Here is a 212,784-nt window from a genome sequence, read left to right as displayed (position 1 = left end):
GGGGGCGCGAGGGGCCGGGGCGGCGGGGGCGAACTCGCACCACACCACCTTTCCCCGCGTGGCGCCCGCCTGGTCGCCCCAGTCCGCCGCCAGGGCCGTGACCAGCAGCAGCCCCCGGCCCTCCTCCGCCTCCGCGTCGACCGACTCGATCCCCGTGGGCCACCTCGGGGGCGTACGGGACGGATCGGCGACCTCGACCCGGAGGCGGCCCCCTGTCCGCAGCAGGGTGAGGGAAACCGGGCCGCGGGTGCAGCCGCAGAGGCAGATGCCGTGCCGTACCGCGTTGGTGACGAGTTCACTGACCGCGAGCTCGACGGTGGCGATCAGTTCACTGTCCACCCGGCGCAGCGCGAGGACATCACGGGCGTGACGGCGGGCCTTGGGAGCCGCCTCCGGCCTGTGCGGGAGCGGGATCCTCGTGAGGGGCAGCCAGGGCGGGCCCTGGTCGTAGACGTCGTGCGCAAGTCCACTGTCAGTGAGCATCGTTACTCTCGGACATCAGTAGGTCACCGAAAGCAACCTATGTTGCCCGAGAGGAGTGCCGCCATGCCACATCACCCATACGAGGCCGTACCGGCTGTTCCGGCCGATCGGCGCGTGTCCCGCCGTTCCGGACGTGATGTTTCGGGGTGTTCAGGGTGTTCAGGGTGTTCGGGATGTTCAGGGCGTGATGACGAGCTTCCCGTTCGCATGACCGTCCTCGCTCGTCTGTTGCGCCTGTGCGGCTTCCGCGAGCGGGAACGTACGCGCGATCCGCAGCCGCAGCGCGCCCTCCGCCGCCAGGCGGGCGTTCTCCGCGAGGCCCGCGCGCTTCCGCTCGGGCGCCGTGCCGCCGGACGAGAAGGCCACGCCGAGTTCGGCGGCGGCCGGGTCGGCGATGGTGACGATCCGGTCGGTCGTCCCGCCCCGCAGCTCGATCGAGTCGGGGAGCGCTCCCTTGCCCGCCGCGTCGAAGACCGCGTCCACGCCCTGCGGCGCGACCGAGCGGACGCGTTCGACCAGCCCGTCGCCGTAGGTCACGGGGATGGCGCCCAGCGAGCGCACGTACTCATGGTTGGCCGGCGACGCCGTGCCGATCACGATCGCGCCGCGGGCCGTCGCGAGCTGGGCGGCCACCGACCCGACCGTTCCCGCCGCCCCGTGCAGCAGCAGGGTCTCGCCGTCGCGCAGCGCCAGTTCGTCGAGCACCCGCGCGGCGGTCTCCCCCGCGACCGGGATCGCCGCGGCCTCGGCCCACCCCAGCGAGGCGGGTTTGGGGACGGCCGTCTCGGCCAGGGCGTACTGCGCGTAGGCACCGGTGGCGGACCACCCCAGCACGTCATCGCCGACCGCGACGTCCGTAACCCCGGCGCCGATCTCGTCCACGACCCCGGCGATCTCCAGACCGGGCACGGCGGGCAGCGGGGTGGCGAAGGCCTGTTCCATCCATCCGTGGCGGATCTTGTAGTCCATCGGGTTGACGCCCGCCGCCTTCACGGCCACCCGGATCTCTCCGGGGCCCGCGTGCGGCTCGGCGACCTCCTTGACGTGCAGGACGTCCGGGCCGCCGAACTCCTCGAAAACGATCGCTTGCATCTCAGCCTCCATACGGTGATGACGGTGGGGCGGGCTCCCGACGGCCGGGACTCAGCTCCTGGCTTCGTTCCCGGTCCCGATCCCGGTCCCGTTCCCGGTCCTGGCTCCGGAGTCGATCCTCCCGTCGTCGGGCCCGGCTCGCCTGCCGGGCGGATCCGCCCGTCGTTGTCAGACCCTCCTGCGAGACTCGGCGGTATGACCGAACGATGGGCTCTGGCCCCGGCGGAGGGCGGCGGCGCGCTGCTCGTTCCGCTGGGCGCGGACGGCCGCCCGGCCGGGCCCGTGGCGCGGGAGCCCGATCTCGTCGCGGCGGTCAGGACACGGCTGCCGGAGGTCGGACGCTGGGTGTGGCGCTCCACGGCCGAGGTGTATCCGCGGCTGCTCGCGGCAGGGGTGCGGGTCGAGCGGTGCTACGACATCGAGGCCGCCGAGCTGCTGCTGCTCGGCCACGAGGGGCGGCTCGGGGAGCCCCGGTCGGCGGCGGCCGCCTGGGCCAGACTGCGGAACGGGCCGGTGCCGCCCGACCCGCCGCCCCGGTCGGCGGAGCCGGGGTCGCAGTCCTCGCTGTTCGAGCCGCACGCGGGCGCGGAGGTGCCGTTCGAGGGGCTGCTCGATGTGTACGCGGAGCAGCAGCGACGGCACATGGCCGCCGAGCACCCCGGACGGATGCGGCTGCTCACCGCGTCCGAGTCGGCGGGGATGCTGGTGGCCGCGGAGATGCACCGCGCGGGGCTGCCCTGGCGCGCGGATGTGCACCGTGAGGTGCTGGGGGATCTGCTCGGCGAGCGGTACGCGGGCGGGGGCGAGCCCCGGCGGCTGGCCGAGCTGGCGGACGAGGTGTCGGCGGCGTTCGGGCGGCGGGTCCGGCCGGATCTGCCGGCGGATGTGGTGCGGGCCTTCGGGCAGGCCGGTATCAAGCTGAAGTCCACCCGGCGCTGGGAGCTGGCGGAGATCGACCATCCGGCGGTGGAGCCGCTGATCGAGTACAAGAAGCTGTACCGGATCTGGACGGCGCACGGCTGGAGCTGGCTCCAGGACTGGGTACGGGACGGCCGGTTCAGGCCCGAGTATCTGCCGGGCGGTACGGTCTCGGGCCGGTGGACGACCAATGGCGGCGGGGCGCTGCAGATCCCCAAGGTCATCCGGCGGGCGGTCGTCGCCGACGAGGGCTGGCGGCTGGTGGTGGCGGACGCCGACCAGATGGAGCCGCGGGTGCTGGCCGCGATCTCCCGTGACCCGGGGCTGATGGAGGTGGCCGGGCATGACGGCGATCTCTATACGGCCCTCTCCGCCCGGGCGTTCTCGGGCGACCGCGCCCACGCGAAGCTCGCGCTGCTGGGGGCGATCTACGGCCAGACGTCCGGCGACGGGCTGAAGAACCTGGCGGCGCTGCGCCGGAGGTTCCCGCTGGCCGTGGCGTATGTGGACGACGCGGCGCGGGCGGGCGAGGAGGGCAGGCTCGTACGGACCTGGCTGGGGCGGACGAGTCCGCGGGCGGCCGGGACCGAGGAGGACGACGACGAGGCCGGGATCCCGCAGGAGATATCCCCGGCGCCGGGGACGGACGGGGACGGATCAGCCTCGTCCGGCGGCGAGTTCACCCCGGGCTACGCGTCGTCGAACGGCCGGGCGCGCGGGCGGTTCACCCGTAACTTCGTCGTCCAGGGCAGCGCGGCCGACTGGGCCCTGCTGATGCTGGCCGCGCTGCGGCGGGCGACCGCCGGGATGCGGGCGGAGCTGGTCTTCTTCCAGCACGACGAGGTGATCGTGCACTGCCCGGAGAAGGAGGCCGGGGAAGTGGCCGAGGCGATCCGCGCGGCCGGGGAGCTGGCCGGGCGGATCGCCTTCGGGGAGACGCCGGTGCGGTTTCCGTTCACGACGGCGACGGTGGAGCGGTACTCCGACGCGAAGTAAGGGCGCGTCGGGGCGCGGACTTCGGGCTAGTGCCGCGTCAGCCACTTCTGGCTGGTGGCGATCGCGGTGAGCTGCTTCATGGTGAGCGCGGGGTTTCCGCGGGTGGCCGGGGTGACCTGGTCGGCCGCGTTGAAGGCGGAGATGACGACGCGCAGCCCGTCGGGCCTGAGGGTGTCGGCGGTCCACATCTTGATGCCGCCGACCCCCTTCTCGCCCGCCTTCTTCGTGGTCTTGAGCAGCGTGCCGTCCGGCAGGGTGGTCGCGCCGGGGAACAGAGCCCCCGCGTCATCCGACATACCGGGCTGCACATTGACCTGGACATAGCTCAGGCCCTTGCCGTCGTCCACCACCAGATACCCGAATCCCTCCTGGCCGCCCTCGTCGGTCACCTTCAGCCCGGCGGGGAGGAGTGAGACCAGCGTCTTTCGGGTGTTCACACCGTCCGGGTCGGCCGAGGTCTCGGGTGCGCCGCCGGCAGGCGGCCGCGGGGACGGTCGCGTGGGCAGCTCGTTCAGTGGCGCGCGCCACTCGTCCGAGGTGACCAGCGCCTTCAACTGCGCGGGATTCAGTGGCGGATCGGCGCGGGAGATCTCGGCTCCCTTCTCGGCCGGGGCGTTGTACTCGCTCGCGTCGACCAGGAAGCCGTCGGAGGTGAGCAGGACGGCGCGCCAGTTCTTGGTGTCCTCGCGGCGGTCCGGGTACTCGTACCCCTGGAAGACCATGAGCCGGGAGCCGTCGGCCAGTTCGGTCTCCGCGCAGTCGTCGTAGGCGTTGAAGACCTTGTCGGGGCAGGTCACCTGCTGGTTCGCGTCGGTGCCGTCGGCGCGGGTGAGGCCGACCGAGATCTCGGCGTCGCCCTTCCCGTCGTCGAAGACTCCGCGCACGCTCCGGTAGCCCGGGGTGTCGGACGTGTTCGTCGACGGATTCTTCAGCTCTCCGCCGGGCAGCAGCCGGGTGAGAATCGCGATGAGGTCCGCGTCGGCGGTCGGTGCCGGGCCGGTGGGTGTGGGGTCCGGCGCGGCCACGGATGTCTCACCGTGCCCGCCGCCCTGTCCCCCGCCCAGCAGTCCGCCGCCGTACGCGCCGCCGATCCCCACGGCGGCCAGCGCGAGCACGCTGCCCGTCACCGTCGCCGCGCGCCGCCGGGCCACCCGGCGGCGGCCCCGGGTCAGCCCGGCGTCCACCAGGGCGGCCCGGTCCGTGGGCGCGAACGTCTCGCCGGTGCGACGCAGCGCCTCACCGAGTCCGTCCTCGAAGGGCGCTTCGAATGGCTGTTCAGAGGGCATGGTCGACCCCACTCCTTGCTCATGTACCGGAAAGAATCAGGACAGAATCAGAGCCGAGCCCCGTGGGGCGGGCGCTCAGCGGTCGGCGAACTCGGCGAACTGCCCGCCCAGTTGCTCCCGTAGCTTCGCGAGCGCACGCACCGATCTGGTGCGTACGGCGGCGGAGCTGACATGCATGGCGTCGGCGGTCTCCTCGACGCTGCGGTCCTCCCAGTACCGCAGCACCACCACCGCGCGGTCCTTGGCCGACAGCCGCCCGAGCGCGTCGAGCAGCGCGATCCGCAGGTCGGGGTCGTAGCCGGAGGCCGGGGCCGGCTCGGGGAGTTCCCCGAGGGGCCGTTCGGTCGCAGAGCGGCGCCGCCGATGCGTGAGGAAGGTACGGACAAGGACGGTCTGCGCGTACCCGGCCGGGTTGTCGATCCGGTCGACGCGCCCCCACAGCGCGTACATCCGGCCGAGCGTCTCCTGCACCAGATCCTCGGCGAGATGGGTGTCGCCGCCGGTCAGCAGAGAGGCGGAGCGGAAGAGCTGGTTCGTACGGCCGGCCGCGAACTCCCTGAAGCCATCGGCCCGGGAGGTCCGTGCCCGCTCACCGCCCGTACGTCCCATCCACCCCGTGCGCCTCATGGCCCCCCGATCCCCCGTGTCCCCGTGGCGCCCTGCTCCCCGCCCCGCCCTTCACTCCACTGACGCGGTGGACCGGCGGAAATGTTTCACCGGACGCCGAGAAAAGAGGCGCGGAGAAAAGAGGCGCGGAGAAAACAAGCATCCCGGCCGGCGAACGGCGCCGGCCGGGATGCTGGGTGATGCCAGGTGTCGCTTGTTACCTGTTACTTGAGGTAGACGATGCCGTCGGTCGTGAGGGCCGGACGGCCGCTGGTGCCGACCACGACGATCTTGATCGTGTGCTTGGCGCTGGACGCCCAGGTCTTGGTGAAGATCGCGTCCCGGTACTTGGTGGTGGACGACTTGAGGTCGACGGTCGCCACCTTCGTGCCGTCGAGGTAGACGTACGCCTGTCCGGAGGTCGACGCGCGGGAGACGACCCAGGCCACCGAGCGGCCGGTGAAGGTCCAGCTGAGCGAGGCGTTCTTGGCCGAGCTGGTGTAGGACTTGCCGCCCAGGTAATTGGTGGACGACTTGGTGGTCCAGGAGCCGGTCTTGGTCGCCGAGCTCTCCTGGACGATCATCGGCGTACCGGCCACCGACGCGGCGGCGGTGTTGCCCGCCTGGTCGTACGCGGTCATCGACCAGGTCGTCGCCGCGCCCGACTTGGCGGTGTGCGCCGCGCTCGTGGTGGTCGGCCCGTACGTCTTGGCGACCGGGGCCGTCAGCCGGACTTCCTTGAGCGCCGCGCTGTCGGCCGCCTTCCAGCTCAGGGTCAGCGGAACGGCGGTGGTGTTGACCACGCCGGCGCGCAGGGCGAGCGCGGGCTTCGTGGTGAAGGCCGGGGCGGTGGTCTCCGCGACGACCGTCGCCGCGGCGCTGGTGGCGGTCTTGCCGGACTGATGGACGGCGCGGACGGAGACCTTGTGGGTGCCGACCGCGAGCGTGACCTTGCCCGAGGTCGTGGCACCGGAGACGCTCGCGGCCACCTTGCCGTCGACCAGCAGCTCGTTCTTGGTGATCAGCTCCGAAGGCGTGGTCGTCGACCAGTTCACGGTGACGGCGGCCTTGGTGTAGTACGTCGATCCAACGAGGCCCGCGCCGGTGACGGACGTGACGGCCGGCGCTGTGGCGGGCCCCGCCGCCCAGGACCGGATGGTGGCGAGCTTGCCGTAGAAGGCATCGCCGGGGCACTGCGTGTTGTAGCCGTCGCGGTGTCCGTGGATGGCCGGGAAGGACATCTGCGCGCCCTTGGCCCAGGTCTTGCCGAAGTAGTTGCGCCCGCTGTCACCGGCGGTGAGCGTGGCGGTGCCGGCCGGGTTCACCCCGTACTGGCCGAGCTTCCAGGCGGCGATCCGGGCGACCGAGACCATGGCGGCCTGCGACGGCGCGGCGTCGGTGTACGTGCCGAGGACGGAGATGCCGGTCGTCTCGGAGTTGAAGCCGTAGGCGTGCGCGCCCATCACGGGCCGGTCGACGCCGCCCTTGCGGCCCTCGTAGACCGTGCCGCACTTGTCGACCAGGAAGTTGTAGCCGATGTCCTTCCAGCCCAACTCCTTCACGTGGTACGTGTACACGCCGCGCACCACGGCCGGGGCCTGGGCGCAGGTGTAGGTGTTGCTCTCGGCGGTGTGGTGCACCACGACCGCCTTGATCCGGCCGTCCGGCAGATAGCCGGGCTCCTCGGGACTGATCGACTCGTCGGCTCCCCAGCCGGCCCGTGAGGTGATCGGCGGGCGCGGCGCGGTCGACGGCGGCGCGGTGGGGATGCTGGCCGTCGGGGTCGGCGCGGGGGACGACGCCGGAGGCGTCGAGGGCTGTGTGGTGCCCGGCGGCTCCGAGGAGGGCGGCGGGGTCGAGGGGGCGTCGCTCGGGCTCTCGCTCGGCGCGGGCGGGACCGAGGGGTCCGTACCGTCCGTGGGAGCGGTGCTCGGGCCGTCGCTCGGAACGGGAGCGTCCGAGGGCTCGCCCGGTGCCGGGGTGACGGGATCGTCGGCGGCGAAGGCCGCGGGCGCCATCGCCAGGTCCTTGCCGCCGTCACCGCCGTCGCTGCCACTGCCCGTGTCGATCATGGCCAGGCTGAGGCCGGCGGGCAGCCGTGCCGAGGTGTTCCCGCCACTGGTGACCCGTACCTCGACACCGTCGGAGGGCCCCACCCACGCGGGCTCGGTCCCGCCGCGCTCGGCCGCGCTCTCGCCCTGGCCGCTGTCACCGTCGAGCACCAGCCAGCGCGACCACGTCCCGGACCCCACGGCGCGGGTACGTGCCTCGACCTTGCCGGACACCCGTGCCTTCGGATCGCTCCAGGTGACACCCAGCATGCTGAACCGGTCGGTGTCCCGCCGCGGAAGCGCGGCGCCACGGCCGTCGTCCTGGGTCCGCAGCTCCGCCGCCCGTACGTCCGTACGCGGCGGGGCCGACCGCTTGCCGTCCCCGGACGCGTCCGAGGACCCGGGAAACCCGAGCCCCCCGGACATGCCCTGGAAGACGAGTACCCCCGAGACACCGACGGCTGTGATGCCGGCCGTGATCCAGATCCGACGCGACGTCACGCCGTACCTCCCCCTCTTGTACGCGGCGCAGAAGAATGCGCGAGCGCGCTATCTCACCACAAGACGGAGCGGGAAAAAAGTTCGATCTTCACAGCCTTTTCGTACAACCTTTTCCCCGTGGGGCGCACGGCCGATGCGTGCGCCCCACCCCGCCCCAGCAGTCGCCCCGTTCGCGACCGGGAAGCGACCAGCGGCGGCGGTTCAATGGGGTGGGGGATGCGGTTGAAGCGGCGTGCCCGGCAGTGCGATCCTTTCGGGCATGCCGCAGACGCCCCGGGAACGGATGTGGTCGAGCGGGGCGCTCACCACGGGGAGGGGCGCGGGTGAATCCGTATCGAGTGCTGGCGGCGGTGGCCGCCGACTGGGGCCGGCTCGGCCCCTACCTGCGCATGGGTGTGGAGGGCACGGACGGTACGGCCGGCGCCGGAGACGCGGCAGGGGGCCCGAACGGGCTGTCGTCCGCGCTGCGTTCGCTGCGGTCCATGGAGCGCCATGCCCCCGGCCGTACGGAGGCGGCCGGCGAGACCGCGCGCTTCGTCCTCGCCCTGCTGCCTCCCGCCGAGGCCGAACGGCTCGTCGCCACCCACTCGGGACGCCTCGCCGGGACCCTGGAGGACGGAACGCCGGCGGAGGAGACGTACGCCGGGTTCACCGCCGCCGACCTCGCCTTCCTCCTGCTGGACGACAACCCCATGGTCGGCCCGCTGCTCGGCCCCGTACGGGAGCGCCTTCTCTCGTATCCGATGCTGGACGACTGGGCCGCCGAGGCGCACGGGCGCACCCCCGGGCTGATCCGGCTGCGCGGTGAGTCCGGCGCGCGGGGCGTGGACCGGATCCCGTCCTTCCAGTTCAGCGACGCGGCCACCCCCTGGCCGGTCGTCGTCACGGTGAACGGGCTGCTGGACGCCGCGCGCGATCCCTGGGGCGCCGCCGACTGGTGGCTGTCGGCGAACGGCTACCTCGGTGTCGCCCCCGCGGAACTGCTCGGCAGCGGCCAGGACGGCCAACTCGCCGGTACCGCACGCTACTTGGTGGAGGGGGAGTAACTCCGTGCCGAACAGCCGTCCGCCCGCCGCGCTCCCGGGCACGCCCACGAAGGTGCCGCTGCCCGCCGGTACACCGCTCTTCCGGGTCCACGCGTCCAAGCGTCCGGGCACCGCGTTCAACCCCGTACCGTCCGACTGCCTCTACGACGGGGGCCGGTTCGACGCGACGCGCTGCGACGACTACCCCTTTCTCTACGCCGGGCGTACCGCGCCCGCCGCCGTCTGCGAGTCGCTGCTGCGGTCCGTCCCGTTCACCCCGGGCGGCGGGGTCCGGCTGCTGCCGCGCGCTTCCGTACGGGGCAAGCGGCTGTCGTTCCTGCGGCTGACCGCCGATGTGGACGTGGTGTCGCTGGTGTCCGGGGCGGATCTCGCCTCCGTCGCGCAGGACGCGTGGCTGGTCCAGTCCGAGCCCGGCGAGTACGCGTACACCCGGCACTGGGGGCACTGGATCCGGGGCCGGACCGCCCCCTGGGCCCAGGGTTTCGTCTGGCCGTCGAAGCGCGAGCCCGCCGCGCACGCGGTGATCCTCTTCCAGGACCGATGCCTGGACCGGGGCCTCACGGAGATCGTCGAGGAGACGGACGAGCCGCCCGTCGACTTCGCGACGCCCGAGGGCGAACGCTGGCTCAACTCCGTACTCGCGCCGTATCTCGCGCAGATCGCACCGTAGGAGCACCTTCTTGTCCGAGGACGAGTTTCCTGACGTCTCTCAGTTGTCCGACGACGAACTGCGCGCCTCCCGCGACGAATTGCTCGCGTCGGCGGCCCGGGCAGCGGGCGACGACCCCGAACTCCCCTACATGTGGGGCTGGGCCGGGGAGTGGAGCTTCCATCTGCATCTGCGGCAGGGCCGGGAGGACGATCTGGGCCGGGCCGCCGACGCGCTGCCGCGCGCGTTCTCGGCACGCGCGGCACGCGCGGCACGGGACGAGGACGGCGAGGACGGCGAGGAGATCTGGTACGCCTGGCGGGTGCTGTACGGCCAGGTGCTGCTGTGCCAGTACGACCAGCAGCCCGCCCCCGCGCTCCTCGACCGGGCGGAGGAAGAGCTGACCGCAGGCCTCGCCGGGCTGCCCGACACCTCACCGTTCGCCGCCGGGAACGCACCACTGGCCCGCCTCCTGCTGGCCCGTACCTCCGCCGCCCGGTACCGCGGCGCCGCGCAGGACGACCCCGGCCGCGCGGACCTCCTCGCCGCGGCCGTGCGCCGGCAGCAGGACGCGCTGGGCGACCAGGCAGCCGGTTCCGAGGAGGCCACCGAGCTGCACGGGTGTCTGGGCGACCTCACCTTCGAGCAGGGCGACTTCGGCGCCTCGGTGGAGCACTTCCGGACCGCCCTCGCCGAGGCCGCGCCCGGCGCCGACGTCCCGCTGCTCCGGTACGGGCTCGCGACCAGCCTGCTGATGGGCGGCCGGGCAGCCGCCGACCGTGAGCTACTGCGGGAGGCCCGGAACGAGTTCGTCCGCGCGCTCGCCGAGGCACGGGAGCGGCGTCGGCAGCAACAGGGTGCGACGGACGCTGAAGAGCCCTGGTGGGCCTGGCAGGCGCGGGCCAGAAGCGTCTTCGTCCGCGCCGTACTGCGCTTCAACTGGCACGAGCGGGAGCAGCTGGCACCCGCCGTCGCCGAACTGCACGCCCTGCTCGCCGAACCGGGCGCCGAGGAGCGGCTCTCGCCGGTCTTCGCGGACGCGTTCGGCCGGCTGCTCTACGACCACGCCGCCGAACAGGACGACGACACCGCCCGCGACCGGGCCATTCCCCTGCTCAGACGGGCCGTACGGGAGTGGCGGCCCGCGCGGGACGGCGACCCGGTGCCCGGTGCGATGCTGCTCGCGTCCCTGCAACAGGCGCGCTACCAGGACGACCAGGTCCCGGCCCGGCTGGCGGACATCGAGGACTGCGCGCGGCGCGTCCTCGCGATCGAAGAGGCGGAGGCGGACCCGGGGCTGCGGCGCATGGCGAAGCTGATGCTCGCCTGGGTGCGGACCCAGGCGGCGCCCCACACCCCGTCCGGGCCGGCGGACGACCCCGACGGGGTGCTCGACGAGGGCCGGGAGGCGGTGCGGGAGATGATGGCGGACTTCTCCCACGGCCGGAGCTTCCTCGACTTCGACGACGACGCGTACGGCGCCATGGCCAACGACGTGGCAAGCACCGACCGGCTCAGCCGTACGTTCGATCAGCTCTATGAGCAGTGGCGATCCCGGGATCCGGAGAGCGATGAGTACGGGGTCTTCGCCGGCTATCTCCTCAGCGTGGTGCCGATGCTCGATCCGCACAGCAACCACATCACCGAGGAGCAGAAGACCGCCCTCATCGAGGCCGCCCGAGCGAGGAGACCGGAGAACGCCGGCTGGCAGAGCACGGTGCACGGGGCCGCCGGGTACGTCAGGCTCCATGACGAGCTGGCCGGCGCGGGCACGGGACTGGACGAGGCCATCGCCGACCTCGACCGGGCCCGCACTTCCTTGAGCGAGTCCCGGGAGGCCGGCGGCGCGTCCGGTGAAGCGGGCGCCGGGAACGCGTCCGGGCCGGGCGACACCCAGCGCGATCTCGACGACAGCTTCAGCCTCCTGCGCTCGTTCGCCACGAACCAGCGCGGCCAGCTTCGCGGCGCCGTGGACGACCTGGACACCGCCTGGGCCGCCTGGGAACGGCTGAGGGACAGCCCCTCCATCACCCCGTACATGCGCCGCGTCATGGACGGCCAGCAGGCGGGGTTCGCGGCGAACCGGGCCGCGCTGAGCGGCGATCTGGCCGGCGTGGACCGGGGGCGCGCCAAGCTGGCGGCGCTCCACGCGGAGATGGACCCCGAGGATCCCTCGCGCATCGAGGTGTGGACGCTGCTGGAGAACGTCCACTCGCAGCGCGACCAGCTCGCGGACCGGCTCGGCGCACCGCCGGTTCCTCCGTCGCCCGGTCGGCCCAGTACGGCCGAACTGCGGCGGCTGGCCGCCAAGCTGCCGCGCGACCACCACGCCTGGGTGCTCGGCGACAACGGCATCGCGCGCAGCGTGCGCGCGGGCGCGCGGGGCGACGCACAGGGCGTACGGGAGTCCCTCGCGCTGGTGGAGGAGGCGCTCGCCCTCGTCGACGAGGGCAGCGACGACTGGCTGCGGTACGCGAACGTCGTCGGCACCTCCCTCTGCGGGCTCGCCCACGCCGGGCGCGACCGCCGTGATCTCGACAGCGGCATCGACTGGCTGGAGCGCGCGGCGGCCCGGACCGGTGGACCCGAGCACCGGCTGTACGGGGCGCTGGGGCTCACCCTCGGCCGTGCGTACCGGCTGCGCGCCGCCCCCGGCCGGGACGACCGGCGCACCGGCCGCCGCACCGGACTCAAGGCGCTGCGCGGCTGGACCTGGGCCGCGCTGCTGCAGTCCGGCACCTCGCACGCCGCCGAGGTCGCGGCGAACGCCACGCAGGCGGCCCTCGAAGTGGCCTCGTGGTGCCTGGAGGACAACGTCCCCGACGAGGCGGTCCAGGCGCTGGACTCCTGTCGCGGGCTGGTCCTGCATACGGCAACCACCTCCAGATCCGTCCCCGAGCGGCTGGCCGCCGCCGGGCGCCGGGACCTGGCGGACGAGTGGCGGGCGGCGGGCGGCACGGACGTGCTGCCGGGGGCGGGTACCGGCCCGCTGCCGGAGACCGGTCCTTCCGGCCCGTCGGCCGACGCGGCGCAAGCCGCCGTCCCCAGCGAGCTGCGCCGGCGCGTGCTGGCCGTACTCACCGGTCCCGACGAGACGGGACAGCCGCAGGACCTGCTCCTCGAACCGCCGTCGCCCGCCCGGATCGGCGAGGCGCTCACCGCCGTACGCGCCGACTATCTGGTCTACCTCGTCCCCGGCTACGAGACGCGCCCCGGCGCGGCGGTCGTCGTCACCGCGACCGGGCGGGTGGGCTCGCTCCCGCTGCCCCTGCTCCGCGAGGACGCGGCGCCCCTGCGCGCCTACGACCCGACGCCCCTGGCCGCCCGTGACATGGGCCCGGTGCCGGACGGCGGCGCCCCGTACGGCGGCGACGCACACACCACGGCCGCGCGGACCCCGCGCAAGCAGCTCGACCGGCTGTGCGGCTGGGCGTGGTACGCCGCGATGAAGCCGCTCCTCGAAGGGCTGGGCGTCGGCGAGGCGCCCGGCGAGCCCCCGCCCACTTTCGTCCTCGTCCCCATGGGCGCGCTGGGCGTGGTCCCCTGGCACGCCGCCTGGGAATCCCTCGCGGCGGGCGGCCGGCGTTACGCGGTCGAGGCGGCCGGCATCTCGTACGCGGCGTCCGCGCGGCTGTTCTGCGAGGTCGCGGGGCGGCCCGCGGTCCCGCACAGGGGCGCCGCTCTGGTCGTCGGCAACCCGACCGGCGACCTGCGGTACGCGGGCGAGGAGGCCGACGCGGTACGGCACGCCTTCTACCCGGCCGGGCGCTTCCTCGGGCGCGGGCTGGCCACCCCGGACGAGGTGACGGCCTGGCTGCGCGACCCCGCGAACACCGGCGGCGTCCTCCATCTGGCCTGCCACGGAACGGTCGCGGCGAACCGGCGGCACAGCGCGTATCTCTCCCTGTACGGAGGCGAGCTGGCCGCCGAGGAGCTGACCGAGGCCGCCGCGGGCGCCGGGCGGGGCGAGCTGGAACTCGTCGTGCTGGCGGCCTGCCGCAGCCATGTCTCGGGGCGCGGCCACAACGAGGCGTACAGCCTGGCCACCGCCTTCCTCGTGGCCGGGGCCCGGTCGGTCGTGGGCTCGCTCTGGCCGGTGCCGGACGACGCGACCTCACTGCTCATGTTCATGACCCACCACTACCTGCGCGCCGAGGACCTGTCCCCCGGTGCCGCCCTGCGCCGCGCCCAGTTGTGGATGCTCGACCCCGCGCGCGTACTCCCGTCCGCCATGCCCGACGCGCTGGCGGTGCGCGCCGGGGCCGTGGCCCCGGACGACCTCACCGCGTGGGCCGGCTTCACGCACCTCGGGCGCTGACTCCCCGCCCGGGGTCGGGGCCCCGAGAAGCCATCACTCCGGTACCACGGTCCGCAGGGGGATCGTGAGGGCGTGCCACTGGCCGGGCGCACCACCGCCGCCGCCCGGCCCGGGTCCCGCGTCGCGGCCCGCGTGCGGAGGGCGGGTGAAGCGCAGGACGTGGTCCTCATCGGTGCCACGGGCGGCGGGCGGAGCGTCCGCGCTCCATGGCGCGAGACGGAACGGAACGGTGCTGAACTCGCCCTCGGCCACGATCAGTTTGAGCCAGTCGCGGACGAACGCGCCGGGCTCGGCCTTGCGGGACTCGGGCAGGGAGAGCTGTACGGGGGCGTTGCCCAGGGCGTACCCGGTGCGCCCAGGACCGATGAAGTGGCCGGGGAAGAGCCCCGAGTGGCTGGCGTAGCTGTCGGTGAGATCGAGGAGCACGCACCAGAGCGCCCGGTCGTGCGAGCGGTTGTGGATCCGTACGGAGACCAGCGGCTCGCGCCCGTCGGCGTACGCGCAGCGGATCTCGCCGTGGCCGTCCGGCAGAATCCGCTCGCCGTTCCAGACGGACACGTCGACGTCCACCAGCGAGGCGAGCGGCGACGCCGGGTTGGCGAGATCCCTCAGCTGGTGCCAGCGGGTGAGATGGACCAGACAGTCCGGCACCCGGTGGGCGGGGAGCGGGGCGGTCGCCTCGGTCCCGTCCCGGCGCAGGACACGGGCCCGTCCGTCGTCCCGGACGACGACCTTGAAGACCTGGCCATGACCTGGGCCGTTGCCCTTGAGGTCACCGTCCGCGAGGCGCAGCAGCGGTGCCGCGTCGATGGCGTCGAGCAGCGCGCGGTCGCCGCCCTCGACCACGACCGAGGTGGGCGGCAGGGCCAACGCCGACACCGCGACGGGATAGATCCGCACCGGATCCGGGGTCCATCCCACCGGGGTGACCAGCGCGCGCAGGGGCTCGACGGCCCGTACGCGTACGACGTCTCCCTCGCGATCCGCTTCGACGACGCCGAACTCCGTACCGCTGTCGTCCTTCGTCCCTTCCGGACCGCTCGACAGACCATGCGTGCTGCCGCAGTCGACCTGCCAGCCGTCCGGGCCGTGCAGCAGCAGATGCGGGCTGAGCGGACGGTCCGCCGCGCCGCCGAGGACCGCCCGGTCGGCGATGCCCCCGGGGTCGGCCGGGTACAGCACGGGGTTCTGGTGCTCGGTCGCGGACTGCACCCGCGAGCCGGCCGCGGCCAGCACCTGCCGGTAGGTCGCACCGGGCCCCATGTCGCGCAGGGCGCCGAGCAGGGCGCGGGTGAACAGCCCGTGCCGTCCCGCGCCGTGCCCGTCCTCGTACGACGCCTGGTTGACGCGGCACGCCGCCAGCAGCACATGCCGCGCCCCCTCGGCGGGCACCGGGACCTCGCGGGCCCGGGGGCCATCCGCCCGGGGGCCCGGGTCCCCGTACGCCGGCCATGACGGGTCGTGCGGCAGCGAGCGTTTGACGAGGTCGCCGCTCAGCCGGGTGGCGCCGCCGGAGAAGCAGGAGTCGAGGACGGCGACAGTGTGCGCGCCGCCGGAGGCGACACCGTCGAGGAGCGCGCCGAGATCCTTGTCGATCAGGATGCCGTCGGCGCAGACCAGGGCCTGGCAGTAGCCGGTCGGCTCGACGTACAGGTGGGCGCGCTCGGTGGCGGGGAACTCGGTGCCGTGGCCCGCGTACCAGAACAGCGCGGTGTCCCCGGGGCCCGCCTGGCCCAGATGCGTACGGAGGGCGTCGGTGACGGCGGCCACCGTCGCCTCGCCGTCGGTCAGTTCGAGGATCCGCGGCGGCGGCCCGGCGAGCCGCCCCTCCAGCCAGCCCCGCGCCGCCCGGATGTCATTCACGCAGCCGTTCAGCGAACCCAGCGTCGGGCCGGCGGCCGGCGACAAGGCCGAGTAGTCGTTGATCCCCACCAGAAGTACGAAAGCGGTCCCCATGGCGGAAGTCTGTCAGGGCGCGCGCGGGCGCGGCGTACGCGCACGGGTCGTGAACTGGGCGCTTACCGGGCGTACTTCGGTTGTCCGCTGTCGGAGCCGCCCGGCGCTTAGCAGTATGGAGGTGCCGTCGCTATTGTTCTGAGCCCGCGCGGTTCAGGCCGCGCAGGACGGACGCAGGACACACGGGGGATCTTGGGGGACTCATGGGATTCATCGAAGGGCCGCGCCGGGTGGTACGCCCCGCCGCCGGGCCGGGCGCCGCACCGGGCAGGAGCACCGCGTCGGCGCAGCCGGCGGGCCCCCCGGCCCTCTCGCGGGACCGCTACCGGGACCGTACGCGCGAACTGCTCGACTCCGTACGGCGGTTGGACGCCGGGCTGAACGAGGCGGCGGTACGTGAACTGTCCGGCTGGATCCGCGAGCAGTACGCCACGTCGTACGGCGACGTCCCGGTGGGCTTCGTGGCCGTGTGCCGGCTCGGGCCGCCCTTCGTGGACCACCGGCTCAGCCTCTTCCACACGATCATCGACCACTTCGCCCCGGGCGATCCGATGCCGGAACCCTTCGCGGCGGCCCGGATGCTGGTGCGGTCCGGGGCCTATGAGTACGTCGAGGTCTATGCCGGCGGGACGGTGCTGCCGGTCCTGGACGACGGCTCGGTCGTACGCCCGTAGAGCCGCCCACCGGCCTCGCACACCCAAGAACTCCAGAGCTACAGAGCCGAAGACAACGACGGAGGATCCATGTCCGAGGTGGACTACCACCTGCGGCGCCAGGTCGATCGCGTGAACAGCCTCGTGGTGCGGCTGGGCGAACAGGTGGGAGCGGTCTCCGGCCAGGTGTCGGCCGTCGGCCAGGCCCAGCAGGAGACCCGCACCGAACTCCAGCAGTTGCGCGCCGACTTCATGACGTTCGTGCGGCAGGCCGAGCTGACGGCCAACATCCAGCAGGCCGAGACCCGGGTCGGGGTGATCCAGGACAAGATGGACCACGAGTTCGGCCATCACAAGGTGGTCAGGCGCTCGGCGGTCGGCATGCTCCAGGCCTTCGACACCGGTCTGGTCTCCGACGAGACCGTACGGAACGTGGGCGAGCAGCTCATGATCCAGACCCCGCGCTACTGGCTGGCCCCCGCGCTGATCGCGCTGTCCAGCTGGGCGGCGGACGACCAGTCGCTGTGCGAGCGCGCCGTGGAGGAGGCGTTCCGCCGCTCCCCCGACCGGACCTCGCTGTTCTTCGCGCTCGTGCTGCGCCGCCAGGGACGGCACGCAGGCGCGGTGCGCTGGCTGCGCCACTACCTCAATGTCCAGGACCCGGCGGCGCTCGGCCGGGAGTTCGCGGTGATCCTCGAATCGATCTCGCAGGGCGCGTTCGGCGCGGCGGGGCGCGAGCTGCTGCGCGACACCCTCGCCACCTGGCGCGAGACGCTGCTCGCCGACGAGGCGACCGAGACCGCCCAGGTCACCCGCTGGCGGGCGGAGATCGACTCGATGCGCGCGCCGTCCGCCCAGGCCGACTTCCCACGGCTCGCCGCGGTGTCCCCGGAGTGGGCCCAACTGGACGCCGTGCTCTCCTCGGCCCGCGCCCAGCAGGCCGTACTCGACAAGTACACAGCCATGATGGCGCGCGAGTCCGAGCCCTCGGACCGTATCGAGGACGCGGTCGACGACATCCTGGACCGGCTGGTCGGGGAGTACGACGACGAGGAGCTGCCGCTCCGCCGCGATCTGGCCTTCAACAACGCCGTCATCGACAACGGCGGCGACCGGGACGCCGCGAAGCAGGCCGTCGACATCGACTCGGCGTCGTTGGAGGAGACTCTCGACTACCTCACCGTCCAGACCACCTCGGCTCTCAACCCGGGGGCCATCGGGGCGTCCCCGGCCACCCAGCGGCTCTCGGTGGCCGCCTGCCACAGCTGGTTCAAGCGGGCGCACGCCTCCTTCAGCCGGGACTACCGGGCGGCGATCCCGCCGGACGTGGGGGCGTACTTCGCCACGACGCACGGCGTGGGGGCACAGACCTTCGCGCTGCCGCCGTGGTCGGGTTCGTTCACGACCCCGCTGGAGACGCTGGAGGCGTCCTTGGCGGCGCACTGGGACGGACACGCCCGGCCGTTCATCGACTCGCTCGCCTTCCCCTGGCGGCAGAAGGCCCTGCTGCCGGGCGGGATCGTGCTCGCGGTCCTGCTGCTGTTCAGTCCGTTCCACGTCGGCTTCGCCTTTGTGGCGGCGCTGATCGTCGGTGGGGTGTGGGCGCTGGTCCTGCACAACCGCGCCGACGCGGCCCGCAAGCTCCAGGAGACGGCGCGGCAGTCCCTGGAACGGGCCAAACAGGAATCCGTCGGGACCCTGCGCGCGGCCCGCGCCGAACTGACGGACTGGCAGAGCCGGTTCCAGCGGGCGGACGCCGTCGAAGCCGCCACCCGCGCCATGATCGCCTCGCTGGCGACCGCCGCGCACGCCTCGTCGCCGTACGAGGGCCGCACCGTCACCGAGCCGGCGGAGGAGCAGACATCGTGATCCCCGAACAGCAGCCCCGGCGCGTGGTCCCGCACACGCCCCAGGCCACCTCGTCTCAGGCCGCGCCTTCCCAGGCCGCCTCGCCCTGGGCGTCCGCCCCCGCGCGCCCCAAGGAGCGGGCCACCTCCCGGCTGCGCAAGGTGGTGGAGGGGCTGCCCGACTGGGAGCCGCTGCCGCCGGGCGAGATGACCGTACGACGCCCGAAGAAGGACCTGTGAGCGGGAGTCTCTGGGCCCACGGGGGTACGTACGAGACCTGGGCCGCGTTCCTGACCGACTGGGCGGCCGGCGGCCGGTCCGAGGGCGCGGGGCTGCCGGCCCTGCGCCAGGAGGACTTCGCCGCCGACACCTGGGACCGGCTGCGGCTCCGGCTCACCGACGCGCTCTCCGCGCGCCTCCAGCGCTGCGCCGACGCGCTCGCCGCGGCGCTCGGCGAGGCGGCGGACGAGTTCTCGGTCGGGCGCGCCCTGGCGCAGGCCCGGTCGGGACTGCATCCCGTACGGGCCCTGGCGACCCACCCCGGGCTGCCCGAGGACCTGCGCCCCCAGCTGCTGAAGATGGTGGACGACGCGACCCGCTCGCTGCAACACGACCTCGAACGGGCCGTGGAGAGCATGGTGTCGGAGGGCGGCGACCCGCGCCGCGTCGAAGCCCGGCGCCGGACGCTGCGCGACAACCCGCTCACGGCGGTGACCTCCGCGCCACCGCCCGTACCCGCGGCGGAGCCCGCCGCGACCGGCGGCTGGTCGTACGACCCGACGGCGACGGGCAGGCGCCGGGTGACCCCGCCGTAACCCCCCTTCCCCTTTCTTGAGAACGCCCCCTTTTCTTGAGAACGCCCCCCTCATATTTCCCTTCCCTCAGCAGAAGGCCACGCATGCCGAACTACCGCGAGTGCCGCGACGACCTGGACAACTACCTCACCGCACGCGTGCCGGTCATCGGCCTGCGCACCATCGAACAGCCGCGCGCGCTGCGCCTCGTGAAGGAGATCGCCGCGCAGCCGCGCCGCTCGGCACTGCCGTTCTGGATCTATACGCGCGCCACCGGCCTGCGGGATCTGCGGTCCAACGCAACGGTGCAGGACGACCGTTCGCTGACGGGAGCGATGGAGTTCGCGGCGGCCCAGTTCAGCAGCCGGCCGAACGCGACCCTGGTGCTGGTGGACCCGGACGACCTGGACACCGACACCCCCTTCACCCGGCATGTCGCCGAACTGGCCAGGCTCGCCGACGCCAACGCGGGCAGCCTGGTCCTGATCACCGACAAGCCGATCTGGAGCGGCCTCCAGCGGCTCGGGATGAGCCTTCAGCTCGAACTCCCCGATCCCGACGAGATGTACACGACGATCCACGGCTTCCTCGCCGACCACCACGGGGTCGTCCCGATCGCCTGGACCGAGGAGGACGCGCGCCGGGCCGCGGAGTTCCTCCAGGGCGTCACCGAGGGCGAGGCCGTCAACCTGATGGCCACGCTGGTCGCCAAGGGCTCCGTGGAGAAGGACGACGTCCTCGCCCTCGCCCGCTCCAAGGACCGGATCTTCAGCGACCTGGCCGGCCTCGAACGTATCCACCTCAAGAGCGAGGAGGATTACGGAATCGGCGGGCTCACCAATCTCCGCGACTGGCTGCGGCGCAAGCACCAGCTGATGCACTCCGACCTCCGCGGCACCGGCCTCCGCCCGCCCCGCGGCGCCCTCCTGGTCGGCGTGCCCGGCTGCGGGAAGTCGCTCTCCGCCAAGGCCATCGCGTCCCAGTGGCGGCTGCCCCTCTACCGGCTGGACATGGCCAGCATCCACGGCAAGTACCTCGGCGAGTCCGAGGGCCGGATGCGCGAGGCGCTGGAGACCGCCGACCGCGTGGCGCCGTGCATCCTGTGGATCGACGAGATCGAGAAGGGCCTCGCCGGCAGCCACGACATGTCGGGGGTGCCGCAGCGGATCATCGGTCAGTTCCTCTTCTGGCTCCAGGAGTCCGACTCGCGCGCGTTCGTCGTCGCCACCGCCAACGATGTCCGCAGCCTGCCCCCGGAACTGCTGCGCAAGGGCCGCTTCGACGAACTCTTCTTCGTGGACCTGCCGGACGCGCAGGACCGGAAGGAGATCATCCAGCTCTACTACCGCCGTTACGTCAAGGCCGAGCCCGCCCCGGACCGGCTCGATCTGCTGGTCGACCTCTCCGACGGCTTCGCCGGCTCCGACATCGAAGCCGCCCTCCACGACGTCGGCGCCGAACTCCACCTCCGGGGCGACGACCCGCAGGGGCTCGACCCCTCATTCGTCGAGGACACCTTCGCCAACGCCTCCCCCATGAGCCGCACCAACCCCGAACAGATCGAGGAGATCCGCTCCTGGGGCCGCGACCGCGCCGTCCCCGCGGGCCGCTCCCTCACCACGGCGGCCCCGGGCACGGCGGGCCCCTCGCGCCGCGTCGTCTTCATGGGCGACTGACAGAGGACGGATCCGCGCGTCACCGGGCTCACACGGCTCGCCGTTCCACAACGGTGATCTCGGGCGGGGCCCCGCCCCGTGCGGGCGGCACGGACGCCCCGGCCCCCCGGGACACGTACAGCCGGGTTCCGCCGACGGTGGCCAGACCCGCCGTGACCGGCTGGGAGAACGGGACCAGGAGGTTGCCGGGGAACAACTGGCCGCCAAGGCCCCACCCGGCTGTCCTCCCTGGCCGGACAACTCGGCTTCGCCGCACGGTCGGTCACCGAGACGGTCGACGGACTCGCACGCGACGGCCTGGTCGAGCACGGGCCCGATCCCACCGCCGGACATCACTGGGGGCACTGCTCGGTGCGGTCGACACCGCCGCCCGAGCGGCGACTCGGCAGGCGTGCGAGAACCGTTGACAAACCAGTGACATGATTGCAACCTTTGACTCGCAAAAACGTAGATAACTAGCTCAATTTTTTTGCGCTCTTCGTGCAACTTCACAGCATGGACTCGACCTCGTCTGCTGCGACCGCACCGCGCATCTCGCCCCCCACGCACCCGCGCGTCGTACGGCCGGCCCGGTCCCGCGGGCTGTCCGTTCTCTCGTCCCGACAGGCTCTCGTCCCGACAGGCTCCCTCGTTCCGACCGAACAGAGGACACACGATGAAACGGAAACAGCCCCGCCGACGGCTGATCATCGGCGCGCTCATCGCCGCCCTGATCACCGTCGGGCTCCTGCCCGTCCCGGCCGCCGGCTCCGGCCCCGCCTACGCGGCAGAACGTCCCAACCTGGCCCAGGGCAAGGCGGCTTCGGCGAGCGGGTCCGAGGGGAACCATCCCGCCGCCAACGTCACCGACGGCAACCAGCAGACGTACTGGGAAGGGCCGGCCAACGCGTTCCCGCAGTGGATCCGGGTCGACCTGGGCGGCGAGGTCAAGGCCGACCGCGTGGTGCTCAAACTGCCGGCCTCCTGGGAAGCCCGTACGCAGGCTCTCGCCGTACAGGGCAGCACCGACGGGACCACCTTCAGCACCCTCTCCGCCGCGCAGGGGCAGTCGTTCGCCCCGGCATCCGGCAACACCGTCACCATCGACTTCACCGTCGCGACCGTCCGGTACGTACGGCTGAACATCACCGGCAACACGGGCTGGCCCGCCGCGCAGGTCTCCGAGTTCGAGGTCTACGGTCCGGAGAGCGGCGGCGGTGGCGACGGCGGCGGCGGCGCCGACGGCTCCGATCTGGCCCGCGGCAAGCCAATCGAGGCTTCGTCGACGGTCTTCACGTACGTCGCACGCAACGCCAACGACGGTAATACCGCCACCTATTGGGAGTCCGCAGGACACCCGTCGACGCTGACGGTGAAGCTCGGCGCCAACGCCGACATCACCTCGGTCGTCATCAAGCTCAACCCCGACGCGGTGTGGGCGACCCGTACCCAGAACCTCCAGATACTCGGCCGCGACCAGGCCGCGACCGCCTTCACCTCACTCGTGGCGCGCGCGGACTACACCTTCAACCCGGCGTCGAACCAGAACACGGTCACGATCCCGGTCACCGGGCGCGCCGCCGACGTACAGCTCCAGATCTTCAGCAACACCGGCGCGACCGGCGGACAGGTCGCCGAACTCCAGGTGATCGGCGCCCCGGCCCCCAATCCGGACCTGACCGTCTCCGCGCTGTCGTGGACCCCCGCCTCTCCCGTGGAGAGCGACGCGACCAAGGTGAACGCGACGGTACGGAACGTGGGAACGGCCGCCGCCGGCGCGACCACGGTGAACGTCAGCCTGGGAGGCGTGGTCGCGGGCAGCGCTCCGGTGTCCGCGCTCGCCGCGGGGGCCTCGGCCACCGTCCCGGTCGACATCGGGAAGCGTCCGGCGGGCAGTTACCGCGTCACGGCGCTGGTGGACCCGACCGACACGATCGTCGAGCAGGACAACGACAACAACAGCTTCACGGCGCCCTCGGACCTGGTCGTCGGTCAGAGCCCCGGCCCCGACCTCCAGGTGCTCGGCATCGAATCCACCCCCGCGAACCCGGCCGTCGGAGCGGCGGTCAGGTTCACCGTCGCGGTGAAGAACCGCGGGACGACCAGTTCCGGCGTCACCACGGTCACCCGCGTGGTGGTGGGCGGCACCACACTCAACACCGACACCCCGCCGATCGCCGCGGGCGCGACGGCCGATGTGAGCGTCAACGGCACCTGGACCGCCACCAACGGCGGAGCCACGATCATCGCCACCGCCGACGCCACCAACGTCGTCGCCGAGACCAACGAGACCAACAACGCGTTCTCGCGGTCGATCGTCGTGGGACGCGGGGCGGCCGTCCCGTACGTCGAGTACGAGGCCGAAGCCGCCCGGTACCAGGGCACCCTGCTGGAGACCGACCCACTGCGCACCTTCGGGCACACCAACTTCGCGACCGAGTCCTCGGGCCGCAAGTCGGTACGGCTCAACTCCACCGGCCAGTTCGTCGAGTTCACCTCGGCCAACCCCTCGAACTCGATCGTCGTACGCAACTCCATCCCCGACGCCCCGAACGGCGGCGGGACCGAGGCCACCATCAGCCTCTACGCCAACGACACCTTCGTCCGGAAGCTGACCCTCTCCTCGAAGCACAGCTGGCTGTACGGCGACACCGACGGCCCCGAGGCCCTGACCAACACGCCCCAGGCCGACGCCCGTCGCCTGTTCGACGAGTCGCACGCCCTGCTGCCGACGACCTACCCGGTCGGCACCAAGTTCCGGCTGCAGCGCGACGCCGGCGACTCGGCCGCGTTCTACATCATCGACCTGATCGACCTGGAGCAGGTGGCGCCACCGGCGAGCAAGCCGGCGGAGTGCACCTCGATCACGGAGTACGGCGCGGTCCCCGACGACGGCATCGACGACACGGCCGCCATCCAGCGCGCGGTGACGGCCGACCAGGAGGGTGACATCGCGTGCGTCTGGATCCCGCCGGGGCAGTGGCGGCAGGAGAAGAAGATCCTCACCGATGACCCGCTGGACCGCGGACAGTACAACCAGGTGGGCATCAGCGACGTCACGATCCGCGGCGCGGGAATGTGGCACTCCCAGCTCTACACCCTGACCGAGCCGCACCAGGCGGTCGGCAGCATCAACCACCCGCACGAGGGCAACTTCGGCTTCGACATCGACGACAACACCCAGATCTCCGACATCGCCATCTTCGGCTCCGGCACCATCCGCGGCGGCCCGGGCGGCGCCGAGGGCGGAGTCGGCCTGAACGGCCGCTTCGGCAAGGACACCAAGATCTCCAACGTCTGGATCGAGCACGCCAACGTGGGCGTCTGGGTCGGCCGTGACTACGACAACATCCCGGACCTCTGGGGCCCGGCCGACGGCCTCCAGTTCAGCGGCATGCGCATCCGCAACACCTACGCCGACGGCATCAACTTCACCAACGGCACCAGCAACTCCCGCGTCTTCAACTCCTCGTTCCGCACCACCGGCGACGACTCCCTGGCGGTCTGGGCCAACCGCTACGTGAAGAACCCGTCGACGGACATCGCGCACGACAACCAGTTCCTCAACAACACGATCCAACTGCCCTGGCGAGCGACCGGCATCGCGGTCTACGGCGGCTACGGCAACAAGATCGAGAACAACCTGGTCTACGACACGGCCAACTACCCCGGCATCATGCTGGCCACGGACCACGACCCCCTCCCCTTCTCCGGCCAGACCCTGATCGCCAACAACGCCCTCCACCGCACCGGCGGCGCCTTCTGGAACGAGGACCAGGAGTTCGGCGCCATCACCCTCTTCGCCCAGAGCAGAGACATCCCCGGCGTCACGATCCGCGACACCGACATCCACGACTCGACCTACGACGGCATCCAGTTCAAAACGGGCGGCGGCACGATGCCAGGCGTCGCCATCAACAACGTCAAGATCGACAAATCCAACAACGGCGCCGGCATCCTCGCCATGAGCGGCGCCCGCGGCGACGCGACCCTGACCAACGTGACCATCACGAACTCAACGGACGGCAACATAGTCACCCAACCGGGCTCCACCTTCGTGATCACAGGCGGCACCACCACACCAACGAAGACCCCAAAACGCACCCTGGCCAACCGCTGGTAAGTGGATAGCCCAGTGGTGGTCGGCCGGACCCACCCGCCATACCCGGCCGACCACCACACCATCCGCGATCACCGGCAAAGCAAAAGCCCCAGGTCACGGCGAGTGAGTCCTGGGGCTTCCACAGAGCCGCCTTCGGGATTCGAACCCGAGACCTACGCATTACGAGACCATGAGCGATCATGCCGCATGGTGATTCACCATGCCGCGTGGTGGCCTTGCGCCTGATCAGAGCACGTTCAACAGGTTGCCCCATGCCGCTGCGGCTGCGGCTGCGGCTGCGGCTGCGGCTGCGGCTGCGGCTGCGGCTGCGGCTGCGGCTGCGGCTGCCCAACACTCGACTGGTGCGGCCTTTCACCAGTTCTGCGAGATCGACGCCTGGCGCTGCCGAGTTCACTGACGGTGCTGACACACAGCAGGACGGCATCCGCCTGACCGCGTCACCCCAGATGCACATCCCCGTGAATGCTTCCCGTCTGGATGACCCCCTGTTGGAACCCTCCGCCGCTGATGGTGTTATGGACTGCGCCCCGAGCGGGACTGTTCTCCGCGATCAGTTCCCGGAGCGCGGCCGATGCGGAGGGGTCCTCGCGAAGCAGCTGACGCAACCGGATCCTCCAGACCGCCTCAAGGTCGGCGATCACCGCCGCGTCGTCCCCGTCCCGGTCCGCCACCTCACGGCGTTCCAGCTCCAGTTCACCCTCGACTCGATTCGGGTCCTCTTGCGCCCGGCTGCCTCGCTGCAGCAGCGCGGCGACCCGCGACCTCACCGCATTCCAACCTTCGGTCGCCATCAGAGCGACCACCGTAGTAGCTCCCGACGTCGCCAGTGCCGCCAACTCGACTTCCATTTAGGGTCCTTGGGGTTAATTCCAGTCGCCCGACAATAGCCACAGTAGACGTATCGCCGCCTGCGCGCAGGAATACCGCTGTGCCGCGTGCCAAGCTGTCGGCGTCGGTCGAACCGTGCCCCTCTGACGTCGGACCAATAAGGATCACCAGCATGCTCCGGCGGGGTTGGCGATCGCACCACTTGCAGAACCTGCCCCCAGCTCCCTTGTTCTCCTTCTTCAGAGCCGCGTTCTCCGCCATCAGCCGGGCGATCAAGGCGTCCCTTCCGACGCTTCTCCGCCATGACAACCACCGTCCCCTGCTGTCACGGACTCCCCGCTGCGAGGTGAACCTCAGTTCGTGGACACCAGCGCCTTGCCCAGGAAGTCCCCGCGCCGGCAGTCCCGCTCCTCGCAGACAACGGCAAGGTTTCTGCAAGGGGTGCGCAGGGCTTCCGTCTGTCGGGCCGGGAATCTCGCAGCAGAGAGAAGTTCGGGGACCCACAGAGCAGACAACAGGGGGACATCATGTCGGCATTGAGTGCGACCGCAGGACCGCCGGGAGCCGAGGCACGCCAGTGGCTGACGCTGGTCGGATGCAAGAAGGTGTTGGCCGTGGTCCACACCGTCACATACGTTAAGCGTTTGCTGAATGTCCTATCGCTGCTGGAAGCCGACTTCCGGCTGCAGGTGGTATTCACGATGCCGCCGCACGTCTTCGGTGACGAAGTGCCTCAGTTCCTCGCACGGCTCGGTAGCCCGGTGCTGTCGTGGGAGGAAGCCACTAATACGAGGTTCGACCTCGCCCTGGCAGCGGGGCCGGGCGGTGTGGAGCGACTGGACGCACCACTGATCACACTTCCGCACGGCGCCGCGTACCTCAAACGCATCACCGGAGTGTCAGACGCCGGTATCGCAGGAATGCGGAAGCGGGACCTCATCCCAGGCGGGAAACTGCCAGCCGCAGTGGTACTGCCGCACCGTGCTGAATTGCGCGAGTTGGCACACCACTGCCCAGAAGTACTTTCCGTCGCACACGTCGTCGGCGATCCGGTACACGACCGGATCACGGCGAGCCTGCCCCTTCGCGCCGCGTACCGTCGGGCTCTGGGGCTCGCGGAGAAGCAAAAGCTGGTCGTCGCCGTCTCGACTTGGGGGCCCCACTCGTCCTTCGCGCGGTTCGATATGCTGCTGCCCCGTCTGATGGGCGAATTGCCTCCAGAGCAGTACCGTACGGCCGTCCTCGCGCATCCGAATGTATGGTCGAAGCATGGTGCGTGGCAGGTCAAGGCATGGCTGGCACAGTGCAGTCAGAGGGGGATCGGCCTTGTGCCGCCCGAAGGGGACTGGCGCAGTGTCTTGATCGCCGCGGACTGGATCATTGGCGACCACGGCTCGGTCACGCTGTATGGAACGCTCACCGGAGCCCCGATCCTGCTGGCCAGTTCGCCGGAGCAGGAGATCAACCCGTCTTCCCCTGCTGCCACGCTTGCTGTCGTCGCTCCAGTGCTCTCCCCGTCCCATCCACTCGTCGACCAGCTGCACTATGCCAGGGCCGAGTACCGCCGGGATGAGTATGTGGCCATCGCATCGAGTATCACGTCCGAACCGGGGCACTTCGGCCGCAATATGCGGCGGTTGATGTATCGGGTGCTGGGGCTGGGCCAGCCTGCCTATGAACCGGTGACCGTTCCACTGCCGGAGCCGCCAGCGCTGGGAAGCTGGGCGAACGGGCAAGGGGAGGTATCGGCATGAGGCACTATGTCACCGTCGAACTGTGTGAGACCAGTTCCTCGCCGGGTGCCTGGACCTCGCCGCTGGATGTCCGCTCCATGCCGGGACCGACACGGTCTCTGACCGTCAGCGTGCCCTCCGGCAACTGCGTCCTCGTGGCCCGCGCCGGTCTTGCGGATCCCCGAGGGGGGCCTGTCCTGGACGAGCATTTCGCCGTGGACGCCGACGCCTGCCGGGAACGACGATGGCTTGACTGTGCCGATGTGCTGTACAGCAGCCATCCCCGATCGGTTGACGGCGCGGGGCGGTGGTTGACCGGAATCGCCTCCGCCCATGCCGGTTGCCGTCTCGCCGCGGTGCCTCTGCTCTGCGGTGGTTGGGCGGCTCTCGGGGGCGGGGACCTGCGCATCGCCATGGTGCCGGGCAAAATACCGCCCGAGCAGTGGCTGCTGCCGTCCTGCCTGCACGGATGGCTGGTGTCGGGCCGCTCGCTGCGAGAGTTGGCATCCGCCACTGACGAGTGCTCCTTGGTCGTATGCCGGCCACAGGTTAGTGCTGTTGCGGGGGGCGGCCATCCGGCTGGTCCGCGGGTTTGCTGAGTCTGCGGGCGTCGGCTGGGCTGGTGATCTCGTACAGGGCAAGCGCTTGGGCGCGGAAGCCCTCGGCGGCCGCGTTATCGCCGTGCTTCAGGGCGCTGCGGCCGAGCATTTCCAGGGTGCGAGCCTGCCAATGCTTGGCCCCGGTGGTGGTGAACACCGCGAGTGCCTCCTCCATCTGAGCCGTGCCCGCGGTGTACTCGGCTTTCTGCGCTCGGGCGTGGCCCAGGAAGGCGAGGGAGCGCGCCGCGTCGTGCGGATCGTTCACGGATACCAGAGCGTCATGGGCCCGTGTGAAGTATGCGACGGCAACGTTCGGATTGTTCCTGACGAGTTCGATCTCGCCGAGAACGATCCGGGCCAGTGCGGCACCTCGCGGATAGCCGCAGTCTTCCCACACCGTGATGGCCCGGTTCAGATACGGCACGGCATCGGTCAGTTCCCCGGCTTCCCGGTGGCAGGTGCCGAGGCCCAGCAGCGCTTGTCCTTCATCGCGTGCATCGCCCGCTTCGCGAGCGGCTTCGAGTGAGAGCCCGTACCAGACGGTGGCGTCGCTCAAACGGCGGGCGGCGCTCAGTCCGATCGCTCCTGAGTTGAGCATTTGGCGCTCTGCTTCTCCGTTGCCGTCGTGTCTGGCAGCGTCTAGGCCGATCTCGTGGGCCTCGAACCACAGGTTGTAGTGGCGCAGTCGCAGGAACAGCGGCCACAGGGCGTCGACGAGTTGCCACGCCGTTGCGTGCCAGCCGCTGCGGGCGGCGGTCTTCACCATGGCCATGAGGTTCAGCCGTTGGGCATCCAGCCAGGCGAGAGCACTGACGTCGTCGGTGAAGGGGGCGGGCAGATCGGATGGGTGGGCGTATGTTCGGGGCAGGGTGAACTGGGCCGAGGTCAGCCGTGCCTGTGCTGCGGTCGCGGTCTGCAAGTACCAGTCGCAGGTCCTTCGCAGGCTCTTCCCTCGTGCCCGGTCCGTGTCATCCGCGGTCGCGCGATCACGGGCGTGGACTCGTACGAGGTCGTGGAACCGATAGGTATCGGGGCCGGTGTCCTCCATGAGGTTGGCCTCGATCAACTCATCGAAACATCGCTCCGCCCAAGTCACGGATTGTGCGCACGCCGCAGCAGCGGTCAGGGCGTCGAAGGTGAGGAGCGGCAATAAGCCGAGTGTTCGGTAGACGAGGGCGGTCTCCGCCGTCAGGACCGCGTACGACGCATCGAGGGCGTTGCGCACGGTTGCCTCCCCTTCCATTTCAAGTGCGTCCAGGCGGTCTGCATCGGGGGTGAGTGCGCAGGCCATTGACTCCACAGGTTGCCTGGGCCTGGACGCCAGCCGTGCTGAGACGAGACAGACAGCGAGCGGGAGACCGGCGCACAGTGCCACGATCCTGCGAGCGGCGGGCAATTCGTTCGCGACTCGGTCCTTGCCGATTCCGCGGGTGAGCAGTTCCACGCCGTCGTCCGGGTCGAGTGCCTGGAGCCGGTGGAACTTCGCCCCGTCCATTCCGAGTCCGGACAGCGTGCGGCGGCTGGTCACCACGACAAGACTGCCCCGCCCACCGGGCAGCAGGGGCCGAATCTGAGCAGCGGTAAACGCGTTGTCGAGCATCACCGCGATCCGCAGACCCGCCGTGTAGGAGCGCCAGAGGGATGACAGCTCGTCCAGATCCGCGGGCACCGAGCCGGCGCCGAGCGCTCGCAGAAACTGCCCAAGCGCCTCCGCCGGGTCAGCCGGGCCGGCGCTCGTGTGCCCCCGCAGGTCGACATAAAGATGACCGTCCGGGAACTCGGAGCCGAGCGTGCGCAGCCACTTGGACACCAAGGTGGTCTTGCCGACCCCCGCGCTGCCGCTGACCACGATCAGCGGCAGCGCGGAGCCGGTTGTTCCGGCGTTCGCGAACAGCCCGTCCAGAGCCGCCATGTCGTCGCGCCGGTTGGTGAAGTGAACTGGCACAGAAAGAAGCTGACGAGGGGCCGGCAGCATCGCGCCGGCTGCCGCCTCGTGCACGTGAATTCCGCCGTGCACGTCGCGTGCCTGGATCGCGGGTCCGTGAATCTGGGCCGCCCCGCCGATGGTGTTCTTGTGGTTTCCCCCCGGTGCTGAATCCACCAGTCCACCCCCGCCTGTCAGTTGCTACCTAAACGAGCCACTTCGGTCCTACCCTGGCCAAGGTCGAAATGATGCGATCAGCATCAGGCCAAAAATAGTCAGCAGAGCAATTGAGCCAGGATCTCAACGCTACCTGGCGGCCTCCTCCCGCTGGTGTCATGCTCGTCGGATAACGGACGAACCAGCGGGAGGGCGCTGGTGGAAATCCTCATTCTCGGTCCCGTGGGACTCCGTCTGGATGGACACAGGATGGAGCTCGGATCCGACAAGGAACGCATCGTGCTGGCCTCGCTCGCACTCGACGTGGGCCGCTCTCTCTCCATGGACTCTCTTATCGACCGGCTCTGGGACGGCCAAACACCCGCGCACGCCCGCGACAATGCCCACACCTACGTCTCGCGGATCCGCAAACACCTGCGCCGCGCCGGCCCGAGCAAGAGGATGCCCCGCATCATCAGCCGAGCCCATACCTACGTCCTGCAGGCCGAAGGCGACTCCATCGACTGGCACCTGTTCCAGCGCATCGCCGGGACATCGACAGTTGGGGACGATCAACGCACGGTAGAGATACTCACCCGCGCGGAACAACTGTGGCAGGACGAGCCGCTCACGGGACTTCCTGGCCTGTGGGCTGAGACCGTACGCCGGACACTGACGGAGCGCCGACTGCGCGCCACTGTGTCCCGCATAGCTGCCCGGCTGCGGCTGGGTCACTTCGAAGATCTGGTCAGCGAACTGTCCGCATTGGCCGACCAGCATCCCGGCGACGAGACGCTGCTCGGCCAGCTCATGCTGGCGTACTACGGCAGCGGACGGTACACCGAAGCCCTGCGGGTCCACCAGCAAGCCCGGCACCTGCTGATGGCGGAGTACGGCGCGCGGCCCGGTCCCGAACTGAACCGGATCCACCAGGGCATCCTTGACCATGTGCCGACCCATGACCTGACCGGAGGCTCGACGGCACCGTCAACCACACCGCTCTCGCTCCGATCACCTGCATCAACGCAGCTTGCGCCGAGGAACCTCCCCCACCAGCCGCCGCTCGTCGGCCGGAGCACCGAGATACGGGCCCTGACTGAATCAGTCGATACCACAGCGGACGGATCAGTCATTTCACTCGAAGCGGTCAGTGGCATGGCCGGTGTCGGCAAAACGGCCATCGCCATACGAACCGCGGACCGGCTGGCGAGGCGGTTCCCTGACGGACAGCTCTATGTGGACATGCGGGCACACTCCCCAGCCCAGGAACCGCTGAGCCCGAGCGCCGCACTGGCCACCCTCCTACGACTCCTGGGTGCACCTGCCCAAGCCATTCCCGTCGATCTGGAAGAGCAGATCGTTCTATGGCAGAACATGCTGGCCGAGCGCAGAACCATCATCGTGCTGGATGACGCCGCCAATTCGGCACAGATCATTCCGCTCCTGCCCGGCAACTCAGCGTCCTTGGTGATCACCACAAGCCGCCGCCATCTCACCGGCATCCCATACGCCCGCACCGTCGCGCTGGACGTCCTGCCGACACCCGACGCCATTACCCTCTTCCGTAGGTTCGCAGGCGACGATCGCACGTCGAACCTCAGGGAAGTTCGGCGAATTATCGATCTATGCGGTCATTTACCCCTGGCTATCGAACTAGTGGCCAGCCGCTTTCGGGCCCGACCCTCCTGGACACTGAGAACCCTCAGCGAGCGCTTGGCCCGCAACCCAGGCCGCCTCGCCGAAATCCGGGACGCCGACAATGAGATGACACGCGCATTCGACCTCTCCTACCACACCCTCACCGACGCGCAACGCACCGCGTTCCGCCGCCTCGGGCTACACCCGGGCGCCGACTTCACAGCCGACGTGGCAGCAGCCATGCTGGACCTGTCACCGGGGGACACCGAGCGACTGCTGGAAGACTTGCTGGCGTGCCATCTCCTTCGGGAATTAACGCCGGACCGGTATCGATATCATGATCTACTACGCGAATATGCCCGCCTGCTGGTCATCTCCGAAGACAGCGAGCAGGAGCGCAACCAAGTCGTACGCCGGCTGACCGATTTCTACATCGAAGCCGCCGACCGGGCTGACCGTCTGGTGTATCCCCGCCGCATGCGGCGGGACTCCCAGCACAACGGCGCTCGGGCACCGGTGCCGAACTGGCCCGATCCTGATTCAGCAAGGTCCTGGCTAACTGCCGAACGCGCAAATCTGCTAGCCGCCGCAGAAAACGCTCACACCTACGGACATCCCGAACGCGCCGCCCAACTCGCCTACGCCTTGGCGGGCTTCCTCGACGCGGAGTGCCACTGGCAAGACGCTGAGACCGCACTCCAGCACGCCGTCACACACTGGGCCGAGACCGGCCCCCAACCCGCCCTGTGCCGCGCACTGCTGTGCCTGAGCACCACCCACGCGAACACCGGGCGGTACACCGAGGCAGCCGAGACCGGCGAGCGGGCCTTGGCGATCGCCCGCACCACGGGCGACTCGGAAGCCGAAGCCGAGGCACTACGAATAGCGGGAACACTAAATTGGCATCTCGGTGAGAACCTCACCGCACTTCGTCTCCTACAAAAATCTTTCGCCATCCAAGACAAATCCGGCAACGCCTGGGAAAAGGCGCGCATCTATAATAACATCGCCATAACCCTACTATTCCTAGGGGAACATGATCGCGCACTCGACCACTTCCAAAAGGCCCTCGCCGGATTCACCGAAACAGCCGACAAAACCTCTTCAGCGAGAACACTCAATAACGTAGGGGACATGTACCGGCGCAAAGGGGATCAAGAATCTGCCCGCCGCTCATTCGAGGAGGCCATGTCATTCCTCGAAACGACTGGAAACCGTTACGACCAAGCGACGGTGCGCACTAATCTAGCCAGCGTTCTCACGGAACTCGGTGACGCAGCCACGGCCCTTCCCCTGCATCAGGAATCACTCCTGGAGTTTCGATCACTGGGCGACAGAAAGAGTCAGGCCGACACGCTAATTGGCATCGGTGAAGCGTATCGCAAGAGAGGCGACAATGAAAAGGCATTGATTTGCCATCTGGATGCGCTCAAAGTCGCCACGACCATCGGCGCGGGCCATCAGATGGCACAAGCGCACCGCTGCCTGGGCAGAACGAACCTCGCCATGGGAAAACTCGACGTCGCGACCGAGCACCTCCAGACAGCCGTTGCCACGGCAGCCCGCATACACGACCTCGACGAAATAGTCGAAGCGCACATCGCATTGGCCGACGTGCGGGTCACCCTGGGACAAGATTCCGACATATCCGCCATACTGCAGCAAGGGCTCGGGGAAACTCGGACTCTCGATCCCCGAGAAATGAACATCCTAAGCAGCCGCTTGGCAGAAATAGGAAACAAGATGAGCGACTCAACCGTCGAAGACGACGAACCGAGCGAAGGCGACCGGCCGACGAACGTAGAAGCCTGACCGAATTTCCAGTAGTCACACCAGTCGTGTAACGTTGCCTCTAACGATCTTGAGTCTCGAAGAAAGTGTGCAACGTGAACCGCAAGTGGGCTGTCGCGGCAATTTCACTCATAGCCGTGGGGACGTTGACGATGACATCGCCGACCGCTTCAGCAGCCGTACCACCCGGTACAACACCCTCCGCCCATAACAACGGGTGCATCATGCTCTAACCCCGACCTCACCCAACGGTCTGCCGGTCTTCTGGTGGGCCGTTTTTCTTGTGTGGGCTTGTGAGTATGTTCGCAGTCCGGCTTTCGTGTCGAGTGGCGCCGGGTTCCTGCTCCGTCGGGCTGGGCCTTCGTCAAGATAGCCAGGTGCTCTCATCCGCCATGGGCTGGATGCTCCCGGCGGGCAGTGGCAGTGAATCGCCCACGGAGTCGAGCAAAAGCACACAAGCAACAGCAACTTGTCGGCGCCGCCGACTCCCCCTCCTCGTGCCACATGCCGGTGCTCCCACGGCAACCAGACTCCAACCCGCGGCGCATCACGAGCACCGTCTCCCTTCTGCATGCCATGGGTAGGAGCCGGCTCGGCAATGCGGCCGCTATGCCTGGCTACCGCGCGGAGCCCGGCATAGCGGGTTGAAGCTCAGTCGTCGCTGACCACGTAGAGGCTGAGGTCCTTCGACAAAGTACGGGCATTCCTTGCCACCGTCACCCAGTCATCCCCGTTCAAGGATTGATAGGGCGGCTCCATCAACTCACGATAAGCATCGAAGCCGGCGCGCGCTCCTGCAAGCCCCGTGAACGTACGCTGCTGGGCCTCATCCGCCTTGGAAGCCGGCGTGCTTGTTGGTTTCATCAGAACCCGGGTGCGCAGCCAGTCATTGTTTGCTGATGGTGTGTTAGACCGTTCACCATCACTGATTGTCTGGCCGTCCTCATCCACCCGCGGAAACTGCGGCTTCGGCTGCCGGGAAGCCCGGATGGTAGCCATGAGCTGCTTGATCCCCCAGGCATTAGTGATCATTTTGTCGACGACCACCGAGGCATGGCCACGGTAGGCGGCGGACCCCCGGTCTACACCCAGCCCACCGAGTGCCAGCAGTGGTACGACCGCCCGGGCAGCGACCTCATAGCAGCAAGGACCACTTCCCCCACCATCCACCTCGGCGAGGGCTTCCCGCTCCAACTTGTCCAGGTCAGCGTCCTCAGGACGTGGTACGACCTCCCACTCGTGTCCCACGTTCGTCCAGAGCGCATGCACAGCGGCATTGCGCGCGCGGTCCAGAAGCTGACTGTCCTGCCCAGAAAAGGAGCGGAGCGCCAGTTCAAAGACGTAAGGTGATCGCCCCTTCGCGGAGAACGATTTCACCCCGAGTACTTCGTTGATGACCTTCCGCTCTTCCTTCTTCGGAATAGTCATCAGTCGAATCAACCATGCGCAGCGTTCGTCGCGATGGGTACTGAGGCCAAGCTTCTTGGCGACCTCTGCCAGACCCTCACGCCCCAGGGCAAAAACCAGTTCATCCGGACTGAGCAGAGCATAGTCGGCCAACGTATTCACTGCCCGCTCGGCCAGAAGAGTCTTCTGAGCCTCCGCCGAGAATGCCTTCGGCTCAATGTTCTGTGCGCCGAGTGCCAGATTCAACGTGCTGACATAACTTGCTTTACCCGTACGCTGCTGAAGCGTAGCCTTATCGTCCCAGCCCCAGCCAACAATGAGGTCTGCCTCGGCAGTCAGGGCATTGAGCTTCTGCTCAGTACGGATTAGCGCTGCCAGATCCATACCAGCAGCCTCGGTAAGCCGCTCCGCCTCCGTCCCGAGATCACGCATCTGCTTGTTGAGCCAACGTCGTTGCGCGGTCGGCTCCATGGCGAGGATCTCGGATTCAGTCAACCCAAGAAGCTTGTGTGCCGAGGCGGTCCGCGACGTGCCGTCCACAACCCCTACAGCTTGGCGCGGCGTGCCGTCGCTGAAGCGAAATTCCACATGCCCGGCGAGCAAAGGCATGAGGATGCCGTTAGCCGCGATGTCCTCCATCCAGTTGTTGTGCTGGAGGACATAGGCAGCATTGCTGTCCAGCGCACCGGCCACGGCCACGCGAGATCCACGGTAGATGAGGGAAGGCAGTGCGGGCGGAGACTCTGGAGCAGGCAGAGCCAAGTGCGCCGAGCCCAGCTCACCAATCCGAGGATCGGACAGATACGTCTGGCCAACGACGAACCTGCCATTTGTCGCGTCGACGAGTAGTAGTGGCGTCCACACCGTGGTGCGCAGCAAATTCAGCACCCGATTGCCTCGCACCCGCTGCTGTCTGATCTGTGATGCCTGGACACTTCGCGGATCAACGACGGTGGCGAGGAGCTCTGCCGCGGTCTCCTCCGTGTGCCCTATCTCGACATCCGCCTTCTGTACCAGTCGCTCAGCTGCGCTCTCGACGGATCGACGGTCTCTGACCACGAGGTGCGCGACGCGATCCCGAAGCACCTCCAACCGATCTTGGTAGTCCTGCTCCGAGATGTCCCGCTCATTTTCCGTGTCGCTCATGCAAGCCTCCCGCTTGACCGTGTGACGGAGTACAGGCACAGTGAAAGAGCTGGGCCCAGGAGGGCCCGGAAGTGGGGCCAGGTCATCCGCCGGACGACGGACACCTGGCCTTCGCGATGTCCGGCCGCTGCCGGCATGGCGCTTAGGACGTGCACCACGGGGCGTCCGGCTTGCCTGTGGCACCGGGGCCGTGTGGCAGGTCACAGTGGCCGCAGTTCAGTACCGTCACCTTCGTGCCGCCGAGTAGCTCGGTCCAGTACTCGGGCTTGCCGTCCAGTGCCGCGCCGAAGGCTCCCACGGCCACATCGGCTGCCCACAGTGCGTGCTCGGCAGGCCCCGCGACGTGTCCCACGCGCAGGCTGTCCGGCAGCGCTCCCGAGCGGCGCAACCCGGCCAACCCAGCGATGTCGCCCTTGTCTCGGACTGGCCCTCTGGACTCGAAGAGTGCCTCGGTGACGCCGCGATCGGCCAAGGCGGCGAGTAGTATCTGCTGGGCCTTCCTCCGGGGGCGCTCCTGACGTGCGCTGTCCATCCCACACCAAGTGGCGATAACGACCTCTGACTCGATTGATGCCGCTCGCCGGGAGAGGAAGAGCCTCCGGTTGGCGGACTCGTCCCGCCAGTGAAGCTTGCGCTGTCCCTTGAGAAGTAACGCCGCCATGACGTCCCGGGCCTGTTGTACCTCGTAGGACGCCAGCACTACGGCCGACATCAAGTAGATCCCGGTGCCGCCCGTGCGACAGCGTAGAGATTCGTCGCAGAATGCCCTGATACCTGGGCCGACGGATCGGGGAGACGCTGCGCTGTTCATTCTGAAGACCTCCGTCTCGCACGAGGGCACTCAGCGCTCGCACGTAAGGCAGGTCCTGAACGTCTGGGCACTCCCGGGTCCTCACAACGCCGTCCAGCGGTATTACGTGCCGGATCACGTGGTGGGCGCGGGGTGGGTCTCCAGCAGGAAGCGAAGAACGCTTCCGACCGAGAGCTCCATGTGCTGGGACTCCAGGATTGATCGTTTCTTTGCAAAAGACAGTAGCCCCTCGAAGTACCCCTGTGCAACAAGAGTTTGAAGGTGCATCAACTCCCGCCGTCGGCAGTCTGAGGTTGTCGGAGCTGAGAGCGGATTCTCGGAGACGGTCAGACTTGGGCCAGAGAACCCCTCCATGGCTTGATCACACAGGACGGCAGGTCGGGTGTGGCCGCCGACAGCGCCTGAATGGGCATGAGTGCTTCAGAGCTGGTCCCCTCCAGAGCAAGACGAGGCGAGGACGGCCCGCGCGGCCGCGAAGAAAGCTACAGCAGTGGGGTGGCTCAGCCCCTCCGCTCACGCACCGCTCACAGAAGCCATCCCATGGGTTCACGGCCGTGCGCCCTGCCATGTCCCGGGCAACACAAAACCCCAGGTCAGAATGCACCTGACCTGGGGTTTCTCTGAGCCGCCTTCGGGATTCGAACCCGAGACCTACGCATTACGAGACCATGAGTCATCGTGTTGCGTGGTGCCTCGTTGTGTTGTTGGGTGACGTTCTGCCTGATCAGAGCACGTGCAACAGGTTGACCTGTGCCGCCCCGTGACACACGGTCCAAAGGCGTCTGTCCACCGGCTGTCCACCGGTGGGGCAGCCGGAAGAGGTCAGCGAGGGCGCCGCGTGGCTGGAAGCGTAGGTCCTGACGGGGCCAGACGGGCACCTGAGAATGCTTGTCCGACCTCGACAAAAGCACCTTCGTCGGCAGCGAGTGGAGGTGTGGCCGCACCCGGCGGGCACACCCCGGTGTGTCGGCTCAGTTCGAAGAGGGCCCCAACGTGTCCCAGGGAGAGGGAGGTTCGCGGTCCTGGCGCGGATGCGTTCCGCCGGGGTTGCCGTCGGGGTGCTGGTTGATCCAGCCCAGGCCGCCGATGTCGAGTCTGTGGCGGGCTCGTGTGACGGCGACGTAGGCGAGCCGGGCTTCGGCATCGTCGATGTCGCCGGGCAAGGGGGCACCGTTCTCGTCCGTCTCCTCTTGGTTCATCGGCTCGGTGAAATCCTCGCCGATGCGGACGGAGGCCCATTCGCGGCCCTTGGCCTTGTGTGCGGTGGAGACCACGATCTCAGCGCCCTGTTCGACCGAGAGTCTGTCCACCGCGTCGAGGATGACGTCGACGCCGTGTTCGTCGACAAGATCGACCAGCGGCAGCAGGTCACGGCCCGACGGATCGTATTCGGCGTATTCCTGGAGCTCGCCCCAGGAATCGAAGAGGATCAGCTCGGGGTGGGTGCTGCGCTTGCCGGCCTTGAGGTCGCGGGCGGCTCGGGCGAGGGCCCGCAGGGCCTCGCCCCCGCCGACGAGGGCGACGCGGCGACCTTCCTCCAGCAGGCGCATGACTTCGACCATCGCGCCGACGTTGGACCGGCACAGGATCGCGTCCGGTTCCCGGACGCGTTCGAGGCGGGTGCTGATCGCCGGGGTGCCGGTCAGCCGGATCGGGGAGTCGACGATATGCAGCCACCGGTTGGCCTCCTCGGCGAGCGCGGAGCCGAAACGGAAGGACTGGGACAGAGCCAGCTGGGTGCCGTCGAAGCCGCTCATCACGTCCCGGGCTCCGCGCCAGCCGTAGATCGCCTGGGCCGAGTCGCCGACCATCACCAGCTGGGTGTGACTACGCTGGGAGTTGAAGATCTCCTCGACGACAGGGTTAGTGTCCTGGGCCTCGTCGAGCAGCAGGAAGTCCGCTTCGATCCTGGGCTCGGTCAGGGCCCAGATCTTCAGGTAGTGGTCGTGGTCGAAGCGGACGACGCCTTCCTGGGGGTTTTGGACGTCTTCCCAGGCCCGGTTGGCGTACGGCAGCACGACGTCGACGAGTTGGGCGTGCAGGTCTTCGGCTTCAATGCCGCGCAGGCGCGGGACGTGGTGGCGCTGGATAGTGCGGTCCGCGGACTGGCAGAAGCGGGTGACGGTCCGCAGCACGGTATAGGAGAGCGCCTTGTTGGTGACGTTCCGCTCGCCGATGCGGATGCGCATGTTGATGGCGATGCCCAGGGATGCACCGGTCTTCCAGCCAGGCACCCGGGGCGCGTTCATCCGGGACCCATACCTGTGGCCCACGGCGCCGAAGGCCAGCGAGTGCGCGGTCTTGCACCGCACATTGCTGGGGAACTTGTGGGCCGCGTCGTTCGCGATCGACTTGTTGAACGCGATGTACCGGCCGGATTTGGCCGTGCCGGCCGCGAGCATCGCCAGCGTCGTCGTCTTCCCGGTTCCGGCGCCGGCCTGCAGGACGAGGTGATCCCCGCGCCGGAAGGCATCGACGGCCGCGCTCTGCTCGGGAGTGGGCGCGGGCATCGTGCTCCTCAAAGGGTGGTGCGGCTTCATAGCGCGCTCGCATGGTGACACATAGAGATGATCCACATCCGGCAATCGCAGAAATTCGCTGCCCCTTCCTCGCCTATCGACCTGCAATGACTGCATATCGCCTGCATCGCTGCTAAACTAAAGGCATGACCGCGATCACCATTCGGGATGTCCCGGACGACACAGTCAACGCCCTGAAAGTCCGCGCCGCACAGGCTGGCAAGTCACTCCAGGCGTACGCCCTGGACCTGCTCGCCCGGGAAGCCGCTAAGCCCACCCTCGCGGAGATGGCCGCACGCCTGGAGCGTGAAACCCGCACCGAGCTCAGTACGACCGACATCCTCGACGCCGTCGAGGACGGGCGGGACCGACGTTGATCGTCATCGACTGTTCCAGCCTTGTGCACGTCCTCCTCGACCACGGCAAGACCGGAACCGCGATCCGTGAGCGGGTGGGCCGAGCCGACACTCTCGCAGCGCCGGGCCTGCTGGACTACGAGATCACCTCGGCCGTCTTCGGGCTGGCCCGCGGCCGGCGAGGGGAGAAGCCGAAGATCACGGAAAAGGAGGCGCTGAAGGCGATCACCGATTACCAGGCCCTCGCTCTCGACCTGCACCCCACGCTGGTCCTGTGGCAGCGCGTACGCGAGCTGTCGAACAACCTCTCCGTATACGACGCGCATTACGTGGCCCTCGCCGAGAGCTTCGGTGTTCCGCTGATCACCAGCGACGCCAGGATCGAGCGCAGCGGAGCAGTACGCTGCACGCTCGAGACCTTCGGGGCAACCAGCACCTGACCCCGGCAGCACCAACGCGCAGAATTCCACGACCCAGGAACGGTCTGTGAGGTTCCAAAGCTGTCGCACCGGGTCTGGCCTTGGCGTCCGCCGCACCCCGATCAGATACGGGCGCTCCCCTTGCCTTGAGCCTGAGCGGATCCGTCCGGGGGGGTGCAGGCCAGTGGGTAGCCCTGGGCGAGCAGGGCTTTGCGGAACGCGGGGAGCTTCTCGGCGGGGACGGCCAGCTGCCGCTCACCGAGGCGGGCGCAGAGGGCGCGCAGACGGCGGTCGCCCGCAAGGAGCGTAGCCAGGGCTTCGTCGGCGCACTCGATGAGGTGGACCGGGCCGGTGTCGCGGACCTTGCCGAGGCGGCGTTCGGTGTCGTCCAGCAGGGTGGTGACGGTTTGCGGCAGCGGCTGCAAGGACGCTTGGGCAAGGTGACACCGGAGCTCCTTCACGGTGCGCTTGGCGTCCAGGGCTCTCAGGAGGGAGGCGGCGCTCAGGGTCCACACCCGGTCGGAGGTCTTGTCGGCGAAGGCGTCAAGGAGCAGAGCGTCGGCAGGACGCAGTCCGTCGAGGGCGACGATGTCGAAATTCGGCAGGACCCTGACGCTGCGGCAGTCTGTGTCGACGGGGGCCGACGCGGGAATGTAGGCGGAGGCGCGGCCGGTGGCGTACGCGCCGAGTGGGTTCAGGCGCAGGGCTAGCAGACCATCATAGCGGGAGAGTTGGTCGAGGTCGTCGCCGCCCCAGTTGTCGCAATAGTCCTCGCGGGCGCCGACGGGCGGAACGTACTCGATGTCGATGAGGCCGAGGGTGGCGGCGTACTCGAACAGGACGGCGAGTGTGTAGCGGCCCTGGAGCAGGGGCCAGTCGTGGAATCCGTCGTAGCCGAGGCTGCCGTACTGCGGGTCTTGCAGGTACAGCTTCCACAGGGCGCGGTCGCTGCGCGCGATGGTGAAGTTGAGCCCGCTCTTACGCATGGCCGCGAACAGGTCGTCCACCTGGGTCCACTGCCCCGGTGCGCAGGCGGCGAGGGCCTCGCCGACCGTCTTGCGGCGGGGCCCTGCGGCGGACAGCACCGCCGCCGCGCGTTGGCCCTTGATCTCCTCGATACGGGAGAACTCGTCCAGCACGGCGCGGTTCAGCCACCGCTGCCACAGGAGCCTCAGGGCGTCATGGGGCGGCTCGGTCAGGGCGGCCCGCCCGCGAGTGGTCAACGCCAGTTTCCCTGAGGCGAGTTCGGCGAGGGCTCCGGCCTGGAGCAGCAGTGGCCAGGCGAAGGCGGCGATGGGATCGGCGGGGTAGAAGTCGCCGTCCTGCAGGATCTCGGCGACAGCCGCCACCGCGGCCGCACTCGGGCGGTGTGTCGTCTGGCTGCACCGCAGCTTTCCGGCCGCGCACAGCTGCAGTACGGGCGAGCAGGTTGGCCTGCGCCTCCTGCTCGGTGCACCGCACTGTGCTGCGCGGCGCCTGCTCGGTTGTCACAGCTGATGCCTCTTCAATACCTGTGCTACAGGTGGGCGATGTAGTGGTAGTTGTCCGCGCCGCAGGTCCGCTCAAGCTGCCGCACGATGGCGCGGGGGTCGTCGTGGGGGCCGGAGATGTAGAGCGGTTTGCCGTCCTGGCCGTAGCGGATCTCGGGCAGGTCGGCCGGCGCGGGGCCCAGGTGCCCGGCGGCCGCATCGAATCCTGTGGCGGGCTCGAAGCCCAGGGCGCGCGCGTAGGCGATCGCGCCGTGGACGATCGCCTGGGCCTGCTCCACGCCGATGCTCAGCGGCGGGTGGTCGAAGGCGGAGTAGTAGGAGCGGGCGTACGCCTGAAGCGATCCGGCCCCCATCACCTCCGGGCCAGTGACGTTCTTGACGCCCAGGCAGTACACATCCACCAGGATCCCGCACACCGTCACCCGGCTGGCGCGCTCCTGCCGAGCCAGCAGTACCTGTGCGAACCCGCCCGTACCAAGATCCTCCCGGTCGTGGAGGGGATCGGACGCCGCCCAATCGGGAGCAGCGTCCATGCCGAGCCCCACGCTCCAGCCCGCGTTGACGAAGCAGGCCACCACCGCACGCTCGGCAGGCTCGATGCCTGCCTGCTGGGCCTCCGCAACCCGCCGAACCAGCGCGGTGGCCTGCGCCGGGCGCAACCCCAGCACCTTGGCGATCTGCTTCGGACCGCTGCCACGCGCGCGCATCTCCCGTACCCGGCCGAGGAGTTCATCGTCCTGCATCACCCTATTGTGCCCCGTCGCCTCCCCCAGGCAGATAATTCGGGAAGCGGTAGGTCGCGTCCCACCTGCCGTTCGAGATGGACCTGTCGATCGGCGCACCTCACTGGTCGCAGGTCCTGCGGAGAGACAGAACAGGCTCGGTTCGAAGTCGAGGACTGCGAGCGGGGCTTGCAGCGCGAGACGTTCCGCACCCAGCACGGCACGCTCGCGCCCGTGGATCGTGCCCGCTGGTGCCCACCTGGTGCAGCCCTCATCGGTCGATGCCTCCAGTGCCCACCCGGACCAGGAGGGCGAGGGACACGAGGACGGAAATGTCCTGATCGGCTGCGGTCCGGTCAAGATTTTTGAATCATTGACCCGTGGATGACTGGGACGGGTGGGACGACCCCGCCGAGTTGCGGATCCGGCTCGATGTCGCGCTCGAGCAGATCGCCGAGCTGACGGAGGAGAATCGGCGGCTCCGGGAACGCCTCGGAATGTCGACACCCGACACCGTGCCCGAGCGGCCTGAGCCGGTGGAAAGGCCGATGCCGCCCACGTTGCCCGGAATGCCTTGCGGCAGCGGCCTGCCCTATGCGGACGCGGTCTCCGCCCCGCAGGCCAAGGTCGCCCTGTTTCGCGCACTGTTTGTCGGCCGTGCGGATGTGTACGCGAACCGGTGGGTGAGTGCGAAGAACGGCCGGACCGGATGGAGCCCGGCCGAGGAGAACCCCTGGGACAAGGCCAAGTCGGAAGCTGAGCGAGTGTTCTTCCCGCTCACCGACCAAGTGATCTTCCGGCACCTGAGTCGGCCTGAGCCGGGACAGCGGGAGCTGCATGTGGGCCTGTACCCGATGTTCCCCGACGACACGACCCAGTTGCTGGCGTGCGACTTCGACGACAAGGACTGGCAAAGCGACGCCGCCGCCTATGTGGCAGCCTGCGCGGAAGCCGGGGTCCCCGCCTTGGCGGAGGTCTCCCGCTCCGGGTCCGGCGCACACGTGTGGATCTTCTTCACCGCGGCGGTACCGGCCGGCCTGGCCCGCGCGCTGGGCATGGCCTTGTTACGGCGCGCGATCGACGCTCGCGACGGGATGTCCCTGGCCAGTTACGACCGGCTCTTCCCCGCCCAGGACTTCCTTCCCACACACTCCAAGGGCGGGGCACGGTTCGGGAATCTGATCGCGCTACCGCTGCACGGGGTCTCCCGCACCGCGGGCACCACGCTCTTCTGCGACCCTGCCACCTGGACGCCGTACGAGGACCAGTTCGCTTACCTGTCGCACACCGAACGCCTGACGCCCGGGCAGGTACAGGAGTTGGTGGAAACGTTGGGCCCGCTACAGGCCGGCCCCAGCCCGACCACGCCGGTGCTGCCGGCCCGGCCGCGCCGCAGCGCGCTGGGCAAGGCCCCCAAGACGGTCAGGGCCAAGGCAGGAGCGATGCTCCGCATCTCCACCACCGGACTGCCACCACAACTGATCGCGGCACTCAAGCACGCCTCGTCCTTCCACAACCCCGAGTTCTACCGACGCCAGAACCAGCGGTTCTCCACCTTCAACACCCCGCCCCTGATCTGCTGCTTCGACGCCACCGACCCGAAGTGGATCGCCCTGCCCCGGGGGCTTCGCGACGAAGCCGCCAACCTGGTCGCCGCCGCTGGCGGCACCTTGAAAGTCACCAGCGCCTTCCCCGACCGGGCCCCGATCAGTGCCCGGTTCACCGGCGAACTCACCGCCGTGCAAGCCCGGGCCGTCGAAGCGATGACCGCCCACCCCACCGGAGTCCTGGTCGCCCAACCCGGCGCGGGTAAAACCGTGATGGCCTGTGCCCTGATCGCGGCTCATGCCCAGCCCACAGCGATCATCGTCAACCGGGCCGAACTGCTGGCCCAGTGGCGCGAGCGCCTGGAGACGTTCCTCGACCTCGGTGAGCACACAGTCGGGTCGCTCGGCGCGGGCAAAGACCGCCGCCGCGGCGTGGTCGACCTGATCATGCTGCAGTCCTTGGCCCATCGTGAGGCCGCCACAGGGCTGCTGGACAGCTACGGCCTGATTATCGTCGACGAGTGCCACGCCATCGGGGCTCCGGCCGCCGAGGCCGCGATCCGCAAGGTCAAAGCCGAACGGTGGATCGGCCTGTCCGCCACCCCGTACCGGGCCGACCAGATGGACGCCCTGATCACCATGCAGTGCGGGCCGATCCGCCACGAGATCGAAGACCAGAGCAGCTTCGCCAAACACCTCATCGTGCACCGCTGCCACTTCACCACCGAAGAGCCCGGCACCGACGGCGCTTCCATCCAGGCCATCTACGGCGAACTCGCCGCCGACCAGGCGCGCAACCAGCAGATCGCCGCCGACATCGCCGACGCCTACCGGCGTGGCCGGTGCAGCCTGACCCTCACCAATCGCATCGAGCACGTCAACCAACTCTCGTCTGCACTCAAAGGGCACGGCATCGAAGCACTGCTCCTGCACGGCGGCCTCCCCACGGCCGATCGGGACCGCGTCCGTGGCGAGCTGTCCGGCGCCCGTACCGGTCCCTTGGTGCTGCTGGCGATCGACAAGGTCGCCGGGGAAGGGCTGGACGCACCCGTGTTGGACACGTTGTTCCTGGCCAGCCCCATCTCGTTCAAGGGCCGGGTGATTCAGCAGGTCGGCCGGATCATGCGCAACACCGAGGCAAAGAAGAGCCACGTCGAGGTCCACGACTACCTCGACTCTGAGGTACCGCTACTGGAGCGAATGCACCACAAACGCCGCAGGGTCCTCAACCACCGAGGATTCACCACCGCGACTCCGCCACGGTCGGAGCCGCAACCGGATCGGACACCGCATCCCGGCAGCGAACGCGGCACACCCCACGAGGCCCCCGTAGCCGAGGACGGGCCACAGGAGCCAACCACCGCCCAGGTCCGCTCGTGGGCCCGGAGCCAGGGCATCGACGTCCCGCCCCGGGGAAAACTGCGGGCGGCGATCTGGGACGCCTACCAAGCCGCCCACCCCACGCCCCGGTGAGGTTCCGCAATCCACGCACAGGGCTTCCCCGCCATCATGTATCCGGGCTGGCTACGCTGATGTCCGTGGAACCCAGCAAGCCGTGGACCGAGCAGGAACTCGACGCCCTCGTCGAGGAGGCCACCGTGGATGCCTACGACACCGAGGAACAGCTGTCCGGGCTGTTCACCATGGTGCAGGAGCATCTCGCGGTGCCGTTCACCACCACCGTCCTGGGCGTGCAGGTCACGGTGGAAGACATCGACCTCACCGAAGGCAGCCACATCGTGGCACGCTGCGTCCGTGGCCCCTGGCAGCAGGCCATCGGCATCCTCGACCTCCCCCTGCCTGTCCCGGCCCCCGACGGCGCGCAGTGGATCGCGGCCTACCGCCGCTGGGCGCCGTGACCTGCCACACCAACATCCCTCCGGCCACAAGGTGTGGACGCCTCGTGAGCGACTATCAGTACTACGAATTCTGCGCCGCTGACCGGGCGCTGGACCGCCAACAGCTCGCCGTGCTCCGGACGATCTCGACCCGTGGGGACTTCATCGTGTCGATGTCGGCGCCCCCGTAGACCCTGGACCTGGCGGAGACCAACCGCATCTTCAAGGCCAACGGTCTCGACCCCGTGCCGATGAAGCCGTGCGCGCCGTCCCCTGAAGGTCGAGCGTGTCGAGGTGATGGCCGATGTCGAACCCTCGGCCCCGGTCGCTCCTGCGACCTGGCCGCCCAGGGCAGGCGGAGAGGTCTCCCGGGAGTCACCCCGCCAGCCGAAAGAGCGCATTGTACGCACCAGTTACCGCAAAATAACCCCATTCCGGGCCCGGACCCCTCGAACGGGACAGCGCTCTCGACCCCGTTCGACAGGGCGCGTATCACCAAAGCAAGAGGCCCGGCCGGTGGGTTCAACACCGGAGGTGAGGCCATAACCCGACTCCTGCAATGGAGGAGACAAAGCGTGAAGAAAATACCAACGGCCGCCAACAACGGCGGTCCCGAGGACCACACCACCCAGCCTCTCGGGAGCGCCAGCCAGGCCGCCCGACTCCAGTCCGTCCCCGCAGCCCTGTCCGACAGTGAGCCCGCCGTGGGAGCGTCCGCTGTCCGGCGCACATTCACCTTTACCAGCGCCGTCACCGGTGAAAAGGTGACCGCGACCTGCATGCCCGGCTGCACGGTCGACCACGAGGCGGACAGCAACACGCCCGAGCACCCGCACGACATCTACTGCAACATCCCCGGCACAGCCGGCGAGCTGCCCCTCTACGGCCCGCTGTGCGACACCGGCAGCCCGAAGGACTTCCGCTTCCTCAGCTGGCAGATCGAGTCCCGCCCCTTCTCGGGACAACCGGCGGAGCGGCTGCCGTTCGTAGCCATTGAGGCCATCGACGACCACTACATCGAGTACCTCGACCCGGACACGCTGGAGATGGTCATCGGCCGCCTGCAGAAGCGGGTCGAGTCCCTGCGCGAGGCCCACGCCCAGCTCGTCAACGTCCGCACCGCGTACCTCAACCCATCGGAGGTGGCGGCATGAAGACCGCGGCCATCACCGAACGCGCCATCGCCGAGGTGGGGACGTTCCGCACCACGATGCGGGAACTCCGCTCGTGCTCCCCGGCCGTGGAGAAGTTCGCCGACGAGGTGATCGTCCACATCGTCGTCTGCGGGGCCCCGAAGGCCGCTGCCGAGACCGCGATGCGCAACCTCCTCAGTGAGCCGGCGGAGGTGACGGTATGACGACGTTGACCACGCGCGCCGGCTTCGAGGCCTTCCGCGACCGCATGTGCGACCACTTCGGACAGCTGCCCGACGAGCTCGGCAACCAGCACCTCCGCGTCGAACAGGCCCCGCTCGGCCCGGATGAGTACTTCACCTACCGGCTCGACGGCGACGGTCACCACATCGTCTACGACCCGCGGCAGACCAGCGGGCTCATGGTGCGCCAGTTCCTCGGCATCTACGCCACCTTCACCGAGGACCCGATCCGCGAGAGCGTCCGCGACGCCTACTACAAGGCGGAAGCGGCGGGCGAGCGGGAGATCTGGGGGATCGTCCTCAGCGAGATCGACCGCTCCCAGGACTCCGAGGGTGTGATGGACCGGGTGCTGGAGCTGCTGCAGCAGGCCCACGCGAAGACCAAGGCAACGGCCGCGTGAGGACGACCGCGAAGACTGCGGCGGTCGGGGGTGTGCAGTTCGTGGACAGCCCCGGCCGCCCGGCCCTCACCTGGCAGCAAGCCTTATGGATCCTGAAAACTCAGCGCCCGCAAACGGTCACCCACGCGAGTGAAGCGGCGCAACATTCCCCTGACAGTGCGGCTGGCTCTGTAGCGTGCCTGGTTGCAAACTCACAGTCCGCTCGGCCGATGAACGGCAGCGCCGGGCAAGGAACGGGGAGAGGCCATGGGTGCCCCTTCAACCAGTAGTCGCCATCTTCTCCTGGAAGACCGACCGCCGCCGAGCACCCCCACGATGCAGCGGCTTCCCGGCAAGGCCAGATCACGCCAGGAGGTGCTGCGGGAGTGCGAGGCGGAGGTCGCCAAAATGCGCGGGTACATCCCGCGGGTGCTCTGGGACTTCCTGATTCCGGATCTGTCCCGCGCCTTCCGGTGGCGCGTTCAGCTTGACTGCGGTTGCACCACCGAGGTCCTCACTCGCGAAGACGGCACCCCACCGCACGAGGCGCAGTGGAAAGATCACCGCTCACCGCTGCCGCCTGGGCAGATGACCTGTCATCACGACGACTCCCCACCGCCGCCGTATCGCGTGATCGCCGAGTGGGGAGACCGGAGGGAGGTGACGTTTCCCGCCGACCCGATCGAGCCATCGGACGACACGGACCCCAGGGTTTGGTCGGTACTCCGCCGTGACGAGCCGCACACCTCCGCGTTCTGGGAGGTGACGCTGGCTTGCGGTCACGTGGAGGAGGCCATTGCCCCGAGTCTCGATTGGGTGCCTGCTTCTGGGCCTCGTCGTGCGGCTCCGGAACGAGTCCAGCAGATGTCGGCCGAGTTTGAGGACGCCTGGCGCGCGAACCCAGAGCTGCAGACCGAGCGGGATCGGGAGCACACCCGACGGATGCTCGCGGACGGCTGGCCGGCACCGGAGCCTGAGCGACTCTGTTATTCCTGTCCTCGAGTTCGGATGATCCTGGCCTACGAACGCGTCGGATGGCTTGTCCCCCGGCAGCGACAGTCCAGGAAGGCGACGAGCACCACACCCACACCCTCGCGGTCCGCATTGGAGCGAAGGCTGCGAAAAGCCGAATCCGAGGCCGAACGTCTTCGGGCCGAGTTGGATCGGATCGACCAGGGACCGCTTCGCCCTGATTGAAGTCCGCAGGGACGTTTCCCGCCTCCCGCTGGACGTGAAAGCTGTCAGGACCGGACAGTCCCGACGCCGCCGATAGCCCCATCGGAGACCGGTGGACTTTACCCGTCGTCCAGGAGCGGCGATAGTCCCCTGACGGAGTTTCACGCACGGCTGTCCACCGGCTGTCCACCGGAACCCGTTGCGCCGACCTGGTCCGTCCCCTACGAGCAAGCAAAAGACCAGTTCAGAGCCTCGCTCCGTCGATCTCGTCACAGAAACCGAACCTCCGACCTACGCATTACGATGCACAGACGGACGGTGCCCGATTTGCCGAGATTCCAAGGTCAACGAAAACAAGGAACCCCAGGTCAGATGCCTGACCTGGGGGTCACTATGGAGCCGCCTTCGGGATTCGAACCCGAGACCTACGCATTACGAGTGCGTTGCTCTGGCCAACTGAGCTAAGGCGGCGCGCCTTCCGCACCATGGTGCGATCAGCAGCGCGGCCAAGTCTACACAGTTTTGGAGGGTGCTCCGTACACGCCTCCCGCGGGGGCCTTTCCGCAGGTCAGGAGCACTTCTTGCCGTCCTTCGGGGGTGTGCCCTCCAGGAGGTAGGTGTTGATCGCCGTGTCGATGCAGTCGCTGCCGCGGCCGTACGCCGTGTGGCCGTCGCCGTTGTAGGTGAGGAGGGTGCCGGAGGAGAGCTGGGCGGCCAGGGACTGGGCCCACTTGTACGGGGTCGCCGGGTCGCGGGTGGTGCCCACCACGACGATCGGGGCCGCGCCCTTCGCCTCGATGCGGTGGGGGGCGCCGGTGGCCTTGGTGGGCCAGTAGGTGCAGTTCAGGGAGGCCCAGGCCAGGCCCGTGCCGAAAACCGGGGATGCCTGTTCGAAGGAGGGGAGCGCCTTGGTGACCTCTTCGGGGCCGCTGAAGGCCGGCGGGAGGTCCAGGCAGTTCACGGCGGAGTTGGCGTACATCAGGTTGGCGTACGAGCCCTCGCTGTCGCGCTCGTAGTACGAGTCGGCCAGGGAGAGCAGGGCCGCGCCGTCGCCCTTCATGGCGTCGGCGAGGGCCTGGCGGAGCTGGGGCCAGCCGGACTCGTCGTACATCGCGGCGATCACGCCGGTCGTGGCCAGGGACTCGCCCAGGGGACGGCTCTCGCCGGTCGGGACGGGCTTGGCGTCCAGCGTGGTGAAGAAGGTCTTCATACGGTTCGAGACGTCGGCCACGGACTTCGTGCCGAGCGGGCAGTCGGACTGTTTGACGCAGTCCTCGGCGAAGGACCGGAAGGCCGTCTCGAAGCCCGCCGTCTGGTCGCGGTTCAGCTCGCGGGCCGGGAGGGACGGGTCCATCGCGCCGTCGAGGACGAGGCGGCCGGTGCGCTTCGGGAACAGTTCGGCGTAGGTCGCGCCGAGGAAGGTGCCGTACGAAGCCCCGACGTACGACAGCTTCTGGTCGCCCAGAGCGGTACGGAAGATGTCCATGTCACGAGCCGCCTCGACCGTGGACACATGCGGGAGGATCGCGCCGGAGCGCTTCTCGCAGCCCTGGGCGAACTTCTTGAAGGACGCGGCCAGCTTCGCCGTCTCGGCCTGGTCGTCCGGCGTCTGGTCGACCTGGGTGTACGCGTCCATCTCCTTGCCCGTGAGGCATTCGACGGGCTCGCTGCGGGCGACGCCGCGCGGGTCGATGGCCACCATGTCGTACTGGGCGCGGACCTGCGCCGGGTAGCCGATCCCCGCGTACGCCTGGAGATAGCCGATCGCCGAGCCGCCGGGGCCGCCCGGGTTGACCATGAGGGAGCCGAGGCGCTTGCCGGGTCCCGTGGCCTTCTTGCGGGAGACGGCCAGGTCGATCCGGGTCCCGTCCGGCTTCGTGTAGTCGAGCGGGGCCTTCATCGTGGCGCACTCGAAACCGGGGACTCCGCACGCGCGCCACTTGAGCTTCTGGTCGTAGTACTTCTTCAGCGCGGCAGGATCAATGGACACCGCACCGGCGCCCGAACCCGCATCCGCACCCGAAGTCGATGCCTCCGACGGGGAACTGCCGGAGCTGCAGCCGGAGATCAGCAGACCGGCCGCCACGAACGCGGTAGCAGTGATACGGAACAGGCGCCTGGTGTCCATTCAGGGAGCCTAGCCGCCGAATCGCGTACACCGCCCGCCGGTGCTCGTACGGGTGATTTTCCGGACAATCGGCTAGCTCGTACGGCCCGGCAACCAGCCCCGCTCGCACAGCCCCGGCAACCAGCCCGCTCGTACGCGACGCGCTGGACCGGGTCGCCCGTACCCGTCAGCCCGCCCGGAGCGAGACCGCCATCGCCTCCACCGCCAGCAGCGGCGCCACATTGCGGTCCAGCGCCTGGCGGCAGGCGACGATCGCCTCTATCCGGCGCAGCGTCCGCTCGGGCGTCGAGGCACGGGCGACCCGGTCCAACGCGTCCCGTACGTCCCCATTGGCGAGCGCCACGCGCGAGCCCAGCTGGATGGCCAGCACATCGCGGTAGAAGCCGGTCAGATCGGTGAGGGCCAGATCCAGACTGTCCCGCTGCGTACGGGTGGACCTGCGCTTCTGGCGGTCTGCCAGCTCCTTCATCACGCCCGCCGTGCCCCGGGGCATCCGGCCGCCCGCCGAGGCACCGAGCGCGGCCTTCATGTCCTCGGTCTCTTTGACGTCGACATCCTCGGCGACCTGCTTGGCGTCCTCCGTGGCGGCGTCGATCAGCTCCTGCGCCGCCCTGAGACAGCCGCCGATGTCGTCCACGCGCAGCGGCATCTTGAGAACAGTGGCGCGGCGGGCACGCGCCCGTTCGTCGGTGGCGAGCCGGCGGGCCCGGCCGATATGCCCCTGGGTGGCGTTGGCGGCGGCACGGGCGGCCTCGGGCTCGATGCCGTCGCGCCGGATCAGGACATCGGCGACGGCCTCTACCGGAGGAGTACGCAGCACGAGATGGCGGCAGCGGGAACGGATCGTGGGCAGGACGTCCTCCAGGGAGGGCGCGCAGAGCAGCCAGACCGTACGGGGCGCCGGCTCCTCCACCCCCTTCAGCAGCACGTTCCCCGCACCCTCGGTGAGGCGGTCGGCGTCCTCCAGCACATTGACCTGCCAGCGTCCGCCGGCCGGCGAGAGCTGGGCGCGGCGGACCAGCTCGCGGGTCTCCTTGACACCGATCGAGAGCAGATCCGTACGGATGATGTCCACATCGGCGTGCGTACCGATCAGGCTCGTATGGCAGCCGTCGCAGAACCCGCAGCCCGGCTCACCACCGAGCGCCCGGTCCGGGCTCGTGCACTGCAGGGCGGCGGCAAAGGCGCGGGCCGCGGTGGACCGGCCCGAACCGGGCGGGCCGGTGAACAGCCAGGCGTGCGTCATCTTCGACGCCTCCGGCGGCTCCGTACCCGCGGCCTCGGCCGTCACACGCGCGTCCGCGTCACGAGCGGCGGCAGCGAGCGTCGCCCGAACGCGGTCCTGTCCGACCAGGTCGTCCCATACGGTCATGCGCCGTCACCACCTCCATGCCATGTGCGGTCCCCACCTGTGTCCTGTGTGAGCCCCGGATCCCGCAGCCCGGATCCCGCAGCCCGGATCCCATTGTGGGGCCGGGGTCTGACAGTCCGGTCAGTCCGGCCGGACGGGGCCCAGGCCCTGTCTGGCCTAGCGGCGGCGCCTGCCATCGTGGTCGCCACCGTCGTCATGCGGGCCGAGCAGTTCGTCCGCCAGAGTCGGAAGGTCGTCCAGCGGAGTCTCCTCCGCCCAGTCGGAGCGGCGGCGCGGGCGCTCGGGCGTACGTTCCTGACCACCCTCCCGAGACGCCTCCGGGTTGACCTGCGGCAGCTCGCGCGTGCGCTCGTTGCCGCCCTCGGCGGGCGACGGCCGCGCGTCGTCCCGGAAGAAGCCCCGCGGCACCCGGTCGGCCGGATCGGCGTTCCGTACGGGCGGGAGTACGGCGGTCTCGTCGGCCGCGCGGGCGTCCCGGCTGCCCCCTGAGTCACCCGTACCCCGTACGTCACCCCGCGCGTCACCCCGCGCGCCGCCGTGCCCGTCGTCCCGCACCGGCGGGAGCACCGACGTCTCGTCGGCCGCCCGGTCCGTACGATCCGCCCGGTCCGTACGTCCAGCTCGGTCCGTACGTCCAGCTCGGTCCGTACGATCCGAACGCTCGTCCCGCTCAGCAGGCCGATCCGGATCCGGCACCTGCGGAATGACCGTCGTCTCGTCCGGATCCGGCGGACGTACCGCCGGGACCTCCTGCGTCACCTCGTCCGGCGTGACCGCCGGCTTCTTGACGAAAGGCGTCGGGACCGTGATCTCGTTCGGAGAGACCTCCGGAGCCGGGGCCGAAGCCGCCTCGGCCGCCGACTGCTCCGCGAGCCGCCGCGCCTCTTCGGCGCGGAGCAGTGCCTCCTCCGCCTTGCGCTGCTTCTCGCGGCGGCGCTCCTCGGCCTCCGCCCGGAGCCTGGCCTCTTCCTGAGCCTGCCGCCTGAGGCGCGCCTGCTCCGCCTCGTACGCCCGCTCCTCGGCCTCGCGCCGCAGCCGCTCCTCCTCGGCCTTCTTGCGCGCCTCCTCGGCGCGCTGCCTGGCCTCCTCCGCCTGCCGCTCGGCCTCGCGCTGCCGCGCCTCCTCCAGCTCGCGGCGCTTGCGCTCCTCCTCCTCGGCACGGAGCTTGGCGAGCTGCGCCTGTCGCTCGCGCTCCCGCCGCTCCTCCTCCGCCTTGCGCGCGGCCTCTTCCTCCGCCCTGCGGCGGGCTTCCTCGATGGCCGCCTTCCGCGCCTCCTCCTGGGCCTTCACCTCGGCCTCGGAGAGCGGCAGCATCTGGTCGAGCCGGTGCCGTACGACCGTCGTGACCGACTCCGGCTCCTGGCCCGCGTCCACCACCAGATAGCGGGTGGGATCGGCGGCGGCGAGGGTGAGGAAGCCGGTCCGTACCCGCTGGTGGAACTCCGCGGGCTCGGACTCCAGCCGGTCCGGCGCCTCCGTGAAGCGCTCGCGCGCCGTCTCCGGGGAGACGTCGAGCAGCACCGTCAGATGCGGTACGAGCCCGCCCGTCGCCCAGCGCGAGATACGGGCGATCTCGGTCGGCGAAAGATCACGGCCCGCGCCCTGGTAGGCCACGGACGAGTCGATGTAGCGGTCGGAGATGACGATCGCGCCGCGCTCCAGCGCCGGACGGACGACCGAATCGACATGCTCGGCGCGGTCGGCCGCGTACAGCAGGGCCTCGGTGCGGTTCGACAGACCCGCACTCGACACATCCAGCAGGATCGAGCGCAGCCGCTTGCCCACCGGGGTGGCGCCCGGCTCGCGCGTGACCACCACTTCATGGCCCTTGGCCCGGATCCAGTCGGCGAGCGCCTCGACCTGGGTCGACTTTCCGGCGCCGTCGCCGCCTTCTATGGCGAGGAAGAAGCCGGTCGCGGCCGGGGCCTGCGCCGGGTCGGCTCCGCCGCGCAGCGCGTCGCGCAGATCGCGGCGCAGCGGCACACCGGACCGGTCGTCCGTCTTGGCGAGGACGACGGCCGCTACGGGCAGCAGCAGCGCGCCGACCAGTATCAGCGTGAAGGCCGCTCCGTCGTGCGCGAAGACGAAGGTGCCACTGGCGAGGCGGTGCGGGCCGATGGCCGCCGCGACGAGGGGGGCGATGACCACGCCGAGGCCGACAAAGACCCTGACTACAGCCTGTAGATGTTCGGTGACCCGACCACGACGGTACTCCTCCGTCTCCAGGTCGATAAGGGTGTGTCCAGTATTCGCCGCGACACCGGCCGTGAAGCCCGCGAGCAGCGCCAGGAACAGCACGGTCGCCATGTCCGGCACGAGGCCCATGACGAGCAGCGCTATACCGGTGACCGCGAGCGCCAGCGCGAACAGCCGCCGGCGGGACAGCGCGGGCAGCACCTTCGCGGCGCCGCGGATGCCCAGTCCCGTACCGCCGGTCAGGGCGAGGACGAGGAGGGCGAAGGCGACAGGACCGCCCCCGAGGTCCTTGGCCTGGAGTACGGAGACGCCCACGGCGGCGGCGACAGCGCCGGCGAGCGTGCCGCACGCGAGGACGAACAGCGGTACCGCGCCCGTACGCCCCTTGTCCTGGCCGCCGCCGCTGCCGCCGGATCCCTTGCCGCTCGCGCCGCCCACGGACCGGCGCAGCCCTTCGAGCGGGGAACGCGGGCGGGGCGTATGGCCGTCGGGCAGTTCGAGGAAGTAGAGGGTCGACACCGACGCGGCGAACAGCCCGGCCGCGACATACGACCCGAGGGCCGCCTGATGCAGCGAGAACCACTCGATGCCCGTGCCCAGCAAATTGCCGATCAGCGTGGCGACGAGCAGGACCGCGGCGGCGACGGGTACGGCGGCGAAAGACGTACGGAGGGAGAGCCGGCGCAGCGCGTCGAGGTGGTCGGGCAGCGGGCGTACCGCGGCGCCCTCCAGCGGCGGAGCCGGCAGCAGGGCGGGAGCCGCGCTCTCCTTGGCGACCGTCCAGAAACGCTCGGCGACGCCGGCGACGAAGACCGTGCTGAGGAGGATCGGCAGGGCGCGGTCGGGGGTCCAGTCGAGCCACAGCGGCGCGACGATGAGGAGCGCGAGGCGCAGTACGTCCGCGACGATCATCGTCCAGCGACGGTCCAGCGGGCCGCCGTCCCGCGCGGGCTTGGCCGCCTTCTTCTTCGTCTTGACCGCCGTGGCCCCGGACGCCTCAGCCACCCCGGACACCTCGGGCGTCTCAGCCGTTCCAGCCGCGTCAGCCGTCCTCTCGGCCTTGGCCCCGGACCCGCCACTGGGCGCGATCAGCGCCGTCAGCGGCCCGAGAAGCACCGCCCCGAACAGCAGCGTGGCCAGAACCCGGGCCCCGAACACGGCGGCGACGGCGAACGCCACACCCCGGTATCCAGCACCGAACGAGCCCTCGGCGATCGCCGCCTGCAACGACAGCAGCAGAAGCACGAGTACGGCGAGTACGTCGCCGATCCCGCCGACGAACTGGGCACCCCAAAGCCGCCGCAGCGGTGGAAGGCGCAACAGAGATCGTACGGCGCGCTCTCGTGAGTCTGCGGCAAGTGCGTCGGAGTCGGAGGTGGGGCTCACGACCGTTGGCTGCTCGGCTCGCGTCATCCGCCCAGCCTATCCGGAGCCAGTGACAACCCTGGAGCCCCGTCCGAGCGGACGACCGCGACAGAGGGGGCGAGAGGGAGCAAGTCGCCCCGCTCCCGCCGTCCCTCCGCGACTCAGTTACCCGGACTCCCGGACTCGGCCACCGATTCGTCCGACTACCTGTCCGACTACCTATTCGTCCGACTTCGCCGACGCCGCCGACGACTTCGCGGCCGTCTTCTTGGCCGTCGTCTTCTTCACCGCCGTCTTGGCGGTCGTCGTCTTCGCGGCGGCCTTCTTCGCCGTCGTCGCCTTCTTGGCGGGTGCCTTCTTCGCCGGAGCCTTCTTCGCCGCCTTCTTCGCGGTCTTCTTGGCCGGCCCCTTCGCGCGCTTCTCCGCGAGCAGCTCGTAACCCCGCTCCGGCGTGATCGTCTCGACGCTGTCGTCGGTCCGCAGCGTCGCGTTCGTCTCGCCGTCCGTGACGTACGGGCCGAACCGCCCGTCCTTCACCACGACCGGCCGCTCGCTCACCGGGTCCGTACCCAGCTCCTTCAGCGGCGGCTTGGCCGCGGCCCTGCCCCGCTGCTTGGGCTGGGCGTAGATCGCCAGCGCCTCTTCCAGCGTGATGTTGAAGAGCTGGTCCTCGTTCTCCAGCGAACGCGAGTCCGTGCCCTTCTTCAGATACGGGCCGTACCGGCCGTTCTGCGCGGTGATCTCGACACCCTCGGCGTCCGTGCCGACCACCCGCGGCAGCGACATCAGCTTGAGGGCGTCGGCGAGCGTGACCGTGTCCAGGGACATGGACTTGAAGAGCGAGGCGGTACGCGGCTTGACCGCGTTCTTGCCGGTCTTCGGGGTGCCGTCCGGCAGGATCTCGGTGACGTACGGCCCGTAACGCCCGTCCTTCGCCACGATCTGGTGGCCGGTCTCCGGGTCCGCGCCCAGCTCGAAGTCGCCGCTCGGCTTGGCCAGCAGCTCCTCGGCGTACTCGACCGTCAGCTCGTCGGGCGCCAGGTCCTCGGGCACATCGGCGCGCTGGTGGCCCTCCTCGTCCTTGTCGCCACGCTCGACATACGGGCCGTACCGCCCGACGCGCAGCATGATCCCGTCGCCGACGGGGAACGAGGAGATCTCCCGGGCGTCGATCGCGCCGAGGTCCGTGACCAGCTCCTTGAGGCCGCCGAGGTGGTCGCCGTCGCCGTTCCCGGCGCCCGACGCGACCCCCGCGCTGTGGTCGTCGCCCTCACCGAAGTAGAAGCGCCGCAGCCACGGCACGGCCTGCGCCTCGCCCTGCGCGATGCGGTCGAGGTCGTCCTCCATCTTGGCCGTGAAGTCGTAGTCGACCAGCCGGCCGAAGTGCGTCTCCAGCAGGTTGACCACGGCGAAGGAGAGGAAGGACGGGACGAGCGCCGTGCCCTTCTTGAACACATAGCCGCGGTCGAGGATGGTGCCGATGATCGAGGCGTACGTCGACGGACGGCCGATCTCGCGCTCTTCCAGCTCCTTGACCAGCGAGGCTTCGGTGTACCGGGCCGGCGGCTTCGTCGCGTGGCCGTCCACCGAGAGCTCCTCGGCGGAGAGCGCGTCGCCCTCCGCGACCTGCGGCAGCCTGCGCTCGCGGTCGTCCAGCTCCGCGTTCGGGTCGTCCGCGCCCTCGACGTACGCCTTCATGAAGCCGTGGAACGTGATCGTCTTGCCGGAGGCGGAGAACTCCGCGTCCCGGCCGTCGCTCGACCTGCCGCCGATCTTGACGGTGACGCTGTTGCCGACCGCGTCCTTCATCTGGGAGGCGACGGTCCGCTTCCAGATCAGCTCGTAGAGCTTGAACTGGTCACCGGTCAGTCCCGTCTCCGCGGGCGTACGGAACCGGTCGCCCGAGGGACGGATCGCCTCGTGCGCCTCCTGCGCGTTCTTGACCTTGCCCGCGTACGTCCGCGGCTTGTCCGGCAGATAGCTCGCCCCGTACAACTGCGTGACCTGCGCACGGGCCGCCGAGACGGCGGTGTCCGAGAGGGTCGTCGAGTCCGTACGCATATAGGTGATGAAGCCGTTCTCATACAGCTTCTGCGCCACCTGCATCGTGGACTTCGCCCCGAAGCCCAGCTTGCGCGAGGCCTCCTGCTGGAGGGTCGTCGTACGGAAGGGGGCGTACGGGGAGCGGCGGTACGGCTTGGACTCGACCGAGCGTACGGAGAAGGAGGCGTTCTCCAGGGCGACGGCGAGCGCCCGTGCGTTGACCTCGTCCAGATGCAGCACCTGGTCGGACTTGAGCCGGCCGTCCGGGCCGAAGTCACGGCCCTGGGCGACCCGCCGGCCGTCGACCGAGTTCAGCCGGGCGACCAGCGAGGACGGGTCGGAGGCGTCTCCGGCGCGGCCGGTGGAGAACGTGCCGGTCAGGTCCCAGTACTCGGCGGAGCGGAAGGCGATGCGCTCGCGCTCACGCTCGACGACGAGGCGGGTGGCGACGGACTGGACACGGCCCGCGGAGAGGCCGCGCATGACCTTCTTCCACAGGACCGGCGAGACCTCGTAGCCATAGAGCCGGTCGAGGATACGGCGGGTCTCCTGGGCGTCGACCATGCGCGTGTTCAGCTCGCGCGGATTGGCGACGGCGGCCCGGATCGCGTCCTTGGTGATCTCGTGGAAGACCATCCGGTGGACCGGGACCTTGGGCTTCAGGACTTCCTGGAGGTGCCACGCGATGGCCTCGCCCTCGCGGTCCTCATCGGTGGCGAGGTAGAGCTCGTCGGATTCGGCCAGCAGCTCCTTGAGCTTTCTGACCTGGGCCCTCTTATCGGCGTTGACGACGTAGATCGGCTGGAAGTCGTGCTCGACGTCCACGCCGAGCCGGCGCACCTCGCCGGTGTACTTCTCGGGCACCTCGGCGGCGCCGTTCGGGAGGTCGCGGATGTGCCCGACGCTCGCCTCGACGACATAGCCAGGGCCGAGGTAGCCCTTGATCGTCTTCGCCTTGGCAGGCGACTCGACGATGACGAGTCGGCGGCCGCCGTGTGCGGTCTCGCTGGTCGGGGACAACTTCGCTCTTCTCTCCGGTCGACGCTCGGTGGGCCCGTACGGCAGTACGGCAGTACGCCTTGGCGGGGCCCGGTACGGCCCAGCGGTGACGCTGCTTCGCTGCGGAGTGTGACGGTACAACCCGCCCCCGTGTCAAACGGCGAAAGCCCGCAACGGCCACTCGAACGGTAACCCGACTCCAGTCATTCCTGCCGCCCGGACCCCCGGGCTCGTCGCGTCGGAACGCGGAGGTGATGGTTCCGCCGGGGTACGGGGTGACGGTTCCGGATCAAGGCCCCCCGCCGCGTCCGGTGCAGGTCCGACGGCCTGCCGGAGCCCCGCACGGGCCCGGATCGATCATGACCGGAGGTTCCGGTCAGGCTTCCGGAAACCGGGTCCGGATACGTCGGAAGCCCTCAGATACGACCGAAGCACCACACGCCGAGAGCGAGAAAGACCACGCCCGAGAGTGTCGCGAGCGTGATGGACGCCGCGGGCCGCACGCCGTGGGCCACCGGCGCGCGGTGCAGAACGCGCGCCCCCGTCCATAGCAGCAGCGCGCCGCCGAACAGCGTGAACGCCGTCCCCGCGAAGATCGCCGGCCCACTCTCCATGTCCGTACCCCGCTCATTCCATGGGCGCCCGCTCCAGGGCGCCGAGGTCTCAGGGGGCAGAGGCTGGCACCCCGGGACGTCACCGGCGCGAATTCCGGGTGAACGCCGCGCGCGCTTTCACCCGCACGCCGAGCCCGGGGCCCGGCGGCCGGAAGCCGGCATCCGGCGGCCGAGGGGGCAGACGCTCCACGCGCACGCCCGCCGTCTCCGCGCCGTCACCGCGCCCTCGCCGTCAACGCTCTGCGGGCGCCGGTTCCAGGAATCCCTCCTCCACCAGCAGCCGGATCGCCTGCGGGGTACGGTCCCGGAGCAGCACCGGGTCCTCCCCCATCAACTGGCCGATCGCGTCCAGGATCCGTCCCGCGCTCAGGGTCCCGTCACAGACCCCCGCGAAGCCGGCCCCGACCGCGTCGACCTTCGTGGCCCTGCGCATACCGCGGTGCTGACGGAGCACCACATGCTCCGGGTCCTCGGCACCCGGCAGCCCCACCTGCTCCTGAACCACCTCCGGCGCCAGCACGAAATGGCCCGCGAGGAGCGCCGCGTCGTCGTGCGTCCGCAGAAAGTCCTGGCGCTCGAAGTGGGCCCGTACGGTCTCGCCGAGCGGCTGCTCCACCGGATGCGGCCACTCCTCCACGACGATCGACGGCTCCCCGGCGCCCGTCTTCCTGAGCGTGATCCAGCCGAAGCCGACGGCCTTGGTCTTACGGGCCTCGAACTCGTCCAGCCACGCTTCGTACCGCGCCGTGTAGGCCTCCGGGTCGGTCCTGTGGTCGCCGCTGTCGCGCAGCCACAGCTCGGCGTACTGCGTCACGTCCTGGACCTCGCGCTGCACGATCCAGGCGTCGCAGCCCAGCGGCACCCACGAGCGCAGCCGCTGCTGCCACTCCTCCCCCTCCACGTGCTGCCAGTTGGCGAGGAAGTGGGCGAACCCGCCGTCGTTCAGCCGCTGGCCCGCCTGCTGGACGAGCGTGCGGCACAGATCGTCCCCGCCCATCCCGCCGTCGCGGTAGGTGAGCCGGGCTCCCGGCGAGATGACGAACGGCGGGTTCGAGACGATCAGGTCGTACGTCTCGTCCGCGACCGGCTCGAAGAGCGAGCCCTCGCGCAGCTCGGCGGCGGGGGCACCGGAGAGGGCCAGGGTCAGCCGCGTGAAGCCGAGCGCCCGCGGGTTGAGGTCGGTGGCCGTGACGCGGGTGGCGTGCTGGGCGGCGTGCAGCGCCTGGATACCGGAGCCGGTGCCGAGATCGAGCGCGCTCCCGACCGGGGTACGTACGGTGATCCCGGCCAGGGTCGTCGAGGCGCCGCCGACGCCGAGCACCACCCCCTCGTCATGGCCGCCCGCACCCGAGGCACCGCCGACCGCGCAGCCCAGGTCGGAGACGATGAACCAGTCCTGCCCCGCGGGCCCGCTGTACGGCCGTACGTCCACCGTCGCGTGGATGTCGTCCTCGTCCTGCACGACCCAGCCGTCGGCCAGCGCCTCGTCCAGCGGCAGCGCGGCCACCGCGCGCTCCCGGGGGACCGGCCGCTGGAGCAGGAAGAGCCGTACGAGCGTTTCGAGCGGGGTGTCGCCGGGGGTGGCGCGCAGCGCGGGCACGGTCTCGCTGCGGGCCAGCGCGGCGTAGGCGGGTGCGCCGAGCAGGTCGAGCAGGCCGTCGGCGGTGAAGTCGGCGGCGAGCAGAGCCGCACGGAGTCGGGGCGAGTGGTCGGGCGCGGGAAGGCTGGTCGTACTCACCCACTCATTGTGGCGGCTGCCACTGACAACGGCCCGCGGCCCGGCCCCTCCGTTCGGGGGGACCGGGCCGCGGGCCGCGGGCGACCGCGTTCCGGAGCGGCAAGAATCACCTGAGGGCGTCCGGGAGCGGATGCCGTGGGGTTACGACCCGGCCGCCGGGGAGCCGGACCCACCGGCTGTCGACGGCGGCTTCTGGCAGCCGGCCTGCTTCGCCATCCCCTTGCCGACGTCGCCGGACTGGAGCTTCTGAAGCGCCTGGTCACCGTTCTTGCCGAGCTTGTCCAGCTCGTCCGCGACGCCCTTGAGGCCGTCGGCGAAGTCCGCCTGGTCCTTGGTGTCGAGCGCGTCGACCTTCGTCTTGAGGCCCGTGTACGCCGTCGAGGTGGCGTTGAGCTCCTTGACGGCCTCCTTCTGGGTCTTCTCGCCGTCCGCGACGGGCGGTGCGCCCGCGCCGTCCACGGCGGAGCCCAGCGCCTTGTAGGCGTCGGAGATGGACTGGAAGGCGGCCGAGTCGGCCTTCTGGACATCAGCGGGCTTGCTGCTGTCGGAGGTCGCCTGCTGGATGGAGGTGTTGGCGTCCGCGATCTTCGTCAGCTGGGGCTGAACCTGGTCACAGACCTTCTTGGCCCAGTCGTTCACCTTTTTGTCGCTGTCATCACCACTGCAGCCGGACAGCGCCATGAGCAGCACCGCACCGCCGGACAGCGCGGCCACAAGCTTCTTGTTCACCGGATGGGTCCCTTCCAAGGCTCTCGGCCCCGGAACATACACGCCAAGTGGGCGACAACCGCGCGCCGAACGTCCGGTCCATGCCCTATTGCAGCCATTTGCACCAAGAGAGAGACACCTCACGCCGGGCGTACGCCGTCCATGGCCGGCGCGAGCGGGCGGGCGGCGCGTCGCTCCGCGCCACCCGCCCGCTCCTGGATGTTCCCGGGCCGTCAGGAGGCCGCCACCGAATCGGGCGACTTCTCGTTCCCGCCGCCGGAACCGCCCCTGCCGCCCTCACCTCCGCCGTCCACCGTGACCGAGCGCCGTTTGGAGACATAGACCGCGCTGATGATGACGACGAGGGCGAGCACCGCCACCAGCGCGCGGACGCCGGCGCTGGCGTCGGCTCCGTAGCTGAACTGCACGACCGCCGGGGCGATGAGCAGCGCCACCAGGTTCATCACCTTCAGCAGCGGGTTGATGGCGGGGCCCGCCGTGTCCTTGAACGGGTCCCCCACGGTGTCCCCGATGACCGTCGCGGCATGGGCCTCACTGCCCTTGCCGCCGTGGTGGCCGTCCTCGACGAGCTTCTTGGCGTTGTCCCAGGCACCTCCGGAGTTGGCGAGGAAGACGGCCATCAGCGTGCCCGTACCGATCGCACCGGCCAGGAACGAGCCGAGCGCGCCCACGCCGAGCGAGAAGCCGACGGCGATGGGGGTGAGGACGGCGAGCAGTCCCGGGGTGGCCAGCTCCCGCAGCGCGTCCTTGGTGCAGATGTCGACCACCCGGCCGTACTCCGGTTTCTCGGTGTAGTCCATGATCCCGGGGTGCTCCCGGAACTGCCGGCGCACCTCGTAGACCACGGAACCGGCCGACCGCGAGACCGCGTTGATCGCCAGCCCCGAGAAGAGGAAGACGACCGCGGCGCCGAAGATCAGCCCGACCAGGTTGTTGGGCTGGGAGATGTCCAGACTGAGCGTCAGCTCGCCCGCCTTGGCCCCCACATCCGCGACGGAGGTGGCAATGGCGTCCCGGTACGAGCCGAAGAGCGCCGACGCGGCGAGTACGGCCGTGGCGATGGCGATGCCCTTCGTGATGGCCTTCGTGGTGTTCCCCACGGCGTCGAGGTCGGTGAGGACCTGCGCGCCCGCGCCCTCGACGTCGCCGGACATCTCGGCGATGCCCTGGGCGTTGTCGGAGACCGGCCCGAAGGTGTCCATGGCGACGATGACGCCGACGGTGGTGAGCAGACCGGTGCCCGCCAGAGCGACCGCGAAGAGGGCGAGCATGATCGACGTACCGCCGAGCAGGAACGCCCCGTAGACCGCGAGACCGATCAGCAGCGCCGTGTAGACCGCAGACTCCAGACCGATGGCCACGCCCGCGAGGACGACGGTCGCGGGGCCCGTCAGGGAGGACTTGCCGATGTCCCTGACCGGGCGCCGGGTGGTCTCCGTGAAGTAGCCGGTGAGCTGCTGGATCAGGGCCGCCAGCACGATGCCGATGGCGACCGCGAGCAGGGCGAGCACTCTCGGATCGCCGCTGTGCGTCAGGATCGCCTGGTCCGTGACCCCGTCCAGCTCGGCGTACGAGGACGGCAGGTAGACGAAGGACGCCACGGCCACGAGCGCGAGCGAGATCACCGCGGAGATGAAGAAGCCGCGGTTGATGGCGCTCATCCCGCTGCGGTCGGCCCGGCGCGGGGCGACCGCGAAGATGCCGATCATCGCGGTGATCACCCCGATCGCCGGGACGATCAGCGGGAAGGCGAGCCCGAAGTCCCCGAACGCCGCCTTGCCGAGGATCAGCGCGGCCACGAGCGTCACCGCGTACGACTCGAACAGGTCGGCTGCCATACCCGCGCAGTCACCGACGTTGTCGCCCACGTTGTCCGCGATGGTCGCCGCGTTGCGCGGATCGTCCTCGGGGATGCCCTGCTCGACCTTGCCGACCAGGTCGGCGCCGACGTCGGCCGCCTTGGTGAAGATGCCGCCGCCGACTCGCATGAACATGGCGATCAGCGCGGCGCCGAGGCCGAAGCCCTCCAGCACCTTGGGGGCGTCGGCGGCGTAGACGAGGACCACACAGGAGGCGCCGAGCAGACCGAGGCCCACCGTGAACATGCCGACCACGCCACCCGTACGGAAAGCGATCTTCATGGCTTTGTGCGAAACGGCCGTGAGATCTTTCTCCGGCTCGCCCTCCGCCGGTGTCGCCTCGCGCGCGGCGGCCGCCACCCGCACATTGCTGCGTACGGCGAGACGCATGCCGATGTAACCGGTGGCCGCCGAGAAAAGCGCACCCACCAGGAAGAACAGCGAACGTCCCGCGCGTTGTGACCAGTTGTCGGCCGGCAACAACATCAACAGGAAGAACACCACGACGGCGAATACGCCGAGGGTGCGCAACTGCCGTGCCAGATAGGCATTCGCGCCTTCCTGTACGGCGGCCGCGATCTCCTTCATCGAATCGGTGCCCTCGCCGGCGGCCAGCACCTGGCGCACCAGCAGCTGGGCAACGAACAGCGCCGCCAGCGCGACGACCGCGATGACGATCACGATGACGCGGTTGTCGTCCGTGAGTATCGCGGCAGCGAGAGAAGTGGGGTGCTCGGACAGTTGTGATTGGAAGTGCCCCGCCATTCGTCCTCCTTGACGCTCAGCGTTCAAGATGGACGGATTGTAGGGAGCGGAACCTGATCAAAACAGAGCACGCCACATGCAATTGACCTTGACTTATCGAATGACCTTGGAATGGGTAATGGGATAAGCGCGTTAATGGGTGATCGATAATCCGATGAAAAAGAGGAAGGCCCTGCTCAGCAGGGCCTTCCTGGAGAATGGATCACCGGCTCTCCGTCCGGCTGCCCGAAAGGGCCGGGGGCAACGCCGTCAGGGCAGCGCGACGGCCGAGGCCGTCGGCCAGCTCATCCGGATGACGCCACCGTCGTCGCCCGAGGTGACTTCCACATCGTCGACGAGCCCGCTGATGACCGCGAGGCCCATCTCGTCCTCGCCCTCGGCATCGCTCTCGTGGGAGTCGCCCGGCGCCGCGCCGTCGCGGGCTTCCCCCGCGGCGGCATCGCCCGCGGCCGTGACGCCGTCGCCGACCTCGATGGAGAAGGCTTTCTCCTCCTCGTTCAGCACGACTCTCACCGGTGCGGTGATGCCATGGCTGCGGTGCAGCCCGACCGCCCGGCTGCACGCTTCACCGACCGCGAGTCTGACCTCGTCCAACACAGCCTCATCGACGCCTGCCCGACGAGCCACGGCGGCCGCCACAAGACGGGCCGTTCTGACATGTTCGGGCTGGGCGCTGAAGCGGAGTTCAACGGTGGCCATGCGATCCCCCTCGAACGTACGAGCGTGGAAACTCACGGGCGCGGGCGCCGGGCATCACGCCCGGTGCCTCTGCCCTCTCCTCCGGAAGACGCGACCGACCTCAGTCGGTGGCCGCTACGGCCTCGTCGACCGTGGTGTGGATCGGGAACACCTTGGTGAGACCGGTGATCCGGAAGATCTTGAGAATGCGCTCCTGGTTGCAGACCAGACGCAGCGAGCCCTCATGGGCGCGCACACGCTTCAGGCCACCCACGAGCACGCCGAGACCGGTCGAGTCCAGGAAGTCCACGCCCTCCATGTCGACAACCAGGTGGTAGCTGCCGTCGTTCACCAACTCGACCAACTGCTCGCGCAGCTTGGGCGCGGTATACACATCAATCTCGCCACCGACCTCGACGACCGTACGGTCGCCACCAGGGCCGGACACATTGCGAGTCGACAGGGACAGGTCCACGGATCCTCCAGCACCTTGCTATCGAGCGGTCGCCCCTCGGGTCTCCCCGACGGAGCCAGGGGACGTATCGCCAGCCGCGATGGCATTCAATCACTTACCAGCAGTCATGCACGACGCCTTGAGACCATTGTCCGTCACGCCAGTGACACACTCGATGCCGATGGCCAGGAATCACCGCCCCAGTGGACCCCCCGAGAGCGGGGGCAACCGCCCCTCCCCCCGTACGGTCCTCGACCGGCTCGCCACGGGGGCGGGCCGTGCTGCGCGCATCACCCATACGGAGCACCTGCCCCCGCGTGCGGGCCGTCATGCAGTCTGGCCCGACCGCATCCGCGCGGAAGTGATCAACGCCATTCAGCGGGCCGGTATCGACCATCCGTGGGCCCACCAGGCGGCGGCCGCCGAGCACGCCCTGGACGGCGAGTCCGTCGTGATCGCCACCGGCACCGCCTCCGGAAAGTCCCTCGCCTATCTCGCCCCCGTACTGACCACCCTCCTGGACGGCTCCGAGGCGCCCAACGGCAGAGGCACGACCGCGCTCTATCTCGCCCCGACGAAGGCTCTCGCCGCCGACCAGCGCCGCGCCGTCAAGGCGCTGGCCGCCCCGCTCGGCAACCGCGTGCGCCCCGCCGTCTACGACGGTGACACCCCCGTCGAGGAACGGGAGTGGGTCAGGCAGTACGCCAACTATGTGCTGACCAATCCGGACATGCTGCACCGGGGGATACTCCCGTCCCACCCCCGCTGGGCCTCCTTCCTGCGCGCCCTGCGCTATGTCGTCATCGACGAGTGCCACACCTATCGCGGCGTCTTCGGCTCCCATGTGGCGCAGGTACTGCGCCGGCTCCGCCGCGTATGCGCCCGCTACGGAGCGAATCCGGTCTTCCTGCTCGCCTCGGCGACCGCCGCGGAACCGGCCCAGGCCGCAGGCCGGCTCACCGGTCTGCGCGTCCACGAGGTCGCCGACGACGCCTCACCGCGCGGCGAGCTGGTCTTCGCGCTCTGGGAGCCACCGCTCACCGATCTCCACGGCGAGAAGGGCGCCCCCGTCCGCCGTACCGCCACCGCCGAGACCGCCGACCTCCTCACCGACCTGACCGTCCAGGGCGTCCGTACGGTCGCCTTCGTACGCTCCCGGCGCGGCGCCGAGCTCATCTCCGTGATCGCCCAGGAACGGCTGGCCGAGGTGGACCGCTCGCTGGCCCGCCGGGTCGCCGCCTACCGCGGCGGCTACCTCCCCGAGGAACGCCGCGCCCTGGAGAACGCCCTGCACTCCGGCGAGCTGCTGGGCCTGTCCGCCACGACCGCCCTGGAGCTCGGCATCGACGTCTCGGGCCTGGACGCCGTCGTCATCGCCGGTTATCCGGGCACCCGCGCCTCCCTGTGGCAGCAGGCGGGCCGGGCCGGGCGCTCCGGGCAGGGGGCGCTGGCCATCCTGGTCGCCCGGGACGATCCGCTGGACACCTTCCTCGTCCACCACCCCGAGGCGCTGTTCCAGCAGCCCGTGGAGTCCACCGTCCTCGACCCCGACAACCCGTACGTCCTCGCCCCCCATCTGTGCGCGGCCGCCGCGGAACTCCCGCTCACCGAAGCCGATCTGACGCTCTTCGGCCCCGCCGTACCCGACCTGCTTCCTCAGCTGGAGACCGCGGGGCTGCTGCGGCGCCGCAACTCCGGCTGGTACTGGACCCGCCGCGAGCGGGCCGCCGATCTCGCCGACATCCGGGGCGAGGGCGGCAGTCCCGTCCAGATCGTCGAGGCGGGGACGGGACGGCTGCTGGGCACGGTCGACGAAGCCGCCTCCCACACCGCCGTCCACGACGGCGCCGTCCACCTCCACCAGGGCCGTACGTACCTGGTGAAGCGGCTCGACCTGGCGGACTCGGTCGCCCTGGTCGAGGAGGCGAACCCGCCGTACTCCACGACCGCCCGTGACACCACCGCCATCTCCGTGCTCGAAACCGACACGGAGATCCCCTGGGGCGAGGGACGCCTCTGCTACGGCTCCGTCGAAGTCACCAACCAGGTCGTCTCCTTTCTGCGCCGCCGGCTCATCACCGGCGAGGTACTGGGCGAGAGCAAGCTCGATCTGCCGCCACGGACGCTCCGTACCCGGGCCGTGTGGTGGACGGTCACCGAGGACCAGCTCGACCGGGCCCGGGTCAATCCCGAGCAGCTGGGCGGCGCGCTGCACGCCGCCGAGCACGCCTCGATCGGGATGCTGCCGCTCTTCGCGACCTGCGACCGCTGGGACATCGGCGGGGTGTCCGTGCCCCTCCACCCGGACACGCTGCTGCCGACGGTCTTCGTGTACGACGGCCATCCCGGCGGCGCGGGCTTCGCGGAGCGGGCCTTCCGGACGGCCCGTGAGTGGCTCACGGCCACCCGCGAGGCGATCGCCTCCTGCGAGTGCGACGCCGGCTGCCCGTCCTGCATCCAGTCCCCCAAGTGCGGCAACGGCAACGACCCCCTGCACAAACGAGGCGCCGTACGACTCCTGACCGAGCTCCTCAGCGCCGCCCCCGCCGCCCCGGCCGAGGCGGATGCGGACGCGTCCACCGTGGCTTAGGGCCCGTCCGGGACGCCCGGCACGGCACCTGGCAGGGGTGCGGGCAGCGGTGGGCCCGCCCGTGCCCTGACCGTCGGGGCGTACGGCCCGAAGGCCGCCCGCGCCGTCACATCCGCGATCTCACCGCTCACCACGCATCGCACCACCTCCGATCCCTGCGCCGCCGCCACCTCGGCCGCTCTGTGGCAGGCGTCCGCCGACCCCAGGAGTGCGTGGTCCGCCGCGGCGAGGGCCGCCAGGTCGGCCGCCGCGCCCGCCCGGTGCCGGGCGACGACCGCCTGCCCCATGGCGAGCACCAGGGCGAAGACGGCACACAGCGCGGTCGCCGCCATCGCCACCCACACCGTCGCGGACCCCCGGTCCCTGGCCCGGTCCCTGGTCATGGCGCCGCCCCGGCCGTGTGCGGGCCTCCAGAGCCGTCTCTCGCTGCCTGTACGGGGTCCAGGGCGTCCATGGCGTCCTCCGCCGACGCGACGGCCTCGGCGGTGAGCGTGAGGGCCAGGGCGCCCGGCCCCGGCGTCGGCGCCTCCACCCGCACCCGCCACAGATCGCCTGTACGCCCCAGAGCGACCCTGGCGCCCTCCGGGGCGGCCGAACGGGCAGCGGCCACCGCCGCGGCCCGTGGCTCGGCTCTGGCGGCCGCTCTCGCCCCCGCCCGCGCCGCGTCCACGCACTGGATCTGCGCGGAGGCCGCCATCAGCGCCCAGACCAGGGCCAGGGCGAACACGGCCAGCGCCGGTACCGCCACCGCCGCCTCCGCCGTCACAAACCCCAGGTCGCCGCGACGGTCCAGGCGCCGGCGGCGGGCCACGCGCGTACGGTCCGTCTCAGAACTGCGCACTGAGCGCCCTCCCGATCAACGACTGCAAGGCACCCGCCACGGGCCCGCTCGTGACCACCTTGTAGAGCACCGCCGCGAGCGCGCAGGCGGCGATCGTCCCCACCGCGTACTCCGACGTGGTCATCCCGGCGTCGGCCCGCGCCCCGCGCAGCCGTGCCCACCGCATGCGTCGGATCCTCATCCACATGTCATCTCCCCGTAGAAGCCCTAGAAAGCCATAGAAAGCCGCAGAAATTGGTCAGTTGCCGTTCAGCAGTCCGCTCGCCAGACCGATGACCACCGGCGCCACCCCCACCGCCAGGAAGGCGGGGAGAAAGCACAGCCCCACCGGAGCCGTGATCAGCACCTGAGCCCGCTGCGCTCTGGCCACCGCGGCCCGGGCCTGCTCCGCCCTGAAGCCCTCTGCCAGCCGGGACACCGGCTCGGCGGCCGGCGCTCCGGTCGATCCCGCCCGTTCCAGACAGCGGGCCAGCCCCGCCGCGCCCGGTATCTCCCCGAACCGCCCCCACGCCTCGGCCGGTTCGCCGCCGAGCCGCAGCTCCGCTGCCGTCCGTGCCAGCCGGTCGCCGACGGGTCCGCCCAGCGACTCGCCGACCGCCTCCGCGGCCTCACGCGGTCCCGCCCCCGCCGCGATACAGGCGGCCAGCAGATCGGCGGCGAGCGGGAGCTGACGGGCCGCCTCTTCGGTACCGGTGCGGTCGTCCGGCTTTCTCGTGCACAGCCATCTGCGGACCCCGTACGCCCCGACGAGCCCGACCAGCCAGCCGGCCACCCCGCCGACCATGACCCAGCCGAAGATCACCGCGCCGGCCGGCGGGCCCCAGCGCCGCGCCCACTCCGCCGCCGCCCGGGGCCGTGGCCGCCGCCGTCCGTACTGGGCCGCCAGCAGGGCCGCGAACCGCTTCCGCACCCGTCGTTCACGCCGCGCGGCCGCCACCGCGGAGGCCAGAGAGCCGATCGCGGTGACCACCGGGGCGGCCACCCACAGCCTGTGGGCGAACTCCCCCGTCACGGCGCCTCCCCGGTACGTACGATCCGGGCGGCCCACCACAGGCCCGCGCCCTCCAGCAGCCCGCCCACCGCCAGGCAGCCGAGCCCGGCCGGGGTGTGCAGCAGAACGCGCAGCGGATCCGCGCCCAGGGCCCAGCCCAGCGCCAGGCCCACTACGGGAAGCAGCGCCAGCACCACGACCGTCGCCCAGGCCCCCGCCAACTGGGCTCGTAACCCTTCCCGTTGCTCTCTTTCCGCCCTTAGCGCCGCGTCCAGGCGATCCAGCCCGGCGGCGAGCCCCGCACCGCCGTCGACGGCCACCCGCCAGCAGGCCGCGAGTCCCACGAGGCCGTCCGCTCCCGGCTCACGCGCCGCCTTCCGCAGCGCGTCGGGTACGTCACCGCCGAACCGCGCGGCCGCCAGCACGGCTCCCTCCGCGCTTCCCAGACCACCGGTCGATCCGGCGGCGGCCAGCAGTGCCTGGGTGGGCTGCATACCGGCTCGCAGCTCGCCCGCGGCCGTGCCGCACAGCGCGACGATCCTGTCGGCCAGCCGCTCACGCGCCTTCCTCCGCTCCCTGGCCCGCAGCCACCGCCCCACCAGCGGCACCGCCAGCACGCCGCCGAACAGCGGCAGCACCGACTCGCCCAGCAGCGCGAGCAGCACTGCGGGCGGCAGACACAGCCACTTTCCGTGCAGCCTTCGCGCCCGCTCGCGAGCCTCCGGCAGCCATCGCTCCCAAGGCGGCGCCCCAGGCATCGCGGCGACGGACGCGCCCGGAGCCGTGAGCAGCCGCCTGGCGCGCCGCAGCCCCCGTTCCTGGCCGACGGCCAGCCGCACCGCTCCCCCGGCGCACAGCACCGCCGCGAAGACGGTGAGAGACATCGTCAGGGCCGTCACGGCGCGCCTCCGATCAGCGCCAGCAACCGTGGCCGGCCACGGTCGTACGCGAAGCCTCCGGCGCCCCAGCGCAGCGCGGGCACCGGCACCACCAGCCCCGCGCCGTCCCGCTCCAGCACATGCATCTCGGCGATCCTCCGGTGTCCGTCGCGGTCCCGTACGAGATGGATCACGACGGACAGCGCGGCCGCCAGCTGGCTGTGCAGCGCCGCCCGGTCGAGGCCTGCCGCCGTGCCCAGCGCCTCCAGACGGGCGGGGACGTCCGCCGCCGTATTCGCGTGAACGGTGCCGCAGCCGCCCTCGTGTCCCGTGTTCAGGGCGGCGAGCAGTTCGGTGACCTCATGGCCTCGGACCTCGCCGACGACCAGCCGGTCCGGCCGCATCCGCAACGCTTGTCTGACGAGATCCCGCAGCGTCACCAGGCCCGCGCCCTCCTGGTTCGCCGGCCGCCCCTCCAGCCGCACCACATGTGGATGGTCGGGCCTCAACTCGGCGGAGTCCTCGGCCAGTACGATCCGCTCGCGCTCCCCGACCAGACCGAGCAGGGTGGACAGGAGCGTGGTCTTTCCCGTGCCCGTGCCACCACTGATCAGGAATGACAGCCGGGCCTCGATCAGCGCCCGCAACACCCGCTCCCCGCCGGGCGGTACGGTCCCCGCCGCGGTCAACTCCGTCAGCGAGAACGCCTTGGGCCGCACCACGCGCAGCGACAGGCAGGTCGAGCCGACCGCCACCGGCGGCAGCACCGCGTGCATCCGTGTCCCGTCGGGCAGTCGCGCGTCCACCCAGGGTCTGGCGTCATCGAGCCGGCGCCCGGCCACGGCGGCGAGCCGCTGCGCCAGCCTCCGTACGGAAGCGGCGTCGGCGAACGACACGGCCGTCAGCTCAAGGCCGCCGCCCCGGTCCACCCACACCCGGTCGGGCGCGGAGACAAGCACGTCCGTCACCGAGGGGTCGTCGAGAAGCGGCTCCAGAGGGCCCGTCCCCACCAGCTCGCACCGCAACTCCGCCGCGGCCCCGAGCACTTCCGTATCGCCCAGCAACCGTCCCTGAGCCCGTAACGCCGCCGCCACCCGCGCCGGTGTCGGGTCCGCCCCGCTCTCCGCGAGCCGCTGCCGTACGGCGTCCAGCAGCCCGTACGCCGCCGCGCCGCCGCTCATTCCAGCCGCCGCGCCGCCGCTCATGACGTCACGCTCCCGTCCCCGGCCAGCGCCCGCTCCCAGAAGGCCGTACAGAACGCGGCCAGCGGTCCGCGCGGCCGGGATCCCGGGGGCGCTCCGCCGTCCTGGGACTCCGACAGCCCCGGCTCCAGGGGCAGTTCGCCCACCAGGGGCAGCCGGAGCGCGTCGGCGATCCACTGCTCGTCCAGCCCGGCGGCGTACGGACCCCGGACCACCACGCGCAGATCCCTGAGGACCATGCCCGCAAGCGAGGCCACCCGGCCGGCGGCGGCGACGGCCCGCAGCTCGGCGGGCACCACCAACAGCCCCAGATCCAGCTGCGCCAGGGCCTCCGCGACGGCCTCGTCGACGCGCCGGGGCAGGTCCACGACCACGACCCCACCGCGTCTGCGAGCCGCCGCCAGCACCGACCGCATGGCCTCCGGCTGGATCGCCACAGAATCCCCGCGGTCCCAGCTGAGCACCCGCAGCTCGTGGAGCCAGGGCAGCGACTCCTCCAGCGCGCCGCCCGCGACACGTCCCTTGGAAGCGGCGAAATCCGGCCACCTTCTGCCCTCCGCCTGCTCGCCGCCGAGCACCACATCGAGGCCGCCACCGAGTGGATCGGCGTCGATGAGCATCGTGCGCCGCCCGGCGCGCGCGGCGGTGACGGCCAGGGCGCACGCCAGCGTCGAGGCCCCAGCGCCGCCCCGTCCGCCGATCACACCGACGGTGAGCGCGGGCCGGCCGACCCCTTCGGCGGCGTCCGCGATCCGGTCGACGAGCCAGCTCTCGGCGTCCGGCAGCCGCAGCACGCAGTCCGCGCCGATCTCCACCGCTCGCCGCCACACACCCGGGTCGTCCTGGTCCCGCCCGACGAGCATCACGTGCCGCCTGCGGGTGGCGCCACGGCAGCGCGCCGCCGCGTCATCGCCGACAAGGACCATCGGCGCGTCCTCCCAGCACCCCTTCCGCTCCGGCACCGAATGATGGACTTGCGGCTCGGCGCCGGCCGCGGCGCAGAGCCTCAGCAGATCGTCCAGCAACTCCACATCCTCGGTCAGGATCAGCGGTCCCGCCCCGTTGCCCCCGCCGATCCGTGAACGATCGGATGTCATGGATCCAGCCACGATCTCCGCCCCCTATCTCTTCTTCGATCCGGCTATCCGCGAGCGCTTCTCTCCGCGATCTCGCAGTGATCCGGTATCCGTGATTCCGGCTTCCGCGAACTTCGCGGCAGGAATCACCGTGCAGGGCAACAAGAAATCGTGTGGATCTTGCTTGAAAACTGTGGACAACTCACCAGTTGTGAATATCCCGGTAGCTCATACCAGTGACTTCCGGAGAGGAGCGCATTGGCTACACACAGTGACGGGCATGCTCGCGGAGGCGCCATCGCACACAGAGCTTCAGGAAGGGGGACGAGTGGCTTCGAAGAGCCGAAAACGCGTCCGGACATGCGACGACCCCCGCCGGGGGGGAGAGCGGGGGTCGTCCCCACGGCCGACTCGGGGGGGGAGGAGCCGGACCGGGTTAGCACGGTCGCGAACGATCCGTGACTTCCATGGTGTACCCGAGAGCCTTCTCAGGCAAACCCACGCGCCCCAGCTTACGCCGAATGGTGGGCGCATATGCTCGGCCTCGTGGAAAACCACTCCTTGCCGCGTACAGCAGCCTTCTTTGACCTGGACAAGACGGTCATTGCGAAGTCATCGACGTTGACCTTCAGCAAGTCCTTCTACCAAGGCGGCCTGATCAACCGCCGCGCCGTACTGCGCACCGCATACGCGCAGTTCGTCTTCCTCGCCGGAGGCGCCGATCACGACCAGATGGAGCGGATGCGGGAGTATCTCTCCGCGCTCTGCAAGGGCTGGAACGTCCAGCAGGTCAAAGAGATCGTCGCCGAGACACTGCACGATCTCATCGACCCGATCATCTACGACGAGGCGGCGTCCCTCATCGAGGACCATCACATCGCCGGCCGCGATGTGGTGATCGTGTCCACCTCCGGCGCGGAGGTCGTCGAGCCCATCGGCGAGCTGCTCGGCGCCGACCGGGTGGTGGCCACCCGGATGGTCGTCGGCGCCGACGGCTGCTTCACGGGCGAGGTGGAGTACTACGCGTACGGACCGACCAAGGCCGAGGCGATCAAGGCACTCGCCGCGTCCGAGGGGTACGACCTCTCCCGCTGCTACGCGTACAGCGACTCCGTCACCGACGTGCCGATGCTCCAGTCGGTCGGGCACCCCTACGCGGTCAACCCGGACCGCGCGCTGCGCCGGGAGGCGACGGCGCGCGACTGGCCGATTCTCGTCTTCAACCGGCCCGTGCGACTCAAGCAACGCCTGCCCGCCTTCTCCATGCCGCCCCGGCCGGCACTGGTCGCGGCGGCAGCGGTGGGTGCGGCCGCGGCGACTGCCGGGCTGGTCTGGTACGCCAGCAGACGACGGCAGTCGACGCTCGCCTGATGCCATCCGGCCTCACGGTCACCCGGCCGGCCTGAGCCGCGTAACTCATGACCGTTTTGCCATTCTTTGAACCTAAAAGTAAAGAAGTCCGGCCAGGGGTTTCACATCCCTGCGGACAGGAGTAGAAAGGAGTCAACGGCCCGCGAGACCAAGGACATCCGAGAGGATCACCTGTTTACGCACCAGGCCCCACGGACCGAGCATGAAAACTGAGCACCCACGCGACGTCGACCCGTCGATTACGGGCCAGCTGCACCAGGTGACGGGCGAAGTACCCGACCTGATGGGCAACATAACGAGGACGCTTGGTAACTCGGTGGACATGCCAGCGGCGGTGCCAAAAAGGCGCCGCCGCAACCCTGTTCAGGCGACTTTCGCTCGGGCCGATCAAGCCTGGGCGTGTCGACTCAGGCCGCGCCCCGCTGAAGCGCTTCGCACACGGCGGTCGACTCCCGTACGCCCAGCTCGATCGCCCGCCCGCAGTGGGTGATCCACGCCGCCATGCCCTCCTGGGTACCCGACAGATAGCCGTCAAAGGCGGCCGCGTACGCCGTGCGCCCCAGCTCCGCGTGACCCACCTCCGCCGGACAGACCGACTTGGGGTCAAGGCCGCTGCCGATCAGCACCACACGCTCGGCAGCCCGCGCCACCAAGCCGTTGTACGAGCCGAAGGGGCGCAGCGCCAGCAGCTCGCCGTGTACCACCGCCGCCGCCACCAGGGCCGGCGCCCTGCTCGGCGCGATCACCAGCCGCGACAGTCCCTCCAGCCGCCCGGCCACCTCGTCAGCCTCCGGCAGCGGAGCCTTGGTCAGCGGTTCCGGCACTTCACTCCCGGGCGCCTCCACGACCGGCTCGCCCGCCAGCCGGGGCCGCCCCACCGTCTCGTCCGTGACACCCGCGCCCCCCGCGGCCACCAGATGCAGCCTGGCGAGCACACGAAGCGGTGACTGCCCCCAGATGGAGAGGAGTTGACCGGCCTCGGCGTTCAGCCGGAGAGCCGCGCCGACCGTACGGGCCTCGGCCTCCGACCCGAAGTCGCTGCGCCGGCGCACCTCTTCGAGCGCCCAATCGGCACCGGACAGCGCCGCGGAGCCGCGCGCCGCCCGCAGGGCCGCCTCGGAGGTGACCTCGTTACTGCGGCGGCGCATCACGCGGTGGCTATAGACGCGGTCGACCGCCTTGCGTACGGAATCCACCGCGTCGGGAACCCCCGGCAAGGAGGCCAGCGCGAGCAGGGGGTCCTCCGGCCGGGGCGCGAAGGAGGCGTCTGAGGCAGTCGTACTCATAAGTAGGGAGGCTACGCGCCCATGCCGTGCGCCCCACCTTGGAGTGGTCTTCCTCACTCAACTCCCTCACCTTGAGCGAGGTTGCCACTACGCTAGGTGAACATGAAGATCGCTTTCGTGGGCAAGGGCGGCAGCGGCAAGACCACGCTGTCCTCGCTCTTCATCCGTCATCTGACCGCCAACGAAGCCACCGTCGTCGCGGTGGACGCCGACATCAACCAGCATCTTGGGGCCGCGCTCGGCCTCGACGAGACGGAGGCCGCCGCGCTGCCCGCGATGGGTGCGCACCTTCCGCTGATCAAGGACTATCTGCGGGGCAGCAATCCGCGGATCCCGTCGGCCGAAGCGATGATCAAGACGACACCGCCGGGTGAGGGGTCGCGGCTGCTCCGGGTCGGCGAGAACAATCCGGTGTACGAGGCGTGCGCCCGTACCGTCCGGCTCGACGACGGCGAGATCCGGCTGATGGCCACCGGTCCCTTCACCGACTCGGATCTGGGGGTGAGCTGCTACCACTCCAAGGTCGGCGCGGTCGAGCTGTGCCTCAACCATCTGGTCGACGGTCCGGACGAGTACGTGGTGGTCGACATGACGGCGGGCTCGGACTCGTTCGCCTCCGGGATGTTCACCCGGTTCGACATGACGTTCCTGGTGGCGGAGCCGACGCGGAAGGGCGTGTCCGTATACCGCCAGTACAAGGAGTACGCGCGGGACTTCGGCGTCTCGCTGAAGGTCATCGGCAACAAGGTCCAGGGCCAGGACGATCTGGACTTCCTCCGCGAGGAGGTGGGCGACGACCTGCTCATCACCGTGGGCCACTCCGACTGGGTCCGGGCGATGGAGAAGGGCCGGCCGATCCGCTTCGAGCTCCTGGAGGCGGACAACCGCTGCGCGCTCCAGACGCTCCAGGACGCGGCGGAGGACTCGTACGAGCAGCGCGACTGGGAGCGGTACACGCGGCAGATGGTCCACTTCCACCTCAGGAACGCGGAGAGCTGGGGCAACGCGAAGACGGGCGTCGACCTCGCGGCGCAGGTCGACCCCGCCTTCGTCCTCAGCGAGGCACTCGCCGTACCCCAGCCGTCCTGATACGGGAACGCGCCCGTCCTCCGCCCTGCCGTCGGTGCCCGTCAGTGCTCTTCGGAGTGGCCGGCCGGGCGGGCGGCCGGGGACGGGCTCTTGGACGCGGGGGCCGCCGCGAGCGCCGTCCAGCCGCCCTTGGGCGCCTTGCCGACGCCCAGGCCGCGGAACTTGTCCAGGGCCTGCGGGTCCTGCGCGTCCAGCCAGTCGGCGAGCTGGCGGAACGTCACGCACCGCACGTCCTTCTGGACGCAGACCGTCTTGATCGTGTCCTCGACGGCGGTCATGTACGTGCCACCGTTCCAGGACTCGAAGTGGTTGCCGATGATCAGCGGTGCGCGGTTCCCGTTATAGGCGCGGTCGAAGGCCTCCAGCAGGCCGTCGCGCATCTGGTTGCCCCAGTACGCGTGCTGCGAAGGATCGCCGTTGACCGTCCCTGACTGGTTGAACATGAAGTTGTAGTCCATCGAGAGCGTCTCGAAATCACGCCCCGGCACCGGGACCAGCTGGAGCGGAATGTCCCAGAGACCGTCCGTCTTCTTCGGCCAGACCTGGTCCCCGATGCCGCTGGAGTCGTAGCGGAATCCCATCGTCTTCGCCGCCTGCATCATGTTCTTCTGCCCTTCCAGGCAGGGCGTGCGGGCGCCGATCATTTCCTTGTCGTAGTCGAAGGGGAGCGGGGCCTCGTCCTTCAGGCCCGCGTTGGTCTTCCAGTTCTTCACAAAGGACTTGGCCTGGTTGATCTCGCTCTTCCACTCGTCGACGGACCAGGTGCCGACGCCGCCCTCGTTGCCGCAGAAATGGCCGTTGAAGTGGGTACCGATCTCATTGCCGTCGTGCCAGGCGCCACGCAGCTCCCGCAGCGTGTCCTTGATCCCCTCGGCGTCATTGAAACCGATGTCCGAGGTACCGCGACCGTGCTGGGGCGGGTCGTACAGGTCCGCCTTCTCCTCGGGGAGGAGATAGACGCCGCTCAGGAAGTACGTCATCTTCGCGTTGTACTTCTTGGCGACCCCGCGGAAGTGGGAGAAGAGCTTCTGGCTGTCCTCGCCCGCGCCGTCCCAGGAGAACACCACGAACTGGGGCGGCTTCTGGCCGGGCTTCAGCTGCTCCGGCTTCGGCAGATGCGGCTGGGCGCCGGTGAACGCGGTTGAGCCGTCGCCGATGAGGTGTGGGGCGTTCTCGGCGGCCCCGGGGGCCTTCGGGGCGCCGGGGGCACCCTTCGTGGCCCCGTCATTGGTTTCCGGCGATCCGGAACACCCCGCGAGTCCGACGGCGAGCGCCATGACGGCGGCACCGAAGCCGATTCTCTTTGTGGCGGCCAGCATCCGCCCACCCTCTTCCTTCAGGTTCAGTACCGAAGTGCCGAGCGGCGAGTGCCGGCACGGCGCCGAGCGCCGACAACGTCGCACTGAGACCGATGAGAAGAAGAAACGACAAGCCGTACAAGATCACTAATCACTACACCGGGTGAAGCCTTGCCCCATTTGCCCTGAATGTCATGCCAGACTCTTTACTCTCCATTACGATCTATTTACCGAGTGTTGAGGAACAACGTCCCGCCACCGCACGCCGTGACCCACGGCCGCGCCCCCATATATCGCGACCGCGCTGCCCGGAGGAGACGGGAAAATGACTGCCGCCATCCCCACCCGCACCAACCCCGTGTCCTGGACCGCCCGCATCGACTCCACGGTCCGGACCACCCCCACCGAGCCCGCGTCCCGGTTCGCGCGCATCTCACGCCTCCGACGGCCGCGCAGACCTCCGGGTGAAGGCCCCGACCACCGCGGCGGCCCTGGAGGCAGCGGAGGACGGGGGTTCCGGATCGCCGGAGCCGATGTGTCCGCGTCGATCTCCGTCTTCCTGATCGCGCTGCCGCTCTCCCTGGGTATCGCGCTCGCCACCGGCGCACCGCTCCAGGCGGGCCTGGTGGCCGCCGCGGTCGGCGGGCTGATCGTCGGCCGGCTGGGCGGGGCCCCGCTTCAGGTCAGCGGCCCCGCCGCCGGGCTCACCGTCGTCACCGCCGATCTGATCCAGCGGTTCGGCTGGCGCGTCACCTGTGCCATCACGGTCTGCGCCGGGTTCGCCCAACTCGGCCTCGCCGCACTGCGGGTGGCCCGCTCGGCGCTCGCCGTCAGCCCGGCGATCGTGCACGGCATGCTCGCCGGCATCGGTGTCACGATCGCGCTCGCCCAGCTCCATATCGTGCTCGGCGGTACGCCGCAGAGCTCCGCCGTCGACAATGTGCGCGGTCTGCCCGCCCAGTTGGCCAATCTGCATCCGGGCGCGCTCTCCGTAAGCCTGCTGACCATCGCCGTACTGCTCGCCTGGCCACGGATTCCGGGGCGTACGGGCCGGATCGTCCGCAAGATCCCGGGCACGCTCGCCGCGGTGGCGATCGCGACGGCCCTGGCGGCGCTCGCCGGAGTCAGTCTGGAGCGCGTCGATCTGCCCTCCTGGAGCAGCCATGCCCTGCCCGCGCTGCCCGAGGGGCCGGTGCTCGGACTCCTCGCGGCCGTTCTCACCGTCACCCTGGTCGGCAGCGTCGAATCGCTGCTGTCCGCGGTGGCCGTGGACAAGCTGACGGCGGCGCGCAAGAAGCCGAACGTCCAGATCCCGCGCGCCCGGCTGGACCGGGAGCTGGCCGGACAAGGGGCGGGGAATGTCGTCTCGGGCGCACTCGGCGGCCTGCCCGTCACGGGCGTCGCCGTACGCAGCGCCGCCAATGTGGCGACCGGCGCGGTGAGCCGGCACTCGACCATGCTGCACGGGTTGTGGGTCGCCATCGCGGCCCTGCTGCTGGTGCCGGTGCTGGATCTGATCCCGCTGGCGGCCCTGGCCGCGCTGGTGATGGTCGTCGGGGTCCAGATGGTGAACCTCGTCCATCTGCGCAGCGTGCAGCGGAACCGCGAAATGCTGGTGTACGTGGTGACGCTGGCCGCCGTGGTGTTCACCGGCGTGCTGGAGGGCGTGGTGATCGGGATCGCGGTGGCGGTCGCGGTGGCGCTGCACCGGCTCACCAGGACCCGGATCACGGTCGAGGTGCAGGACGGGATCCACCGCGTACGCGCGCGGGGCCAGTTGACGTTCCTCGCCGTGCCGCGGCTCAGCCGGATGCTGCACCAGGTGCCCTGGGACGCGGACTGCGTGGTCGAGCTTGACGGATCCTTCATGGACCACGCGGCGTTCGAGGCCCTGCACGACTGGCAGACCGCGCATATCGCCCATGGCGGTATGGCCGAGTTCACCGGCCGGGCGGGCGGCCGGATCGCTGAGCCCGCCACGGAGTCGCCCACCTGTTGCCGGCCCTGGACTCCATGGCGCAACCACCAGTGCGCGGAGCACTCACTCACGCAGGTGAATGCCTCGCAGCGCTCGGAGCAGAGGGACGACGCCCCGTCCGCAGCCGACCTGTCCTCAACCGACCCACCCGCGGCCGACGCGTCCGGAACCACGCCGTCAGGACCGAAGAAGCGCGCCACGGGCCGCACACGGTTCGGTGGCACTGGGTCCGCGGGCGTGGCGCGTTCGCCGGGGGTCAGTCAACTGGCCAGCGGGATCAGCTCCTTCCAGCGCAATACGGCGCCGCTGGTACGCGGTGAGCTGGCCCGGCTGGCGCGCGAGGGGCAGCGGCCCTCGCAGCTCTTCCTCACCTGCGCCGACTCCCGGCTGGTGACGAGCATGATCACGTCCAGTGGTCCGGGCGATCTGTTCACCGTACGGAACGTGGGGAATCTGGTCCCGCTGCCCGGGGCGGACGGCGCGGACGATTCGGTGGCGGCGGCGATTGAGTACGCGGTGGATGTCCTGTGCGTGGAGTCCATTACCGTGTGCGGGCATTCGGGATGCGGGGCGATGCAGGCCCTGCTGAACACCCCCGCCGACGCGGACGGGGCCGCGACCCCGCTACGGCGCTGGCTGCGCCACGGGCTGCCCAGCCTGGAGCGGATGCGAAGCCGTCAGCACTCCTGGGCCAGGATCTCCGGACGGCTGCCCTCCGACGCCGTCGAGCAGCTCTGTCTGACCAATGTCGTACAGCAGTTGGAGCATCTGCGGGCCCATGAGTCGGTGGCCCGGCGGCTGGCCGAGGGCACGCTGGAGCTGCACGGGATGTACTTCCATGTCGGCGAGGCCCAGGCCTATCTGCTGGCGGACGGGGTCGGGGCCCGCGGCGACTACAGCGACGAAGAGGTGTTCAACCGGGTGGCCCCGACCACGCTGGAGGAGTCGCGCGCCTGAACCGACCTCGTACCGCATCCGTGAGAGTGTGTGGCCCCCTTCCCCACCACCCCGGGGAGGAGGGCCATTTCTCAGCCGGACGCGGGACAGCTGATCCGGGACCCGTGTCCGGGCGGCGGATCCGATCCCCATCGCACAGGTCTAAACCAATTTCCGGAAGCCCCTTGTCACCCGGGCATCCGCCTGATGAGCTAGGCCCGGGACACATAGGACGCCCTGGGAAAGGGAGATGTCGTGAGCAACGAAAGCCTGGCCAACCTGCTCAAGGAGGACCGGCGGTTCGCACCGCCGGCCGAGCTGGCCGCGCACGCCAATGTGACGGCGGAGGCGTACGAGCAGGCCGAGGCGGACAGGCTTGGCTTCTGGGCCGAGCAGGCGAGGCGGCTCACCTGGGTCACCGAGCCGACCGAGACGCTGGACTGGTCGAACCCGCCATTCGCGAAGTGGTTCGCGGACGGCGAGCTGAATGTCGCCTACAACTGCGTCGATCGCCATGTGGCGGCCGGTCACGGAAACCGCGTGGCCATCCACTTCGAGGGCGAGCCGGGCGACAGCCGCGCGATCACCTACGCGGAGCTGAAGGACGAGGTGTCGCGGGCCGCCAACGCGCTCACCGAGCTGGGCGTGCGCGCGGGCGACCGGGTCGCCGTATATCTGCCGATGATCCCCGAGGCCGCGGTCGCCATGCTGGCCTGCGCCCGGATCGGGGCCGCGCACTCCGTGGTCTTCGGCGGCTTCTCGGCCGACGCCGTCGCGTCCCGTATCCAGGACGCCGACGCCAAGCTGGTGATCACGTCCGACGGTGGTTACCGCCGGGGCAAGCCGAGCGCCCTCAAGCCGGCCATCGACGAGGCCGTCGCCAAGTGCCCGCAGGTGGAGCATGTGCTGGTGGTCCGCCGTACCGGCCAGGACACGGCTTTCGACGACTCCCGTGATGTGTGGTGGCACGACATCGTCGGGCGCCAGTCCCCGGAGCACATCCCGGAGGCGTTCCCGGCGGAGCACCCGCTCTTCATCCTCTACACCTCAGGGACGACGGGTAAGCCCAAGGGCATCCTGCACACTTCGGGCGGCTATCTCACCCAGGCGGCCTACACCCACCACGCCGTGTTCGACCTCAAGCCCGAGACGGACGTGTACTGGTGCACGGCTGACATCGGCTGGGTGACGGGCCACTCGTACATCGTGTACGGGCCGCTGGCCAACGGCGCCACACAGGTGATGTACGAGGGCACGCCCGACACCCCGCACCAGGGGCGGTTCTGGGAGATCGTGCAGAAGTACGGGGTGACGATCCTCTACACCGCGCCGACCGCGATCCGTACGTTCATGAAGTGGGGCGACGACATCCCCGCGAAGTTCGATCTGACCTCGCTGCGGGTGCTGGGCTCGGTCGGTGAGCCGATCAACCCCGAGGCATGGATCTGGTACCGCGAGCACATCGGCGCCGGCAAGACCCCGATCGTGGACACCTGGTGGCAGACCGAGACCGGCGCCATGATGATCTCCCCGCTTCCCGGTGTGACGGAGACCAAACCGGGCTCAGCCCAGCGCGCCCTGCCCGGCATCTCCGCGACCGTCGTGGACGACGAGGCCCGCGAGGTGCCCAACGGGGGCGGCGGCTATCTCGTCCTGACCGAGCCCTGGCCGTCGATGCTGCGCACCATCTGGGGCGACGACCAGCGGTTCATCGACACCTACTGGTCGCGCTTCGAGGGCAAGTACTTCGCCGGGGACGGCGCGAAGAAGGACGACGACGGCGACATCTGGCTGCTGGGGCGGGTGGACGACGTCATGCTCGTCTCCGGCCACAACATCTCGACGACGGAGGTGGAGTCGGCCCTCGTCTCGCACCCCAAGGTCGCCGAAGCCGCCGTGGTCGGTGCCGCGGACGAGACGACCGGCCAGGCCATCGTCGCCTTCGTGATCCTGCGGGGCACGGCCGTCGTCGACGACGGGCTCGTGGCCGAGCTGCGCAACCATGTCGGCACCACGCTCGGTCCGATCGCGAAGCCCAAGCGGATCCTTCCCGTCGCCGAACTGCCCAAGACCCGCTCCGGCAAGATCATGCGGCGTCTGCTGCGGGATATCGCGGAGAACCGTCAGCTCGGTGATGTCACCACACTCACCGACTCGTCGGTCATGGACCTCATCCAGAGCCAGCTGCCCAGCGCGACCAGCGAGGACTGAGCGGACCGGGAACGTACGTAACGTAAGCGGCGGGGCGCCTGGCATCGGATGCCGGGCGCCCCGCCGCTGTGTTCCCGCCGCTGTGTTCCCGCCTCTGTGTTCCCGTCTCCGCTCCCCTGCGCCGCGCTCGCCGCGGCCGGGTAAAGTAGGCAGCGCGTAAATAACACAACAAGAATTTCAAGGTGCGCCGGGAAGTCTGGTCGGCATGTGATGCGTCATGTCCGCAGATCGACCGGAGGCTTCCCTCGTGCCCGTGTCCGCGCCCACCCCCACCGGCCGTAAGTTCCTCGGCCGCCTCCCGCTGCCCGAACGGAACTATCTCGCGGAGGCGCTGCGCACGGAGACCGTCGGCGGCGTCCTGCTCCTCATCGCCGCCATCGCCGCGCTCCTCTGGGCGAACACCCCACTGAGCCACAGCTACGAGGCCGTAAGCGACTTCCACATCGGCCCCTCGGCGCTCGGCCTCGACCTCTCCGTACAGCACTGGGCGGCCGACGGTCTGCTCGCCATCTTCTTCTTCGTCGCCGGCATCGAGCTGAAGCGCGAACTGGTGGCCGGGGAACTGCGCGACCCCAAGGCAGCCGCGCTCCCCGTGATCGCCGCGCTCTCCGGAATGATCGTGCCCGCCCTGGTCTATGTGCTGGTCAACAAGACCGGCGGCGGTTCCCTGAGCGGCTGGGCCGTGCCCGTCGCCACCGATATCGCCTTCGCGCTCGCCGTCCTCGCGGTCATCGGCACCTCGCTGCCCTCGGCGCTGCGCGCCTTCCTCCTGACCCTCGCGGTCGTCGACGATCTCTTCGCCATCCTGATCATCGCCGTCTTCTTCACCAGCGATCTGAACTTCGCGGCACTCGGTGGCGCGGTCGCCGGGCTCGTCGTCTTCTGGGTGCTGCTGCGCAAGGGCATACGCGGGTGGTACGTGTATATCCCGCTGGCGCTGGTCATCTGGGGCCTGATGTACAACAGCGGCGTCCACGCCACCATCGCTGGTGTCGCGATGGGTCTGATGCTGCGCTGCACCAGGAACGAGGGCGAGAAGCACTCCCCCGGCGAGCACATCGAGCATCTGGTGCGCCCCGTCTCGGCCGGGCTGGCCGTACCGCTGTTCGCACTCTTCTCCGCGGGCGTCTCCGTCTCAGGCGGCGCGCTCGGCAAGGTCTTCACACAGCCGGAGACCCTCGGCGTCGTACTGGGTCTGGTCGTCGGCAAGGCGGTCGGCATCTTCGGCGGCACCTGGCTGGCCGCGCGCTTCACCAGGGCCGAGCTGAACGAGGACCTGGCCTGGCCCGATGTCTTCGCGCTCGCCTCGCTCGCCGGGATCGGTTTCACCGTCTCACTGCTCATCGGGGAGCTGGCCTTCTCGACGGACCCCGCGCTCACCGACGAGGTGAAGGCCGCGGTGCTGACCGGCTCGGTCATCGCCGCCGTCCTCTCCGGGGTCCTGCTCAAGCTGCGGGTCCGCAAGTACCGCGCGCTGTACGAGGAGGAGGAGCGCGACGAGGACAGGGACGGCATCCCCGACATCTATGAACAGGACGATCCGGGGTACCACTTGCGCATGGCCGAGCTGTACGAGGCGAAGGCCGCCGAGCACCGTCGGCTGGCGGAACACGCGGGGGCAGCGCGCGAGGACGGCGACGGTCCGGCATGATCGGACAACGGATTCGTAGCCGAGCGGTCCGTAGCCGAGAAGAGCGAGAAGAGGGAGTCACCGATGAGCGACCCCGGCAAGCACGTCGCCGACGCCGTCCGGACCGGCACCGTGATCGAAGCCGCCGCGGGCGACCGCAGCATTGGCCAGCTGGTCGCCGCGGCCACCGCCGAGATGTCCGCGCTGGTGCACGATGAGATCGCCCTGGCCAAGGCCGAGATCCGACAGGACGTCAAGCGCGGTGTGATGGGCGGAGCCGCGGGCACGATCGCGGCGGTGCTCGCCCTGTTCTCCCTGCCGGTGCTGAGCTTCGCCGCCGCGTACGGAATCCACAATCTGGGGCTCGGGCTCGCCTGGTCGTTCCTGATCGTGGGCGGAGCGTTTCTGATCCTCGCGGCGCTGCTCGCCGGGCTCGCCCTGCTGAAGTTCAAGAAGGTGAAGCCGCCGGAGAAGTCCATCGCCTCGGCCAAGGAGACGGCGGCCGTACTGCAGAACGTGAAACCGCACCCCCGCCAGGTCCGGGAAGGCACCAAGTCTGTGGCACGCTCGTCTGCATGACCGCCCCTGAATCCGACCCCGGCAAGACCTCCGGCACGGTGCCTGGCACGTCCTCCGGTGGGACCTCAGGAGCGACGCCGGCCTCCGCCATCCGTCTCGATGGTCCCTGGACCCATCGTGATGTGGCGGCCAATGGTGCGCGCTTCCATATCGCCGAGATGGGCGAGGGGCCGCTGGTGTTGCTGCTCCATGGCTTCCCGCAGTTCTGGTGGACCTGGCGCCATCAGCTGACCGCGCTGGCGGACGCCGGGTATCGCGCGGTGGCCATGGATCTGCGGGGAGTGGGCGGCAGCGACCGTACGCCCCGGGGTTACGACCCCGCCAATCTGGCGCTCGACATCACCGGGGTGGTGCGTTCCCTCGGTGAGCCCGACGCGGCGCTCGTCGGCCATGACCTGGGCGGCTATCTCGCCTGGACGGCGGCCGTGATGCGACCCAAGCTGGTGCGCCGGCTCGCGGTCTCCTCGATGCCGCACCCGCGCCGCTGGCGCTCGGCGATGCTCTCCGACTTCTCGCAGAGCCGCGCCGGATCGTATATCTGGGGTTTCCAGCGACCGTGGCTGCCGGAGCGTCAGCTCGTGGCCGAGGACGCGGCGCTGGTGGGGCAGCTGATCCGGGACTGGTCCGGCCCCCGGCTGCCCGACGACGAGTCGATCGCGATCTACCGGCGCGCGATGACCATCCCGTCCACGGCGCACTGCTCGATCGAGCCGTACCGCTGGATGGTGCGGTCGATGGCACGGCCTGACGGCATCCAGTTCAACCGGCGGATGAAGCGCCCGGTGCGGGTGCCGACGCTCCAGCTGCACGGGTCCCTCGACCCGGCGATGCGGACGCGCAGCACCGCCGGGTCGGCGGAGTATGTGGAAGCGCCCTATCGCTGGCGGCTGTTCGATGGGTTGGGGCACTTCCCGCACGAGGAGGACCCCGCCGCGTTCTCCGCGGAACTCATCAACTGGCTCAAGGACCCCGAGCCGGACCGCTGAACCGGCCCTGAACGGGACCTCTGAACGGGACCCCTGAACCGGGCGGCGTCGGTGCTGGCGGTAACGGTGGTCGCGGTCGGTGGCGGCTCACACGGGACGGTGAAGAGCGACGCGCCGCCCGTCCCGGTTGTCACCCTTTGAACGCTTGTCCTACGAACTGCCAAATGCCTCGCGCATAGGCCAATTGGCCCCCTCCCGCGCGGTTACCGACCATGGGCCAGGGGCACAGGTCGAAGTATGGGCTGGACGCACGACTACGGTGACGCAGCACGCAACCGCCGCTCGGCCTCTGCGCCGATCATCCACAGAAGGGGCGGCCCCGACGAGCAGGGCCATGATCCCCGGCTCGGTATTTCCCTGATCCTCCGCCGCAGAGCGCGCTGGGTCTCGGCCCGGCTGCGTCATCAACGTTCCTGAGGGCGCGTCACAGAGTCCCGCGCCCGGCCCGCCTCGGCCGTCGGCCCGCCTCACCCGCCGGTCGTCACGCCTCGTCCTGACAGGACCTAGAGGGCGCACCCCTGGGTGTCGACCTGCTGGTTGGCGTTCCGGCCGAGCGTGATGTCGTCGCGGATCTCGTCCGCCGTCAGCGCGTAGCCGGTCTGGGGGTCGTCGAGCGACCTGGCGAAGATCACTCCGTACACCTTGCCCTCGGTGGTGAGGAGCGGGCCGCCGGAGTTGCCCTGGCGTACGTTGGCGAAGAGTGAGTAGACATCGCGCCGGACCTCGCCGCGGCGGTAGATGTCCGGGCCGTTGGCGTCGATACGGCCCCGGACGCGCGCGGAGCGTACGTCGTACGAGCCGTTCTCCGGGAAGCCCGCGACGATCGCGCTGTCCCCGCTGGCCGCGTCCTTGTCGGTGAACTGGAGCGGCTGGGCGGGAAGGTTCGGTACGTCGAGCACGGCGATGTCGCGCTGCCAGTCGTAGAGGACGACCTTGGCGTCGTACAGCCGTCCCTCACCGCCTATCTGGACGGTGGGCTCCTCCACACCGCCGACCACATGCGCGTTGGTCATCACACGGCGGTCGGCGAAGACGAAGCCGGATCCTTCGAGGACCTTGCCGCAGCTGGGCGCCGTACCGACGACCTTGACGATCGACTGCTGGGCGCGGGCCGCCACCGGGCTGCCCGCGAGCGCCGGATCCGGGGCCTGGACCTCGGTGATGGGCTCATTGGCGAACGGGCTGAAGACCTGCGGGAAGCCGTTCTGGGCCAGTACCGACGAGAAGTCCGTGAACCAGCTGGACGCCTGGGTGGGCATCACGCGGGAGACCCCGAGCAGCACCTTCGAGCTGCGGACCTCCTTGCCGAGCGTCGGCAGTGAGGTCCCGGCGAGGGCGGAGCCGATCAGCCAGGCCACCAGCAGCATGGCCACGACATTGACCAGCGCGCCGCCGCTGGCGTCCAGGGCACGGGCCGGCGACCACGTGATGTAGCGGCGCAGCTTGTTGCCGAGGTGTGTGGTGAAGGCCTGGCCGACCGAGGCACAGACGATCACTATGACGATCGCGACGACGGCGGCAGTAGTGGAGACCTCGGAGTCCGCGGTCATCTTGGCCCAGACCACGGGCAGGAGATAGACCGCCACGAGACCGCCGCCGAGGAAGCCGATCACCGACAGGATGCCCACCACGAAACCCTGGCGGTAGCCGACGACCGCGAACCACACGGCGGCGAGCAGCAGCAGGATGTCCAGCACGTTCACCGTCAATAGCCTCGCTTGCCTCGCGGATACGTCTCCGGTCGCCCCGCCCGGTCGGCGGGTCGCCCCGCCCGGCCGTCGGTACGGGAGCTCCGGCGGCCCTGGTGGCCTGGGGCGGAGCCGCCGCGGTCAGGGACCCCCGAAGGGCGGAGCATGGGGGTCAGCCTGTCATGCACGCCAGTCCAGCGGGACCTGCTTCGAGCGGTCCCATGGCTGCTCCCAGCCCGCGAAATACAGAATCCGGTCGATCACTCCGGCCGTAAAGCCCCAGACGAGCGCGGATGCGACCAGAAAGGCCGGGCCGCGGTAGCCGCTGGGGTGGCGGGCGGTCGCACGGTTGGCCGGGTCCGTGAGATCCGCCACGGGGACGGTGAAGACCCGGGCGGTCTCCCCGGGGTCGACGACGCCGACGGGGGTGGGGCTGCGCCACCAGCCGAGCACGGGCGTCACGACGAACTCGCTCACCGGGATGTAGAGCTTGGGCAGCACGCCGAAGAGCTGGACTCCGGACGGGTCGAGACCGGTCTCCTCCTCGGCCTCGCGCAGCGCCGCCCGCAGCGGTCCCGTGGTGGCCGGATCGCCGTCGTCGGGGTCGAGGGAGCCGCCGGGGAACGAGGGCTGCCCCGGATGCGAGCGCAGGCTGCTGGAACGCTCCATGAGCAGCAGCTCGGGGCCGCGGGCGCCCTCGCCGAAGAGGATCAGGACGGCGGACTGCCGGCCGCCGCTCTCGGGCGGCAGGAAGCGGCTGAGCTCCTCCGGCACGACGGTCCGCGCGACGCGCACGACGGGCATCAGCCAGTCGGGCAGCCCGTCGGTGGAGACGGCGCCCCCGGCCGTCGCCGGGTCGCCGTAGGTCTCTTTGGCTCGGTAGGTCTCTTCAGCTCGCGTCATAGGCACTCCTGTCGTACAACGCCTGCCGTCGGCCGGATCGTTCCGCCCTCATCCGGCTCCACTCGTTCGTGCCTTCGGTGGTTCGGTACTCGTACTGGTCGGTGTCGTGCTTCATACGGCACGGACCGCTCGCCTACTCAATGCGCGCCGGGGCCGGTTTGCCCGGGTAGTCGGCGGGCGGGCTCAGACGCTGGCCCGGGTAGCCGCCCATCTCGTATTTCAGCAGCTTGCGCGCCTTCTCGGGGTCCGTCTCGCCTTCTCCGTACGAGGGGCAGAGATGCGCGATCGGACAGGCCCCGCAGGCCGGCTTGCGGGAGTGGCAGATACGGCGGCCGTGGAAGATCACGCGGTGCGAGAGCATCGTCCACTCGGTCTTGGGGAAGATCGCGGCGATCTCCGCCTCGACCTTCTCCGGGTCCTCCTGCTCGGTCCACTTCCAGCGGCGGACCAGCCGGCCGAAGTGGGTGTCGACCGTGAGGCCGGGGACGCCGAAGGCATTGCCGAGCACGACGTTCGCCGTCTTGCGGCCGACGCCCGGCAGCGACACCAGATCCTCCAGCCGGCCCGGGACCTCGCCGTCGAACCGGTCGCGCAGCGCCGTGGACAGCCCTATGAGCGACTTCGCCTTGGCCCGGAAGAAGCCCGTCGGGCGGATGGCCTCCTCCAGCTCCTCCGGCACGGCCGCGGCCATGTCCTCGGGGGTCGGGTACTTCGCGAAGACAGCGGGCGTCGTCTGGTTGACCCGCAGGTCGGTCGTCTGGGCGGACAGGACCGTCGCCACCAGCAGCTCGAACGGGTTCCGGAAATCCAGCTCGGGGTGGGCGTACGGATAGACCTCGGCCAGCTCGCGGTTTATCCGGCGGGCCCGGCGGACCATCGCCAGGTGCGATTCCGGCTTGGCGGCGGGCTTGGCGGTGGGCTTGGCGGTGGGCTTGGCCGCCGTCGCTGCCTTGGCCGCGGTCTTGGTCGCGGACTTGGCCTTGGCCTTGGCCGCAGCCTTGACCGGCTTGACCGTTGACCCTTTTGCGGCTTTTTTCCGTTTCGCTGAAGGCTGTTCGCCCACAGCGGAATTCTGCTCCGCGGACACTCTTCCAGCCCCCTTGGCCTGCGCTGTCACCGGCGAGTTGGACACCCGGCCAGCGTAAAGCCCCGCACTGACATCCGCCCCGGCGACGGCCGATCGCCACCCGATTCGGCACCCAGGGCACAGTTGGGCACGCGCGTACGTCAAACTTGTGACTGATCGCACGGTTTCGAACAACCGGAATTCGGTAGCGGGCCAATCAGCCCGGGGATGCCAAGCCACCCGAGAACAAGCGGCACGTACGGCATCATGGGGACCACGGTCCCAGAGCAGGTGGGGACCACAGTTCCCTGAGCAGGTCGACAAGGAGAGAACACGTGGACGACGTTCTGCGGCGTGCCCCGCTCTTCGCGGCGCTCGATGACGAGCAGGCGGCGGAGCTCCGCGCCTCGATGAGTGAAGCGACGCTCGCGCGCGGTGACGCGCTCTTCCACGAGGGCGACCCGGGCGACCGCCTCTATGTGGTCACCGAGGGCAAGGTCAAGCTCCACCGCACCTCCCCCGACGGCCGCGAGAACATGCTGGCCGTACTCGGCCCCGGCGAACTGATCGGCGAGCTGTCCCTCTTCGACCCCGGCCCGCGCACCGCCACCGCGAGCGCGCTCACCGAGGTCAAGCTCCTCGGGCTCGGCCATGGCGACCTCCAGCCATGGCTGAACGCCCGCCCGGAAGTGGCCACGGCCCTGCTGCGCGCCGTCGCACGCCGACTGCGCAAGACGAACGACCAGATGTCCGACCTGGTCTTCTCCGACGTCCCCGGCCGCGTGGCCCGTGCGCTCCTCGATCTGTCGCGCCGCTTCGGCGTCCAGTCGGAGGAAGGCATCCATGTCGTCCACGACCTGACGCAGGAAGAGCTGGCCCAGCTGGTCGGCGCCTCCCGCGAGACGGTCAACAAGGCGCTCGCCGACTTCGCGCAGCGCGGCTGGCTGCGTCTTGAGGCGCGCGCGGTGATCCTGCTGGACGTGGAGCGCCTCGCGAAGCGCTCGCGCTGACACGACGCCGCACGTCCCGAAGGGCTCCGCCTCCTGGTGGGGCCCTTCGTCGCTCCATCCCTCAGATGAGGCCGTGCTCGCGCAGATACTCCAGCTGCGCCCTTACGGACAGTTCGGCCGCGGGCCACAGGGACCTGTCCACGCCCGCGTACACATGCGCCACCACCTCGGCGGGCGTACGGTGCCCGTTCTCCACGGCCGTCTCGACCTGGGCGAGCCGGTTCGCGCGATGGGCGAGATAGAACTCCACCGCACCCTGGGCGTCGTCCAGGACGGGGCCATGGCCCGGCAGGACCGTATGGACCCCGTCGTCGACCGTGAGCGAGCGCAGCCGGCGGAGCGAGTCGAGGTAGTCGCCGAGCCTGCCGTCCGGGTGGGCAACGAGTGTCGTACCCCGGCCGAGGATGGTGTCGCCAGTGAGTACCGCGCGGTCGGCGGGCAGATGGAAGGAGAGGGAGTCGGCGGTGTGCCCCGGAGTGGGCACGACCCGTAGCTCAAGACCGCCGGTGGTGATGACGTTCCCGGCCGCGAGCCCTTCGTCCCCGAGGCGCAGCGCCGGGTCCAGGGCGCGGACAGGGGTACGGGTGAGCGCGGCGAAGCGCGCCGCGCCGGCCGCGTGGTCCGGGTGGCCATGGGTGAGCAGGGTCAGCGCGATCCGCTTCCCGGCTCTCTCCGCGACGTCGATGACCGCTTTGAGGTGGAGTTCGTCGAGCGGGCCCGGGTCGATGACGACCGCCGACTCCGAGTCCGGCTCCGAGACGATCCAGGTGTTGGTGCCGTCGAGGGTCATCGCGGAGGCGTTCGGGGCGAGGACGTTGATGGCGCGGGCCGTGGCGGGGCCGGAGAGCACCCCGCCGCGCGGCTGGCCCGGGAGGGCGGCGGCGTCGGTCATCGGGGGCCTCCGGACGGACTGTGACTGTGACCCTGGCCCTGGCCCTGGCCCTGGCTCGGACTCGGGCTCGGGCTCTGACGGGGACTCGGGCTCTGGCTCGGGCTCTGGCTCGGGCTCTGCTGCTGCTCGCCCGGACGCTGTTCCACGCGCTTGGTGAACTCCTCGTGGCCGGGCCAGCTGAGCACCAGCTCCTCGCCCTCCATCCGGGCCGTCGCCAGTACGGGCGTCAGATCGCGGCCGTCGGAGCCGGCGAGCGCCTCGTCGGCCGTACCGTACGGCTGGAGCTGACGCAGCGTCGCGACGGTCGGCGGCATCATCAGCAGCTCGCCCCTGTCGTACGCCGCCGTCGCCTCGGCCGGTCGGATCCACACCGTACGGTCGGCCTCCGTGGAAGTGTTCCTGGTCCGCTGGCCCGGAGGCAGCGCGGCCACGAAGAACCAGGTGTCATAGCGGCGCGGTTCGAACTCGGGGGTGATCCAGCGGGCCCACGCGCCGAGCAGATCGCTGCGCAGCACCAGCCCGCGCCGGTTGAGGAAGTCGGCGAACGACAGCTCATGTCCGGCGAGGGCGTCGCGGTCGGCCTCCCAGTCGTCGCCCGTGGTGTCGCCGACGACGGTCTCGGCCGTCTCTCCGGCGAGCAGGACACCGGCCTCCTCGTAGGTCTCGCGGACCGCCGCGCACACGATGGCCTGCGCGGACGCGGCGTCGACGCCGAGCCGTCGCGCCCATACGTCACGACCGGGGCCGGCCCAGCCGACGGTCCGGTCGTCGTCCCGGGGATCGACTCCGCCGCCGGGGTATGCGTACGCGCCGGCGGCGAACGCCATGGAGGCGCGGCGCCGCAGCATATGGACGGCGAGGCCGCCGGGATCGTCGCGCAGGAGCATCACGGTCGCGGCCCGCCGGGGAGTCATCGCGGTGATCTCACCGGCGGCGAGGGCACGGATCCGCACGGGCCATTCGGGCGGGTACCACTGACCATTGGGCATGGCCGGATGCTATGCGCTGGCGCGGGGATGTTCGAGAGGCGCTGGAGGGCATGTGTTGCGGCACCACGTACAGAACGATCCCGCCCGGCACGCTCCACATACACGCACCGCACCGCACCGCACCGCACCGCACCGCACCGCACCGGGCAGGATCTTCAGCGAAGCGCCAGGCGCAGAACGCGGCCCATAAGCCACGGCCCGCGCCCGGCCGTCGCTCAGCCCTCTGTCAGCTCCACCTGGATCTCGACCTCGACCGGCGCGTCCAGCGGCAGCACCGCCACGCCCACGGCGCTGCGCGCGTGCACGCCCTTGTCGCCGAGGACCTGGCCGAGCAGCTCGCTCGCGCCGTTGAGGACACCCGGCTGGCCGGTGAAGTCGGCGGCCGAGGCGACGAAGCCCGTGACCTTCACCACGCGCGCGATGCGGTCCAGATCGCCGATGACGGACTTCACGGCGGCCAGGGCGTTCAGCGCGCAGGTGGCCGCCAGTTCCTTGGCCTCCTCCGCGGTGACCTCGGCGCCGACCTTGCCGGTGACCGGAAGCTTGCCCTCCACCATCGGGAGCTGGCCCGCGGTGTAGACGTACGCACCGGACAGTACGGCCGGCTGATAGGCCGCCAGCGGCGGTACGACCTCGGGCAGCCTCAGCCCGAGTTCGGCGAGGGTGGCCTCGACGGCTCCGCTCATGCGGCTTTCTCCCGCTTCAGATAGGCCACCAGCTGCTCCGGGTTGTTCGGCCCGGGGACGACCTGGACAAGCTCCCAGCCGTCCTCGCCCCAGGTGTCCAGAATCTGCTTGGTCGCGTGCACGAGAAGGGGCACGGTCGCGTATTCCCACTTGGTCATGGAGGCGACTGTAGTCGTACCGCGTGGCGGCCTCGTGCGTAGCCCGCGGCCCGACTGGTTAGGCTCGAATACGTGAGCAGGCTCCAGGTCGTCAGCGGCAAGGGCGGTACCGGTAAGACGACGGTCGCCGCCGCCCTCGCGCTCGCCCTCGCCACCGAGGGGAAGCGCACGCTCCTCGTCGAGGTCGAGGGCAGACAGGGCATCGCACAGCTCTTCGAGACGGAGGCCCTTCCGTACGAGGAGCGGAAGATCGCCGTCGCCTCGGGCGGCGGCGAGGTGTTCGCGCTGGCCATCGACGCCGAGCGCGCCCTCCTCGACTATCTCCAGATGTTCTACAAGCTCGGCAGCGCGGGCCGGGCGCTCAAGAAGATCGGCGCGATCGACTTCGCGACGACGATCGCGCCGGGGGTCAGGGACGTGCTGCTGACCGGCAAGGCGTGCGAGGCGGTCCGCAGGCGCGACAAGAGGGGACGTTTCGTCTACGACTACGTCGTGATGGACGCCCCGCCCACCGGCCGCATCACCCGCTTCCTCAATGTGAACGACGAGGTGGCAGGGCTGGCGAAGATCGGCCCGATACACAATCAGGCGCAGGCCGTGATGCGGGTCCTGAAGTCGCCCGAGACGGCCGTGCATTTGGTGACGCTCCTGGAGGAGATGCCGGTCCAGGAGACCGCGGACGGCATCGCCGAGCTGCGGGGTGCGGAGCTGCGGGTCGGCAAGGTGATCGTGAACATGGTCAGACCGCATCTCCTGGACGAGGCCGCCGTACGCGCCGCGGCCGGCGATCGCCGCAAGGAGGTCGCCAAGGCCCTCGCCATGGCGGGTGTGCCCGCGCCCACGAAGCTCGTCGGGCCGCTGCTCGACCAGGCGGCGGAGCACGCGCAGCGCGTGGAGCTGGAGCGCGATCAGCGAGCCGTCCTGGCCAAGCTGGCGCTGCCCACGTACGAACTCCCCCTGGTCGGCGAGGGAATGGATCTCGCCGGTCTGTACCGGCTGGCGGGGGAGCTACGGGAACTCGGGGAGGTCTTCGCATGACCCTGGACTCTGCGGCTGCCCCACTCGAAATCGATCCGCTGCTCGACGATCCGGCCACCCGCATCGTCGTGTGCTGCGGCTCGGGCGGCGTCGGCAAGACGACGACCGCGGCGGCTCTCGGCGTACGGGCGGCGGAGCGCGGCAGGAAGGTGGTCGTCCTGACCATCGACCCGGCCCGCCGGCTGGCCCAGTCGATGGGGATCGACTCGCTCGACAACACGCCGCGGCAGGTGAAGGGCGTCGGGGGTCCCGGCGAACTGCACGCCATGATGCTCGACATGAAGCGGACCTTCGACGAGATCGTCGAGGCGCACGCGGACCCGGACCGGGCCCGCGCCATCCTGGAGAACCCCTTCTACCAGTCCCTGTCGGCCGGCTTCGCGGGCACGCAGGAGTACATGGCGATGGAGAAGCTGGGGCAGCTGCGGGCCCGCGACGACTGGGACCTGATCATCGTCGACACGCCGCCGTCGCGCTCCGCGCTGGACTTCCTGGACGCGCCGAAGCGGCTCGGTTCCTTTCTCGACGGGAAGTTCATCAGGCTGCTGATGGCGCCGGCCAAGATGGGCGGCCGGGCGGGGATGAAGTTCCTGAATGTCGGTATGTCGATGATGACCGGCACGCTGGGAAAGCTGCTCGGCGGCCAATTCCTGCGCGATGTACAGACGTTCATCACCGCTATGGACACGATGTTCGGTGGGTTCCGTACGCGCGCGGACGCGACGTACCGGCTGCTTCAGGCGCCGGGGACGGCGTTTCTGGTGGTCGCGGCGCCGGAGCGGGACGCCTTGCGGGAGGCGGCGTACTTCGTGGAGCGGCTGGCGGCCGAGGAGATGCCGCTGGCCGGGCTGGTGCTCAACCGCGTCCACGGGAGCGGGGCGGCGCGGCTGTCGGCGGAGCGGGCGCGGGCCGCGGCGGAAAATCTTGAAGACAGCCGCATTGTGGATCAGGAGGCCGGGAATGCTCAGGGTCGTGGCAGTGCAGTCCCGGAAGGCTCTTCTCCCGAAGCCTCCGAGACGCACGAGCCGCCCCTTGAAGCCCCCGCACCTGACGAATCCGACGCATCCACCCTGCCCGCCGCCTCGGCCGCACCCGAATCGGTCGCGTCTGTCACAACTGTGGAACAGCTGACGGCGGGTCTGCTGCGCCTGCATGCCGAACGGATGCAGGTGCTCGCGCGTGAAGAGCGCACGCGCGACCGCTTCACCGCGCTGCACCCCGAGGTGGCGGTGGCGGAGGTCCCCGCCCTGCCCGGCGACGTTCATGACCTTGCCGGGCTCAGGGCCATCGCGGACCGCCTCGCGGCGGGTGGCACGACGAGCTGAGCACCGTACGGCGAGCCGCGGGGGTACCGCTTCGACGCGCCATGCCTGACACGCCGTGCTCAACAGACGGCGTGCTCGACAGACGGCGTGCTCGACACACCGTGTTCGACACACCGAATTAATTCGGCACGACACACCCGAAGCGCTGTCCACTTCACCGCCGAGTTGTGGCGCCCTCAGCAGGGGTTAGCGGTGACCGACTTCCGGTTTGCCCCGATTACCCCACCGCCGCGTACGTCTCGTACGTCTCGTCATCCTCCAAGCCCACGGGCAGCAGGCCCGCGCTGCGCTCGTACTCCGTGCGCGCGGTCTCAAGCAGCCGGCGCCACGAGGTGACGGTCGGTCGCCTGCGCAGCAGTGCGCGGCGTTCGCGCTCGGTCATTCCGCCCCACACGCCGAATTCGACGCGATTGTCCAGCGCGTCAGCCAGGCATTCGGTCCGCACCGGGCATCCGGTGCACACCGCCTTGGCCCTGTTCTGCGCCGCACCCTGCACGAACAGTTCATCTGGATCGGTAGTGCGGCAAGCTGCCTGCGCACTCCAGTCGGTTACCCAGCCCATGCTGGCGCCGTCCTCTCCCGAATCGAGGCTCCCCCACGGCGGCAGCGGCATATTCACCGTTGCCAGTTGAGGACGTTACGGAAGGCGGGCACAGCGCAACACCCCCTTCGGGCCCAATCTTGAATGGCCCGAACGGACTATGCGTACGCGGCAGATCACCCAGGGGAGTGAGCCGAGGGCATAACCGGCACATCCGACAGAGTCGGGTATTTCACTTGGGCCACAACGGGCATCTCATGCCAGGTACGGAGGATTCGGGCATCAATTTTCCGTGTTTCGGGTTCACGGAAAGTTCACGCCGGGTGCTTGATACACAACCGCACTGCTGTGACAGTTGGGGACAGCTTAGGCCAGAGCCTTGACGCGTGTCCGGCGATTGAGAACGTAGGCTGCCCTCATGCCAAAGAAGCGCTCGGGCGGGGGTCTGACCGGGACCCAGCAGGCCGCCAAGTTCCTCGGTGTCAGCGTGCTCGCGGGAGCGGTGCTCGCGGGAATCGCCCTGCCGGCCTTCGGGGCGCTGGGGCTCGCCGCCAAGGGGACGGTCGAGGGATTCGACGAGATCCCCGCCAACCTCAAGACGCCGCCGCTGAGTCAGCGGACCACGATCCTCGACTCCCAGGGCGGCCGTATCGCCACGGTCTACTCACGCGACCGTACCGTCGTTCCGCTCAAGGACATCTCCCCGTACATGCAGAAGGCGATCGTCGCGATCGAGGACTCGCGCTTCTACGAGCACGGGGCCATCGACCTGAAGGGCGTCCTGCGCGCGGTCAACCGCAACGCACAGTCGGGCGGCGTCGCCCAGGGTGCCTCGACGCTGACCCAGCAGTACGTCAAGAACGTCTTCGTCGAAGAGGCCGGCGACGACCCGGACAAGGTCGCGCAGGCCACCCAGCAGACCCTGGGCCGCAAGATCCAGGAGCTGAAGTACGCCATCCAGGTCGAGGAAGAGCTCGGCAAGAAGAAGATCCTTGAGAACTATCTGAACATCACCTTCTTCGGGCAGCAGGCCTACGGGATCGAGGCGGCCGCCCAGCGCTACTTCTCCAAGCCGGCCAAGGACCTGAAGCTCGAAGAGGCGGCGATGCTCGCGGGCATCGTCCAGTCGCCGAGCCGGTACGACCCCGTCAATGACGAGGAGGAGGCCACCAAGCGGCGCAACACCGTGCTGCAGCGGATGGCCGACGTCCGCGACATCTCCCAGGCGGAGGCCGACCGCGCCAAGGCCACGCCGATCACGCTGAAGGTGAGCCGTCCCGCGAACGGCTGCATCACGGCCGTCGCCGGGGCGGGCTTCTTCTGTGACTACGTACGCGAGGTCTTCCTGACCGACCCGGTCTTCGGCAAGGACCGCAAGGAGCGGGCCAAGGTCTGGAACCAGGGCGGTCTGACGATCCGTACGACGCTCGATCCGAAGGCCCAGAGCTCGGTACAGGCGTCGATAAAGGACCATGTCAACCAGAGCGACAAGGTCGCCGCGGCGGTGACCCTGGTCGAGCCAGGCACCGGCAAGGTCCTCGGCATGGGGCAGTCCAAGCCGTACGGCTTCGGGAAGAACGAGACCCAGATCAACTTCTCGGTCGACAAGGGGATGGGCGGCTCGAACTACGGCTTCCCGACCGGTTCGACCTTCAAGCCGTTCCTCGCGACGGCGGCCATCGAGCGCGGTGTCCCGCCGACACAGTCGTATCCCGCGCCGTACCAGATGCCGTACCCGGCCTCGATCCAGACGTGCAGCGGCAAGCCGTGGGTCAACACGGAGGGCGACACGGCCGAGAACGAGAACGAGTCGGAGGTCGGGCCGTACGCGCTGAAGGAGGCGATGGAAAAGTCCGTCAACACGTACTTCGTGCAGATGATAGGGCAAATCGGTCTCTGCCCCGTGACGGAGACGATCGCCAAGCTGGGCGTGGTCCAGGGCGACGGCAAGAAGCTTCCCGAGTCGCCGTCGGCCCTCACCCTGGGCTCACAGGGCATCTCGCCGCTGCGGATGGCCAGCGCGTACGCGGCCTTCGCGAACCGCGGCACGTACTGCACCCCCATCGCCATCGACTCCATCAAGACGGCGACGGGCAAGAGCCTGAAGGTGCCGGAGTCGAGCTGCTCCCAGGCCATGTCGGAGAGGACCGCCGACACGATCAACACACTGCTGAAGGGTGTGGTCGACTCCGGTACGGGTGAGGCGGCCGGACTGACGAGCCGCGACAACGCCGGTAAGACGGGTACGACGGACGCCCGTAAGAACGCGTGGTTCGTCGGTTACACGCCGAACATGTCCGGCGCGGTCTGGGTCGGCAGCCCGTCCCAGCAGGTCGAGATGGAGAACATCACGATCGGGGGCGAGTACCACGACAAGGTCTTCGGTGGTCAGGTCCCGGGTCCGATCTGGAAGGACGCGGTGTCCGGCGCGCTGGAGGGCAAACCCGCCCCCGGCTTCACGACGGTCGACATCCCGGACGCACCGAAGGGCCGGGACCCCGAGAAGCCGGGCGGGGACAACCAGGGCCAGGGCAACGGCGGCCGGGGCGACGGCAAGCCGGGCGACAACGGTGGTACGAATCCGTTCCCGGACATCTCGATCCCGCCGGACCTGATCGGCGGCGGCCAGTCCCAGGGCAATGGGAACGGCGGGAACGGCAACGGCGGCCAGGACGGCGGCGGGGGCTTCCCGTAAACCGCGGTGGCTGAATGCTGAGTGACGAAGGGGCGCTCCATCCGACGGGATGGAGCGCCCCTTCTCGCGATACTGAGGCCTAGCCTGATCCTGGGGCCTGGGGCCTGGGGCCTGGGGCCTGGGGCCTGGGGCCTGGGGCCTGGGGCCCGGAGCCCGGAGCCTGTCCTGGCCTGGCCTGCGAAGAACCGGGGCCCAGCCTGCGAATACTGGGACCTAACCCGCGAATGCTGGGATCTAGCCCGCGAGGGAGCGCTTCACGAGGGCGGCCACCCGGCCTCCCTCGGCGCGGCCGGCCACCTTCGGGTTCACGATCTTCATGACGGCGCCCATGGCGCGCGGGCCCTCGGCTCCGGCGCCCTTGGCCTCCTCGACGGCCTGCGCGACGATCGTGGCCAGCTCCTCGTCGGTCAGCTGCTTCGGCAGATACGCGTCGAGGAGCACGCCTTCCGCCTTCTCCCGCTCGGCCTGCTCGGCGCGGCCGCCCTGGGCGAATGCCTCCGCCGCCTCACGGCGCTTCTTCGCCTCCTTGGCGATCACTTTCTGCACCTCGTCGTCGGAGAGCTCGCGCGCGGACGTGCCCGAGACCTCCTCCTTGGTGATCGCGGAGAGGGTCAGCCGGAGCGTGGCGGAGCGGAGCTCGTCACGCGCCCTGATGGCCTCGGTGAGGTCTTCCTTCAGCTTGGACTTAAGGCTGGTCATAAGGCCAAGTGTGGCAGGTGCTGAGCCCGACCCGCCCGCGGATTTCGTGCCCGTACGGCGTCTGCGACGATGGGCGCATGCGCGCACGCTACGGGGTCCCCCTGAAAATCACCGCAGGCATCGCGGCAGTCGGCGCGGCCGGCCTCGCCTACGCCGCGGGCTTCGAAACACGCTCGTTCCGGTTGCGCCGGATCTCCGTGCCCGTGCTGCCGCGCGGCATGCGTGACCTGCGGGTTCTCCAGGTCTCCGATATCCATATGGTGAGCGGACAGCGGAAGAAACAGCGCTGGCTCCAGTCGCTGGCCGGGCTGCGCCCCGATTTCGTGGTCAACACCGGCGACAACCTCTCGGACCCGGAGGGCGTACCGGAGGTGCTGGACGCGCTGGGCCCGCTGATGGAGTTCCCGGGTGTCTATGTCTTCGGCTCGAACGACTACTACGGCCCGAAGCTCCGCAATCCGGCCCGCTACCTCTTCGAGAAGGCCCAGGGCCGGCACGGTCTGAACGGCAACGCCCCGGCCGTCCACGCGGTGCACAACCCGTGGGAGCCGATGCGCGACGCCTTCGACGCGGCGGGCTGGGTGGGCCTGACCAACACCCGGGGCCGGCTGAAGATCGACGGCCACGAGATCGCCTTCACGGGCGTGGATGACCCGCACATCAAGCGGGACAGATACGAGCGGGTCGCGGGCGGCCCCGAGGCGGACGCCGACCTCTCGATCGGCGTGGTGCACGCCCCGTACCTGCGCTCCCTGGACTCCTTCACCGCCGACGGCTACCCGCTGATCCTGGCGGGCCACACGCACGGCGGCCAGCTCTGCATCCCCTTCTACGGAGCGCTGGTCACCAACTGCGACCTCGACACGGACCGCGTCAAGGGCCTCTCCACCCACCGCTCAGGCGGCCACACCGCGTACCTCCACGTCTCGGCGGGCTGCGGCACCAACCGCTACACCCCGGTCCGCTTCGCCTGCCCCCCGGAAGCCACACTCCTGACCTTGACGGCCCACCCCTGATGACCAGGGCTCCGCCCCCCTCCCGCCCCCGTCGGGCCCCGAAACCGGATTTCGTCTCCGGCCAGCGGTGGGCTAAAGTAATCGATGTCGCCGCGACACGGGCGACATCGGGGTGTAGCGCAGCTTGGCAGCGCGCTTCGTTCGGGACGAAGAGGTCGTGGGTTCAAATCCCGCCACCCCGACAGCCAAAGCAGCAGATCAGGGCCAGTGAGTCACGTGACTCACTGGCCCTGATCTGCTGTGCGTGACTAACTGCGTGACTACCGGTTCGGATCGGCCTTGAAGATGCCGTCCATCGCGACCGCGCCGGTCTGGATCACAGGGCGGATCTGCTTCCGGTAGACCTCCTCTGTGACGGCCGTACCGGAGTGCCCGACCAACCGGGAGATCTCTTCGAGCGGGACCCCACTGTCTGAGAGCAGCGAGACGAAGCTGTGCCGCAGCTCACGCGGAGTCCACTCCTTCGCGTTCGCTCCCTCCGCCTTGTCGATAGCCGCGCGGAAGGCTCGCCGTATGTTGGTGGAGTCCAGTTCCTTGCCGACAGCAGAGGGGAACACCAGGCCGTGTTCCTCCCAGTCGTCGCCAGCGGCGAGCCGGTCCCAGCCCTGGTCTTCCCAGTGCTGCCAGAGCACTTCCACGCACCGGGCGGGCAGGGCGAGGGTGCGCCGGGACTTCCGGGTCTTGGTGTCCCCGCCGGAACGGACCGACCGCCACACCGCGACGTACGGCGGGATGGGTGGACTCGCGTCCGGCTCCCCTTCAAGAAGACGTGATCCCATGTGAGCGCCCGCAGTTCCTCTGTGCGCGCACCGGTGAGCAGCGCCAGCACGATGTACGCGTGCATGGACGTGCCCGCCGCGGCTTGGAGGACGGCCTCAGCCTGAGCGAACGTCAACGCCTTTGACGGCCGACCCGGTTGGCCCTTCGGAATGGAGCACAACTCCACCACGTTGCGCTTCACCTTGTCGCGCGCCATGGCCCGCTTGACCGCGCGGTTCAAGCACGAGTGGATGCCCTGCAAGGTGCGAGTACTGAGCGACTGAGCCTTGACGGCAAGCCACCTATCCACGTCCTCAGCACTCAGATCACGGAGCTTGCGGGCCCCGATCGACGGGATCACATGCGTGCGGCTGAGGATGGTGCAGGCATCCAAGGTGGCCTTGTCCCGACCAGCCAGCCCGTACATGAGCCAGTCGTTCACCGCGTTCTCCACCGTGTAGCCCGTGGGCGCGATGGCAAGCCCGTCCTCGTGATCCCGAAGAACCTCCTTGAGCTTGTCATCGGGGGCCCTGTTTCACCGTTGCCCACCTGCAGACCGCTGTGGATCATGTGCGGCCCCAGCTGTCCTCCAGGATTCGGAGGGCCTCGGGGCATGAGAGCCGGGGCGACTCTTTGTGTCGTGCGACCAAAACGCCCCGGCCAATGAGTAGCCCGTAGTTCCCTCGGAGGCGACCGCGCGAAACATTGCCGGCGTGAGTCGTAATTTTCTTTACGGTTTCAAGGCGGCTCGCTCCGCTCCCCGCGCGCGGCACGGCCCCCGGCCGGCCCTGAGCTCCTGCCCTCGTCCCGCTCCAGCCCGGCCAGCGCCCATGCCGCGCTCTACAGCGATCAGCCGCGTGAAGTCAGAGCGGGGGCACGTCGTGGCTGGGGCGGTCGGCTGCACGGCTTTAGGCAGCTACTTTGGGGCGAGCCTCTAAGACGTTGCCTCACGTGGCAAGTTCATCGGCTTCTTGTGGCAGCTCAGGGCACCGGCCATTGCCAGACTTCGGCCCTTCCGGTCGTTGCGGTCCACGCACGGGATCTTGAGGCCGCGAGTAGCCCATGGCAGGCTCATGCCGCATGATCGATGAATTCGCGAAGGACAACCTGCACGGGAGACTGCGGCGGGACCGCAAGGCGCTGGTCTGGAAGCTCGACGGCTTGTCCGAATACGACACCCGCCGACCGTTGACAGTGACCGGAAGCAACCTCCTCGGCCTGGTCAAACACGTGGCCAGCGTCGAGGCCAGGTACTTTGGCGAGGTCTTCGACCGCCCTTCCCCGGAACCGCTGCCCCGGTGGCAGGACAACGACGGCAGCGATCTGTGGGCGACTGAGGACGAGACCCGCGATCAGATCATCGATTTCTACCGGCGCACGTGGGAACACTCGGACGCGAGGATCAACGAGCTTCCCCTCGATGCCCCCGGCCACGTGCCGTGGTGGCCGGAGCCTCATTCCAACACGAACCTGTTCGCCGTCATGGTCCACGTCCTCGGCGAGACCAACCGGCATGCCGGGCACGCCGACATCCTGCGCGAAGGCGTCGACGGCCGAACCGGAATGCGCCCCGAACATGAGATGCAGATCGATGAGGAAGCCCGCGCCGCCTACTACGCGAAGATCGAGCAGGCCGCCAGATCGGCCGCATCGGCCAAGGCATAGAGGGCTGTGCCAAGTGACTTGAGGTTCGAGCGGCATGATGGCGGCGGTGAGGGCTGATCTGTCGAAGCGTCTGGTTCCTGATGAGCTCTGGGAGCTGGTCGCCCCGCTACTGCCGTCGTTCGCGGCTCGACCGCAAGGTGGCGGGACCGCTCCGCGTGACGAGCGGGCGGTGTTCACGGCTGTGGCGTACATACTGACGAGTGGGTGTGCGTGGCGGTATCTGCCGGAATCGTTCGGTGTATCGCCGGCCACCGCGCACCGTCGGTTCAGCGTGTGGACCGAGGCCGGGATGTGGCGCAGACTGCACCGGGCGGTGCTGGACGAACTCGGCGCCAGGGGTGAGTTGGACTGGTCGTCCGCGATCGTCGATGCCGCGTCGGTGCGGGCAAAAAGGGGGGCTCGCTGACCGGTCCGAATCCAGTCGATCGCGGTAAGAAGGGCAGCAAATTACACGTGCTGTCCGAGGGGCAGGGCCTGCCTCTGGTCGTGGCGGTGTCGGGTGCGAACCTGCACGACAGCCAGGCGTTCAAGCCGCTCATCCTGGGGATACCGGCCGTCCGCTCCCGGCGCGGACCCCGCCGCGGACGACCGGTGAAGGTCCGCGCGGATAAGGCGTATTACTCCGCGGAACACCTGCGCTGGCTCCGCGATCGCCGCCTCGTTCCTCGGATCGCCCGGCCCGGCATCGAGTCCGGTGAGCGCCTTGGCCGGCACCGCTGGAAGATCGAGCGGTCGATCGCCTGGCTCTTTGGCTACCGGCGCCTCACTGTCCGGTACGAACGAAAAGGCAGCCACTTCCTCGCCTTCCTCGGCCTCGCTGCAGCCCTCACCTGCTACAAGAGACTCGCAAAACTCACCACGTGAGACATCCTCTAAGATCTTGGCCCCAACGTCGTGCTTTACCGGGCAAGTCCACAGACTGCCCGACGCCCCGGAAGCTTACGGGGCCAAGATCACTCGCACCAAAGCAGCGCCACCCCAAAGCCGCTCCACCGACCTTGGGTTGACACTGGCACCAAGGCTGCCTCGCGGATTTCGCGCTAGCCGACTCTCCTGTACATCTGGCCTCTGGCATGCAAGAGGATTGTGTCCCGAATCTCTTCCAGCATGACCATCACTTCATCATGCAAGGAGTCGAATTCATCAGGGTTTGGATAGTAGTCCCTGCCATGGGCAATTGCATTCCGTCCGTCACACAAAGTCTTGTCGATTAGATTGTTCTTCGTACTAAACCCGTCAGGATCGAATCCGATACAGCTCAAGATTTCGCCCAGAACAGACGAGCGAAGGTTTGACTTCGTATCGACGATGCTGTCCTTCGGGATGCGTGCTCTAGTATTATCGGGGGTACGGACGGCTTCCATCAGCGCAACCACAGCCGCCTCATCTCCGGCCGCTGATCTCTTGTTGAGCTGATTGAGTACCACTTTCAGGAAGCCGTCATTCAGCTCGGTTACCTTTAGGCGCCTCTTTGCGACAAAGTCGACGTACGCTTGGCATGCCTCTCTGACGTACCCTTCCCAGTGGGCGTAAAGAAGTGCTATGCCACTTCTGGACAGCGCCCGTGTTAAAGGCGAGTGGGTGGAGTTCTTATAAGCCGTCCTGATTTGGGACTTCAGTGCCTGGAGTTCAATGCGCCGCCAGGCCAAAGCAGCATCCAAGCGATCTTCGAGCTCGCTTACCGTCCGGACAGCCACGACTAGTCAGCCGTAGCAAAGTAGCGGCGCGAGTTCAGAACCATCCTGGGAACACGTGTCCGCGGACTGATACCAGTCCCTGAATTTTCCCGGAACTCAGGAGCGGACCAAACAGAATGGATGCGATCCGCCAGAGCATCCTTACTGCTCTCCCAATTGTCGATATTCGCAGAGACTCCCGAGGTCACGAACTCGAAGCATGCAATCGAGAATGGCCCCAGGCTCTTTGTTCCGTTAAAACGACGGAAGGTGTCTTCACCCAGGGTCTCATTGAGCAGTCGAAAAGTCCTGTTGAATAGGTCGGCCCGGATTGGCGACGTGTCGGTTCTGTGCTTCGTCGCAGCCTCCCGCATCCAGCGAGTAAGATACTCTCCGTATTCAATCGTAAGATCAGTTCGCGATCCAGAGAAATCAGCCTGACAGAAGAATCGCAGGACTAGCTCTTGCCTGTAGGCTTGATTTTCCTGTCGATCCGAGAGCGGGATTGCGGCTACAAAGTCAGAATTATCCGCGAGTTTAGCGATTTCGGTATACATTTCCGAATTCAACATGACAAGGAGGCAATTTCTTGCCTCCTGTGGTGAGAGTTGAGCGCCAGAGTTTAGGCGTTGGAACAGGTCATACTTAGCGTTCTCGTCAGATTCTTTTCTGATAATGCGGAACTCAAGCTTCGCCCGCTTAACATCCCTTCTCATGGCGTCAGTGAACACCTTGCTACCACCCGAAGAAACTTCCCAGGAGTAGTTATCGAGAGCTGGAAGGTACTCCGTCGCCTTGAGGACAAAGGGAGGGATTAGGCGATCTTCTTGATCTCGGTAAACGCCAACAAACTCAAAGATTGTCGAGAGTCGCTGCACCCCATCAATAACATCCCAGACCCCATCCGCTCGCTGTGAAACGAAAATAGGCGGAACTGGAATGCCGAGCAGGATTGACTCAATCAATCGTGATTTCTGGTCGCTATTCCACCTGAAAATGCGCTGAAACTCGGGATGGACGTCGATATCTCCATCCCTATACAGCGAGAGGACTTCCCCGATCGACATAGGGTATCCATCGGTGTGAATCTCTTTTGCCCTAGCCGCAATTTGGCTTTCTAGTTGCACGTCTACCTTTTCATGCTGAGTCATCTGACAACTTCACTACGCTAGGGGGCTTACGTCAAGCTCTTGGCTCCACGCGGAAACGCCCAAGTTCACTGGCCTCAAAGGCGTGTCCCGAGTGGAACGGCGAGGCTAGGGAAGCGCTACGGGCGTGACATGCCGTGAGCGTCCAGATATTTGTCCGCCAGCGCCCGGTACACAGCACCCTCGTCCTCGCCGGTCTCGTCCAGCCAGGCGTTCAACATCAGACGTGCCATGAAGCGGTCCGGGTGCCTCCTCTTCCGTTGCTGACCCTTCGCGTTGGGCGTGGTCATGACCATACGATCGACCCGATGCCGGATCTCTTGCGGAATGACCGTGCGACCGGCACCGGTGAGGAAGTCCATGGCGTACTGGTGGGGATACAGCCTCTGGTCGTAGGCAGGTACAGCCGCCGGTACCCACTCTGCAAGCGCCTCAGTCACCTTCTGCATAGCCGCAGCTTCCCACTGCCGTGCGCTGGTCGGGCGCGAATCGTGGAAGTGGCGAACTGCCCGCTGGCGTGCTGTTCTGAGGCAGGTGGTTGTCTGGGCCGTCTGTGGGCCGTCCGAGGCCGCTCAACAGTGCCCAAGGATGACCAACGACGACCACTAGGCGCACAAGTACACCGCCTTTGACCAGCGAAAACCCAGCTCACCAAGATCCCCGGCAAGACCCAGGGCAAGAAGACACCCGTGAGGGAGCGAGGAGCCTTCGGCATGCACGCGAGGGCAGATGATGACCGTCTCGATGAGCTGCGACCGTCCAGCGGCGCAACGTGCGCATCATGAGGCATGGGGATTGATCTGGAGCTGCACTCATCGCGGCCGACTCGCAACAACTGGCGCAAGTCCCGCGCGACCTTCCTGCGACACGGGCATGGCGACGCGCTGGCCGAGCGCTCGGCTCACTCCAACTCCTCAGAGTCCCAGGGAGACTCACTGCCGTCGATCCGTACGGGGATATGTTGATGGATCAGCTCGCCGCTCTGGACGACCTTGCAACGATGCTGGAAGAGTGCGCGGCCACGCCAGGAAGTTGCTTGTGGTTCGCAGGCGACGAAAGCTCGTGCCACGTCCGCCGTGTGAGCGTCTAACTGCGTGACAACGCCAACGGACACCGGCGAACGACTACGAACACCAGCGGACCATCAGTACAGCTCAGGCCCACACCAGCCCAAGGCAACGCCCCAGCCCAAGTTGCTTCGGGACGAAGAGGTCGTGGGTTCAAATCCCGCCACCCCGACAGTGAAGTACCAGGTCAGGGGCCTGATCCACTTAGTGGGTCGGGCCCCTGAGTGGTTCCATGGGCCGTTTTGGGAGCCGACCTCGGAGTCTGGCTCCCAGGCGGCTCCCGATCCTCTCCCGCGCAGGCAGCGGCCGGCACATCACGGGGAAGCGGTGGAGCACACGCGCGAGTGAGGTGCGCTGCAGCGCGAGGTGGCTGCTGACACGGACGGCCAATACGTGCGCCCTTCCTCTCCCGATCTGCCACCATCCCCGGGTTCGACCTTCAGCCCCTGCGGCCGGCAAGGACGCGTCGGCCCCATGCCAGCTTGCCAGGCGAGTGGATCTCGCATCGGTGGGGCGTGTCAACCGACGGATGGCGCATGGGCGAAGCGGGGTGGCCTGCTGCTTGATGAGCCACCCGGATACCCCGCCCGGCGGGGCCAGCTCGTCCAGCGGCCGGGTGGCCACCCGGCCGCTGCCGCTTGTCCTCCTCAACGCGTTTGGTGCGCTCCGCCCACACGCCGGCCAGCGTCAGGTCGCCCTCGACGACCCGGTCGGCGAGTTCGGGGTCCTCCTCCCGCAGGCGGGCTCGGGATCGTACGGCCCCTCCGGTCCGCGTACGCCATCGCGTCGGAGGCGGTGGCCAGGACGTCGCCGAGGAGTACCGGGGCGCGCGAGGGGTGTCCGGCACCCGCCTCCTCGCAGGTATCGCAGTGGGCCATCCCCAAACTCGCGATCCACCGCCCGTGCGGACCCCCGTGCACGCGTCGCAGTTCACACCGCACCTCCGCCCAACTCACCCCGCAAGTGGCCAACAGGGGCAATCCTTCCATCCCGGTCTGACAGTGGGGGCGAGGGACCGGGGATCGCCGCACGCCCTGTGAGCGTCGCGGCGGCTGGATACCATGTGGGGCGGCCCACTGCATTGGCGCTGACGAGTAATCGGGGAAGGAATCCGGGCAACATGCCTATCGAGACATTCGAGTTCCAGGTAGAAGCGCGTCAACTCCTGCAGATGATGATCCATTCGATCTACTCGAACAAGGACGTATTTCTGCGCGAGCTCATCTCCAACGCCTCCGACGCCTTGGACAAGTTGCGGCTGGAATCCCTCCGCAACGACGAGCTGGGCGAAGACGTGTCGGATCTCCACATCGGCATCGAGGTCGACAAGGAGCAGCGCACGCTCACCGTACGCGACAATGGCATCGGGATGTCGCACGACGAAGTGGTGCAGCTCATCGGGACGATCGCGAATTCCGGCACCGCGAAGTTCCTGAAGGAGTTGAAGGAGGCCAAGGACGCATCCGCTTCCGAGGAACTCATCGGGCAGTTCGGCGTGGGGTTCTACTCAAGCTTCATGGTGGCCGATGAGGTCACGCTGCTGACCAGGCGGGCGGGAGAGAGCCGGGGGACGCGCTGGGAATCGAGCGGTGAGGGTACGTATACCGTCGAGACGGTCGACGACGCGCCGCAGGGTACGTCGGTGACGCTGCGGCTCAAGCCCGAGGACATCGAGGACAAGCTCTTCGACTACACGTCCGCGTGGAAGATCAGGGAAATCGTCAAGCGGTACTCGGACTTCATCACCTGGCCCATCAAGATGGCCAAGGAGTCCGCGGAATCCACGGAATCCACCGGCGAGGACGGCGACGGGAACGGCGACAGCCCCCGCGAGGTCGAGACGGTCAACTCGATGAAGGCGCTGTGGGCCCGGTCCAGGGACGAGGTGACCGATGACGAGTACAGCGAGCTGTACAAGCACATCAGTCACGACTGGAACGACCCGCTCGAAACCATCCGTATGCAGGCGGAGGGCACGTTCGAATACCAGGCGCTGCTCTTCATCCCGTCCCACCCGCCCCAGGACCTGTTCATGCAGGGGCACAAGCGCGGAGTTCAGCTCTATGTGAAGCGCGTGTTCATCATGGACGACTGCGAAGCGCTCATGCCCGAATACCTCCGCTTCGTCAAGGGCGTTGTCGACGCGCAGGACCTCTCGCTCAATGTGTCGCGGGAAATCCTTCAGCAGGACCGTCAGATCCAGTTGATGCACCGTCGCCTCGTCAAGAAGGTGCTGTCGACGCTGAAGGACATGATGTCCGGCAATCCGGAGCGCTACGCGACGTTCTGGAAGGAATTCGGCCGGGTCCTGAAGGAAGGGCTTCTCAGCGACTTCGAGAACCGCGACGCGATCCTCGGCGTCTCCTCGTTCGCGTCGACCCAGGACAAGGAGGGGCTGACCACTCTCCGGCAGTACGTGGACCGTATGAAGGAGGGTCAGCAGCACATCTTCTATATGACGGGCGAGTCGCGCTCGGCCATCGAGAGTTCACCGCACATGGAAGCCTTCCAGGCCAAGGGCTTCGAGGTGCTGCTGCTGACCGACCCGGTCGACGAGGTGTGGGTCCAGTCCGTACCGGAATTCGACGGCAAGCAGCTCCGGTCGATCGCCAAGGGGGAAGTCGATCTCGACACCGAGGAGGAGAAGAAGGAGGTCGAGGCCGAACGCGAGAAGCGGCAGCAGGAGTTCGCCGGCCTGCTGACGTGGATGACGAAGGAGCTGAGCGAGAGCGTGAAGGAGGTACGGCTCTCGTCCCGGCTCACCGTCTCGCCCGCGTGCATCGTCGGGGACACCCACGATGTGACGCCCGCCCTGGAGAACATGTATCGCGCCATGGGCCAGGAGGTGCCGCACATCAAGCGCATCCTCGAACTCAACCCCACACACCCGCTGGTCACCGGGTTGCGGACGGCGCACACCGAGCGGGACGCCGACGCGGGACTCGCCGAGGCGGCCGAACTCCTCTACGGGATGGCCCTCCTGGCCGACGGCGGCGAGCTCAGTGACCCCTCGCGCTTCATCAAGCTGATGGCGGACCGGCTGGAGCGCACCCTGTAGGCACGTCCGTGTCCGGATCCCGCCATAGTTCTAAACTTGCGCAACCCTTAAAGTGTTCGCATGAATGATCAGGGCAGGGATCCGGGCAGGACGGAATGGGAAACCGCGGTGCTCGACGGCGGGCCCGCGGACGGCATACGGATGCGGGTCGCCGACCGGCCGTCCGTGGTGCAGGTGACATACCCCTGCGAGCTGGAAGGACCGGCGGGCGGCGCGCAGGCGGAGGCCGTGTACGTATACCGGCGGGACCCACGCGTACAGCGTGAGCCGCTGCGGTACGGGATCGACAGAGCCAGCCCCTGAGCCGGGCCGCACGCTCAACGGGCCGCGTCGGCGCCTTCCGCAGCGGCTGGACGCGCAGCGGCCACCGGGGCCTCAACAGAGGACGCCCGAGCAGGAGACGCCTGGGTGGAGGACGCCTGAGCGGAGGACGCCTGAGCGGAGGACGCCTGAGCGGAGGACGCCTGAGCGGAGGACGCCTGAGCGGAGGGGGCAGGGTGCGCGGCACCCTCCCCCTCCTCCTTCATCGCCTTCGTCTCGCTCTTGAGAATGCGCATGGACTTGCCCACGGCACGCGCGGCGTCCGGCAGCCTCTTCGAGCCGAACAGCACGATGATCACGATCGCCACGATCAGCAGGTGCCAAGGCTCCAACCCGTTACGCAACATTTCCGCCCCGCCTTCCTCTCGTCGAACCATGGACCTATAAGTTGCTACATTGCGCAACTGTACAACCATGGGAAGGTGCACATATGGCAGGCGGCCGGCGCAGAAGGAGTGGAAGGGGAAGCCGATTGCGGCTCACCCTCGGGATAGCCCTGTCCCTCGTCGTGCTCGCCTCGGCCGGTGTCGGCTGGATCTATCTCAAGCTCACCGGAAACATCGACACCTTCAGCGCCGGCGGACTCTCCGACAACCGGCCGTCGGGCACGTCGAAGGGCCAGAACGTCCTGGTCATCGGCTCGGACGCGCGCACCGGCGGGAACAGCGAGCTGGGCGGCGGGAGCAAGGACGACGTCGGCCGTTCCGACACCGCGTTCCTGCTGCACGTGTACGCCGACCACCGGCACGCCGTCGCCGTGTCCATTCCGCGCGACACCCTCCTGGACATCCCGCCCTGCCGGCTGCCGGACGGCAGTTGGACGAAGCCGCAGAACAACGCGATGTTCAACGCGGCGTTCTCCGTGGGGCAGACGGTCAAGGGCAACCCCGCCTGCACCCAGAACACCATCGAGAAGCTCACCGGACTGCGCGTCGATCACACCGTCGTCGTCGACTTCAAGGGCTTCTCCCGACTGACCGATGTCGTCGGCGGCGTACAGGTGTGTGTCCCGCAGGACATCTACCAGAAGGACCTCAACCCCAACCGCGCCACCCGTGGCGAGCGCATCTTCGCCAAGGGCACCCAGACCGTCTCGGGGCAGAAGGCGCTGGATTACGTACGGATCCGGCACGGCATGGGCGATGGCTCCGACATCGGGCGGATCAAGCGGCAGCAGGCCTTTGTCGCGAGCCTGCTGAAGAAGATCAAGGAACAGGGGCTGACGCCCGCCAAGCTGCTGCCACTCGCGGACGCGGCCACCCAGTCCATGACCGTCGACCCGGGGCTCGGTTCCGCCGACAAGCTGCTCGGCTTCGCGATGTCGCTGAAGGACATCGATCTGCACAACACCAAGTTCGTGACGATTCCCTGGCGTTACGAGGGGGCGCGCGTCGCGATCGTCGAGCCTGACGCGTCCGCGCTCTGGGCGGCGCTGCGGGCCGACCGTACGATCGACGGCGCGGACGCCAGCGGCAAGAAGGACCAGAAGGCCGCGGGCCCCTCCGCCACGCCGAGCGCCGCCGGCGCCGTCTCGGGCGCGGGCATCGACGTCGCGGTCTACAACGGCACCACGGTCACGGGGCTCGCCGCCCGTGCCGCCCGTACGCTCACCGACCACGGCTTCACCGTCACCGGCACCGCGACCGCGAGCACCCAGGACCACGCGACCACGGTGATCGAGTACGGCCCCGGCCAGGAGGAGAAGGCGCGGACCGTCGAACGCCTCTTCCCGGGCGCGCGGCTCACCTCGGCGTCCGCCACGGAGACGGCTGGGGGGATCAACGTCATCCTCGGAACGTCGTACAGCCCGGCGGAACCGGGACCGGCGCAGCCCGGCCCACTCCCGTCGGCCGTGGCCGATGGCGCACGCTCCGCCGACGACGACCCCTGCGCGAACCTCTCCTACGGCTGAGCACCGCTATAGCCGCGCTCAGCCGTAGGAGCGGCTATAGCTGCGCCCCGCCGATACGCCCCCGCGCGAAGACCAGCCCTGCCGCGTACAGCCCGAGCACGGCGCCGAGCAGTACGTAGTAGAGCCCCGGCAGGGCGGGCATGCCCAGGATCGGCCCGAGCGGCGAGAGCGGCAGCAGCAGCCCGGTCACAGCCAGCCCGGCGGCGGCCCAGCGGACGGGGCTCGGGGCCCGCCGGCCGGACGCGGGGCGTGCGCTCGTACGCAACAGCAGCATCACCAGCGCCTGGGTGAGCAGGTTCTCGGTGAACCACCCGGAGTGGAACTCCGCCTGGCTGCCCACGTCGACCGCGGTGTGCAGGGCCAACGCGAGCACCACGAACGTCGCCAGGTCCGCGAGGGCGTTGATGAGCCCGAAGCCCGTGATGAACCGGAAGAACGCCCGGGACCGCAGCTCCGTCGGCCTGCGCAGCGCCTCGGGCCGCGGCCGGTCGTACGCGAAGGCGAGCTGCGCGGCGTCGAAGCACAGGTTCTGTACGAGGACCTGGGCCGGAAGCATCGGCAGGAACGGCAGCAGCAGCCCCGCGACGAGCATCGCGATGACATTGCCGAGGTTGGAGGAGAGCGTGATCCGCAGATACGTGGCGATATTGCCGCTCGAATGGCGCCCGGCGCCGATCGCGTGCTCGATCGCGGTGAGGTCCTTCCGCGCGAGCACGACATCGGTGGACTCACGGACGACATCGACGGCGTCGCGCGGGCATATCCCGACATCGGCGGCGTACAGCGCGGGCAGGTCGTTGACACCGTCGCCGAGGAAGCCGGTGGTATGACCGTCGGCGCGGACGGCGGCGACGATACGGGCCTTGTGCTCGGGTGTGCAGCGCGCGAAGACGGTGGTGCGCCGGGCGACCTCGGCGAGTTCCGCGTCGGTGAGGGCGTCGAGCCGTTCCGCGGTGATGACCTCACCGGCGCCCGGGAGATCGTCGGCGCCCGTGAGATCGTCGGCGCCCGTGAGATCGTCGCCGCCGGGCGCGAGGTCGCCGACGGCCGTGTCGAGGCCCAGGTCCAGACACGCGCGGGCCGCCGTGCCCGGGTGGTCGCCCGTCAGGATCTTGACCGAGACGCCGCGCGCGGCCAGCACCTTCAGCGCCTCGGCGGCGGTCGGAGCGAGCGCGTCGTGCAGTGCGACGAAGCCCAGGAAGTCGAGTCCGCGCTCGTCGGCCGGGGTGTAGTCACGATGGCGGGCGGGCCGTTCCGCCGTGGCGACCGCGAGCAGCCGCAGGCCGCGGTCCGCCTCGCGGGCGGCCAGCGCGGAGAGCCGGTTGCGTTCCTCGTCGTCGAGCGCGCACCGCTGGAGTACGGCCTCCACCGCCCCCTTGACGACGAGGGTGTGCGTGCCGAGGCGGCCCGGCCGTCGTACGACCGCGGTGGAGAGGCGGCGTACGGGATCGAACGGGAGGGCCGCGACGCCCTCGTACCGCGCCGGATCCGCCTCGTCCGCCGCGTCCAGGATCGCCTCGTCGAGGGCGTCCGGGGCGGGAAGATCGGCCAGTTGCAGGGTCCACCAGGCGTTGACGGCGGCCCAGCGCAGCACCTCGGGGTCGGGGTCGCCGTACGCGTCCATCGCCCCGCCGACCACCGGCCGGTCCTGGGTGAGAGTGCCCGTCTTGTCCAGGAACAGGACATCAACGGCGCCCAGGTCGTGCAGCGCGGGCAGGCGTTTGACGATGACCGCGTGGTGGCGCGCGAGGCGTGAGGCGCCACGGGCCAGGGCGGTGGTGACGATGACCGGCAGCATCTCGGGAGTGAGACCGACGGCGACCGCGACCGCGAAGGGAAGCGTCTCCAGGCCCCGGCCGCGCAGGGCGGCGTTGGCCATCAGGACGAGCGGCGGGGTGAGCAGCATGAACCGGATGAGGACCCACGAGATCCCGTTCACCTGCCGGTCGAAGGCGCTGGCCGTACGGCGCCCCGGCCGGCTGCGCGCGGCGCCGAACCGCGTACGTGTCCCGGTCGCCACGACGACGGCGGTGCCGCTGCCGGAGGCCACGCTGCTGCCCTGGAAACACAGCCGCGGCTGCGCGAACACCCCCGCGAACGCCTCGCCGGCCGCGGGCGTACGGGCGCCGCCGTCCCCGGCGTCGTCCTGCGCGGCCGGGTCGTCTCCCCCGGCCCCCGGCAGACCGGGCAGGCCCGGCGTATCGACGGCGTACTTGGCGACCGGCGCCGACTCCCCCGTCAGCGCCGCCTGATGTACGGTCAGCCCGCTCGCGCGCAGGAGCAGTACGTCGGCGGGCACCAGATCGCCGGGGCCGAGACGGATCACATCGCCCGGCACCAGCTGGTCGACCGGAATCTCCCTGGGCCGCGAGCCGCCCCCATCACGCGCACCGCCCCCGTCCCGCCCGTCACCGCCCTCACGTCCATCACCTCCGCGCCGCAGCACCGTCGCCGTCGTGGCCACCAGCTCGCGCAGCGCGGCCATGGACCGGTCCGCCCGGTGCTCCCCGGACGAGCGCAGCAGACAGCTGACCACGACCAGCGAAAGGATCACCAGGGCGGTGCCCCAGGCGGAGACGGTGGCCGACACCACCCCGAGACAGAGCAGTACGGCGGTGAACGGATCCCGCACGCTCCGTACGAAACGCCGCGGCCAGGACGCCGTACGCCACTCCGGAACCGCGTTCTCGCCGTACCGGAGCAGCCGCTCCTCGGCCTGCGCGTCCGTCAGCCCGCGCGGCCCGCTGTCCAGCCGCCGCAGCACCTGGAGCGAGGTGAGCGCGGTCAGATCGGGCGGGGTGCCGCCCGCGCCCGGCGCCCACGGGTCCGTGGGACCACGGTCGGCACCGGACCCCGGCCCGGACCCGGCCGCCGTAAACACGTCCGTCCCGGCCACGCCCGCCCCGGCCACATCCGGCCCGGACGCCACGGAATCGGACGCCACCGAGTCGGGCACCGCGGACTCAGGCCGTGATGTCGCGGACGCGCCGTGCCGGAGCGTGCGCCGCGCGGTCGGCCAGCTGGCCGACCATCAGCCGGACCACGGTCACGACATCCGGATCGTCGACGAAGTACACCTGGCGACGGCCCTCGCGCCGCGACCGTACGAGACCGGCCAGCTTCAGCTTGGTCAGATGCTGGCTGACGGCGGGCAGTGCCCCGCCCACGCGCTCGGCGAGTCCGGTCACATCGCTCTCGCCCTGGGCCAGGACCCACACGATGTGCAGCCGCGCCGACGACGCCAGCAGCCCGAACGCGGCGGCGGCCTCGGCCAGCACTTCGGCAGGAGGGTCCTCGAAACCGCCGGCACCCGCCGGCCCACCTGCCGTCACGATCGCTCTCCCGTCCCGCGTGGGCCGTCACCCCGTCAACCCGAATGTCCTCATGTCTGAGGGCCCGAAGGCCCGAACCAGCGGTTCAGTCTAGAGCTACGGCTTCTCGCGGGAATCCCGCACGGGCGGGTCGTCCCGATCGACGATGGTGCCGGTGACGACACGACGCTCCCCCGGCGCGGCGGCGTCGGGCGCCCTGCCCTCCGCCTTGTCCCCCGCCTTGCCTTCCTCCTTGCCCTCCTCCTTGAGCGCCTTCGTCTCGCTCTTGAGGATGCGGGCGGCCTTGCCGGCGGAGCGGGTCAGCTCAGGGAGCTTCTTCACCCCGACGACCACCGCGATGACGATGAGGATCAGGGCCAGTTCACTCAAGCCGAACATCAGGTCTGCTCTCTCCCGGTAACGGATGCGGATCGACTTCTACAGCGCTGTAGAAGTATCCCGTACGGGGCGACCGCACAACAAGCCCGGACCGAGCCAACGCGAAGCCGACGACACCGACCCACGCCGGCCCGCCACCTCGACCCGCGCAGGCCACCGCGTCACGCCTGCGATCACACCGGAAGACACTCACGCCCTGCTACTCTTCGTCCACCATTGATCACTTTGCGTCACAACGGGACAACCGGGAGCACCTGTGAAGGTCGCATGCGTCGGCGGCGGGCCCGCCGGCCTGTACTTCTCGATCCTGATGAAACGGCAGAACCCCTCCCATGACATCACCGTCCACGAACGGAACGCGGCCGGGTCCACCTACGGCTGGGGCGTGACCTACTGGGGCAGCCTGATCGACAAGCTCCATGTCCACGACCCGGAATCCGCGGTCGCCATCAGCGAGAGCTCGGTCCGCTGGAGCGACGGGGTCGCACACGTCGGCGAGCGGAAGACGGTGCACCACGGCGACACGGGCTTCGGTATCGGCCGCCGCCGGCTGCTCGACATCCTCGCCGAGCGGGCCCGTTCCCTCGGCGTACGCGTCGAGTTCGAGCACCCGGTCGCCGACGCGGCCGAACTCCCCGACGCCGACCTGGTCGTGGCCTGCGACGGGGTCGGCAGCGCACTGCGCGAGCGCCACGCCGGACACTTCGGCACCGAGGCCACGGCCGGGCGCAACACCTACATCTGGCTCGGCACGACCAAGATCTTCGACTCCTTCACCTTCGCCTTCGTGGAGACCGGGCACGGCTGGATCTGGTGCTACGCCTACGGGTTCAGCGAGGACGGGAGCACCTGCATCGTCGAGTGCTCCCCCGAGACCTGGAAGGGCCTCGGGCTCGACAAGGCGAGCGAGGCGGACGGTCTGGCCCTGCTGGAGCGACTCTTCGCCGGACCGCTGGACGGGCACCGGCTGATCGGCCGGGCGCACGCCGACGGCAGCGCGCAGTGGCTGAACTTCCGCACCCTGACCAACCGGACCTGGCACCACGGCAATCTCGTCCTGCTCGGCGACGCCGCCCACACCACGCACTACTCCATCGGCGCGGGCACCACACTCGCGCTGGAGGACGCCATCGCACTCGCGGGCGCGCTGCGCGGACACGACGGGCAGCGCGGACACGACGGAAACGGCGTACGCCCGGAACTGCGGCACGCCCTCGTCCAGTACGAGCGGGAACGGAGGTCCGCCCTCCTCCCCGTCCAGAGCGCGGCCCGCTACAGCGCCCAGTGGTACGAGAACCTTCCGCGCTATATCCATCTCGCCCCGGCGCAGATGTTCGCGCTGCTCGGGCAGCGGCACTCCCCGCTGCTGCCGCACATCCCGCCCCAGCTGTACTACCGGATCGACAGGGCGGCCGAGCAGCTGGAGGCGCTGCGCAAGCTCAAGCGCTGGCTGGGCCCGAGGGTCGCGCGAACGCTGCACGCCCGTTCGCGCGGCTCCGGCAGCTGACCACCTTCGTTCAGGACGACGTGCTGGGCAGGGCAGAGCCGGACTTACCGTCCAGACCACCTTTCCTCTAGACCCTGTCCGGGAACGTCCCTCTAGACCCTGTCCAGGAACGTCGTCACCGCCAGCGCCTTCTTGGTGGAGCGGTAGCGCGCCAGCAGTACGGGGCGCAGCCAGCGCACCGACGCCGGGAAGGCGCTCAGCACGGCCGCGTACCCGGGGATCCGGTCGGGGTCCTCCATCAGGCCGAGCACCAGATGCGGGCTGACCCGGGAGTCACCGCGGAAGATTCCGTTCCGCACCCGCGCGAGGTCCCCGTCGGGTACCTGCGTGAACAGTTCGAGCAGGACCGGCTCCTCCTCGTCGAAGTGCCTGGTCAGAATCTCGCGGACCCGCTGGGCCGACGGCAGCCCGGTCATGGCCGCCTCACTGACGACCACCAGCACCTCGGCGGGTCCGCCGGTGATCTCCCGGGCGTCGATCGCGTCGACCGCCCTGGTGAGGGTGTGCAGCTCGGCGTCGAGCGCCTGGTGCTCAATGACCATCCGGTCCAGTTCGGCGACGGCGGCGGGAAACAGCTCGCTCAGCGCCGGCCAGAGCTGTTCCTCCTCACTCCCGTGGTGGCTCCTGACGTACTCGATCAGCCAACGGGAGGTGCTGACCAGCGTCCCGACATCGACGGGCTGACCGTCGGCGAGATTCGCGAACGAGACGGCCACGAGGGCAGCGCCCCGCCGCATGATCGTGTGCTCGGCGAGGAGTTCGTCGTAGATGCGCGAGCGTTCGGATCGAAGCGTGGATGAAACCGTCATTCTGTGTCCCTCGAAAATAGGGGTAAGCCCCTATGTAATGAACTCACAGGTACTGCAATAAATGCCCGCTTTGTCATAAAATGCCGGTATGTCTGGCGAGCGTCCGTACCACTCTCCTCGTCGCGCACTCACCGCGGCCGCCACGCGGCGCGACATCATCGACGCGGCGCGGCGGCTCTTCCTGGAGCGGGGTTTCGCGCAGGTGACCGTCGCCGAGATCGCCCGTGAGGCAGGGACCGCGGTCAAGACGGTGTACGTCAGCGCCGGGGGCCGGCTCGACATACTGCGGGAGACCGTCCGCCGCGCGGCCGCGCACTCCGGCGCTCAGGAGACCGTGGAGCGGATACGGGGCACCGAGGACGCCGTCTCCGCCATCGCCCTGCTCGCCCACCGCACCCGGCTCAGCAACGAGGAGCACCGCGAATCCATCGCGATCCTCTACAGCGCGCTGCCCGTGCACGAGGCGGCGGAAGCACTCTGGGACGAGGGCACCTCTCTCTACACCTCTGCCCTCCGAGAGATCGCCTCACACCTCAAGGGCCTCGGTGCTCTCAAGACCGGGATGACCGTCGAGCGGTGCGCGGACGTGCTGTGGTTCTGCTTCGGCCTGGGTGCCTGGCGCACGCTCGTCGACGACTGCGGCTGGAGCTGGGACCAGGCCGAGAAGGAGCTGACCACCGTGGCCACGAAGATGCTGCTCAAGGAGTTATCCACAGGCTGAGCGGGACGCCGACGGAATGTCAGGGGCCGGGCGCAGAATAGGGGGCATGACTGAGATCACCGGTTCGACACCGGATTCGACAGCGGCCCCGGCGGCGGGCTCGGCCGCGGCCTCCATGCCCGAGTGGGAGAAGCGCTTCCGGGCGCCGCGGGTGTCGCTGCCCGACTGGGCGGAGGACGCGCCGGAGCGGGCGCTGTTCGTCTCCAACGCGACGGGGACGTACGAGCTGTACGCGTGGGATCGCGCGACCGGTGAGCAGCGGCAGGCGACGGACCGGCCGAACGGGACGACGGACGGCGTGCTCTCGCTCGACGGCGAGTGGATCTGGTGGTTCTCGGACACGGACGGGGACGAGTTCGGGGTCTGGATGCGCCAGCGGTTCGCCGCCGGGGCGGACGGAGCGGGTGACGAGCCGGCGGTGCCGGGTCTCGGCCCCTCCTATCCGGCCGGGCTCGCGCTCGGCCGGGACGGTACGGCGGTGGTGGGGCGCTCGACCGACGAGGACGGCTCGACGCTCCATGTCGTCCGGCCCGGCGAGGAGCCCGTGGAGATCTACCGGCACCGCGAGTCGGCCGGGGTCGGGGATCTGTCGCACGACGGCTCGCTGCTGGCGATAGAGCACACCGAGCACGGCGACGCGATGCACTCGGCGGTGCGGGTGCTGCGGCTGGACGGCTCGGTGGTGGCCCAGCTGGACGACACGGAGGGCGGTACGCGCGAGCTGGGCCTGGAGGTGCTGGGCTTCGCGCCGGTGGAAGGGGACAGCCGGCTGCTCATCGGCCATCAGCGGCGGGGCCGCTGGGAGCCGGTCGTCTGGAATCCGCTGACCGGCGAGGAGACCGACCTCGCCATCGAGCTGCCCGGCGATGTCAACGCCGAGTGGTATCCGGACGGATCGGGGCTGCTGGTCGCGCACAGCTTCGAGGCCCGCAGCGAGCTGTGGCGTTATGACTTCGCCAAGAGCGCGCTCATCCAGGTGGAGACTCCGGCCGGGACGGTCTCGGGGGCGACGGCCCGGCCCGACGGAAGCGTGGAGTATCTGTGGTCGTCGGCGGCCCGTCCGCCGGAGGTGCGGTCCACGGCGGGCGGGGTGGTGCTCAATCCGCCGGGGCCGGCGGCGCCCGGGTCGGTGCCGGTTGAGGACGCGTGGGTGGAGGGTCCCGGCGGCCGGGTCCACGCGCTGGTGCAGCGGCCGGAGGGCGAGGGTCCGTTCCCGACGGTCTTCGAGATCCACGGCGGCCCGACCTGGCATGACAGTGACGCGTTCGCGGCGGGCCCGGCCGCGTGGGTCGACCACGGCTTCGCGGTCGTCCGGGTCAACTACCGGGGCTCCACCGGATACGGACGGGAGTGGACGGACGCGCTGAAGCACCGGGTCGGGCTGATCGAGCTGGAGGACATCGCGGCGGTCCGGGAGTGGGCGGTGGACTCCGGTCTGGCGGATCCGGCGAAGCTGGTCCTCGCGGGCGGCTCGTGGGGCGGCTATCTGACCCTGCTCGGCCTCGGCACCCAGCCCGACGCCTGGTCCGTGGGGCTCGCGGCCGTGCCGGTCGCCGACTATGTGACGGCGTACCACGACGAGATGGAAGCCCTCAAGGCGATGGACCGCACGCTGCTGGGCGGTACGCCGGAGGAGGTGCCCGAACGGTTCGCGGCCTCGTCCCCGCTGACCTATGTCGACGACGTCCGGGCCCCGGTCTATATCTCGGCGGGCGTCAACGACCCGCGCTGCCCGATCCGCCAGGTGGAGAACTATGTGGACAGGCTGGCGGCCCGGGGCGCGGTCCACGAGGTGTACCGGTACGACGCGGGCCATGGCTCGCTCGTCGTCGAGGAGCGGATCAAGCAGGTCCGGCTGGAGCTGGAGTTCGCCGTCAAGCACCTGGGGGTGGGTGCGCGGTGAGCTGAGACGAGGCGAGGCGAGGCCGGGATGGGGGTGAGGTGACCGGGGTGAGGTGACGGGAGCCCGCGTCCTGGTTCCCGGGGCCCGCGGGGGCCTCTACGGGGGACCCGGGACGGGGCGTCCGGGCGGCGTTCCGTACCGTGGAGGGGTGTACCGCTTCCTGGTGACTCCGCGCTGGTTGGGGATCAACGTCTTCGTCCTGCTGGCGATCCCCGTGTGCATTTTCATGGGGACCTGGCAGCTGGGGCGCTTCGAGGACCGTGTCGCCTCGCACGAGGCCGCGAAGGCGGCGCCCGATCCCGGTGAGCGGCCCGCGGCCGCGCTGGAGACCCTGCTGCCGGTCGACCAGGAGACCTCGGGCCGGCATGCCACGGCGAGCGGGCGGTACGGAGATCAGTTCCTGGTGCCCGACCGGGAGCTGGACGGCGAGAACGGTTCGTATGTGCTGACCATGCTCCGTACCGACGGCGGCAAGGCGCTGCCCGTGGTGCGCGGCTGGCTGCCCAGCGGCGGGAAGGTGCCCGCGCCGCCCACCGGCGAGGTGACCGTGACCGGGTCGCTCCAGGCGTCCGAGTCCACCGGCTCCGACGGGGTGCGGGCGGGCGGCGGGCTGCCCCAGGGGCAGCTGGCCATGATCAGCGCGGCGTCGCTGGTCAACGTCGTGCCGTACGACGTGTACGACGCCTGGGTCACCGTCAGCAAGGCGTCGGACGGGCTGCGGGCCGTGCCCGCGGGCGCGCCGCAGAACACGGGGCTCGACCTCAAGGCGTTCCAGAACCTCGGTTACACCGGTGAGTGGTTCGTCTTCGCCGGCTTCGTGGTCTTCATGTGGTTCCGGCTGGTCCGGCGCGAGGCGGAGGCGATCAGGGACCGGCAGTTGGGGCTGGAGACCGCCGCGTAGCACTCCGGTCTCCCGGCCCGCGCCTCCCCCGGCCCGCGCCTCCCCCTGCCCGTGTCTCTCCCGGCCCGCGTCGTACAGCCCATGCCCTACAACGCCCTACAACAGCCCGTGTCCCTACGACCGCTCGCGCCTGCCTACGAGGCGTTGAGGACACCCGTCTTGTAGATGGTGCCGGCGCAGGCGTTGGGGATGCTCGTCTGGCCGCTCGGGGCGCCCGGCTCCGCCGTGTGGGACACCGCGACCGAGCCGTCCATCGTGCCGCCGTCGGTGGTCAGCTGGGTCACCGTGTTCGACCCGTCCCCCGTGCCGGTGTCCGGTCCGGTACCGGGGTCGCCGGTCGTGCCCGCCGAGCCGTCCTCGGACGGGGAGGGGTCGGGCGAGGCGCCGGTCGTCGGGCAGGTCTCCGACGGCACCCAGGCGAACTTCACCTCGTACGCGCCGTTCGGTGGCAGCACCAGCGCCGCCGCCTCCTGGGAGGGGTCGGGCAGCCCGGCCGCCGGGTCGCCCGCGGTGTGCTGCGCGACGGCGATCTTGCTCTGGTCGGCCGCTCCCGTCGCCAGGGCGTTGACCGTGCCGCGGCCGGTGACCGAACAGCCCGAGGCCGAGACATTGGAGACGCGGAAGCTCCCGTAGACCGTGCCAACGGAGTCCGGGGCGCCCGTCTGGCCCACGACCAGGAGCTGGCTCGGGTCGCAGGCGGGAGAGGAGGCGGTCTCGTAGGGGGCTTCGGAATCGGCCGAGCCGCCCTTGCCGCCCTCCGGCGAACCCGACACGGCCCCACCGTCCGGCTTGTCCTTCTTGTCGGGCTCGTCCTCGGCGGCGGACACCTTGTCGGAGGGGCCGCCTGTGTCCTTCTTGCCGCCCGTGGTGCCCTTACCGGCGTCGGCGCCGCCCTGCGCCTGCTCGCTGTGGCCGGTGCTGACGGCGCGGTCGTCCGTCGCGTCGGTGGAGTTGGCGACATGCACGAAGGCGGGGACCGCCGTACCGAACAGCAGCGCCGCCGCAGCCATACCGACGACCGCCTGGCGCTTTCTGGCCCGCCGGGTCGGTACGGCCTTGCGGAGATGGTCCAGGGCGCCGTCGGACGGCCGCAGGTCGCCCACGGCGCCGTGCAGCATCCGCCGCAGCGCCAGCTCGTCCCCGTCCAGGACACCGTTCAGATCGTTGCTCACGACCTCGCCGCTGTCACCGTCACCGCCGTCACCACCAGCACGGCCACCGTCTGCACGGTCGCCGCCGGCACGGCCAGCGCCGTCAGCGCGGTCACCGCCGGCACTGTCGTCATCGGCGGTGTTCTTACACCTGTCGGCACCCGTGTCACCGAGGCCGCTCAGCTCATTCTCCGGCCCGTTGTTCACAATTCCGTTTCCAGTCAGGTCGTTCAACGGAGCGTCCGGCCCGGCCTGCTCGTCCCCGCGGCCCTCGCCGCGGCCGAACCCTCGCCGGTCCTCGCGCCCACTCATGCCGTGGCCTCCATGGCGACGCGCAGCGCCGCTATGCCGCGCGAGCCGTACGCCTTCACCGAGCCCAGGGATATCCCCAGCGCCTCGGCGACCTGCGCCTCGGTCATGTCCGCGAAGTACCGCAGCGACAGCACCTCGCGCTGCCGGCGCTGGAGCCCGCGCATGGCCTTGATCAGCGCGTCCCGCTCCAGCAGGTCGTACGCGCCCTCCTCCGCGCTCGCCATGTCCGGCATCGGCTTCGAGAGCAGCTTGAGACCGAGGATGCGGCGGCGCAGCGCGGAGCGGGAGAGGTTCACGACCGTCTGCCGCAGATACGCGAGGGTCTTCTCCGGCTCACGGACGCGATTGCGCGCGGAGTGCACCCGGATGAAGGCCTCCTGGACGACGTCCTCGCAGGAGGCCGTGTCGTCCAGCAGCAGGGCGGCGAGACCGAGCAGCGACCGGTAGTGGGCGCGGTAGGTCTCGGTCAGGTGGTCGACGGTGGTGCCCGCGGCCATCGCCTCGTCAGAGCCCTCGCGCTGGGACGGTATGCGTGCGGGCCGCGCGGCGGGCATGGGGGCGATCACCGGCATGCCGCCGGGCGTGCGGGGCCGCCGGAGCGGACGCACTGCCGCGCCGCGCACCGGGCCGATCGCTGTGAATTCGAGAACCTCTGCCACGCCAGTTGGACACGCTTCCCCCCGCCAGGGTTGTACGCGCACGCCACCTGTTTTGACGCTGCACCAAATACCCTCATGCGTAACTGTTCTCCCCCTATGCCCCATTTTTTGCGACATCGCAAAGGGGCGACCGCAGAGACGCTTTCCAGCCGTCCAGCGGTTGCAGAGCTCTCGCAGAAAGACGGATGCGCATCGTCGAACACGACAACGTCCCAGTTCAAGAGGCATAGAGCGCAGAACTGCCCACAGGACGTTCACAGATTCTACAAAGCTTTACTGATCTATGGCTTCCTGATTTCACCGGCAACGGCCTCGGCGATCTGAGCCGTGTTCAGCGCGGCGCCCTTGCGGAGATTGTCGCCGCAGACGAACAGCTCCAGCGCCCGGGGGTCGTCCAGCGACCTCCGTACCCGCCCCACCCAGGTCGGATCCGTCCCCACCACATCGGCGGGCGTGGGGAAATCGCCCGCCCCGGGGTTGTCGAACAGCACCACACCCGGCTGGGTGGCCAGGATCTCGTGCGCCCGGCCGACCGTGATCTCCTGCTCGAACCGCGCGTGCACGGCGAGGGAGTGGCCGGTGATCACCGGCACCCGGACACAGGTCGCCGACACCCGCAGCGTCGGCAGGTCCAGGATCTTCCTGGTCTCCTCGCGGATCGCCATCTCCTCCGAGGACCAGCCGCCCTCCAGCGCCGACCCGGACCACGGCACGACATTCAGCGCCAGCGGGGCGGGGAAGGGGCCGGTGGCATCGCCCACCGCGCGGCGCACATCGCCGGGGCGCGTGCCCAGCTCCGTACCCGCGACCAGGGAGAGCTGTTCGCGCAGCGCGCTGACGCCGTCCTGCCCCGCGGCGCTGACCGCCTGGTACGAGGAGACCATCAGCTCGCGCACCCCGAACTCGGCGTGCAGCGCGCCCACCGCCACGATCATCGAGAGCGTGGCGCACCCCGGACTCGCGACGATGCCGCGCGGACGGGCCCGAACGGCATGGGGGTTGAGCTCGGGCACGACCAGCGGTACGTCGGGATCCATCCGGAACGCGGCCGAATTGTCCACGACGACGGCGCCCTTGGCCGCGGCGATCGGTGCCCACTGGGTGGACACCTCGTCCGGTACGAGGAACAGCGCCACGTCCACACCGTCGAGAGCCGCCTCGGAGAGCGCGACGACCTCGGTCGCCTCACCGCGTACGGACAGCTTGCCGCCGTCCGTACGCGAGGAGGCGATCAGCCTGATGTCGCCCCAGACGTCGGCGTGCTGCGACAGGATCTGGAGCATCACGGCGCCGACGGCCCCGGTCGCACCCACGACCGCGAGCGTCGGCCCGCCGTTCATCGCGCGGCGCTCCGCACGGCGCCACGGGGCGCGTTCATCGTCCCGTGCCTCCGTAGACCACGGCCTCGTCGGAGTCGCTGTCGAGACCGAAGGCGGTGTGCACGGCGCGTACCGCCTCGGTGACCTCGTCCGCGCGGGTGACCACCGAGATACGGATCTCGGATGTCGAGATCAGCTCGATGTTCACGCCCGCGTCCGAGAGCGCCTCGAAGAATCCGGCGGTGACGCCCGGGTTGGTCTTCATGCCGGCGCCGACGAGCGAGATCTTGGCGATCTGGTCGTCGTAGCGCAGCGACTCGAAGCCGATCGTCGGCTTCGTCTTCTCCAGCGCGTCGATCGCCTTGCGGCCCTCGGTCTTCGGCAGCGTGAAGGAGATGTCGGTCAGACCGGTCGACGCGGCGGAGACGTTCTGCACGATCATGTCGATATTGATCTGGTTGTCGGCGATGGCGCGGAAGATCGTCGCGGCCTCGCCGGGCTTGTCGGGGACACCGACGACCGTGATCTTCGCCTCTGAGGTGTCATGGGCGACACCGGAGATGATGGCCTGCTCCACCTTGCGGTCCCCTTGCGGTTCGTTGCTGACCCATGTGCCCTGAAGCCCCGAGAAGGAGGAGCGGACATGGATCGGGATGTTGTAACGGCGTGCGTACTCGACGCACCGGTGCAGCAGCACCTTGGAACCGGAGCTGGCGAGCTCCAGCATGTCCTCGAAGGAGATCCAGTCGATCTTCCGGGCCTTCGTCACGACCCGGGGGTCCGCGGTGAAGACACCGTCCACATCGGTGTAGATCTCGCACACCTCGGCCTCCAGCGCCGCCGCGAGCGCGACAGCGGTGGTGTCCGAGCCGCCACGGCCCAGCGTAGTGATGTCCTTCTTGTCCTGGGACACCCCCTGGAACCCGGCGACGATGGCGATATTGCCCTCGTCGAGCGCCGTACGGATCCGGCCCGGCGTGACATCGATGATGCGCGCTTTGTTGTGGACCGAGTCGGTGATGACGCCCGCCTGGCTGCCGGTGAACGACTGGGCCTCGTGGCCCAGGTTTTTGATCGCCATCGCCAGCAGGGCCATGGAGATCCGCTCTCCGGCGGTCAGCAGCATGTCGAACTCACGCCCGGCGGGGATGGGGGATACCTGCCCGGCGAGATCGATCAACTCGTCCGTCGTGTCACCCATCGCCGACACCACGACGACCACTTGGTGGCCGTTCTTCTTGGCATCGACGATCCGCTTGGCGACCCGCTTGATGCCCTCGGCATCGGCTACGGAGGAGCCTCCGTACTTCTGCACGACAAGGCCCACGTGCGCTCCTCGCTCAGTCCATAGTCACTGTCGGCTCAGTTTAACGAGCGACCGCCCGGCGTCCCGGCTATACCACATCGTGAGATGTCCCGCCCACTCCGTGATCACCTTGAGACGGTTACGGCCGCTCGGTGTGCATGCATGCCCCCAATGGCGCGGTACACGCGGAAACGTGGCCCACGTCACGGAGCCTTGCCCGCTCACGTCACCTGAGTCACACCCGAGCCATGCGCGTCACCTGAGCGTGCGCATGCCCAGCGGGGTCGCGATCTCCTCCGCCATCACCCTGCCGGCCTCCTCCGCCAGGACGTCCTCGGCCTCCTCGGTCAGGCCCTGGTCGGTGTCGAGACCGTCCAGGGCCGGAAGCGGCTGGTCCAGGCGTACGTGGGCGACCAGGGACTGAAGCGCGCGGAGCGTGGCGGAGGCGGTGGAACCCCAGCTGGAGAAGTACGAGAACTGCCACCACCACAGCGCCTCGGTCGTCCGGCCCGCGCGGTAGTGGGCCAGACCGTGGCGCAGATCCGTCACCACACCGGCGATGTCGTCGGAGATACGGGACGGCACGGGCGCCTTGCGCGGTTCGTACGGGTCGAAGACCTCGGAGTAGACATCGATCGGCTCAAGGATCACGGCGAAGCGCTCGCGCAGGTCGTCGACGTCCGGCTCGGGGCCGAGATCGGGCTCGTACCGCTCGTCGGGAAGGATGTCCTCATGGGCGCCCAGCCGGCCGCCGGCCAGCATGAGCTGGGAGAACTCCAGCAGCAGGAACGGTACGGCGCTGTCCGGTTCATCACCTTTCGCCACTTCCGTGACGGCGACGATGAAGCTCTCGATCTGGTCGGCGATCTGGACCGCGAAGTCGTCCGGATCCTGATTGACGGCATGCAGCGTTGCGTCAGACATCGAGAAGTCGTCTCCCCTCGAAGGCACGCCCGAGCGTGACCTCGTCGGCATATTCCAGGTCGCCCCCCACGGGCAGACCGCTGGCCAGGCGCGTGACCTTCAGGCCCATCGGCTTGATCATGCGGGCGAGGTACGTGGCCGTGGCCTCGCCCTCCAGGTTGGGGTCGGTCGCCAGGATCAGTTCGGTGACCGTACCGTCGGCGAGACGGGTCAGCAGCTCACGGATCCGCAGGTCATCGGGGCCCACACCCTCGATGGGGCTGATCGCGCCGCCGAGCACGTGGTACTTGCCGCGGAACTCGCGGGTGCGCTCGATGGCGACGACGTCCTTCGGCTCCTCCACGACACAGATCACCGTCACATCGCGGCGCGCGTCACGGCAGATCCCGCAGCGCTCCTCCTGCGCGACATTGCCGCACACGGCGCAGAACCGGACCTTGTCCTTGACCTCAAGGAGGGCATGGGCGAGACGGCGGACATCGGTCGGCTCGGCCTGGAGGATATGGAAAGCGATCCGCTGCGCGCTCTTGGGACCGACGCCGGGCAGCCTGCCCAGCTCGTCGATCAGTTCCTGGACCACGCCTTCGTACAACGGATTGCCTTCCCTACTGCGGTGAGTACGTACGCTAGTTGGTGTCAGCGCCGGTTAGAAGGGCAGACCCGGCATCCCGCCGAGTCCCTGCGCCAGCGGACCCAGCTTCTCCTGCTGGAGCTGCTGCGCGTTGTCGTTCGCCGCGTGCACGGCCGCCACGACGAGATCCGCGAGGGTCTCCGTGTCCTCGGGGTCGACGGCCTTCGGGTCGATGACCAGAGCACGCAGCTCACCGGAGCCGTTGACCGTGGCCTTCACGAGACCACCGCCCGCCTGCCCCTCGACCTCGGCGTCCGCCAGCTCCTCCTGCGCCCGCGCGAGGTCCTGCTGCATCTTCTGGGCCTGCTGGAGCAGCTCTTGCATATTGGGCTGACCACCACCGGGAATCACAGTCACTCCTGGCATCTCGACGACGAGTTACTGGACGAGTTGTCCGTAAGGCGAGCCTACGTGGTCCCCGGGCGGCTCGCCCTACCCCGCCGGAACGAACCCCAAGCGAACTCTTTCGAGTGAGAGCGTCCCCGCTCCTCTACCTGATCACGGCGCCCACGTGGAAGGAAATGCCGGGATTTCGAGCACACAGCCCACCATTTGGCGGTAGGAAGTGCATGCGCGTCAACAGGCGCATCGACAGGCCCTGGGCGGTACGCGCGCACACCGACCGTCACGCAGAGTCACAGCAGGCAGTACCGCAGACCTACCGCAGACCTACCGCAGACCGCAGAGCAGACCGTAGAGGAGTACCCAGGTGAGCCAGCCGGAGATGCAGCCCGGAGGCCCCGCCCGGGAGGAGGGGCCTCCGTCCGGGGAGACCACCGGCGAGGACGAGAGCGGCCCGCCGCCCTACGGCGATCTGACCGGGGGCCCGTTCCCGCTCGGGGACTGGGGGGAGCCCGCGGAGCGGCTCGACGAGCTCTACCGCTGGGTCGAGACGGGGGCGCTGCGCACGGTCGACTGGTATCTCGCCGACCGGGTACGCAAGCGGCGCGCCGCCCGCGCCCTGCGGGCGGCCACGGCCGTCGCGGTGACGGCGGGCGCGGCGCTGCCGCTGCTGGATCTGACGGACGCGCTGACCGGAGCCGCGGGGTGGGGATATCTCTCGCTGCTGCTGGGCGCGGCCTGCGTGGGGTGCGACCGGTACCTCGGGCTGACGTCCGGCTGGATGCGGGCGGTCGCGACGGCGCAGGCGGTGCAGCGCAGACTCCAGACGTTCCAGTTCGACTGGGCGTCGGAGTGCGTACGGGAGGTCCTCGGCCCGACCGAGGGCACGGCCAGCGAGGCGGCGGAGCGCTGCCTCGGCGTCCTGCGGCGGTTCACGGAGGACGTGACGGAGCTGGTACGGGCGGAGACGGCGGACTGGATGGTCGAGTTCCGCTCGGGCCCCGCGCCGCTGATGATGCAGTCGGTGCCGATGGGCGGGGCGCGCGGGGAGGGCGTCGTACCGCCCCCGGGACGTTTCCCGCTCCCGCCGGGCACCCGCCCGAACATGCCGAGGCAGCGGCCGCCCGAAGCGCGGTGAGGGAAGCGGTCGGAGGTCGGCTCTCGCCGGCCCCCGACCCTTATGCTCTTCCGTTCTTCAGCTGAAGATGATCATCGAGCCCTGGCCCAGGCTCCTGGTGGCCGCCGCGTGCAGGCCGAGCCACACATGGCGCTCCCGGGCGAACGGGCTGTCGTCGTACGGGATCGAGGTCGCCGGTTCCTCCAAGGACGTGGGGCGGGCCGGCGGGGCGGGGGCGGACGGGGGGTTGGCCGGATCGATACCGATCGCCGGGCCGACGATCTCCAGCTCCCGCAGCAGACCCTGCGTGGAGCCCAGCGGGCCGCCGCCCGCGAGGAGTTCCTCGTTCGAGAGGGGCGCGTCGTAGTCCACCGGGACATACGCGCCCGCGTGGTCGTAGTGCCAGACCAGATGCGACTGCTGGGCCGTCGACTCGAACATCTCCAGCAACTGCTCGTAGTCACCGCCCAGTTCACCGACCGGCGTCACCGCGAGGCCGCAGAGCTGGAGCAGATACGCGCGCCGCAGGAAGTGCAGCGCGTCGTAGTCGAAGCCGGCGACCGGGGCGACATCCCCCGAGAGGCCCGGCATATAGGCGAAGACGGGAACGGACGGCAGCCCGGCAGCACCGAGCGCCTTGTCGTAGACGGCGATCTCTTCGGCGAAGGGGTTGTCGGGGCTGTGGCACAGCACATCGACGAGGGGGACCAACCACAGGTCACAGGCCAAGGGAGGCTCGCTCTCCAACGGGTTCGTACGCGGGGCGCGCGATGGTCGCGACGGTCGGGACAGCGTAATGCGGAGGGCACGTTCAGCGAAGAGGCCGGGTCGACGGGGACTGGTATGCAGGGGGTATGACGGGGTATCACAGGATAGGCAGGGGTGCCTGCGGAGACATCATCCCGTGGGCGGCAGATCCCAGATCCATGCCCCGCCCACTCGCTTCCCCGGCCCCCCGAGCAGCTTCTCCAGCGTCTCGTACAGCGCCGCGTCATTGGGCTGCGGCCCCAGCACCACCACCCCCGCCTTCCAGAACGCCAGGTCGAAGCGGGCCTGCGCGCGCCATTTGGCGTCGATGACCGGGACTTGGCCGCTGTAGCGGACATCGCGCAGCAGATTCGAGGTGTAGCGGGCGGGCGCCCCGTAGATCCCCATCCGCTCCTCGCCCCACGGCCCGTTGAAGTACCCGCCGGGCACCGAGAAACCGAGGCCGCTCGCCGACTGCCAGTGCAGGGCCTCCGCGTTGCCGGGGTCCGGCACCGGTACGGGCACCACGGTCTCGCCCTCGCCGACGTACCGGCGGTACGTGCCGTCCGCGATGAACGCCGGGACGTCCGGGCGCTCCCGTACCGGCAGCGGCGTCGGGACGATCGGCAGCAGAGCCGCGGCCAGTGCCGCGTACGCCACGAGCCGTAGCCTGCGCCGCTGTTCCAGCGCCGCCCCGCCGAGCATGAGGCCCAACTCCTCGGCGCGCCGGTCTGCGAGCCGGTCCGCCGCCAGCGCCACCAGCGCGCCCAGCGCGGGCGCGCAGATCATCGCCACCCGCGACTCGATGACCGACTCGAAGAGCGGCTGATGGGCCAGGATCCGCCAGGGGCCCGTCAGCACCACGTCCGTGAACGGGATACGTATCTTCGGCCCCAGCGAGAGCAGCGCGGCCGCCGCAGCCGTGAACGCCAGCGCCCTGACTACCGCGGCCCGCCACAGCCACAGTCCGATCCCGAACGCCAGGGCGATCAGCGGCCAGCCGTAGAAGGCGTTCTGCTCGGTACGGTTCATCGCGAGCCTGTCGGCCGTCGCCTCGTCACCGAACAGCGAGCGCCCCGAGTACTGGAGGAAGGAGAGCGGACTGTTGCCCGCGCCGTCGCCGTGCAGCACGCTGTGGTAGCTCTGCGGCCCGAAGAACTGCCAGTACAGCGGGACCGCGACCAGCGGCAGACACACCATCAGCGCCCACCCGAGCCCGCGCAGCAGCGGGCGCACCGCCGCCCGCGCGCGCTCGCGGTCCACCGCGGCGTACGCGAGCGCGAAGAGCAGCGTGCCCATCACGGCGAGCAGCAGCGGTTCCTCGCCGAGGAAGATCTGATACGTCGCGAAGAGCCCGAGCAGCACCCCGTCCCGGACCACGCGCCGACCCTCGCAGAGCCGCAGCGCCCGGTCGATGATCACCGGAATCATGAACAGGACGAGGAAGTTGGGGTGCGCGTTGGCGTGCGACATCATCGGCGGCGCGAAGGCCGCGAGGGCCGCGCCGAGCGCCGCCGCCCACCGGCCGCGGACGAGCCGGCGCGCGAACAGCCAGTACCAGGCGAGCGCCGTGGCCGCGAGACCGAGCGTGAGGACGAGCGCCCAGGTGACGGTCGGCCCGAAGGCGAGCGTGACGGGGGTGAGCGGGACGGAGAGCCCGAGCATGACGGTGTTCGCCATCAGGTTCACGCCGTCGGGGAAGTTCTGGAGGGTCGTGAACAGCGGATTGCGCAGGTGCGTGACGTTGTCGGCGGTGACCCGGAAGAACCACTCCCACTGGTTCTGGTCGGAGCCCGCGTCGGCGAGATAGGCGTGGTCGAGGTCGGCCCACAGCCCCTTGTAGAGGAAGAAGGAGGCGAGGAGGAAGAGCCCGCCGACGATCAGGTCCGTACGGCGGCGATGGCCGGGGTACGCGGGGGATCGAGTGCCGGGAGCACCCCCCGCCGCCCTGAGCCGTACCAGCTCCAGCAGCACCCTGCCGTAGTCCAGCGGCCTCACCTTGGAGCCCGGCTGATGCGCCCAGCGCACCGGCACCTCCGTCACCGGCCACCCCGACCGCCGGAAGAACCGCAGGATCTCGACGTCTATCCCCCAGCCGTCCAGCCGGGAGCCGGCGAAGGCGGCCCGCGCCCGCTCGCCGTCGAAGAGTTTGAAGCCGCACTGCGTGTCGGCTATGCCGTCGACCGCGACCAGCCGGATCAGCCGGTTGCCGAGCCGGCCCAGCCACTCGCGCAGCGCCAGCTGACGTACCTCGATCCGCGCGTCGGGATGCGCGCGCGAGCCGATCGCCGCGCCGCCGCCGTCGGCCGTGAGCTGCTTGTCCAGCCGGTCCAGTTCATCGATCGGGGTCGCGAGGTCCGCGTCGGTCAGCAGCACGCGCCGGCCGTTCGAGGCCAGCACGCCCCGGCGCAGGGCATGGCCCTTGCCGTGGTTGCCGCCGCCCGTCACCACCCGGACGCGCGGCTCGCCCGCCGCGGCCTCGGCGGCGACCGCGGCCGTACCGTCCGTCGAGCCGTCGTCCACGACGATCAGCTCCCACGTACCCCAGCGGTCCGGGTCCGCGCGCAGATGGGCGCGGATGGCGTCCAGGGTGGGGCGCAGCCGCCGCTCCTCGTTGTACGCGGGGATGACGACGGACAGATCGACGCCCGCCACGTCCGACGGATTCGCCACGTCCGCCATGTCACCTGTACCCACTCGTGGAGCCCTCGCTATGTCGCCGGTCACCGCTGAGAACTCTCCAGCCTGTCCGCCCACGCGAGCGAGTGGTTGTCGTACTCACCGATCACGGCGCGCACCGCCGGCGCGTCACCGAGGGTCAGCGCGTCGACCAGCCGCTCGTGCCCGCCCCACAGCCGCTTGCGGACCTCCGGGTCCGCGCGCAGGAATGGCACGGAGAACACCCACGCCTGGACGCGCAGCCGGTTCAGGAAGTCCGCGACATACGGGTTGGCCACCAGCGCGCACAACTCGCGCCAGAACCGCAGGTCGTAGCCGATGAGAATGGTCAGATCCCCGCTCCTGGCCGCACGCGCCGCTTCCTCGGCTCGGCGTCGTACGGACACCAGCACCGCGCCGTGCGCCCTGGCCGCCAGATGCTCGCCCTCCAGCCTGCGGAAGACGGCGTCCACGATCAGCGAGCGCGCGTCGACCATCCGCCGGAAGTCGTCCACGGAGAACTGATGGACGCGGAAGCCGCGGTGCTGGTCGGAGTCGAGCAGATCCTGCGCGGAGAGATCGACCAGCGCTTCCCTCACCGGAGTCGCGGAGACTCCGTACTGCTCGGCGATCTGCTTGACGGTGAACTCCTGGCCCGGCAGTAAACGCCCCGCGAGCACCTCGTCACGCAACGCGTCCGCGATCTGCTGCCGCAAGGTATTGCGGGTCACAGCTCCGCTGGCGGGCATGGTTTTCCGTCCCCTCGTCCGGCTTGGGACACCTTAAGCCAGGTGACGCGGGGGTTCTGGGAGCCAGGTGACGCGGGGGTCCGGGGCGGGCAGGCCGGACCCGCCCGCCCCCGCCGTCAGGGCCGCCCGTCGGGCTACGCCGTGTGCTCGTCCGCGACCGTCAGCGCCAGGTCCAGGACCGCCAGCCCCTCCTTCGCCTCCGCCTCGGTGATGTTGCAGGCCGGCACCGCGTGCGTACGGTTCATGTTCACGAAGGGCCACAGACCGTTCTTCTTGCAGGCCGCGGCGAAGGCGGCCATGGGCGCGTTCGCCTCGCCCGACGCGTTGTACGGCACCAGCGGCTCGCGCGTCTCCCTGTCCTTGACCAGGTCGAGCGCCCAGAAGACCCCCGTACCGCGCACCTCACCGACCGACGGATGCCGGGCCGCCAGATCGCGCAGCCCCGGGCCGAGGATCGTCTCGCCGATGTGCGCGGCGTGCTCGACGACCTTCTCGTCCGCCATCACCCCGATCGTGGCGACTGCGGCGGCACAGGCCAGCGGATGACCGGAGTAGGTCAGTCCGCCGGGGTACGGACGGCTCGCGAAGGTCTCGGCGATCGCGCCCGAGATGGCGACTCCGCCGAGCGGTACGTACCCCGAGTTGACGCCCTTGGCGAAGGTCAGCAGATCCGGCACCACGTCGAAGTGCTCGGCGGCGAACCACTTGCCCGTACGGCCGAAGCCCGCCATCACCTCGTCCAGTACGAAGACGATGCCGTGCCGGTCGCAGATCTCGCGGACACCCGCCAGATAGCCGGGCGGCGGCGTCATGATGCCGGCCGTGCCCGGGATCGTCTCCAGGATGATCGCGGCGATGGTCGCCGGACCCTCGAAGGCGATCGTCGCTTCGAGATGCTCCAGCGCGCGGGCGCACTCCTCGGCCTCCGTCGAGGCGTAGAACGGCGACCGGTAGAGGAACGGCGCCCAGAACCGCACCACGCCGGACGTACCGCTGTCGGACGCCCAGCGGCGCGGGTCGCCGGTCAGATTGATCGCGGTGGACGTACCGCCGTGGTACGAGCGGTACGCGGAGAGCACCTTGGGACGGCCGGTGTGCAGCCGGGCCATCCGGACGGCGTTCTCGACGGCCTCGGCGCCGCCGTTGGTGAAGAAGATCTTGTCGAGATCGCCCGGGGTGCGCTCGGCGATGAGGCGTGCGGCCTCGGAGCGCACATCGATGGCGAAGGCGGGCGCGAAGGTGGCGAGCCGGCCGGCCTGCTCCTGGATGGCCGCGACGACGGTGGGGTGCTGATAGCCGATGTTGGTGTAGACGAGGCCGCTGCTGAAGTCGAGATAGCGGTTGCCGTCGTAGTCCCAGAAGGAGGAACCCTCGGCGCCGGCGACGGCGAGCGGGTCGATCAGGCCCTGGGCTGACCAGGAGTGGAACACGTGCGCTCGGTCGGCGGCCTTCACCGCGGCACCGGACTGCGGGTCGGCACGGTCGACACGTTCCGCACGGTCGACATGGTCGGTATGAGGGGTCATGCGGCAAGGGTAGGGAGGTGCGGGAGCGGGGCGGTATCGCCACCTTGTATGGAGTCAGCCACTTTGGTCGGCATGCTGTCGGGGCTGTGGCTGAGTCGTATCTCGTTTCAGCTCGCTGGGGCGGTCGTCCGGAAACGCGACCGGTACGCCGACGGCGTCACACCCAGCTGCCGCAGGAAGACCCGCCGCAGCGACTCGTCACTGCCGAGCCCGCTGCGCCGCGCCGCGCCCGTCACCGTCTCCCCCGCCTCCAGCAGCGCCTTCGCCGCCTCCAGCCGTACGGACTCGATGTACGCCGCCGGTGTGCTGCCGACCTGCTCGTTGAAGAGCCGCGTCAGATGGCGCGCGCTCAGCCCGCCGCGCCGGGCCAGCGCGGGCAGCGAGTGGTCGGCCGCCGGATCGGCCGTCACCTCCCGCAGCAGCCCGCGCAGCCCGTCGTGGCGCGGGCTCGGCGTACGGGCGGCCACGGAGAACTGCGACTGCCCGCCCGGCCGCTGGAGGAAGACCACCAGATCGCGGGCGACCTCACGGGCCAGCTCCACCCCCTCGTCGTCCTCGACCAGCGCGAGCGCGAGGTCGATGCCCGCGGTGACCCCGGCCGAGGTGTACGTACGGCCGTCCCGTACGAAGATCGCGTCCGGGTCCACGGTGATGGCCGGATAGCGCCGGGCGAGGGCGGCCGCGTGCCGCCAGTGGGTGGTCGCGCGTCTGCCGTCCAGCAGCCCGGCGGCGGCCAGCGCGAAGGCGCCGGTGCAGACGGACGCGATACGGCGCGACCGCTCCCCGCCGGCCAGTTCGCCCACCGCGTCCAGGAGCCCGGCCGGCGGCGGGCGGTGCGGCAGATCGTCGGAGCCGGGGACGACGAGCGTGTGCGTCCGGCCGACCTCGGCCGCCGGCACGTCGGCGTGCAGCCGGGTGCCGGTGGAGGTGATCACGGGACCGCCGTCCGCCGAGCAGACCGCCGTGCTGTACGCGCCGCCGAGCCCGGCCGCCGTACCGAAGACCTCCAGCGGGGCGGCGACATCCATCAGCCGAACGCCGTCGTACACGAACACGGTGATGTTCCTGCGCTCTCCGGCGCGGTCTCCGGCCCTCATAACGGCAACGGTAGCCCGGATCCATGGCCATATGTATGGGGTGTGCGTCTGGATAGACATGGCGGGGACAGGGCGACCGGACTGAGAGTGGAAGGGGAGGCAGTGCCCCGAGAAGCTCCCCTCGCGAAAGGAATCCGCCATGTCAGCCTCAACCTCGGCCGACCGCATCGCCGGTATCCAGATCCCCGACAGCGCCCTCGTCAAGGAAGCCACCGAGCTGGTACGGGACACCACGAACGCCCTGCTGTACGACCACTCCCGCCGGGTCTTCCTCTTCGGCTCGCTCCAGGGACAGCGGCGCGGGCTCACGTACGACCCCGAGCTGCTCTACATCGGCGCGATGTTCCACGACCTCGGCCTGACCGAGAGCTACCGCGCCTCGCGGCAGCGCTTCGAACTCGACGGCGCCGACGCCGCCCGCGACTTCCTGCTGGGCCACGGGCTCTCGCAGGAGAGCGCGCGGATCGTCTGGACCGCGATCGCCCTGCACACGACGCCGGGGATCCCGTCCCACATGGAGCCCGAGGTGGCACTCGTCACGGCCGGGGTCGAGCTCGATGTGCTGGGGATGGGGCTGGACTCCGTACCGGACAAGGTGAGGGAGGAGGTCGTGGCGGCCCACCCGCGCCCGGACTTCAAGCGCCGGATCCTCCAGGCGTTCACGGAGGGGATCGAACACCGGCCGGAGACGGCCTTCGGCAATGTGAAGGCGGATGTGCTGGCGCGCTTCTCGCCCGGGTTCGTACGGACGGACTTCGTGGACGTGATCGAGAACTCGGCCTGGCCCGAGTGAGCGGAACGGAGCCTGTCGCTCCGGCGAACACCGGCCAGTAGAGGTTTCGTTCGGGGGAGACCGTGAGTTCGGCCGTGTCATGCGAGATGATCCGAGGCGTGACGACGGGGAGGGGCCGGCCGGCCATGGAAAAACTCGCAGCTGACGATCCGCAACGCATAGGCGCCTACCGGCTGCTGGCGCGCCTCGGCGCGGGCGGGATGGGCCAGGTCTATCTGGCGCGCTCCGACCGGGGCCGTACGGTCGCCGTCAAGCTCGTCCACCAGGAACTGGCCGAGCAGGAACAGTTCCGCAGCCGGTTCCGGCAGGAGGTCGCGGCGGCGCGACGGGTCGGCGGCACGTGGACGGCGCCGGTCCTCGACGCCGATACGGAGGCGCCGGTGCCCTGGCTGGCGACGGGATATGTCGCGGGCCCGTCGCTCCACACCGTCGTATCGGGCGGGCGCAGCGGCTCCGGGGACGCGGCCGGTGGCGGTCACGGTCCGCTGCCGGAACGTTCCGTTCGTATCCTCGCGTCGGGCCTCGCCCACGCGCTCCAGGACATCCACTCGGCGGGCCTCATCCACCGCGACCTGAAACCGTCCAACGTGCTGGTGACGATCGACGGGCCGCGCGTCATCGACTTCGGCATAGCCCGCGCGCTGGAGACGGTCGCCGACGAGAGTCTGACCCGGACGGGCTCGCTGATCGGCTCGCCCGGGTTCATGGCACCGGAGCAGGTACGGGGCGACCGCGTGACGGCGGCGTGCGATGTGTTCTGCCTGGGCTCGGTCCTGACGTACGCGGCGACGGGCCGGCTGCCGTTCGGCACGGCGGACACGGGTGTGCACGCGCTGATGTTCCGTATCGCGCAGGAGGAACCGGACCTGACCGGCCTGCCCGAGGGCCTGACCGAGCTCGTACGCGGCTGCCTGGAGAAGGACCCGGCCGCGCGGCCGACGACACGGGACGTACTGGCCCGGGTGGGCGAGGCGGCGGACTCGGGGGCGGGACCGGGCGGGGAACCGTGGCTGCCGGGCGGGCTGCTGGCCCAACTGGGTCGGCACGCGGTGGAGTTGCTGGAGCACGAGGATCCGACGGGCCAGATGCGGCGACCGGGGCCGGAGAAGGGGCCGGAGAAGGGACCGGAGGGATCGAAGTCGAGGCCGGAGGTGCCGTCGGAGCAGACGCTGCGGCTGGCGCCGACTCCGCCGGCTCCTGCCCCGACTCCGAAGCCGGCTCCGGTGGTTCCGGCCCCGGCCGCCAACCAAGCACCGGGACCGGGACCGGCACCGGCACCAGCACCAGCACCAGCACCAGCACCGCAACCGTACGGCTATCCGCAGCCGGGGTACGGACCGCTGCCGCCCCCTCCCCAGCAGTACTACGCCCAGCACCCACAGCCCCCGCAGCACCCACAGCACCATGCGCAGCAGCCCACGTCCTTCGGCCCCACCCCTCCGTACGGCATGGCCCCGACGTACGTCGCACCCTCGGAGCCCCAGCCCGCGCCGCGCAGCACCCGCGCCACGGTCGCGCTGATCGCCGTGGCGGTGGTCGTCGCGATCGGCGCGGGCGGTTCGGTGTACGCCTTCATGGACGGCGACGGCACGCAGGACGACAAGAACACGCGTGTCAGCGGCACCGCCGACCCGACACCCACGGCCGACGATCCGGCGGCCCCCTCGTCGAAACCGTCCCCCACCCCCTCCGACGAGACGACGAAGGAGGGCGAGGTGCCCACGAAGTATCTGGGCACCTGGACGGGCGGGCTGGAAACCGCCACGGGCCGCAGCACCCGCCGACTCGTCATCCAGCAGGGCAAGGTGGGCGACACGATCCTCTCCCTGACAGCGGACGGGCCGCCCGGCGACGGCACGTACCACTGCGTCTTCGAGGCCGCCTTGGCCTCGGCACCGTCCCCGGAAGAGCCACTGCGGATCGGCCCCTCCAAGGTCACCACCGGCCAGCCCATGTCCTCCTGCACCCCCGGCACCGCCACGGAGCTGACGATCCAGCCGGACGGCAACCTGCGCCGTGTGACGACGAGCGGCGAGTCCCTGACGTACGCCAAGGAGAACTAGCTGTCGCGGTCGTGAACGTCCAGCGTGGAGAGGCGGAAACCGATCGTCTCCAGGACGTCCCGGCCCGGCGGTTCGCTGAGGAGGGCGATCGAGGCGTTCAGCAGGAGCAGGGGGTGGACGAAGCGGTCGCGGGCCGTGGGCGGGAAGTACCAGGAAAGCGGCCACGTACGCCCCGACAGCGCGGGCACCGGTACGTAACTCACCGTATTCCGCGCCGAGTTGAACCGCTGCACGCCCGGCGGCCAGGAACGGTGGGCCGTACTTCCCGGCGGCAGCAGGAAATACATTCCCCGCCGCCCATTCGCCTCACTGACCACCGGCCCGGGTTCACCGCCGCAGAGCGCCTCCAGCATGTCGGCGAGACGGCGGCCGTCATCCGCGTCGACCCTCACGGCATCGAAACGGGCTCCCGCTTTACGAAGTTGGAATCCAGAGGCCGGAATCCAATCGATGTCACCTAATTGGCGAGTTGTCGCATCCATGGGGACATTCTGGTCCTCGCTGGCTAGCGTTTTCCATGTCTGCACGGGGTACGTCGGACAGGGGTTGACCTGCCCGAACGTCCTTTGCGGAAGGTGGAATTCCGTAAGTCTCGGTTGTGACCGGTTGAGTCCGGTTGAGTCGAAAAGGTGATCGCGATGGCGCGAGCGGAAAACAAGGAAACGGCGGGTCCTGCGACGCGATTGGTGGCTGATGTCGCCCGCAGGATGCGCATCAAGAGAAAGCTGACGCAGGAACAGCTCGGAAAAGAGCTCGGTTTCTCGGGTGCGGCGGTGAGCGCGATGGAGACGTGCGCGCAGCCGGCGAGTGACGAGATGCTGGTGGCGCTGGAGCGGGTGCTCGGGGAGGGGATGGGCATCTTTGAGCAGGCGCGGGAGTATGTACGGCTGGACAAGTATCCGGAGCAGTTCAAGGACTATGTGCTGCTGGAGCAGAAGGCGGTGGGACTACAGCTGTACGCGACGTTCGCCATCCATGGTCTGTTCCAGACAGAGGAGTACGCGCGGGCGCTGATCGGCGGCGGGTATCCACCGCTGCCCGATCAGCGAGTGGAGGAATTGGTGGAGGTCAGGATGGCGCGGAGGGCGCTCTTCGACAGGGAGCCGGTGGCGCTGATCGAACTGGTTCTGGAGGAGTCCACCCTGACCCGGACGATCGGAAGCAAGGAGATCATGCGCCAACAGATGCTGCACCTCACAGAGTGCGCGAAGCGCCGCAACGTTACGCTGCAAGTGCTACCCCTTGACTGCGGGTTGAGCGGCGAGCACGCGGGGGACCGTGGCGAAATGAATCTGCTGGAGACTCCAGACCACGACCACCTGGCCTTCCTTGAGATCCAGGGCGAGAGCCTGCTCATCAGCGACCCTGCCAAGGTGAGCACCCTCGCCCAGCGTTATGCGAAAATCCGGTCACAGGCCCTGGGTCCTCGCGAATCGCTGGGCCTCATCGAGCGGTTGGCAGGAGACCAGGAATGAGCAGCACCCTGCGGTGGTTCAAGTCCAGCTACAGCGACAGCGGCGGCGGGAACTGCATCGAAGTCGCCTTCGACTGGCGCAAGTCCAGCTACAGCAGCGACAGCGGCGGCGACTGCGTCGAGGTCGCCACCTGCCCGCACTCCGTCCACGTCCGTGACTCGAAGAATCTCGAAGGCCCCACCTTCGCCGTCGCCCCCGACGCCTGGGCACGGTTCCTCAGCTGGGCCGAATAACCCGGAGCGGGGCCGGCCGTAGTCCGGCCCCGCACCGGGGTCCTGGCCGTCGACGGCGGGACATGCCCCTTGAGCTGGGGTTTGGTGCAACCCAACGCCGTTTTTTGGAACCGAAGTTGCTGAGACAGAACCCGGACATCCACAGGATCATTTCAGGATCGACTCGGCCCTAGTGTCATCGGTGTCAGCAGGAAACACCGCAACCGACAGCCGCTGGAGATCATGATGCGTTCGCGTCTCGCCGCCCGTTCCGCCCGTCTCGTCCTGGCCGCCGCGGCCGTGACGGCCCTCGCCGCCACCACCACAGCCTGCGGCCCCGAAGACAACGGCGCCGCAGACTCCGCAGCCACCTCCGCCGCCTCCTCCGCCGGCAGCGGCGGAAGCGACAGCTCCTCCAGCGACAGCCCCTCCACCAGCGGCTCGTCCACCGGCGGCTCCAACTCCAGCGGCTCCACCGACAAGACCGACTCCGGCGACGCCGGGAAGAGCGGCTACGGGCAGTCCTGCGGCACCAACGACCTGGACTTCACGGTCACCTCGGAGTCCCAGGCCGGCGGCTACTACCTCGTCACCGCCAAGGCCAAGTCCGGCATCACCTGCTACCTGGACATCAACACTCCCAGCGTGTCCTTCGGCTCCGGCGCCGACGGCGTCGCCTCCCCCGTCGGACAGGGTGGCGAAGACCCCATCAAGCTCACCGGCTCCGCCGTTGCCTACACCGGCATCAGCCCCAAGACCACCAACAACAATGACGGCAAGGAATTCGAGAACGTCATCATCGCCACCACCGAGGAGGACCCCGACCCGGCCGAGCTCAAGCTTCCCGACACGGCCACCGTCGACAAGCCCATCGTCACCAACTGGTCCACCAACCGCGCCGAGACCGTCCCCGTCATCGTCTGACGAACCGGACCGGGACCGTCGACGTCGCGCTCTACACCACGGCGTACGTCGACACGGTCATCCCCGCGCACCCCAGGGCGCTCCTTCGTCGCGTCGGCTGCGCCGATTCCGCTTCGCTCCACCCTTGACACCCAACCCTCCACCGCAAGTGCAGCTTTGTGGAGGGGCGGCCCCGGGGGGAGGGGTCCCCGGGGAGGCTCCCTTGTTCCTGGGGTCCGTTCCCGGCCTCCTGGCCGGTGGTGGGGGCGCATCAGTGGAATGGGGCGGCCCGGCCCCGCCTCAGCGACTGTTCGTATGTGAGGGGCTGGGATTCATGCCCCGCTGGTGAGGGCGTGTGGGTGGTGGGGTGGGTGTGACTGGTGAGGCGCCGAGTGGGCCGCTGAGAGGCCGTGATGTGCCCCGCTGCCCGGTTACCTGGCGCCAGGACGCATCACCGCCCGGAGGAGCCCCGGAACACCTCGCCAAGCCGGGACATACGGGTCAGATTGCAGGGGTGGTCGGCAACGGACCGCCACCAGCGGGGCATGCGCCCCAACTACCCACCCACATCAGCTCGCTGAGCCGGTGCCGGGCCGCCCCACACCACTACCGCGCCCCCACCACCGGCCAGCAGGCCGGGAACGGACCGGCCCCACCAACTCAGCCCCCCGGGGACCCCTCCCCCCGGGCCGCCCCTCCACAAAGCTGCACTTGCGGTGGAGGGTCGGGAGTCAAGGGTGACCGGAGGTCATCGGCTTGCCGACGCGACGAAGGAGCGCCCTTGACGCCCGACCCGGAACCGCGAAACTGAAGCCTGAGGGGCGGCCCCCACCCGCCATCGAACCTTCCGGGTCACCCCGGATACCTCTCGGTCCTGACCCGCACTCGGCAACGAACGGCCAACAGCGGGGCATGAATCCCAGCCCCCCCCCACAGCGGTCAGACGCTGAGCCGGTGCCGGGCCGCCCCACTCCACCACCGCGCCCCACCCACCCGGCGCGTACAACTCCGGCGCCCACGTCCAGCAGTTGATCGCCATGGGCGCGCCCACCACCGTCGCTGTCGTCGTATCGATCAGCGACACCGGCCAGCTGGTCAACTTCGATCCCGTCGTGGACCTGGTCGTCCAGCCGGCCGGAGCCACCAACCACGACAACGGCCACGGCCACGGCCACGGCCACGGCCACGGCCACGGCCACGGCCACGGCCACGGCCACGGCCACGTCACGCTCCGGGCCGTCGTGCCGAAGCTCGCGATCCCGCGCGCCGGCGACCAGGTCCTCCTGGTCGCCGACCCCGCGCAGCCCGGTGACTTCCTCTACGCCGGGATGGTGTGACCGGGCCCCGGGAGCCCCTGGGGCCCGAGGGGCCTTACCCCAACCGGGCCTTACCCCAACCGGGCCTTACCCCAACCCCGTTCCTACAGGAACGAGTTGACCTGGATCGTCTCCGTACGGCCCGGACCCACGCCGATCGCCGAGATCGGCGCTCCCGACATCGCCTCCAGCGCCTTCACGTAATCCTGCGCGTTCTTCGGCAGGTCGGCGAAGGTCTTCGCCTTCGTGATGTCCTCCGACCAGCCCGGCAGGTACTCGTACACCGGCTTCGCGTGGTGGAAGTCCGTCTGGCTGTACGGGAGTTCCTCGACGCGCTTGCCGTCGATCTCGTACGCCACGCACACCGGGATCCGCTCCCAGCCGGTGAGCACGTCCAGCTTGGTGAGGAAGAAGTCCGTGAGGCCGTTGACCCGCGTCGCGTAGCGCGCGATCACCGCGTCGAACCAGCCGCAGCGGCGGTCGCGGCCCGTGGTGACGCCCCGCTCGCCGCCGATGCGGCGCAGCGCCTCGCCGTCCTCGTCGAACAGTTCCGTCGGGAACGGTCCGGCGCCGACGCGCGTCGTGTACGCCTTGAGGATGCCGATGACCCGGCTGATCTTCGTCGGCCCCACCCCCGCGCCCGTGCAGGCGCCGCCCGCCGTCGGGTTGGAGGAGGTGACGAAGGGGTACGTGCCGTGGTCCACGTCGAGCAGCGTGCCCTGGCCGCCCTCGAAGAGGACGACCTTGCCCTCGTCGATGGCGTTGTTGAGGATCAGTGTCGTGTCCGCGACGTACGGCTTGAGCTGGTCCGCGAACGTCAGCAGCTCCTCGACGACCTTGCCGGACTCTATGGCGCGCCGGTTGAAGACCTTGGCGAGCAGCTGGTTCTTGGACTCCAGCGCCGCTTCGACCTTCTGCTCCAGGATCGACTCGTCGTAGAGGTCCTGGACGCGGATGCCGGTGCGGTTGATCTTGTCGGCGTAGGTCGGGCCGATGCCGCGGCCGGTCGTACCGATCTTCCGCTTGCCGAGGAACCGTTCCGTCACCTTGTCGACGGTTACGTTGTACGGCGTGATCAGGTGCGCGTTACCGCTGATCAGCAGCTTGGACGTGTCGACACCGCGCTCGTTGAGCCCGCTCAGCTCGGAGAGCAGGACAGCCGGGTCGACGACCACTCCGTTGCCGATCACCGGGGTACACCCCGGGGAGAGGATTCCGGAAGGGAGAAGATGCAGTGCGTACTTCTGGTCGCCCACGACGACCGTGTGACCGGCGTTGTTGCCGCCCTGATAGCGCACGACATAGTCCACGGACCCACCGAGCAGGTCGGTGGCCTTTCCCTTGCCTTCGTCACCCCACTGAGCACCGAGCAGCACAAGTGCGGGCACAGGCGTACACCCCTTCCGGGCGGGGCATGTCCAAGGTCAGGGGGCGCGCAAACGCCGTTCATACGGCGCGTGTACGCCATATCTACGCGTATGACATCGCACTACGTTGTACGACGCGGTCCTGACCGTCGAACCGGATGCCCCGGAATAGACGAAGCCCCTGGCGCAATAGCGCAAGGGGCTCTTGCACAAAGATGCTACCCGAGGAAGGACCGAGGTGTCGGCTCCAGAGCCCGCCGAGAACGGTGCGCAACAGCTTCTGGTGGTCATCGACCCCTTCGCCCGCAGGACCGACGGCGAATCGGTCCGGATCGCGAAGGACGTGCTGAGCGCGGGTGCGGCGGTGAAGTTCTGCCTCCCCGACGGCCCCGAGGAATTCGCGCGGGCGCTGGCCCGGCGGGGCAGCAGACGGCCGGTGGTCGTGGGCGACGACCGGACGCTGCTGCGGACCGTCGCCCTGCTCCACCGGGAACGGGAGCTGGCCTCGGGAGCGCTGTCGCTGGTGCCGATCGGCGCCTCCGTGGAGCTGGCCCGCTCCCTGGGTGTGCCCACGGGCGCGGTGGCGGCGGCGCGCGCCGTGCTGGACGGCGCGGCGCGCCAGCTCGATCTGCTGGTCGACGACAGCGACGGGGTGGTGCTGGGGGATCTGCGGATCCCGGCGCTGCCCGCGGCGCGCGCGCCGGGCGCGGCCCCGGCGGCGGGGTCGGTCTGGCACACCTGCCGCTCCCTGGTCCGCACGCTCGTACGGCCGGTCCCGTATGTGTTCGCGGCACATACGCACCATCGACTGAGGGTGGAGGCGGACGGTGTGCTGCTGAACGATCTGGACGAGCCGGTCGAGGGCGTACGGGTGTCCTCCCGTGGCGGCCGCGCCGAGGTCGTGATCCGTACGCACGCCTCGGCCGAGCCGGTGCGCGCCAGCGCGCTGTCCGTCACGGTCTCGGGCGCGGACTTCCGCTACCGCGCGGACACCCGGATCACGGGCCCGGTACGGACGCGGACCTGGACGCTCCGGCCGGGGGCGTGGCAGCTGACGCTTCCGGCGGGGGCGGGGGCACGATAACCCCGTACCTCAGCCTCCGCCGCCCGCTTCAGCCTCCGCCGCCCGCTTCCGCCGCGCGCCTGGTCTCCTGGTGGTCCTTCCAGCGGTCCATCAGCGCGAGCAGTTCCTGCTGGAGGAACTCGAAGAACTCGACCGTCTCCGCCACCCGCGCCCCCGCGGGGGTGTCGCGGCCGAGCGTCTCGGCGCCGTCGCGCAGGGTGTTCTCCCAGCGGGTGAGTATGGAGTCGCGCTGGGCGAAGGTGTTGTACCAGAGCTGGTGGTGCAGCCGGTAGCGGTCCCGGCGCGAGCCGGGGTCCCGCTCCCTGCCGACCATGCTGACCTGCGTGAGATAGCGGACCGCCCCCGAGACGGCCGCAGGGCTGATCCGCAGCTGTTCGCTCAGCTCGGCGGAGGTCATGCTCGCGTCGTCCGAGCTGAGCAGCGCCGCGAAGACCCGGGAGGCCGTGCGCTGCATTCCGGCCTCGGTCATGTCGGCCGCGAAGCGCTCCACGAAGCGGGAAACGGCTTCCTCGTCCCGCCGCGCACCGTCCGCGCTCCCGTCCGCGCTCTTGTTCCCGTTCGCGTCCCGGCGCTGGTCCTCGCTGGTCATCGGCCCATCGTCTCCCCTGCTCGGCGTCCACCTCGATCTTAACCCGAATCCTTTTTACGCTTCCTTAACTTCACAAGTTTGTGAAACTAGCGTACGTTCCGAAGCATGACGAAGGCAATCACCGTCGCCGGACTGCACAAGTCGTTCGGCCGGACGCACGCGCTGGACGGCCTTGACCTCGCCGTCGAGACCGGTGAGGTCCATGGCTTCCTCGGCCCCAACGGAGCCGGCAAGTCCACCACCATCAGAGTCCTCCTCGGACTGCTGCGCGCCGACTCCGGCGCGGCCCAGCTGCTCGGCCGGGACCCGTGGAAGGACGCGGTCGAGCTGCACCGGCGCGTGGCCTACGTACCCGGGGACGTGACCCTGTGGCGCAACCTCTCCGGCGGCGAGATCATCGATCTGTACGGGCGGCTACGTGATGGGGGCCGCGCGAAGCGCGTCAGGCAGGGTGGTGGTGGGCGACGGGCGGGCGGGCTCGACGCGGCCCGGCGGGACGAGCTCGTCGAGCGCTTCGAGCTGGACCCCACGAAGAAGGGGCGTACGTACTCCAAGGGCAACCGCCAGAAGGTCGCCCTCGTCGCCGCGTTCGCCTCGGACGTCGATCTGCTGATCCTCGACGAGCCGACCTCCGGGCTCGACCCGCTGATGGAGGAGGTCTTCCAGCGGTGCGTCGAGGAGGAGCGTGACCGGGGCAGGACCGTGCTCCTCTCCAGCCATGTGCTGAGCGAGGTCGAGGCGCTCTGCGACCGGGTGAGCATCATCCGCAAGGGCGTGACCGTCGAGTCCGGTTCGCTCTCCGAGCTGCGCCATCTGACCCGTACGAGCGTGAGCGCGGAGCTGTCCGGCGAGCCGAACGGACTGGGCCGGCTCCCCGGCGTGCACGACCTCGACATCCAGGGAAAGCGGGTCAGGCTCCAGGTCGACACCGACAAGCTGGACGCCGTACTGCGCTCGCTCTCCGAGTCCGGCATCCGCTCGCTGACCAGCACCCCGCCCACCCTGGAGGAGCTGTTCATGCGCCACTACGCGGCCGGAGAAGCCGAAGACGCCGATGACTCCTACGCGGCCGGCCGGGCGGTCGCGTCATGACCGCCACCACCCTGGCCGTACCGATGGCGCGCACCGGCGGCACCCGTCAGCTGGCCGGCACCGGCACGCTGCTGAGGCTCGCCCTGCGCCGGGACCGGATCATCCTGCCGGTGTGGGTGCTGGTGCTCGGTGCCTCGTTCCTGTCCGTCACGCAGTCCGTTTCGACGCTGTACGACACGGACGCCAAGCGGGCCGACCTCACCCGGTCGATGTCCGCCAACGGCTCGCTGCGCGCCCTGTACGGACCCGTCTTCAGCGACTCCGTGGGCGGGCTCACCTCCTGGCGCATGATCGCCTTCGGGGCCGCGCTCGCGGCCGTGATGAGCCTGGTCATCGTCGTACGGCACACCCGGGAGGAAGAGGAGACGGGCCGTCAGGAGATGCTCTCGTCCGCGATGGTCGGGCGGCGCGCGCCGCTCACCGCCGCGCTGCTCACGGCGCTGATCGCCAACGCCGCGCTGGTCCTGGCGGTCACCGCCGGGCTCGTCGGCAACGGGGAGGCCGCGACCGGCGCGCTGGCGCTCGGCCTCGCGACCGGCGGGGTCGGCATGCTCTTCGCCTGCACCGCCGCCATCGCCGCGCAGATCACCGAGAACGCCCGGCTCGCGAAGGGGCTGACGGCCGCCGTCATCGGCGCCACGTTCGTACTCAAAGCGGCGGGCGACGCGTCGACCGACGACGGCTCGTCCGTACTGACCTGGCTCTCCCCGATCGGCTGGGCCGAGAACGTACGCGCCTTCGCCGACGAACGCTGGTGGGTGCTGCTGGTCCTGCTGGCCGCGATCGGCGCCCAGGCGGTCCTCGCGTACACCCTGGCGGGCCGGCGCGACCTCGGCATGAGCTTCCTGCCCGCGCGGCCGGGACCGGCTGCGGGCACGCTCGCCACGGCGGGCGGGCTCGCGTGGCGCCTCCAGCGCGGCAGCGTGCTCGGCTGGGGAAGCGGCTTCCTGCTCACCGGGATCATGTTCGGCGGCATCACGGACGGCGCGGCGGATCTGGTCGGCGACAATCAGCAGACCCAGGAGATCATCCAGCGGATGGGCGGCCAGCAGGGACTGACCGACGCCTTCCTCGCCGCGATGGTCGGCATGCTGGGGATGGTCGCGGCGCTGTACGTGGTCGCGTCGGTGCTGCGGCTGTACGCCGAGGAGACCGGCCAGCGCGCGGAACCGGTGCTCGCGGGCGCGGTCGGCCGGCTCCGCTGGGCCGCCGGCCATCTGGTGATCGCCTTCGGCGGCGCGGTCCTGATCATGGCGCTCGGCGGTCTCGGCCTGTTCCTCGGATACGGCGCGCACCTCCCGGCCATCCTCGGTGCCGCCCTGGTCCAACTGCCCGCGATCTGGGTGCTGGGCGCGCTGGCGGTCGTGCTGTACGGCGTCTTCCCGAAGGCGGCCGTAGCGGCCTGGGCCGTCGCGGGCCTGGCCCTGGCCCTGGGCTGGATCGGCCCGGCGCTGGATCTGCCGCAGTCGGTGATGAACCTGTCGCCGTTCGGACATCTGCCGAAGCTGCCGGGCGGGGAGATGGCGTGGACGCCGGTGGTGGTGCTGACGGCGCTGGCGGTGGCGCTGGTAGGGACGGGACTGGCGGGGCTGCGGCGCCGGGACGTGCTGAACTGACCTGGGACGGGCAACGGCCCGCCTTGTCCACAGGCTGTGGACGGGGCGGGCCGAGGCGTAGCGGCACGCGCGTCAGCTGACGTAGTCCTCCAGCTCTTCGGTGTCGAGTTCAATGCCGACCGGGGAGGGGAGCGTGACCTTCTTGCCGAAGTCCACCGCGTGGCGACGGCCGTACCCATCCGCCGCCGGATCACTGTGCACGGTGACCGTGCAGTGGTCGCGATCGATCAGCAGATAGAGCGGGATGCCTGCGGCAGCGTAGGCGGCGGGCTTCTCTTTACGGTCCCGCCGGTCCGTGTCCCAGTCGTACGAAGTGACTTCGACCACCATCAACGCACGTGCCGGGTCGGCCCAGTCGTTCTGTCCGAGGAAGCTCTTTCTGGGGGCGAGGATCGCATCCGGTTTGGCCCTGCCTTTACGGTAGGTCTCGACCTCAAGACCCAACTCCCCACCGGCATATAGCCACACGTCCGGCCGGGCCTGCAGACAGCGTTCCTGAAGCCACCTGATGATCTCGCTGTGGTCGCCGTCCGTCATGCCCTTGAACCCGATCCGTCCGTTGATGAATTCCAACCTGACGGTGTCGGACTGCTTCTCGACGAGTTTGGCGATCTTCTCGAACTCCTCGACGGACATCTGGACCGCGCGCTCTGCCATAACTGTCATGGTGCACCTCCTGTCAGGCGGACACCAGCGTGACGTGCCCCCCGAGCGGACGAAACGGTTCTTTCCGGTGCGATCACCCGTGCGAGTGATCAAATGACCGGTACTCGCCACCCCCGGCCCGCGCGGTCCCCGGTGTCGGCTCAGCCCGGAGTCACCAGCCGCGCCTCGTACGCGAACACCGCCGCCTGCGTACGGTCCCGCAGGCCCAGCTTCACCAGGATGCGGCTCACATGCGTCTTGATCGTGGACTCCGCGACCACCAGGTGCTCGGCGATCTCCGCGTTGGACAGACCCTGCGCGATCAGCACCAGGACCTCCGTCTCGCGCTCCGTGAGATCGCCTATCCGGGCCATCGCCGGGGCGCGCGGGGTTTCCGAGAGTTTGGAGAACTCCGTGATCAGCCGGCGGGTGACAGTCGGTGCGAGCAGCGCCTCGCCGGAGGCCACCACCCGTACGCCGTCCGCCAGTTGACGGGCCGAGGCGTCCTTCAGCAGGAAGCCCGAAGCACCCGCGCGCAGCGCCTGGTAGACGTATTCGTCGAGGTCGAAGGTGGTCAGCACCAGCACCTTCGCGTCAGCGTTCGCCGCGACGATCTCGCGGGTCGCCTCGATGCCGTTCAGCTCCGGCATGCGGATGTCCATCAGCACCACGTCGGGGTGGAGCGCGGCGACCTGGCCGACGGCCTCGCGGCCGTTCACCGCCTCGCCGACGACCTCGATGTCCGGCATCGCGTTGAGCAGGACCGAGAAGCCCTCGCGGACCATCACCTGATCGTCGACGATCAGTACCCGGATGGTCATGACGCGTCCCCGTCCTGCACGGCGGCCACCGGAATGAAGGCCGCGACCTCGTAGCCGCCGTCCTCCAGGAGGTCCGCGGTCATCTCGCCGTTGAGCATCGTGACACGCTCCCGCATCCCCGTGATGCCGTGCCCCGAGCCGGGCGAGGGTTTGACCAGGCCGCGCGGCGGGGTGTTCACGATCCGCAGGCCGAGGCCGCCCAGTACGTACGAGATCTCGACCCGCGCGGTCGAGCCCGGCGCGTGCCGGAGCGCGTTGCTCAGGGCCTCCTGGACGATGCGGTACGCCGAGAGCTCCACGCCCTGCGGCAGCGTACGGACGGATCCGGTGATCGCCTTCTCCACGGTCAGCCCCGCGTCCCGGACATTCCCGAGAAGCCCGTCGAGATCGGCGAGCGTGGGCTGCGGGGCGTCGGGGGCCTGGTAGTCCTCCGCCCGTACGACCCCGAGGACCCGGCGCAGCTCGGTCAGCGCGGCGACGGCGTTCTCCCGGATCGTGGCGAACGCCTGCTCAAGCTCGGGCGGTGGGTTCTCCACACGGTACGGGGCGGCCTCGGCCTGGATCGCGACGACCGACATGTGGTGGGCGACCACATCGTGCAGCTCGCGGGCGATGGTGGTGCGCTCCTCCAGCAGCGTGCGCCGGTCGCGTTCGACGGCGGTGACGCTCTGCTGCGCGGCGACCTCCTGCCGCGCCTCCCGGCGGATGTGGAGCACGGTCACGATCAGCAGGATGATCGCGGAGAAGAAGAGCATGATCATCGAGACGGAGACTCCGGACCCGTAGCCGCGGTTGAACACCACCTCCATGAAGAACGCGTACGCCGCCGTGGCCACCCACAAATAGGCGCCCGTGCGCGGGTGGGTACGGATCGCGGCCACCGTCAGCACGGTGAGGTACCCGAGGAAACTGGATGCCCCCCACGGCCAGCTGTCGAATCCCACGACACCCAGCGCGCCGGATGCTCCCAGCGACAGCCACCAGGCGCCGATCGGCCTGGCCATGGTGAGCAGTACCGGAATCGCCGGGAGAAGGCCGAACAGAGCGCCGCTGTCGGCGACACCGACGAACAGCACCAGAAGCGCGCACGCCACGATCACGGCGTGCGGGGTCCAGGCGGCGTACTCACGTATCCGGCCCGGCAGCCGACGGGTGATCGCGCCGTCCGTCCGCATGGGCTTGAGCGGACGGTAGGCGAAGGCATCGTGGAAGAGGTCCTCGCGCAGGCCGCTGATCAGGCCCGCAGCCAAGCGGATCTCAGGGCTCCGGGTCTTCCCGGTGTCTGTCTGGGTCACGTTGCCACGGTAGGCGGAGGGAGGGACGGGGTCGTCACCAGCGAAGCGGATCCTTGCCCGTCCGTCCCAGGTACTACTGGGCGCACCCGGCCCCCGTGGAGTCTCCGGCCCCCGTGGAGTCTCCGGGCCCCGCGGAGTCCCGGGCCCCGCGGAGTCTCGGGTCCCGCGGAGTCTCGGGTCCCGCGGAGTCTCGGGTCCCGCGGAGTCTCCTGCTCAGGCCCGGAAGGCCGCCGCGTGCTCCGCCGCCCACTCCGCGAACGTACGGGCCGGCCTGCCGGTGACCTCCTCGACCGTGCCGGCCACGGTCCTGCCCTCGGGCGGGGTGTCCCGGTACACCATGATCAGGAAGCCGATCACGTCCTCGGGATGGCCCGCCGCGCGCCACCGCTCCTTCGCGGCTTCCTCGGTCAGCTCCACGAGCGCGATCTCCCGGCCCCGGGCCGCCGCCAGCGCGTCCACCTTGTCCTGGACGGTGAGCGTCTCGGGCCCGGTGATCAGATACGTACGGCCCGCGTGCCCCTCCTCGGTGAGCGCGACCGCCGCGACCGCGCCGATGTCGGCCTCGTGGATCATGGCGCTCAGCCGGCCGGTGAACGGCTCGCGCACGGTGTCCTCCGTACGGATCGCCTCGGCCCACTCCAGCGCGTTGGACATGAACTCGACGGGCTGCACCACGGTCCAGTCCAGCCCGCTCGCCTCGACGGCCCGCTGGAGCGGGGTCTCCTCGCCGCCGAAGAGGACGGTCACGCGCCGTACGCCGGCCTTCCGCGCCAGCTCCACGATCTCGGGTCCGGTCTCCAGCGGCGCGAACATCGCGCCGCCGAAGGTGATCAGATGCAGCCCGGTGACGCCGTCGAGGGCGGGGACGAGGCTCGCGGGATCGCCGAGGTCGCCCCGTACGACCTCGACGCCGGGGACGCCGGGCGGGAAGTGTGCGAGGAGGGCGGCCTCCGCCTTCTCGGGGTCACGGGTGAGCGCGCGGACGGTGTGACCACGGCGGAGGAGTTCGGCGACGACCTGGCGGCCCACGGTTCCGGTGGCGCCGGTCACGAGCACGGTCTGGCTGGTGTTCTTGGTCGCGGTGTTCTTGGTCGCGGTGTTCTTGGTGCTGGTGTTCTTGGTCATGGGGAGACCGTAGGAAGACTTGCGGTCGGTTTCTGTCCGCGTCTCCTCCTGCGCGGAGGGCGGCTCAGTCACCAGGCGAGCTGGGCGATCTCCTCCGCCACCACCGCGCACGCGTCCGCCGCCGGGTCGATCAGCGGGAAGTGACCGACCTCCTCCAGCAGCGTCAGCCCCACCATCTCGCCCGCCCGCCCCGCCGCGTCCACGAACGCCTCGGAGACGGTGTGCGGCACGGTGAGGTCCGTACGGCCCTGGACCACCGCCGTCGCGATGCCCGTCGGCAGCAGCACGGCCGGGTCCGCGCTCTCCCTGCGCTGCTTGAACTCCTCCTCGTCGCCGAGCAGTTGGAGGATGGCCCCGCCGCACACATCCAGCTCGACAGCCCGTACGAGATCCGCGATCGGCGCCAGCGCGACGACCCCGCGCAGCGGCGGGGGCTGCGGCAGCCGCCACGGCGAGCCCGCCGGGAGCACATGCCGGGCCGCCGCCCACAGCGCGAGATGGCCGCCCGCGGAGTGGCCGGTCAGCACGGTCCGGCGCGCGTCGGCCTGCGGCAGCGCGCCGGCGGCCAGCGCGGGCAGCGCGTCCATCGCCGCGGCCACATCGTCGAACGTCTCGGGCCAGCGCCCCGCCACCGGCGGCCCGCCGCCCTGCTGCGGGAGGGCCGGACCCCGTCGGTACTCGACATTGGCGACGGCGAATCCGCGCCGGGCCAGGAAGTCCGCGAACGGGGTCATATGCGTACGGTCGTACGCCGCGCGCCAGGCGCCGCCGTGGAGGACGACGACCAGCGGCACGCGCTCCTGGTTGCCCCGGGGAGCGTAGAAGTCGATCACCTGATCAGGGTGCTCGCCGTACGCGGCGGTGGCATCGGGCCGGACGACCGGATGGGAGAAGACCGATTCGGTCTCTGCGGCGTCACGAGCAAGGGCATCGTGCGCGGCGGGGTCCGGCATCTTGCTCCAACCTTTCGGTACGGGGGCCGAATTGACCTGATCAGCGGGGACGCTATCAGCCCTGCGGGGACCCGATCACCCCGATCCCCGGCGGCCGCACGGGCGACCGCCGGGGCGCCGTGGCCCAGGCCGTGGCCCAGGCCGTGGCCCAGGCCGTGGCCTAGTCTTCGGCCGGCACCTCCGTCAGGACCTCACCGAGGGCCCTCGCCGCCCGTTCCGCGTCGGCGAAACGCGTATAGAGCGGGGTGAATCCGAAGCGCAGCACATCCGGCCTGCGCAGATCCCCGACGATCCCCCGGGCGATGAGCGCCGCCATGACGGCGGGTGCCTCGGCGCAGCGCAGCGCGATCTGGCTGCCGCGCTCGGCGTGCGCGGCGGGGGTGAGCGAACGGACCCGGCCCGGCGGCGCGTACGCCTCGACGCACTCCAGGAAGAAGTCCGTGAGCGCGAGGCTCTTCTCCCGTACCGCCGCCAGGCTCACCCCCTCCCAGACGTCGAGGGCCGCCTCCAGGGCCAGCATGGAGAGGATGTCGGGGGTGCCGACCCGGCCCCGTACCGCGCCGTCCGCCGCCGTGAAGTCCGGGGACATCGCGAACGGGTCGGTGTGCGCGTTCCAGCCGGGCAGCGGGGAGTCGAAGCGGGCCTGGTGGCGCTCGGCGACGTAGAGGAAGGCGGGCGAACCGGGCCCGCCGTTCAGGTACTTGTACGTGCAGCCCACCGCGAGGTCCACACCCTGCGCGTCCAGCCCGACCGGCAGGGCGCCCGCGCTGTGGCAGAGGTCCCAGACGGCGAGCGCCCCGGCCTCGTGCACAGCCGCCGTGATCCCGGGGAGGTCGTGCAGCCGGCCGGTCCGGAAGTCGACATGGTTGACGAGTACGACGGCGGTACGCGGCCCGAGCGCGCCGAGCAGCTTCTCCGGGTCGACGGGGACGATCGGCAGGCCGGTCATCCGGGCCGCGGACCTGGCGATGTATCCGTCCGTGGGGAAGGTCGTGGCGTCGACGAGGATCTCGTCCCTGGCCGGCTCCGCCGGGTCCAGCAGCCGTACCGCGCCCACCACGGCCTTGAAGACATTGACGCTGGTGGAGTCGCCGACCACGATCTGTCCCGGCCCCGCGCCCACGAGCGGGGCGATCCGGTCGCCGATCCGCTCGGGCGCCGTCCACCAGCCGCCCTCGGTCCAGGAGCGGATACGCAGCTCGCCCCACTGACGGGTGATCACATCCTGGACGCGCTCGGGGACATGGCGGGGCAGCGCGCCCAGCGAGTTCCCGTCGAGATAGACGGAGTCGTCGTGGAGGGCGAACAGATCGCGCAGTGCGGCCAGTTCGTCGGCGGAGTCGAGCATCGCGGCCTGTACGGCGAGGGACTTGTCCTGGGACGTGTGATGTTCCCGGGGAGTCCCGGCGGTCTCGTGTGCGTCAGACATGGCTGCGCGCCGTCCACAGCTCGGGGAACACGTTCTTCGCGGCCCGCTTCTCCAGCCAGGCCACGCCCGCGGAGCCGCCCGTACCGGTCTTGGATCCCATCGCCCGCCGGGTCGCCACCAGATGGTCGTTGCGCCACCGCCACACCAGCTCGCCGACATCCGTCAACGCCTCACCGAGCCGGACGAGTTCGGTGTGCTGACCGGGCTCGCGGTATATCCCGGCCCAGATCTCCTCGACCGCCTGCGACGGCTCGTACCGCTGCGCGAGATCGCGGCCGAGCACCTCCGCGGGCACCGGCAGCCCGCGCCGGGCGAGCAGCCGCAGGGCCTCGTCGTACAGGCTCGGCTCCTGGAGCGCCTTCTCCAGCTCGGCGTGGACGCGCGGCGCGCCCCGGTGCGGGACGAGCATGGACGCGGACTTGTCGCCGAGCAGGAACTCCATGCGCCGGTACATCGCCGACTGGAAGCCGGAGCCCTCGCCGAGCGCTGCGCGGTACGAGTTGAACTGCGCGGGCGTCAGCTGGCCGAGCGGCTTCCAGGAGGCGTTGAGCGCCTCCAGCTCGCGTACGGACCGCTTGAGCGCGTCGACCGCCACCGGGATCCGGTCCTCGCGCAGCGCGCGGGACGCGGTCTCCCACTCATGGACGAGGACGGTGAACCACAGCTCCATGACCTGTGTGGTGACGAGGAAGACCATCTCGCCGGGGTCGTCGGAGCGCGGGTGCTGCAGATGGGTGAGGACGTCCGCCTGGACGTAGTCCTCGTACGGGGTGGTCCCGGCGAAGTCGAGGTTCGGGGCTTCCGAACCGGCTTCGGGGACATCGGGGGCGTGCGACATCGCTGTCTCCTCGATATGTGCTGCCGGGTAGCGGTCCGCCCCTTCCGTGTTGGTTACGGAGCCCCGGTCCCCTACCGGCATCATAATCCGGGGTCAGAGCTCGGGGCCTGTGATGTACTTCCCGTTCTTGTCGTACGGCCAGGCGTTGGAAGTGCAGCCGTCCAGGCCCTTGATCTGCTGCATCATCACGGGGGCGGGACGGCCGGGTCCGGAGCAGCCCAGATGCCGGCGCAGGCCGATCTCGTGGCCGACCTCGTGGTTGATGATCAGATGCCGGTAGTCGGCGGCCGGCCCGTCGAACGTCGGGGACCCCAGGACCCAGCGCCGCAGATTGACCACGACACCGTCCACGGTCTCGCAGTTCAGCTCGCCGTGGGTGTCGAGTCCCTGGGCGCCGCAGAGCTTGTCGGCGGTGGCGGGTGTGGCGATACGGATGACGAAGTCGGCGTTCGCGGAGACCAGCTGGAAGGAGCCCCGGCCGTGCGCGGCCCAGCCGCGCGGATGGGCGAGTATCCGCTCGATCTCGGCCGCAGCGTCCTTCGCGGAGATGTCGATCCCGTTCTCGACCTGGACGCGGTAGCGGCGCAGCGGTCCCTTGCCGACAGGGTCGCCGTGCGCACGCGCGGTGGTGAAGGTGCCGGGGCCGGAGGCGGGGACGTGGGGCGTCGCCTCCGGGGAGTCCTCCTCGGCCGGCTCGCTGGGCGGCGGGGACGACGGCGGCGGCTCCGGGGACGGAGGTTCCGGGGAGGGCGCGACGGGGGACGCGGTGATCACGTCGGCGGTCGTGGTGGCCCCGCTGTCTCCCGTATCGCCGCCCCGCCAGGCGGCGAGGGCGGCGCCGGCGCCGAGGAGTACGGCGACCAGGCCCAGCCCCGCCAGGACCAGCCGGGCGAGCGGACGGCCGCGACCGCGACGCCTCCCGCGCACACGGCCACGGACACGGTCACGACCGCGGCGGCCTATTCGGCGTACGGCAGCACGCTTACCCAAAACGGACTTCTCCCCTGGTGCGACCGGCGTTGGGGGGAGAGGCGCGGGTGGGGGGCCTCTGTGCCGGGGCGGGCTGATGATCTGCGGTGCGTGCGATCGATCAGACCGAAGGCCCGCGCCCTGGATGACGGGCGGGGCCTTCGATAGGTTCCGTCGCGGAACGATCAAGCAGCGATCAGCCGTCTGCCGGCCGCGAGGGAAGAGCCGGCCGGGGCCGCCTGGTGGGCGCCTGAGGGAGAGCCGGTCAGCCGAGGATGTCGGTCAGCCGAGGGTGCTGGTCAGCCGAGGGTGTCGGCCGCGAGCGGCGAGGAGTCACGCAGGAACGTCGAGCAGCGCTCGTACTCGTCCTGCTCCCCGATCGCCTGCGCGGCGCGGGCGAGCGCGTGCAGGGCGCGCAGGAAGCCGCGGTTCGGCTCATGCTCCCACGGCACCGGGCCGTGCCCCTTCCATCCGCTGCGCCGCAGGGAGTCGAGCCCGCGGTGGTAACCGGTCCTGGCGTACGCGTACGACTCGACGACGCGGCCGCTCTCGAACGCGCCGTCGGCGAGCTGTGCCCAGGCCAGCGAGGAGGTCGGATATTTCGCGGCGACGTCGGCGGGCGGCGTGCCGTTCGCGAGCAGCTCACGCGGCTCGGGATCGTCGGGCAGTTGGGTGGGGGGCGGTCCCCCCAGGAGGTTTTCATGGATACCCATACCTACAGTCTGCCTTGCCCCGGCCCCGCGGACCCCGCGTCCCCGCCTCCGTCCGAACCCCCGCTCGAACCGTCGCCGGATCCGCCGCCCGTACCGCTGCCGGGTCCCCCACCCGGTCCGGTGCCGTCCTTGGCGGTCCCGCTCCCGCTCCCGCCGTCCCCGCCCTCCCTGGCCAGCTGTTCCAGGGGCGGTGCGGACAGCCCGCAGCTCACCCGGCACTCGGGCTCGATCCGGTCGGCCGACGTCTTCGGCGTACGTACCGTCGCCCAGGCGATCAGCGCGCCCGCCACCAGCACCCCCGCGCAGATCGGCATCGCACGGCGGAAGGTGGTGTCGAACTGCGTCGCCGAGTGGTACGCCTCCGGGCCCGTGCCCGTCAGCAGCGGCAGCGCGGCGACCGCGAGCAGGCCCGCCGCGCGGGCCGCCGCGTTGTTGATACCGCTGGCCAGACCCGCCCGCGCGTTGTCCACGGAGGCCAGCACCGTCGACGTCAGCGGCGCGACCAGCGTCACCATGCCCATCCCCAGCACCACCAGCGCGGGCAGCACATCCGCGAGATACGAGGCGCCCGCGCCCACCCGCACCATCAGCAGCAGCCCGGCCGCGCACAGCAGCGGCCCCACAGTGAGCGGGAGCCGCGGGCCGATCCGCTCCGCCAGCGCGCCGGAGCGCGCGGAGAGCAGCAGCATCAGCACGGTCGTCGGCAGCAGAGCCGCCCCCGCGCCCAGCGCCGAGTACCCCACGACCACCTGGAGCTGGAGCGCGGCGAGGAAGAAGAAGCCACCGAACGCCGCGTACACGCAGAGCGTCACCACATTCACCGAGGTGAACTGCCGGGACGCGAAGATCGACGGCGGCAGCATCGGGTCCGCCCTGCGCCGCTCGACCAGGACGAAGGCGACCGCGATCAGCACGCCCACCGCCCCCGACCAGGGCGCCTTGCCGATCAGCGCGTACGTGATCAAGGCCAGCGCCGCCGCACCGAGGAACGCGCCCAGCACATCGAACCGGCCGTGGTGCCCGGGGGCCCTGGTCTCCGGTACGTGGCGCAGCGCCACCGGTACGCACAGCGCGGCCAGCGGCACATTGATCAGGAACACCCAGCGCCAGCCTGGACCGTCGACCAGCCAGCCGCCGAGAAACGGACCGACCGCCGCGCCGACCCCGCCGAGCCCCGACCACACCCCGACGGCCCGCGCGCGGTCGTCCGGATGGAAGCTCGACTGGATGATCGCGAGCGAGCCCGGTACGAGCAGCGCCCCGCCCACGCCCTGCAACGCACGGGCGATGATCAGCACGAGGGCGTTCGGCGCGATCCCGCACAGCAGCGAACCGCACGCGAACCAGACGATCCCGATCACGAAGATCCGCCGCCGGCCGTACCGGTCGCCGAGCGACCCGCCCAGCAGGATCAGCCCGGCCAGCGTGAGCATGTAGGCGTTGACGGTCCACTGGAGGTCCGCGAGATCCGCGTTGAGGGACCTCCCGATGTGCGGCAGCGCGACATTGACGACGGTGGAGTCCAGCAGGGCCATGGTGGAGCCGAGCACCGTCGTCAGAATGACCCAGCGTCCCTTGGCGGAGGACAGCCTGATGTCCATACGGGGATCATCCTCGCCACGCGGCCGGGTGGCGACCCGGCGGACGGTATGGAAGGGCCCGGCACCGCGACCGGTGCCGGGCGTACGGGAGACACCGCTCCCGCGCGTTACTTCAGCTTGGTGCCCGTGGAACGCAGCGCGGCGCACGCCTCGGTGACGCGCTTGGCCATGCCGGCCTCGGCCAGCTTGCCCCAGGTGCGCGGGTCGTAGGTCTTCTTGGAGCCGACCTCGCCGTCGACCTTCAGCACACCGTCGTAGTTCTTCAGCATGTGGTCCGCGACGGGACGCGTGAAGGCGTACTGGGTGTCGGTGTCGAGGTTCATCTTCACGACGCCGTTCTCCAGCGCGGTGGCGATCTCCTCGGCCGTGGAGCCGGAGCCGCCGTGGAAGACGAAGTCGAAGGGCTGGCTGCCCGGGGCCTTGCCGTACTTGGCGGCCACGCCGTCCTGGAGGTCCTTGAGCAGCTCGGGGCGGAGCACGACATTGCCCGGCTTGTAGACCCCGTGGACATTGCCGAAGGACGCGGCCAGCAGGTAGCGGCCCTTCTCGCCCAGGCCGAGGGCCTCGGCGGTGCGCAGCGCGTCCTCGACGGTGGTGTACAGCTCGTCGTTGATCTCGTGGCTGACGCCGTCCTCCTCGCCGCCGGTCGGGGTGATCTCGACCTCAAGGATGATCTTGGCGGCGGCGGCCTTGGCGAGCAGTTCCTCACCGATGGCCAGGTTGTCGGCGAGGGTCTCGGCGGAGCCATCCCACATATGCGACTGGAAGAGCGGGTTACGGCCGGCGGCGACCCGCTCGGCGGAGATGTCGAGCAGCGGACGGACATAGCCGTCGAGCTTGTCCTTGGGACAGTGGTCGGTGTGCAGCGCGACGGTGATGTCGTACTTCGCGGCGACGATATGCGCGAACTCGGCGAGGGCGACCGCACCGGTCACCATGTCCTTGTTGTACTGGCCGCCCAGGAACTCCGCACCACCGGTGGACATCTGGATGATGCCGTCGCTCTCGGCCTCCGCGAAGCCACGCAGTGCGGCGTGCAGGGTCTGGGACGAGGTCACATTGATGGCCGGGTAGGCGAACTTGCCTGCCTTCGCCCGATCGAGCATCTCGGCGTAGACCTCGGGGGTTGCGATGGGCATCGGGCCGCTCCTTGTGATGTGCGGGTGAGAGGTGCTTGTCCCTGACCTGGGGGCGACGTCATCGTCACACCCCATCTTTCCAGACTCCTGTACGGACTCCACCCGGGTCCCGGCCGTTTCACGTGAAACAGCCGGCACCCGGACGAAAGCCCAGCTCAGCCGAGACCCAGTTCGTCCAGCCCATAGACATTGAGGTACGGAAGCCCCGCCTCCGTGATCGCCGGAGCGGCCCCCCGCTCCACGATCACCGCGACCGCGACGACCTCGCCGCCGGCCTCACGTACCGCCTCGACCGCCGTCAGCGGCGAACCGCCCGTGGTCGAGGTGTCCTCGACCACCAGACAGCGGCGCCCCTTGACGTCTGTACCCTCGATCCGGCGCTGGAGGCCATGCGCCTTCTGCGCCTTGCGGACGACGAACGCGTCGAGCCGCTGCCCGCGCGCGGCGGCGGCGTGCAGCATCGACGTCGCCACCGGGTCGGCGCCGAGCGTCAGCCCGCCGACGCAGTCGAAGTCCAGATCGGCGGTGGCGTCGAGCATGACCTGACCGACCAGCGGTGCGGCATGACCATCCAGAGTGATCCGGCGCAGGTCGATGTACCAGTCGGCCTCAAGCCCCGAGGAGAGGGTCACCTTGCCGTGCACCACGGCCTTGTCCTTGATCAGTTGCAGCAGCTCAGCCCGTACGTCAGTCATGCCCACGAGCTTAGGCGCTCCCCTCAGAGCCGCCGCCAGCGCCAGGTCGCGGCGATCTCCAGTGGCTCCACGGGGGTGACCAGCCGGGGCACGGTATTGAGCCCGTTCGGCGGGCCCGACTGCGGCTCCACACAGACCGCCTCGGCCTGCTCGTCGTAGACCACGACCCACTCGGCGCGGCTCGTGACCTTCAGCTCCAGCTGCTCGGGCCAGGTCAGCGTCACATCGACACCGTCGGGCATCCCGAAGCAGTCGTCCCACGGCCCCGGGCGCGGAGTGATCCGGCGGCCGGTGGGCAGATGGTCGGCCCCGCGCTCCTCCTGCCAGGCCGGGTCGAAATCGACCCGCACCTCGCTCTCCCCCAGATCGCGCAGAAACCACGGGTGCCAGCCGGCCTGGGCCGGGAAGGACGTGTCGTACGTCTCCACCCCGAGCCCGAGCGTCAGCGAGTCCTCGGTCAGCTCGAAGGTCTGGGTGACCCGGCCGCTGTACGGCCAGGGCTCGACCAGGTCGTACGTGAACACCGCCTCGCTCCCTGCCACCCGCGCGGTACGCCAGGCCGTGTCCCGGCCGGTGCCATGGATCGCGTGCGGCGGGGAGTTGAGCGGCATCTGATGGACGACCCCGCCGTTGCGGAACTGGCCGTTCGCGATCCGCCCGCACCACGGCACCATCGGGAAGCAGCCGTACCGCTCGCCCTGGCGCAGCAGTTCGGTCCCGCCGATGCGCAGACTGCCGATCCGGCAGCCGTTCGCCGGGGTGATGGTCAACTCGGCGTCGCCCGCCGCCAGTCGGATGCTCTCTTCGCTGCTACTCACACCACGACACTACTTGCGCCGACGCAGTGCCCGTCCGACCACCACGGCGGAGGCGACCGCGAGCGCGGCGGCGGGCGCGACCCAGCGCAGCGTGGCCCGCGCTCCCCCCGTGTCGGGCGCGGGCACGGGCGCGTAACGCCCACGCGGCGGCGCGTGATCCACTTCCTCGGCGCTGCGCCCGATCATGGTGCGGCGCGCATGCGCGGCCTCGGCCGGCGGCTCGTCCGGAATGATGAAATCCCCCTCGCCGGAGACGGTCTCCCCGTCGATCGCGAGCGCCGGCGGCTCGGGGCCGAACTCCGGCAGCACCTCCGCCACGGGCATGGTGTCCTCCGGGGGCTCCGATTCCTCCCCCAGCCGCGCGACGAAACGGTCCAGCAGCCGACGCGCCGCGGCGGTCGTCGTCTCGGCGGGCAGCTCCGCGAGCCGGCCCTCCGAACGCGATCCGCCCGTGAAGACGAGCGTCGTACCGTCCGGCGTCTCCATCAGCCGCACGGTGAGCGTCAACTTGGCGGAGCCCGAACCCCGGACCTCCACGCCCTCGCCCTCCACCTCGAAGACACCGTCCCGCTCGGCGAGCGTGAGCGCGCCCCGGTAGGTGATCGTGTGGCCGCCGATCCGCACCTTCATACGCCCGGAGAGCGGCCCGGCCGACTCCTCCGCGTCGTGCTGAAGCCCAGGCACACAACGAGCGACGCGAACGGGATCCCCAAGCGCCTGCCGAAGAGCCTCCGCCGTGACCGGAACGAACACCTCATGCTCCATAAACCCTGAGCCTATCGCCGTCCGGCGGGGGGCGTCGGTCTTTGCTGAGCCCGATCTCCAGACGCGGTGCGCGTCCCGGCGGGGGCCGTGGTCCGGGGTGCGGTCGTCTTTGGCCCGGGGCCGGTGGTCGGGTGCGGGTCGTCGCCGGGTCGCGCGCTTCGCCTCCGGCGGGGGTCGTGGTCCTGGGTGCGTTTCGGCTGGGGCCGGTTTCCGGGTGCGGGTTGTTGCCGGGTGGTGCGGTGCGCGTCCTGCGGGGGGTCGTGGTCCGGGGTGCGTTCGTCTTTGGCCGGGGCAGGTGGTCCGGGTGCGGGTTGTTGCCGGGTGGCGCGGTTCGCCTCCGGCGGGGGGTCGTGGTCGGGGGTGCGTTCGTCTGTGGCCTGGGGCCGGTGGTCGGGTGCGGGTTGTTGCCGGGTGGCGCGGTTCGCCTCCGGCGGGGGGTCGTGGTCGGGGGTGCGGTCGTCTGTGGCCTGGGGCCGGTGGTCCGGGTGCGGGTTGTTGCCGGGGTGCGCTCCGGGGCTCGCGCCCGGGACGGCATGATTTACGGCGCGGATCTGGCCACACGCTTTAGTGTCCCGGACACGACCCCTGCGCGCCCCCCTTCACCGCCCGCACAAGCAACGGGTCCGTGCGCGAGGGCGGGCGGGGTGTCCGGACGTAAAGCGTCGCAGCTCGCGCGAAGCGCGGTGAGGAAAGCAGTCCGGACACGCACCTCCGGAGGCCCCGGCACCCGGCACCAGACACCGCGACCCGCACCCCCGCCGGACGGCGCACCGCCCCGGCACCCGGCACGAGACACCGCGACCCGCACCACGCCCCCCGCCGGAGGCGCACCGCCGGGAGGCGACCGTCACCCCCCGTACCGCGGATGCACCAGCGTCGACGGCGGCAGCCCCCGCACCCGCGTCCGCTCCACCCCCCTCGCCCCCGCCACCAGCATCGCCCCCTCCAGCGACCTCAACCGCGGCACGTCCCGCGCCAGCCCCAGCCTCGGGCTCGCGCCCACCCCCGCCAGCTCGAACCCCCAGTCGCTCACAGCCGGCGTGCCGTCCTTGACCCGGTCGGGGCCCGCCGCGAAGCCCGATGGCCATCCCGTCGCGTGGTACGGCGTGGTCCCGAACCCGGCCGCCCGCAACGTCGCGTCCACCGTCCAGTACGTACGCCGCTGCGTCGCCGGCGACCCCGCGTGCACCGCCAGCCGTCCGCCGTCCGCCAGCACGCGCGTGGCCAGGCCGTAGAACTCCTCGGAGTACAGCTTCGTACTCGCCGTCACGCCGGGATTCGGCAGATCCGAGATGACCACGTCGTACGCGCCACTCCCACCGCCCCCGACGCCTCCGGCGTCCCCCGCGTCCCTCGCCCCACGTAGCCACGTAAACGCGTCCGCGTACACCGCCTTCACCCGCCCGTCCCCGTACACCCCCCCGTTCAGCTCCCGCAGCGCGGGATCCGTACGGGCCAGCCGGACGACCCCCGGGTCCAGCTCGACGACCGTGACCTCGCGGACGTCCCCGTACCGCAGGACCTCACGCGCGGCCAGCCCGTCGCCCCCGCCCAGGATCAGCACCCGCGCGTGCGGCCCGCGCATCGCGGGATGTACCAGCGCCTCGTGGTAGCGGAACTCGTCGCGCGCGCTGACCCGCAGCCGCCCGTCGAGGTACAGCTCCAGCGGCCCGCTCCGGCCGCCCGTGATGACGACTTCCTGGACGCCTGTGTGGAGGGCGACCCGCACCTGGTCGCCGTAGACCGCCCGCCGCGCCGCCCGTTCGAAGTCGTCCACCAGGGCGGCAGCCGTGGCGAGCAGGGCCAGCACCAGCACGTTGACGGTCACCAGCACCCAGCGGGAGCGCGGCGTCAGATCGCGCCGGAAGAGCCAGAGCACCAGCCCGCCCCCCGCCACCGCGTTCACCGCGCCCGTCAGCAGCGCGCTCGTCAGCTGGCCCAGCCAGGGCAGCAGCAGGAACGGGAAAGCCAGCCCGCCGACGAGCGCGCCCACATAGTCGGCCGCGAAGAGATCCGCGACCGTCCCCTCCGCGTCCTGCCGGGAGAACCGCTGGATGAGCGCCATCAGCAGCGGGATCTCGGCGCCGATGAGGATGCCGATGGCCACCGAGAAGCCGACCACGGCGTAGCGGGACTCCCCCAGCCATATGAAGCTCGCGTACAGCACGAGTGCGGAGGAACCGCCCAGCAGCGCCAACGCCGCTTCCAGCAGCCCGAATCCGAACGCGGCGCGGCACCGCAGCCGCTTCGCGAGCAGTGAACCGACGCCCATCGCGAAGACCATCACCGAGAGGACGACCGAGGCCTGCGTAACGGAGTCCCCGATCAGATACGAGGCGAGCGCGACCAGCTCCAGCTCGTACACCAGCCCGCACGCGGCGCAGATGAAGACCACGGTGAGGATCAGGAAACGCCCGGCGTCCGCGCGCACGGGAAGCCGCGCGCCACCTCGGGGCGGCGAGGACACGGACTGCTCGATCATGTTCGTAACGCTACGTCACGAATTCATTGCGGTTTGTCACCCACACGGGTGTATCTACAGCACGGCAGGCATACGGACCCCCACCCGCGTCCGAGTGGCGACCAGACGGCCTTCCTGTGGATACGCATGCCAGGTACGCCATCGGACCTGGCCGCCGTCGCGCTGCGCCAGCATCGCGGTGAAGGCGTTCGGGGCGCCGGGGAACGTCCCCGCCAATCCGTTCGGGTGGTCGGCGACCAGTGCGAGCAGTTCCTGCGCGCGCCCGGCGAACGAGCCCTGGGAGAGCGTCTCGACGCGGGCGGCGAATTCGTACTCCCAGTCCCCGAGCCGCTTGGAGACACCGAGCGGCAGTGGTGTGCTGCTGCCCGGGATACAGGCGACGGTCTCGGAGCAGGTGCCCCGCTCCTCCTCCAGAATCACCTGGTGAGAGGCGCCGAGCAGCCTCAGCTGGAGCCCGGCGCCCGCGAGATCGAGGTCGAGGACGGCCAGGGCGGGGACCGGCTCCCGGCCCAACGCCCAGGCCAGATCAGCGGCGCGGGTGTCGGTGTAGGCGGTATTGAGGGTGGTGAGCATGGGTCGGCTCCGCAAACACGCTTGACGGGTGGACCGGGGATGTCCCGGACGATGAGCGAGTGGCTTGTGGGGGGAGCTCGCCTGCTCGGTTCCGTATCAGGTCCGAGGGCTGGAAGCTCTCAACAGCGAGGGAAGCACGAAGTACGCGACGCTCACAGTGTTTTTACCCAACTTGAAGGGGTTTCCATCCCCTCGGGGGCCCAAGGGTTCAACTGTTCAACCAAAACCGCGGCGGAGAAGGCCCGGTCCTGCCGTCCGAACGGCCGGAGCCGCCAACACGGAGATGCCCGGCGGGAGTTCGTCCCCCACCGGGCACCGTCGTGACAGCGGATCAGCTGCCCCGTGTCAGCTGCCTCCTCCGCCGCAACCCCCGCCACCGCCGCCCCCGCCGCACGACGAACCACCGCCGCACGAAGAACCGCCGCCGCAGGACGAACTCCCGCCGCCGCACGACGCACCACCGCTACCGCCGCTGCCACTGCCGCTGCCGCCGGCCCACCAACTGCCGTTGGAGCGGCGCTTGGCGCCCCTCTTCTTCAGCGAGGGGCTCGCAGCGCGGTTACGCGCCGTACCGCGCGGCTTCGTGCGCTTGTCCCTGCTGCCCACGCTCGCCACGACCCCGACGAACGCGACCGCGACCAGTACGACCACCACTCCTACGCCAACCATCGTCCTCACCGTCCTTCTGTTCCCCCGTAGCGAAACCCCGCGCTGTCGCGCGACCGGCTCCGCACTGACCGGCTTCCCGCCTGAACTTGTCGCGTGAACTCATCGCGTGTTCTGGGTGTCCCCCCGGCGCCCTGTACCCAAAGCCGACTTGAGCAACTCCAGAGGTTCGGCACAGGATGGCGGCCATGACCAAAGAATGGCTCGGCGGCACCACGATCTTCGCGGAGATGTCGGCGCTGGCCGTACGCACCGGCGCGATCAACCTCGGCCAGGGTTTCCCCGACACCGACGGCCCCGAGGAGGTCAGGGAGGCGGCGGTACGGGCGCTGCGCGAGGGCAAGGGCAACCAGTACCCGCCGGGTCCCGGCGTCCCCGAACTGCGCACCGCGATCGCCGAACACCAGCTCAAACGCTACGGACTGGTCCACGACCCGGACACCGAGGTCCTGGTCACGGCGGGCGCCACCGAAGCGATCGCCGCCGCGCTGCTCGCCCTGGTCGAATCCGGTGACGAGGTGATCGCGCTGGAGCCGTACTACGACTCGTACGCCGCCTGTATCGGCATGGCGGGCGGCACCCGCGTCCCGGTCACCCTGCGCCCCCGGAACGGCGCGTACCACCTGGACCTGGACGAGCTGCGGGACGCCGTCACCGACCGCACCCGCCTCATCCTCCTCAACACCCCGCACAACCCCACCGGCACGGTCCTCACCCGCGAGGAACTGGCCGCCGTCGCGGAACTCGCCGTCGAACGTGATCTGCTGGTCGTCACCGACGAGGTGTACGAACACCTGGTCTTCGAGGGCGAGCACATCCCGCTCGCCTCGTTCCCCGGCATGCGCGAGCGGACCCTGACGATCAGCTCCGCGGGCAAGACCTTCTCGTTCACCGGCTGGAAGGTGGGCTGGGTGACGGGGACGCCGGAGCTGGTGACGGCGGTGCGCTCGGCCAAGCAGTTCCTGACGTATGTGGCGTCGGGCCCGTTCCAGTACGCGATCGCGGAGGCCCTGCGGCTGCCGGAGAGCTACCTCGAAGGGCTGCGCGCCGATCTGCGCGCCAAACGCGATCTGCTCTCGGCGGGCCTGGCGGCGGCCGGTTTCGAGGTCTACCGCCCGGCCGGCACCTACTTCGTGACGACCGACATCCGGCCGCTCGGGGAGAGCGACGGCTTCGCCTTCTGCCGCGCCCTGCCGGAACGGTGCGGCGTGGTCGCCGTCCCCAACGCCGTCTTCTACGACCACCAGAAGCAGGGCGCTCCGTTCGTACGGTTCGCCTTCTGCAAACGGACCGGTGTTCTGGAGGAGGCCGTGTCACGCCTGCGCGGCCTGTAGCTGCTCGCGGTACGCGAAAGCCCGGCTCAGGGCCGCGATCGCAGACGATCGCGGCGCCGGCCGGGCTGTCGTTCAGCGCAGTCCGCGGTCTCAGGCGTCCTCGGGCTTCTCGTCGCCCGGCTCCAGGCCGAACTGCTCGACGAGCCACTTGTCGAACTCGATCGACGCGCGCACCCAGCTGACCGTGGACGACACGAAGTGCTCCAGGCTGACCCCCATGCCGATCAGCATCTGGGCCTCGCCGATGAGCCGGACGGTGGGGGGACCGTCACCCTCCTCGTGGATGTGGGTGTAGACCTTGGGCCACAGCGTGCGACGGTTCCAGTCGTCGATCGCGTCGAGGACCTTCGACTTGTCCGTGATCGGGTGCGGCCGGTCGTAGAACGTCCGCACGGAGAAGACCTGCTGGTCCTCCTCGCCGCGGAACATGAAGTACGTACGGAATTCCTCCCACGGCGCCGCGAGGTCACCCTCGTCGTCGACGACGTACTTCAGCTCCATCTGTTCGAGGAGCTGCTTGACCAGATCCTGGTCGGGGACGACGGGGCCCGCCGGTCCTGCACCCTGCGGTTGGGGCTGGCCCCCGAAATTCGGAATCGAGGACGGGTCGATGCTCACCGTGTATTTCCCTTCGTACGGTTCCTTCCATCCTCCCCCATAGCAGGGAGGCCCTGGCAACCCCGGCCCGCCGATCCGGCGCACAAAGGGGCCGGTAGGCGCCCACGCGCGTACCGGCCCCTGTGTCCTCGGGCTCAGAGCGTCTCGCTCAGGCTCAGAGCGTCTTGCCGGACCCGGACCCGGACCCTGTCCCGGTCGTCCCGGTCGCCCCGGTAGTCCCGGTCGTGCCCGTCGGCTCCGGAGACGCCGCGCCCACGATCAGGCCGTCCTCGAAGCGGTCCACGCGGACCGTGTCGCCGTCCGTGACCTCGCCCGCGAGGATCTCCTTCGCGAGCCGGTCGCCGATCGCCGTCTGGACCAGCCGGCGCAGGGGCCGGGCTCCGTAGGCCGGGTCGTTGCCCTCGTCGGCCAGCCATTCCAGCGCCGCCGGGGTGACGTCCAGGGTGAGCCGGCGTTCCGCGAGGCGGCGGGACAGGCGGTTGATCTGGAGCTTGGCGATGTGGGCCAGTTCGTCGCGCGAGAGGGCGGAGAAGACCACCAGATCGTCGAGACGGTTGAGGAACTCCGGCTTGAAGGAGCTCCGTACCATCTCCAGGACCTGCTGCTTCTTGGTCTCCTCGCTGGTCAGCGGCTCGACGAGATACTGGCTGCCGAGGTTCGACGTCAGGACGAGGATGGTGTTGCGGAAGTCCACCGTCCGCCCCTGGCCGTCGGTGAGCCGGCCGTCGTCCAGGACCTGGAGCAGGATGTCGAAGACCTCGGGATGGGCCTTCTCCACCTCGTCCAGCAGGATCACGGAGTACGGGCGCCGGCGCACGGCCTCGGTGAGCTGGCCGCCCTCCTCGTAGCCGATATAGCCGGGAGGCGCGCCGACCAGCCGGGCCACCGAGTGCTTCTCGCCGTACTCGCTCATGTCGATACGGACCATGGCCCGCTCGTCGTCGAAGAGGAAGTCCGCGAGCGCCTTCGCCAGCTCGGTCTTGCCGACACCGGTCGGGCCGAGGAAGAGGAAGGAGCCGGTGGGACGGTCGGGGTCGGCGATGCCGGCGCGGGTACGGCGTACCGCGTCGGAGACGGCCTGGACCGCCTCGCTCTGGCCGATCAGCCGCTTGCCCAGCTCCTGTTCCATGCGCAGCAGCTTCTGCGTCTCGCCCTCCAGCAGCCGGCCGGCCGGGATGCCGGTCCAGGAGCCGACCACATCGGCGATGTCGTCGGGGCCGACCTCCTCCTTGACCATGGTGTCCTTAGCGGCCTCCTGCTCGGCCTCGGCGGCCTCCTCCAGCTCGCGCTCCAGGCCGGGGATCTCGCCGTACAGCAGCTTGGAGGCGGTGTCGAAGTCGCCGTCGCGCTGGGCGCGCTCGGCCTGGCCGCGCAGGTCGTCCAGGCGTTCCTTCAGCTCACCGACGCGGTTGAGGCCCTGCTTCTCCTTCTCCCAGCGGGCGTTGAGGCCGCGCAGCTCCTCCTCGCGGTCGGCGAGGTCGCGGCGGAGCTTCTCCAGCCGCTGCTTGGAGGCGGGGTCGGACTCGTTCTTGAGCGCCAGCTCCTCCATACGGAGGCGGTCGACGGAGCGCTGGAGTTCGTCGATCTCGACGGGCGAGGAGTCGATCTCCATCCGGAGCCGCGACGCGGCCTCGTCCACGAGGTCGATGGCCTTGTCGGGCAGGAAGCGCGAGGTGATGTAGCGGTCGGAGAGCGTCGCGGCGGCGACCAGCGCCGCGTCCGCGATCTGCACCTTGTGGTGGGCCTCGTACCGGCCCTTGAGCCCGCGCAGGATCGCGATGGTGTCCTCGACGGTCGGCTCGGCGACCAGCACCTGCTGGAAGCGCCGCTCCAGCGCCGCGTCCTTCTCGATCCGCTCGCGGTACTCGTCCAGCGTGGTCGCGCCGACCATCCGCAGCTCGCCGCGGGCCAGCATCGGCTTGAGCATGTTCCCGGCGTCCATGGCGGAGTCGCCGCCGGCGCCCGCGCCCACGACGGTGTGCAGCTCGTCGATGAAGGTGATGATCTGGCCGTCGCTCGACTTGATCTCGGAGAGAACGGTCTTGAGCCGCTCCTCGAACTCGCCACGGTACTTGGCGCCCGCCACCATCGCACCGAGGTCCAGCGAAACCAGCCGCTTGTTCTTCAGCGACTCCGGCACGTCGCCCTTGACAATGCGCTGCGCGAGCCCCTCGACGACGGCGGTCTTGCCGACGCCGGGCTCGCCGATCAGCACCGGGTTGTTCTTCGTACGGCGTGACAGCACCTGCACCACACGCCGGATCTCCTGGTCCCGGCCGATCACCGGGTCGAGCTTGCCCTCGCGGGCAGCGGCCGTGAAATCGGTACCGAACTTCTCCAGGGCCTTGTACTGACCCTCCGGGTCGGGTGTGGTCACCCGGCGCCCTCCCCTTGCCTTCTCGAACGCGTCAAGCAGCCTCTTGGCGGCCGCCCCCTGCTGGTCGAGCACCTCCCCGGCCTGGCCCCCCTTGGCTGCGACGCCGATCAGCAGGTGCTCGGTGGAGAGGTAGTCGTCCCCCAGCTCCTTGGCCCGCTGAGCCGCGTCGTTGATGACGGCGAGCAGCTCGCGGTTGGGCTGCGGGGGCGCGACGGTGGAACCCGTCACGCTGGGCTGTGCGGCCAGCAGCCGCTCCGCTCCGGACCGTACCGCGACCTGGTCCGCCTCGACGGCGGCCAGCAGATCGGTGATGTTCTCGTTGTCCTGGCCTTCCAGCAGCGCGAGCAGCAGATGCGCGGGGGTCAGATCGGGGTGCCCGGCCGCCACGGCCCGGTTGGTGGCGGCATTGATCGCATCCCGGCTCTTGTTGGTCAGCTCGGCGTCCACGTGCGCCCTCTCCTCTCCTGCACAAACCTCGGGTCTCCGTCCGACCCTGACATCGGGAACGTGCGCAAAGTTGAGTCTATTCCACTCAAGCCTGAAACGGGGCCGCTCTCCCGGGGTTTCCGCGCCCTCCGGCGGCCTCACGCGCCCCCCGGCACCCTCCCCCGGCTCGCGGGTCACCCGCTCTAGGCTTCCGGCATGGCCCACGACGTACGCGATCCCAGCCCCGATTTTCTCGCCTTCTGGCGCGAGCACCATGTCTGCACCCTCACCACCCCGCGTCCGGACGGCAGTCCGCATGTGGTGCCGGTGGGCGTGACGTACGACCCGGAGGCGGGGCTCGCCCGCGTCATCACCAGCAAGAACAGCACGAAGGTCGCCAACATCCTGGCGGCGGGACCGGAGGGCGCGCGGGTGGCGGTGTGCCAGGTCAAGAAGGGCCGCTGGGCGACGCTGGAGGGCCGCGCCACGGTCCGTACGGAGCCGGAGGTGGTCGCGGACGCGGTGAGCCGCTACACGGAGCGCTACGACCGTACGCCGGCGCCCAACCCGGACCGGGTCGTCATCGAGATCGCCCTGGAACGGGCGCTCGGCCGCGGCTGACCGCCGGGACCGAGAAGTCCTGCGCGCACGCACGCGTAACCGGGCGCGGAACCGGACGCGGGCAGCACAACGGCGCCATCGTGTTTCAGGTCCACGATGGCGCCGCTGTGTGGGGGAAGCGCCCGAGCGATTTACAACGACGGGGGAATCGCTCAGGCACTGCGGGGGGTGGCGATGGTGGTATTCGATCCGACCAACTGGTGGTCACGCTGGTCGAGGTTGACGAAGATCATGTCGTACCGGATGGCACACCGGACCGGCTGCGGAGCCCCCCGCGGCCTCCGAAGGCAGCGGTAGGCACGGACGTCCTCGTCCTCCTCGCGTACGACGACGATCGGCTCTCCGAACAGGGTGACCATCAGCGAGTCGCCACGGTGAGGAATAGCGGTGACGAGATCGATGAAGTGCCACCCCGACCGGTAGGCCGTGGCCATCTCGCGCCGGAAGACCCGGTCGTCCGGCGGGACAGTCATGCGCTGGTGTCGGCCGACGTGATGTTCCAGCCGATGTCCTTTGGTGTTGCCTGCGGAGTCACCCAGCCAATGTCACCGGACCCCGGACTCACGGTGGTAGATCCAGCAGCCTTCACGATCCAGCCGATGTCACCCGAATCCACGGATCCAGCAGGCGTCGGGCCCCACCCGATGTCGCCCGACTCCACACCCTGGGCGGCAGATCCGGCAGGCGTTGTCCAGCCAATGTCCGCCCCAACAGCCAGCGCACCATAGGCCAGAGCCGCAGAGAAAGCAGTGACAACCACCGCGCGAAGCATTCTCTTGTACATAGTCGGCTTCGTCCTCACTTGATGGATTCCTCTCCCCCGCCATCTAGACGATGTCTCACCCGGACACGTCAACACCACCGGAACGAGGCATCATGTTCCTGTATGTTCAGGACCCTGGGGGGTGGAGCTTTGCCAGCAAACAACACAAAACAGACACATCCCCACGCTGTGACTGAGCTGTGTGATGACGGCAGACGGATTTACGCCAGCGCGTTGCGCTCCGGACGGATCGCCCGTAGCGAGGCCGCCGCGGCCCCCTGCCTCATGGAATTCCCGCTTCTGCACCCCGATCCCGACGATGCCGACTGGCTACGCCCAGTTCCGCCCTCCGCGGCACTGGCCCAGCGTCTCCACCCCATCGAGCGCGAGATCCAGGAGCGCCGGCACTTCGCCGTCGAACTGACCGACGCTTTCGAGCCGTTCATGACCATCAGCGCCCAGGACCCGCCCACCACGCACGCGATCACCGTCCTGGAGGGCGACAGCCGGATCAACGCCGCGCTCGACCTCTCCACCGCCGAGTGCCGCACCGAAGTGCTCACCGTGCAGCCCGGCGGCGGCCGCAGCGCGCATGTGCTCGCCCAGGCCCTGGAGCGGGGCCGGTCGGTGGTGGACCGCGGCGTCAGCATCCGCACCCTGTACCAACACACCGTCCGGCACAGCCAGGGCACCCTCGCCTACGCGGAGCGGCTGGCCGAGGGCAAGGTCGAGATACGAACGCTGGAAGAGCTCATCGAGCGGCTGATCGTCTTCGACCGCACCGTCGCGTACATACCGGCCCGTTCCGACCGGCAGGTCGCACTGGAACTGCGCCATCCGGGGCTCGTCGACTATCTCGCCCAGGTCTTCGAGCAGTTGTGGCGCCGCGCCACCCCCCTGACCGAACAGGTCTCCTACGAGCCCACGCCCGTCGGCATCACCGGCGTCCAGCGCTCCATCGCCAAGCTCCTCATCGAGGGGTACGTGGACGAGGCCATCGCCCGCCGCCTCGGAATGAACGTACGCACGTGCCGCGCGCACATCGCCAAACTCGCCACCACCCTCGGCAGCGGCAGCCGCGCTCAGCTCGGGTACCTCATCGCGCAGTCGGGAATCCTGGACCAGGGCGCCGAGTCGGATTGACCCAGGAATTGCCATTCAGCCGCCCTCGCCAGTGACCCCGGCGAAGAGGCGCCCCAATTCCGCCCCGGCGCCCGATGGCCTTCCGATATCTTCCGTCACTCTCTGTAGAATGCGGGACCGGCCCGCGCGGATCAAGCGAAAGACGCCTGCACTGATGTGCACTGCGGAAGCTCGCAGGAGGGACACATGGAACCCGACATAGCGTCGCATAACGAAGAATCACTCGACATATCAGATGAAACACGCACCCTGTTACGCCGGCTCATTCAGGGCGAACAGGTCACAGGCTCCGAACCCGGTCTCACGGAACTGGCCGCTCTCGGCCTGGCGGTGCACAACCCGCATGACGACCGGTGGAGTTCGGCGGACCTGTGGCACGCGGAGCAGACCGCCCTGGCCGAGGAGCGCGCGGGCATCGCCCATCATCTTCAGCGCATGCGCCGGCTCTCCGAGCTGCACCGCGAGATGAGAAACATCGAATCGCCGAGCGGAAACGGCATCGAATTCCTCGACCGGATCGAACTCGTCAACGCCGCCATCATCCAGGCGGTGAATTCCGCGACGTCGCGTATCCGTACGGCACATCCCCAGGACAGAAAGGCCGAGACGCTGCGCAAGGCAGCCGAGTCCGACGTCAAAGTCCTGCGGCGTGGTGTCGCCTACCAGACGCTTTATCCGGACACCGCGCGTACCCGGCCCGGGGAACAGGAGTGGGCCGCGATGGTAAGCGAGCACGGCGCGGAGGTACGCACCCTTGCCACGACCTTTGAACGCATGATCCTTGTGGACGACAAACTCGCCGTAGTCGCCGACCACCGAGGCGAGCCGAACAGAGACATCGCCTTCAAGGTGACACACCCCGGGATGGTGGCTCTCTTTCACCACATCTACGACCAGCAGTGGGAGCGTGCTGAGCCCTGGGCGGGCGGCCGGTTTCTACAGAAGGCGGAGACGGTCACGACGGGCCGGTCCCGCCGCATCCTCAACAAGCTGAGAGAAGGCCGCACCCTCAAGCAGATCGCCACCGAGTTGAGCGTCAGCCTGCGCACCGTCAACAGCGATCTCAACAAGCTCTACGAAGCCGTCGGGGTGGACACGCAGTTCGCGCTCGGTGTCTGGTGGAGCTCAGAGGCCGCCACGGACGAGCGCAAGCTCGGCTGATGGCCATCGCGGTCAGCCGTGGACGCCCGGCCGGGCGTCCACGGCTCCTTCGGCGGCCCCCACGTCCGCTACATCCTTGAACAGGCCCTTTTGAGTCTCGGATCCATAGTCATCAACGAGGAGCTGAATTCCTTGAGAATCCCAGCATGAGTGCGAGCGCGAAAAGGGCAATCGCAACCAGCCACGCGGACACGCTGCCGGAAAGGTAGAGGGCAACGGCCCACCAGGTGTGGGTCGTTTAGCCATCGGGGTTGTAGGTGCGGCCAAGGATGAGGTTGATGACGAGGAACATCAGCCCCGCTGCTGCTGCCGTGGCCTCGTTGGCGAGGCGGAGCATGAGGAGCGCGAGGGCGAGCAGAAGAGTGGCGTTCCGGGCGATGTCCATCCCCACCACAAGTCCGGCCGCGTGCGCGAGGACCGCAGTGAGAATGACGGCGCCTTGATCGAATTGGCGGACGGGTAGGACCGCTGTGGTCTCGGCTTCGTAGAGCTGCCGATCCAGGCAGTACATCACGGCGATGACGACCAAGACAGGGGTGAAGTAGGCGAGTTGGGTGCTGCCCATGCCGCTGGTCAGGCTTGGGACGGGGACCTCGCTCGCACCCAACCGTCCAGCAGACCACAACGACCAGGACGAGGGCCTGCGGCATCAGGTGTTCCTCACCGACACCCCTCACCTCGGCGGTGGTTCCGCTCAGTTCCTGGCGGCCCGTCACCGCGGCCATGCATGCGTTGAGGACCACATCCGGTGCGGCAAGTGCACCGGCTTCGGCCGCTTCCCCTCCCGTGACTTCAACGTCAATGCCGCCTGGCCGGAACTCACCCTCGCGGCGATTGACCTGCTGTCGTGGATGCGCGTCCTGCTGCTGGATGGCGAACTTGCGTCTGCCGAGCCGAAGAAGCTCCGCTACCGGCTGCTGCACGTCGTCGCACGCCTCACCCGCGGCGGCCGGCGCCTGCGCTTGCGCCTGCGCTTGCGGATATCGGCGACATGGCCCTGAGAACACGAGCTCGCCACGGCTTTCCACCGCCTCACCGCACTGCCCCGTCCCGCCGGCTGACCGGCATCCCCCTGCCCGCCCACGACCCGAAAGCCCTCGGAGAACCCGGCCACCGCGCCGGGACCCCGTCATGCCCAGGCAGCGAAAACACCTCGCCCACCTGACAGTTGACGATCAGCGACGTCTCATCTCCCCAACCGAAATGGCGAGCCTAGTGCAGCAGGTCAGCCGTTCCGTACGCTCCGCGTGAGCCGCTTCCCGTACGCATACCGCCGCCATGGCGTACCGAGGAAGCCCCCAGTCCCGAGGATGAGGGAGCTGATCGCCAGCGCCCAGCAGGCGGGGCTTGCCGCGTCCTGCCACAGCCAGTTCCACCAGCGTGGCTGGTTCATCGTGTCCCAGCCGAGATACGTCAGCGGAAAGACGGTTGCCAGGGGAAGAATCCAGGCGAGCAGCCAGCCGAAGAGCCGTCCGGAGAGTATGGCGAGACCAGTCCAGACGAGTTGAGCCCGGACCAGTGTCGTCGCGCTCTCCGCCGTGCCGGAGACCAGCTCGATGCTGCCGGACAATAGGACGGCGAGTGCGGTGACCGCCGTGAGATGTATGGCCCGGAACCGTCTCAACCGGTCGGTCGCCGTTGCTTCGAAGGATTGCATCCTACTGTGGAGACTGCCGACAGCCAGGGCTGCGGAAGCCACGGCGAGGAGCATCCGCAGATGGACGGTGGAGTCCGCCGTGCCGGTCGTGATAGGCATCGCGACCGCCTGCGAACCGAAGACTGCTTGGCAGGCAGCCAGCGCGGCCAGTCCGCCCATCAGGATGTACGGGCGGTGCAGCCGCAGATATCTCACGACCGGACCTGCTGGTTCACGCCCGTTGACGGCTCGGTGACGGTGACCGCTGGACGACTCTTGGGGCCGGGGCCGGTTCGTTGCCACTGCCACGGAACCTTCTCCTGTTCCGCGGTCTTCACTCTGAGGCACAGGGCGTCTCCCTGACTACCTTGTACCGGGCGGTTGCCCACGCCACCTGCTCGGCCTCGGGTCGGGTGACCAGCACACGGATGGCTTTCTGGTCGACGCCGGGGGGGCCTCCGTGGATGGCTGCGGGTTGTCCGTTGCCAGCGATCCGGACGGTAAGCCACGAGATCAGTTCCAACTGAGCCTTCAGCCGGTGATCGTTGGCCGCTTCGTCGACCGGATCGCAGTAGGGCGGAGATGATGCTTCGTTGAGGCGGATCGCCATGGAAGTGGCGGCGTCCCAAGTCTGGCCCTCGAAGATATAGAAACCGCGGCCCATGTCGAGTGGACCGCCCCGCACTCCGTCCTCGTAGAACACGTCAGGGGACTTGATCAACCCCGGCGGCAGTGCGGCGATCCGTGCTGACATCGCCTCAAACTCGGGTACGAACTTTTGGCTTTCCGGCCAGACGCAGATCTGCGGCTTGCTGTGGGTGCAGAGCGGGTCGGCGGGCACCTCGCGCTGTGCCAGCAGGGGGCCGGCCGTGACGAACAGAACAACGGCGATGGCCACGAGCCCCACCCCGGAAAGCCCGGCCAGCGGTAGCCCCGGCCATCCGGGACGACCGGATGCCGAGCGCAAGTGTGAACCGACACCCGCCGCGAGCGCGATAAGACCGATGCCGAGCAGGAGCCGCGCCGTCAGGGGCAGCGCGGAGACCGTGGTGTATGGATAGCCGGACAATACGGCGAGCCCGATGCCGGATGATCCTGTGCCCGGCGCGAACCCGAAGACCCCGAGGAACACCAGGCACCCGAGGGCACAGATCACCGGTACAGCGAACAACGACTTGGTGGTGCGCCCCAGGAGATGGCCGACACCAGTACAAATGGTGATCAGCGCCAGCCCCAGCAGGATGTAGCCAGGCCACCAGAATTCCGGCCCGGCTTCTGGAACGGTTACGCCTGCTGCGGTCAGCGCCCCGAGCGTGTAGGCGAGCACACCGTAGGTGAGCGTCGCCGACAACTGGGCGAGTTCGACCCGCCACGACGACTTCGCCGCAGCGGCCAGTTGTTCCACGACGCCGCTACGCCGACGCGACGCGGCTGACCAGGCCGCCGCACCCGCAAGAGCCGGTCCCAGGTAGAAGGCCGGAATCTGGGCGGCGGCGCTTGCCTCGGGCCAGACACCGATCCAATGACGACTGCGACCGAACAAGACGAGCAGATCAACGGCGACAAACGCGGGCAGAGCCCATCGCAAGGCCGAGCGACGTACTTCGGTGCGGTAGATCCACCACATCAGACGGCCGCCCGCTGGTCCTGACCGAGCACCGCCATATAGCCCTGTTCGAGGGGGCTGTCACCAACGCTGTCCGCGGTCGCCCGTCCAGCGAGATCGGCGGGCGTGCCACGGAAGACAAAGCTGCCGCCTGTCAACACCGCCACGTCGTCGCACAGCGCGGCGACATCCTCGACGAGATGGGTACTCAGCACAACGGCTACATCCCGCAAAGACCGTATGAGTGAACGGAATTCGAGTCGCTGGGCCGGGTCGAGCCCCACGGTGGGCTCATCAAGCAGAAGCAGCCTGGGAGCGCCGACGATCGCGGAGGCAATACCGGCCCGGCGGACCATCCCGCCGGACAGCGACTTCATTCTGGCCTTGGCCCGGTCGGCCAGGTCCACCTTCTCCAGCGCCAGCCGGGTCGCCCGATCCGCCTCGCGTTCGGGCACATCACGCAGCCAGGCGCAGTAGCGGACGAAATCGTAGACCGAGTAGGACGGGAAGTACGCGAAGTCCTGGGGGAGGAAGCCGATATTCCTGCGAGCACGTCGGGCGGACGCCTCGGAGAGCACCTCTTCTCCGCAGATCGTGAGGCTTCCGCCGTGCGGAGGCGTCACAGTGGCCAGCGTGCGAAACAGGGTTGTTTTCCCCGCGCCATTGGGGCCGAGCAGCCCGAAGACCCCAACACCCAGTGCCAGATCCATCCCACGTATGACCTGCCGGTTCCCGTACCCCTGAACCAGACCCGTCACTTGAACAAGCGGCTCCATCGCTCACTTTCTGCCGAATAAGAAAAGGCAATGTGCCCCTGACACCTCAGGGGCACATGCCATGAATTAACCCTTGAACCAGATATCCGAGTACCGAATAGAGAAGGTACATTCGAGCTTTCCCCAAGGGTCGATTGTCGAACCCTTGGTTATTTGTCTCCAGCCGGAGGCTTTGTTGGTATCGACACCGCCGCAGTATGCCTCATTCTGGTAGCTGCCGGTCTGCGAGGTGTTGACACAGTGTGCGGAAGAGCCTGTGCTGCCCCACGTGGACCAGCAGTTGTTGAGCTTCGCGCTTGAACCGTCGGCACTGGCCAGCGACGCTGCGCCGAGAAGTATCGCTGCGGAGAGCGAGGCGATGGTACCCGCCTTGATCGCCAGAGGCCTGGCCTTGGCCGCCTTGGATTCGGACATGAGTTATCACCTTTGAGTGGGTTGATTGTAGAGGACTTGGTGTTTCCAGATGGAGATCAGTTGCGAGCCGTTGATCACTGAACTGAAGCTGCCGCTTGAGCGAATCCATATTCTGGATCGAAGACTGCACCCGACTATTGAAAAATCCGCGGCAGTCGTCGTCACTTCCTCCAGGTTGCCGTTCAGGCTCTCGCGGATCAAGAGAAATGCAGCTGCACCGATGTGCACTGCGGAACTATGCAGGAGCACACCGCCCCCGCCGACCGCCGGCCAGCACCCGAAGACTGGTTCAAAGAACGCCGGTTCATCGAGTTTCTGAAGTTCGTCCTGGATCAACCTGTTTTAGATGGCGGCAAGTTGATTCAGCAACGCCGCCAGCTCAAACATCACAGCCCGCCGACGACGCCGCAAAGCCCTTCGCCGTCTGACCCGGCACAGGTATTCCCACGCGGCACGAAACGCGTTCACAGCGGCCGCCCCAGGGTGCGGAACCGGCTGCGCCGTTCGTTGTCCTCTCGGACAGCCGATCGCAACCGTGAGAGGGACGGGCTGTCCGAACCCTCGGCGTACCTGGGGCACTTGCCCCACGGCGTAGTCCCGGTCCGTGACTCCAAGTGCCCCCAGGGCCCGACGCTGTCCTTGTCAACGGACGGCTGGGACGCCTTCGTCTCCCGGGTCAAGGACGCCGAGTTCCCTGCTCCCTGATCTCCCAGCGACGCCGAGAGTCCACCGCCCTGAGCAGCAACACCAAACGCCCGGCCAGGAATCCCGACCGGGCGTCTGCGCGCACACGTGCACCTCAGCCCACGTGGCTCACCACATAGGGCTCAGTCCGTCGGCCGCTTGGGCCGCCACACCACCAGCGCGCTCGCCTGCTGCACATCCTGGTACGGCACCAGATCCCTGCGGTACGAGGCGTGCACCTGCGCCTCGCGCTGACGCATCGCCGTCGCCGCGCCGTCCACCGCCGCCGACAGCTCGGCGACCCGTGCCTGGAGCGCGGCGACCTGGTTCTCCAGCTCGATGATCCGCTTGATGCCGGCCAGATTGATGCCCTCGTCCTGCGACAGCTGCTGGACCTGGCGGAGCAGCTCGATGTCACGGGCCGAATAGCGGCGTCCCCTGCCCGCCGTGCGGTCCGGGGAGACCAGACCGAGGCGGTCGTACTGCCTGAGCGTCTGCGGGTGCAGCCCGGAGAGCTGTGCCGCCACCGAGATGACGTACACCGGCGTTTCCTCGGTCAGCTGATACGCCCTGGTGAACGATGAAGACTGCCGCCGCCGCCCGTCCATGAGGTCATGCTCCCTTCGCCGCCTGGAACAGCTCCGCCCGCGGGTCCTCGGCCGCGGTCGCCTTCCGGTAGGCCTCCAGCGCGTCCCGCGCGGGCGCGTCGAGGTCCTTGGGGACGACGACCTCGACGGTGACCAGCAGGTCGCCACGGGTGCCGTCCTTGCGTACCGCGCCCTTGCCGCGGGCACGCATCGTACGGCCGTTGGGTGTCCCCGCCGGAAGCTTGAGCGTGACCGCGGGACCGCCCAGGGTCGGGACCTTCACCTCGCCGCCGAGCGCCGCCTCCGTGAACGTGACGGGCACGGTGACCGTGAGGTTGTCGCCCTTGCGGCCGAAGACCGGATGGGCGTCGACATGGACGACGACATACAGGTCGCCGCCGGGGCCGCCGCGCTCGCCGGGAGCGCCCTTGCCGCGCAGCCTGATCCGCTGCCCGTCGCTGACGCCCGCCGGGATACGGACCTGCATGGTCCGGGAGGACCTGGCGCGCCCGCTGCCCTTGCAGACCTCGCACGGGTCCTGGGCGATCAGCCCACGGCCCTTGCAGTCCACACAGGGGTCGGTCAGCGAGAAGCCGCCGCCGGTGCCGCGCGAGACCTGTCCCGTGCCCACGCAGGTCGGGCAGACCCGCGGTGTGCCGTTCTTGTCGCCGGTGCCCGAACACGCCTTGCAGGGCGCCTGGCTGGACATCCGCAGCGGGACCGTGGCCCCGTCGACCGCCTCGGTGAAGCTGAGCGTCACCTCGGACTCGATGTCCTGGCCGCGGCGCGGCTGCGTACGGGTCCCGGCGCCGCCCCGGTTGAAGAGCCCGCCGAAGACGTCCCCGAGCCCGCCGCCGAAGCCGCCGGCGCCGGGTCCGCCCTGGGTGCCCCCGGGGCCGCCGCCGAAGAGGTCCCCCAGGTCGAAGTTGAACGAGCCGTTGCCCCCGGCACCGGGACCGGGCCGGAACCCGCCGTTGCCGAAGAGGGCGCGGGCCTCGTCGTACTCCTTGCGCCGCTTGGGGTCGCCGAGGACGTCATTCGCCTCGGAGATCTCCTTGAAGCGCTCCTCGGCCTTGAGGTCGCCCTTGTTGGCGTCCGGGTGGAACTCGCGGGCGAGCTTCCGGTACGCCTTCTTGATCTCGGCCTCGGTGGCGTCCTTGGGGACGCCGAGAACCTTGTAGTAGTCCTTCTCCACGAAGTCCTTCGTGCTCATTCCCGACGTCCCTCCTCTCCGCCTTCACTGCCTGCCGTCGCGTCAGCCCTCGTCCGGGCCACCGCTCTCCTTGTCGTTGGCGGACTCGGCCGGCTCGTCCGCGGCCTTGGGCTGGGCCCCCGGCTGGGGCTCGGCCACCGCGACCCGGGCGGGCCTGATCGTCCGCTCGCCGAACCGGTACCCAGGCTGAAGGATCGCGACGCACGTCGTTTCCGTGACATCCGGCGCATACGAGTGCATCAGGGCCTCATGAATCGTCGGATCGAAGGGCTCGCCCTCCGTACCGAACTGCTGGAGGCCCAGCTTCACCGTGACCGCTTCCAGCGACTCGGCCACCGACTTGAACCCGCCGACCAGTTCCTCGTGGTCGCGCGCCCGGCCGATGTCGTCCAGGACCGGCAGCAGTTCGGTCAGCAGACTCGCGACAGCGATCTCCTTGACGGTGACCCGGTCGCGCTCCACCCTGCGGCGGTAGTTCTGGTACTCGGCCTGGAGCCGCTGGAGGTCTGCCGTGCGCTCGTTGAGCGCCGTACGGACCTGGTCCAGCTGCGCCGTCAGAGCGACTTGCTGTACGTCCCCGCCCGGGGCCGCCGGGCCCGGCTCCGGTACGGAGTCGGACTCGGCGCCCTTCGACGCGGCATCTTCGGGGGTCGCGCCGGAGGGAACGTCGGGCTTCTCGTCAAAGCCCGGGGTCTCCTCCGTCACGCCGCACCATCCTTCTTGGGCTTCTCGTCGTCCACGATCTCGGCGTCGACGACATCGTCCTCGGCCTTGGCCTGCCCGGCGCCCGCGCCGGCCTCGGCACCGCCGGCGGCCGCGCCGGAGGACGCCTGGGCGTCGGCGTACATCGCCTGGCCGAGCTTCTGGGAGACGGCCGCGACCTTCTCCGTGGCGGTACGGATCTCGGCGGTGTCCTCGCCCTTGAGCTTCTCCTTCAGCTCGGCGATGGACGTCTCGACCTCGGTCTTGATGTCGCCGGGAACCTTGTCCTCGTTGTCCTTGAGGAACTTCTCCGTCTGGTAGACGAGCTGCTCGGCCTGGTTGCGGGTCTCCGCGGCCTCGCGGCGGCGGTGGTCCTCGTCCGCGTACTGCTCGGCCTCTTCACGCATCCGGTTGACCTCGTCCTTCGGCAGCGAGGAGCCACCGGTGACGGTCATCTTCTGCTCCTTGCCGGTGCCGAGGTCCTTCGCGGCCACGTGCATGATGCCGTTGGCGTCGATGTCGAAGGCGACCTCGATCTGCGGCACACCGCGCGGCGCGGGCGGCAGACCGGTCAGCTCGAACATCCCGAGCTTCTTGTTGTACGCCGCGATCTCGCGCTCGCCCTGGTAGACCTGGATCTGCACCGACGGCTGGTTGTCCTCGGCCGTCGTGAAGATCTCCGAACGCTTCGTCGGGATCGTCGTGTTGCGCTCGATCAGCTTGGTCATGATGCCGCCCTTGGTCTCGATACCGAGGGACAGCGGGGTGACGTCGAGGAGCAGGACGTCCTTGACCTCACCCTTCAGGACACCGGCCTGGAGCACGGCGCCGATGGCGACGACCTCGTCGGGGTTGACACCCTTGTTGGCCTCGCGGCCACCGGTCAGCTCCTTGACGAGCTCCGCGACGGCGGGCATACGCGTCGAACCACCCACGAGCACCACGTGGTCGATCTCGGACAGCTGGATGCCAGCGTCCTTGATGACGTTGTGGAACGGGGTCTTGCAGCGGTCGAGCAGGTCCGCGGTCAGCTGCTGGAACTGGGAGCGCGTGATCTTCTCGTCGAGGTGCAGCGGGCCCTCGGCGGACGCCGTGATGTACGGCAGGTTGATCGTGGTCTCGGACGAGGACGACAGCTCGATCTTCGCCTTCTCCGCGGCCTCGCGGAGACGCTGGAGAGCCATCTTGTCCTTGGAGAGGTCCACGCCGTGGCCGTTGGCGAACTGCTTCACCAGGAAGTCGACGAGACGCTGGTCCCAGTCGTCACCACCGAGGTGGTTGTCACCGTTGGTGGCCTTCACCTCGACGACGCCGTCACCGATCTCCAGCAGCGAGACGTCGAAGGTGCCGCCACCGAGGTCGAAGACCAGGATCGTCTGGTCGTCCTTGTCGAGCCCGTAGGCCAGGGCGGCCGCCGTCGGCTCGTTGACGATACGCAGCACATTGAGGCCCGCGATCTCGCCGGCCTCCTTCGTGGCCTGGCGCTCGGAGTCGTTGAAGTACGCGGGGACGGTGATCACCGCGTCGGTGACCTTCTCGCCCAGGTACGACTCCGCGTCCCGCTTCAGCTTCTGCAGCACGAAGGCCGACATCTGCTGCGGGTTGAAGTCCTTGCCGTCCAGGTTGATCTTCCAGTCGGTGCCCATGTGGCGCTTGACCGACCGGATAGTCCTGTCGACGTTCGTGACTGCCTGGCGCTTGGCGACCTCGCCGACGAGCACCTCGCCGTTCTTGGCGAAGGCGACGACGGACGGCGTGGTCCTGGCGCCTTCGGCGTTGGTGATGACGGTGGGCTCGCCGCCTTCGAGAACGCTGACGACGGAGTTAGTCGTGCCCAGGTCGATGCCGACCGCACGTGCCATTTCGATTCCTCCAGCTGACTTGAGTGGAACTGACTCAAGGATGCATCACGGATCCCAGGGAGTCAAAGGACCTGAGTCGAGGGGACTCAACTATCGTGCGCCGGTCCGGTCTCCGGGGGCTTCCGGGTGCTTCTGGACGCGCCTATGGGGCCCGCCTGACCGGCCGTCACGCTCTCACCATGCGATCGTTCCGTGGCAAAAGAACCCAAAATTAGCGAAACGATCGAAACCACCGCCGAACATAACAGAGCACACATAGTGAACAGAACGGTCAGGTGTGACCTTGAAGCGACGCCCCACGACCTGGCGCCCGCCCCACCCCCCGGAGCCCAAGCGCCTTCTGGATCTGACCCTCGGCTCGGCCCTCCTCGTACTGACCGCGCCCCTGCTCGCGGCAGCCGCCCTCACCCTCGCGCTGTCCCGGCCGGCCGGGGGCGTTTTCGTACGCGACTACCGCACAGGGCTCAACGGCCACCCCTTCCTGTTGAGTTCCCTGCGCACCCGTCTGTTCCGGCTCGACCTGCTCTCCCGGCTGCCCCATGTCGTACGGGGCGAGCTGTCCCTGGTGGGGCCGGCGCCCCTGAAGCCCGGCTCCCCCGCGGGGGCGGCACCGTGGCGGCAGCTCGTACGGCCCGGCCTGACCGGTCTCGCGCAGGTACGGCGCCACTCGGGGCTGCCGTGGGACGAGACACCACTGCTCGACCAGCACTATGTGGAGCACCACTGGATCGGCCTGGACCTGGCGATCCTCGCGCGCACGCCCGGACGCGCGCTGAGGGCCCGCAAGTCCCTCTGAGGCCCTCCCGAGGCCCCTGAGGCTCCCCTGAGCGACACAGATCACCGGCTCCGCCGCTACATTGCGGCGGGAGAAGTGGGTAACCTCAGCACGAACCGATTAAGTTACCGCTTAGTAAGCAGTATTGAGCGGTAATGATCGGTAGTGAGCAGCAGGAAGCCAGTAGCCCGTCCCCGTAAAGCAGACGCCCGTGGAAGAGTGGGCCGATTTCCCACCCTCGCAGGCCCGAGGAGCCCCCAATGCAACTCGCCGCGATCATCGTGTCGCTGGTACTCGCCGTCGTCGGTGTGGCGCTGTTCGGCCGAGCCATCGCGCAGATCTACCGCTTCGTACGGCTCGGCCGGCCCGTCCCCGCGGGCACGCGGACCGATGAGCCCGCCCAGCGCACCCTGACCGTGGCCAAGGAGTTCCTCGGCCACACCCGGATGAACCGCTGGGGCGTGGTCGGCGTCGCGCACTGGTTCGTCGCGGTCGGCTTCTTCTCGCTCGTACTGACCCTGGTGAACGCCTTCGGGCAGCTCTTCCGGGCCGACTGGCTGCTGCCGGTGATCGGCGACTGGACGCCGTACGAGGTCTTCGTCGAACTCATCGGCCTGCTGACGACGCTCGGCATCCTGACCCTGATCGTCATCCGGCAGCTCTCGCTCCCCAGCCGCGCCGGCCGCAAGTCCCGCTTCACGGGCTCGAACTTCGGCCAGGCGTACTTCGTCGAGGCCGTCATCCTCGTCATCGGCCTGGCGATCCTGGTCCTGCGCGGCCTTGAGGGCGCGCTGCACCACGTCGACTCGTACCAGGCGGCGTATCTGGTCTCGTACCCGCTGGTCACGGCGTTCAACGGGCTGAGCCTCAGCACCCTCCAGAACCTGGTCTACCTGGTCGCGCTGATCAAGCTCGCGACGTCCTTCATCTGGATGATCACGGTCGCGCTCAAGACCGACATGGGTGTCGCCTGGCACCGCTTCCTCGCCTTCCCCAACATCTGGTTCAAGCGCGAGGCGGACGGCGGGACAGCCCTCGGCGCCCTTCAGCCGATGACGAGCGGCGGCAAGGAGATCGACTTCGAGGCGGTGCTTGATGAAGAGGGGGGCGAGGAAACGGTCTTCGGTGTCTCCCAGATCGAGCACTTCTCCTGGAAGGGCATCCTCGACTTCTCCACGTGTACGGAGTGCGGCCGCTGCCAGTCGCAGTGCCCGGCCTGGAACACGGGCAAGCCGCTCTCCCCGAAGCTCCTGATCATGTCGCTGCGCGACCACGCCCACGCCAAGGCGCCGTATCTGCTGGCCGGCGGCGGAAAGACCATGGAGGGCGAGGAGAAGGGCACCGAGGAGCAGCTGGCCGGGGTGCCCGCCGCGGCCCTCGCGGAGGCCGAGCGCCCGCTGATCGGGACGCTGGAGGCCGTATCCGACAGCGGCTTCGCCGCGGGTGGCGTCATCGACCCGGACGTGCTGTGGTCCTGCACCACCTGCGGTGCGTGTGTGGAGCAGTGCCCGGTCGACATCGAGCATGTCGACCACATCGTCGACATGCGCCGCTACCAGGTGATGATCGAGAGCGCCTTCCCCAGCGAGGCCGGGACGATGCTCAAGAACCTGGAGAAGAAGGGCAACCCCTGGGGTCTGGCGAAGAAGCAGCGCCTGGAGTGGACGAAGGAAGTCGACTTCGAGGTGCCGGTCGTCGGCAAGGACATCGAGGACCTGACGGAGGTCGACTACCTGTACTGGGTCGGCTGCGCGGGCGCGCTGGAGGACCGGGCCAAGAAGACCACCAAGGCCTTCGCGGAGCTGCTGCACATCGCCGGCGTCAAGTTCGCGATCATGGGCGGCGACGAGAAGTGCACGGGCGACTCGGCCCGCCGCCTGGGCAATGAGCCGCTGTTCCAGCAGCTCGGCCAGGAGAACGTCGCGATGCTGAACATGGCATACGGCGAGGACGATGACGATGAGACGACGAAGAAGCCGAAGTCGTCGAAGAAGATCGTCGCGACCTGCCCGCACTGCTTCAACACGATCGCGAACGAGTACCCGCAGCTCGGCGGCGAGTACGAGGTCATCCACCACACGCAACTGCTCCAGCACCTCGTGGACGAGGGCAAGTTGGTCCCTGTCACGCCGGTCGAGGGTCTGATCACGTACCACGACCCCTGCTATCTGGGCCGGCACAACAAGATCTACACGCCGCCGCGCGAGATCATCGCGAAGGTGCCCGGTCTGCGGAACGAGGAGATGCACCGCCACAAGGAGCGCGGCTTCTGCTGTGGCGCGGGCGGCGCGCGGATGTGGATGGAGGAGCGGATCGGCAAGCGCGTCAACGACGAGCGGGTGGACGAGGCCCTTTCGCTGAACCCGGACATCCTGTCGACGGCCTGCCCGTTCTGTCTGGTGATGCTCTCCGACTCGGTCAACGGAAAGAAAGCGTCCAATAGCGGCTCCGCCGCGGGCTCCGGCCGGGCGAAGGAGTCCCTCCAGGTCGTGGACGTGGCGCAGCTGCTGCTCGACTCGGTACGGACGCCGGCGGGGCCGGAGGGCTCGGAGGAGCGGGAGAGCGCGCCGGACCCGGACCCGGAGCCTCAGCCCGTGAAGTAGTAGCGGGTGAAGTAGCGGGTGAAGTGGGTGACGTAGGTCGGAGAGCGGCCGGATCTGCCTCGGGGCGGGTCCGGCCGCTTGACGTAGGGGCCGAGGGAGGATGACAGAGTCGGCTCCGACTTCGGCCGCTGTACGGGCGAGGACTGCGGCACCATGTGACGACCGGGCCGGCGAGAGGAACCGGGCGGATCAGGTGGACGGGGTGGGTGGGGGCATGCGCATACGCGTGACAGCGACGGCGGCTGGGGCTGGGGCTGCGGTGAAGAGCGGTGTCGGCACGGCCGTATGTGCTGCGGTCTGCGCGGCACTGCTGCTGACGGGCTGCACCGCCTCCTCAGGCCCCGGCGCAGGCGATGGCCAGGACCGGGGCAAGGGCACGACAGCCGGCAAGAACGGCGACACCGCCCCGCTCTCCGGCCGCTCCGGCGCCCCGCGTCGTCCCGTACCGCGCGGCAAGGGCAGCCGTGTCCCGGACGACTTCAACGGCGACGGCTACCGTGACCTCGTACTGAACGACCTCGTCAAGGCCCCGGGCGACACCTACGGCGATGACGCGGGCATCGGGATCGTGTACGGCACCGCCGCGCCCCGCGGTCTCGATCCGGCCGTACGCCAGATCCTCAGCCCGCGGAAGCACGGCGCCCGCATCGACGGCGCGCTGCCCGCGGCGTTCGACGCCGAGGCCGCGTGCGATCTGGACGGCGACGGGTTCGGGGATCTGATCGTCGCCACGGACCCGCCGTACAACGGGATCGGCGCGCCGCCCGTACCGCTCCAGATCCTCTTCGGCGGTCCCGACGGCCTCGGCGCGAGTGGCACGAGTGGTGACGGTGGTGACGGTGGTGACGGGAACGACGGCAAGGCGGTCGTCCTCCGGATCCCCGCCAAGGCCCGCGCCGGAAACGAGTGGCCCGACCATCCCGTCTGCGGTGACTTCGACGGCGACGGCGCGATGGACCTCGCGGTGACCGCGAGCGCGGGCCAGGTGAGCTACCTCCGGGGCCCCTTCAGCCGCACCGGCGCCCCGCGCGCCGCCTCCGCGCCGATCCCGGGCGGCGGCCCGGTCCTCGAAGCGCCCACGCCGAAGGCCGACGTCAATGGTGACGGCTACGACGACCTCGTCCACTCGACCCGGGCCCGCACCCCGGGGCGCGCCGCGAAGGGCGAGCTGCTGCTCGGCGGCCCGGAGGGTCCGGCGCGGGCGGGAGGCGCGTACCGCTTCAAGGCCGTACGGTTCCCGACCGCGCCCAGACTCCCGTCAGGGTCCGGCCGGGCCGTGACGGAGCTTCTCAGCGCGGCCGACTTCACCGGCGACGGGCGCCAGGATCTGGTGACCCGCACCCACCAGGGCGAGCGTACGGATCTGATCGCGCTGTACGCGTCGGGAGCCGACCGGCCGGTGATCACGTTCAGCACGTCGATCTTCCTCGGATAACGCCGGAGAACCCCGGGGCGGGGCCGGGGGGGCAGTCCACATAGGGTTCCCCTAGGGGATGTCACAGCTCGGCCGCAAAGGACCCCCCGTTCCCCCACCTCAGCCGCCCGGACCGCCCGGAGCGGGTACGTTCGATCGCGTGGCTGGATTCAGGATCGGACGCGGCCGGGACAACCGCACCCCGCAACAACAACCGCAGCGGCAGCAGCAACAGCCGTATGGACGGCAGGCGCCGCCGCCCCCGGGTTACGGGGGCGGGCACCAAGCCGCGCCCCCGTACGGGCAGCAGCAGTGGCCTCCCGCGGGCGGCGCGCCGAACGGGTACGGCGGTGGCGGGCACGGCGGTGGCGGGCACGGCGGTGGCGGGCACGGAGGTGGTCATGGCGAACCGGAGTACTTCGGCGACCCGTACGGCCAGCAGGGCCCGCACGGGCATCCCCCGCAGGGCGGGCGCAGCAGACATGGCGGGCACGGCGGCCAGCCGGGCGATCCGTACGCCAACAACCCCGGCCATACGCAGGCGTTCAGCGTCAACGAGGACCCGTACGATGACGGCACCGCCTACCGCGCCGGCGCGGCCGCGGCCCCCGCGGGCCCCCGGCTGCACTGGAAAGAGCTGCTGAGCGGCGTCGTACTGCGCCCCTCCCAGACGTTCCTGCGGATGCGCGACTACCCGGTCTGGGGCCCCGCCCTGATCGTGACGTTCGTCTACGGCCTGCTGGCGCTCTTCGGCTTCGACACGGCCCGCGAGGACGCGATCAACGCGACCCTCTCCACGGCCATCCCGTACGTACTGACCACCGGCATCGCCTTCGTCTTCGGCGGGCTGATCCTGGGCGCGGTGACCCACACCCTCGCCCGCCAGCTCGGCGGCGACGGCGCATGGCAGCCGACCGTGGGCCTCTCCATGCTGATCATGTCGATCACGGACGCCCCGCGCCTGGTCTTCGCGCTCTTCCTCGGCGGGGAGAACTCGCTGGTGCAGGTGCTCGGCTGGATCACTTGGATCGCGGCGGGCGCGCTGTTCACGGTGATGGTGAGCAAGTCGCACGACCTGCCGTGGCCGAAGGCGCTGGGCGCGTCGGCGATCCAGCTGATCGCGCTGCTGGCGCTGCTGAAGCTGGGCACGCTGTAACGGAACGTGGCACGCGGAAGGGGCCCGGCGGAAAATCGCCGGGCCCCTTCGGCATACGTCTTCGGCGTGCTTCGCGTACTCGCCGCCTCAGGCGTCGAGGACCTGCCCGCTGCGGCGGACGACGGGCTGCTCCACGCTCCAGGGGAAGTTGATCCAGTCGTCGGTGCGCTTCCAGACGTACTCGCACTTCACGAGGGACTGCGGCTTCTCGTAGATGACGGCGCTGCGCACCTCGGCGACGTGATCTATGCAGAAGTCGCGCACCAGCTTGAGCGTCTTGCCGGTGTCGGCGACGTCGTCCGCGATGAGGACCTTCTTGTTGGAGAAGTCGATCACGTTGGGAACGGGCGCGAGCATGACGGGCATCGCGAGCGTGGTCCCCACCCCGGTATAGAACTCGACGTTGACCAGATGGATGTTCTTGCAGTCCAGGGCGTAGGCGAGCCCACCGGCGACAAAGACACCGCCGCGCGCGATGCTCAGCACGACATCGGGCTCGTACCCGTCGTCGGCGATCGTCTGCGCCAGCTCGCGGACGGCGCGGCCGAACTTCTCGTACGTGAGGTTCTCTCGGGTCTCGGTCATGCCTGCATCACACCTGTGTCCGATGGAAATTGAGATACGAGCGGGACGCGGTCGGCCCCCGCTGCCCCTGATACCGCGAGCCGTACCTCTCGGAGCCGTACGGAAACTCCGCCGGCGAGCTGAGCCGGAACAGACACAGCTGCCCGATCTTCATCCCGGGCCAGAGCTTGATCGGCAGCGTCGCCATATTCGACAGTTCGAGCGTGACATGCCCGGAGAACCCGGGGTCGATAAAGCCCGCGGTCGAGTGCGTCACCAGCCCGAGGCGCCCGAGGCTGGACTTCCCCTCCAGCCGGGAGGCGATGTCGTCGGGCAGCGAGATGACCTCGTACGTCGACGCGAGCACGAACTCCCCGGGGTGCAGGATGAACGGCTCGTCCCCATCCGGCTCGACGGTGCGCGTCAGATCGACCTGCTCGACGGCGGGGTCGATATGCGGATAGCGGTGATTCTCGAACACCCGGAAATACCGGTCGAGCCGCACATCGATGCTGGAGGGCTGCACCATCGACGCGTCATACGGTTCGAGGCGTACGCGTCCGGATTCGAGCTCGGCCCGGATGTCCTTGTCTGAGAGAAGCACGCCCCGAGGATACGCAGAGCGCGCGAGCCCACCCCAATCGGGCGACCTCGCGCGCCTGAACCACTACGGTCAGTGCCGCTCCACCGCCGCGGCCTCGACCGCCCCTGCGTTCACCGTCACTGCGTCCACCGTCACTGCCTCCGCCACGGCCCCGGCCGGCTCCACTGGCACGGCATGCCGCAACCGCGCACACCGCGGACACCGAATGAGCCGCCCGGGGCCGATCCGCCCGGAATCGAGCTGCTGCATCGGAAACGTGGCGGTACTGAACACATGCCCTTCGGCACAGCGGACGACGGTGCGCTCCATCAAGTCCATCAGGTCCCTTCCCCAACAAACGCGGACGAAAGCCCACACTAGGGGATGAACAGAACCCACCCGTCAACGGCACTCCGCCCCGACCCTACGCCCCAACTCCCGCCCACCGCCCCCCACATCCACCCACCACATCCACCCACCACCACCGCCCCCCACGCGGCCCAGGAACACCACGGGCCCCACGGCGCAATACGCCCGGGGCCCGCGATGAGGTAGAGTGTCCGACGATGCGAAGCCGATCACCGGCTCGCCTCGCGGGTGTAGTTTAATGGTAGAACATGAGCTTCCCAAGCTCAGAGCGCGAGTTCGATTCTCGTCACCCGCTCCATGAAAAAGCCCCAGGCCAGCGGCCCGGGGGTTGTTTGTTGTCTAGTCCAATTCGAAGACCACACACCACTTGCGTACCACATCTGGCGGTCAATCGGTGCAACGACGCGAGTCTCGGAGACCTGCCGAGTGTCCCTTCGAGCGCATCCTTGAATCCTGAGATCGACTTTGCGTGACGTGTGCCATACCTTCGGCCGTTCCGAAATCACTGAACGTCGCGACTGCTGATCGCGGCACAAGCATCCGTCGGCACCCAACACCGCTGCTGGAAGCTATTTTGGGGTCGCTCCAGCCCCGTCGGGCAGACAGAACCGAGCACTCTACGTGGCAATGCGCCGGGTTCGGGGGTTGACGCCACGTCACGTCAACCCTCATTTCATGGCGGAGATGCCAGCCGTGGATTTCGGCTCCCCCGCACCGAGTACCGGCGCCGACGAGCAGCAGCCGGAAGTCGCGGTCACTCAGGCCCGTCCGCTACTGAACTTGAACTCGTGACGTCGGTTGAATCGTGGTGAGGTCCTGATTCGAGAGAGCTGAACGCCAGCGTTCCGTGATCACGGGGGTGGCTCATCCCCCGACGCGCGGCGCCCAGGTTCACTTCGATCTCGTCGTTCGATGAGCAGACTTCCAGCCACGACGGTAGCCGCCTTGCGTGAGCACCAGGACCTCACCAGGTCACTCGACGGTTTCGGTGAAGAGTTGTACATCTGCGGCCACGATGGTCCCCGGTCCGGTCGCTGCGGGCACAACCTCGCCGACCGGTATGCGGCCTGCTCACAGGTGGGCGTCCAGGAACTCCCCGAGCGCTGTCCTGGACATCGGACCGCTCCCGGCCGCCATCGCCTCGGTCCGATCGATCAGCACGAAGGAGGGCGCGCCGGTGACGCCGTACCGCCGTACGGGGCCGGGGCACCTTGCGATGTCGGCCCGCACGACGATCAGTCGGCCCTGATAGACGTCGGCCACCTCCCGCACCAGGGCATCCATTTCCTTGCATGCTGCCGCGGCCTTGGGCCGCACCCCGTGGAAGTACGCGAGCACCGGCACGTCCGCCCTCGCCAGGATGAACTCGAACTCGGCTTCCTCATGGGGTCGTTGGACCCTGTTCGCCATCGGCACTCCTTGACGCTCCAGTCGATGCGAGGCAGTGGGTGCCTCCTTGTGTCTCCCGACCGCGACGGCCGTACCGCTCGTCAGTGGGCCCTGCGCGCTCGGGCGGCCTTGCGGGCCTCCGCCATCGTGCGCGCCTCCGCGGCCTTGCGGGACTCCTTCGGCGGGCGGCCCGCGCGGGTACCCAGACCCCGGAACGCCGCGTTGCCGGTCTTCGCCCCGTCCTGCACCGGCGGGCGCTTCGCGCCTGTGATGCTGGTCAGCCTCTCCTCGCCGGAACGAACCTGAGCGACCGTGGGCCGGATCCCGGCATCCGACATCATCCGGTTCACGTCCCGGCGCTGGCCGGGCGTGACCAGCGTGACCACGCTGCCGGACTCCCCGGCACGCGCGGTGCGCCCGCCGCGGTGGAGGTAGTCCTTGGGGTCGGAGGGCGGATCCACGTTGACGACGAGGTCCAGGCGCTCAACGTTGATGCCACGGGCAACGACGTTGGTGGCCACCAGCACCGTGATCTCCCCGTCCTTGAACTGGGCCAGCGTGTGCGTGCGCTGCGGCTGCGACTTCCCGCTGTGCAGAGCACCCGCCTGTATTCCGCTGCTCCGCAAGTGGCGGGTGAACTGGTCCACGCCGTGCTTGGTGTCCAGGAACATCAGCACCCGCCCGTCCCGAGCCGCGATCTCGGTGGCTGTCACGTACTTGTCGGCGGGATGGACGTTCAGTACGTGGTGCTCCATCGTCGCGACCGAGCCCTTCGCCCGATCGACCGCGGCGAACACCGGCTCACTCAGATATTGCCTGACCAGTTGATCGACGTTGCGGTCGAGCGTCGCGGAGAACAGCATCCGCTGCCCGCCGGCGGGCGTCCGGTCCAGGGTCTCCGAGACCTGCGGCAGGAAACCCATGTCGCACATCTGGTCCGCCTCGTCCAGCACCGCGATCCGCACCCGGTCCAGGTGACAGTCCCGCCGGGCCACGAGATCGGCCAGCCGTCCCGGCGTCGCCACCACGACCTCGGCACCCGCCCGGAGCGCCGCCACCTGCCGGCCGATCGCCAGCCCGCCGACCAAAGTCACCGAGCGTAGCCCGAGCGCCTCCGCGTAGGGAGCCAGCGCCTCGCTCACCTGCTGCGCGAGTTCCCTTGTCGGCACCAGGACCAGCGCGAGAGGGCGCTTCGGTTCGGCGCGTCGGCCCGCCGTACGTGCGAGGAGCGAAAGCCCGAAAGCGAGGGTCTTTCCCGAGCCGGTCCGCGCGCGGCCGAGGACATCCCGGCCGGCCAGCGCGCTCGGCAGGGTGGCCGCCTGGATCGGGAATGGCTCCCGTATCCCGAGCCCCGCCAGCACCCCCATCAGCTCGCCCGGCAATTCCAGCTCCGCGAAGGAGCCGGCCGGTGGGAGGCCAGGCGCCAGTGTCCCCGGCACCGAGAGCTCGCCCCGCGGGGCCCTCCCCTGGTCGGACCTGCCGGGTCCGGAGCGACCGGAGTCCGACTGCTTCGCCTTCATTGGGGGTTCCTCGTTTCGGCGCCCTGAACGGACCTGGGCCCGTACCTTGTCCGGCACGGGCCCAGGCTCTCTGCAAGCGTGACCCAACCTTACCAGCGCGTGCCTCGCGCCGGCCGTCCCGCGGCCCGGCCGGGCACCCGCCCCGGGGATCGTCACGCGCTGAAGGCCGGAAAGCCGCTCGACATCCGGGATGCTCTTGCCGAGCGGTACAAGGGTTCCTGCCGTAGGTGGCCGGGCGCTGGACGCGATTGCCCCGCAGCTGGAGACCATGGCGGCACGGTCGGGGCGCGGGCGATCGGGGAGTTCGGGATCGATGTCTCGCCCTTGCACTGATACATGACCAGCATGTCCGTGCACGGCGCATACTCGACCGAAGGCCAGGACGCCGATTTACGAGTGAGAGCGTGATGGGGCCCTGCTGACGTCCTTCGACGTCACCGCGCCCGTCCCCCATCGATGAATCCGTAGATCACTTCACATCATTCCGGGAGAACCTATGACCGTGAGCAAGAACATCAATAACCCTGTGGGCATGGGCGGCGGCCAGCGCCAGAGGCTGTCCCGCGCAGAACGGCAGAACAACGGTCCGCACCGCAACCTCGACCGCCAGGGCGCCGCCGACCGGAAGGCGGGGCTGGCGCGAAAGATCCGCGAGAAGGCAGGCGCAGCCGAGGGCGCCGGGCAGACGGGCGACGACACCGCACAGAGCTGACGCACCACTGTCGCAGGGCGGCGCCGTACGGGGCAGGGCCAGGACCTCGACGCACGGTCCGGGCCCCGCTGCCGCACCGGGGTCTGCGGCCGTACCGAACGCGGCCGCTCCCGCTCAGCTCTCGGCCGACCACCAGCGTCTCAGCTGACCACCCGGGGATGGGCGTGCCACTACGCGCCATTCAGGACGGTGAGCAGCGGTCAGCTGGGGCCCGAACGAGGCCACTGCGGCACGCTCCCCAGGGACGCGTTTCCCAGGTCACAGGCGGGCAAGCCTACGCAGTACCGGGTGATTCCCAAGCTCAGAGCGCGAGTTCGGCTCTCGTTACTAGTGGACCTCAATCGGGGAACTCATCCGCAAACGAAGGGAATAATTCATGGCCTGGAATAAGATACCCGCCAAAGACGATATGGATCTACTGTTCCAGCCGTATTACGCACGCACAAATACACTGTATCCGCTCCTCAAGCCGACAGGGAGGATGATATTTAGTGCGATAGCGTCCGAGCTCGACCGCACCGGAACAGAATTATCTATATTCAGAAAGACCGCGCTGTTCAGCGTGGTCATGTCAGAAATCATTCACGCTCTCGCACTGCGCGAAATAACAGAACACGAACCTGAGATCGGAGATTGGTTCGTCCATTCAGGCACCACAATCTATCGCCCGCTTGAATCCGGAAACAAGGAAGCCTCAATACCTCTGACCACCCGCACAATCAGAGGAACCGTGCGAGACGAGTGCAACATTACAGCCAGCGCTTCTATCAATATGACCGGCCGCGACGACGTTTCCCTCGTGATTGGGAGATTGCTCTCACACTCCAAATTTGACCTTGTGGCAGCTGGCTACCGCGAGCCATCAACCAACGTGGCTATGATTCGCCAGCCAAGAACCACTCGCAATGGGCTCGGCATTTCCGATCTTAAAGCGCTTGCAGCGGGAAGACACTGGGGCGACATGCTGCCAGAATTCCTCGCTCCCGGAATTTCAGACGATGAACTACTTTCTATGGCCATACTGGACACCATCTCCCGCTTTCAGACAGCAATTGAGGAACAAGGAGGATGGAAGCTCCTTTACGACGATAACCAAAAGGTATTGCACGAGCGCCAACATCAAGGAATGTTCCAAATCTTTTCACGCCTAACTTTCGGCGCCTTGAAGATTCACATTGACGCAAACCCCGACCACGGAAGCGGCCCCACAGATTTCACAGCCAGACTGAATAAAGCAACAGCAATCATCGAGTTCAAGAAGGACGATAAACTTCAAGAAGTACGCCACGGAATATCGACACAGCTTCCCATATACATGAAATCAGCAGAGGCCACCCAGGGGTATTATGTCGTAATGTGCCACCGGAGAGACCCAGAAGAAGTCACCGCCGCCCTAAGAGTGGAATCGGAACGGAATTTCGATCCCGACTTTCCTGAAATAAATGCAATCATAGTGGACTGCCGACGCCGAATTTCTGCTTCCAAGGCCCCGACACGATCTGGCATTGCCGATTGAGGTTTCTCCCGCACCTGCTGGTCGCAGATCCGAAACGGATTTCAGCTCACAACAGCTGGTCTTCGTCGCGGGGACAGCTCTCTGAACCGCAGAGGGCTCGGCCCGCCCAGTCAGACCACGTCACATTTGGGCCAACTCCGCGCAGGCTCTGCCTTGTGGTGCGACCGTCTGGATACAAGGAACCTTAGCGGGAGCACACCGCTCCGTGGCCCTGAACGCGACGTCCCTCGTCGTGCCGGCCCAGGCAGCCCGAGCCGTCTTCGTATCCGTCCATTCACAGGCCAGCCCCATCCCAGCCCTTCAGTGCGGTGCACCAAGGTCAGAAGCGGTCAATCCAAGCGACTCCAGCACAGCTCATCGCTCAGAAGCCGTTGTCTTTCCGGTCGTGATCGCTGAGTTTCCGCTGATCAGGCATGGTGTTGGTGTCGCCGTGGGAGGGTTCGGACGTTCAGTTCGTTCTCAGCGATGGGGAGGTAGCCGGTGGCGTCGGTGATGGGCTTGCTGGAGGAACGGGAGACCGCTGCCCGGGCGGCCGTGGAGGAGCTTCAGGTGGAAGCCGACCGGATCCTGGCCGAACTCGGTGTGGCCGAGGCGGTGTTGGAGCACCGGGTGATCGCTCGGGTGGAGCTGGCCGAGGCCCTGGCCGCTGGCGGCGATGCGGCAGATCCGCCCCGTTTGGAGGTGCAGGTTCCGGCACGGCCGGCCCGCGTGGACAAGGTGCCGGTTGCCGGGGCGACGGTGGTGCGGTGCCGGGAGGGGATGACGGTGGAGGCGCTCGCGCCGGAGTACCGGCGGATCGTTGAGCTGCTTCAGGGTGAAGGGGGCGACGGCGAGGGGGTGTCGGCGAAGGAACTGGCGGCCCGGCTGGGGCTGGAGCTGGTGCCGGCCAAGATCGAGGGAGTGCGGTCGAGGGCGAAACGGCTGGTCGAGCGGGAGTGGCTGAAGGCGTCGCCGTCGGGCCGGTTCATGCCGCGAGCGTCGGCCGCGCCTGCCGCGGGGAGCTGAGCGGCCTGCTCACGGCGGTGGTGCGGGCCAGGCGGCGGGCCATGAGCATGCTCGCCGAGAAGTAGATGAACGCCTCGCTGGAAGCGGGCAGCGCCTCGAAGTCGCGCACCAGGCGGCGCGAGCGCATCAGCCACCCCAGACTGCGCTCCACCACCCACCGTCTCGGCAGCACCACGGACCCGGTCATGTCGTCACTGCGCTTGACGATCTGCAGGGTGAGCTGGAGTTTTTCCTTCGCCCAGGTCACGAGGCGGCCGGTGTAGCCGCCGTCGGCCCACACCAGAGTGATTTTCCTGAACCGTGTCCGCAGCACGGGCAGCATGGCGGTGGCCGCCTGGCGGTCGGTGACTCGCGGCGGTCACCCAGACCATCAGCAGCAGGCCGAGGCTGTCCGTGATGACGTGTCGGCGCCTTCCGTTGATCTTCTTCCCGCCGTCATGGCCCCGTGACACGGCGGGCACCGAGGCGGCTGCCTTCACCGACTGCGAGTCGGTGATTCCCGCACTCGGCTCACGGTCGCGGCCCTCCGCGGTGCGAACTCTCCCGCGAAGCCGGTCGTGCAGTTCCCCGGCCAGGCCCTGCTTCCGCCACCTGCGGAGGAAGGCGTAGACACGGTCCCACGCCGGGAAATCGACGGGCATCGCACGCCACTTGATGCCGTTGTCGGTGACGTAGAAGACCGCATCGAGCATCTGCGGATGGCAGTAGCCCTCCGGCTGCCCGCCCCTCCCCTCCATCCACGCCGGCACCGGCAGCGCGTCCCGCACCACCGCCCACTGCGCGTCCGTCATGTCCGAGCCGTAGACCGGGACCCGGTCCGGCCGGTCGGCTGCGTTCCCGAACCGGTGAGCGAGACAATCGCACGAAGAACGCGCCGAGTTGAAGACAACCGGCGACACGGCGTAGAACTGCGACAACAGGGCCTCCGGGGCAGACGAGTCGGCTTCGCAACCCCCGTGCTGCACCGGAGGTCCTGCCTTCATGCGCCCACCCGGCCGAAATCACCCGACCAGGCAACCCGTTCGACCAGAACCGCCCTCACGGTCGATAGGACTACGGCTTCTCAAATAACCCCTGGTCAGGTACGTGTGGAGTTCTTAGGCACCGTGGATTCCCAAGCTCAGAGCGCGAGTTCGATTCTCGTCACCCGCTCCATGAAAAAGCCCCAGGCCAGCGGCCTGCGGCTTCACTGTTTTCTAGATCACTTCAAAGCTCAGGCAACCCCTGGTCGCCTGTGAGATCGATTCTTGTCGATGCCCCTGCCCAGTTTCTCCCGCAGTTCACGCCTGACCGCCCGCTCCAGCGGTTCGCTCGGCTCTGCCATGCCGCCCGGCGGGTCCCAGCCCGGCTTGTAGGTCGGGTTCACGAGCGGCACACGTCCAAGTGAAAGGGTCCGTCAGTTGTTGACGGACCTTCACGCAAGATTCAGGCCAGTGGCTCGTGATTCCGTTCGCGTCATGAAGAAGACAGGATCTCTCGCTTCTCCGTCTCGTAAACCTCAAGCGCCTGAGGGGCATGATCGTAATAGGATTCCCAGAAGCCTGGTTGATTCCATGATTCCGGACACAGCGAGAACGAGCCGGTATCGAACTGGAAGTAGCGCCAGGTCGGCGGCAAGGAATGAGACGTTACTGTGAACGCTCTACTGTCGAAGAGCGCGGATTGCTCCCACTCCCCCTCGATAAACTCGACTCGGAACAGCGCGCTCCTGCCGAAGCGAACGGACACCTCAAGGACTACGTACTCCTCCCCCTCTCTGAGCGCTTCGATGCCCTGGAGGATCTGCGGGTCCGAGGTTTGTGGACGCGTGAATCGGGCGCGCATGCTCATCACCTTCTGTTCATGATGACTTTGTAGTCGTAATTCAGAACTCTTCCCGTCTCGGGATTGTAATAATAGTGGACCTGAAAGTCCCCATAAGGTGACTGATGTGTCCTTGTGGTGTATTTTCCCCAATCGCTGAGGTGGCTGCCGTCCGAGGTCATGAGATCACGCACAACAGGGTTGCCGAGTTTCTCACCATCGATCACTCGGCGAGAATCTGCGATTGCCTGCGGAGTGAGCCATCCGTTCTCGTTGAAGATGGAGTCCGCTGACTCTCTGCGGAGTTGATCGGCCAACCGCTGCCCTTCGGCTGAACCTGGTGTGAAGTTCTCGTTTGTATCCTTGCCTTCCTTGCCTGCCTCGTTCAGGCATCGTGGAGCCAGGCCCAGCGGGTCGGTCCACGTGTGGGGGTTGTGGACGTAGGTGGTGGGGTTGGGGGCGGGTCCGAGACCGAGGGGGTCCGGGGTGGTGTAGCGGGCGGTTTCGGGGTCGTAGTAGCGGTGGTGGTTGTAGTGGAGGCCGGTTTCGGGATCGTGGTACTGGCCGGGGAAACGGAGCGGGGTGTACGCCGTGCTGGTCCTCGCCCAGGTTGTTGTGCCCCAGAGGGTGGTGCGCGTGCGCCACGCGATGTCGCCTGATTCGTCGATGAGTTCGGTGGGGGTGCCGACGAGATCGGTGGCGATGGCGAAGAAGCGGGCGTCGATCTCGTGCTGGGTGGTTTCCTCGGTGAGGCGTTCGGTCTGGGTGACGGGCGTGCGCCCCCGATGGTCCCAGGTGATCGTGACCGGATGGGGGAGCCGACCGGGGTGGGTGCTGGTCTGTTCGGCCAGAACGGTGCCGTCCCAGGTGAAACGGGTTTCCTCGATCACGGTCCGGCTGTCGTCGTCGGCGAGACGCTGTTTGGCGGTGCGGCGGCCGAGCGGATCGTACCGGTAGCGCCACCGCGTGCCGTCTGGGGTAGTGACGGCGATGAGGCGGTCTTCCGCGTCCCATGTGTAGCGCCAGGTGTCGGGTTTGCGGGACAGACGTGTCTTCTGGCGCAGGGTCATACGGCCGGCGGCATCGTGTTCGTAACGGATCTCTCCGGCACGGGTGATGGCCGTGCCGGTGTAGGCACGGAGGCCGGTCGCCTCATGGCTGGGGTGGGACGTGGGCCAGGACGCCGAGGTCTGGTTGCCGGCGGTGTCGTAGGCGTAGGTCTCGGTCCAGCCCGCGGCTGTGACCGTGGTGACCCGACCGGAGGGGTCGAGTTCGTAATGGTGGGAGCCGCGCAGAGTGTCGTCGAGGACGGTGAGGTAGCCGTCGGCGCGGTAGGTGTAGGTGCGGTGGTTCAGGGTGCGGGCGCCGGTGGTGAAGTGCTGGGTGGTGAGGCGGCCGCCCGTGTCCCAGGTGGAGGTGAGGGTGAGGATGTCGTCGACGGCACGTTCCAGTTCGCGGCCGACCGCGTCGTGCGTGAAGTCGATGCGGTGGCCGCCGGTGGTCAGATGGGCGGGGCGGCCCGCAGCGTCGTAGCCATAGGTGGTGAGCCGGCCGGTGGGGGTGACTCGGCGGGTTCGGCGGCCCAGCGCGTCGTACGCATACGTGCTGGTGAGGCCGTCGGCCAGCTCCGTCTTGACTCGGCCGCAACGGTCGTACCGGTAGAGCAGCTCGCTGTCCGGGCCGGTGGCCTGGACCAGGCGTCCTGCCGGGTCATAGGCATACGTGGTCACCTCGCCCGCCGCGTCCTTGCGGATCACCCGACCGAGCGGATCCCGCCGGATCGCACCGCACCGTAGTCACCGCGCCCAGCGCGTCGACGACCGAGGCGAGATGGCCGCGGATGTCGTAGGCGTAGTGCGTGATGTGGCCGACCGGGTCGGTGGTCGCGATGCGGTTGCCGCGTTCGTCGAACTCCTGCTGCCAGCGGGCACCGTCGGGACCGGTGAACTGGGTGGGCAGACCGAGCACATTACGTTCCGTGCGCAGTTCGCTGCCGTCCGGGCGGATGACGGTGGTGAGTCTGCCCAACTCGTCGTAGGTGAAGGCGGTGGTGCGGCCGAGGGAGTCGGTACAGGTGAGCTGGTTGCCGCAGGTGTCGTACGTGGAGCGGGTGGTATGGCCGAGCGGGTCGGTCGTGGCCAGGACCTGGCACTTGCCGTCGATCAGGTGGCGGGTGGTGCGGCCGTCGGCCGTGGTCAGCGTGGTCACCCGGTGGCCGGTGGCCGGGTCGGGGTCGCCGTAGGCAAGGGTGAGCTGGAAGTGGCCGGCTTCGCCGCCTTCGGCGATGACCCGATCCTCGTTGTCGTAGACGTAGTTGTAGCGGCGTTCGTTGGAGTCGATCCAGGCCGTCACCCGGCGGCCGTTGTCGTACTCGAAGGTCAAAGCACCGCCGGATGCCTTAGCGACGGCGGTGAGGTTGCCGTCGGTGTAGGCGTAGGCCACCAGGGGCTTGGCGGCCTCTCCGTTGCCCGCTCCGCCCTCGCCTGCCCCGCCCCCGTACGCCCCTCCTTCGCCCGCTCCGGCCGGAGCCAGTGCGGTGACGCGGCTGTCGGTCACGGTCAGCGCCAGGTGATAGCCCGCCGAGTGGACGAGGGCCTGGGGGGTCCCGTCGTCGGTGCGGTCGATGGTGATGGTCTGGCCGTTGCGGTCGGTGATCTGGGTCAGCCAGGCGTCGCCGTCACCGCCGGGCTCGGCCTCTGTCGGCGCGGTGAAGTGCCGTATCAGCCCGGTGGTGGGTTCGGTGACGGTGTAGTCGCCGATCTCGTCACGGGCCAGCGCTGTACGGGTCCTGCCGGACTCGGGGAGCGTCGACACCCCGGGGACGGGATGCGGGTAGGTAATCAGGAGTCCGTCGGCGGTGACGTGGATGACACCGTTCGCGTCGATCTCCAGGCGTTCGTCGACGGTGGAGGACCAGGACGGGCCGAAGAAACGGCCCGCGGTGTAGCCGGACTCCACACGGCGGGTGAAGGCCAGCGGGAGAGTTCCGGGCAGCGCCACATCGGTCTGGGGCAGGAACATCCTCCCGGAGGCCAGGTCCACCGGGTCGGTGTCCTTGGTGGTGCGCTCCCTGTCGGGGCGGTTGTGCGTGCCGTCCGGGGCGTCGTCGACCAGACGGCGGGCTCGGTTCGCGTCGGCGGCCAGGTCGGCTGCTTCCTTCGCGACCCGCGCCGCCTTCACGCCCGCCCCGCCGCCTCCGGTCGCGGCGGTCATCACCAGGTCGGGTACCAGCCGGCCGAAGCCCTCGGCGGGGTCCTTCATGAAGTCGGTGACCATCTGCTTGCCCGCGCCCCAGGGGTCGTTGGCGACTTGGACCAGTCCGGCGGCGGTGTTGTTGAGCGAGAGGGCGTACTCCGCCGGGTGCGTGATGTTGTACGGGTCGGTCGGGTTGAGGCTGCGGGCGAAATTGAGCAGGCCCGCGGTGCCCTTGACGATGCCCCCGCCGAAATGTGTCCGCATGACGTCGAGTTCGCTCACGCCGTCGACGGCCTGCTCGGCGTACGACGGTTTCGGTGGCGCGGCGTCCCGGGCCGCGGACACGGCGCTGCGCGCGGTCTCGGCGGCTGTGTTGCGCTGGCGCCGGGCCTCGGCCAGGATCTCCTGCGCCTCCTCCATCCGGCCCTTGCCCGGATCGGTGAACTCTCCCGGCTTGGGCGGCAGGGTGGTCGGGTCGCGCTCGTCGGCCGGCTGTGCGTTGTAGCGGTCGGCGGCCTTGTTGTAGGTGTCGACCTTCGCGTTGTGCGCGTCCCGCGCCTCCTCGGACGCCTTCGTACCGGCCTTCCACTTGTCGATCGCGCTCTGCGCCTGGCCCTGGGCCCACTCGACGGTCCCGGCAAACGCCTCCAGCGCGCCGGCGGCCTTCCCGCAGGCGTCCGCGCCCTTGAACCACTTCGGCGGTTCGATCGCCACCTTCGCCCGGAAGGCGTCGGCGGCCTCGCCCTTCAGGGCGGCCGAGTCGAGCCCCTTCAGGCCCTGGCCGACGTTGTTGAATGCCTTCTGGAAGTCCCTGAGATGGGACGCGGCCTCGCGGAGTTTCGACGGACTGCCATAAATCAGCTTCGTCTTGTCCTCGGTCTGTCCGAGGTCCATCTCGTCGACCTCGGCGCCCATCCGGTTCGCCAGCGAGCGGGACTGGTCGCGTACCCAGTCTGCGCCGGAGTCCCAGCCGGCGTCCTTCAGCCGGCCGGCGGTCCAGTTCCCGGCGTCCTCGACCCGGTTCCCGGCCCACTCCACACCGTCCTCGACCGCGTCCTCAACGACATCCGGAGTGAGGTCGCTGATGAAATCACCGATGCCCACTGCCAGTTCTCCCCCGTTGCCTCTGGATCGGTCATTGCCTCTGGATCAGTTCCCCGCGTCGCCCTGCTGCTGTTGCCGGGCGCGTTCCTCGGGTGACGGCCCGAACGTGTTGTCCACCGCCCGGTCGAAGTCGTCCTGGTCGACGCCGACGAGGTCGTTCAGAGCGCTCGTACGCTGTCCGCCCATGCCCTCGGTCAGCACCGCCCGACTGGTGTCCTTCCAGGTCTGCCCGGCTTCGTCCCGCGCCTGCTGGAACGACTCCGCGCTGTAGTCCGGACTCAGGTAGTCCGGGGTGAGTACGTCGCCCCAGTTCTGCTTGACGATCTCGTCCTCGGAGGCGTGCGGATTGCCGACGGCAGCGTTCACCGCGATCTTCATCGTGCCGTCGACGTACTGGTCCTCCTCCCAGAGAATCCCCGCTGCCAGGCCGAGCTTCGCCGCGATGGTATTGGCATCCTGGATCAGGGCCCGTACGCCCCACTCCCAGCGCTCGCAGTAGTCCTCGAAGTCGGCCGAGAGGCCGTGATGCCCCGCCTCCATGCCGGTCATCGACATGCCCGAGAACCCCTTGCCCAGCACCGCCCCGGTCCCCGTGCCGACATCCCGCAGCTCGGACACCGCCGCCCGGAGGCCCTTGGTGATCCGCTGGACACTCTCCTTGTCGACCCTCAGGTCCTCCGCGCCCTCACCCATCAGCCCCGCCCGCCCCTTGAGTGTCGCCGGCATCGACGGCGACCGCGTCCGGCACGATCCCTGCCACCGGCGGAAACAGCATCGCCCCGGCCGGATCCGCGATATTGATCGCGACCCCGGCCGGCTCGTCCATCGCCGGGATGATCTCGTCCAGCAGCCGCGCCCCACGCAGCTCGGCGAACTCCCACGCCCGGCCGGTGGCCCACCCGTCGCCGGAGTCCCGCGCCCGCGCGAACCGGGCCAACGCGCCCTCATCCGTGAACCCGCAGATCCAGCGCACCCCGCTCAGCTCCGCGGTCCACAAGCCGCCGTCATGGAACGGCACCAGTACCAGAGCGCGCCGCAACTCCCCGACCAGCGCCCGCGGATCCCCCAGCCCCGCCCGCTGCTCAGCGATCCGCTCCGCAAGCGCCATCCCCGTCGCCACTCCGGCCCCCCTACGACAGCGTCAGTTGCCTCTCAGAAACACACTAGGACACCACGCACTTCACGACACAGCGGTTTCGTCAGGCAGGCCATCCGACCGCCCCGTGCCCCATCCATGCCCTTCAGCACGGTCAGCAGCGGTCAACAAAGGTACCGGGACGACGCCCCTGACCCGACACCCTCATCCGGTGTCTACGCAGGTCAGCCACGTATGTCCAACGCTAACGCCGTTGATTCCCAAGCTCAGAGCATGAGTTCGATTCTCGTCACCCGCTCCGTAGATAAGCCCCAGGTCAGCGACCCGGGGCTTATCTGCCACCCAGACCATTTCAGTACGAGCCATTCGTGTGCCGTGCCGTAAGAGACTCATAGCGCTGATGTCTCGCCGCGCGGACCCCGTCGCACCTACCGCCGACAGACGGACCGGCAGCTCACTGCGCGGGACCGGAAGCCCGCCCTGGACATCAGCCACGGCAGGCGTGCGGCCGTCGGGTGGGCAGAGCGGCTTGCCGAGGTGGTCTCGTCTGCATCGGAGGGCGAACGTGCGGCGACGGTGCTGATCGGAGCGATGAGGAACCGTCCGAAGTTCCTGTGTCGTCAAGGGCTATCTGTGACCGGTCGGCGCCGACGCGGACCACGACGGCGTTGTCCTTACCGGTGTCTTGGCGCTGTCGCCAGGCCCGCCGGCCAACGCCAGCAGCACGAGGATCAGCACGATAAGTCCGCCCCCGGTGCCCGCCACCACGGCGACGCCGCGCGGACTGATGGACCGGCGGTGCCCGCGTACTCGGGTGCCGTCCGCCCTAAAGTAAGGGGCGACATAGGTTGTGGGCCCGGTCGGGCCCGAGCGGGGCCTCGGCGCGAGAGCACGGCGCGGGACAGTACGTCGGGGTGTCGTCGGCATGGCGGCGGTGCGGGGACGCTGACGGCGGTAGTGGCCCTTGACGGGCGTTCCGTCACTGCGGACGTGGGGGCGAACGTAGGTCACGAAACCTCGCTGGTGAAGGCGGGGGCGGGCGAGCGCCCCAGGCGGGGCCGGGCGTTCCTCGGCGCAACATTTCGACGGTATCGGTCGCCGCTGACAATTCAGGGCGCCCAACTACTACAGCGAGTAAGGGCGTTGGAGTTACAACAGCGATTTTCGGTCTGATGGTCACGGCGCCGGCGTATCTGTCAGTAGCGGGTGCTGTCATGAAAGCGGCGGCCATCATCGTCGGGTTGCTGCTGGTCAAGGTCGCCCAATGGGTTTTGGGAACTGGTGAGTACTGGTCGCACTCGGCCTGGTGGCGCTGCTCGTGGTCGCGGGCTGGATCTACCCGGGGATGGACCGGATGAGATCAGCACAATTGCGTACCCAGGGACTGAGCTATTTGCTGGGTCGGCTCGACGCGATGCACCTCACCACATCCGAGGGCGCCGTACGTGATCAGCCCGCTCGTGATGGCTCCAAGGCCGCGCTGCGGTGACCGGGGCGACCTGGGCGCCGACGCGAAGGCCCGTGATCTCCCCGGTGGAGTGTGGGTGATTCTGTAAGCACCGCAAGGCAGGGCCGCGGCCAACGGCACCGGGCGGACGGTGTGCAGGGGTTATGTCGCTATTACGGTGACCAACGGCCGTACCTCGCAGCCTGTCCAAGCGTTCGTTCAGGAGCGATCCGCGCAGCAGGGAGCGTCAGCCCCGCCCCGGGCGCAGGTGGCGGGAGGCTGCCAGACAGGAGGACAGCCATGTAGCCTCCGGTCGATCAATGATCAGGTCGTCGACGGTGATCATCCCGTCCATGGCTCCGTCGACCCGTATCGAGTGATCACCGACACGGAACATCTCCCAGTCCGCGTCGCTGTGCCAGAGCCGGGCGGTCTTGTCACCCCGGCGCTGGGCGAACACGAGTTCCTCGCCGTGCTCGTTCAAGAAGTAGCCGACGTAGTCCTTGCCGGTGATGGCGCCACCGCAAAGCCGCGCCAGGAGCGGCTCAATCGCAGGACGGTTGTCATTCATGCCGTGGGCCCTCAATCGGGTCGGGGTCCTGCTCTGCCGACGAGAGCGCCAGCATCCGCTCCGCCGACTCCAGCAGGGTCTCGTAGGTGATCACGTCTATGCGTGCCATGTGCGTGTTGTAGGTCCTCAGCGTTTCCGCGACTTCATGGGGGGTGATGCTCTCACTCACGTACTGCGGGTGCCCGATCACAACAGTCGCCGAGGCCCTCCGGGTGTCGATGCCGTACCGGGCAAGGATGGTCTGGCGGCTCTCGTCCAAGGTTCGGAGGTAGTTCTGCGCCTGGGAGACTGCATGGTGTGCCGGGGCACCCAGCATGAGGTGACCGCTGGGCCGGATGATCAGCTTCTGGATGTTGGCGCGCTTGAGTTCCACCACGTGCAGGGATCCATCACCACGCAGCAGCGGAATGTCGAGAATGGTGTCCGGGGTGTACTGGCGGCCCGCCGACTCGGCCACGTAGGCCCCACCGAAGATCCACTCCTGGTTCTTCAGGCAGGCATGGAGGGCGCTCTCGGAGCTGCCCGGATCCTCCACCACGACACGCAGAGCCGCGAGATGCACCAGACCAGCTCGCTGGTGGAGTGGCGGCCGCCCAAGCGGAAGCGGCAGTCGGGCTGACGCTCACGGGCGTGTGGGAGGGGCCCGAAGAATCCTCCGGTCCCCTCCCTACGTCTCACGTCCGGTCAGAGCCAGGAGTCCCAGATGCCGTACGCCGTCGACCGGGTCACGGCCTCGGCGCCCGACGCGTCCAGGCGTACGACGCGGTAGTAGTACAGGCCGAGCCGGTCCTCGTGCACCGTGGTGTCCATGGAGAACGCGGTGCCATCCATCGTGCTCTTGGCCAGGGTGACGTAAGCGGCCGCGACGGGGTCCCAGCGCTCCACGCGGTAGCTCGCGAACCGGGAGCAGTCCCCGAGGCCGGAGCTCTCGGAGCAGCCGACGTACAGATCCGGGTACTGGTCCTGACGGACCTCGGTCTCCGTCCAGCCCGGCGGCCGGGTGTCGGGCAGGGTGACCGAGACCTCGGCGGGGTGGAGGACGTCGAGTGGCTCGTCGTCGTACTGAAGCCGGTCGTCCGTGGCGGCCACCTTGTAGGCGTGGGTGGCGCCGTCGGGGACTGTCGGGCAGAGCATCTCGGTTCTGGCCAGGGAGCTGCCGGTCCAGCAGTTCTCCTTCCAGACCGTCTCGCCGCTGTCCGGGTCGGTGATGCCCTGCCACACGTGGTAGCCGGTGACGTCGGCATCGGCGGGCGGCGTCCAGGTCAGCCGGACGCCAAGCTGGACACGTTCCGCGGTCAGGTTCTGCACCGGGGCGGGACGCTCGGTGTCCGGGGTGGTCTCCGTGGCGGCCGGGCCGGGCTGCGAGACATGCCCGTACCGGTCGGTCGTCACGACTCGGTACTCGTACGTCGTCTCCGACTTGCCCTGGACGTCCCAGCAGGTGCCATTGACCTGCTTGCGTGCGGACAAGGGAGCGTTGTCGTCCGCCCAGGTCCAGTACGTGTCCGGGTCCGCCAGCGGCTCGTCCCGCGAGGTGAACGGCTTGCACTTGTCAACGATGCTGGTCTCGCCGGTCACGGTGTCGGTGCGGACGATCTTGTACGTGGGAAGGGGCCTTTCGTCGACGATCCACGGGTCGACGCTGCTCCACTCGACCATCACGCCCTCATCGAACCTGTGGGCGGTGGTCTTGAACGCGGGGATCGCTTCCGGCCGGTCGGCCATCTTCAGCGTGATTTCCACCGGCGTGGCGGCGTTGCCCCTGGCGTCCACCGAGCGCACCGCGTACCGGTAGCTGTCGGCGACGGCGGCCGTCTGGCGCGGCACCACGTCGGTCTGCGTGGTGGTGCTTTTCCCGGGCAGGGCGTCGCCATAGCCGCCGGTCGCCGGGTCGTACTGGAGGACCTGGTACGCGGCGGCCCCGGCGACGGGCGACCACAGCAGATGCGGAACGCCCGACCGATACTCGGCGCGGAGCCGCGCGACGGCGGCCGGCGGGGTCAGGTCGGGGGTGGTGAACGTCGTGGCGGCCGAGTACACCGACCAGTTCCCGGCGGCGCCCCGGGCCCGGCCCCGGTAGGTGACCTTGCTGCCGTCGGCCGGATAGCCGGTGTCGCAGATCGCGCCCTTGGCGCCGGAGTAGACGGTGCTCCAGCGGTTCGTGGCGGCGTCGAGCCGCTGCATCTCGTACCAGGCGATGTCGGCGGCGTTCGCCGCGGTGGTGACCAGCTGCGGGGCCGCGTAGGGCTGGTCGGCCGGGCACGCGTCCCACTCGACGAACGGTGCGGCGGGCGGCGTCTTGTCGACGGTGGCGACGAGCTGGTCGACGCTGCCGCCGGAGACGTTGCCCGCCTTGTCGACGGCCCGCACCTCGTAGTAGTAGGCCGCGCCGGTCTTCGGCAGAGTGCTGTCGGTGTACGACGTGGCGGTGGTCGTCGCGAGCGGCTTGCTGCCATACGACGAGCCCTTCAGCCGCCGGTAAACCCGGTAGTTGGCGAGGTCCATCTCCCTGTTCCTGGACCAGGTGAGCTTGGCCGCCCCCTTGGCGGTGTCGTAGGAGACGACCGCGCCCGTCGGGGTGAGCGGCTTGACCTTGTCAACGTCGGCGGAGGTGCGCGGCGTATAGGCGTACGTGACGTTCGCGGTGCCCGTCCAGTTGACGAAGTCGACGCGGAGCGTGTGCTTGCCGCTGGGGATCGTCACGTTGGCCGTCTTCTTGACGGTAGTGGAGACGTTCTTCCACAGGTCGATCTTGCGGACATCGTCGAGGTAGACCCGTATGCCGTCCTGGGCGGATGCCGTGAACGTGAAGGGGCCGCCGGAGCCGAAGTCGCGTGTCACCGACCAGCGCACGCCGAAGTTGTTGGACGGTACGCCGGAGACGGGTGCGCCCGTGCCCCAGTTCTGGTCGATCGCGGAGTCGCAGTCCGTCTTCTTCGGCGTGCCCGAAAACGTCGTGTTCGCGAAGAACTGCCGTTTGAAGACGGGGGAAGCGCAGCTCACCACCGCGGAGGCGGGTACGGCGGTGGCGTAGAGCACTCCGCCTGCCGTGACCAGAACCAAGGCGGTGGCGATGGTGCGTCTGGCTGGGTTCATCAAGTCCTTCAGTCCTGTTCGGCGGCAGATGTCGATCAGACGTCGCCGGACAAGACCGACAGGAGCGTCGATTGGTTGTACGAGCCTCAGCCGGTCACCGCAGCGGTGACAGCCAGTCGCTTGAGGGCAAGGTCTCCGTTCTGTCCACCGTCACTGCGCTTACCCAGTAGTACGAGGTGGTGCCGCGTCGGGCCGGTGCGCTCGGATATGTCAGACGGCCGGGTAACGCGACTGAACCGGCTGCGGCCGTGCCACAAGGTGCCAGTAGGGGCGGTGAAGAGCGGTCAACACGGGAGACACAACGACAGTCGGTTCAGCGGAGCATCAGCCGGTTCTTGCGGGTCAGGCAGCATATCGATGCCCTGGTGCCCGTTGATTCCCAAGCGCAGAGGGCGAGTTCGATTTTCGTCACCTCGGCAAAGGTCGCCGGGCTGTATCTCAGTGTTCATGTCTGTCTGCTGGTGCCGGGGGTCTGGATGTCGGTGCGGGCGAGCCTCACTCACCGCACGGGGAAGCCGAAGGAGTACCCCTGCTGCCTTAGCCAGGGCAGCACCTCGCGCAGCGCGGCCACGGTCTGGGAGCGCTCCCCTCCCGCGTCGTGGAAGAGAACGGTCGGCCCGTCGGAGATCTCCCTCTTGACGGTGGCGACCATGGTGTCCACGCCGGGACGCTCGAAGTCTCTGGAGTCGACGTTCCAGCCCAGCGGCCGCATCCCCCGGGACGCGGCGAGCTGCCGGCTGTACGGGGTGAAAGCACCGCCCGGGGCCCGGTAATACTGCGGCCGGACGCCTCCGGACGCCTTGGTGATCATGCGTTCGGCATCCAGGATCTGCTGGGACTGGTAGGCCTCGGACTTGGTGTCCATGGTGGTGTCGTGCGAGACCGTGTGGTTGCACAGCCGGTGCCCGGCCGCCACGACTGCCTTGACCAGGTCCGGGTACGCCTCGGCCTGCGTGCCCACCATGCAGAACGTAGCCTTCGTACCGCTGTCCTTCAGCAGTTGCAGCACCTGCGGCGTCCAGACCGGGTCCGGTCCGTCGTCGATGGTGATGTTGACGCCCTGGGCGCCGCGGTCCGAGGCATGCGCGATGTCCGCCGCCACCTTGGCCACTGTCCGGTCCTGGGGCGGGGCGTCCGGCGTTGAGACACGTGCTTGCGGCTGCCGCCCTCCGACGGGGTCGGCCTGCGCGGTCCACACTGAGGCGGCAGCGGCCAACGTTGTCACCCCGAGCGCCGCCGCGAGAAGCCGGCCGTGCCATCCCCTTCCCTTGTGCCTTGCCATGTCCGCCCGCCCCTTTGCTGTCTCCGCCGATGCCGTGCACCCATGAAGACATACGAACGCCCGTACAAGATCCCTCTGTTACCGATCACGGACGAATCCGCAGGGGGCCGGCGACAAAAGCGGGAATTCGGCGACAGACGAGGGGGCGCGAGGGCCTCGAAAGGGTACCGGCGAGGGCAGCGGACGCTGATCCGCACGGATTCCGGCGCAGGCACCCGCGCCTGGGTGGTCGTAGCCATAGGTGGTGAGCCGGCCTGTGGGGGTGACTCGGCGGGTTCGGCGGCCCAGCGCGTCGTACGCATACGCGCTGGTGCGGCCGTCGGCCGGCTGCGTGTACTGATCGAAGTCGGTTTCGGAGATCAGCCGGCCGGCCGGGTCATAGGTGTACGACCATGTCAGGCCCTGCGGGTTGGTGACCTGCGTCAAGCGCAGCTCCGCGTCGTGGGCGAACTCGTAGCGGGCGCCGTCCGGGCCCGTGCGGGCCACGAGCAGGTCGAAGTGGGTGTATTCGA

At 69.3% G+C, this 212,784-nt stretch carries 177 protein-coding genes, 3 tRNA genes and 5 pseudogenes; 70 read left to right on the top strand and 115 right to left on the bottom strand.

Annotation, left to right across the window (positions count from 1 at the left end; all coding sequences use genetic code 11):
- Together IF11_RS0121580 and IF11_RS0121575 are read right to left on the bottom strand one after the other, a co-directional pair.
- Positions 1-483, bottom strand: a 483-nt coding sequence (locus IF11_RS0121580) for an ATP-binding protein (protein ID WP_051746113.1), incomplete at its 3' end; no start/stop codon positions are given.
- A gap of 177 nt (positions 484-660) precedes the next feature.
- Positions 661-1,575, bottom strand: a complete 915-nt coding sequence (locus IF11_RS0121575; protein WP_030353312.1) for an NADP-dependent oxidoreductase — start codon at positions 1,573-1,575, stop codon at positions 661-663.
- Positions 1,576-1,770: 195 nt separating this feature from the next.
- Between IF11_RS0121575 and IF11_RS0121570 the strand changes: the two genes are divergently transcribed.
- Complete coding sequence (locus IF11_RS0121570; RefSeq protein ID WP_030353311.1) at positions 1,771-3,489, top strand: bifunctional 3'-5' exonuclease/DNA polymerase; 1,719 nt, start codon at positions 1,771-1,773, stop codon at positions 3,487-3,489.
- A 26-nt stretch (positions 3,490-3,515) separates the two neighbouring features.
- Here IF11_RS0121570 and IF11_RS0121565 read toward each other — a convergent pair whose 3' ends face one another.
- The 3 genes from IF11_RS0121565 to IF11_RS0121555 form a co-directional block, all read right to left on the bottom strand.
- Complete coding sequence (locus IF11_RS0121565; protein ID WP_030353310.1) at positions 3,516-4,775, bottom strand: hypothetical protein; 1,260 nt, start codon at positions 4,773-4,775, stop codon at positions 3,516-3,518.
- 75 nt (positions 4,776-4,850) lie between these two features.
- Positions 4,851-5,402 carry a SigE family RNA polymerase sigma factor gene (locus IF11_RS0121560; RefSeq protein ID WP_240627909.1) on the bottom strand — a complete coding sequence of 184 codons (552 nt, stop codon included), beginning with the start codon at positions 5,400-5,402 and terminating at the stop codon, positions 4,851-4,853.
- A 203-nt stretch (positions 5,403-5,605) separates the two neighbouring features.
- Positions 5,606-7,858: a peptidoglycan recognition protein family protein gene (locus IF11_RS0121555; RefSeq protein ID WP_037728238.1), complete on the bottom strand. Its 2,253-nt coding sequence runs from the start codon at positions 7,856-7,858 to the stop codon at positions 5,606-5,608.
- Positions 7,859-8,256: 398 nt separating this feature from the next.
- Here IF11_RS0121555 and IF11_RS0121550 point away from each other — a divergent pair, with 398 nt between their 5' ends.
- From IF11_RS0121550 to IF11_RS0121540, 3 genes are read left to right on the top strand one after another with little or no spacing between them, the layout of a single operon-like run.
- A complete protein-coding gene (locus IF11_RS0121550) occupies positions 8,257-8,979 on the top strand; it encodes a hypothetical protein (protein ID WP_030353307.1) in 723 nt (240 codons plus the stop codon).
- Positions 8,980-8,983: 4 nt separating this feature from the next.
- Positions 8,984-9,649 (top strand): RES family NAD+ phosphorylase, encoded by a 666-nt coding sequence (locus IF11_RS0121545; RefSeq protein WP_030353306.1) that lies wholly within the window; start codon positions 8,984-8,986, stop codon positions 9,647-9,649.
- A gap of 10 nt (positions 9,650-9,659) precedes the next feature.
- A complete protein-coding gene (locus tag IF11_RS0121540) occupies positions 9,660-13,946 on the top strand; it encodes a CHAT domain-containing protein (protein WP_240627907.1) in 4,287 nt (1,428 codons plus the stop codon).
- Positions 13,947-13,979: 33 nt separating this feature from the next.
- Here the strand turns inward: IF11_RS0121540 and IF11_RS0121535 are convergent, their stop codons facing one another.
- Positions 13,980-15,902: a caspase family protein gene (locus IF11_RS0121535; RefSeq protein WP_030353304.1), complete on the bottom strand. Its 1,923-nt coding sequence runs from the start codon at positions 15,900-15,902 to the stop codon at positions 13,980-13,982.
- A gap of 203 nt (positions 15,903-16,105) precedes the next feature.
- On the opposite strand from IF11_RS0121535, the gene IF11_RS40980 reads away from it, so the two are divergent.
- The 6 genes from IF11_RS40980 to IF11_RS0121500 all read left to right on the top strand — a co-directional run bounded on the left by IF11_RS40980 (position 16,106) and on the right by IF11_RS0121500 (position 24,974).
- On the top strand, positions 16,106-16,576 hold the full coding sequence (locus IF11_RS40980; protein ID WP_030353303.1) for a hypothetical protein: 471 nt from the start codon (positions 16,106-16,108) through the stop codon (positions 16,574-16,576).
- Positions 16,577-16,645: 69 nt separating this feature from the next.
- Positions 16,646-18,424: a hypothetical protein gene (locus tag IF11_RS0121525; protein ID WP_030353302.1), complete on the top strand. Its 1,779-nt coding sequence runs from the start codon at positions 16,646-16,648 to the stop codon at positions 18,422-18,424.
- Complete coding sequence (locus tag IF11_RS40975; protein ID WP_051746111.1) at positions 18,421-18,642, top strand: hypothetical protein; 222 nt, start codon at positions 18,421-18,423, stop codon at positions 18,640-18,642. Before IF11_RS0121525 ends, IF11_RS40975 begins: the two co-directional genes overlap by 4 nt.
- Positions 18,639-19,217, top strand: coding sequence for a hypothetical protein (locus IF11_RS0121515; protein ID WP_030353301.1), 579 nt, complete (start codon positions 18,639-18,641; stop codon positions 19,215-19,217). Before IF11_RS40975 ends, IF11_RS0121515 begins: the two co-directional genes overlap by 4 nt.
- A gap of 83 nt (positions 19,218-19,300) precedes the next feature.
- On the top strand, positions 19,301-20,872 hold the full coding sequence (locus tag IF11_RS0121510; RefSeq protein WP_030353300.1) for an AAA family ATPase: 1,572 nt from the start codon (positions 19,301-19,303) through the stop codon (positions 20,870-20,872).
- 655 nt (positions 20,873-21,527) lie between these two features.
- Entirely contained in the window at positions 21,528-24,974 is a 3,447-nt protein-coding gene (locus IF11_RS0121500; RefSeq protein WP_030353299.1) for a CARDB domain-containing protein, read from the top strand.
- A gap of 437 nt (positions 24,975-25,411) precedes the next feature.
- Here the strand turns inward: IF11_RS0121500 and IF11_RS0121495 are convergent, their stop codons facing one another.
- On the bottom strand, positions 25,412-25,822 hold the full coding sequence (locus IF11_RS0121495) for a hypothetical protein (RefSeq protein WP_030353298.1): 411 nt from the start codon (positions 25,820-25,822) through the stop codon (positions 25,412-25,414).
- A 507-nt stretch (positions 25,823-26,329) separates the two neighbouring features.
- On the opposite strand from IF11_RS0121495, the gene IF11_RS0121490 reads away from it, so the two are divergent.
- A complete protein-coding gene (locus IF11_RS0121490) occupies positions 26,330-27,556 on the top strand; it encodes a hypothetical protein (RefSeq protein ID WP_030353297.1) in 1,227 nt (408 codons plus the stop codon).
- 528 nt (positions 27,557-28,084) lie between these two features.
- Here IF11_RS0121490 and IF11_RS0121485 read toward each other — a convergent pair.
- On the bottom strand, positions 28,085-30,235 hold the full coding sequence (locus IF11_RS0121485; RefSeq protein ID WP_338119984.1) for an AAA family ATPase: 2,151 nt from the start codon (positions 30,233-30,235) through the stop codon (positions 28,085-28,087).
- Between the two features lie 249 nt (positions 30,236-30,484).
- On the opposite strand from IF11_RS0121485, the gene IF11_RS0121480 reads away from it, so the two are divergent.
- The gene (locus IF11_RS0121480) at positions 30,485-33,664 is read left to right on the top strand and encodes an AfsR/SARP family transcriptional regulator (protein ID WP_063759202.1); all 3,180 of its coding nucleotides are present in this window, start codon (positions 30,485-30,487) and stop codon (positions 33,662-33,664) included.
- 630 nt (positions 33,665-34,294) lie between these two features.
- Here IF11_RS0121480 and IF11_RS0121475 read toward each other — a convergent pair.
- From IF11_RS0121475 to IF11_RS0121465, 3 genes are all read right to left on the bottom strand, one after another.
- Positions 34,295-36,196: a hypothetical protein gene (locus tag IF11_RS0121475; protein ID WP_030353294.1), complete on the bottom strand. Its 1,902-nt coding sequence runs from the start codon at positions 36,194-36,196 to the stop codon at positions 34,295-34,297.
- Between the two features lie 142 nt (positions 36,197-36,338).
- Positions 36,339-37,007, bottom strand: coding sequence for a hypothetical protein (locus IF11_RS0121470; RefSeq protein ID WP_133243349.1), 669 nt, complete (start codon positions 37,005-37,007; stop codon positions 36,339-36,341).
- Positions 37,008-37,978: 971 nt separating this feature from the next.
- On the bottom strand, positions 37,979-39,517 hold the full coding sequence (locus IF11_RS0121465; protein WP_051746110.1) for a UvrD-helicase domain-containing protein: 1,539 nt from the start codon (positions 39,515-39,517) through the stop codon (positions 37,979-37,981).
- Between the two features lie 155 nt (positions 39,518-39,672).
- Here IF11_RS0121465 and IF11_RS0121460 point away from each other — a divergent pair, with 155 nt between their 5' ends.
- Positions 39,673-39,903 carry a FitA-like ribbon-helix-helix domain-containing protein gene (locus IF11_RS0121460; RefSeq protein WP_030353291.1) on the top strand — a complete coding sequence of 77 codons (231 nt, stop codon included), beginning with the start codon at positions 39,673-39,675 and terminating at the stop codon, positions 39,901-39,903.
- Complete coding sequence (locus IF11_RS0121455; protein ID WP_030353290.1) at positions 39,900-40,322, top strand: type II toxin-antitoxin system VapC family toxin; 423 nt, start codon at positions 39,900-39,902, stop codon at positions 40,320-40,322. The genes IF11_RS0121460 and IF11_RS0121455 overlap by 4 nt, the downstream gene beginning before the upstream one ends.
- Positions 40,323-40,423: 101 nt before the next feature.
- Here IF11_RS0121455 and IF11_RS36860 read toward each other — a convergent pair whose 3' ends face one another.
- Positions 40,424-41,650: a helicase-associated domain-containing protein gene (locus tag IF11_RS36860; RefSeq protein ID WP_240627981.1), complete on the bottom strand. Its 1,227-nt coding sequence runs from the start codon at positions 41,648-41,650 to the stop codon at positions 40,424-40,426.
- Positions 41,651-41,817: 167 nt separating this feature from the next.
- On the bottom strand, positions 41,818-42,534 hold the full coding sequence (locus IF11_RS41625; protein WP_030353289.1) for a hypothetical protein: 717 nt from the start codon (positions 42,532-42,534) through the stop codon (positions 41,818-41,820).
- A 359-nt stretch (positions 42,535-42,893) separates the two neighbouring features.
- Between IF11_RS41625 and IF11_RS0121440 the strand changes: the two genes are divergently transcribed.
- From IF11_RS0121440 to IF11_RS0121410, 7 genes are all read left to right on the top strand, one after another.
- Positions 42,894-45,533: a TOTE conflict system archaeo-eukaryotic primase domain-containing protein gene (locus tag IF11_RS0121440; protein WP_051746109.1), complete on the top strand. Its 2,640-nt coding sequence runs from the start codon at positions 42,894-42,896 to the stop codon at positions 45,531-45,533.
- A gap of 65 nt (positions 45,534-45,598) precedes the next feature.
- Complete coding sequence (locus IF11_RS0121435; RefSeq protein ID WP_030353287.1) at positions 45,599-45,919, top strand: hypothetical protein; 321 nt, start codon at positions 45,599-45,601, stop codon at positions 45,917-45,919.
- Positions 45,920-45,963: 44 nt separating this feature from the next.
- On the top strand, positions 45,964-46,089 hold the full coding sequence (locus IF11_RS42730; protein ID WP_276311385.1) for a hypothetical protein: 126 nt from the start codon (positions 45,964-45,966) through the stop codon (positions 46,087-46,089).
- 384 nt (positions 46,090-46,473) lie between these two features.
- Positions 46,474-47,052, top strand: coding sequence for a DUF6907 domain-containing protein (locus IF11_RS0121425; protein ID WP_030353286.1), 579 nt, complete (start codon positions 46,474-46,476; stop codon positions 47,050-47,052).
- Entirely contained in the window at positions 47,049-47,255 is a 207-nt protein-coding gene (locus tag IF11_RS0121420; protein WP_030353285.1) for a hypothetical protein, read from the top strand. The genes IF11_RS0121425 and IF11_RS0121420 overlap by 4 nt, the downstream gene beginning before the upstream one ends.
- Entirely contained in the window at positions 47,252-47,674 is a 423-nt protein-coding gene (locus IF11_RS0121415; protein WP_030353284.1) for a hypothetical protein, read from the top strand. Before IF11_RS0121420 ends, IF11_RS0121415 begins: the two co-directional genes overlap by 4 nt.
- Before the next feature lie 315 nt (positions 47,675-47,989).
- Complete coding sequence (locus tag IF11_RS0121410; protein WP_030353283.1) at positions 47,990-48,850, top strand: hypothetical protein; 861 nt, start codon at positions 47,990-47,992, stop codon at positions 48,848-48,850.
- A gap of 373 nt (positions 48,851-49,223) precedes the next feature.
- Here IF11_RS0121410 and IF11_RS0121405 read toward each other — a convergent pair.
- The 11 genes from IF11_RS0121405 to IF11_RS0121355 all read right to left on the bottom strand — a co-directional run bounded on the left by IF11_RS0121405 (position 49,224) and on the right by IF11_RS0121355 (position 65,790).
- Positions 49,224-49,300, bottom strand: a tRNA-Thr gene (locus IF11_RS0121405).
- 97 nt (positions 49,301-49,397) lie between these two features.
- On the bottom strand, positions 49,398-50,957 hold the full coding sequence (locus tag IF11_RS0121400; RefSeq protein WP_030353282.1) for an alpha/beta hydrolase: 1,560 nt from the start codon (positions 50,955-50,957) through the stop codon (positions 49,398-49,400).
- A 166-nt stretch (positions 50,958-51,123) separates the two neighbouring features.
- Positions 51,124-52,329, bottom strand: coding sequence for a DNA polymerase III subunit delta' (locus tag IF11_RS0121395; protein ID WP_030353281.1), 1,206 nt, complete (start codon positions 52,327-52,329; stop codon positions 51,124-51,126).
- 156 nt (positions 52,330-52,485) lie between these two features.
- A complete protein-coding gene (gene tmk / locus IF11_RS0121390; protein ID WP_037728216.1) occupies positions 52,486-55,938 on the bottom strand; it encodes a dTMP kinase in 3,453 nt (1,150 codons plus the stop codon).
- A gap of 171 nt (positions 55,939-56,109) precedes the next feature.
- Entirely contained in the window at positions 56,110-58,953 is a 2,844-nt protein-coding gene (gene topA / locus IF11_RS0121385; protein WP_030353279.1) for a type I DNA topoisomerase, read from the bottom strand.
- Between the two features lie 395 nt (positions 58,954-59,348).
- Positions 59,349-59,546, bottom strand: a complete 198-nt coding sequence (locus IF11_RS0121380; RefSeq protein WP_030353278.1) for a hypothetical protein — start codon at positions 59,544-59,546, stop codon at positions 59,349-59,351.
- A 232-nt stretch (positions 59,547-59,778) separates the two neighbouring features.
- Positions 59,779-61,284 carry a DUF7059 domain-containing protein gene (locus tag IF11_RS0121375; RefSeq protein ID WP_030353277.1) on the bottom strand — a complete coding sequence of 502 codons (1,506 nt, stop codon included), beginning with the start codon at positions 61,282-61,284 and terminating at the stop codon, positions 59,779-59,781.
- Between the two features lie 141 nt (positions 61,285-61,425).
- The gene (locus tag IF11_RS0121370; protein ID WP_030353276.1) at positions 61,426-62,013 is read right to left on the bottom strand and encodes a hypothetical protein; all 588 of its coding nucleotides are present in this window, start codon (positions 62,011-62,013) and stop codon (positions 61,426-61,428) included.
- A gap of 212 nt (positions 62,014-62,225) precedes the next feature.
- Positions 62,226-64,637, bottom strand: coding sequence for a sodium-translocating pyrophosphatase (locus IF11_RS0121365; RefSeq protein WP_030353275.1), 2,412 nt, complete (start codon positions 64,635-64,637; stop codon positions 62,226-62,228).
- 249 nt (positions 64,638-64,886) lie between these two features.
- Positions 64,887-65,336: an ATP-binding protein gene (locus IF11_RS0121360; protein WP_078490822.1), complete on the bottom strand. Its 450-nt coding sequence runs from the start codon at positions 65,334-65,336 to the stop codon at positions 64,887-64,889.
- Positions 65,337-65,436: 100 nt separating this feature from the next.
- Entirely contained in the window at positions 65,437-65,790 is a 354-nt protein-coding gene (locus IF11_RS0121355; protein ID WP_003967428.1) for an STAS domain-containing protein, read from the bottom strand.
- A 79-nt stretch (positions 65,791-65,869) separates the two neighbouring features.
- Here IF11_RS0121355 and IF11_RS0121350 point away from each other — a divergent pair, with 79 nt between their 5' ends.
- A complete protein-coding gene (locus IF11_RS0121350) occupies positions 65,870-68,359 on the top strand; it encodes a DEAD/DEAH box helicase (RefSeq protein ID WP_078490821.1) in 2,490 nt (829 codons plus the stop codon).
- Here IF11_RS0121350 and IF11_RS0121345 read toward each other — a convergent pair.
- The 7 genes from IF11_RS0121345 to ssd are packed head-to-tail and all read right to left on the bottom strand — an operon-like array spanning position 68,356 to position 73,368.
- The gene (locus IF11_RS0121345) at positions 68,356-68,742 is read right to left on the bottom strand and encodes an Rv3654c family TadE-like protein (RefSeq protein ID WP_037728210.1); all 387 of its coding nucleotides are present in this window, start codon (positions 68,740-68,742) and stop codon (positions 68,356-68,358) included. The two genes, IF11_RS0121350 and IF11_RS0121345, sit on opposite strands and share 4 nt — an antisense overlap.
- Positions 68,739-69,200 carry a TadE family type IV pilus minor pilin gene (locus IF11_RS0121340; protein ID WP_407706406.1) on the bottom strand — a complete coding sequence of 154 codons (462 nt, stop codon included), beginning with the start codon at positions 69,198-69,200 and terminating at the stop codon, positions 68,739-68,741. Before IF11_RS0121340 ends, IF11_RS0121345 begins: the two co-directional genes overlap by 4 nt.
- Positions 69,187-69,387, bottom strand: a complete 201-nt coding sequence (locus IF11_RS0121335; RefSeq protein WP_030353270.1) for a DUF4244 domain-containing protein — start codon at positions 69,385-69,387, stop codon at positions 69,187-69,189. The genes IF11_RS0121340 and IF11_RS0121335 overlap by 14 nt, the downstream gene beginning before the upstream one ends.
- Before the next feature lie 51 nt (positions 69,388-69,438).
- Positions 69,439-70,212, bottom strand: coding sequence for a type II secretion system F family protein (locus IF11_RS0121330; protein WP_030353269.1), 774 nt, complete (start codon positions 70,210-70,212; stop codon positions 69,439-69,441).
- Positions 70,209-71,075, bottom strand: a complete 867-nt coding sequence (locus tag IF11_RS0121325; protein ID WP_030353268.1) for a type II secretion system F family protein — start codon at positions 71,073-71,075, stop codon at positions 70,209-70,211. The genes IF11_RS0121330 and IF11_RS0121325 overlap by 4 nt, the downstream gene beginning before the upstream one ends.
- Before the next feature lie 11 nt (positions 71,076-71,086).
- On the bottom strand, positions 71,087-72,274 hold the full coding sequence (locus IF11_RS0121320) for a TadA family conjugal transfer-associated ATPase (RefSeq protein ID WP_106979219.1): 1,188 nt from the start codon (positions 72,272-72,274) through the stop codon (positions 71,087-71,089).
- Positions 72,271-73,368, bottom strand: a complete 1,098-nt coding sequence (gene ssd, locus IF11_RS0121315) for a septum site-determining protein Ssd (RefSeq protein WP_106979218.1) — start codon at positions 73,366-73,368, stop codon at positions 72,271-72,273. The genes IF11_RS0121320 and ssd overlap by 4 nt, the downstream gene beginning before the upstream one ends.
- A 513-nt stretch (positions 73,369-73,881) precedes the next feature.
- Here ssd and IF11_RS0121310 point away from each other — a divergent pair.
- Positions 73,882-74,718, top strand: a complete 837-nt coding sequence (locus IF11_RS0121310) for an HAD family hydrolase (protein WP_030353265.1) — start codon at positions 73,882-73,884, stop codon at positions 74,716-74,718.
- A gap of 407 nt (positions 74,719-75,125) precedes the next feature.
- On the opposite strand, the gene IF11_RS0121305 is transcribed toward IF11_RS0121310, so the two are convergent.
- A complete protein-coding gene (locus IF11_RS0121305) occupies positions 75,126-76,004 on the bottom strand; it encodes a Fic family protein (RefSeq protein ID WP_030353264.1) in 879 nt (292 codons plus the stop codon).
- 102 nt (positions 76,005-76,106) lie between these two features.
- Here IF11_RS0121305 and IF11_RS0121300 point away from each other — a divergent pair, with 102 nt between their 5' ends.
- Positions 76,107-77,093, top strand: coding sequence for an ATP-binding protein (locus IF11_RS0121300; RefSeq protein ID WP_030353263.1), 987 nt, complete (start codon positions 76,107-76,109; stop codon positions 77,091-77,093).
- Positions 77,094-77,134: 41 nt separating this feature from the next.
- Here the strand turns inward: IF11_RS0121300 and IF11_RS0121295 are convergent, their stop codons facing one another.
- Positions 77,135-78,412, bottom strand: a complete 1,278-nt coding sequence (locus IF11_RS0121295) for a polysaccharide deacetylase family protein (protein ID WP_030353262.1) — start codon at positions 78,410-78,412, stop codon at positions 77,135-77,137.
- Between the two features lie 304 nt (positions 78,413-78,716).
- On the opposite strand from IF11_RS0121295, the gene IF11_RS0121290 reads away from it, so the two are divergent.
- From IF11_RS0121290 to IF11_RS42205, 6 genes are all read left to right on the top strand, one after another.
- Positions 78,717-81,326, top strand: a complete 2,610-nt coding sequence (locus IF11_RS0121290) for a bifunctional SulP family inorganic anion transporter/carbonic anhydrase (protein ID WP_078490820.1) — start codon at positions 78,717-78,719, stop codon at positions 81,324-81,326.
- Between the two features lie 234 nt (positions 81,327-81,560).
- Positions 81,561-83,516, top strand: coding sequence for an acetate--CoA ligase (gene acs, locus IF11_RS0121285; RefSeq protein ID WP_030353260.1), 1,956 nt, complete (start codon positions 81,561-81,563; stop codon positions 83,514-83,516).
- A gap of 253 nt (positions 83,517-83,769) precedes the next feature.
- Positions 83,770-85,167 (top strand): Na+/H+ antiporter NhaA, encoded by a 1,398-nt coding sequence (gene nhaA / locus IF11_RS0121280; protein ID WP_030353259.1) that lies wholly within the window; start codon positions 83,770-83,772, stop codon positions 85,165-85,167.
- A gap of 63 nt (positions 85,168-85,230) precedes the next feature.
- Positions 85,231-85,725 carry a phage holin family protein gene (locus IF11_RS0121275; protein ID WP_030353258.1) on the top strand — a complete coding sequence of 165 codons (495 nt, stop codon included), beginning with the start codon at positions 85,231-85,233 and terminating at the stop codon, positions 85,723-85,725.
- Positions 85,722-86,711 (top strand): alpha/beta fold hydrolase, encoded by a 990-nt coding sequence (locus tag IF11_RS0121270; RefSeq protein ID WP_078490819.1) that lies wholly within the window; start codon positions 85,722-85,724, stop codon positions 86,709-86,711. The genes IF11_RS0121275 and IF11_RS0121270 overlap by 4 nt, the downstream gene beginning before the upstream one ends.
- A 237-nt stretch (positions 86,712-86,948) precedes the next feature.
- The gene (locus tag IF11_RS42205; protein WP_078490818.1) at positions 86,949-87,128 is read left to right on the top strand and encodes a hypothetical protein; all 180 of its coding nucleotides are present in this window, start codon (positions 86,949-86,951) and stop codon (positions 87,126-87,128) included.
- Between the two features lie 86 nt (positions 87,129-87,214).
- On the opposite strand, the gene IF11_RS0121265 is transcribed toward IF11_RS42205, so the two are convergent.
- The 3 genes from IF11_RS0121265 to nth all read right to left on the bottom strand — a co-directional run bounded on the left by IF11_RS0121265 (position 87,215) and on the right by nth (position 90,365).
- Entirely contained in the window at positions 87,215-88,414 is a 1,200-nt protein-coding gene (locus tag IF11_RS0121265; protein ID WP_030353256.1) for a MarP family serine protease, read from the bottom strand.
- Between the two features lie 165 nt (positions 88,415-88,579).
- Positions 88,580-89,302 carry an NUDIX hydrolase gene (locus IF11_RS0121260; protein ID WP_030353255.1) on the bottom strand — a complete coding sequence of 241 codons (723 nt, stop codon included), beginning with the start codon at positions 89,300-89,302 and terminating at the stop codon, positions 88,580-88,582.
- Between the two features lie 133 nt (positions 89,303-89,435).
- Positions 89,436-90,365 carry an endonuclease III gene (nth, locus tag IF11_RS36850; protein ID WP_338119981.1) on the bottom strand — a complete coding sequence of 310 codons (930 nt, stop codon included), beginning with the start codon at positions 90,363-90,365 and terminating at the stop codon, positions 89,436-89,438.
- A 338-nt stretch (positions 90,366-90,703) separates the two neighbouring features.
- Between nth and IF11_RS0121240 the strand changes: the two genes are divergently transcribed.
- Positions 90,704-91,378: a Crp/Fnr family transcriptional regulator gene (locus tag IF11_RS0121240; protein WP_030353254.1), complete on the top strand. Its 675-nt coding sequence runs from the start codon at positions 90,704-90,706 to the stop codon at positions 91,376-91,378.
- A gap of 61 nt (positions 91,379-91,439) precedes the next feature.
- Here IF11_RS0121240 and IF11_RS0121235 read toward each other — a convergent pair whose 3' ends face one another.
- The 4 genes from IF11_RS0121235 to sp36 all read right to left on the bottom strand — a co-directional run bounded on the left by IF11_RS0121235 (position 91,440) and on the right by sp36 (position 94,103).
- Complete coding sequence (locus IF11_RS0121235; protein ID WP_030353253.1) at positions 91,440-92,270, bottom strand: MBL fold metallo-hydrolase; 831 nt, start codon at positions 92,268-92,270, stop codon at positions 91,440-91,442.
- Positions 92,267-93,259 (bottom strand): NUDIX hydrolase, encoded by a 993-nt coding sequence (locus tag IF11_RS0121230; RefSeq protein ID WP_051746105.1) that lies wholly within the window; start codon positions 93,257-93,259, stop codon positions 92,267-92,269. The genes IF11_RS0121235 and IF11_RS0121230 overlap by 4 nt, the downstream gene beginning before the upstream one ends.
- Positions 93,260-93,474: 215 nt before the next feature.
- A complete protein-coding gene (locus tag IF11_RS0121225) occupies positions 93,475-93,945 on the bottom strand; it encodes a RidA family protein (RefSeq protein WP_030353251.1) in 471 nt (156 codons plus the stop codon).
- Positions 93,942-94,103, bottom strand: coding sequence for a Sp36 family protein (gene sp36 / locus IF11_RS40230; protein ID WP_014178397.1), 162 nt, complete (start codon positions 94,101-94,103; stop codon positions 93,942-93,944). The genes IF11_RS0121225 and sp36 overlap by 4 nt, the downstream gene beginning before the upstream one ends.
- Before the next feature lie 72 nt (positions 94,104-94,175).
- Here sp36 and bagA point away from each other — a divergent pair, with 72 nt between their 5' ends.
- The gene (gene bagA, locus IF11_RS0121215; RefSeq protein WP_030353250.1) at positions 94,176-95,141 is read left to right on the top strand and encodes an ATPase BagA; all 966 of its coding nucleotides are present in this window, start codon (positions 94,176-94,178) and stop codon (positions 95,139-95,141) included.
- A complete protein-coding gene (gene bagB / locus IF11_RS0121210) occupies positions 95,138-96,466 on the top strand; it encodes an ATPase BagB (RefSeq protein WP_030353249.1) in 1,329 nt (442 codons plus the stop codon). The genes bagA and bagB overlap by 4 nt, the downstream gene beginning before the upstream one ends.
- Before the next feature lie 217 nt (positions 96,467-96,683).
- On the opposite strand, the gene IF11_RS0121205 is transcribed toward bagB, so the two are convergent.
- On the bottom strand, positions 96,684-97,028 hold the full coding sequence (locus IF11_RS0121205; protein ID WP_030353248.1) for a WhiB family transcriptional regulator: 345 nt from the start codon (positions 97,026-97,028) through the stop codon (positions 96,684-96,686).
- Positions 97,029-97,425: 397 nt separating this feature from the next.
- Between IF11_RS0121205 and IF11_RS0121200 the strand changes: the two genes are divergently transcribed.
- Positions 97,426-99,702 (top strand): transglycosylase domain-containing protein, encoded by a 2,277-nt coding sequence (locus IF11_RS0121200; RefSeq protein WP_030353247.1) that lies wholly within the window; start codon positions 97,426-97,428, stop codon positions 99,700-99,702.
- Positions 99,703-99,936: 234 nt separating this feature from the next.
- On the opposite strand, the gene IF11_RS0121195 is transcribed toward IF11_RS0121200, so the two are convergent.
- Complete coding sequence (locus tag IF11_RS0121195) at positions 99,937-100,401, bottom strand: GatB/YqeY domain-containing protein (RefSeq protein WP_030353246.1); 465 nt, start codon at positions 100,399-100,401, stop codon at positions 99,937-99,939.
- A gap of 77 nt (positions 100,402-100,478) precedes the next feature.
- Between IF11_RS0121195 and IF11_RS0121190 the strand changes: the two genes are divergently transcribed.
- Together IF11_RS0121190 and IF11_RS0121185 are read left to right on the top strand one after the other, a co-directional pair.
- Positions 100,479-101,417, top strand: coding sequence for a metallophosphoesterase (locus IF11_RS0121190; RefSeq protein ID WP_030353245.1), 939 nt, complete (start codon positions 100,479-100,481; stop codon positions 101,415-101,417).
- 108 nt (positions 101,418-101,525) lie between these two features.
- Positions 101,526-101,599, top strand: a tRNA-Pro gene (locus tag IF11_RS0121185).
- A 78-nt stretch (positions 101,600-101,677) separates the two neighbouring features.
- On the opposite strand, the pseudogene IF11_RS42200 reads toward IF11_RS0121185, so the two are convergent.
- Positions 101,678-102,651, bottom strand: a pseudogene (locus IF11_RS42200) (site-specific integrase).
- A 605-nt stretch (positions 102,652-103,256) separates the two neighbouring features.
- On the opposite strand from IF11_RS42200, the gene IF11_RS0121175 reads away from it, so the two are divergent.
- Positions 103,257-103,841 carry a DinB family protein gene (locus IF11_RS0121175; RefSeq protein ID WP_030353244.1) on the top strand — a complete coding sequence of 195 codons (585 nt, stop codon included), beginning with the start codon at positions 103,257-103,259 and terminating at the stop codon, positions 103,839-103,841.
- A gap of 46 nt (positions 103,842-103,887) precedes the next feature.
- Positions 103,888-104,705 (top strand): IS5 family transposase gene (locus IF11_RS39105; protein WP_106979221.1). Its coding sequence is split into 2 segments (ribosomal slippage): positions 103,888-104,227 and positions 104,227-104,705, totalling 819 coding nucleotides; the frame shifts between segments, so codons are not numbered across the junction.
- 176 nt (positions 104,706-104,881) lie between these two features.
- Here IF11_RS39105 and IF11_RS40970 read toward each other — a convergent pair.
- From IF11_RS40970 to IF11_RS0121155, 3 genes are all read right to left on the bottom strand, one after another.
- Positions 104,882-105,538, bottom strand: a complete 657-nt coding sequence (locus IF11_RS40970; RefSeq protein ID WP_133243348.1) for an MAE_28990/MAE_18760 family HEPN-like nuclease — start codon at positions 105,536-105,538, stop codon at positions 104,882-104,884.
- Between the two features lie 2 nt (positions 105,539-105,540).
- The gene (locus IF11_RS39100) at positions 105,541-106,668 is read right to left on the bottom strand and encodes a DUF262 domain-containing protein (RefSeq protein WP_030353241.1); all 1,128 of its coding nucleotides are present in this window, start codon (positions 106,666-106,668) and stop codon (positions 105,541-105,543) included.
- Positions 106,669-106,784: 116 nt separating this feature from the next.
- A complete protein-coding gene (locus IF11_RS0121155; protein WP_030353240.1) occupies positions 106,785-107,114 on the bottom strand; it encodes a hypothetical protein in 330 nt (109 codons plus the stop codon).
- Positions 107,115-108,852: 1,738 nt separating this feature from the next.
- Between IF11_RS0121155 and htpG the strand changes: the two genes are divergently transcribed.
- Entirely contained in the window at positions 108,853-110,790 is a 1,938-nt protein-coding gene (gene htpG, locus IF11_RS0121145; RefSeq protein ID WP_030353239.1) for a molecular chaperone HtpG, read from the top strand.
- 60 nt (positions 110,791-110,850) lie between these two features.
- Positions 110,851-111,093, top strand: a complete 243-nt coding sequence (locus tag IF11_RS36835; RefSeq protein ID WP_030353238.1) for a hypothetical protein — start codon at positions 110,851-110,853, stop codon at positions 111,091-111,093.
- A 14-nt stretch (positions 111,094-111,107) separates the two neighbouring features.
- On the opposite strand, the gene tatA is transcribed toward IF11_RS36835, so the two are convergent.
- Positions 111,108-111,458 carry a Sec-independent protein translocase subunit TatA gene (tatA, locus tag IF11_RS39095; RefSeq protein WP_037728200.1) on the bottom strand — a complete coding sequence of 117 codons (351 nt, stop codon included), beginning with the start codon at positions 111,456-111,458 and terminating at the stop codon, positions 111,108-111,110.
- Between the two features lie 83 nt (positions 111,459-111,541).
- On the opposite strand from tatA, the gene IF11_RS0121130 reads away from it, so the two are divergent.
- Positions 111,542-113,023: an LCP family protein gene (locus IF11_RS0121130; protein WP_051746104.1), complete on the top strand. Its 1,482-nt coding sequence runs from the start codon at positions 111,542-111,544 to the stop codon at positions 113,021-113,023.
- A gap of 34 nt (positions 113,024-113,057) precedes the next feature.
- Here the strand turns inward: IF11_RS0121130 and mgtA are convergent, their stop codons facing one another.
- The 3 genes from mgtA to IF11_RS0121115 all read right to left on the bottom strand — a co-directional run bounded on the left by mgtA (position 113,058) and on the right by IF11_RS0121115 (position 116,733).
- A complete protein-coding gene (mgtA, locus tag IF11_RS0121125) occupies positions 113,058-115,919 on the bottom strand; it encodes a magnesium-translocating P-type ATPase (protein WP_420894554.1) in 2,862 nt (953 codons plus the stop codon).
- A 67-nt stretch (positions 115,920-115,986) separates the two neighbouring features.
- Positions 115,987-116,355: an ArsR/SmtB family transcription factor gene (locus tag IF11_RS0121120; protein ID WP_030353234.1), complete on the bottom strand. Its 369-nt coding sequence runs from the start codon at positions 116,353-116,355 to the stop codon at positions 115,987-115,989.
- Between the two features lie 96 nt (positions 116,356-116,451).
- Entirely contained in the window at positions 116,452-116,733 is a 282-nt protein-coding gene (locus tag IF11_RS0121115) for a twin-arginine translocase TatA/TatE family subunit (RefSeq protein ID WP_030353233.1), read from the bottom strand.
- A gap of 256 nt (positions 116,734-116,989) precedes the next feature.
- Here IF11_RS0121115 and IF11_RS0121110 point away from each other — a divergent pair, with 256 nt between their 5' ends.
- The gene (locus IF11_RS0121110; RefSeq protein ID WP_030353232.1) at positions 116,990-118,240 is read left to right on the top strand and encodes an FAD-dependent monooxygenase; all 1,251 of its coding nucleotides are present in this window, start codon (positions 116,990-116,992) and stop codon (positions 118,238-118,240) included.
- A 92-nt stretch (positions 118,241-118,332) separates the two neighbouring features.
- Here the strand turns inward: IF11_RS0121110 and IF11_RS0121105 are convergent, their stop codons facing one another.
- Positions 118,333-119,049: a hemerythrin domain-containing protein gene (locus IF11_RS0121105; RefSeq protein ID WP_030353231.1), complete on the bottom strand. Its 717-nt coding sequence runs from the start codon at positions 119,047-119,049 to the stop codon at positions 118,333-118,335.
- Positions 119,050-119,137: 88 nt separating this feature from the next.
- On the opposite strand from IF11_RS0121105, the gene IF11_RS0121100 reads away from it, so the two are divergent.
- The 3 genes from IF11_RS0121100 to IF11_RS0121090 all read left to right on the top strand — a co-directional run bounded on the left by IF11_RS0121100 (position 119,138) and on the right by IF11_RS0121090 (position 122,574).
- Positions 119,138-119,770: a TetR/AcrR family transcriptional regulator gene (locus tag IF11_RS0121100; RefSeq protein WP_030353230.1), complete on the top strand. Its 633-nt coding sequence runs from the start codon at positions 119,138-119,140 to the stop codon at positions 119,768-119,770.
- A gap of 46 nt (positions 119,771-119,816) precedes the next feature.
- A complete protein-coding gene (locus IF11_RS0121095) occupies positions 119,817-121,673 on the top strand; it encodes a S9 family peptidase (protein WP_037728199.1) in 1,857 nt (618 codons plus the stop codon).
- A 148-nt stretch (positions 121,674-121,821) separates the two neighbouring features.
- Complete coding sequence (locus IF11_RS0121090; RefSeq protein ID WP_030353228.1) at positions 121,822-122,574, top strand: SURF1 family protein; 753 nt, start codon at positions 121,822-121,824, stop codon at positions 122,572-122,574.
- 134 nt (positions 122,575-122,708) lie between these two features.
- Here IF11_RS0121090 and IF11_RS0121085 read toward each other — a convergent pair whose 3' ends face one another.
- The 7 genes from IF11_RS0121085 to IF11_RS0121050 form a co-directional block, all read right to left on the bottom strand.
- Positions 122,709-123,746: a hypothetical protein gene (locus tag IF11_RS0121085; protein WP_030353227.1), complete on the bottom strand. Its 1,038-nt coding sequence runs from the start codon at positions 123,744-123,746 to the stop codon at positions 122,709-122,711.
- A gap of 287 nt (positions 123,747-124,033) precedes the next feature.
- Entirely contained in the window at positions 124,034-124,696 is a 663-nt protein-coding gene (locus tag IF11_RS0121075) for a SigE family RNA polymerase sigma factor (RefSeq protein ID WP_078490816.1), read from the bottom strand.
- A 281-nt stretch (positions 124,697-124,977) separates the two neighbouring features.
- Complete coding sequence (locus IF11_RS0121070; RefSeq protein WP_030353225.1) at positions 124,978-126,036, bottom strand: aspartate-semialdehyde dehydrogenase; 1,059 nt, start codon at positions 126,034-126,036, stop codon at positions 124,978-124,980.
- Between the two features lie 34 nt (positions 126,037-126,070).
- Positions 126,071-127,342, bottom strand: coding sequence for an aspartate kinase (locus IF11_RS0121065; RefSeq protein WP_030353224.1), 1,272 nt, complete (start codon positions 127,340-127,342; stop codon positions 126,071-126,073).
- Between the two features lie 234 nt (positions 127,343-127,576).
- Entirely contained in the window at positions 127,577-128,245 is a 669-nt protein-coding gene (locus tag IF11_RS0121060) for a DUF5063 domain-containing protein (RefSeq protein ID WP_030353223.1), read from the bottom strand.
- Positions 128,238-128,837 carry a recombination mediator RecR gene (gene recR / locus IF11_RS0121055; RefSeq protein WP_030353222.1) on the bottom strand — a complete coding sequence of 200 codons (600 nt, stop codon included), beginning with the start codon at positions 128,835-128,837 and terminating at the stop codon, positions 128,238-128,240. Before recR ends, IF11_RS0121060 begins: the two co-directional genes overlap by 8 nt.
- Positions 128,838-128,891: 54 nt before the next feature.
- Positions 128,892-129,227 carry a YbaB/EbfC family nucleoid-associated protein gene (locus IF11_RS0121050; RefSeq protein WP_078490815.1) on the bottom strand — a complete coding sequence of 112 codons (336 nt, stop codon included), beginning with the start codon at positions 129,225-129,227 and terminating at the stop codon, positions 128,892-128,894.
- Positions 129,228-129,585: 358 nt separating this feature from the next.
- On the opposite strand from IF11_RS0121050, the gene IF11_RS0121045 reads away from it, so the two are divergent.
- The gene (locus IF11_RS0121045) at positions 129,586-130,356 is read left to right on the top strand and encodes an SLATT domain-containing protein (protein WP_030353220.1); all 771 of its coding nucleotides are present in this window, start codon (positions 129,586-129,588) and stop codon (positions 130,354-130,356) included.
- 57 nt (positions 130,357-130,413) lie between these two features.
- On the opposite strand, the gene IF11_RS0121040 is transcribed toward IF11_RS0121045, so the two are convergent.
- The 5 genes from IF11_RS0121040 to IF11_RS0121020 form a co-directional block, all read right to left on the bottom strand.
- Positions 130,414-131,064, bottom strand: a complete 651-nt coding sequence (locus IF11_RS0121040) for a hypothetical protein (protein WP_030353219.1) — start codon at positions 131,062-131,064, stop codon at positions 130,414-130,416.
- A 168-nt stretch (positions 131,065-131,232) separates the two neighbouring features.
- Positions 131,233-133,764 (bottom strand): dolichyl-phosphate beta-glucosyltransferase, encoded by a 2,532-nt coding sequence (locus tag IF11_RS0121035; protein WP_051746103.1) that lies wholly within the window; start codon positions 133,762-133,764, stop codon positions 131,233-131,235.
- Positions 133,765-133,805: 41 nt separating this feature from the next.
- Positions 133,806-134,489 (bottom strand): GntR family transcriptional regulator, encoded by a 684-nt coding sequence (locus IF11_RS0121030; protein WP_030353217.1) that lies wholly within the window; start codon positions 134,487-134,489, stop codon positions 133,806-133,808.
- Positions 134,490-134,623: 134 nt separating this feature from the next.
- On the bottom strand, positions 134,624-136,015 hold the full coding sequence (locus IF11_RS0121025) for an aspartate aminotransferase family protein (protein WP_030353216.1): 1,392 nt from the start codon (positions 136,013-136,015) through the stop codon (positions 134,624-134,626).
- 107 nt (positions 136,016-136,122) lie between these two features.
- The gene (locus IF11_RS0121020; RefSeq protein ID WP_051746102.1) at positions 136,123-137,112 is read right to left on the bottom strand and encodes a GlxA family transcriptional regulator; all 990 of its coding nucleotides are present in this window, start codon (positions 137,110-137,112) and stop codon (positions 136,123-136,125) included.
- 139 nt (positions 137,113-137,251) lie between these two features.
- Here IF11_RS0121020 and IF11_RS0121015 point away from each other — a divergent pair, with 139 nt between their 5' ends.
- Both IF11_RS0121015 and IF11_RS0121010 read left to right on the top strand, forming a co-directional pair.
- Complete coding sequence (locus IF11_RS0121015) at positions 137,252-137,905, top strand: HD domain-containing protein (protein ID WP_030353214.1); 654 nt, start codon at positions 137,252-137,254, stop codon at positions 137,903-137,905.
- Between the two features lie 125 nt (positions 137,906-138,030).
- Complete coding sequence (locus tag IF11_RS0121010; protein WP_030353213.1) at positions 138,031-139,968, top strand: serine/threonine-protein kinase; 1,938 nt, start codon at positions 138,031-138,033, stop codon at positions 139,966-139,968.
- On the opposite strand, the gene IF11_RS0121005 is transcribed toward IF11_RS0121010, so the two are convergent.
- Positions 139,965-140,450: a hypothetical protein gene (locus tag IF11_RS0121005; protein ID WP_051746101.1), complete on the bottom strand. Its 486-nt coding sequence runs from the start codon at positions 140,448-140,450 to the stop codon at positions 139,965-139,967. The genes IF11_RS0121010 and IF11_RS0121005 overlap by 4 nt on opposite strands.
- A 156-nt stretch (positions 140,451-140,606) precedes the next feature.
- On the opposite strand from IF11_RS0121005, the gene IF11_RS0121000 reads away from it, so the two are divergent.
- From IF11_RS0121000 to IF11_RS0120985, 4 genes and pseudogenes are all read left to right on the top strand, one after another.
- Positions 140,607-141,443 carry a helix-turn-helix domain-containing protein gene (locus IF11_RS0121000; protein ID WP_030353211.1) on the top strand — a complete coding sequence of 279 codons (837 nt, stop codon included), beginning with the start codon at positions 140,607-140,609 and terminating at the stop codon, positions 141,441-141,443.
- Entirely contained in the window at positions 141,440-141,676 is a 237-nt protein-coding gene (locus IF11_RS0120995) for a DUF397 domain-containing protein (protein WP_030353210.1), read from the top strand. The genes IF11_RS0121000 and IF11_RS0120995 overlap by 4 nt, the downstream gene beginning before the upstream one ends.
- 225 nt (positions 141,677-141,901) lie before the next feature.
- Positions 141,902-142,579 carry a DUF4232 domain-containing protein gene (locus IF11_RS0120990; protein WP_030353209.1) on the top strand — a complete coding sequence of 226 codons (678 nt, stop codon included), beginning with the start codon at positions 141,902-141,904 and terminating at the stop codon, positions 142,577-142,579.
- A gap of 974 nt (positions 142,580-143,553) precedes the next feature.
- Positions 143,554-143,895: pseudogene (locus IF11_RS0120985) on the top strand (hypothetical protein); the annotation flags it as partial.
- Between the two features lie 83 nt (positions 143,896-143,978).
- On the opposite strand, the gene IF11_RS0120980 reads toward IF11_RS0120985, so the two are convergent.
- Positions 143,979-145,262 carry an adenylosuccinate synthase gene (locus tag IF11_RS0120980; protein ID WP_030353207.1) on the bottom strand — a complete coding sequence of 428 codons (1,284 nt, stop codon included), beginning with the start codon at positions 145,260-145,262 and terminating at the stop codon, positions 143,979-143,981.
- Positions 145,263-145,479: 217 nt separating this feature from the next.
- On the opposite strand from IF11_RS0120980, the gene IF11_RS0120975 reads away from it, so the two are divergent.
- A complete protein-coding gene (locus IF11_RS0120975; RefSeq protein ID WP_030353206.1) occupies positions 145,480-146,325 on the top strand; it encodes a diacylglycerol kinase family protein in 846 nt (281 codons plus the stop codon).
- A gap of 28 nt (positions 146,326-146,353) precedes the next feature.
- Here the strand turns inward: IF11_RS0120975 and IF11_RS0120970 are convergent, their stop codons facing one another.
- Positions 146,354-146,914: a GbsR/MarR family transcriptional regulator gene (locus IF11_RS0120970; protein ID WP_051746099.1), complete on the bottom strand. Its 561-nt coding sequence runs from the start codon at positions 146,912-146,914 to the stop codon at positions 146,354-146,356.
- 105 nt (positions 146,915-147,019) lie between these two features.
- Here IF11_RS0120970 and IF11_RS0120965 point away from each other — a divergent pair, with 105 nt between their 5' ends.
- Together IF11_RS0120965 and IF11_RS0120960 are read left to right on the top strand one after the other, a co-directional pair.
- Positions 147,020-148,006, top strand: coding sequence for an ABC transporter ATP-binding protein (locus IF11_RS0120965; RefSeq protein WP_030353204.1), 987 nt, complete (start codon positions 147,020-147,022; stop codon positions 148,004-148,006).
- On the top strand, positions 148,003-149,622 hold the full coding sequence (locus IF11_RS0120960; protein ID WP_030353203.1) for an ABC transporter permease: 1,620 nt from the start codon (positions 148,003-148,005) through the stop codon (positions 149,620-149,622). Before IF11_RS0120965 ends, IF11_RS0120960 begins: the two co-directional genes overlap by 4 nt.
- A gap of 72 nt (positions 149,623-149,694) precedes the next feature.
- Here the strand turns inward: IF11_RS0120960 and IF11_RS0120955 are convergent, their stop codons facing one another.
- From IF11_RS0120955 to IF11_RS39090, 17 genes are all read right to left on the bottom strand, one after another.
- A complete protein-coding gene (locus tag IF11_RS0120955; protein ID WP_030353202.1) occupies positions 149,695-150,288 on the bottom strand; it encodes a Uma2 family endonuclease in 594 nt (197 codons plus the stop codon).
- A 140-nt stretch (positions 150,289-150,428) separates the two neighbouring features.
- The gene (locus tag IF11_RS0120950) at positions 150,429-151,088 is read right to left on the bottom strand and encodes a response regulator (RefSeq protein ID WP_030353201.1); all 660 of its coding nucleotides are present in this window, start codon (positions 151,086-151,088) and stop codon (positions 150,429-150,431) included.
- A complete protein-coding gene (locus IF11_RS0120945) occupies positions 151,085-152,383 on the bottom strand; it encodes a sensor histidine kinase (protein ID WP_037728198.1) in 1,299 nt (432 codons plus the stop codon). Before IF11_RS0120945 ends, IF11_RS0120950 begins: the two co-directional genes overlap by 4 nt.
- A gap of 213 nt (positions 152,384-152,596) precedes the next feature.
- On the bottom strand, positions 152,597-153,508 hold the full coding sequence (locus tag IF11_RS0120940; protein ID WP_078490826.1) for an NmrA family NAD(P)-binding protein: 912 nt from the start codon (positions 153,506-153,508) through the stop codon (positions 152,597-152,599).
- Positions 153,509-153,576: 68 nt separating this feature from the next.
- On the bottom strand, positions 153,577-154,461 hold the full coding sequence (locus IF11_RS0120935) for an alpha/beta hydrolase (RefSeq protein ID WP_030353198.1): 885 nt from the start codon (positions 154,459-154,461) through the stop codon (positions 153,577-153,579).
- Positions 154,462-154,621: 160 nt separating this feature from the next.
- Entirely contained in the window at positions 154,622-155,890 is a 1,269-nt protein-coding gene (gene kynU, locus IF11_RS0120930) for a kynureninase (RefSeq protein WP_078490814.1), read from the bottom strand.
- Complete coding sequence (locus tag IF11_RS0120925; RefSeq protein WP_030353196.1) at positions 155,883-156,728, bottom strand: tryptophan 2,3-dioxygenase family protein; 846 nt, start codon at positions 156,726-156,728, stop codon at positions 155,883-155,885. The genes kynU and IF11_RS0120925 overlap by 8 nt, the downstream gene beginning before the upstream one ends.
- A 93-nt stretch (positions 156,729-156,821) precedes the next feature.
- Positions 156,822-157,655, bottom strand: a complete 834-nt coding sequence (locus IF11_RS0120920; protein ID WP_240627808.1) for a DUF3152 domain-containing protein — start codon at positions 157,653-157,655, stop codon at positions 156,822-156,824.
- 341 nt (positions 157,656-157,996) lie between these two features.
- A complete protein-coding gene (locus IF11_RS0120915; protein ID WP_030353194.1) occupies positions 157,997-158,410 on the bottom strand; it encodes a DUF3151 domain-containing protein in 414 nt (137 codons plus the stop codon).
- A gap of 2 nt (positions 158,411-158,412) precedes the next feature.
- Positions 158,413-160,011: an MFS transporter gene (locus IF11_RS0120910; RefSeq protein WP_078490813.1), complete on the bottom strand. Its 1,599-nt coding sequence runs from the start codon at positions 160,009-160,011 to the stop codon at positions 158,413-158,415.
- A 107-nt stretch (positions 160,012-160,118) separates the two neighbouring features.
- Positions 160,119-161,150, bottom strand: a complete 1,032-nt coding sequence (gene fbaA, locus IF11_RS0120905; protein ID WP_030353192.1) for a class II fructose-bisphosphate aldolase — start codon at positions 161,148-161,150, stop codon at positions 160,119-160,121.
- Between the two features lie 155 nt (positions 161,151-161,305).
- Positions 161,306-161,845, bottom strand: coding sequence for an orotate phosphoribosyltransferase (gene pyrE / locus IF11_RS0120900; protein WP_030353191.1), 540 nt, complete (start codon positions 161,843-161,845; stop codon positions 161,306-161,308).
- A 23-nt stretch (positions 161,846-161,868) separates the two neighbouring features.
- The gene (locus IF11_RS0120895; RefSeq protein WP_030353190.1) at positions 161,869-162,663 is read right to left on the bottom strand and encodes an aldose epimerase family protein; all 795 of its coding nucleotides are present in this window, start codon (positions 162,661-162,663) and stop codon (positions 161,869-161,871) included.
- A gap of 9 nt (positions 162,664-162,672) precedes the next feature.
- Complete coding sequence (locus IF11_RS0120890) at positions 162,673-163,428, bottom strand: SRPBCC domain-containing protein (protein ID WP_030353189.1); 756 nt, start codon at positions 163,426-163,428, stop codon at positions 162,673-162,675.
- A gap of 847 nt (positions 163,429-164,275) precedes the next feature.
- The gene (locus IF11_RS0120885; RefSeq protein ID WP_030353188.1) at positions 164,276-165,910 is read right to left on the bottom strand and encodes a polyamine aminopropyltransferase; all 1,635 of its coding nucleotides are present in this window, start codon (positions 165,908-165,910) and stop codon (positions 164,276-164,278) included.
- A 54-nt stretch (positions 165,911-165,964) separates the two neighbouring features.
- Positions 165,965-166,483 (bottom strand): DUF2617 family protein, encoded by a 519-nt coding sequence (locus IF11_RS0120880; protein ID WP_030353187.1) that lies wholly within the window; start codon positions 166,481-166,483, stop codon positions 165,965-165,967.
- A 345-nt stretch (positions 166,484-166,828) separates the two neighbouring features.
- Positions 166,829-167,152, bottom strand: coding sequence for a hypothetical protein (locus tag IF11_RS39090; protein WP_037728196.1), 324 nt, complete (start codon positions 167,150-167,152; stop codon positions 166,829-166,831).
- A gap of 185 nt (positions 167,153-167,337) precedes the next feature.
- Between IF11_RS39090 and IF11_RS0120875 the strand changes: the two genes are divergently transcribed.
- Positions 167,338-168,483 (top strand): pyridoxal phosphate-dependent aminotransferase, encoded by a 1,146-nt coding sequence (locus IF11_RS0120875; RefSeq protein WP_240627670.1) that lies wholly within the window; start codon positions 167,338-167,340, stop codon positions 168,481-168,483.
- Positions 168,484-168,573: 90 nt separating this feature from the next.
- Here the strand turns inward: IF11_RS0120875 and IF11_RS0120870 are convergent, their stop codons facing one another.
- The gene (locus IF11_RS0120870; RefSeq protein WP_030353185.1) at positions 168,574-169,101 is read right to left on the bottom strand and encodes a YbjN domain-containing protein; all 528 of its coding nucleotides are present in this window, start codon (positions 169,099-169,101) and stop codon (positions 168,574-168,576) included.
- 241 nt (positions 169,102-169,342) lie between these two features.
- Positions 169,343-171,925: pseudogene (clpB, locus tag IF11_RS0120865) on the bottom strand (ATP-dependent chaperone ClpB); the annotation flags it as partial.
- 195 nt (positions 171,926-172,120) lie between these two features.
- Here clpB and IF11_RS0120860 point away from each other — a divergent pair.
- Entirely contained in the window at positions 172,121-172,525 is a 405-nt protein-coding gene (locus IF11_RS0120860) for a pyridoxamine 5'-phosphate oxidase family protein (protein WP_030353183.1), read from the top strand.
- Between the two features lie 152 nt (positions 172,526-172,677).
- Here the strand turns inward: IF11_RS0120860 and IF11_RS0120855 are convergent, their stop codons facing one another.
- Complete coding sequence (locus IF11_RS0120855; protein WP_030353182.1) at positions 172,678-172,998, bottom strand: Rieske (2Fe-2S) protein; 321 nt, start codon at positions 172,996-172,998, stop codon at positions 172,678-172,680.
- A complete protein-coding gene (locus IF11_RS39085) occupies positions 172,995-173,309 on the bottom strand; it encodes a hypothetical protein (protein ID WP_078490825.1) in 315 nt (104 codons plus the stop codon). Before IF11_RS39085 ends, IF11_RS0120855 begins: the two co-directional genes overlap by 4 nt.
- A 102-nt stretch (positions 173,310-173,411) precedes the next feature.
- Here IF11_RS39085 and IF11_RS0120850 point away from each other — a divergent pair, with 102 nt between their 5' ends.
- Together IF11_RS0120850 and IF11_RS0120845 are read left to right on the top strand one after the other, a co-directional pair.
- Positions 173,412-174,431, top strand: coding sequence for a helix-turn-helix transcriptional regulator (locus IF11_RS0120850; RefSeq protein ID WP_078490812.1), 1,020 nt, complete (start codon positions 173,412-173,414; stop codon positions 174,429-174,431).
- Positions 174,432-174,617: 186 nt separating this feature from the next.
- Complete coding sequence (locus IF11_RS0120845; protein ID WP_030353180.1) at positions 174,618-175,592, top strand: hypothetical protein; 975 nt, start codon at positions 174,618-174,620, stop codon at positions 175,590-175,592.
- Positions 175,593-175,830: 238 nt separating this feature from the next.
- On the opposite strand, the gene IF11_RS0120840 is transcribed toward IF11_RS0120845, so the two are convergent.
- Complete coding sequence (locus tag IF11_RS0120840; protein WP_030353179.1) at positions 175,831-176,157, bottom strand: hypothetical protein; 327 nt, start codon at positions 176,155-176,157, stop codon at positions 175,831-175,833.
- A gap of 61 nt (positions 176,158-176,218) precedes the next feature.
- Here IF11_RS0120840 and IF11_RS36820 point away from each other — a divergent pair.
- A pseudogene (locus IF11_RS36820) lies at positions 176,219-176,593 on the top strand (transposase); the annotation flags it as partial.
- A gap of 224 nt (positions 176,594-176,817) precedes the next feature.
- Here IF11_RS36820 and IF11_RS0120830 read toward each other — a convergent pair.
- The 5 genes from IF11_RS0120830 to IF11_RS41385 form a co-directional block, all read right to left on the bottom strand.
- Entirely contained in the window at positions 176,818-177,444 is a 627-nt protein-coding gene (locus tag IF11_RS0120830) for a hypothetical protein (RefSeq protein WP_030353178.1), read from the bottom strand.
- 118 nt (positions 177,445-177,562) lie between these two features.
- A complete protein-coding gene (locus IF11_RS0120825; protein WP_051746098.1) occupies positions 177,563-178,855 on the bottom strand; it encodes a hypothetical protein in 1,293 nt (430 codons plus the stop codon).
- Positions 178,855-179,544: an ATP-binding cassette domain-containing protein gene (locus IF11_RS0120820; protein ID WP_240627671.1), complete on the bottom strand. Its 690-nt coding sequence runs from the start codon at positions 179,542-179,544 to the stop codon at positions 178,855-178,857. Before IF11_RS0120820 ends, IF11_RS0120825 begins: the two co-directional genes overlap by 1 nt.
- A gap of 132 nt (positions 179,545-179,676) precedes the next feature.
- On the bottom strand, positions 179,677-180,024 hold the full coding sequence (locus IF11_RS40965; protein ID WP_133243246.1) for a hypothetical protein: 348 nt from the start codon (positions 180,022-180,024) through the stop codon (positions 179,677-179,679).
- A 6-nt stretch (positions 180,025-180,030) separates the two neighbouring features.
- On the bottom strand, positions 180,031-180,360 hold the full coding sequence (locus tag IF11_RS41385) for a hypothetical protein (protein ID WP_169746438.1): 330 nt from the start codon (positions 180,358-180,360) through the stop codon (positions 180,031-180,033).
- On the opposite strand from IF11_RS41385, the gene IF11_RS42965 reads away from it, so the two are divergent.
- The gene (locus IF11_RS42965; RefSeq protein WP_078490811.1) at positions 180,262-180,729 is read left to right on the top strand and encodes a DUF397 domain-containing protein; all 468 of its coding nucleotides are present in this window, start codon (positions 180,262-180,264) and stop codon (positions 180,727-180,729) included. The genes IF11_RS41385 and IF11_RS42965 overlap by 99 nt on opposite strands.
- A gap of 122 nt (positions 180,730-180,851) precedes the next feature.
- Here IF11_RS42965 and IF11_RS0120810 read toward each other — a convergent pair whose 3' ends face one another.
- The 4 genes from IF11_RS0120810 to dnaK are packed head-to-tail and all read right to left on the bottom strand — an operon-like array spanning position 180,852 to position 185,072.
- Entirely contained in the window at positions 180,852-181,316 is a 465-nt protein-coding gene (locus tag IF11_RS0120810) for a heat shock protein transcriptional repressor HspR (protein WP_030353175.1), read from the bottom strand.
- Between the two features lie 4 nt (positions 181,317-181,320).
- Positions 181,321-182,508, bottom strand: coding sequence for a molecular chaperone DnaJ (gene dnaJ / locus IF11_RS0120805; protein WP_030353174.1), 1,188 nt, complete (start codon positions 182,506-182,508; stop codon positions 181,321-181,323).
- Between the two features lie 42 nt (positions 182,509-182,550).
- Positions 182,551-183,213, bottom strand: a complete 663-nt coding sequence (gene grpE / locus IF11_RS0120800; protein ID WP_030353173.1) for a nucleotide exchange factor GrpE — start codon at positions 183,211-183,213, stop codon at positions 182,551-182,553.
- Positions 183,210-185,072: a molecular chaperone DnaK gene (gene dnaK / locus IF11_RS0120795; protein ID WP_030353172.1), complete on the bottom strand. Its 1,863-nt coding sequence runs from the start codon at positions 185,070-185,072 to the stop codon at positions 183,210-183,212. The genes grpE and dnaK overlap by 4 nt, the downstream gene beginning before the upstream one ends.
- Positions 185,073-185,355: 283 nt before the next feature.
- Here dnaK and IF11_RS0120790 point away from each other — a divergent pair, with 283 nt between their 5' ends.
- Complete coding sequence (locus IF11_RS0120790; protein ID WP_420894587.1) at positions 185,356-185,868, top strand: sugar transferase; 513 nt, start codon at positions 185,356-185,358, stop codon at positions 185,866-185,868.
- 239 nt (positions 185,869-186,107) lie between these two features.
- The gene (locus IF11_RS0120785; RefSeq protein WP_030353170.1) at positions 186,108-188,450 is read left to right on the top strand and encodes a (Fe-S)-binding protein; all 2,343 of its coding nucleotides are present in this window, start codon (positions 186,108-186,110) and stop codon (positions 188,448-188,450) included.
- Here the strand turns inward: IF11_RS0120785 and IF11_RS41380 are convergent.
- Positions 188,435-188,605 (bottom strand): hypothetical protein, encoded by a 171-nt coding sequence (locus IF11_RS41380; RefSeq protein WP_165840648.1) that lies wholly within the window; start codon positions 188,603-188,605, stop codon positions 188,435-188,437. The genes IF11_RS0120785 and IF11_RS41380 overlap by 16 nt on opposite strands.
- A gap of 59 nt (positions 188,606-188,664) precedes the next feature.
- On the opposite strand from IF11_RS41380, the gene IF11_RS0120775 reads away from it, so the two are divergent.
- Together IF11_RS0120775 and IF11_RS0120770 are read left to right on the top strand one after the other, a co-directional pair.
- Positions 188,665-189,885: an FG-GAP repeat domain-containing protein gene (locus IF11_RS0120775; protein WP_030353169.1), complete on the top strand. Its 1,221-nt coding sequence runs from the start codon at positions 188,665-188,667 to the stop codon at positions 189,883-189,885.
- Positions 189,886-190,024: 139 nt separating this feature from the next.
- A complete protein-coding gene (locus tag IF11_RS0120770) occupies positions 190,025-191,020 on the top strand; it encodes a Yip1 family protein (protein WP_030353168.1) in 996 nt (331 codons plus the stop codon).
- 87 nt (positions 191,021-191,107) lie between these two features.
- On the opposite strand, the gene IF11_RS0120765 is transcribed toward IF11_RS0120770, so the two are convergent.
- From IF11_RS0120765 to IF11_RS36815, 3 genes are all read right to left on the bottom strand, one after another.
- Complete coding sequence (locus tag IF11_RS0120765; protein ID WP_030353167.1) at positions 191,108-191,605, bottom strand: phosphoribosyltransferase; 498 nt, start codon at positions 191,603-191,605, stop codon at positions 191,108-191,110.
- A gap of 7 nt (positions 191,606-191,612) precedes the next feature.
- Positions 191,613-192,188 carry a dCTP deaminase gene (gene dcd, locus IF11_RS0120760; RefSeq protein WP_030353166.1) on the bottom strand — a complete coding sequence of 192 codons (576 nt, stop codon included), beginning with the start codon at positions 192,186-192,188 and terminating at the stop codon, positions 191,613-191,615.
- Positions 192,189-192,257: 69 nt separating this feature from the next.
- On the bottom strand, positions 192,258-192,506 hold the full coding sequence (locus IF11_RS36815; RefSeq protein WP_037728187.1) for a hypothetical protein: 249 nt from the start codon (positions 192,504-192,506) through the stop codon (positions 192,258-192,260).
- 254 nt (positions 192,507-192,760) lie between these two features.
- Between IF11_RS36815 and IF11_RS0120750 the strand changes: the two genes are divergently transcribed.
- Positions 192,761-192,834: transfer RNA gene (locus IF11_RS0120750), tRNA-Gly, on the top strand.
- 773 nt (positions 192,835-193,607) lie between these two features.
- On the opposite strand, the gene IF11_RS0120745 is transcribed toward IF11_RS0120750, so the two are convergent.
- Both IF11_RS0120745 and IF11_RS0120740 read right to left on the bottom strand, forming a co-directional pair.
- Complete coding sequence (locus tag IF11_RS0120745; protein WP_030353164.1) at positions 193,608-193,946, bottom strand: thioredoxin family protein; 339 nt, start codon at positions 193,944-193,946, stop codon at positions 193,608-193,610.
- An 80-nt stretch (positions 193,947-194,026) separates the two neighbouring features.
- Positions 194,027-195,445, bottom strand: a complete 1,419-nt coding sequence (locus IF11_RS0120740; protein ID WP_030353163.1) for a DEAD/DEAH box helicase — start codon at positions 195,443-195,445, stop codon at positions 194,027-194,029.
- A gap of 496 nt (positions 195,446-195,941) precedes the next feature.
- Between IF11_RS0120740 and IF11_RS0120735 the strand changes: the two genes are divergently transcribed.
- From IF11_RS0120735 to IF11_RS0120730, 3 genes are all read left to right on the top strand, one after another.
- Positions 195,942-196,157, top strand: a complete 216-nt coding sequence (locus tag IF11_RS0120735; RefSeq protein ID WP_030353162.1) for a DUF6243 family protein — start codon at positions 195,942-195,944, stop codon at positions 196,155-196,157.
- A gap of 376 nt (positions 196,158-196,533) precedes the next feature.
- Entirely contained in the window at positions 196,534-197,673 is a 1,140-nt protein-coding gene (locus IF11_RS40960; RefSeq protein ID WP_133243247.1) for a hypothetical protein, read from the top strand.
- Between the two features lie 480 nt (positions 197,674-198,153).
- Positions 198,154-198,678 carry a hypothetical protein gene (locus tag IF11_RS0120730; RefSeq protein ID WP_030353161.1) on the top strand — a complete coding sequence of 175 codons (525 nt, stop codon included), beginning with the start codon at positions 198,154-198,156 and terminating at the stop codon, positions 198,676-198,678.
- On the opposite strand, the gene IF11_RS42190 is transcribed toward IF11_RS0120730, so the two are convergent.
- The 7 genes and pseudogenes from IF11_RS42190 to IF11_RS0120705 all read right to left on the bottom strand — a co-directional run bounded on the left by IF11_RS42190 (position 198,638) and on the right by IF11_RS0120705 (position 205,888).
- Entirely contained in the window at positions 198,638-198,967 is a 330-nt protein-coding gene (locus IF11_RS42190; RefSeq protein WP_342342621.1) for a transposase, read from the bottom strand. The genes IF11_RS0120730 and IF11_RS42190 overlap by 41 nt on opposite strands.
- Positions 198,870-199,595, bottom strand: a complete 726-nt coding sequence (locus IF11_RS39075; RefSeq protein WP_240627673.1) for a transposase — start codon at positions 199,593-199,595, stop codon at positions 198,870-198,872. Before IF11_RS39075 ends, IF11_RS42190 begins: the two co-directional genes overlap by 98 nt.
- Positions 199,596-199,891: 296 nt before the next feature.
- Complete coding sequence (locus tag IF11_RS39070; protein ID WP_425315197.1) at positions 199,892-200,044, bottom strand: NUDIX domain-containing protein; 153 nt, start codon at positions 200,042-200,044, stop codon at positions 199,892-199,894.
- A gap of 89 nt (positions 200,045-200,133) precedes the next feature.
- Complete coding sequence (locus IF11_RS0120720) at positions 200,134-200,502, bottom strand: hypothetical protein (protein ID WP_133243248.1); 369 nt, start codon at positions 200,500-200,502, stop codon at positions 200,134-200,136.
- A 374-nt stretch (positions 200,503-200,876) separates the two neighbouring features.
- Positions 200,877-204,780, bottom strand: a pseudogene (locus tag IF11_RS39065) (putative T7SS-secreted protein); the annotation flags it as partial.
- A 45-nt stretch (positions 204,781-204,825) separates the two neighbouring features.
- Positions 204,826-205,476 carry a hypothetical protein gene (locus tag IF11_RS0120710; RefSeq protein ID WP_030353159.1) on the bottom strand — a complete coding sequence of 217 codons (651 nt, stop codon included), beginning with the start codon at positions 205,474-205,476 and terminating at the stop codon, positions 204,826-204,828.
- The gene (locus IF11_RS0120705) at positions 205,466-205,888 is read right to left on the bottom strand and encodes a hypothetical protein (protein WP_030353158.1); all 423 of its coding nucleotides are present in this window, start codon (positions 205,886-205,888) and stop codon (positions 205,466-205,468) included. Before IF11_RS0120705 ends, IF11_RS0120710 begins: the two co-directional genes overlap by 11 nt.
- A gap of 1,294 nt (positions 205,889-207,182) precedes the next feature.
- Here IF11_RS0120705 and IF11_RS40955 point away from each other — a divergent pair.
- Complete coding sequence (locus IF11_RS40955; RefSeq protein ID WP_133243249.1) at positions 207,183-207,365, top strand: hypothetical protein; 183 nt, start codon at positions 207,183-207,185, stop codon at positions 207,363-207,365.
- Between the two features lie 205 nt (positions 207,366-207,570).
- Here the strand turns inward: IF11_RS40955 and IF11_RS0120700 are convergent, their stop codons facing one another.
- From IF11_RS0120700 to IF11_RS39055, 5 genes are all read right to left on the bottom strand, one after another.
- Positions 207,571-207,894, bottom strand: a complete 324-nt coding sequence (locus tag IF11_RS0120700; RefSeq protein ID WP_030353157.1) for a hypothetical protein — start codon at positions 207,892-207,894, stop codon at positions 207,571-207,573.
- A complete protein-coding gene (locus IF11_RS0120695; RefSeq protein WP_240627674.1) occupies positions 207,887-208,456 on the bottom strand; it encodes a Shedu anti-phage system protein SduA domain-containing protein in 570 nt (189 codons plus the stop codon). Before IF11_RS0120695 ends, IF11_RS0120700 begins: the two co-directional genes overlap by 8 nt.
- A 122-nt stretch (positions 208,457-208,578) precedes the next feature.
- The gene (locus tag IF11_RS0120690; RefSeq protein ID WP_030353155.1) at positions 208,579-210,990 is read right to left on the bottom strand and encodes a PA14 domain-containing protein; all 2,412 of its coding nucleotides are present in this window, start codon (positions 210,988-210,990) and stop codon (positions 208,579-208,581) included.
- Between the two features lie 499 nt (positions 210,991-211,489).
- The gene (locus IF11_RS0120685) at positions 211,490-212,272 is read right to left on the bottom strand and encodes a polysaccharide deacetylase family protein (RefSeq protein ID WP_030353154.1); all 783 of its coding nucleotides are present in this window, start codon (positions 212,270-212,272) and stop codon (positions 211,490-211,492) included.
- A gap of 78 nt (positions 212,273-212,350) precedes the next feature.
- Positions 212,351-212,784, bottom strand: a 434-nt coding sequence (locus IF11_RS39055; RefSeq protein ID WP_037728185.1) for an RHS repeat domain-containing protein, incomplete at its 5' end; no start/stop codon positions are given.

It is taken from the genome of Streptomyces scopuliridis RB72 (genome assembly GCF_000718095.1).
Lineage (GTDB): Bacteria > Actinomycetota > Actinomycetes > Streptomycetales > Streptomycetaceae > Streptomyces > Streptomyces scopuliridis.
The sequence above is the reverse complement of the archived record's forward strand: the minus strand, read 5'-3'. Positions and strand labels throughout refer to the sequence as shown.

Bases quoted from the DNA above. Each gene is read 5' to 3' on its own strand.
- IF11_RS0121395 (WP_030353281.1), bottom strand. From the start codon at position 52,329: ATGACCGTATGGGACGACCTGGTCGGACAGGACCGCGTTCGGGCGACG.
- IF11_RS0121490 (WP_030353297.1), top strand. From the start codon at position 26,330: ATGTCGGCATTGAGTGCGACCGCAGGACCGCCGGGAGCCGAGGCACGC.
- IF11_RS42965 (WP_078490811.1), top strand. From the start codon at position 180,262: ATGCAGGAGCACACCGCCCCCGCCGACCGCCGGCCAGCACCCGAAGAC.
- IF11_RS0121195 (WP_030353246.1), bottom strand. From the start codon at position 100,401: ATGACCAGCCTTAAGTCCAAGCTGAAGGAAGACCTCACCGAGGCCATC.
- IF11_RS0121275 (WP_030353258.1), top strand. From the start codon at position 85,231: ATGAGCGACCCCGGCAAGCACGTCGCCGACGCCGTCCGGACCGGCACC.
- IF11_RS0121365 (WP_030353275.1), bottom strand. From the start codon at position 64,637: ATGGCGGGGCACTTCCAATCACAACTGTCCGAGCACCCCACTTCTCTC.
- IF11_RS0120915 (WP_030353194.1), bottom strand. From the start codon at position 158,410: ATGGGTATCCATGAAAACCTCCTGGGGGGACCGCCCCCCACCCAACTG.
- IF11_RS0120700 (WP_030353157.1), bottom strand. From the start codon at position 207,894: ATGAATGACAACCGTCCTGCGATTGAGCCGCTCCTGGCGCGGCTTTGC.
- IF11_RS0120875 (WP_240627670.1), top strand. From the start codon at position 167,338: ATGACCAAAGAATGGCTCGGCGGCACCACGATCTTCGCGGAGATGTCG.
- htpG (WP_030353239.1), top strand. From the start codon at position 108,853: ATGCCTATCGAGACATTCGAGTTCCAGGTAGAAGCGCGTCAACTCCTG.
- IF11_RS0121190 (WP_030353245.1), top strand. From the start codon at position 100,479: ATGCGCGCACGCTACGGGGTCCCCCTGAAAATCACCGCAGGCATCGCG.
- IF11_RS0120740 (WP_030353163.1), bottom strand. From the start codon at position 195,445: ATGAAGGCGAAGCAGTCGGACTCCGGTCGCTCCGGACCCGGCAGGTCC.
- IF11_RS0121270 (WP_078490819.1), top strand. From the start codon at position 85,722: ATGACCGCCCCTGAATCCGACCCCGGCAAGACCTCCGGCACGGTGCCT.
- IF11_RS0120685 (WP_030353154.1), bottom strand. From the start codon at position 212,272: ATGGCAAGGCACAAGGGAAGGGGATGGCACGGCCGGCTTCTCGCGGCG.
- IF11_RS0121035 (WP_051746103.1), bottom strand. From the start codon at position 133,764: ATGGCGGACGTGGCGAATCCGTCGGACGTGGCGGGCGTCGATCTGTCC.
- IF11_RS0121510 (WP_030353300.1), top strand. From the start codon at position 19,301: ATGCCGAACTACCGCGAGTGCCGCGACGACCTGGACAACTACCTCACC.
- IF11_RS36815 (WP_037728187.1), bottom strand. From the start codon at position 192,506: ATGGACTTGATGGAGCGCACCGTCGTCCGCTGTGCCGAAGGGCATGTG.
- IF11_RS0121555 (WP_037728238.1), bottom strand. From the start codon at position 7,858: ATGTCCGGGGGGCTCGGGTTTCCCGGGTCCTCGGACGCGTCCGGGGAC.
- IF11_RS41625 (WP_030353289.1), bottom strand. From the start codon at position 42,534: ATGCAGGACGATGAACTCCTCGGCCGGGTACGGGAGATGCGCGCGCGT.
- IF11_RS0120705 (WP_030353158.1), bottom strand. From the start codon at position 205,888: ATGGCGCTTGCGGAGCGGATCGCTGAGCAGCGGGCGGGGCTGGGGGAT.
- IF11_RS0121225 (WP_030353251.1), bottom strand. From the start codon at position 93,945: ATGAGCGGAGCCGTCGAGGCCACCCTCGCCGAACTCGGGCTGAGGCTG.
- pyrE (WP_030353191.1), bottom strand. From the start codon at position 161,845: ATGACTGACGTACGGGCTGAGCTGCTGCAACTGATCAAGGACAAGGCC.
- IF11_RS0120940 (WP_078490826.1), bottom strand. From the start codon at position 153,508: ATGACCAAGAACACCAGCACCAAGAACACCGCGACCAAGAACACCGCG.
- IF11_RS0121345 (WP_037728210.1), bottom strand. From the start codon at position 68,742: ATGACCAGGGACCGGGCCAGGGACCGGGGGTCCGCGACGGTGTGGGTG.
- IF11_RS0120825 (WP_051746098.1), bottom strand. From the start codon at position 178,855: ATGTGGTGGATCTACCGCACCGAAGTACGTCGCTCGGCCTTGCGATGG.
- IF11_RS0121030 (WP_030353217.1), bottom strand. From the start codon at position 134,489: ATGCCCGCCAGCGGAGCTGTGACCCGCAATACCTTGCGGCAGCAGATC.
- IF11_RS0120690 (WP_030353155.1), bottom strand. From the start codon at position 210,990: ATGAACCCAGCCAGACGCACCATCGCCACCGCCTTGGTTCTGGTCACG.
- IF11_RS0121575 (WP_030353312.1), bottom strand. From the start codon at position 1,575: ATGCAAGCGATCGTTTTCGAGGAGTTCGGCGGCCCGGACGTCCTGCAC.
- IF11_RS0121260 (WP_030353255.1), bottom strand. From the start codon at position 89,302: ATGACGCGAGCTGAAGAGACCTACCGAGCCAAAGAGACCTACGGCGAC.
- IF11_RS0120735 (WP_030353162.1), top strand. From the start codon at position 195,942: ATGACCGTGAGCAAGAACATCAATAACCCTGTGGGCATGGGCGGCGGC.
- kynU (WP_078490814.1), bottom strand. From the start codon at position 155,890: ATGTCTGACGCACACGAGACCGCCGGGACTCCCCGGGAACATCACACG.
- IF11_RS0121560 (WP_240627909.1), bottom strand. From the start codon at position 5,402: ATGAGGCGCACGGGGTGGATGGGACGTACGGGCGGTGAGCGGGCACGG.
- IF11_RS39100 (WP_030353241.1), bottom strand. From the start codon at position 106,668: ATGACTCAGCATGAAAAGGTAGACGTGCAACTAGAAAGCCAAATTGCG.
- IF11_RS0121105 (WP_030353231.1), bottom strand. From the start codon at position 119,049: ATGACGGTTTCATCCACGCTTCGATCCGAACGCTCGCGCATCTACGAC.
- IF11_RS0121000 (WP_030353211.1), top strand. From the start codon at position 140,607: ATGGCGCGAGCGGAAAACAAGGAAACGGCGGGTCCTGCGACGCGATTG.
- IF11_RS0121230 (WP_051746105.1), bottom strand. From the start codon at position 93,259: ATGCCCAATGGTCAGTGGTACCCGCCCGAATGGCCCGTGCGGATCCGT.
- tmk (WP_037728216.1), bottom strand. From the start codon at position 55,938: ATGACGCGAGCCGAGCAGCCAACGGTCGTGAGCCCCACCTCCGACTCC.
- IF11_RS0121235 (WP_030353253.1), bottom strand. From the start codon at position 92,270: ATGACCGACGCCGCCGCCCTCCCGGGCCAGCCGCGCGGCGGGGTGCTC.
- ssd (WP_106979218.1), bottom strand. From the start codon at position 73,368: ATGACATCCGATCGTTCACGGATCGGCGGGGGCAACGGGGCGGGACCG.
- IF11_RS40960 (WP_133243247.1), top strand. From the start codon at position 196,534: ATGGCCTGGAATAAGATACCCGCCAAAGACGATATGGATCTACTGTTC.
- fbaA (WP_030353192.1), bottom strand. From the start codon at position 161,150: ATGCCCATCGCAACCCCCGAGGTCTACGCCGAGATGCTCGATCGGGCG.
- tatA (WP_037728200.1), bottom strand. From the start codon at position 111,458: ATGTTGCGTAACGGGTTGGAGCCTTGGCACCTGCTGATCGTGGCGATC.
- IF11_RS0120925 (WP_030353196.1), bottom strand. From the start codon at position 156,728: ATGTCGCACGCCCCCGATGTCCCCGAAGCCGGTTCGGAAGCCCCGAAC.
- IF11_RS0121565 (WP_030353310.1), bottom strand. From the start codon at position 4,775: ATGCCCTCTGAACAGCCATTCGAAGCGCCCTTCGAGGACGGACTCGGT.
- IF11_RS0121130 (WP_051746104.1), top strand. From the start codon at position 111,542: ATGGCAGGCGGCCGGCGCAGAAGGAGTGGAAGGGGAAGCCGATTGCGG.
- IF11_RS0121350 (WP_078490821.1), top strand. From the start codon at position 65,870: ATGGCATTCAATCACTTACCAGCAGTCATGCACGACGCCTTGAGACCA.
- IF11_RS0121155 (WP_030353240.1), bottom strand. From the start codon at position 107,114: ATGCAGAAGGTGACTGAGGCGCTTGCAGAGTGGGTACCGGCGGCTGTA.
- IF11_RS0120785 (WP_030353170.1), top strand. From the start codon at position 186,108: ATGCAACTCGCCGCGATCATCGTGTCGCTGGTACTCGCCGTCGTCGGT.
- IF11_RS0120885 (WP_030353188.1), bottom strand. From the start codon at position 165,910: ATGATCGAGCAGTCCGTGTCCTCGCCGCCCCGAGGTGGCGCGCGGCTT.
- IF11_RS0121005 (WP_051746101.1), bottom strand. From the start codon at position 140,450: ATGGATGCGACAACTCGCCAATTAGGTGACATCGATTGGATTCCGGCC.
- IF11_RS0121465 (WP_051746110.1), bottom strand. From the start codon at position 39,517: ATGCCCGCGCCCACTCCCGAGCAGAGCGCGGCCGTCGATGCCTTCCGG.
- IF11_RS0121020 (WP_051746102.1), bottom strand. From the start codon at position 137,112: ATGAGGGCCGGAGACCGCGCCGGAGAGCGCAGGAACATCACCGTGTTC.
- IF11_RS0121095 (WP_037728199.1), top strand. From the start codon at position 119,817: ATGACTGAGATCACCGGTTCGACACCGGATTCGACAGCGGCCCCGGCG.
- IF11_RS0120995 (WP_030353210.1), top strand. From the start codon at position 141,440: ATGAGCAGCACCCTGCGGTGGTTCAAGTCCAGCTACAGCGACAGCGGC.
- IF11_RS0120820 (WP_240627671.1), bottom strand. From the start codon at position 179,544: ATGGATCTGGCACTGGGTGTTGGGGTCTTCGGGCTGCTCGGCCCCAAT.
- IF11_RS0120850 (WP_078490812.1), top strand. From the start codon at position 173,412: ATGTTCAGGACCCTGGGGGGTGGAGCTTTGCCAGCAAACAACACAAAA.
- IF11_RS0120845 (WP_030353180.1), top strand. From the start codon at position 174,618: ATGGAACCCGACATAGCGTCGCATAACGAAGAATCACTCGACATATCA.
- dnaJ (WP_030353174.1), bottom strand. From the start codon at position 182,508: ATGAGCACGAAGGACTTCGTGGAGAAGGACTACTACAAGGTTCTCGGC.
- IF11_RS0120745 (WP_030353164.1), bottom strand. From the start codon at position 193,946: ATGGCGAACAGGGTCCAACGACCCCATGAGGAAGCCGAGTTCGAGTTC.
- IF11_RS0121460 (WP_030353291.1), top strand. From the start codon at position 39,673: ATGACCGCGATCACCATTCGGGATGTCCCGGACGACACAGTCAACGCC.
- IF11_RS0121310 (WP_030353265.1), top strand. From the start codon at position 73,882: ATGCTCGGCCTCGTGGAAAACCACTCCTTGCCGCGTACAGCAGCCTTC.
- IF11_RS0121115 (WP_030353233.1), bottom strand. From the start codon at position 116,733: ATGTTCGGCTTGAGTGAACTGGCCCTGATCCTCATCGTCATCGCGGTG.
- IF11_RS0120955 (WP_030353202.1), bottom strand. From the start codon at position 150,288: ATGACAGTTATGGCAGAGCGCGCGGTCCAGATGTCCGTCGAGGAGTTC.
- IF11_RS0121525 (WP_030353302.1), top strand. From the start codon at position 16,646: ATGTCCGAGGTGGACTACCACCTGCGGCGCCAGGTCGATCGCGTGAAC.
- IF11_RS0120775 (WP_030353169.1), top strand. From the start codon at position 188,665: ATGCGCATACGCGTGACAGCGACGGCGGCTGGGGCTGGGGCTGCGGTG.
- IF11_RS0120950 (WP_030353201.1), bottom strand. From the start codon at position 151,088: ATGACCATCCGGGTACTGATCGTCGACGATCAGGTGATGGTCCGCGAG.
- dnaK (WP_030353172.1), bottom strand. From the start codon at position 185,072: ATGGCACGTGCGGTCGGCATCGACCTGGGCACGACTAACTCCGTCGTC.
- IF11_RS0121290 (WP_078490820.1), top strand. From the start codon at position 78,717: ATGACTGCCGCCATCCCCACCCGCACCAACCCCGTGTCCTGGACCGCC.
- IF11_RS0120890 (WP_030353189.1), bottom strand. From the start codon at position 163,428: ATGGAGCATGAGGTGTTCGTTCCGGTCACGGCGGAGGCTCTTCGGCAG.
- IF11_RS0121175 (WP_030353244.1), top strand. From the start codon at position 103,257: ATGATCGATGAATTCGCGAAGGACAACCTGCACGGGAGACTGCGGCGG.
- IF11_RS0121410 (WP_030353283.1), top strand. From the start codon at position 47,990: ATGCAGCGGCTTCCCGGCAAGGCCAGATCACGCCAGGAGGTGCTGCGG.
- IF11_RS0121205 (WP_030353248.1), bottom strand. From the start codon at position 97,028: ATGGGCTGGGTAACCGACTGGAGTGCGCAGGCAGCTTGCCGCACTACC.
- IF11_RS0121295 (WP_030353262.1), bottom strand. From the start codon at position 78,412: ATGCTGGCCGCCACAAAGAGAATCGGCTTCGGTGCCGCCGTCATGGCG.
- IF11_RS0121100 (WP_030353230.1), top strand. From the start codon at position 119,138: ATGTCTGGCGAGCGTCCGTACCACTCTCCTCGTCGCGCACTCACCGCG.
- IF11_RS0120965 (WP_030353204.1), top strand. From the start codon at position 147,020: ATGACGAAGGCAATCACCGTCGCCGGACTGCACAAGTCGTTCGGCCGG.
- IF11_RS0121480 (WP_063759202.1), top strand. From the start codon at position 30,485: ATGGAGCTCGGATCCGACAAGGAACGCATCGTGCTGGCCTCGCTCGCA.
- IF11_RS0120990 (WP_030353209.1), top strand. From the start codon at position 141,902: ATGCGTTCGCGTCTCGCCGCCCGTTCCGCCCGTCTCGTCCTGGCCGCC.
- IF11_RS0121415 (WP_030353284.1), top strand. From the start codon at position 47,252: ATGACGACGTTGACCACGCGCGCCGGCTTCGAGGCCTTCCGCGACCGC.
- IF11_RS0121325 (WP_030353268.1), bottom strand. From the start codon at position 71,075: ATGTCTCTCACCGTCTTCGCGGCGGTGCTGTGCGCCGGGGGAGCGGTG.
- IF11_RS0121360 (WP_078490822.1), bottom strand. From the start codon at position 65,336: ATGGCCACCGTTGAACTCCGCTTCAGCGCCCAGCCCGAACATGTCAGA.
- IF11_RS0121015 (WP_030353214.1), top strand. From the start codon at position 137,252: ATGTCAGCCTCAACCTCGGCCGACCGCATCGCCGGTATCCAGATCCCC.
- IF11_RS39090 (WP_037728196.1), bottom strand. From the start codon at position 167,152: ATGGTTGGCGTAGGAGTGGTGGTCGTACTGGTCGCGGTCGCGTTCGTC.
- IF11_RS41380 (WP_165840648.1), bottom strand. From the start codon at position 188,605: ATGGTGCCGCAGTCCTCGCCCGTACAGCGGCCGAAGTCGGAGCCGACT.
- IF11_RS0121025 (WP_030353216.1), bottom strand. From the start codon at position 136,015: ATGACCCCTCATACCGACCATGTCGACCGTGCGGAACGTGTCGACCGT.
- IF11_RS0121380 (WP_030353278.1), bottom strand. From the start codon at position 59,546: ATGGAGAGTGGGCCGGCGATCTTCGCGGGGACGGCGTTCACGCTGTTC.
- IF11_RS0120860 (WP_030353183.1), top strand. From the start codon at position 172,121: ATGGCCCACGACGTACGCGATCCCAGCCCCGATTTTCTCGCCTTCTGG.
- IF11_RS0121495 (WP_030353298.1), bottom strand. From the start codon at position 25,822: ATGGAAGTCGAGTTGGCGGCACTGGCGACGTCGGGAGCTACTACGGTG.
- IF11_RS0121305 (WP_030353264.1), bottom strand. From the start codon at position 76,004: ATGAGTACGACTGCCTCAGACGCCTCCTTCGCGCCCCGGCCGGAGGAC.
- IF11_RS0120810 (WP_030353175.1), bottom strand. From the start codon at position 181,316: ATGGACGGGCGGCGGCGGCAGTCTTCATCGTTCACCAGGGCGTATCAG.
- IF11_RS0120880 (WP_030353187.1), bottom strand. From the start codon at position 166,483: ATGCTCACCACCCTCAATACCGCCTACACCGACACCCGCGCCGCTGAT.
- IF11_RS0120855 (WP_030353182.1), bottom strand. From the start codon at position 172,998: ATGACTGTCCCGCCGGACGACCGGGTCTTCCGGCGCGAGATGGCCACG.
- IF11_RS0121060 (WP_030353223.1), bottom strand. From the start codon at position 128,245: ATGTCTGACGCAACGCTGCATGCCGTCAATCAGGATCCGGACGACTTC.
- IF11_RS42205 (WP_078490818.1), top strand. From the start codon at position 86,949: ATGGGCTGGACGCACGACTACGGTGACGCAGCACGCAACCGCCGCTCG.
- IF11_RS0120765 (WP_030353167.1), bottom strand. From the start codon at position 191,605: ATGACCGAGACCCGAGAGAACCTCACGTACGAGAAGTTCGGCCGCGCC.
- IF11_RS0121475 (WP_030353294.1), bottom strand. From the start codon at position 36,196: ATGAGCGACACGGAAAATGAGCGGGACATCTCGGAGCAGGACTACCAA.
- IF11_RS0120910 (WP_078490813.1), bottom strand. From the start codon at position 160,011: ATGGACATCAGGCTGTCCTCCGCCAAGGGACGCTGGGTCATTCTGACG.
- sp36 (WP_014178397.1), bottom strand. From the start codon at position 94,103: ATGACCAAGTGGGAATACGCGACCGTGCCCCTTCTCGTGCACGCGACC.
- IF11_RS0120970 (WP_051746099.1), bottom strand. From the start codon at position 146,914: ATGACCAGCGAGGACCAGCGCCGGGACGCGAACGGGAACAAGAGCGCG.
- IF11_RS0121570 (WP_030353311.1), top strand. From the start codon at position 1,771: ATGACCGAACGATGGGCTCTGGCCCCGGCGGAGGGCGGCGGCGCGCTG.
- bagB (WP_030353249.1), top strand. From the start codon at position 95,138: ATGACCCTGGACTCTGCGGCTGCCCCACTCGAAATCGATCCGCTGCTC.
- IF11_RS0120935 (WP_030353198.1), bottom strand. From the start codon at position 154,461: ATGCCGGACCCCGCCGCGCACGATGCCCTTGCTCGTGACGCCGCAGAG.
- IF11_RS0121300 (WP_030353263.1), top strand. From the start codon at position 76,107: ATGAAGATCGCTTTCGTGGGCAAGGGCGGCAGCGGCAAGACCACGCTG.
- IF11_RS0121010 (WP_030353213.1), top strand. From the start codon at position 138,031: ATGGAAAAACTCGCAGCTGACGATCCGCAACGCATAGGCGCCTACCGG.
- IF11_RS0121420 (WP_030353285.1), top strand. From the start codon at position 47,049: ATGAAGACCGCGGCCATCACCGAACGCGCCATCGCCGAGGTGGGGACG.
- IF11_RS0120840 (WP_030353179.1), bottom strand. From the start codon at position 176,157: ATGGGCAGCACCCAACTCGCCTACTTCACCCCTGTCTTGGTCGTCATC.
- IF11_RS40980 (WP_030353303.1), top strand. From the start codon at position 16,106: ATGGGATTCATCGAAGGGCCGCGCCGGGTGGTACGCCCCGCCGCCGGG.
- IF11_RS0121200 (WP_030353247.1), top strand. From the start codon at position 97,426: ATGCCAAAGAAGCGCTCGGGCGGGGGTCTGACCGGGACCCAGCAGGCC.
- IF11_RS0121335 (WP_030353270.1), bottom strand. From the start codon at position 69,387: ATGTGGATGAGGATCCGACGCATGCGGTGGGCACGGCTGCGCGGGGCG.
- IF11_RS0121500 (WP_030353299.1), top strand. From the start codon at position 21,528: ATGAAACGGAAACAGCCCCGCCGACGGCTGATCATCGGCGCGCTCATC.
- IF11_RS36835 (WP_030353238.1), top strand. From the start codon at position 110,851: ATGAATGATCAGGGCAGGGATCCGGGCAGGACGGAATGGGAAACCGCG.
- IF11_RS0120720 (WP_133243248.1), bottom strand. From the start codon at position 200,502: ATGCGCGCCCGATTCACGCGTCCACAAACCTCGGACCCGCAGATCCTC.
- IF11_RS0121070 (WP_030353225.1), bottom strand. From the start codon at position 126,036: ATGAACGGCGGGCCGACGCTCGCGGTCGTGGGTGCGACCGGGGCCGTC.
- IF11_RS39085 (WP_078490825.1), bottom strand. From the start codon at position 173,309: ATGTACAAGAGAATGCTTCGCGCGGTGGTTGTCACTGCTTTCTCTGCG.
- IF11_RS0120960 (WP_030353203.1), top strand. From the start codon at position 148,003: ATGACCGCCACCACCCTGGCCGTACCGATGGCGCGCACCGGCGGCACC.
- IF11_RS0121400 (WP_030353282.1), bottom strand. From the start codon at position 50,957: ATGGACACCAGGCGCCTGTTCCGTATCACTGCTACCGCGTTCGTGGCG.
- IF11_RS0121535 (WP_030353304.1), bottom strand. From the start codon at position 15,902: ATGGGGACCGCTTTCGTACTTCTGGTGGGGATCAACGACTACTCGGCC.
- IF11_RS0121320 (WP_106979219.1), bottom strand. From the start codon at position 72,274: ATGAGCGGCGGCGCGGCGGCTGGAATGAGCGGCGGCGCGGCGGCGTAC.
- IF11_RS40965 (WP_133243246.1), bottom strand. From the start codon at position 180,024: ATGTCCGAATCCAAGGCGGCCAAGGCCAGGCCTCTGGCGATCAAGGCG.
- IF11_RS0121470 (WP_133243349.1), bottom strand. From the start codon at position 37,007: ATGAACAGCGCAGCGTCTCCCCGATCCGTCGGCCCAGGTATCAGGGCA.